General features: G+C 55.2%; 214 protein-coding genes, 2 tRNA genes and 5 pseudogenes (2 of these 221 only partly in view). 118 read left to right on the top strand and 103 right to left on the bottom strand.

Features of this window, described 5'->3' with window-relative positions; translation table 11 throughout:
- From flgG to PYR66_14855, 11 genes and pseudogenes are all read left to right on the top strand, one after another.
- On the top strand, nt 1-300 hold the 3' portion of the coding sequence (gene flgG, locus PYR66_14905) for a flagellar basal-body rod protein FlgG (protein WEF26608.1). Its footprint begins 483 nt before the window's first position; only the last 300 of its 783 coding nucleotides appear in the window; the start codon falls outside the window, past its left edge; it ends in the stop codon at nt 298-300.
- An 82-nt stretch (nt 301-382) separates the two neighbouring features.
- On the top strand, nt 383-1,084 hold the full coding sequence (gene flgH, locus PYR66_14900; protein ID WEF30465.1) for a flagellar basal body L-ring protein FlgH: 702 nt from the start codon (nt 383-385) through the stop codon (nt 1,082-1,084).
- Nucleotides 1,085-1,136: 52 nt separating this feature from the next.
- Nucleotides 1,137-2,237 (top strand): flagellar basal body P-ring protein FlgI, encoded by a 1,101-nt coding sequence (locus PYR66_14895; protein WEF26607.1) that lies wholly within the window; start codon nt 1,137-1,139, stop codon nt 2,235-2,237.
- A complete protein-coding gene (gene flgJ / locus PYR66_14890; GenBank protein ID WEF26606.1) occupies nt 2,237-3,181 on the top strand; it encodes a flagellar assembly peptidoglycan hydrolase FlgJ in 945 nt (314 codons plus the stop codon). Before PYR66_14895 ends, flgJ begins: the two co-directional genes overlap by 1 nt.
- 166 nt (nt 3,182-3,347) lie before the next feature.
- Nucleotides 3,348-4,997, top strand: coding sequence for a flagellar hook-associated protein FlgK (gene flgK / locus PYR66_14885; GenBank protein WEF26605.1), 1,650 nt, complete (start codon nt 3,348-3,350; stop codon nt 4,995-4,997).
- Between the two features lie 21 nt (nt 4,998-5,018).
- Nucleotides 5,019-5,978, top strand: a complete 960-nt coding sequence (gene flgL, locus PYR66_14880) for a flagellar hook-associated protein FlgL (GenBank protein WEF26604.1) — start codon at nt 5,019-5,021, stop codon at nt 5,976-5,978.
- A gap of 243 nt (nt 5,979-6,221) precedes the next feature.
- Nucleotides 6,222-6,299: a hypothetical protein gene (locus PYR66_14875; GenBank protein WEF30464.1), complete on the top strand. Its 78-nt coding sequence runs from the start codon at nt 6,222-6,224 to the stop codon at nt 6,297-6,299.
- 20 nt (nt 6,300-6,319) lie between these two features.
- Nucleotides 6,320-6,478, top strand: coding sequence for a hypothetical protein (locus PYR66_14870; GenBank protein WEF30463.1), 159 nt, complete (start codon nt 6,320-6,322; stop codon nt 6,476-6,478).
- A gap of 141 nt (nt 6,479-6,619) precedes the next feature.
- A complete protein-coding gene (locus PYR66_14865) occupies nt 6,620-7,669 on the top strand; it encodes an HNH endonuclease (protein ID WEF26603.1) in 1,050 nt (349 codons plus the stop codon).
- A 74-nt stretch (nt 7,670-7,743) separates the two neighbouring features.
- Nucleotides 7,744-8,292 (top strand): annotated as a pseudogene (locus PYR66_14860) (tyrosine-type recombinase/integrase).
- 198 nt (nt 8,293-8,490) lie between these two features.
- Complete coding sequence (locus tag PYR66_14855) at nt 8,491-9,039, top strand: GNAT family N-acetyltransferase (GenBank protein WEF26602.1); 549 nt, start codon at nt 8,491-8,493, stop codon at nt 9,037-9,039.
- A gap of 614 nt (nt 9,040-9,653) precedes the next feature.
- Here PYR66_14855 and PYR66_14850 read toward each other — a convergent pair.
- The 3 genes from PYR66_14850 to PYR66_14840 all read right to left on the bottom strand — a co-directional run bounded on the left by PYR66_14850 (nt 9,654) and on the right by PYR66_14840 (nt 11,879).
- Nucleotides 9,654-9,836 (bottom strand): hypothetical protein, encoded by a 183-nt coding sequence (locus PYR66_14850; GenBank protein ID WEF26601.1) that lies wholly within the window; start codon nt 9,834-9,836, stop codon nt 9,654-9,656.
- Nucleotides 9,833-10,567: a hypothetical protein gene (locus PYR66_14845; GenBank protein ID WEF26600.1), complete on the bottom strand. Its 735-nt coding sequence runs from the start codon at nt 10,565-10,567 to the stop codon at nt 9,833-9,835. Before PYR66_14845 ends, PYR66_14850 begins: the two co-directional genes overlap by 4 nt.
- 412 nt (nt 10,568-10,979) lie before the next feature.
- Nucleotides 10,980-11,879 (bottom strand): LysR family transcriptional regulator, encoded by a 900-nt coding sequence (locus PYR66_14840; GenBank protein WEF26599.1) that lies wholly within the window; start codon nt 11,877-11,879, stop codon nt 10,980-10,982.
- Between the two features lie 227 nt (nt 11,880-12,106).
- On the opposite strand from PYR66_14840, the gene PYR66_14835 reads away from it, so the two are divergent.
- The 6 genes from PYR66_14835 (at nt 12,107) to PYR66_14810 (ending at nt 17,770) form a co-directional block, all read left to right on the top strand.
- Nucleotides 12,107-12,457, top strand: a complete 351-nt coding sequence (locus tag PYR66_14835) for a cyclophilin-like fold protein (GenBank protein WEF26598.1) — start codon at nt 12,107-12,109, stop codon at nt 12,455-12,457.
- Between the two features lie 131 nt (nt 12,458-12,588).
- Complete coding sequence (locus tag PYR66_14830) at nt 12,589-13,806, top strand: MFS transporter (GenBank protein WEF26597.1); 1,218 nt, start codon at nt 12,589-12,591, stop codon at nt 13,804-13,806.
- Nucleotides 13,807-13,822: 16 nt separating this feature from the next.
- Nucleotides 13,823-14,869, top strand: coding sequence for an NAD(P)-dependent alcohol dehydrogenase (locus PYR66_14825; protein WEF26596.1), 1,047 nt, complete (start codon nt 13,823-13,825; stop codon nt 14,867-14,869).
- Nucleotides 14,870-14,885: 16 nt separating this feature from the next.
- Nucleotides 14,886-15,914 carry an alpha/beta hydrolase gene (locus PYR66_14820; protein WEF26595.1) on the top strand — a complete coding sequence of 343 codons (1,029 nt, stop codon included), beginning with the start codon at nt 14,886-14,888 and terminating at the stop codon, nt 15,912-15,914.
- 25 nt (nt 15,915-15,939) lie between these two features.
- Nucleotides 15,940-16,926, top strand: coding sequence for an aldo/keto reductase (locus tag PYR66_14815; GenBank protein ID WEF26594.1), 987 nt, complete (start codon nt 15,940-15,942; stop codon nt 16,924-16,926).
- A 160-nt stretch (nt 16,927-17,086) separates the two neighbouring features.
- Nucleotides 17,087-17,770, top strand: a complete 684-nt coding sequence (locus PYR66_14810; protein ID WEF26593.1) for a hypothetical protein — start codon at nt 17,087-17,089, stop codon at nt 17,768-17,770.
- Nucleotides 17,771-18,203: 433 nt separating this feature from the next.
- Here the strand turns inward: PYR66_14810 and PYR66_14805 are convergent, their stop codons facing one another.
- The 7 genes from PYR66_14805 to PYR66_14775 form a co-directional block, all read right to left on the bottom strand.
- A complete protein-coding gene (locus tag PYR66_14805) occupies nt 18,204-20,870 on the bottom strand; it encodes a nitrate reductase (protein WEF26592.1) in 2,667 nt (888 codons plus the stop codon).
- A complete protein-coding gene (nirB, locus tag PYR66_14800) occupies nt 20,867-25,066 on the bottom strand; it encodes a nitrite reductase large subunit NirB (GenBank protein WEF26591.1) in 4,200 nt (1,399 codons plus the stop codon). The genes PYR66_14805 and nirB overlap by 4 nt, the downstream gene beginning before the upstream one ends.
- 21 nt (nt 25,067-25,087) lie before the next feature.
- Nucleotides 25,088-25,885, bottom strand: a complete 798-nt coding sequence (locus tag PYR66_14795; GenBank protein WEF26590.1) for an ABC transporter ATP-binding protein — start codon at nt 25,883-25,885, stop codon at nt 25,088-25,090.
- A gap of 1 nt (nt 25,886) precedes the next feature.
- Complete coding sequence (gene ntrB, locus PYR66_14790) at nt 25,887-26,798, bottom strand: nitrate ABC transporter permease (GenBank protein ID WEF26589.1); 912 nt, start codon at nt 26,796-26,798, stop codon at nt 25,887-25,889.
- Nucleotides 26,799-26,810: 12 nt separating this feature from the next.
- A complete protein-coding gene (locus PYR66_14785) occupies nt 26,811-28,073 on the bottom strand; it encodes a CmpA/NrtA family ABC transporter substrate-binding protein (GenBank protein WEF26588.1) in 1,263 nt (420 codons plus the stop codon).
- A 279-nt stretch (nt 28,074-28,352) separates the two neighbouring features.
- Nucleotides 28,353-29,570, bottom strand: coding sequence for a nitrate- and nitrite sensing domain-containing protein (locus PYR66_14780; GenBank protein WEF26587.1), 1,218 nt, complete (start codon nt 29,568-29,570; stop codon nt 28,353-28,355).
- Nucleotides 29,571-29,783: 213 nt separating this feature from the next.
- The gene (locus tag PYR66_14775) at nt 29,784-30,203 is read right to left on the bottom strand and encodes a GNAT family N-acetyltransferase (protein WEF26586.1); all 420 of its coding nucleotides are present in this window, start codon (nt 30,201-30,203) and stop codon (nt 29,784-29,786) included.
- A 256-nt stretch (nt 30,204-30,459) separates the two neighbouring features.
- Here PYR66_14775 and PYR66_14770 point away from each other — a divergent pair, with 256 nt between their 5' ends.
- Both PYR66_14770 and gap read left to right on the top strand, forming a co-directional pair.
- Nucleotides 30,460-31,440, top strand: a complete 981-nt coding sequence (locus PYR66_14770; GenBank protein WEF26585.1) for a helix-turn-helix domain-containing protein — start codon at nt 30,460-30,462, stop codon at nt 31,438-31,440.
- A 77-nt stretch (nt 31,441-31,517) separates the two neighbouring features.
- Nucleotides 31,518-32,528, top strand: coding sequence for a type I glyceraldehyde-3-phosphate dehydrogenase (gene gap / locus PYR66_14765; protein WEF26584.1), 1,011 nt, complete (start codon nt 31,518-31,520; stop codon nt 32,526-32,528).
- Nucleotides 32,529-32,725: 197 nt separating this feature from the next.
- On the opposite strand, the gene PYR66_14760 is transcribed toward gap, so the two are convergent.
- Nucleotides 32,726-34,066 (bottom strand): amidohydrolase, encoded by a 1,341-nt coding sequence (locus tag PYR66_14760; protein ID WEF26583.1) that lies wholly within the window; start codon nt 34,064-34,066, stop codon nt 32,726-32,728.
- A gap of 450 nt (nt 34,067-34,516) precedes the next feature.
- Between PYR66_14760 and PYR66_14755 the strand changes: the two genes are divergently transcribed.
- Both PYR66_14755 and PYR66_14750 read left to right on the top strand, forming a co-directional pair.
- A complete protein-coding gene (locus PYR66_14755; GenBank protein ID WEF26582.1) occupies nt 34,517-35,257 on the top strand; it encodes a hypothetical protein in 741 nt (246 codons plus the stop codon).
- Nucleotides 35,258-35,335: 78 nt separating this feature from the next.
- Nucleotides 35,336-35,551 (top strand): DUF6500 family protein, encoded by a 216-nt coding sequence (locus tag PYR66_14750; GenBank protein WEF26581.1) that lies wholly within the window; start codon nt 35,336-35,338, stop codon nt 35,549-35,551.
- Nucleotides 35,552-35,723: 172 nt separating this feature from the next.
- Here PYR66_14750 and sra read toward each other — a convergent pair whose 3' ends face one another.
- The 14 genes from sra to fliF all read right to left on the bottom strand — a co-directional run bounded on the left by sra (nt 35,724) and on the right by fliF (nt 46,809).
- Entirely contained in the window at nt 35,724-35,858 is a 135-nt protein-coding gene (gene sra, locus PYR66_14745; protein ID WEF26580.1) for a stationary-phase-induced ribosome-associated protein, read from the bottom strand.
- A 289-nt stretch (nt 35,859-36,147) separates the two neighbouring features.
- Nucleotides 36,148-36,930, bottom strand: a complete 783-nt coding sequence (fliR, locus tag PYR66_14740) for a flagellar biosynthetic protein FliR (GenBank protein WEF26579.1) — start codon at nt 36,928-36,930, stop codon at nt 36,148-36,150.
- Nucleotides 36,931-36,932: 2 nt separating this feature from the next.
- Nucleotides 36,933-37,202 (bottom strand): flagellar biosynthesis protein FliQ, encoded by a 270-nt coding sequence (gene fliQ, locus PYR66_14735; protein WEF26578.1) that lies wholly within the window; start codon nt 37,200-37,202, stop codon nt 36,933-36,935.
- 17 nt (nt 37,203-37,219) lie between these two features.
- The gene (gene fliP / locus PYR66_14730; GenBank protein ID WEF26577.1) at nt 37,220-37,981 is read right to left on the bottom strand and encodes a flagellar type III secretion system pore protein FliP; all 762 of its coding nucleotides are present in this window, start codon (nt 37,979-37,981) and stop codon (nt 37,220-37,222) included.
- Between the two features lie 2 nt (nt 37,982-37,983).
- The gene (gene fliO / locus PYR66_14725; protein WEF26576.1) at nt 37,984-38,382 is read right to left on the bottom strand and encodes a flagellar biosynthetic protein FliO; all 399 of its coding nucleotides are present in this window, start codon (nt 38,380-38,382) and stop codon (nt 37,984-37,986) included.
- On the bottom strand, nt 38,382-38,795 hold the full coding sequence (gene fliN / locus PYR66_14720; protein WEF26575.1) for a flagellar motor switch protein FliN: 414 nt from the start codon (nt 38,793-38,795) through the stop codon (nt 38,382-38,384). Before fliN ends, fliO begins: the two co-directional genes overlap by 1 nt.
- On the bottom strand, nt 38,788-39,795 hold the full coding sequence (fliM, locus tag PYR66_14715; GenBank protein WEF26574.1) for a flagellar motor switch protein FliM: 1,008 nt from the start codon (nt 39,793-39,795) through the stop codon (nt 38,788-38,790). The genes fliN and fliM overlap by 8 nt, the downstream gene beginning before the upstream one ends.
- Before the next feature lie 5 nt (nt 39,796-39,800).
- A complete protein-coding gene (fliL, locus tag PYR66_14710) occupies nt 39,801-40,295 on the bottom strand; it encodes a flagellar basal body-associated protein FliL (protein ID WEF26573.1) in 495 nt (164 codons plus the stop codon).
- Nucleotides 40,296-40,457: 162 nt separating this feature from the next.
- Nucleotides 40,458-41,624, bottom strand: a complete 1,167-nt coding sequence (locus PYR66_14705; GenBank protein WEF26572.1) for a flagellar hook-length control protein FliK — start codon at nt 41,622-41,624, stop codon at nt 40,458-40,460.
- Nucleotides 41,621-42,067 carry a flagellar export protein FliJ gene (gene fliJ / locus PYR66_14700; GenBank protein ID WEF26571.1) on the bottom strand — a complete coding sequence of 149 codons (447 nt, stop codon included), beginning with the start codon at nt 42,065-42,067 and terminating at the stop codon, nt 41,621-41,623. Before fliJ ends, PYR66_14705 begins: the two co-directional genes overlap by 4 nt.
- 21 nt (nt 42,068-42,088) lie before the next feature.
- Nucleotides 42,089-43,450 carry a flagellar protein export ATPase FliI gene (gene fliI, locus PYR66_14695; GenBank protein WEF26570.1) on the bottom strand — a complete coding sequence of 454 codons (1,362 nt, stop codon included), beginning with the start codon at nt 43,448-43,450 and terminating at the stop codon, nt 42,089-42,091.
- A complete protein-coding gene (gene fliH / locus PYR66_14690; protein ID WEF26569.1) occupies nt 43,450-44,151 on the bottom strand; it encodes a flagellar assembly protein FliH in 702 nt (233 codons plus the stop codon). Before fliH ends, fliI begins: the two co-directional genes overlap by 1 nt.
- Complete coding sequence (gene fliG / locus PYR66_14685; protein ID WEF26568.1) at nt 44,144-45,136, bottom strand: flagellar motor switch protein FliG; 993 nt, start codon at nt 45,134-45,136, stop codon at nt 44,144-44,146. The genes fliH and fliG overlap by 8 nt, the downstream gene beginning before the upstream one ends.
- Nucleotides 45,133-46,809, bottom strand: coding sequence for a flagellar basal-body MS-ring/collar protein FliF (gene fliF / locus PYR66_14680; GenBank protein WEF26567.1), 1,677 nt, complete (start codon nt 46,807-46,809; stop codon nt 45,133-45,135). Before fliF ends, fliG begins: the two co-directional genes overlap by 4 nt.
- Nucleotides 46,810-47,108: 299 nt before the next feature.
- Here fliF and fliE point away from each other — a divergent pair, with 299 nt between their 5' ends.
- Nucleotides 47,109-47,423 (top strand): flagellar hook-basal body complex protein FliE, encoded by a 315-nt coding sequence (gene fliE / locus PYR66_14675; protein WEF30462.1) that lies wholly within the window; start codon nt 47,109-47,111, stop codon nt 47,421-47,423.
- Nucleotides 47,424-48,410: 987 nt separating this feature from the next.
- On the opposite strand, the gene fliT is transcribed toward fliE, so the two are convergent.
- From fliT to fliD, 3 genes are read right to left on the bottom strand one after another with little or no spacing between them, the layout of a single operon-like run.
- Complete coding sequence (fliT, locus tag PYR66_14670) at nt 48,411-48,818, bottom strand: flagella biosynthesis regulatory protein FliT (GenBank protein WEF30461.1); 408 nt, start codon at nt 48,816-48,818, stop codon at nt 48,411-48,413.
- Nucleotides 48,818-49,228, bottom strand: coding sequence for a flagellar export chaperone FliS (gene fliS / locus PYR66_14665; GenBank protein WEF26566.1), 411 nt, complete (start codon nt 49,226-49,228; stop codon nt 48,818-48,820). The genes fliT and fliS overlap by 1 nt, the downstream gene beginning before the upstream one ends.
- Nucleotides 49,229-49,252: 24 nt before the next feature.
- The gene (gene fliD, locus PYR66_14660; protein WEF26565.1) at nt 49,253-50,656 is read right to left on the bottom strand and encodes a flagellar filament capping protein FliD; all 1,404 of its coding nucleotides are present in this window, start codon (nt 50,654-50,656) and stop codon (nt 49,253-49,255) included.
- 282 nt (nt 50,657-50,938) lie between these two features.
- On the opposite strand from fliD, the gene PYR66_14655 reads away from it, so the two are divergent.
- Both PYR66_14655 and PYR66_14650 read left to right on the top strand, forming a co-directional pair.
- Entirely contained in the window at nt 50,939-52,210 is a 1,272-nt protein-coding gene (locus PYR66_14655) for a FliC/FljB family flagellin (GenBank protein ID WEF26564.1), read from the top strand.
- A 198-nt stretch (nt 52,211-52,408) separates the two neighbouring features.
- A complete protein-coding gene (locus tag PYR66_14650) occupies nt 52,409-53,131 on the top strand; it encodes an RNA polymerase sigma factor FliA (GenBank protein WEF26563.1) in 723 nt (240 codons plus the stop codon).
- A 43-nt stretch (nt 53,132-53,174) separates the two neighbouring features.
- Here the strand turns inward: PYR66_14650 and PYR66_14645 are convergent, their stop codons facing one another.
- The 4 genes from PYR66_14645 to PYR66_14630 all read right to left on the bottom strand — a co-directional run bounded on the left by PYR66_14645 (nt 53,175) and on the right by PYR66_14630 (nt 58,418).
- Nucleotides 53,175-54,344 (bottom strand): YncE family protein, encoded by a 1,170-nt coding sequence (locus PYR66_14645; GenBank protein WEF26562.1) that lies wholly within the window; start codon nt 54,342-54,344, stop codon nt 53,175-53,177.
- A gap of 30 nt (nt 54,345-54,374) precedes the next feature.
- Nucleotides 54,375-56,597 (bottom strand): TonB-dependent receptor, encoded by a 2,223-nt coding sequence (locus tag PYR66_14640; protein WEF26561.1) that lies wholly within the window; start codon nt 56,595-56,597, stop codon nt 54,375-54,377.
- Between the two features lie 169 nt (nt 56,598-56,766).
- Nucleotides 56,767-57,558, bottom strand: coding sequence for an energy transducer TonB (locus tag PYR66_14635; GenBank protein ID WEF26560.1), 792 nt, complete (start codon nt 57,556-57,558; stop codon nt 56,767-56,769).
- A complete protein-coding gene (locus PYR66_14630; GenBank protein ID WEF26559.1) occupies nt 57,555-58,418 on the bottom strand; it encodes a ChaN family lipoprotein in 864 nt (287 codons plus the stop codon). The genes PYR66_14635 and PYR66_14630 overlap by 4 nt, the downstream gene beginning before the upstream one ends.
- Before the next feature lie 645 nt (nt 58,419-59,063).
- On the opposite strand from PYR66_14630, the gene PYR66_14625 reads away from it, so the two are divergent.
- The 4 genes from PYR66_14625 (at nt 59,064) to PYR66_14610 (ending at nt 63,866) form a co-directional block, all read left to right on the top strand.
- Nucleotides 59,064-60,047 (top strand): iron ABC transporter substrate-binding protein, encoded by a 984-nt coding sequence (locus PYR66_14625; GenBank protein WEF30460.1) that lies wholly within the window; start codon nt 59,064-59,066, stop codon nt 60,045-60,047.
- 23 nt (nt 60,048-60,070) lie between these two features.
- Nucleotides 60,071-61,645 carry an iron ABC transporter permease gene (locus PYR66_14620; GenBank protein WEF26558.1) on the top strand — a complete coding sequence of 525 codons (1,575 nt, stop codon included), beginning with the start codon at nt 60,071-60,073 and terminating at the stop codon, nt 61,643-61,645.
- A gap of 1 nt (nt 61,646) precedes the next feature.
- Nucleotides 61,647-62,675 (top strand): ABC transporter ATP-binding protein, encoded by a 1,029-nt coding sequence (locus tag PYR66_14615; GenBank protein ID WEF26557.1) that lies wholly within the window; start codon nt 61,647-61,649, stop codon nt 62,673-62,675.
- Between the two features lie 291 nt (nt 62,676-62,966).
- Nucleotides 62,967-63,866 carry a GGDEF domain-containing protein gene (locus PYR66_14610; GenBank protein ID WEF26556.1) on the top strand — a complete coding sequence of 300 codons (900 nt, stop codon included), beginning with the start codon at nt 62,967-62,969 and terminating at the stop codon, nt 63,864-63,866.
- A gap of 87 nt (nt 63,867-63,953) precedes the next feature.
- Here the strand turns inward: PYR66_14610 and PYR66_14605 are convergent, their stop codons facing one another.
- From PYR66_14605 to PYR66_14585, 5 genes are all read right to left on the bottom strand, one after another.
- The gene (locus tag PYR66_14605) at nt 63,954-64,919 is read right to left on the bottom strand and encodes a PDR/VanB family oxidoreductase (protein ID WEF26555.1); all 966 of its coding nucleotides are present in this window, start codon (nt 64,917-64,919) and stop codon (nt 63,954-63,956) included.
- 57 nt (nt 64,920-64,976) lie between these two features.
- Nucleotides 64,977-66,425 (bottom strand): NAD-dependent succinate-semialdehyde dehydrogenase, encoded by a 1,449-nt coding sequence (locus PYR66_14600; protein ID WEF26554.1) that lies wholly within the window; start codon nt 66,423-66,425, stop codon nt 64,977-64,979.
- An 18-nt stretch (nt 66,426-66,443) separates the two neighbouring features.
- The gene (locus PYR66_14595; protein WEF26553.1) at nt 66,444-67,568 is read right to left on the bottom strand and encodes a ring-hydroxylating oxygenase subunit alpha; all 1,125 of its coding nucleotides are present in this window, start codon (nt 67,566-67,568) and stop codon (nt 66,444-66,446) included.
- Nucleotides 67,569-67,607: 39 nt separating this feature from the next.
- The gene (locus PYR66_14590) at nt 67,608-69,215 is read right to left on the bottom strand and encodes a BCCT family transporter (protein ID WEF26552.1); all 1,608 of its coding nucleotides are present in this window, start codon (nt 69,213-69,215) and stop codon (nt 67,608-67,610) included.
- 399 nt (nt 69,216-69,614) lie between these two features.
- A complete protein-coding gene (locus PYR66_14585; GenBank protein WEF26551.1) occupies nt 69,615-70,700 on the bottom strand; it encodes a tartrate dehydrogenase in 1,086 nt (361 codons plus the stop codon).
- An 82-nt stretch (nt 70,701-70,782) separates the two neighbouring features.
- Between PYR66_14585 and PYR66_14580 the strand changes: the two genes are divergently transcribed.
- Nucleotides 70,783-71,736, top strand: a complete 954-nt coding sequence (locus PYR66_14580) for a LysR substrate-binding domain-containing protein (GenBank protein WEF26550.1) — start codon at nt 70,783-70,785, stop codon at nt 71,734-71,736.
- 29 nt (nt 71,737-71,765) lie between these two features.
- Here PYR66_14580 and puuE read toward each other — a convergent pair whose 3' ends face one another.
- The 5 genes from puuE to puuD all read right to left on the bottom strand — a co-directional run bounded on the left by puuE (nt 71,766) and on the right by puuD (nt 77,551).
- Nucleotides 71,766-73,031, bottom strand: coding sequence for a 4-aminobutyrate transaminase (gene puuE / locus PYR66_14575; GenBank protein WEF26549.1), 1,266 nt, complete (start codon nt 73,029-73,031; stop codon nt 71,766-71,768).
- A gap of 46 nt (nt 73,032-73,077) precedes the next feature.
- Entirely contained in the window at nt 73,078-74,358 is a 1,281-nt protein-coding gene (locus tag PYR66_14570) for an FAD-binding oxidoreductase (protein ID WEF26548.1), read from the bottom strand.
- Between the two features lie 2 nt (nt 74,359-74,360).
- Entirely contained in the window at nt 74,361-75,848 is a 1,488-nt protein-coding gene (gene puuC, locus PYR66_14565) for an aldehyde dehydrogenase PuuC (GenBank protein WEF30459.1), read from the bottom strand.
- A gap of 367 nt (nt 75,849-76,215) precedes the next feature.
- The gene (gene puuR, locus PYR66_14560) at nt 76,216-76,773 is read right to left on the bottom strand and encodes an HTH-type transcriptional regulator PuuR (protein WEF26547.1); all 558 of its coding nucleotides are present in this window, start codon (nt 76,771-76,773) and stop codon (nt 76,216-76,218) included.
- 25 nt (nt 76,774-76,798) lie between these two features.
- Complete coding sequence (puuD, locus tag PYR66_14555) at nt 76,799-77,551, bottom strand: gamma-glutamyl-gamma-aminobutyrate hydrolase (GenBank protein ID WEF26546.1); 753 nt, start codon at nt 77,549-77,551, stop codon at nt 76,799-76,801.
- A gap of 225 nt (nt 77,552-77,776) precedes the next feature.
- Here puuD and PYR66_14550 point away from each other — a divergent pair, with 225 nt between their 5' ends.
- On the top strand, nt 77,777-79,195 hold the full coding sequence (locus PYR66_14550; GenBank protein ID WEF26545.1) for a glutamine synthetase family protein: 1,419 nt from the start codon (nt 77,777-77,779) through the stop codon (nt 79,193-79,195).
- A gap of 353 nt (nt 79,196-79,548) precedes the next feature.
- On the top strand, nt 79,549-80,940 hold the full coding sequence (locus PYR66_14545; protein WEF26544.1) for an APC family permease: 1,392 nt from the start codon (nt 79,549-79,551) through the stop codon (nt 80,938-80,940).
- Between the two features lie 87 nt (nt 80,941-81,027).
- On the opposite strand, the gene PYR66_14540 is transcribed toward PYR66_14545, so the two are convergent.
- The gene (locus PYR66_14540; GenBank protein WEF26543.1) at nt 81,028-81,150 is read right to left on the bottom strand and encodes a small membrane protein; all 123 of its coding nucleotides are present in this window, start codon (nt 81,148-81,150) and stop codon (nt 81,028-81,030) included.
- 266 nt (nt 81,151-81,416) lie between these two features.
- Between PYR66_14540 and PYR66_14535 the strand changes: the two genes are divergently transcribed.
- A complete protein-coding gene (locus tag PYR66_14535) occupies nt 81,417-81,641 on the top strand; it encodes a hypothetical protein (protein WEF26542.1) in 225 nt (74 codons plus the stop codon).
- Between the two features lie 16 nt (nt 81,642-81,657).
- Here the strand turns inward: PYR66_14535 and PYR66_14530 are convergent, their stop codons facing one another.
- The gene (locus PYR66_14530) at nt 81,658-82,407 is read right to left on the bottom strand and encodes an SDR family oxidoreductase (GenBank protein ID WEF26541.1); all 750 of its coding nucleotides are present in this window, start codon (nt 82,405-82,407) and stop codon (nt 81,658-81,660) included.
- A 101-nt stretch (nt 82,408-82,508) separates the two neighbouring features.
- Here PYR66_14530 and PYR66_14525 point away from each other — a divergent pair, with 101 nt between their 5' ends.
- Both PYR66_14525 and agp read left to right on the top strand, forming a co-directional pair.
- Nucleotides 82,509-82,868 (top strand): helix-turn-helix domain-containing protein, encoded by a 360-nt coding sequence (locus tag PYR66_14525; GenBank protein WEF26540.1) that lies wholly within the window; start codon nt 82,509-82,511, stop codon nt 82,866-82,868.
- A gap of 99 nt (nt 82,869-82,967) precedes the next feature.
- A pseudogene (gene agp / locus PYR66_14520) lies at nt 82,968-84,215 on the top strand (bifunctional glucose-1-phosphatase/inositol phosphatase).
- A 65-nt stretch (nt 84,216-84,280) separates the two neighbouring features.
- Here the strand turns inward: agp and PYR66_14515 are convergent.
- Both PYR66_14515 and wrbA read right to left on the bottom strand, forming a co-directional pair.
- Entirely contained in the window at nt 84,281-84,508 is a 228-nt protein-coding gene (locus PYR66_14515; GenBank protein ID WEF26539.1) for a YccJ family protein, read from the bottom strand.
- A 20-nt stretch (nt 84,509-84,528) separates the two neighbouring features.
- Nucleotides 84,529-85,125, bottom strand: a complete 597-nt coding sequence (wrbA, locus tag PYR66_14510; GenBank protein ID WEF26538.1) for an NAD(P)H:quinone oxidoreductase — start codon at nt 85,123-85,125, stop codon at nt 84,529-84,531.
- A gap of 390 nt (nt 85,126-85,515) precedes the next feature.
- On the opposite strand from wrbA, the gene PYR66_14505 reads away from it, so the two are divergent.
- From PYR66_14505 to rutR, 3 genes are all read left to right on the top strand, one after another.
- A complete protein-coding gene (locus tag PYR66_14505; protein WEF26537.1) occupies nt 85,516-85,689 on the top strand; it encodes a general stress protein in 174 nt (57 codons plus the stop codon).
- 157 nt (nt 85,690-85,846) lie between these two features.
- A complete protein-coding gene (locus tag PYR66_14500; protein ID WEF26536.1) occupies nt 85,847-86,755 on the top strand; it encodes a DMT family transporter in 909 nt (302 codons plus the stop codon).
- 85 nt (nt 86,756-86,840) lie between these two features.
- Nucleotides 86,841-87,479 carry an HTH-type transcriptional regulator RutR gene (gene rutR, locus PYR66_14495; GenBank protein ID WEF26535.1) on the top strand — a complete coding sequence of 213 codons (639 nt, stop codon included), beginning with the start codon at nt 86,841-86,843 and terminating at the stop codon, nt 87,477-87,479.
- Here the strand turns inward: rutR and PYR66_14490 are convergent.
- The gene (locus PYR66_14490) at nt 87,476-87,871 is read right to left on the bottom strand and encodes a lysozyme inhibitor LprI family protein (GenBank protein ID WEF26534.1); all 396 of its coding nucleotides are present in this window, start codon (nt 87,869-87,871) and stop codon (nt 87,476-87,478) included. The two genes, rutR and PYR66_14490, sit on opposite strands and share 4 nt — an antisense overlap.
- Before the next feature lie 139 nt (nt 87,872-88,010).
- Nucleotides 88,011-91,973, bottom strand: a complete 3,963-nt coding sequence (gene putA / locus PYR66_14485; GenBank protein WEF26533.1) for a trifunctional transcriptional regulator/proline dehydrogenase/L-glutamate gamma-semialdehyde dehydrogenase — start codon at nt 91,971-91,973, stop codon at nt 88,011-88,013.
- Between the two features lie 422 nt (nt 91,974-92,395).
- On the opposite strand from putA, the gene putP reads away from it, so the two are divergent.
- Nucleotides 92,396-93,904: a sodium/proline symporter PutP gene (putP, locus tag PYR66_14480; GenBank protein WEF26532.1), complete on the top strand. Its 1,509-nt coding sequence runs from the start codon at nt 92,396-92,398 to the stop codon at nt 93,902-93,904.
- A gap of 98 nt (nt 93,905-94,002) precedes the next feature.
- Here putP and PYR66_14475 read toward each other — a convergent pair whose 3' ends face one another.
- On the bottom strand, nt 94,003-95,091 hold the full coding sequence (locus tag PYR66_14475; GenBank protein WEF26531.1) for an AI-2E family transporter: 1,089 nt from the start codon (nt 95,089-95,091) through the stop codon (nt 94,003-94,005).
- Between the two features lie 325 nt (nt 95,092-95,416).
- Between PYR66_14475 and PYR66_14470 the strand changes: the two genes are divergently transcribed.
- The 4 genes from PYR66_14470 (at nt 95,417) to phoH (ending at nt 100,016) form a co-directional block, all read left to right on the top strand.
- Nucleotides 95,417-96,247: an FTR1 family protein gene (locus tag PYR66_14470; GenBank protein ID WEF26530.1), complete on the top strand. Its 831-nt coding sequence runs from the start codon at nt 95,417-95,419 to the stop codon at nt 96,245-96,247.
- Nucleotides 96,248-96,300: 53 nt separating this feature from the next.
- Nucleotides 96,301-97,428, top strand: coding sequence for an iron uptake system protein EfeO (locus PYR66_14465; protein ID WEF26529.1), 1,128 nt, complete (start codon nt 96,301-96,303; stop codon nt 97,426-97,428).
- A gap of 4 nt (nt 97,429-97,432) precedes the next feature.
- On the top strand, nt 97,433-98,716 hold the full coding sequence (gene efeB, locus PYR66_14460) for an iron uptake transporter deferrochelatase/peroxidase subunit (protein ID WEF26528.1): 1,284 nt from the start codon (nt 97,433-97,435) through the stop codon (nt 98,714-98,716).
- A gap of 511 nt (nt 98,717-99,227) precedes the next feature.
- Complete coding sequence (phoH, locus tag PYR66_14455; GenBank protein WEF26527.1) at nt 99,228-100,016, top strand: phosphate starvation-inducible protein PhoH; 789 nt, start codon at nt 99,228-99,230, stop codon at nt 100,014-100,016.
- Between the two features lie 465 nt (nt 100,017-100,481).
- Here phoH and PYR66_14450 read toward each other — a convergent pair.
- The 3 genes from PYR66_14450 to PYR66_14440 form a co-directional block, all read right to left on the bottom strand.
- Nucleotides 100,482-100,569: transfer RNA gene (locus PYR66_14450), tRNA-Ser, on the bottom strand.
- Nucleotides 100,570-100,715: 146 nt separating this feature from the next.
- Nucleotides 100,716-101,393, bottom strand: a complete 678-nt coding sequence (locus PYR66_14445; protein ID WEF26526.1) for an isochorismatase family protein — start codon at nt 101,391-101,393, stop codon at nt 100,716-100,718.
- Nucleotides 101,394-101,412: 19 nt separating this feature from the next.
- A complete protein-coding gene (locus PYR66_14440) occupies nt 101,413-102,273 on the bottom strand; it encodes a pirin family protein (protein ID WEF26525.1) in 861 nt (286 codons plus the stop codon).
- A gap of 115 nt (nt 102,274-102,388) precedes the next feature.
- On the opposite strand from PYR66_14440, the gene PYR66_14435 reads away from it, so the two are divergent.
- The gene (locus PYR66_14435; protein WEF26524.1) at nt 102,389-103,294 is read left to right on the top strand and encodes a LysR family transcriptional regulator; all 906 of its coding nucleotides are present in this window, start codon (nt 102,389-102,391) and stop codon (nt 103,292-103,294) included.
- 572 nt (nt 103,295-103,866) lie between these two features.
- Here PYR66_14435 and PYR66_14430 read toward each other — a convergent pair.
- Nucleotides 103,867-103,954: transfer RNA gene (locus tag PYR66_14430), tRNA-Ser, on the bottom strand.
- A gap of 268 nt (nt 103,955-104,222) precedes the next feature.
- Between PYR66_14430 and ghrA the strand changes: the two genes are divergently transcribed.
- The 6 genes from ghrA (at nt 104,223) to ymdB (ending at nt 108,345) form a co-directional block, all read left to right on the top strand.
- On the top strand, nt 104,223-105,161 hold the full coding sequence (gene ghrA, locus PYR66_14425; protein ID WEF26523.1) for a glyoxylate/hydroxypyruvate reductase GhrA: 939 nt from the start codon (nt 104,223-104,225) through the stop codon (nt 105,159-105,161).
- Between the two features lie 86 nt (nt 105,162-105,247).
- Nucleotides 105,248-105,985, top strand: coding sequence for a phosphatase (locus PYR66_14420; GenBank protein ID WEF30458.1), 738 nt, complete (start codon nt 105,248-105,250; stop codon nt 105,983-105,985).
- A 23-nt stretch (nt 105,986-106,008) separates the two neighbouring features.
- Complete coding sequence (locus tag PYR66_14415) at nt 106,009-106,563, top strand: molecular chaperone (GenBank protein WEF26522.1); 555 nt, start codon at nt 106,009-106,011, stop codon at nt 106,561-106,563.
- A gap of 102 nt (nt 106,564-106,665) precedes the next feature.
- Entirely contained in the window at nt 106,666-107,148 is a 483-nt protein-coding gene (locus PYR66_14410; GenBank protein WEF26521.1) for a DUF1097 domain-containing protein, read from the top strand.
- Nucleotides 107,149-107,428: 280 nt separating this feature from the next.
- Nucleotides 107,429-107,734 carry a fimbrial assembly protein gene (locus PYR66_14405; GenBank protein WEF26520.1) on the top strand — a complete coding sequence of 102 codons (306 nt, stop codon included), beginning with the start codon at nt 107,429-107,431 and terminating at the stop codon, nt 107,732-107,734.
- An 89-nt stretch (nt 107,735-107,823) separates the two neighbouring features.
- Nucleotides 107,824-108,345, top strand: a complete 522-nt coding sequence (gene ymdB / locus PYR66_14400; protein WEF26519.1) for an O-acetyl-ADP-ribose deacetylase — start codon at nt 107,824-107,826, stop codon at nt 108,343-108,345.
- Nucleotides 108,346-108,462: 117 nt separating this feature from the next.
- Here ymdB and mdoC read toward each other — a convergent pair whose 3' ends face one another.
- Nucleotides 108,463-109,623 (bottom strand): glucans biosynthesis protein MdoC, encoded by a 1,161-nt coding sequence (gene mdoC / locus PYR66_14395; protein WEF26518.1) that lies wholly within the window; start codon nt 109,621-109,623, stop codon nt 108,463-108,465.
- A 252-nt stretch (nt 109,624-109,875) separates the two neighbouring features.
- Between mdoC and mdoG the strand changes: the two genes are divergently transcribed.
- From mdoG to PYR66_14380, 3 genes are all read left to right on the top strand, one after another.
- Nucleotides 109,876-111,429 (top strand): glucans biosynthesis protein MdoG, encoded by a 1,554-nt coding sequence (mdoG, locus tag PYR66_14390; protein WEF26517.1) that lies wholly within the window; start codon nt 109,876-109,878, stop codon nt 111,427-111,429.
- Nucleotides 111,422-113,950, top strand: a complete 2,529-nt coding sequence (gene mdoH, locus PYR66_14385; GenBank protein ID WEF26516.1) for a glucans biosynthesis glucosyltransferase MdoH — start codon at nt 111,422-111,424, stop codon at nt 113,948-113,950. Before mdoG ends, mdoH begins: the two co-directional genes overlap by 8 nt.
- Before the next feature lie 66 nt (nt 113,951-114,016).
- On the top strand, nt 114,017-114,244 hold the full coding sequence (locus PYR66_14380) for a YceK/YidQ family lipoprotein (protein ID WEF26515.1): 228 nt from the start codon (nt 114,017-114,019) through the stop codon (nt 114,242-114,244).
- Here the strand turns inward: PYR66_14380 and PYR66_14375 are convergent, their stop codons facing one another.
- The 3 genes from PYR66_14375 to PYR66_14365 all read right to left on the bottom strand — a co-directional run bounded on the left by PYR66_14375 (nt 114,245) and on the right by PYR66_14365 (nt 117,067).
- Nucleotides 114,245-114,631 (bottom strand): MysB family protein, encoded by a 387-nt coding sequence (locus PYR66_14375; GenBank protein ID WEF26514.1) that lies wholly within the window; start codon nt 114,629-114,631, stop codon nt 114,245-114,247. It abuts the gene before it with no gap.
- A 91-nt stretch (nt 114,632-114,722) separates the two neighbouring features.
- The gene (mdtG, locus tag PYR66_14370; GenBank protein ID WEF26513.1) at nt 114,723-115,973 is read right to left on the bottom strand and encodes a multidrug efflux MFS transporter MdtG; all 1,251 of its coding nucleotides are present in this window, start codon (nt 115,971-115,973) and stop codon (nt 114,723-114,725) included.
- 173 nt (nt 115,974-116,146) lie between these two features.
- Nucleotides 116,147-117,067 carry an LpxL/LpxP family Kdo(2)-lipid IV(A) lauroyl/palmitoleoyl acyltransferasee gene (locus PYR66_14365; GenBank protein ID WEF26512.1) on the bottom strand — a complete coding sequence of 307 codons (921 nt, stop codon included), beginning with the start codon at nt 117,065-117,067 and terminating at the stop codon, nt 116,147-116,149.
- 203 nt (nt 117,068-117,270) lie between these two features.
- Between PYR66_14365 and PYR66_14360 the strand changes: the two genes are divergently transcribed.
- Nucleotides 117,271-118,329: a rhodanese-related sulfurtransferase gene (locus PYR66_14360; GenBank protein WEF26511.1), complete on the top strand. Its 1,059-nt coding sequence runs from the start codon at nt 117,271-117,273 to the stop codon at nt 118,327-118,329.
- Here PYR66_14360 and PYR66_14355 read toward each other — a convergent pair.
- The 7 genes from PYR66_14355 to mdtH all read right to left on the bottom strand — a co-directional run bounded on the left by PYR66_14355 (nt 118,315) and on the right by mdtH (nt 123,665).
- A complete protein-coding gene (locus PYR66_14355) occupies nt 118,315-118,428 on the bottom strand; it encodes a DUF2770 family protein (GenBank protein ID WEF26510.1) in 114 nt (37 codons plus the stop codon). The genes PYR66_14360 and PYR66_14355 overlap by 15 nt on opposite strands.
- 59 nt (nt 118,429-118,487) lie before the next feature.
- On the bottom strand, nt 118,488-119,606 hold the full coding sequence (gene solA, locus PYR66_14350) for an N-methyl-L-tryptophan oxidase (protein ID WEF26509.1): 1,119 nt from the start codon (nt 119,604-119,606) through the stop codon (nt 118,488-118,490).
- 124 nt (nt 119,607-119,730) lie between these two features.
- Nucleotides 119,731-119,985, bottom strand: coding sequence for a biofilm formation regulator BssS (gene bssS / locus PYR66_14345; GenBank protein ID WEF30457.1), 255 nt, complete (start codon nt 119,983-119,985; stop codon nt 119,731-119,733).
- 304 nt (nt 119,986-120,289) lie between these two features.
- Nucleotides 120,290-120,535 (bottom strand): DNA damage-inducible protein I, encoded by a 246-nt coding sequence (gene dinI, locus PYR66_14340; GenBank protein WEF26508.1) that lies wholly within the window; start codon nt 120,533-120,535, stop codon nt 120,290-120,292.
- Between the two features lie 71 nt (nt 120,536-120,606).
- Nucleotides 120,607-121,653, bottom strand: a complete 1,047-nt coding sequence (gene pyrC, locus PYR66_14335; GenBank protein ID WEF26507.1) for a dihydroorotase — start codon at nt 121,651-121,653, stop codon at nt 120,607-120,609.
- A 128-nt stretch (nt 121,654-121,781) separates the two neighbouring features.
- Nucleotides 121,782-122,342, bottom strand: a complete 561-nt coding sequence (locus PYR66_14330; GenBank protein ID WEF26506.1) for a lipoprotein — start codon at nt 122,340-122,342, stop codon at nt 121,782-121,784.
- A 114-nt stretch (nt 122,343-122,456) separates the two neighbouring features.
- A complete protein-coding gene (gene mdtH, locus PYR66_14325) occupies nt 122,457-123,665 on the bottom strand; it encodes a multidrug efflux MFS transporter MdtH (protein ID WEF26505.1) in 1,209 nt (402 codons plus the stop codon).
- 227 nt (nt 123,666-123,892) lie between these two features.
- Between mdtH and rimJ the strand changes: the two genes are divergently transcribed.
- The 4 genes from rimJ to murJ all read left to right on the top strand — a co-directional run bounded on the left by rimJ (nt 123,893) and on the right by murJ (nt 127,710).
- The gene (rimJ, locus tag PYR66_14320; GenBank protein WEF26504.1) at nt 123,893-124,477 is read left to right on the top strand and encodes a ribosomal protein S5-alanine N-acetyltransferase; all 585 of its coding nucleotides are present in this window, start codon (nt 123,893-123,895) and stop codon (nt 124,475-124,477) included.
- 10 nt (nt 124,478-124,487) lie between these two features.
- The gene (locus PYR66_14315; protein ID WEF26503.1) at nt 124,488-125,135 is read left to right on the top strand and encodes a YceH family protein; all 648 of its coding nucleotides are present in this window, start codon (nt 124,488-124,490) and stop codon (nt 125,133-125,135) included.
- Nucleotides 125,136-125,137: 2 nt separating this feature from the next.
- Nucleotides 125,138-126,061 (top strand): Gfo/Idh/MocA family oxidoreductase, encoded by a 924-nt coding sequence (locus PYR66_14310; protein ID WEF26502.1) that lies wholly within the window; start codon nt 125,138-125,140, stop codon nt 126,059-126,061.
- A 113-nt stretch (nt 126,062-126,174) separates the two neighbouring features.
- Nucleotides 126,175-127,710, top strand: coding sequence for a murein biosynthesis integral membrane protein MurJ (gene murJ / locus PYR66_14305; GenBank protein WEF26501.1), 1,536 nt, complete (start codon nt 126,175-126,177; stop codon nt 127,708-127,710).
- Nucleotides 127,711-127,766: 56 nt separating this feature from the next.
- On the opposite strand, the gene PYR66_14300 is transcribed toward murJ, so the two are convergent.
- Nucleotides 127,767-128,981 carry an MFS transporter gene (locus PYR66_14300; protein ID WEF26500.1) on the bottom strand — a complete coding sequence of 405 codons (1,215 nt, stop codon included), beginning with the start codon at nt 128,979-128,981 and terminating at the stop codon, nt 127,767-127,769.
- A gap of 37 nt (nt 128,982-129,018) precedes the next feature.
- On the opposite strand from PYR66_14300, the gene PYR66_14295 reads away from it, so the two are divergent.
- The gene (locus tag PYR66_14295; protein ID WEF30456.1) at nt 129,019-130,029 is read left to right on the top strand and encodes a LysR family transcriptional regulator; all 1,011 of its coding nucleotides are present in this window, start codon (nt 129,019-129,021) and stop codon (nt 130,027-130,029) included.
- 40 nt (nt 130,030-130,069) lie between these two features.
- On the opposite strand, the gene rne is transcribed toward PYR66_14295, so the two are convergent.
- Nucleotides 130,070-133,267: a ribonuclease E gene (rne, locus tag PYR66_14290; GenBank protein WEF26499.1), complete on the bottom strand. Its 3,198-nt coding sequence runs from the start codon at nt 133,265-133,267 to the stop codon at nt 130,070-130,072.
- A gap of 825 nt (nt 133,268-134,092) precedes the next feature.
- Here rne and rluC point away from each other — a divergent pair.
- The gene (rluC, locus tag PYR66_14285) at nt 134,093-135,046 is read left to right on the top strand and encodes a 23S rRNA pseudouridine(955/2504/2580) synthase RluC (GenBank protein WEF30455.1); all 954 of its coding nucleotides are present in this window, start codon (nt 134,093-134,095) and stop codon (nt 135,044-135,046) included.
- Nucleotides 135,047-135,086: 40 nt separating this feature from the next.
- Here rluC and PYR66_14280 read toward each other — a convergent pair whose 3' ends face one another.
- Nucleotides 135,087-135,671 carry a Maf family protein gene (locus PYR66_14280; protein WEF26498.1) on the bottom strand — a complete coding sequence of 195 codons (585 nt, stop codon included), beginning with the start codon at nt 135,669-135,671 and terminating at the stop codon, nt 135,087-135,089.
- Nucleotides 135,672-135,812: 141 nt separating this feature from the next.
- Here PYR66_14280 and yceD point away from each other — a divergent pair, with 141 nt between their 5' ends.
- The 14 genes from yceD to ptsG all read left to right on the top strand — a co-directional run bounded on the left by yceD (nt 135,813) and on the right by ptsG (nt 148,313).
- Nucleotides 135,813-136,334, top strand: a complete 522-nt coding sequence (gene yceD / locus PYR66_14275; protein WEF26497.1) for a 23S rRNA accumulation protein YceD — start codon at nt 135,813-135,815, stop codon at nt 136,332-136,334.
- Between the two features lie 16 nt (nt 136,335-136,350).
- Nucleotides 136,351-136,524 (top strand): 50S ribosomal protein L32, encoded by a 174-nt coding sequence (gene rpmF, locus PYR66_14270; GenBank protein ID WEF26496.1) that lies wholly within the window; start codon nt 136,351-136,353, stop codon nt 136,522-136,524.
- A 79-nt stretch (nt 136,525-136,603) separates the two neighbouring features.
- Nucleotides 136,604-137,704, top strand: a complete 1,101-nt coding sequence (gene plsX, locus PYR66_14265) for a phosphate acyltransferase PlsX (GenBank protein WEF30454.1) — start codon at nt 136,604-136,606, stop codon at nt 137,702-137,704.
- Nucleotides 137,705-137,757: 53 nt separating this feature from the next.
- A complete protein-coding gene (locus tag PYR66_14260) occupies nt 137,758-138,711 on the top strand; it encodes a ketoacyl-ACP synthase III (protein ID WEF26495.1) in 954 nt (317 codons plus the stop codon).
- 15 nt (nt 138,712-138,726) lie between these two features.
- Nucleotides 138,727-139,656: an ACP S-malonyltransferase gene (fabD, locus tag PYR66_14255; protein WEF26494.1), complete on the top strand. Its 930-nt coding sequence runs from the start codon at nt 138,727-138,729 to the stop codon at nt 139,654-139,656.
- 12 nt (nt 139,657-139,668) lie between these two features.
- Nucleotides 139,669-140,403 carry a 3-oxoacyl-ACP reductase FabG gene (gene fabG / locus PYR66_14250; GenBank protein ID WEF26493.1) on the top strand — a complete coding sequence of 245 codons (735 nt, stop codon included), beginning with the start codon at nt 139,669-139,671 and terminating at the stop codon, nt 140,401-140,403.
- Nucleotides 140,404-140,613: 210 nt separating this feature from the next.
- Nucleotides 140,614-140,850: an acyl carrier protein gene (gene acpP / locus PYR66_14245; GenBank protein ID WEF26492.1), complete on the top strand. Its 237-nt coding sequence runs from the start codon at nt 140,614-140,616 to the stop codon at nt 140,848-140,850.
- A gap of 89 nt (nt 140,851-140,939) precedes the next feature.
- A complete protein-coding gene (fabF, locus tag PYR66_14240) occupies nt 140,940-142,181 on the top strand; it encodes a beta-ketoacyl-ACP synthase II (protein WEF26491.1) in 1,242 nt (413 codons plus the stop codon).
- Nucleotides 142,182-142,310: 129 nt separating this feature from the next.
- Nucleotides 142,311-143,120 carry an aminodeoxychorismate lyase gene (pabC, locus tag PYR66_14235; GenBank protein WEF26490.1) on the top strand — a complete coding sequence of 270 codons (810 nt, stop codon included), beginning with the start codon at nt 142,311-142,313 and terminating at the stop codon, nt 143,118-143,120.
- A 2-nt stretch (nt 143,121-143,122) separates the two neighbouring features.
- A complete protein-coding gene (gene yceG, locus PYR66_14230; GenBank protein ID WEF26489.1) occupies nt 143,123-144,145 on the top strand; it encodes a cell division protein YceG in 1,023 nt (340 codons plus the stop codon).
- Nucleotides 144,135-144,776, top strand: a complete 642-nt coding sequence (gene tmk / locus PYR66_14225) for a dTMP kinase (protein WEF26488.1) — start codon at nt 144,135-144,137, stop codon at nt 144,774-144,776. Before yceG ends, tmk begins: the two co-directional genes overlap by 11 nt.
- Nucleotides 144,773-145,777, top strand: coding sequence for a DNA polymerase III subunit delta' (gene holB, locus PYR66_14220; protein WEF26487.1), 1,005 nt, complete (start codon nt 144,773-144,775; stop codon nt 145,775-145,777). The genes tmk and holB overlap by 4 nt, the downstream gene beginning before the upstream one ends.
- A 10-nt stretch (nt 145,778-145,787) precedes the next feature.
- Nucleotides 145,788-146,582, top strand: a complete 795-nt coding sequence (locus PYR66_14215; protein WEF26486.1) for a metal-dependent hydrolase — start codon at nt 145,788-145,790, stop codon at nt 146,580-146,582.
- Nucleotides 146,583-146,879: 297 nt separating this feature from the next.
- Entirely contained in the window at nt 146,880-148,313 is a 1,434-nt protein-coding gene (gene ptsG / locus PYR66_14210) for a PTS glucose transporter subunit IIBC (GenBank protein WEF26485.1), read from the top strand.
- 56 nt (nt 148,314-148,369) lie between these two features.
- On the opposite strand, the gene fhuE is transcribed toward ptsG, so the two are convergent.
- A complete protein-coding gene (fhuE, locus tag PYR66_14205; GenBank protein ID WEF26484.1) occupies nt 148,370-150,526 on the bottom strand; it encodes a ferric-rhodotorulic acid/ferric-coprogen receptor FhuE in 2,157 nt (718 codons plus the stop codon).
- Nucleotides 150,527-150,861: 335 nt separating this feature from the next.
- On the opposite strand from fhuE, the gene hinT reads away from it, so the two are divergent.
- The 8 genes from hinT (at nt 150,862) to PYR66_14165 (ending at nt 156,977) form a co-directional block, all read left to right on the top strand.
- Nucleotides 150,862-151,218, top strand: a complete 357-nt coding sequence (gene hinT, locus PYR66_14200) for a purine nucleoside phosphoramidase (protein ID WEF26483.1) — start codon at nt 150,862-150,864, stop codon at nt 151,216-151,218.
- Nucleotides 151,219-151,221: 3 nt separating this feature from the next.
- Nucleotides 151,222-151,599 (top strand): YcfL family protein, encoded by a 378-nt coding sequence (locus PYR66_14195; protein ID WEF26482.1) that lies wholly within the window; start codon nt 151,222-151,224, stop codon nt 151,597-151,599.
- A gap of 21 nt (nt 151,600-151,620) precedes the next feature.
- Complete coding sequence (gene lpoB / locus PYR66_14190; GenBank protein ID WEF30453.1) at nt 151,621-152,259, top strand: penicillin-binding protein activator LpoB; 639 nt, start codon at nt 151,621-151,623, stop codon at nt 152,257-152,259.
- Nucleotides 152,240-153,067, top strand: coding sequence for a thiamine kinase (thiK, locus tag PYR66_14185; GenBank protein WEF26481.1), 828 nt, complete (start codon nt 152,240-152,242; stop codon nt 153,065-153,067). Before lpoB ends, thiK begins: the two co-directional genes overlap by 20 nt.
- A gap of 23 nt (nt 153,068-153,090) precedes the next feature.
- Nucleotides 153,091-154,101, top strand: a complete 1,011-nt coding sequence (gene nagZ / locus PYR66_14180; GenBank protein ID WEF26480.1) for a beta-N-acetylhexosaminidase — start codon at nt 153,091-153,093, stop codon at nt 154,099-154,101.
- Nucleotides 154,102-154,137: 36 nt separating this feature from the next.
- Nucleotides 154,138-154,680, top strand: a complete 543-nt coding sequence (gene ycfP / locus PYR66_14175; GenBank protein ID WEF26479.1) for an alpha/beta hydrolase YcfP — start codon at nt 154,138-154,140, stop codon at nt 154,678-154,680.
- Nucleotides 154,681-154,926: 246 nt separating this feature from the next.
- Nucleotides 154,927-156,231, top strand: coding sequence for an NAD(P)/FAD-dependent oxidoreductase (locus PYR66_14170; GenBank protein ID WEF26478.1), 1,305 nt, complete (start codon nt 154,927-154,929; stop codon nt 156,229-156,231).
- Between the two features lie 206 nt (nt 156,232-156,437).
- Nucleotides 156,438-156,977, top strand: coding sequence for a glycine zipper 2TM domain-containing protein (locus tag PYR66_14165; protein ID WEF26477.1), 540 nt, complete (start codon nt 156,438-156,440; stop codon nt 156,975-156,977).
- Between the two features lie 60 nt (nt 156,978-157,037).
- Here PYR66_14165 and PYR66_14160 read toward each other — a convergent pair whose 3' ends face one another.
- Together PYR66_14160 and PYR66_14155 are read right to left on the bottom strand one after the other, a co-directional pair.
- A complete protein-coding gene (locus PYR66_14160) occupies nt 157,038-159,227 on the bottom strand; it encodes a TonB-dependent siderophore receptor (GenBank protein WEF26476.1) in 2,190 nt (729 codons plus the stop codon).
- Nucleotides 159,228-159,458: 231 nt separating this feature from the next.
- Entirely contained in the window at nt 159,459-160,094 is a 636-nt protein-coding gene (locus PYR66_14155; GenBank protein ID WEF26475.1) for a TetR/AcrR family transcriptional regulator, read from the bottom strand.
- Between the two features lie 249 nt (nt 160,095-160,343).
- Here PYR66_14155 and bhsA point away from each other — a divergent pair, with 249 nt between their 5' ends.
- Nucleotides 160,344-160,601, top strand: coding sequence for a multiple stress resistance protein BhsA (gene bhsA, locus PYR66_14150; protein ID WEF26474.1), 258 nt, complete (start codon nt 160,344-160,346; stop codon nt 160,599-160,601).
- Between the two features lie 229 nt (nt 160,602-160,830).
- Here the strand turns inward: bhsA and PYR66_14145 are convergent, their stop codons facing one another.
- Both PYR66_14145 and mfd read right to left on the bottom strand, forming a co-directional pair.
- Complete coding sequence (locus tag PYR66_14145; GenBank protein WEF26473.1) at nt 160,831-161,790, bottom strand: L,D-transpeptidase family protein; 960 nt, start codon at nt 161,788-161,790, stop codon at nt 160,831-160,833.
- A gap of 167 nt (nt 161,791-161,957) precedes the next feature.
- Complete coding sequence (gene mfd, locus PYR66_14140) at nt 161,958-165,404, bottom strand: transcription-repair coupling factor (GenBank protein ID WEF26472.1); 3,447 nt, start codon at nt 165,402-165,404, stop codon at nt 161,958-161,960.
- A 350-nt stretch (nt 165,405-165,754) separates the two neighbouring features.
- On the opposite strand from mfd, the gene lolC reads away from it, so the two are divergent.
- From lolC to cobB, 5 genes are all read left to right on the top strand, one after another.
- Complete coding sequence (gene lolC / locus PYR66_14135) at nt 165,755-166,954, top strand: lipoprotein-releasing ABC transporter permease subunit LolC (protein ID WEF26471.1); 1,200 nt, start codon at nt 165,755-165,757, stop codon at nt 166,952-166,954.
- Nucleotides 166,947-167,648, top strand: a complete 702-nt coding sequence (lolD, locus tag PYR66_14130) for a lipoprotein-releasing ABC transporter ATP-binding protein LolD (GenBank protein ID WEF26470.1) — start codon at nt 166,947-166,949, stop codon at nt 167,646-167,648. The genes lolC and lolD overlap by 8 nt, the downstream gene beginning before the upstream one ends.
- On the top strand, nt 167,648-168,892 hold the full coding sequence (lolE, locus tag PYR66_14125) for a lipoprotein-releasing ABC transporter permease subunit LolE (protein ID WEF26469.1): 1,245 nt from the start codon (nt 167,648-167,650) through the stop codon (nt 168,890-168,892). The genes lolD and lolE overlap by 1 nt, the downstream gene beginning before the upstream one ends.
- Before the next feature lie 105 nt (nt 168,893-168,997).
- Nucleotides 168,998-169,909 carry an N-acetylglucosamine kinase gene (gene nagK, locus PYR66_14120; protein WEF26468.1) on the top strand — a complete coding sequence of 304 codons (912 nt, stop codon included), beginning with the start codon at nt 168,998-169,000 and terminating at the stop codon, nt 169,907-169,909.
- Nucleotides 169,910-169,923: 14 nt separating this feature from the next.
- Nucleotides 169,924-170,748, top strand: a complete 825-nt coding sequence (cobB, locus tag PYR66_14115; protein WEF26467.1) for an NAD-dependent protein deacylase — start codon at nt 169,924-169,926, stop codon at nt 170,746-170,748.
- Between the two features lies 1 nt (nt 170,749).
- Here the strand turns inward: cobB and PYR66_14110 are convergent, their stop codons facing one another.
- A complete protein-coding gene (locus PYR66_14110; GenBank protein ID WEF26466.1) occupies nt 170,750-171,808 on the bottom strand; it encodes a LacI family DNA-binding transcriptional regulator in 1,059 nt (352 codons plus the stop codon).
- Between the two features lie 222 nt (nt 171,809-172,030).
- On the opposite strand from PYR66_14110, the gene PYR66_14105 reads away from it, so the two are divergent.
- From PYR66_14105 to PYR66_14080, 6 genes are all read left to right on the top strand, one after another.
- Nucleotides 172,031-172,471, top strand: coding sequence for a PTS sugar transporter subunit IIA (locus PYR66_14105; GenBank protein ID WEF26465.1), 441 nt, complete (start codon nt 172,031-172,033; stop codon nt 172,469-172,471).
- A gap of 11 nt (nt 172,472-172,482) precedes the next feature.
- Complete coding sequence (locus PYR66_14100) at nt 172,483-172,749, top strand: PTS sugar transporter subunit IIB (GenBank protein ID WEF26464.1); 267 nt, start codon at nt 172,483-172,485, stop codon at nt 172,747-172,749.
- 31 nt (nt 172,750-172,780) lie between these two features.
- Nucleotides 172,781-174,043 carry a PTS ascorbate transporter subunit IIC gene (locus tag PYR66_14095; protein ID WEF26463.1) on the top strand — a complete coding sequence of 421 codons (1,263 nt, stop codon included), beginning with the start codon at nt 172,781-172,783 and terminating at the stop codon, nt 174,041-174,043.
- A 215-nt stretch (nt 174,044-174,258) separates the two neighbouring features.
- Nucleotides 174,259-174,546 (top strand): hypothetical protein, encoded by a 288-nt coding sequence (locus PYR66_14090; protein WEF26462.1) that lies wholly within the window; start codon nt 174,259-174,261, stop codon nt 174,544-174,546.
- A gap of 232 nt (nt 174,547-174,778) precedes the next feature.
- Nucleotides 174,779-176,407, top strand: coding sequence for a long-chain fatty acid--CoA ligase (locus PYR66_14085; GenBank protein WEF30452.1), 1,629 nt, complete (start codon nt 174,779-174,781; stop codon nt 176,405-176,407).
- Nucleotides 176,404-178,122 carry an aldehyde dehydrogenase family protein gene (locus tag PYR66_14080; protein WEF26461.1) on the top strand — a complete coding sequence of 573 codons (1,719 nt, stop codon included), beginning with the start codon at nt 176,404-176,406 and terminating at the stop codon, nt 178,120-178,122. Before PYR66_14085 ends, PYR66_14080 begins: the two co-directional genes overlap by 4 nt.
- Before the next feature lie 43 nt (nt 178,123-178,165).
- Here PYR66_14080 and potD read toward each other — a convergent pair whose 3' ends face one another.
- Genes potD through potA form a run of 4 tightly spaced genes read right to left on the bottom strand, consistent with a single transcriptional unit; the run spans nt 178,166 to nt 181,968 of the window.
- Nucleotides 178,166-179,212, bottom strand: coding sequence for a spermidine/putrescine ABC transporter substrate-binding protein PotD (gene potD, locus PYR66_14075; protein WEF26460.1), 1,047 nt, complete (start codon nt 179,210-179,212; stop codon nt 178,166-178,168).
- Nucleotides 179,209-179,994, bottom strand: a complete 786-nt coding sequence (gene potC / locus PYR66_14070) for a spermidine/putrescine ABC transporter permease PotC (protein ID WEF26459.1) — start codon at nt 179,992-179,994, stop codon at nt 179,209-179,211. The genes potD and potC overlap by 4 nt, the downstream gene beginning before the upstream one ends.
- Complete coding sequence (gene potB, locus PYR66_14065; GenBank protein WEF26458.1) at nt 179,991-180,848, bottom strand: spermidine/putrescine ABC transporter permease PotB; 858 nt, start codon at nt 180,846-180,848, stop codon at nt 179,991-179,993. Before potB ends, potC begins: the two co-directional genes overlap by 4 nt.
- The gene (gene potA, locus PYR66_14060) at nt 180,832-181,968 is read right to left on the bottom strand and encodes a spermidine/putrescine ABC transporter ATP-binding protein PotA (protein ID WEF26457.1); all 1,137 of its coding nucleotides are present in this window, start codon (nt 181,966-181,968) and stop codon (nt 180,832-180,834) included. Before potA ends, potB begins: the two co-directional genes overlap by 17 nt.
- A gap of 253 nt (nt 181,969-182,221) precedes the next feature.
- Here potA and pepT point away from each other — a divergent pair, with 253 nt between their 5' ends.
- Nucleotides 182,222-183,454 carry a peptidase T gene (pepT, locus tag PYR66_14055; GenBank protein WEF26456.1) on the top strand — a complete coding sequence of 411 codons (1,233 nt, stop codon included), beginning with the start codon at nt 182,222-182,224 and terminating at the stop codon, nt 183,452-183,454.
- Between the two features lie 50 nt (nt 183,455-183,504).
- Here the strand turns inward: pepT and PYR66_14050 are convergent, their stop codons facing one another.
- The 8 genes from PYR66_14050 to rluE all read right to left on the bottom strand — a co-directional run bounded on the left by PYR66_14050 (nt 183,505) and on the right by rluE (nt 191,412).
- Entirely contained in the window at nt 183,505-184,626 is a 1,122-nt protein-coding gene (locus PYR66_14050; protein ID WEF26455.1) for a cupin domain-containing protein, read from the bottom strand.
- 84 nt (nt 184,627-184,710) lie between these two features.
- Entirely contained in the window at nt 184,711-186,174 is a 1,464-nt protein-coding gene (gene phoQ / locus PYR66_14045; GenBank protein ID WEF26454.1) for a two-component system sensor histidine kinase PhoQ, read from the bottom strand.
- The gene (phoP, locus tag PYR66_14040; protein WEF26453.1) at nt 186,171-186,845 is read right to left on the bottom strand and encodes a two-component system response regulator PhoP; all 675 of its coding nucleotides are present in this window, start codon (nt 186,843-186,845) and stop codon (nt 186,171-186,173) included. The genes phoQ and phoP overlap by 4 nt, the downstream gene beginning before the upstream one ends.
- Nucleotides 186,846-187,012: 167 nt before the next feature.
- Nucleotides 187,013-188,383: an adenylosuccinate lyase gene (gene purB, locus PYR66_14035; protein ID WEF26452.1), complete on the bottom strand. Its 1,371-nt coding sequence runs from the start codon at nt 188,381-188,383 to the stop codon at nt 187,013-187,015.
- 3 nt (nt 188,384-188,386) lie between these two features.
- Entirely contained in the window at nt 188,387-189,028 is a 642-nt protein-coding gene (gene hflD / locus PYR66_14030; protein ID WEF26451.1) for a high frequency lysogenization protein HflD, read from the bottom strand.
- Between the two features lie 56 nt (nt 189,029-189,084).
- Nucleotides 189,085-190,191 carry a tRNA 2-thiouridine(34) synthase MnmA gene (gene mnmA, locus PYR66_14025; protein ID WEF26450.1) on the bottom strand — a complete coding sequence of 369 codons (1,107 nt, stop codon included), beginning with the start codon at nt 190,189-190,191 and terminating at the stop codon, nt 189,085-189,087.
- A 102-nt stretch (nt 190,192-190,293) separates the two neighbouring features.
- Nucleotides 190,294-190,740 carry an NUDIX hydrolase gene (locus PYR66_14020; protein ID WEF26449.1) on the bottom strand — a complete coding sequence of 149 codons (447 nt, stop codon included), beginning with the start codon at nt 190,738-190,740 and terminating at the stop codon, nt 190,294-190,296.
- 21 nt (nt 190,741-190,761) lie between these two features.
- Nucleotides 190,762-191,412, bottom strand: coding sequence for a 23S rRNA pseudouridine(2457) synthase RluE (rluE, locus tag PYR66_14015; protein WEF26448.1), 651 nt, complete (start codon nt 191,410-191,412; stop codon nt 190,762-190,764).
- A gap of 235 nt (nt 191,413-191,647) precedes the next feature.
- Here rluE and icd point away from each other — a divergent pair, with 235 nt between their 5' ends.
- The 4 genes from icd to yajD all read left to right on the top strand — a co-directional run bounded on the left by icd (nt 191,648) and on the right by yajD (nt 194,778).
- Nucleotides 191,648-192,898 (top strand): NADP-dependent isocitrate dehydrogenase, encoded by a 1,251-nt coding sequence (gene icd / locus PYR66_14010; GenBank protein WEF26447.1) that lies wholly within the window; start codon nt 191,648-191,650, stop codon nt 192,896-192,898.
- A gap of 247 nt (nt 192,899-193,145) precedes the next feature.
- The gene (locus tag PYR66_14005; protein WEF26446.1) at nt 193,146-193,841 is read left to right on the top strand and encodes a type II CAAX endopeptidase family protein; all 696 of its coding nucleotides are present in this window, start codon (nt 193,146-193,148) and stop codon (nt 193,839-193,841) included.
- 150 nt (nt 193,842-193,991) lie between these two features.
- A complete protein-coding gene (locus PYR66_14000; protein WEF26445.1) occupies nt 193,992-194,291 on the top strand; it encodes a hypothetical protein in 300 nt (99 codons plus the stop codon).
- Nucleotides 194,292-194,430: 139 nt separating this feature from the next.
- Entirely contained in the window at nt 194,431-194,778 is a 348-nt protein-coding gene (yajD, locus tag PYR66_13995) for an HNH nuclease YajD (GenBank protein ID WEF26444.1), read from the top strand.
- A gap of 91 nt (nt 194,779-194,869) precedes the next feature.
- Here the strand turns inward: yajD and tolA are convergent, their stop codons facing one another.
- The gene (gene tolA, locus PYR66_13990; protein ID WEF26443.1) at nt 194,870-195,265 is read right to left on the bottom strand and encodes a cell envelope integrity protein TolA; all 396 of its coding nucleotides are present in this window, start codon (nt 195,263-195,265) and stop codon (nt 194,870-194,872) included.
- 289 nt (nt 195,266-195,554) lie between these two features.
- Here tolA and PYR66_13985 point away from each other — a divergent pair, with 289 nt between their 5' ends.
- The 3 genes and pseudogenes from PYR66_13985 (at nt 195,555) to PYR66_13975 (ending at nt 196,815) form a co-directional block, all read left to right on the top strand.
- Nucleotides 195,555-196,037 (top strand): cold shock domain-containing protein, encoded by a 483-nt coding sequence (locus PYR66_13985; GenBank protein WEF26442.1) that lies wholly within the window; start codon nt 195,555-195,557, stop codon nt 196,035-196,037.
- Nucleotides 196,038-196,122: 85 nt separating this feature from the next.
- Nucleotides 196,123-196,662 (top strand): DUF2058 domain-containing protein, encoded by a 540-nt coding sequence (locus PYR66_13980; GenBank protein ID WEF26441.1) that lies wholly within the window; start codon nt 196,123-196,125, stop codon nt 196,660-196,662.
- 87 nt (nt 196,663-196,749) lie between these two features.
- A pseudogene (locus PYR66_13975) lies at nt 196,750-196,815 on the top strand (hypothetical protein).
- Between the two features lie 132 nt (nt 196,816-196,947).
- Here PYR66_13975 and PYR66_13970 read toward each other — a convergent pair.
- The 4 genes from PYR66_13970 to PYR66_13955 all read right to left on the bottom strand — a co-directional run bounded on the left by PYR66_13970 (nt 196,948) and on the right by PYR66_13955 (nt 198,937).
- Nucleotides 196,948-197,046: a YoaK family small membrane protein gene (locus PYR66_13970; protein WEF26440.1), complete on the bottom strand. Its 99-nt coding sequence runs from the start codon at nt 197,044-197,046 to the stop codon at nt 196,948-196,950.
- A 294-nt stretch (nt 197,047-197,340) separates the two neighbouring features.
- Nucleotides 197,341-197,727 (bottom strand): Rrf2 family transcriptional regulator, encoded by a 387-nt coding sequence (locus tag PYR66_13965; protein WEF26439.1) that lies wholly within the window; start codon nt 197,725-197,727, stop codon nt 197,341-197,343.
- Nucleotides 197,728-197,899: 172 nt separating this feature from the next.
- Entirely contained in the window at nt 197,900-198,094 is a 195-nt protein-coding gene (locus PYR66_13960; GenBank protein ID WEF26438.1) for a CopG family transcriptional regulator, read from the bottom strand.
- A gap of 63 nt (nt 198,095-198,157) precedes the next feature.
- A complete protein-coding gene (locus tag PYR66_13955) occupies nt 198,158-198,937 on the bottom strand; it encodes a fused MFS/spermidine synthase (protein WEF26437.1) in 780 nt (259 codons plus the stop codon).
- A 146-nt stretch (nt 198,938-199,083) separates the two neighbouring features.
- Here PYR66_13955 and PYR66_13950 point away from each other — a divergent pair.
- The 12 genes and pseudogenes from PYR66_13950 (at nt 199,084) to PYR66_13895 (ending at nt 212,759) form a co-directional block, all read left to right on the top strand.
- Nucleotides 199,084-199,239 (top strand): annotated as a pseudogene (locus PYR66_13950) (YjhX family toxin).
- 181 nt (nt 199,240-199,420) lie between these two features.
- Nucleotides 199,421-200,452 (top strand): LLM class flavin-dependent oxidoreductase, encoded by a 1,032-nt coding sequence (locus PYR66_13945; protein WEF26436.1) that lies wholly within the window; start codon nt 199,421-199,423, stop codon nt 200,450-200,452.
- Between the two features lie 505 nt (nt 200,453-200,957).
- Nucleotides 200,958-203,174, top strand: coding sequence for a type VI secretion system tip protein TssI/VgrG (tssI, locus tag PYR66_13940; GenBank protein WEF26435.1), 2,217 nt, complete (start codon nt 200,958-200,960; stop codon nt 203,172-203,174).
- A 12-nt stretch (nt 203,175-203,186) separates the two neighbouring features.
- Nucleotides 203,187-204,740, top strand: coding sequence for a hypothetical protein (locus tag PYR66_13935; protein WEF26434.1), 1,554 nt, complete (start codon nt 203,187-203,189; stop codon nt 204,738-204,740).
- Complete coding sequence (locus PYR66_13930) at nt 204,737-204,865, top strand: hypothetical protein (GenBank protein ID WEF26433.1); 129 nt, start codon at nt 204,737-204,739, stop codon at nt 204,863-204,865. Before PYR66_13935 ends, PYR66_13930 begins: the two co-directional genes overlap by 4 nt.
- Before the next feature lie 10 nt (nt 204,866-204,875).
- Entirely contained in the window at nt 204,876-208,961 is a 4,086-nt protein-coding gene (locus tag PYR66_13925; protein ID WEF26432.1) for a DUF6531 domain-containing protein, read from the top strand.
- A gap of 17 nt (nt 208,962-208,978) precedes the next feature.
- Nucleotides 208,979-209,590, top strand: a complete 612-nt coding sequence (locus PYR66_13920) for a hypothetical protein (protein ID WEF26431.1) — start codon at nt 208,979-208,981, stop codon at nt 209,588-209,590.
- A gap of 73 nt (nt 209,591-209,663) precedes the next feature.
- Nucleotides 209,664-210,515: pseudogene (locus PYR66_13915) on the top strand (RHS domain-containing protein).
- On the top strand, nt 210,515-210,862 hold the full coding sequence (locus PYR66_13910) for a hypothetical protein (GenBank protein WEF26430.1): 348 nt from the start codon (nt 210,515-210,517) through the stop codon (nt 210,860-210,862). Before PYR66_13915 ends, PYR66_13910 begins: the two are co-directional and overlap by 1 nt.
- A 528-nt stretch (nt 210,863-211,390) precedes the next feature.
- Nucleotides 211,391-211,699, top strand: a complete 309-nt coding sequence (locus PYR66_13905) for a hypothetical protein (GenBank protein ID WEF26429.1) — start codon at nt 211,391-211,393, stop codon at nt 211,697-211,699.
- 21 nt (nt 211,700-211,720) lie between these two features.
- The gene (locus tag PYR66_13900) at nt 211,721-212,086 is read left to right on the top strand and encodes a hypothetical protein (protein ID WEF26428.1); all 366 of its coding nucleotides are present in this window, start codon (nt 211,721-211,723) and stop codon (nt 212,084-212,086) included.
- A gap of 244 nt (nt 212,087-212,330) precedes the next feature.
- Nucleotides 212,331-212,759 (top strand): glycine zipper 2TM domain-containing protein, encoded by a 429-nt coding sequence (locus PYR66_13895; protein ID WEF26427.1) that lies wholly within the window; start codon nt 212,331-212,333, stop codon nt 212,757-212,759.
- Between the two features lie 49 nt (nt 212,760-212,808).
- Here the strand turns inward: PYR66_13895 and PYR66_13890 are convergent, their stop codons facing one another.
- The 3 genes from PYR66_13890 to PYR66_13880 form a co-directional block, all read right to left on the bottom strand.
- The gene (locus PYR66_13890) at nt 212,809-214,593 is read right to left on the bottom strand and encodes a sensor domain-containing diguanylate cyclase (GenBank protein WEF26426.1); all 1,785 of its coding nucleotides are present in this window, start codon (nt 214,591-214,593) and stop codon (nt 212,809-212,811) included.
- Between the two features lie 74 nt (nt 214,594-214,667).
- Nucleotides 214,668-215,855, bottom strand: a complete 1,188-nt coding sequence (locus PYR66_13885; protein WEF26425.1) for an HD domain-containing protein — start codon at nt 215,853-215,855, stop codon at nt 214,668-214,670.
- A 98-nt stretch (nt 215,856-215,953) separates the two neighbouring features.
- Nucleotides 215,954-216,250, bottom strand: a complete 297-nt coding sequence (locus PYR66_13880) for a YciI family protein (GenBank protein WEF26424.1) — start codon at nt 216,248-216,250, stop codon at nt 215,954-215,956.
- 210 nt (nt 216,251-216,460) lie between these two features.
- Between PYR66_13880 and tonB the strand changes: the two genes are divergently transcribed.
- Together tonB and PYR66_13870 are read left to right on the top strand one after the other, a co-directional pair.
- Entirely contained in the window at nt 216,461-217,204 is a 744-nt protein-coding gene (gene tonB, locus PYR66_13875) for a TonB system transport protein TonB (GenBank protein WEF26423.1), read from the top strand.
- Nucleotides 217,205-217,485: 281 nt separating this feature from the next.
- On the top strand, nt 217,486-217,734 hold the full coding sequence (locus PYR66_13870; GenBank protein ID WEF26422.1) for a DUF333 domain-containing protein: 249 nt from the start codon (nt 217,486-217,488) through the stop codon (nt 217,732-217,734).
- A gap of 10 nt (nt 217,735-217,744) precedes the next feature.
- Here PYR66_13870 and PYR66_13865 read toward each other — a convergent pair whose 3' ends face one another.
- Nucleotides 217,745-218,092, bottom strand: a complete 348-nt coding sequence (locus tag PYR66_13865) for a DUF488 domain-containing protein (GenBank protein ID WEF26421.1) — start codon at nt 218,090-218,092, stop codon at nt 217,745-217,747.
- A 179-nt stretch (nt 218,093-218,271) separates the two neighbouring features.
- On the opposite strand from PYR66_13865, the gene PYR66_13860 reads away from it, so the two are divergent.
- Nucleotides 218,272-218,964 (top strand): CTP synthase, encoded by a 693-nt coding sequence (locus tag PYR66_13860; protein ID WEF26420.1) that lies wholly within the window; start codon nt 218,272-218,274, stop codon nt 218,962-218,964.
- A gap of 33 nt (nt 218,965-218,997) precedes the next feature.
- Here PYR66_13860 and PYR66_13855 read toward each other — a convergent pair whose 3' ends face one another.
- On the bottom strand, nt 218,998-220,170 hold the full coding sequence (locus PYR66_13855; protein WEF30451.1) for a CynX/NimT family MFS transporter: 1,173 nt from the start codon (nt 220,168-220,170) through the stop codon (nt 218,998-219,000).
- A gap of 106 nt (nt 220,171-220,276) precedes the next feature.
- Between PYR66_13855 and PYR66_13850 the strand changes: the two genes are divergently transcribed.
- On the top strand, nt 220,277-221,071 hold the full coding sequence (locus PYR66_13850; protein WEF26419.1) for a helix-turn-helix transcriptional regulator: 795 nt from the start codon (nt 220,277-220,279) through the stop codon (nt 221,069-221,071).
- On the opposite strand, the gene PYR66_13845 is transcribed toward PYR66_13850, so the two are convergent.
- From PYR66_13845 to yeaG, 6 genes are all read right to left on the bottom strand, one after another.
- Nucleotides 221,055-221,501 carry a DUF441 domain-containing protein gene (locus PYR66_13845; protein ID WEF26418.1) on the bottom strand — a complete coding sequence of 149 codons (447 nt, stop codon included), beginning with the start codon at nt 221,499-221,501 and terminating at the stop codon, nt 221,055-221,057. The genes PYR66_13850 and PYR66_13845 overlap by 17 nt on opposite strands.
- Nucleotides 221,502-221,629: 128 nt before the next feature.
- Nucleotides 221,630-222,136, bottom strand: a complete 507-nt coding sequence (locus tag PYR66_13840) for a YbaK/prolyl-tRNA synthetase associated domain-containing protein (protein ID WEF26417.1) — start codon at nt 222,134-222,136, stop codon at nt 221,630-221,632.
- Between the two features lie 61 nt (nt 222,137-222,197).
- Nucleotides 222,198-223,688 carry a diguanylate cyclase DgcJ gene (gene dgcJ / locus PYR66_13835; protein ID WEF26416.1) on the bottom strand — a complete coding sequence of 497 codons (1,491 nt, stop codon included), beginning with the start codon at nt 223,686-223,688 and terminating at the stop codon, nt 222,198-222,200.
- A 224-nt stretch (nt 223,689-223,912) separates the two neighbouring features.
- The gene (locus tag PYR66_13830) at nt 223,913-224,131 is read right to left on the bottom strand and encodes a cold-shock protein (GenBank protein ID WEF26415.1); all 219 of its coding nucleotides are present in this window, start codon (nt 224,129-224,131) and stop codon (nt 223,913-223,915) included.
- A gap of 643 nt (nt 224,132-224,774) precedes the next feature.
- Nucleotides 224,775-226,058 carry a YeaH/YhbH family protein gene (locus tag PYR66_13825; GenBank protein ID WEF26414.1) on the bottom strand — a complete coding sequence of 428 codons (1,284 nt, stop codon included), beginning with the start codon at nt 226,056-226,058 and terminating at the stop codon, nt 224,775-224,777.
- A gap of 156 nt (nt 226,059-226,214) precedes the next feature.
- Nucleotides 226,215-228,149 (bottom strand): protein kinase YeaG, encoded by a 1,935-nt coding sequence (gene yeaG / locus PYR66_13820; protein WEF26413.1) that lies wholly within the window; start codon nt 228,147-228,149, stop codon nt 226,215-226,217.
- Between the two features lie 427 nt (nt 228,150-228,576).
- On the opposite strand from yeaG, the gene PYR66_13815 reads away from it, so the two are divergent.
- Nucleotides 228,577-229,323: a MipA/OmpV family protein gene (locus PYR66_13815; GenBank protein ID WEF26412.1), complete on the top strand. Its 747-nt coding sequence runs from the start codon at nt 228,577-228,579 to the stop codon at nt 229,321-229,323.
- An 80-nt stretch (nt 229,324-229,403) separates the two neighbouring features.
- Here PYR66_13815 and PYR66_13810 read toward each other — a convergent pair whose 3' ends face one another.
- Together PYR66_13810 and gapA are read right to left on the bottom strand one after the other, a co-directional pair.
- Nucleotides 229,404-230,288, bottom strand: coding sequence for a D-hexose-6-phosphate mutarotase (locus tag PYR66_13810; GenBank protein ID WEF26411.1), 885 nt, complete (start codon nt 230,286-230,288; stop codon nt 229,404-229,406).
- A 73-nt stretch (nt 230,289-230,361) separates the two neighbouring features.
- On the bottom strand, nt 230,362-230,686 hold the 3' end of the coding sequence (gapA, locus tag PYR66_13805) for a glyceraldehyde-3-phosphate dehydrogenase (protein ID WEF26410.1). It continues 671 nt past the right edge of the window; the window shows 325 of its 996 coding nt (coding positions 672-996); its start codon lies beyond the right edge, outside the window; the stop codon is at nt 230,362-230,364.

Raw genomic sequence — 230,686 nt, 5'->3', positions numbered from 1 at the left:
CAGGGGCAGACCGCCGCCCAGCAGGTCGGGCAGCTGACGCTGACCACCTTTATTAATGACAGCGGTCTGGAAAGCGTCGGCGAGAATCTGTACCAGGAGACTGAAAGTTCCGGCGCGCCGAATGAGAGCACGCCGGGTCTGAACGGCGCCGGTATGCTGTATCAGGGGTATGTCGAAACCTCCAACGTCAACGTGGCGGAAGAACTGGTCAACATGATCCAGACCCAGCGCGCCTATGAGATCAACAGCAAGGCGGTCTCGACGTCGGATCAGATGCTGCAGAAGCTGACCCAGCTGTAATGTTTGATGACGGGCGTCGCGTGCTGCGCCCGTCGCTTTTTTGGTGCAATAAAGGCGATACCCCGTGGTAACCACACATTCGATGGCAACCCTGCCGCGCCAGGGACAACGCTGGCTGGCGGGCATGGTGATGCTGACGCTGAGCGGCTGCGCGTATATTCCGCACAAACCGTTGGTTGACGGCTCAACGTCGGCGCAGCCCGCGCCGCCAGCCGCGCCGGTGCCGAACGGCTCCATTTTCCAGGCCGCGCAGCCAATGAACTACGGCTACCAGCCGCTGTTCGAAGACCGCCGCCCGCGTAACGTCGGCGACACCCTGACCATCGTGCTGCAGGAAAACGTCAGCGCCAGTAAGAGTTCTTCCGCCAACGCCAGCCGCAACGGTTCGAGCAAGTTCGGCGTGGCGACCGCGCCGCGCTACTTAGACGGCCTGCTGGGCAACGCCCGCGCCGATATGGATATCTCCGGCGATAACAGCTTTGGCGGGAAAGGCGGGGCCAACGCCAATAACACCTTTAACGGCACCATTACCGTTACCGTCAACCAGGTGCTGAGCAACGGCAACCTGCACGTGGTGGGCGAAAAACAGATCGCCATCAACCAGGGCACCGAATTTATCCGCTTCTCCGGGGTGGTTAATCCGCGCACCATCAGCGGTAACAACTCGGTGACCTCGACACAGGTGGCGGACGCGCGCATCGAGTATGTCGGCAACGGCTATATCAACGAAGCGCAGACGATGGGCTGGCTGCAGCGGTTCTTCCTCAACGTCTCCCCGTATTAACGGATGGATTATTTGCAACGGCCGGCGACGGTGTTACTGAAAAGAGATTCACATGATTAAAAAACTCATCGTCGCGCTGCTGATCGGCGCGGCCAGCCTACCGGCGGCGGCGGAACGTATCCGCGATCTGGTGACGGTACAGGGCGTGCGCGATAACGCCTTAATCGGCTACGGCCTGGTGGTGGGGCTCGATGGCTCCGGCGACCAGACTATGCAGACGCCGTTTACCACCCAAAGCCTGAGCAACATGCTGTCGCAGCTCGGTATTACCGTGCCGCCGGGCACCAATATGCAGCTGAAAAACGTCGCCGCGGTGATGGTCACCGCGAAACTGCCGCCGTTCTCGCGTGCTGGGCAGAATATCGATGTGGTGGTGTCGTCGATGGGTAATGCCAAAAGCCTGCGCGGCGGTACGTTGCTGATGACGCCGCTTAAGGGTGTCGATAATCAGGTTTATGCGCTGGCGCAGGGCAACGTGCTGGTGGGCGGCGCCGGGGCCGCGGCGGGCGGTAGCAGCGTCCAGGTGAACCAGTTGGCCGGTGGGCGCATCAGCAACGGCGCGACTATCGAACGCGAACTGCCGACCACCTTCGGCAGCGGCGGGGTACTCAACCTGCAGCTCAATGATGAAGACTTTACTCTCGCGCAGCAGATTAGCGATGCCATCAACCGCCAGCGCGGCGGCGGTACCGCGTCGCCGCTTGATGCGCGGACGATTCAGGTGCTGGTGCCGCAGGGCAACAGCTCGCAGGTACGTTTCCTCGCCGAGATCCAGAACATCAACATTACCGTTGGGACGATGGATGCCAAAGTGATCATCAACTCGCGTACCGGCTCGGTGGTGATGAACCGCGACGTGATCCTTGATTCGTGCGCGGTGGCGCAGGGCAATCTGTCGGTGGTGGTCGACAGACAGACGACCGTTAGCCAGCCGACCACGCCGTTCGGCGGCGGCCAGACGGTTGTAACGCCAAATACTCAGATTTCGATGCAGCAGCAGGGCGGTTCGCTACAGAAGGTGAATGCCAGCGCTAACCTCAATAATGTGGTGCGCGCGCTGAACGCGCTGGGGGCGACGCCGATCGACCTGATGTCGATTCTGCAGGCGATGCAAAGCGCCGGTTGCCTGCGCGCCAAACTGGAAATTATCTAATGGCCAGCGATCTGATGGCGATGTCGGGCGCCGCCTATGACGCCCAGGCGCTGAACGGCCTGAAGCGCGATGCCGCCGCCGACCCGCAGGGCAACCTCAAGCAGGTGGCACAACAGGTGGAGGGGATGTTCGTGCAGATGATGCTCAAGAGCATGCGCGCCGCGCTGCCGCAGGATGGTGTCCTCAGCAGCGATCAGACCCGGCTCTACACCTCAATGTACGATCAGCAGATTGCGCAGCAGATGTCGCAAAAAGGCTTAGGGCTGGCCGACATGATGGTCAGGCAGATGAGCAACGCCAACGCGGTACCCAGCGAGACGGCAGGAACGTCGCCGATGGCGTTGGATAACGAGGTGTTGCAGACCCTGCCGAATCAGGCGCTGGAGCAGATGATCCGCCGAGCGGTACCGAAAGCGCCGACGGCGGTTGCGCCGCTGTCGCTGAACAACGGCAACTTTGTCGCCCGTCTGTCAATGCCGGCACGCGCCGCCAGCGAACAGAGCGGGATCCCGCATCAACTGATTGTCGCTCAGGCGGCGCTGGAGTCCGGCTGGGGGCAGCGTGAAATCCCTACCGCCGATGGCACGCCGAGCTACAACCTGTTTGGCATCAAGGCGGGCGGCAGCTGGAAGGGGCCGGTCACCGAGATCACCACCACCGAGTTTGAACAGGGGGTGGCGAAGAAGGTGAAGGCCAAATTCCGCGTTTATGACTCTTACTTCGCGGCGATTGCGGATTACGTCAAGCTGCTGACCAACAATCCGCGCTATGCCTCGGTTGCCGCCGCCGCCAGCCCGGAACAGGCGGCGCATGAACTGCAACGGGCGGGATACGCTACCGACCCGCAGTACGCCAGCAAGCTGGTCAGCGTGATTCAGCAAATGAAGCATGCCGGGGCGCAGGCGGTCAAAGCCTACGCCGCGGACATTAACGACCTGTTCTAGCTCGCCTCGCGCTGCGCGTAGGCCAGGCTACCCATTGGCGTTGTAGCCCGGGTGAGGCGTCAGCCGCGACCCGGGATTTTCCCACCCGATTTACTCAAGTTTCCGCCCCGGCGGCCGATAACAACGGCAAGCTGAGCGAATTGACTTGGCAGCATAAGGAATCACGATGTCCAATAGCTTAATCAATACGGCGATGAGCGGACTGAATGCGGCGCAGGTGGCGCTCAGTACCGTCAGCAACAATATCTCTAACTACAACGTGGCGGGTTATAACCGTCAGACGGCGATTCTGGCGCAGAACGGTGGCCTGGCCACCATGAGCGGGTTTATCGGTAACGGCGTGACCGTCACCAGCGTTAACCGTGAATACAACCAGTTCATCACCAACCAGCTACGCGGCGCGCAGAGCGTGGCTGGTTCGCAGAACGCTTACTACGAAAAGATTTCGCAGATCGATAACCTGCTGGCCAGCAAAACCAATACGCTGTCGAGCAGCATGCAGGACTTTTTCACCAACCTGCAGAACCTGGTAAGCAACGCTGGCGATGACGCCGCGCGCCAGACGGTGCTGGGCAAGGCCAACGGCCTGGTGAACCAGTTCAACAATACCGATAAATATCTGCGTGATATGGACAGCGGCGTCAATCAGCAGATTAACGACACTGCGCAGCAGATTAACAGCTACAGCCAGCAGATTGCCCGCCTGAACGATGAGATCACCCGTCTGCGCGGTAGCGCCGGCGGTGAACCGAACGCGTTGCTCGATCAGCGCGATCAACTGGTGACTGAGCTTAACCAGTTGGTGGGCGTGCAGGTGACTCAGCAGGACGGCGATGCCTATACCGTCTCCTTTGCTAACGGCTTAACGCTGGTGCAGGGCAGCAATAGCTATCAGGTGGAAGCGATGCCTTCCAGTAGCGATCCGTCGCGCCTGACCCTCGGCTATAACCGCGGCAGCGGCGCCAGTGAGGTGCCGGAAGGGCAGATTACCAGCGGCAGCCTGAGCGGGGTGCTGCGTTTTCGTAGTGAAACGCTGGACGGCGTGCGCAATCAGCTCGGTCAACTGGCGCTGGCGATGGCCGATAGCTTTAACCAGCAGCATCGCGAGGGCTTTGACCTCAATGGCGACGAAGGTGGAGATTTCTTCAGCTTCAGCGGTGCGCGAGTGGTCGATAACACGAGTAATACCGGCAATGCGTCGCTGTCGGTGTCCTATACCGACACCAGTAAGGTGAAGGCTAACGATTACCGCGTCGAGTATGACGGCGAGAACTGGCAGGTCAGCCGCCTGCCGGATAACGTCAAGGTTAACGCCACCGCGGGCACTGATGAAGATGGCAACACGACGCTGAGCTTCGATGGCCTCGAAGTGAGCATCGACGGCAACGCGCAGAAGAAAGACAGCTTCACGGTGAAGCCGGTCAGCGACGTGGCGGGCAACCTGAAAGTGGCGATTACCGATTCGGCAAAAATCGCCGCCGCCGGTCAGGATGACAGCGGCCGTGGCGATAACGATAACGCCAAAAAACTGCTCGATCTGCAAACCAAAAACCTGGTTGACGGTAAAGCGACGCTGAGCGGCGCCTATGCCGGGATCGTCAGCGGCGTCGGCAACCAGACCGCCGCCGCCAAGGTGAGCAGCGAATCACAGTCCAATATCGTCACCCAACTGACGCGCCAACAGCAGTCGCTCTCCGGGGTTAACCTCGATGAAGAGTACGGCGAACTCCTGCGCTTCCAGCAGTATTACATGGCTAACGCGCAGGTTATCCAAACCGCCAGCTCGCTGTTTGACGCGCTGCTGAATATTCGTTGATTGTATTAGGGAATTGATAGCATGCGCATGAGCACCAGCATGATGTACCAGCAGAACATGACCGGCATTACCGGCAATCAGTCGCTGTTTATGAAGGCCGCCGAGCAGCTCTCCACCGGCAAGAAGGTGATTAATCCCTCCGACGATCCGTTAGCGGCATCGCGGGCGGTGATGCTATCGCAGTCGCAGGCGGAGAATAACCAGTATACGCTGGCCCGCACCTTCGCCCGCCAGAGCGTGTCGATGGAAGAGACGGTGCTCTCCGGGGCGACCTCGACCATTTCTGATATCAAGGCGCTAATTGTTAACGCTGGCGGCACCGAGAGCGATAACGACCGCGATTCACTGGCGACGCAGTTGCAGGGGCTTAAAGATCAGTTGCTGAACCAGGCCAACAGTACTGATGGCAACGGGCGTTATCTGTTTGGCGGCTACGAAAACGATAAGCCGCCGTTTGTCGATAATGGCGGGACGATCGGCTATCAGGGCGGCGATAAAACCGTGGAACAGAAGGTTGATGCCAACCGCACCATGACTATCGGTCACACCGGCAATGCGGTATTTATGGCGCTGACCAGCAATCCGAAGCCAGAGCCGGATGGCAGCGATCCGGTCGCCGATGTGTTCGCCAGTATCGATATTGCGCTGGAAGCGTTGAGAACGCCGCAGCAGGGGGCCGATGACGACGTCAAACAGCAGGTGAACGATGCGCTGGCGAAGGCGAATCGCGGGCTCGATAACTCCTACAATAAGGTGCTGAGCGTGCGCGCGGAGCTGGGGAACCAGTTGCAGGAGATGGATCAGCTGGATAGTATCGGCAAAGAGCGCGATATGACCAACGAGGTGCAGATGAGCGCCCTGACCGACGCCGATCTGGCGGAGTCGATCTCCTCGTATTTTATGCAGCAGGCCGCGCTGCAGGCATCCTATAAAACCTTCGGCGATATGCAGGGCATGTCGTTGTTCCAGATGAATCGATAACAATAATATTCCCGTTTTAACACCTTGGCACGTCATCCCGTTCTCTCTGCATATTCGGGTGACGTGCCTTTTTTTGTTTGTGGGCGGCGGTGGATAGCGTGTTAGGGGGGAATGTTGGTTGTGAGGGCATGGCGGCTACGTGCCAAAAGCGGAAGTTGCTTATGCCATAGAGAGTTAGTCTTTAGAAATTTGAATATCCGCCCTGAAGAATTTACCCCAAGCTATGCAGGTTCAAGCACGCGAATGGATTTTTTGTTGCCTGCACATAAATTGGTGCTGGAAACAAAAATTGTACGTGATCGGCATCATGCAAAAAAATAGGTGATGAACTCATTATTGATATTGAGCATTACCGACGTCATTGGGACTGCAAGAATCTATGGTGTGTGATCTATGATCCAAACAAGTTCATTACGAATTCAGAAGGGATTAAATCAGATCTTGAAGGGAAAAGAGCCTCTAAAGACGGTGAAATAATCGTTAAAGTTTTTATTCTTTAGTGATCTTAATCAAGATTTATAGGTTAGCACTGAGTCGGTTAGTCGTCCTCTTGCTCACAGAAGCCTGATGAATTGTTGCGGATTATATGTCAGAGTTGGATATCACTCATTTCAAGATATGTTCATTGACGGAGAATACTTTTGAATCTTAGCAAAGATGGATATCCACAAGGTGAGTTGGTACGAGCTGTATGGGAGTGTTGTGATGAACTCTATGAGAAACTAGGACGAGCCCCCTCACGACAGGAATTTAATGACGAAATTGGCAAACGCGAACCACATCGCATAGGTATTAGTACACATTCTCGCCAATGGGGGGAGTGGATGCGCCATCATAATTTCTCAACATATGTTGCTAGTGAGCCAGGTATCATCCCTGAAGAAATGCACTATCCACAATATCTACGTGTATGGTATGCCGTGACACAACTCGGTTCCGCCTCTGCTGCAAATATTGTTAAGTGGATCCGTAACAGCAACGCCACTCTGAAAGAAACCGAGATTCGCATTCAACTGGATGCATTAACTGTTAATAGCAATTCACGGTATCGATATCTTGGTAGCCGCAAAAGCGCTCGTACTGACCAGGGTAACCCATACGACGTGTTGTTTCGTACAGGAAACCTACGAAATACACGGTATGAACTGTATGTCCAAGAACTGCACGGGACATGGGATATTGGCGACGATGGTAGAACGCCAGTTCAGATTGCTATACCAAGGCCATATGATCGGTTAGTACTTGAAGCGAGGGATGAATTATTCACGGAATTCCCGGAGGATGAAGGTGACATCCGTCTAAAGGCTCTGCGTGAAGTTATTGTTCGGGAAGGACAACCCGCATTTAGACGAAAACTCATTGAAGCTTATGACGGCAGATGTGCGGTAACAGATTGTTCTATCCTGGTGTTACTAGAGGCTGCTCATATAACTCCTTATGCCGGTTCCTGGCATACCCGCGCCCAACATGGTTTATTATTGAAAACAGATATTCATACTTTATTTGATCGTGGTTTGCTCTGGATTGATAGTGAATTCAAAATAAGGATATCAGAACAGCTAGCTGGGACGGAATATGCAGAGTTAGATGGAAGAAACCTAAGATTACCAAAAGATAAGAAAGACTGGCCGTTAATCACCCATTTGCTAAATCATCGGCAATATTGGAGTGAGAAACATAATGACGATTAATGCACTTAATCCAGTAACGTCTCTTCCTCGCTCATAAGGGACAACCAATCTCCCACATTGCAGGAGATTTGAGTATGAACACGTCGCCGTGGAACAAAGACCGTATCATCGGTCAAAAAAGGCCGCTTCAGATATCTCATATCTGGGGGAGCCGGATTCGACTTGAGCTGGAAGGTAAAACACGCGATCTTGCTCTGTTCAACATGGCTTTGGACAGTAAGCTACGAGGTTGTGACCTAGCCAAACTCAAAGTATCTGATGTTGCATATGATAACTCTGTTTTAAGCAAAGCAACGGTGTTGCAACAGAAAACCGTTAGCCCTGTGCAATTTGAGATAAGCAAAGGGACAAGAGAAGCTGTTGCTGCATTGATAAAGCTTGGCAATTTGCATAGTAAAGACTTCTTGTTTCGGTCTCGGGTCGGAACTAATCAGCACATTTAAACCCGGCAATACAACCGAATATTCCGTGGGTGGGTAGAAAAGCTTGGTTTCGAAGATTCGCTTTACAGCACACATTACATGAGAAGAACAAAACCTTACCCGATCTACAAGAAAACCAAGAATCTCCAGGTGATCCAACTTCTGTTGGGTCATAAGAAACTGGAAAGCACAGTCCGTTAGCTGGGCATTGAAGTCGATGACGTGTTAGAGATCTCTGAATCAATTGAAGTCTAAGGTTGTCAGGGCTGCAACAGCAGCCCCGTGCCAAAAACTGCCCCTCCAATTGTATGGATGTTTTCTGTACATCACGATACATTGAGATAGCTATTTAATGGCTTAAACAGTAATAGACATTAATCTCGGGAAGGAAAAGCGTGGATGCCAATACCTATACTCTATACAGAACGCTTACTGTTAAAACCATTATCCTCAGAAGATGCCTCACAAATTCAGATACTTTATCCTCGCTGGGAGATTGTTCGGTACATGGTCTCATCAGTACCATGGCCCTATCCGGATAATGGCGCCGAGAATTATGTCAATAACGTTGCTTTGCCTGATATAGCAAATGGAATCGCTTGGTTCTGGACTATCAGACATCGTGAAACGCCTGACAACCTGATAGGTTTAATCTGTCTGTATGATGTTGAGGATAATAACCGGGGATTTTGGTTAGCTCCGGAGTATCAGGGCAAAGGCTTTATGCGTGAGGCCTGTAATGCAGCTACAGATTATTGGTTTAATTCCTTAAATAAGACGGTGTTGCGTGCGCCGAAAGCAGTTCTCAATAACCGTTCCAAACGTATTTCACAGAGCAGTGGCATGCGACTCATCAGGATTGAAAAGAAAGAGTATGTAAGCGGACTGTTGGATTCTGAACTCTGGGAAATCACCCGTGACGAATGGAATGCTCGAAAGGTTGGTTGATAAGATTATGGCACGTCTGCTTTTCGCTCAAAGCTGTCCGTCAACGGAGTTGACTCCCTTATTACAACTCAGGTGTACAAAAAATAACCTTAGCGTACGATAATTTTCGATATCCAAACTGACCTCTGAATACAGCTGAGTACCTGCAACGGAAAAAAGGAAAAATTGCGTATTACGATCAGGAATATGGTCATGACTGATAGTGGCAGTGGAATGCTGCTGACGATCCTACGGCGCTGGCCATGCCGGAATTTCCGGTCAAATAGAAAGTTGACTGTTACCGGAGATAACGCAAGCTCACTCAGATGAATCGCCCTGGCGGTGGCGCTGAACACTGCTAATTTAAGAGGGGCTGACCGACCCGGCCAGCCATAACCAGACCAGGCGCCTGACCATGCTTTTTGTTCACCCGGTAAGCTGCCATGTGCCGCAAACCATTCACGGCGCTTTGTCAGCCAGTTCTGAAATGCAGGCCGCATTCGCTGACCCACTGGGTGCCTGTTTTCCGCAGCCTGACCTGATGGGTCGGTGGTATTCTGTAGTGATCCCCTCGTGCCTCATCGGCTTTCGGTTTTTCTTTTCAGGTACGAGCAACGGATATCATGGTAAATATTTCAAACCAACCAGAAGGTAACGGCAATTACGATAACTGCGAATATCGCTGTCGATCCCCAGGCAAAAGAAGGCCAGAATGTTACTGCCAGCATTCCGAATCCCAGAATGAGCAGCACAGGTATCAGGGTGCTGGCAAAATATTTCAGTTGGGTATGCAGCCATTTCTTAAAAAATTCACTCATCTGATAATCCGTATAATGGTGTCAGCAATGTCATTGTCTGATGTCGGTGGGAGTAAGCTCAGTTCGGTTCTGCTGATAACGGGCTCAATAATGAAATAAAGCATTTCCAGTTTTTCGGCATACAATGCGTAGTAATAGCGGGGATGCCGAGATTTTAGCCGGTTTGCTGAATCTGCGGCTTCTTGTACGTATCCGTAATAACTGACTATAGTTACCGCGGCCGCGCCTATTTTGGCTAGTTTTGTATTTGCCCCCACCCTGATCCCAAAGCTATAGCTCACCGCAGCTACTATGGCATAGGCCAGTGCCTGGTTTGTCATCGACCCTGAAGCAATTGTAGCCCCCTTGCCAATCAGAATCTTTTGGATGTGGCGGATGCGTTCAGGTGTCAGTCCCTGCAGCAGCTGATTCACGTATATTTTAAACATTCTGGTGACAATATTGTGTTGTTTTACCAGTTGAGTGAGGCCTTCCATAAATCGCACATCTTCGGTTTTCTGCGCGGTACACACATCTCGATAGTTGTCTGTAAAACAAGAAGAGTAGTACGTGAGGCGTCTGACTCCGAGTTGCATACGGCGCGCCTGGTCAAGAATGGAATCTTTTACGCCTCCCAGCGCTTTTTCAAGACGTACGGCTAACAGATTGTCAGCCTGTATTTTTGTAATGATATCTGAATTGCTGAGCATTTGAGTTTGGTCATGTAAAAGATAATGGGGGTTATTATCCACTATGGGATCCGGTTGGGAAACGGAAAATATTGTATGGTAAGGCTAAAGGCAGATAGCGTCATCAACGATTCGATTAGCGAGCGCCCCAGGTCGGTTAGTTCGTATTCAACCTTAGGGGGGGATCGTCAGGTACATCGTTCTGTGACCAAGCCATCACGTTCGAGGCCGCGCAGGGGCAATGTGAGCATCCGATGCGATACCCCGCCGGTGGTGCGCAGAGCAGTGAGCGCGGTGGTGAGACTGTAGCGCGGACATGTCTATTGGTCAGGGACAGATATCTCAATTTAGCTACTACACTGCATGCCAAGGCTAAGTTAAGATGTCCGGGGTAGGGCAAAAGCTCAGATGACCGCTCTGCGCCAGGAGTGGGCGTTCACGTCCGTTCTTGAAATATCGGCCCGATAATTCAGTGTTACATTTTCCGGTTAATACGCAACGCATCCACAACGAGTGAAAACGCTGGAGAAGGCTGTTTACGGCTGGGGTAATAAAGATAGTAGCCGGGAAAAGGCCTGCACCAATCTTCAAGCACCCGGATCAGTTTTCCTTCCCGCAGATGTGTGCCGAACTCCTCTTCAGGTAAAAAGGCAATCCCCAGTCCGGCAAGGGCTGCATCAACGACGTGTTCCGATGTATTAAACGTCAACTGTCCTTCAACCCGAACGTGAAATTTGCCGTTTTCCTGCTCAAACTCCCAGGCGTAAATTTTCCCCGATTGAACCATGCGCTCATTAATACAGCAGTGTTGCATCAGATCGCGTGGCGTCTGAGGGGCGGCGCACCGGGCGAAATACTCAGGGGAAGCTACAGCCGCCATGCGCAGTTTCGGGCCAATGGGTATGGCTATCATATCTTTGTCGATAGTGTCTCCGAGCCGCACGCCGGCATCAAAACGATCCGCCACGATATCCCGGAACCCGTGGTTGGCATCAAACTCAATATGAATATCAGGATATTCGCGTAACAGTGGCGTCAGCTTTGGCAGCAGCGTGGTCTTCAGGACATTGGGTCCACAGGTAATACGGACGGTCCCCGCAGGTTTATCACGCAGTGCCGTCAGCATGTCCAGCTCGGCTTCAATCTCATCAATACGATGGCCCACAGACTGCAGCAGTCGCTCCCCGGCAGCCGTCACTGACACACTGCGCGTAGTCCTTGTCAGCAGGCGGATTTGCATCCGTTCTTCCAGCCCGGAAATCGCCTGGCTCAGTGCGGGCTGGGTCACGCCGAGCTGGGCGGCAGCGCGCGTAAAGCTGCCCTCACGCGCCACAGTGACGAAAGAGAGTAAGTCGTTGAGATTGCGTCTGGCCATGCTCGTTTCCGGTCCATTTATAAATTTTACTTATAAGGGTATTAAGTATTCATTAGCTAGTTAACCCGCTGCATATTGGTAACAATAATGCGATGAAAAAGTCAACGCTAACCCTTATGCAAAACGCTTACCGCAGAACATCACTGCTGCTCCTTGCCGGCCTGCTTTTCGTCACGCAGTCCGCTATGGCGGGTGACAACGAGCGGGGAGTGGCGCAGGAGACGCTTATGAAAATTGAGATCATTGTGGAGGGAGAAACCGCCACCGCCACCCTCTTTGATACGCCGACAGGCCGGGACTTTGCGTCTTTGCTTCCCCTCAGCATGACGCTGGAAGACTATGACGATATTGAGCGTATAAGCGGCCTGCCGCGCAGGCTTTCCACGGTGCAGGCACCGGGCGGCATGACGCCGGAAGCCGGAGATATCACTTACTACGCGCCCTGGGGCAACCTGGCGATTTTTGCCCGGGGCAGGGCTTACGCCCGTTCACTGATCCCGTTAGGGAAAGTGGATTCCGGACTGCCGGTCCTGCAGCGCCACGGACCTCTTGCGGTGCAGATCAGGGTAGCCAACTGACCCGCAGCACCTTCCGCACCGCGATTATCCCTCTTATCCCGTCCCGTCCCCGTATGCCGTTTCAGCTCTTCCTGCAGCGCTGAAGGCTCCGGGGCGCAGACTTATGTTAGCTACTGAAAAGAAATCCCTGAATGAGTAATAAGACAGACGAGAACAGAAAAAAAATCCCCGCTAGCGGGAAACACCCTGCGCACTGGAGTGGTGTCTTTGCCATGACGCTGTGCGTCTTCGCCCTGATCGCTTCTGAATTTATGCCGGTAAGCCTGCTGACACCGATGGCGCAGACCCTTCGTGTCACCGAAGGCATGGCCGGACAGAGCATCGCCATTTCCGGGGCATTTGCAGTGGTAACCAGCCTGTTTATTTCCGTGCTGGCAGGCACGCTTAACCGGAAAACGCTGCTGCTCGGCCTGACCTGCATTATGGCAATTTCCGGTGCTGTTATTGCGATGGCACCCAATTACCTGACCTATATGGCGGGCAGGGCCCTGATTGGCATTGTGGTCGGCGGGTTCTGGTCGATGTCGGCCGCGACGGCAATGCGTCTGGTCCCGGTGCATCGTGTTCCGCTGGCGCTGGCTATTTTCAACAGCGGCAATGCTCTGGCTACCGTCGTGGCTGCCCCCCTGGGCAGCTGGCTCGGATCGGTGGTTGGCTGGCGGGGCGCCTTCTTCTGCCTGGTGCCGGTCGCCATCATCGCGTTTGTCTGGCAATTACTCAGTCTGCCTTCCATGTCGGTCACCCGTCAGGCGGCAGCTTCCCGCAACGTTTTCACGTTGTTTCGTCGCCGGATGGTCACGCTGGGCATGCTGGGTGTGGGGATCTTCTTTATGGGGCAATTCACGCTCTTTACCTACATCAGGCCTTTCCTTGAGACGGTGACGCGGGTGGATGCCGCAACGGTGACCCTGGTCCTGCTGGTTATTGGTGTCGCGGGTTTCATCGGCACTACGCTGATTGGTCGGGTGTTAAAACGCGGGTTCTACCCGACCCTGATGACCATCCCGGTACTGATGGCCATCACCGCGCTGGCACTGATTGCCTTCGGCAGTCAGGTAGCCATCGTGACGGCGCTGCTTGGGCTGTGGGGGCTGATTTCCACTGCCGCACCGGTGGGATGGTGGGCATGGGTTCCGCGTACCTTCCCTCAGAATGCCGAAGCGGGCGGTGGACTGATGGTGGCGATGGTGCAGCTGTCCATTGCTCTCGGTTCGACGGTGGGCGGCCTGCTTTTCGACCATCACGGCTACCAGAGCACCTTCCTGGCCAGCGCCGCGATGCTGATTATCGCAACCGTACTGATCTTTCTGACCTCGCGGGCAGACACTTCTGCCGCAGACCATTCATAAACCCAGGAGTAATGCCATGACAGTTAAAGCTTACGGTGCCCATACGGACACACTGCCACTGGAGCCGATGGATATCACCCGTCGCGCCCCCGGTGCCCATGATGTGCAGATTAACATCGCGTACTGCGGAGTCTGCCATTCGGATATCCACCAGGTACGCGCTGAATGGGCTGGAACGCTCTATCCCTGCGTACCGGGACATGAAATTGTCGGTCGTGTAGTGGCCGTTGGCGATCACGTCTCCGGTTTTCGTGCCGGGGACCTGGTGGGGGTCGGCTGCATTGTTGACAGCTGCCGGCACTGTAGTGACTGTGACGACGGACTGGAGAACTACTGCGACCACATGACAGGGACATACAATTTCCCGACGCCGGATGCGCCGGGCCACACGCTGGGCGGATATTCGCAGCAGATTGTGGTGCATGAACGCTATGTCCTGCGCGTCACTCACCCGAAAGCGCAACTGGCCGCCGTGGCACCGCTGCTGTGCGCGGGGATCACAACGTACTCCCCGCTGCGTCACTGGCAGGCGGGTCCCGGCAAAAAAGTCGGGGTGGTCGGTATCGGCGGGCTGGGGCATATGGGGATCAAGCTGGCGCACGCCATGGGCGCGCATGTTGTAGCCTTTACCACGTCTGAGTCCAAACGAGACGCCGCCAGAGCGCTTGGTGCAGATGAAGTGGTTGTCTCCCGTCATGCCAGCGAAATGGAAGCCCATGCAAAGAGCTTCGATTTCATCCTCAACACCGTTGCTGCGCCGCATAACCTCGATGTGTTCACCGCGCTGCTGAAACGGGACGGCACGATGACCCTGGTGGGGGCGCCGGCCACGCCGCATGACGCGCCGGAAGTGTTCAGTCTCATCATGAAGCGCCGGTCGATTGCCGGGTCGATGATTGGCGGCATTCCTGAAACACAGGAGATGCTCGATTTCTGCGCCCAACACGGCATTGTCGCCGACATTGAACTTATCCGCGCCGATCAGATTAACGACGCCTATGAGCGCATGCTCAGGGGCGATGTGCATTACCGGTTTGTCATGGATAACGCCACCCTGGCTTAATAATAAGGAGACCATCATGAAAAAATTTACGTTAGTGCTGGGGCTGTTGATCAGTGCATTTGCTTCCTCTGCGGCGGATATGTCCCGTGGGGCCGATAATTTTTATAAAAGCGATAAGGTGATGCAGCAAAAAGTCACCTTTAAAAACCAGTATCAGATGGCCGTGGTCGGCAACCTGTTTATGCCGAAAGCGATGAGCCAGAACACCCGACACCCGGCGATCGTCGTTGGTCACCCGATGGGAGCCGTTAAGGAACAGAGTTCAAATCTCTATGCGCAGAAGCTGGCGGAGCAGGGTTTTGTCACGCTGGCTATCGATCTCTCTTTCTGGGGAGAAAGCGAGGGCAAACCGGGGCACCTGATTTCACCGGAAATCTACACAGATGATTTCAGCGCGGCGGTTGATTATCTGGGCACACAGCCGTTTGTTGATCCGGAAAACATTGGAGTGCTGGGCATCTGTGGCAGCGGAAGTTTCGTTATCAGCGCTGCGAAGATTGACCCGCGTATGAAAGCCATCGCCACGGTCAGCATGTATGACATGGGGGCTGCGTTCCGTAATGGCCTTAACCATTCCCAGACGCTGGAGCAACGTAAGGCCTTTATCCGGTCGGCTATTGAGCAACGTTTTGCCGAGTTCAAAGAGGGAGAGACCGCATATATTCCCGGTACTGTTAATAAACTGGATGCATCCACGCCGGATATTCAGCGCGAGTTCTTTGATTTCTACCGCACAGAGCGCGGCGGCTACACCCCGCAGGGTCAGAAAGAAGAACTGACGACGAAACCGATGCTGAGCAGTATTGGCAAGTTTATGAACTTCTATCCGTTCAACGATATTGAAACTATTTCGCCGCGTCCGATGCTATTTATCACCGGGGACCAGGCTCATTCAAAAGAGTTCAGCGAAGACGCATTCAAACGCGCCGGTCAGCCTAAAGAGCTGTATGTCGTCCCAGGTGCAGGGCATGTCGATCTGTATGACCGTACCGACCTGATCCCTTTTGAAAAATTAACCGACTTTTTCCGTAAGAACCTGCGATAACGCATTTGGTTAAGGAACATTTGATATGAATTACAAACATCTGGGTCGTACCGGCCTGCGGGTGAGCCGTATTGGTCTCGGCACCATGAATTTCGGTGAGCTGACGGATGAGCCGACCAGCTTCAGGATCATGGATGAAGCCGTGGATGCGGGTATCAACTTCTTCGATACCGCTGACGTCTATGGCGGGCCGCAGTCGCCGGATATGGCAAAGGGTTACGGAATATCCGAAGAAATCATCGGTAACCGGTTGGCGCGCAGTGGTCAGCGTGACCGAATCGTGCTGGCCACGAAAGTCTACCAGCCGATGGATACGGGGCCGAACGACAAATATCTGTCCGCTTACCATATTCGCCGGGCCTGTGAAGCCAGTCTGAAAAGACTGAAAACGGACCATATCGATCTCTACCAAATGCACCATATTGACCGGAACACGCCCTGGGAGGAAGTCTGGCAGGCCATGGAACAGCTGATCCGCGAGGGCAAAATCAGCTATGTGGGCAGCAGCAACTTTGCTGGCTGGGACATTGCTACCGCACAATGTAAGGCTGACGCGCGTAACCTGCTGGGGCTGGCGTCGGAGCAGAGTCTGTACAACCTGACCCAGCGTACGGTTGAGCTGGAAGTCATCCCGGCGCTGCGTCATTACGGCATTGGCCTGATCCCGTGGAGCCCGGTCGGGATGGGGATGCTGGGGGGCGTGCTGAAAAAAATTGCCGGTGGCCGCCGGGCATCACCGCAGTTGCAGGCACAAATCAACCGCTTGCGGTCGCAACTGGAGGCGTGGGAAACACTGTGTGATGAGCTGGGGGAAACGCCATCAGACGTTGCGCTGGCATGGCTGCTGCAGAACCCTGTGGTTAGCGCCGTGCTCAGTGGTCCGCGTACAGCTGAACAGCTCCGTCAAAATCTCAATGCCCTGACGCTGTCTCTTTCAGACGATACGCTCAAAAGACTGGATACCATCTGGCCGGGACCGGGCGGGGAGGCACCTGAAGCCTACGCATGGTAAACTTTTATCAGTGTCAACAATTACCGGCCTTCGGGTCGGTAATCATGTTTTTTAGTCAGATTTATTTATTACATGGCGCTGGAATATTAATAGAATGACCTGAAATATCTGATAAAAACGGCAATTTATAACCTGTGTTCAATACCTCATAAGGCCGGTCATGAAATCCTATAGCTTGCCAGACACTTATCGTTCAACAAATTTAAACACCATTGGGATGTGGGAAGATAATGCCGAAATCGGAGAAATCAGAGAGGAAAACTACTACGACCCGGTAAAACTCGCTCTGGCAACAGGCATAAAGCCGCGTATGTCATTTTCGGTCTCGCAGCTATTTGATGAATTAAACGAGCTCACAAGGGATGATCCACTCGCCGACATCCTGCCAAAACACAGTTTCCATTTCACCTTCGTACCACTGACTCTACCACTCTATAAGGCAAACGAGCGATTGCCCTCGAAAGCCGAGCAATTGAAAAATATCTGGGCGGGATATCATTCGAAAAAGATTGTGATCAGGAACCTTCGTTTAATCGCTTTGCCCAGCCAGTTGTTACTGGCGGGTATCCCGGATGAGCCAGCGATAGCTATGCGTCAGTCATTCTGCGAGAGAATTCTGGAGTCTAAGTGGAAAGATGAGTTGCTGATGCGGCACAGCAGCAGTCCATTACCGGCACCATTCTGGCACAGCACGATCCTGCGTTACAGCGCTACTTTTATACCCGCAACCGTGCGGGAGTTTTTTTTGGAACGTCAGGAAATTGATTACGGAGATGTCGTCGGAGAATTGACATTAGCGAGGATAAACTATAATTGGGAAAAATTTTATCCATTAGAGATTTAATATTGTCGATGTAGCTACATGCCGGATGAAATTGATGTATTCCTCAGTTTAAACGGGCGAGCTTAGGTCCGCTCCTTGCGCGCCAGTCCTTATGTTTAGCTGGCTATCAATACGTTGACGAATACTCAATAAACAGATGGGTGAGCAGCGTTACACCTGTTATCGATGATTTGTCCCGGAGCAGAAAATCCTCTGAACACGACTCCAAAGCATCCAGAGGGAGTCACCGCTCTCATGACAAAGAATTCACACCCTCACTAAAGTCGTTTGTACAAGGTATGTGTTCGTGTTGGCCTGATTGAAGGAGGGAAGCCTTTAGCCGTTTGGCATCCGGACGATACATTCCCGCCACTTTCCCAATGATTAACAAAGCAGGGGACTCGACATGTTCTTGCGCCATGATCTTTCCTCATGCATCCAGTGTGCTGGCTGTTCATTGGCGCTCTCCCATGGTCAAGGTGGCTATCTGGTCGGCAACTATCTTCTTAAGCTCAGGCAGGCAGGAGCCACAGTTGGTGCCGCATTTCAGGGTTGCCCCAAGCTGCTGCACGCTGTGGCACCCCTGGCGTACGGCATCGACAATTTGCATTTCGCCGACGGAAAAGCAGCTGCAAACTATTTTGCCGGTTGGCGCTTTATGGTTGGCGGCTTGACCTGCCAGCAAGGCCAACCGCTGCTGCGCTGTCTCCGGTGGCGTGAAAAAGGCAGATAACACCTCCTGACGGTCTGGTATCAGAGGGCTTCGACTGGCATAAAATGCCAACTGCAGTACGCCCTTCGCCCACACCAGCAGGTTAAAACCATCATCACCTATCCGGGCGCTCTGGCAGATTTTTCCCTCCAGCGCATAATATTCGCCCAGCCATGCCAGCCAGTCTTCAGGAAGGGAGGTGTCGGCCAGAGTAAAATGCGTGATGCCCGGTTGAGTGATAAGACTCCAGTAAGCGGTTGTCGGTGGAGCGAACCCGTCCCCCCGAATAAACAGTTCAGCGTGCCATGCCGCTTTCCATTTCATCAGGTTGACCGGCGTATGTTTACTTTCTGGCTGTCCGGAAAGGGGGTCTGTGTAGGGGGCGATCAGCGCATCAACGCGGGCCTGTTGGCTGAAACGACTATTCCAGTGGATCGGCACAAAAATGCTGCCACGTGGCTGAAGATAATCGGGTTGCGCACGTAACAGCAGCCAGCCATGTGATGAGGAGACGCGCAGTAAATCGCCCGCCTGGACACCTGGCGCATCATCCGGATGGAGCTGGCAGTAAGGTTCACTGATGTGCTGCATCAGGCGTGCAGACCTGCCTGTTCGTGTCATCGTATGCCATTGATCGCGTATCCTACCGGTGTTCATCACCAGCGGGTATGCCTGCGTCGGTTGATTGGCGGGTAGCCTGGGGATCACGGCGATCAACCGTGCTTTACCATCGGAGTGAAAGAATATTTTATCCGTGAAGAGTCGAGGGGAGCCCTGAGGTGTGGCGGCGTTTACCGGCCACTGAATCGGCCGCATGGCATCCCATTGTTCATTGGAGAGCTGCGCCAGCCCACTGATGTCAAAGGCACGTTCACCGGCATTTTCAAATCCGGATAGGGAGGCATGTTCGCGAAAAATGTCTGCCGGATGCTGCCAGGCAAAGGCGTCGCCAAACCCCAGTCGCTGTGCAACCTGGGAGAGGATCCACCAGTCTGGTTTAGCCTCTCCCGGCGCGGGAAGAAACGAGCGTTGGCGTGAGATACAACGTTCCGAATTGGTCACCGTGCCATTTTTCTCCCCCCAGCCCAGTGCCGGGAGCAGGATATGCGCAAAACGTGTGGTGTCCGTGTCACGCATTATGTCGGACACGATGACCAGCGGACAGCGTGCCAGACCGGCTCGAACGCGATCGGCATCCGGCAGCGAGACCAGCGGATTGGTGCCCATAATCCAGACGGCTTTGATCTCTCCGCTTTCGATAGCATGGAATAACTCGACGGCGCTGAGCCCGGGAGCCCGTGCGACGCTATCGCTTTTCCAGAAACGGCTAACCCTATCGACCTCGGTGGGTGTAAATCCCATATGACAGGCCAGCTGGTTTGCCAGCCCACCAACTTCACGCCCGCCCATCGCATTCGGCTGGCCCGTTATCGAAAATGGTCCACAGCCGGGGCGTCCGATATGGCCGGAGGCTAAATGCAGATTAATGATAGCGTTGCATTTATCGACGCCCGAAGTGGATTGGTTAATCCCCATCGAATACAGAGTCACCATGCGTTGGCTATCGGCGACTCGCTGATAAAAGGCCTGTAATTGAGAGGAGGGTAACCCACAGTACTCCGCCGTTTTATCGAGGCTCCATGCTTGCGCTGCCCGTAAAGTTTCTGCAGCCCCAAGAGTGTGATTTTGCAGAAAATCGGTATCCAGTTTTCCTGTCTCTGCCAGAGCATTCAATGCCCCGCAAAACAACGCTGCATCAGCACCAGGACGCAGCGCCAGATGGAGATCGGCAAGATCACAGGTTGCCGTTGTACGCGGATCGACAACAATAATCTGCATGTCTGGCCTGTTCGCTTTGGCTTTCACCAACCGCTGATACACTACCGGATGCGCCCAGGCGGTATTCGAACCCACCAGGATAACGCAATCGGCCAGCTCCAGATCCTCATAATTGCAGGGAACGGCATCTGCGCCGAATGCGCGCTTGTAACCCACCACGGCGGAAGACATGCATAGCCGGGAGTTGGTATCCATGTTTCCCGCCCCGATGAACCCCTTCATCAGCTTATTGGCGACATAGTAATCCTCCGTCAGCAGCTGACCCGAGCCATAGAACGCGACCGACTGCGGCCCATATTCATCCATCGTGGCCTGCAGCCCTTGCGCGACAGCATCCAATGCTTGTGACCAACTGACGGGTTGATGATGAATTTCCGGTTGGAGCAAGCGCCCCTGTAAGCCCAACGTTTCACCCAGCGCGCTGCCTTTGACACAGAGTCTTCCGTGATTCGCCGGATGTTGCGGATCGCCACTGGCCGCAAAGCCATCAGCATGCGGCTGCATACTGACGCCACACCCTACACCGCAATAGGCACAGGTGGTATTAACGACAGGAAGCGGTGTCTTCATAGGCTGACTGTCTCAATGATTTTGACAGGTGCGATGCCCTGCACGCATGCCTGCACCCAGACGCGGCCTTCTTCCACTTTCACTTCCCAGGTTCGCAGGGCAACCGGTGAATGATCCAGGCTCTGGCCATCCTGCAGGCGAAAACGCTGTTTATAGAGCGGTGAAATCACGACCGGCTCGCCTTTGACATCCCCCACTAACCCGCGCGCTAACACATTGGCGTCGCTGTCAGGCTCATGATTGCTTAACGCAAAAACCTGCTGTGGGTGGTCGGGTAGATGGAAGAGGGCAATCTGCTGGTTCGCCAGCCGCGCCGCCATTCCCGCATTCGCCGGGATGGCGCTCAAGCGGCACACCTCAACCCAGCCGTCCACCGACTCCGGCGTATTTTCCACTTCAGGGGCAGGCAGCATGCTGCGCTCCTGATGTGTTGCAGGACGTTGTTGCTGACGCTCCTCCACCATCATCACCCCTTCGTCTGGCACTTCACTGTTTACAAACGGCTTGAACAGCGCCAGGCGATCCGGAGATGACAGCGTTGTCTGCCATTCGCACTGATAGGTCGCAACCACCGCCTCCATTTCACGATCCAGTTCATCCGCGATATGCAGGCTGTCCTCCAGTATGACCTGGCGCAGGTAGTCCAGACCGCCTTCGAGATTATCCATCCAGGTGCTGGTGCGCTGTAGTCGGTCAGCCGTGCGGATATAGAACATCAGGAAACGGTCAACCGTACGAATGACATCCTCGGTACTCATGTCCTGCGCAAACAAATCAGCATGACGGGGCTTCATGCCTCCGTTTCCGCAGACATACAGATTCCAGCCCTTATCCGTTGCAATCACCCCGACATCTTTGCTTTGGGCTTCTGCGCACTCACGAGTACAGCCCGATACGGCCATTTTAATTTTGTGAGGTGAACGGAGCCCTTTGTAGCGGTGCTCTAACTGCAGTGCGAGCGAGGTAGAGTCCTGTACGCCGTAGCGACACCAGCTCGATCCGACGCAGGATTTCACCGTACGCAGGGATTTACCATAGGCATGACCGGTTTCAAAACCGGCATCGACCAACTGTTGCCAGATGTCCGGAAGTTGTTCCAGGCGCGCGCCGAATAAGTCGATGCGCTGCCCGCCGGTTATTTTGGTATAGAGACGGTAATGCCTGGCGATCTCGCCGATCGCGATAAGCCCTTCTGGCGTTATCTCGCCCGCCGGAACGCGCGGGACGACGGAGTAGGTGCCATCCTTCTGAATGTTGGCAAAATAACGATCGTTGGTGTCCTGCAGCGGCAGATGCTGCGGTTTTAACAGGTACTCGTTCCAGCAGGATGCCAAAATCGAACCCACCAGCGGTTTGCAGATTTCACAGCCGCTACCGTGGCCGTGCTTTTCAATTAGCGCCTCGAAGGTGCGAATATTGCCAATCCGGACCAGGTGATAAAGTTCCTGGCGCGACCAGGCAAAATGTTCACAGATATCTTTTTTCACCTCAACACCCATATCGGACAGCGCGTACTCCATCACTTGCTTAGTCAGTGCGGAGCAGCCTCCACAGCCTGTCGCGGCTTTGGTGCAGGTTTTTATCGCAGCCATGTCATGGCAATTATTCTTCACCGCATCACAGATATCGCCTTTGCTGACGTTGTGACAGGAACAGATTTGCGCACTGTCCGGTAGAGCGGCTATGCCCAGCGCCGGCTTATCTGTGCCTGAACTGGCAGGTAAAATCAGGGTTTCAGGTTTGGCCGGTAACGGCATATCGTTGAGCATCATCTGCAGCAGGGTACTGTATTCCGCGCTGTCTCCGACCAGTACCGCGCCGAGCAGGCGTTTACGGTCCTGTGATACCACGATTTTCTTATACACTTCTGCCGGGCCGTCGACCCAGCTGTAACTCTGACAGCCGGGCGTACGACCATGCGCATCGCCGACAGAGGCCACCTCGACGCCCAGCAGTTTAAGTTTGGTGCTCATGTCAGCACCTTTAAACGCCACTTCGCTGCCCGTCAGAGTATCCGCCAGCGTGCGGGCCATCTGATAACCCGGCGCGACCAGACCGAAAATTTGACCGTTCCACAGCGCGCATTCTCCTATGGCATAGATGGCGGGGTCGGACGTCTGGCACACATCGTTGATGACAATGCCGCCACGCGGGCCCACATCCAGTCCGCACCCTCTGGCCAGCTGATCGCGCGGGCGGATACCGGCAGAGAACAGCACCAGGTCGGTTTCCAAATGGCTGCCATCGGCAAACGCCATGCGGTACTGGCACTGTTCGCCCGCGACGATGGCCTGCGTTTCCTTCCCCGTATGCACCTTCACGTCCAGCGCTTCAATTTTACGACGCAGCATGGCCGCGCCACCTTCATCGAGCTGAACCCCCATCAGCCGTGGCGAAAATTCCACCACGTGGGTGTCCAGCCCAAGCTGTTTCAGCGCGTTTGCCGCTTCCAGCCCCAACAGTCCTCCGCCCACGACCACACCGATTTTCCCTTTCGCCGCACAGGCCTGTATGGCATCCAAATCATCAAGCGTGCGATAGACCAGGCAACCTGGCGCATCATTCCCGGGAATGGGTGGCACAAACGGGTAGGAGCCTGTCGCCAGCACTAACACATCGTAGGCCGTCTGTCGTCCTTGATGGTCGACGACATAGCGATGCTTCGTGTCAATGTGCCCGATGCGGTGCCCCAGGCGTAGCTCAATGCCGGTGGATTCAAAGAATCCTGTTTCAACCATCGAGAGGGATTCCGCGCTTCTGCCGGCAAAGTATTCGGATAAGTGAACACGGTCGTAGGCAGGCGTTGCCTCTTCAGCAAAAACAATCACCTGATAGCGCAGGTGCAGTTCGCGCTCCACCAGTTGTTGTAAAAAATGGTGGCCCACCATGCCGTGTCCGGCCATAACCAGTACAGGTTTCGACATTGAATGACTCCTCGTTACCGCGACGGGCAACGGTTCTGATTGATTGAACGGTAAGCCGGAGGTCTCTGGCTCATGAGCGGGACTGAAGACACTGAGGGGCGCCTGCAGAGTTGTGGGATGGCTAATGTGAAAGAGGTAATCCGGGCCATCGCTGATATCGCCCCACAGAAGTACCCCCTTCACCTGGTTGTCGCGAAGCACCAGACGACGGTAATGCCCGTCAAACGGGTCAAAGGTGGTGTGGATTTGCGCGTCATCGTCGCCATTCAGTTCACCGGCACAAAACAGATCGATACCCGTGACTTTGAGGCGTAGCGGCACATTCTGTCGCTCAAACGTTGAGGTGCTATCGATACCCGCCAGCCGTGAGGCCAGCGTTTTAGCCTGTTGCCAGCAAGGCGCCACCAGGCCAAAAGTGAGATCACCCAACTGACAGCATTCACCGATGGCCGATATCTGCGGGTCGGACGTTTGCAGTTGATTGTCCACCAGGATGCCGCGGTCGCATGACAATCCGGCCTGTTTAGCCAGTCCGATTTCCGGTCGCACGCCCACGGCGATGACTACGCGTTCAGCCGGTATTTCACGTCCATCATGCAGGTTTACCGCACGGATGTTTCCCGCTGTATCAGGAGCGAATGACGCCGTTTCAGCCTGCAAAATGACGTTAATCCCGCGCAAAGAGAGCCTGTCGTACAGCAGGTCTCCGGCCTGTTCATCAAGCTGCTGATCCATCAAATGCGGGCCACGATGCAGCAGGGTGACCTGCATTCCTCGCTGGGCCAACGCCGCGGCCGCTTCCACACCCAATACACCACCGCCGATAACCACCACTGGCTGATCGCTGTACGTGTCCCGAAGTATGTTTTCTACATCCTGCTGAGTCCGGAATCCCTGAATACCGGGTAATTCCATGCCGGGCAACGACGGAAGAAAAGGGCGCGAGCCGGTTGCTATCACCAGATGGTCGTACTGATAGATCTGCCCGGCGGCCGTCACGGTACGCGCGTGGCGATCGATTGTCGTCACTGTCACGCCAGTCATTAATGTGATGTTGTGATGTTCGTACCACTGCGCATCGTGCGTTATGATTTGCTCAAAGTCTTTCTCACCGGAGAGGACGGGCGTGAGCTGTATACGGTTGTAGGCGCCGTAGTTTTCATTGCCGATGATCAGCATGCGATAGCGGTCTGGCGCGAACTCGCAGAGATGCTCAACCAGCCGTACCCCAGCCATGCCATTGCCAATAACGATCAGTGTCGGTTTAGCCATCAGGTAAATCCTCTCGCTGAATCAGGCCACGGCCCGGTGTTTTTCATAGAGAAAATGCAGCACCTGCTGGCGGTACTGGTGGAACAGGGGATCGTTCGCGAGCGTCAGGCGACTGCGCGGTCGGGGCAGTTCAACCTGTAACACTTCACCGACTTTCGCCGCGGGACCGTTGGTCATCATCATCACGCGATCAGACAACAGCACGGCTTCGTCAACGTCGTGAGTGATCAGCAAAATGGTGGTTTTCAGGCGTGCCTGAATGTCCATCACGGCGTCCTGAAGATGGGCACGCGTTAAGGCATCAAGCGCCCCAAAAGGTTCGTCCATGAGCAACACTTTGGGTTTCATCGCCAACGCGCGGGCAATGCCCACCCGTTGCTTCATCCCACCTGAAATGGCGCCAGGGCGCTTATCGGCGGCATGCTCCATGTGCACCAGTTCGAGGTTGTGCATAATCCAGTCGTGCATTTCGCTTTTGCTCATCTGGCCTTTAAAGACCTGCTGAACCGCTAACGCGACATTCTCAAAAGCGGTTAACCATGGCAGCAGCGAATGGTTCTGGAAGACAACGCCGCGCTCGGGGCCCGGTCCGGTAATTTCTTTGTTATCGCACAGCAGCACACCGTCCGATGGTTGGCTCAGTCCGGCAATCAGGTTCAGCAACGTCGATTTCCCACAGCCGGAGTGACCAATCAGGGTGAGGGTTTCACCTTCCGCAATGTCAAAACTCACGTTATCCAGTGCCAGGTACGTCGTTTTCGCCCCAGGGAAACGCTGGCTGACGTTCTGGACACTGATAATGGCTTTCTCTTTTTTCATGTCAGGCTCCAGGGTGGTTGTCGTCACTTAATCGGCGGGCAACGGCCATCAGCCCTTGCTCAAGTAGCATCCCTACGGCACCAATCAGCAAAATAGCGATGATGATGTTTTCCACGTTGAGGTTGTTCCATTCATTCCAGATCCAAAAACCAATCCCCACGCCGCCGGTCAGCATTTCTGCTGCGACAATGACCAGCCATGCAATGCCAATAGATAACCGAACACCGGTCAGGATGTAGGGCAGAACTGCGGGAAACAGGATCTTGCGTATCACTGTGAACTCACTGAGTTTCAGGACGCGCGCAACGTTGAGATAGTCCTGCGGAATGCGCATCACGCCTTCTGCGGTATTGAGGATCATCGGCCAGATAGAACAAATGAAGATGGTCCATGACGAAGCGGGTTCCGCACGCTGGAACAGCAGCAGACCGATAGGAAGCCACGCAAGCGGGCTGACCGGACGCAGCAACGAGATAATCGGATTGAACATACTGTTAATAAAGCTGAAACGGCCAATCAGAAACCCTGCGGGGATCCCCAGCAAGGCCGCCAGCCCAAAACCTATCGCAACGCGTTTGAGTGATGCCAGGATGTTCCAGCCAATCCCCATGTCGTTTGGCCCGTCGATGTAAAACGGATCGGCAAAGATAAGTTTCGCCGCCTCCCAGGTTTTCATCGGTGTTGGAAAGCCTTTGCTGTTCATCGCCGCAATCTGCCAGACGACCAGCAAAACGAGAGCCCCGAAAAGGGCGGGGATCATTTTTTGCAGCAGGCGACGAGCGCTCGCGCGAAGCCGGGTAATAAGTGCATCAGGTTTGGCAAGCGGAGTCGGGTTTTTGATCGTGACAATCTCTGCTCTGACCCGCACAGGCTCCGTCAGGCTCACCGCATTGGTTTTCAAATTCATAGACATCTGTAGCCTCACTTAGCGTTTCATTGCAAAACTGTTGGCATATTCAGCAGGGGCGCTGCCATCCCAGACTTTGCCGTCGATGAAGGTACTGCTGCGCATATCGCTGGAAGGTAAGTTGATGCCTCCGACCGCCGTAGCGGCCTGTTTATAGACGTCAATACGGTTAATTTTTTTGGCAATGCCGAGATAGTCGGGGTCTTTGTCGAGCAGCCCCCAGCGCTTGTGTTGAGTCAGGAACCACATACCATCGGAGAGCCAGGGGTAATTGACGGCGCCATCATTGAAGAAGCGCATGCTGTGGCTATCTTTCCATTTTTTACCCAGACCATTTTCGTAATTACCGAGCATGCGGCCCTGAATCGTCGCTACCGAGGTGTTGATGTAGGCTCGCGCCGCAACGACCTGAGCGGTTTCAATACGATTGGCGTCGGAGGTGTCTATCCAGCGGGAAGCGTCGAGTACCGCGGCGGTGAGTGCGCGAGCCGCATTCGGGTTTGCAGAGACCCAGGCGGACGTGGTGCCGAGAATTTTCTCCGGATGATCCGGCCAAATCTCCTGCGACGTAGCTGCCGTGAATCCAATGCCGTCCTGAATGGCCCGCTGATTCCAGGGTTCCCCGACACAAAACCCGCTCATATTGCCGATTTTCATGTTCATCACCATCTGCGGTGGGGGGACGACAACATTGCGCACGTCGTTGAAGGGGTGGATACCGACATGTGCCAGCCAGTAATAAAGCCACATGGCGTGCGTGCCGGTCGGGAACGTTTGGGCGAAGGTATACGTGCCTTTATCGCTGGCATCAGCCGCTTTTTTTAGCGATGCCGTATCCGTAACGCCCGCCTGTTTTAACTGGTTGGAAAGCGTGATCGCCTGCCCGTTATTGTTGAGCGACATCAACATCGCCATATCATGCTGCGGGCCGGAAACGCCAAGCTGCAAGCCATACAGCATGCCGTACAAGGCATGCGCGGCGTCCAGCTCACCGGATACCAGTTTGTCGCGCACCGAAGCCCAACTCGACTCTTTGCTTGGGATGATCTTAATGCCGTACTTCTCGTCAAATTTCTTTACCGCCGCCATCACCACCGAAGAACAGTCCGTCAGAGGAATGAATCCGACACGGATCTCTTTCTTTTCTGGCGCATCGGAGCCGGCAGCCCAGACTCTGTTCATGAAGCCTGACATCAACATGCTGCCGCCGAGTGCCGCACTTCCCGCAAGAAAGCGGCGGCGGGAGAGTTGCCCCAGAGTTTTTTTGTCGTTTTGCGTCATCAAGGCTTCCTGTTACGTAGAAAATGAACAAAAAAAAGCGTCCAGTTAACGTTCAGTTTCCTGAACGCTAACGGACGCCTTTATCCGTAATCCTGACTAAACCGCCATTGGTTTAGTGCTTCTGTTGTCAAAATAATGCAGTTCGCGTGCCAATCTTCAGATTCGCAACAAATCAGAACATTAGCGCGATAGGGCAACGCTGTTATCCGTTCTGATGCACCGTCAGCGCACAATGTGCACAGCAATATTGCACATGGAAGGTGCAGCGATTGACCGGTATTACGCCCGCTTTCCTCCTAATAAAGTAGATACGGAAAGCACCGCATCTGCGATTTCCGATAGTTTCTTATTCTGGTTCATCGCCATCGCAAGCAACATTTTATGCGCCTCGGGTTCTGTTAAGGCGTGATGTTGCATCAGCAGGCCTTTTGCACGCTCAACCAGCTTGCGCTCGGCCAGCAGGACACGGAGTCGGGAAAGTTCGGCATCGAGAGCCTGTAGCTGACGGGATTGCTGTTCGACCAGTTCAAGAACAGACCGGCTGAGCTGAGGAGGAAGCAGCACGGTGTAATGACTTTCGGGCTGCGGAATTTGGTCGATATTCTGCTGTTGAAGTGCAAGAGATGCCTGCGCTTCATTGATACGTTGGCGGCAGGATGCCATCAGGACATCTTCCAGGTTATCCTCCACCACTTTCATGCCATCGATTCGCGCGCTAGAGACGCTAAACCAGCGGAGTGCGATATCCGCCGACGCTTCATTGGGCTTTACCTGCGTGCAGGCAATACGCCTGAAACGTTCGAAATCGCTGCTATCCTGGTTCATCTGTTGCTGCCACAACGCCAGGCTGTTGGGGTCAGTAAATTCCGCGAATGTCTGAAAGCAACGCTCCTGGCTTTCGATCAGGCTCAAAAGTTGTTGGCGCGCTGACTCGTCAAACTGACGCGCAGCAAAACCAGCGGCAGCCGTTGCCCGTTCCTGCCCGGCCAGCTCTTTACCCTGCATGAAGCTGCACATCGCCAGTAAGGCCCGAGAAATGGACGGATCGCCGGAGATATCCGCCGTTTCGAATACTAGTGCAAGGTGGGTGCGGATCACCTCGTTGTAGGTATTCATGGCTTCTGGCTGACTGATACTCAGGTCAAAAATGTGCTGACGCAACGGAGGTAATGTGCTGAGACTGTGTAAAAGTAAGGCGATGCGGCTGAACAAACGAGAGGCGTTAGCCATGTTCAGGCTGGTCAACTGATGAGATTCAAACCACTGATTGATCGCCTTCTCAGCGTTTCGAACCGCCAGGGCTCGCTCGCTCAGTTGTTCTTTCCAAATGCCGCCATGAGAACACAAAAAGATGTTTGCGGTACCTCGTTCTCGTTGCAGTACGTGAATCATTTGGCTGACAGCACCCACTAACTCGCCCAACTTCAACAGCTGTTGCAAAGAGGCGATTTCGCTTTTTTTTGACTCCTGAATGAAGCTGATAGCGGAAAGGGTCATAGAGGAACCTGTTTAATGAGTAGGTTCATCGTTAAAGCAAGAAGTGTGCCGGAGAGAGAAATAACTAACTATTGTTAGCTCGTCCGCTCGGTGCCAGGAGCAGACGTTGATAATGGTGTGTATTGGTCAACAGTACGATTTATTATTCATGCTGAAAGCAGAAAGCTGCTTGATTGCAGCTTTCAAAAGCCAGTGTATTCAAATGCAGCAAAGCTATAAATTAGGTTTAATTAAATAATGCCTTTGTGAACCTACTTTAGGAAAGTCCGGTAGCGACATTTGAAGTATATAACCCTGTTTTTCATAAAAAGGGAGAGCCTGGAAGCTAAAGGTATCTACAAGTCCATGAATACACCCTTTCCGCAAACCTTCTTTTTCAGCCATATCCATAAGTTTGCTACCCAAACCGCTGCTCCTTGCAGATTCACTTACCCAAAGATAGTCGATGCAGAGCCACGGACCTTTTCTGTCAGCAATTAATCCGCCTACCATTTCACCGCTTTCGTTTCTGCAGTAGACCCCAAGCTGCCCATTTTTACTAAAATCGACGAACTGAGCATTGTAGCTTCTTAATCCGGTTAATAGTTCTTCTTTATCATATTCAGTAACTTGATGTGTGATTTGAAAGTCCATACATATCCAATTGAACAAGTTTGCATTTGTAATTTAATGTTATAAATAAGTTAATGAAACGTATCAATGGAAAGTTTATTTTTAATCCTGGGGGCAGGCCACGTCCGTTTTTCGCTCAAAGCAGACCTGGTGCTACCTGCTTCTTCAAAAATCAAACCCTGAACTGGAGGCGGTACTGCCACGACGGTAGGGATACAATTTTTTTGGTTGCGTATGTTCTGTTGACTTATTCTGTAAAAAGATTACTTTTCAGGACATGAAGAAGATACTCATTATCGTCCCCGATGGCGGCATGCTGTTTGAATCCGCCGGCATTGCCGACATTCTGATGCAGGCCAACCGCCTGCATCCGGAAGGCGCGACCCATAGCTGTTACCAGGTTCAGTTAGCGACAACCCAGCCGCATCAGGTGATCCATGGTCAGTCCGGTTTAAATCTACTGGCAGATCATCGCCTGCATGAGATAGACCCTCGCGAACCTCTCGATACCGTCATTATCACTGGCAGAGGCCAAAACCCGCAGGAAGGCATTGCGGTGGTTGACTGGCTGCGCCTTGCCGCTCCCCATGCCCGCCGCATTGCATCGGTTTGCGGCGGCGCAATGCTGTTGGCGCAAACCGGGCTGCTGGACGGCAGACGAGCCACCACTCATTGGAAATTACTGGAAACCATGCAAGCAGAATTTCCTCAGGTGCGCGTCGAAGGCGGCCCGCTCTACATTCAGGACGAACACATCTGGACATCGGGTGGAGTCAGTTCGGGCTTTGACCTGACGCTCGCGCTGGTTGAAGAGGACTACGGCTTCAGTCTGGCGCGCGACATCGCCCAGGACTTTGTCATGTACCTGCGCCGCCCCGGCGGCCAGTTGCAGTTTAGCCGCTACAACCTTCAGCAGAGCAGTTCCCTGGGCCCCATTAACGATCTGCAGGCCTGGTTGCTCAAGAACCTCACCGCCGACCTTTCGGTGGATAAACTGGCGGAAAAAGTCGCCATGAGTCCACGTAACTTCACCCGCGTGTTTACCCGGGAAACCGGCGCTTCGCCAGCGCGCTACGTCGCCGAAGCCCGTCTGGCCGCGGCCCGGCAGCGTCTGGAGCAAACCAACGACACGCTGGAGCGGATTGCCGAACAAACGGGTTTTGGCAGCAGCATTAACCTGCGACGGCTGTTTGAAAAACAGCTTCACCTCACGCCCGGCGAGTATCGGCAGCGCTTTCATTGCCGCAAAATGGCGTAAAGTGATCCTTTTTTGTCATTTACGCCAATGAGTGACCGGCCTAGATTACCTTCAGAGACAACGATAAGGAGTTGATTATGGTAAAGGTCGGTATTAACGGTTTTGGTCGTATCGGGCGCAACGTACTGCGTGCCGCACTGGGTAACCCGGATATTCAGATTGTGGCCATTAACGATCTGACAGACAGTAAAACGCTGGCGCATCTGCTGAAATACGACTCGCTGCTCGGTAAACTCGACGCCAATGTCACTGCTGGTGAAGGGCAACTGGTGGTCGACGGTAAACCTATTACGGTGTTCAGTGAACGCGATCCAGCCACTATCCCGTGGCGTCAGAGTGAAGTCGATATCGTCATTGAAGCAACCGGTTTTTTCACTGACCGTGACAAGGCAGCGGTGCATATCCGCAGCGGCGGCGCAAAGCGCGTGATTATCTCCGCCCCCGGTAAAAACGAAGATTTAACTATTGTGATGGGCGTTAACGACGGCCTTTACTCCCCGGATAAACACTACGTGGTCAGCAACGGTAGCTGCACCACCAACGGTCTGGCGCCTGCCGCGCAGGTTCTGCACCAACATTTTGGTATTAAGCATGGTCTGATGAACACCACCCACGCTTACACCAACAGCCAGGCGCTGCACGATCAGCCGGAAAAAGATCTTCGTGGCGCTCGCGCCGCGGCATTGTCGATTGTGCCTTACTCCAGCGGTGCGGCGAAGGCGCTTGGCAAAGTCATCCCTGAGCTGGATGGCCGCTTAACGGGTTATTCGCTGCGCGTACCGGTACCGGTAGTGTCGATTGTCGATCTGACCGTAACGCTTGAGCGCGATGTCACGGCAGAAGAGGTTAATCATGCGTTTCGTGAAGCCGCCGCGACGGGGCCATTGAAAGGGATCCTTGGCTATAGCGATGAACCGCTAGTCTCAAGCGACTATCAGGGCGATCCGCGTTCTTCCATTATCGACGGTCTGTCAACGTTGGTGATAGGTGGCAATATGGTCAAAATTCTGGCGTGGTACGACAATGAATGGGGATTCTCCAACCGCCTCGTTGACCTGGCGCTGTTGATGGCAAGGCGTGAAGGTTAACATCTTTATTCGCATGCCGGACAACGGAAAATGAGATTGCGCGACAAATCACGCAATCTCATTTCTATACGTTCAATCTGGCCTCTCAAGCCCATCGTTATCCGGATTCTCGCTGTCAACGAGAGCGGATTAGCCTGCCGAAGACACAATGGCAACGGCAGGAGTGAATAGAGGACGCGGAATGTATCTGTTTGTACTCAGATTTTTTGCGGTATCGTGCTCTGGCCGTCACGACCGATAATAATACCGTCTTTGAATACCAGCTTGCGCGTCGGTGTGTATAAAACGGCTGCCGGTACGTCGCTGGCTTCCAGCACCACCAGGTTGGCGGCGTTGCCTTCCTTCAGGTGTTCCAGTCCGTGGTTGTCGAGATTAACGTGTTGGGCCGGAATGCGGGTGATCATTTCAAAGGGCCGCATCAGCGGCGCATCGGCACGATAATTGGCGCCGTAGGCGAACGTTCTCGCGCGTTGCAACTGATCGCCATCTCCCCAGGGTGACCACATGTCCTGAATATTGTCGTTCGCCGCGGCGTAGAGAATGCCGGCATTCAGCAACGGTTCGACAGGTGGGTAACCAACATTGCCCGGGGCGGTGCCGATAACGCGGACCCCTAAATCCGCCATATCTCCCAGTACGCCGTTGAGTTCGCTTTCAGAAATTTGCCCGAGAGAAAACGCATGCGAGAGGGTAATTTTATCCTTCATCCCCAGCGCCTTACCGCGGACAATAATCTCTTTGATGGAGGCCAGGCCCATCTGACCCGGCTCGTGCAGATGAATATCGATAGGTTTACCGGTTTTTTCCGCCAGGCTAAAGAGGACGTCAAGGTGTCCTTTGCGGTCATTATCAAAACCTTGCGGATCGAGGCCGCCGATGTATTCCACGCCCATATCCAGCGCCTGAGCCATGTAATCAGCAACGCCCGGCGATTTCATAATCCCTGATTGGGGAAAAGCCACGAACTCCATGCTCATGTAGCCCTTAAAATCTTCGCGGATGCGCATCAACGCCTCAACGCCGGACAGTTTGGTCAGCGGGTCGATGTCGATATGGCTGCGCAGATGTGTGGTTCCCATTGCGGCCATCTGGCGCACGAGGTTGGAGCCATAGGTGTAGGGATCATGTTTAAGCTCAACGCGTAACTTGCGTTCATTGGCCGCCCGTTCAGCTACGCTGGCGGTTGCGATGTGATGTAGACGTTCCGGCGCGCCGAAACGCGTTTTGTCGAGGTGGACATGGGTGTCAATGAAAGAGGGCAGCAGCAGACAGCCAGTGCAATCGACCGATTGTGCGTTCGCAGCCGTTAAGGCATGACCGATTCTGGATATTTTACCGTCGGCAATCAGGACATCCGTTGGCTCGCTTGCCGTTCCAATAACAATGTTCTGCAACACAATCGGCGACGAAGACAGGCTCTGCGTATTATCAGTCGCATGTGTTGCCGTGTTTTGCGCAAGCACGCGTCCACTCGATACGGCCATCAGCGCGCTGGTAGCGACGGCACTGCTGATAAGCGATCTCCGGGATATCATCATATCAATTGATTCCTTGTTTTATTATCGTATTGGTAGCGGGAAAATAACGTATTTACTGAAGAGCACAGGTATTTGTGTATGCGTCAGTAACATCCATTCGTCAATTGTATAATTTGTTTTTGTGACATGGCGCGGGGAAAAAAACAGGCATAATAACAGAGTGTTACTAGTTTATCTCCGGGCAGCAACGTTTTAATGTTTGTTTGCTCAGTGACAGAATCAGATTCTTACAAGGAGGGATTTTCTCGGACTCTTATGGACAAATTAAAAACATGGGTGCGTGTAAACTCAAGGTGGATTTCAACGCTTAATCCGTATCAACTTCAATCATCACAACTATGCCGTTCACCATATAAGAAAAGTCTACTACTCATTTATGCCTTAAGTTCCGGTAGGTTATGCCGATAGTTAAGATAAACTATACGCATAAAATGCAAAGGAAGGAAAGCTGTGAAGGATTTATCAAAGTACACAAAATCTTTAGGTTTAGCGAAGTACTATGTTTATGCTTTTTATGACAAAAAAGATACGTCTAAGAAGCCATTTTATATCGGTAAAGGCAAGGCTGACCGGTGTCTTGATCACATTAAACGTCCCGATGAGTCCCCAAAATCTGAACGAATCAAAGAACTCCTTGCCAGCAAAAATCTCGGGATCGACATATTGCGCCATGGTATGGATGAGGCCACGGCCAAACTGGTTGAGGCAACGTGTATCGATCTTTTAGGTGTTGGCGAACTGACGAATAAAGTCCGCGGAAGTAGTTCTCTGATGGGGCGTATAACCCTTGATGGGCTGCAACATCTACTGCTAAAAGAAGAGACGGAAATTGCTCCTGAGCATGCTGGTATTGCCTTCCTTCTTAACAGTACATACAAGTCAGGTATGAGCGCACTTGAATTATATGAGGCTACGCGTGGTGTCTGGGCAAAAATTCCTAAAGACGACAGTCTTAAATTTGCTTATGCAACTTATGGCGGTCTCATTATGGAAGTCTACGAAATACAGTGCTGGGTGAAGGCGGGCTCTCAGCAATACTTTACCCGTGATTTGACTATTAGCCCGGACACTCACCGCTCTGAATTTGTAGGACGAATAGCGGCTAAAGACATAAGGGATAAGTATGTTGGCAAATTAATCAAAAAGGCGCGTAGTCACGGGAATCCATTTGTGAAAGTTGGCGTTGTTTAGCATTTTTAATAACATGCACCTTGCAACCCGAAGTTGCTTTACGTAGATCCAGACCCTGAACATAAAGAAGGAAAACCCATGCGGACCGCAATGAAGGAAAAAATCATCAGAACCTGTGAGGCGAAGATAGCAGCCAAAGGGAGCCACGTTGGACTATCGTTCTATGCTTTTTTTGCCAATAAAAATGATGACCCGGAGCTGCTGATGGAGGTTGCGCAGTGGTGGATTATGGAGATGAAACTGGATCATTTTGAAAAGGCTGAAAAAATAAAATCCCTCGTGTTAGCCATGTAACCACTCGGCCAGACGATGTGCGCTAAAAATGTATTCCCCACACACGGTTATCTACAGCGGTGGGGAATTATTGCGTGGGGAGCACCATTGCCAGTCAGGATTATTATTTTATTTCGATTGAAAAATGAGAAATAATAATGCGGCAGCCCGACGATATTTTTCTGTATCCGTATTATTTCTTTTTCTTCACCACTTTCCATTTTCCGCCAGCGGCGGTGTCGGCAAGCACGATTTTAAACCGGTTGCTTTCCCAATGGGGCATGCCTAACGCACGCCGCGCCACACGGTTACCTTTTGCTTTAATCATGATGTCGCTCCTTGTCATGGCTTAACTACAAAAAAACATAAATTACAGATGTGTTGCTCCAGCACATAAAATAATATGTGCGGGCGACGTTGATTTATTTTTCCAGGAAAATTAAACGGCGTAAAAATGAATTCAGGCTTTATTGTAGGGTGGCTATTTTTTAATTCAAGCCGTAACGGACATTCGGACCTAAGTGCCGATAAACACCTTTTTCCGGGCTTTTATCCCAGGAAACGGTGTTTATTGCCATTTTGTCTGGCAAGCGGGGTCAGGAAATTAGCGGGGCCGGTCAGAATGTCATACCGCCGATAACCGCTGCCAGACGATCGAACATTTCGCCAAACAGATGTTCGCAGAACGGCGCCAGCATCGGCATCATCATGCCGAGGGTCATGATGCCGAAGGTCATGGTCACAGGGAAGCCGATGACGAACACCGACAGCTGTGGCGTCATGCGGTTAAGCAGGCCAAGGGCGATGTTGAGCGTCAGCAGCAGGCAAATCAGCGGCAGCGCCAGCATCATGCCGTTGATAAAGATTAATGAGCCGAGTTGGGTGAGCGCCAGAAAGCCGTTGCCGTTCAGCGGTTGGCTATGGATTGGCAGCGTGTGGAAGCTGTCGGCCAGCAGCGAAATCAGCCACAGGTGGCCATCGACGCTGAGAAACAGCAGCATCGCCAGCAGGTTCAGCAGCCGCGCCAGCACCGGCATATTTGGGCCGCCGCTGGGATCGAAGAAGGTGGCGAACGAGAGCCCCATCTGCATGCCGATGACTTCGCCCGCGAGACGCACCGCCGCGAAGGTAAACTGCATCGTCAACCCCAACGCCGCGCCGATCAGGATCTGCTGGATGGCCAGCCATAACCCGGCGGCGGAGATAATCGGGATATCGGTGGTGGGCAACGTCGGGGCGATCAGAATAGCAATCAGGCCGCCGAGGCCGATTTTCACCTTTTTGCTGATCTGCTTTTCGCTCAACACCGGCACGGTGCTGATAAGGGCCAGAATTCGCAGCAGCGGCCAGAAATACTGGCTGAGCCATTCACTGAGCTGGGCGCTGTCGAAAGGGATCACGGTTAGCCGATGATGTTAGGTAGATTGCTGAACAGCGTGCGCATATAGTCCAACAACAGATTCAACATCCACGGCCCGGCGATAATAATCGTGGCCACCACCGCGAGGATTTTCGGAATAAACGACAGGGTCATTTCGTTAATCTGGGTGGCGGCCTGCAGCAGGCTGACCACCAGACCGCTGATTAGCGCCGCTAGTAGCAGCGGGGCGGCCAGCGCGAGGGCGACTTTCATCGCCTCGGTGCCGATGGCCATAACGGATTCAGGCGTCATGATTGTTCTCCGGCGGCTCAGGAATAGAAACTCTGCGCCAGCGAGCCGAGCAGCAGCTGCCAGCCATCCACCAGCACAAACAGCATCAGCTTAAACGGCAGCGAAATCGTCGCTGGCGGCACCATCATCATCCCCAACGCCATCAGCACGCTGGCGACCACCAGATCGATAATCAGGAACGGAATGAAGACCGTAAAGCCTATCTGGAAGGCGGTTTTCAGCTCGCTGGTGACGTAGGCGGGCAGCAGGATGCGCATCGGCACGGCTTCCGGCCCATCCAGCGGCGGTTGGTTGGCCAGGCGGGCGTACAGCGCCAGGTCGCTCTCGCGAGTCTGACGCAGCATAAATTCGCGCAGCGGCTGCGCGCCTTTATCCAGCGCCGCCTCAAGGCCGATTTTGTCCTGACTAAAGGGCAGGTAGGCGTCCTGATACACCTTGTCGAACACCGGCGACATGATAAAGAAGGTCAGAAACAGCGCCAATCCAAGCATCACCTGGTTCGGCGGCGCTGACGGCGTACCCAGCGCGTTACGCAGCAGGCCCAGCACGATGATGATACGGGTAAAGCTGGTCATCATCAGTAGCATCGCCGGCAGAAAGGTCAGCGAGGTCAGCAGGACCAGGGTCTGCACCGGCAACGACCAGCTCAGGCCGCCGTTAGCCAGCGGCTGGCTAATAAGACCCGGCAGCTGCGCGAAGGCGGCGGGGCTCAGCAACAGCAGCGCGGCGGCCAGCCATGGCGCCCGGCGGCGGGCAAAGGCGAACAGAAGAGGGAACATAGCTATTTTTCCGGGCGTTTCAGGATGTTTTGCATCAACTGGCGGAAGTCGGTCGGCGGCGTGGTGCCGGTGGCATCGTCATCGTGCGGCGGCGCCGGGAGCTGATGCAGCGGGGTGATCTGCTGGGCGGTGACGCCCAGCACCAGCAGGGTGTTATCGACTTCCACTACCACCACGCGCTCGCGCTGGCCAACCTGACAGCTGGCGCGCAGGTTAAGCAGGCGAGCGTTGCGAGCCTGCGGCGCAAAACCGAGGCGACGGAACAGCCAACCGGCCAGCACGATCAGCAGCAGAATAGCGCCGAGGGCACTGCTCACCTGCATCAGCGCCGAACCGCCGGATATCGCCGGTGTGGCCGCGGGCGGGCTGGTCTGAACGGTTACGGGCGCAGGGGTGGTCATTAGCGGCTCAACCGACGCATACGTTCGGATGGGGTAATGATGTCGGTAATGCGTACGCCGAATTTATCGGCCACCACCACCACTTCACCCTGGGCAATCAGATAGCCGTTGATCAGGATATCCAGCGGCTCGCCCGCCAGGCCGTCCAGCGCCACGACTGAACCCTGCGACAGACGCAGCAGCTCTTTAATGGTCATTTTGGTGCGTCCCAGTTCGACGGTCAGCTTCACCGGAATATCGAGGATCAGGTCGATATCCTGCAGGCTACCGAGCGCATCCTGGGCTTCCAGCGATTTGAACACTCCATCGGCGGCGCTGGATTTCTCAGACGACTGCTGTTCATTCAGCGCATCAGCCCACAGATCGTCTACGGATTCCTTCCCTGCGTCAGACGGTTGCTTAGGATCACTCATTGGGCTGTTCCTCACTCAGAGCATTCAAAATAGGGTTAATCAAGTGTTCAACACGAAGGGCGTACTGCCCGTTTAAGGTGCCGTATTGGCTGGTCAGCACCGGCACGCCATCCACATGGGCGATGAGGCGATCCGGTTTATCTATCGGTAAAACGTCGCCAGGCTGCAGCTTCAGAATTTTCGATAGCCGCATCGGGATATCGACGAAATTGGCGATCAGCTCAAGCTCGGAGTGCTGCACCTGCTTGACCAGCGTTTCGCGCCACTGGCTATCTTCCTGGCGCGAATTTTCCAGCGGCGGGTTGGTCAGCAGTTCGCGCAGCGGTTCGATCATGGCGAAGGGAATGCAGATGTTGAATTCGCCGCTCAGTGCGCCGATCTCCACCTGGAACGGTGTGGTAACCACGATGTCGTTCGGTGAAGTGGTGATGTTGGTGAATTTGACCTGCATCTCCGCACGCACGTATTCGACGTCGATCTTGTAGATTGCGCTCCATGCATCGCCGTAGGCGTCCAGCGCCAGGCGCAGCATGCGTTTAATCACCCGCTGCTCGGTCGGCGTAAACTCGCGCCCCTCGACTTTGGTCGGGAAGCGTCCGTCGCCGCCGAACAGGTTATCGACGGCGATAAACACCAGACTCGGCGCGAAGACGAACAGCGCGGTGCCGCGCAGCGGATTCAGATGCACCAGGTTGAGATTGGTCGGTACCGGCAAATTGCGGGCAAACTCGTGGTACGGCTGAATTTTAATCGGCCCGACGGTAATGTCCGGACTGCGCCGCAGCAGGTTGAATAACCCCATGCGGAATTGTCGGGCAAAACGTTCGTTAATGATCTCCAGCGCCTGCAGGCGTTCACGCACCACGCGGCGCTGGGTAGTCGGATCGTAAGGCTTCACCTCGCTCTCTTTACCGCCGACAACCGTTTCGGGCTCATCGCCGGTGCTGTCGCCGTTGAGTAAGGCGTCGATCTCTGCCTGTGAAAGAATGCTATCGCCCATGGTGATTACCGCAGTATGAAGGCGGTGAACAGCACATCGCTGACCACTTGCTTCGGTTGTCCCTTAACCAGCGGCGCGCTCAACACCTCTTTGATCTGCGCGATCAGCTGTTGCTTGCCTTGTTCATTGGCTAAATATCCGGCTTGCTGGCGAGAAAGCAGCATCAGCAGGCGGCTGCGCACCTCCGGCAGAAAATCATTCAGCTGGCGGCGGGTCGCTTCGTCCGGCAGGCGCAGCGTCAGGCCGATATACAGCACGCGATCCGGATCGTTATCCGGGGTTACCAAATTAACGGTAAAGGTGTCCAGCGGCATGAACACCGGCGGTGCGGGCGGTTTTTCTTTCGCAGCGGCGGCTGCCGTATGCGCGCCGCCGTCGCGTTGTTGCAGCAGCCACCAGCTGTAGCCAGCGGCGGCGCAGGCGGCCACGGCGATGATCGTCAGCAGGATGATCAATAAGGGGCGTTTGGACGCGGTTGCCGGAAGGGAGTGTTGAGACATAGCCAAATCAAATTCCTGTTGTTCCGCCCGCCGCTTTGCTGACGGGCATCACGCGCGGCAATGCCGCACGTATGACATGTAAAGGTATTATCGCGGCTAATGCTTCACGCAATAGCCGGAATAAACGGGCAAATGGGGGCCAGATTGGCCGTTTGCCGCGCCTCAGGCGAAAATATCGACGCCGTTGACGTGGCTTGCTATGCGCTGCAACGCGGCTGGAGCGCTAATAGCGTCAACCGGCGCCGCCTCAGCGCCGCCGTGGCGCTCGGCATAGCTGGCGCGGCCATCGTCCTGGTTGCCTTGCTGCTGCCACTGCGGCGTCGATTCGCCGCCGACGCTACTTTGACCCAGGTTGATCCCGCTTTCCGCCAGCGCATGACGCAGTTGCGGCATTGCCGCTTCTACCGCTGCGCGTACCTGACCGTGGGCGGAGGCGATATGCAGCTGTGCCTGTTTATCGTCCAGCTGCAGCGTGATTTGCAGCGCGCCCAGCTCCTGTGGGTGCAGGCGCAGTTCGGCACTCTGCTGGCCGTTGCGGTGGAACATCAGTACCTGCTGGCTTAACGCCTGCTGCCACTCCGGGCTGCCGAGCTGGGCGTTCAGCTGCGGCGTCGGCGGCGCGGTTACCAGCGTGCTGGCGGGAGTGACGCTCTGGCTGGGACTGACGGCGGCGAAAACCACGGCGGCAGGCGGTTGCGGGGCACTTTCCGCCGGGCGCTCGGTGGCGCGTGGCGGTGCGTTATCTGTTTGCGCAGGCGTTGGCGCCGGATTTTGCCCGTCCATCGCGGCGGTCTGCGGCTTAGCGTTCCGTTCGCCGGACGGCAGGGCTTCTCCCGGATGAGCAGCGCGTTTATCGCCAGCGCTGCTGAGGCCGAGCGTTGGCTCATCGTCAGCAAGCGCTGGTGGCTGAGCCTGCGGCGTCACGTTCTGCGGCGGTAGGATGGCCATTGCCGCTGGCAGCATGGCGTACAGCGCCTGCAGCGTCGCCGGGTCCAGCGTTTGCGCCTCGCCGGGCGGCGCATCGGGGCGCGTATCGTGTTCAATCGCCGTATTATCGACGGTGATGTCCGTTGCTTGCGGCAGATCGTTTGTCAGCTGCTGGCCGAGCTCGCCGAGTGCGGCCAGCAGCGGGTTACGGCTCAGCGGCGGGGCGCTTTCCTCATTAGCGCTCAGCGCTGATGGCGGCAGTTTGCCGCTTTGCGCCGGGGTAAAGCGCGCGCCGAGCAGCTGCGCGAAGGCGGATGAAAGCTGGCCGTCATCCAGCGCCGGTTCCGCCAGGGCGCTGGCGTCGCCTGGCAGGCTAAGGGCGGGCAAAGCATTGAGATTCATGACGCGGTATTCCTTTGTGCGCGGCGTTGCGCGAACTCATCCATCAATTTCTGATTGCGTTTGTTTTCCAGCTGCAGCTCGGCGCTTTGTGCGCGAGTGTGCAGGGTGTCGTAAGCGTTCAACCGCTGTTGGTGGTCCTGCCACTGTTTCACGGCGTGATCTACCTTTTGTCCCCACTGCAACAGCTGCTGGCGCTGTTGTTCGATGGCCTGTTCGAGAGTGGCGATAAACTGCTGATAGTTTTGCCAGCGCGAACTTTCCATGCCGCCGGAAAGGGTGCTGTTGAGCTTCTGCCGGTACTCGTCCTGGTAGTTGAGCAGCATGGTCAGCTGTTGCTCGGCGGCCTGCTGCGCCTGACGCGCCTGGCCCAGCCGCTGTGCCGCCTGTTCGACGGCTTCCTGCGCCAGATTACGCAGGGTGATCAAAGGGGACTGTGCTTTCATCGCGATGCGTCTCCGATGGCGTTAAACAATCAACTGCTGTAGCTGCTGACAGGCTTCGTCGTAGCCGCAGCGCTCGAAAATTCCCTGCTGCAGGTAGGCCTCCATGTGCGGATACTGCGTGATGGCTTTATCCAGCAGCGGATCGCTGCCAGCGGCATAGGCGCCGACGCTAATCAAATCGCGGTTGCGTTGGAAGCTGGCCAGCATCTGCTTAAAGTGGCGTACCCGGCGATAGTGTTCGTCGTCGATAAGCGAGGTCATGGCGCGGCTAATCGAGGCTTCAATATCGATGGCCGGATAGTGACCGGCTTCCGCCAACCGTCTGGAGAGCACTACGTGGCCGTCGAGGATCGCACGCGCCGAATCGGCGATCGGGTCCTGCTGGTCGTCGCCTTCGGTCAGGACGGTATAAAAGGCGGTGATGGAGCCGCCGCCGCTGATACCATTGCCTGCGCGTTCGACCAGCGCGGGCAGTTTGGCGAAGACCGAGGGCGGATAACCTTTGGTGGCTGGCGGTTCGCCAATCGCCAGCGCGATTTCACGCTGCGCCATCGCATAACGGGTGAGGGAGTCCATGATCAACAGTACGTGCTGGCCGCGATCGCGAAAATCTTCGGCGATACGGGTGGCATAGGCGGCTCCCTGCATGCGTAGCAGCGGCGAGACGTCCGCCGGGGCGGCAATCACCACCGAACGCGCGCGGCCCTCGGCGCCGAGAATATTCTCGATGAAGTCTTTGACTTCGCGACCGCGTTCGCCAATCAGGCCGACGACAATCACATCCGCCTGGGTGTAGCGAGCCATCATGCCGAGCAGTACGCTTTTCCCGACGCCGGATCCGGCGAACAGCCCCATACGCTGGCCGCGGCCAACGGTTAGTAGGCCGTTGATGGTACGCACGCCGACGTCCAGCACCTGTTCGATCGGCGTACGCTGCAGCGGGTTGAACGGCGCAGTCATCAGCGGCGCACGATAGCCGGTTTCCGGCGCAGGCAGGCCGTCGAGCGGTTTGGCGCCGCCATCGAGCACCCGACCTAACAGGGCCGGTCCCAGCGGCAACTGTTTGCCCATATGCTGGCTTTCCGGGGCGCTGCGGGCGTAAACCCGCGCTCCCGGCACGATGCCTTCGACTTCTTCCAGCGGCATCAGGTACAGCCGCTGATCGTTAAAGCCGACCACTTCGCTTTCCACCTCCTGCATACCGCCGCTGCCGTCGCGTTCGATAAGGCAGGTCGCGCCGAGCGGCAGTTGCAGGCCAGTGGCTTCCAGCACCAGCCCGGTGGCGCGGGTCAGGCGGCCATAGCGACGCACGGTCGGCGTACGGGCGATACGCTGTTCCAGCGTCTCAAGCGAATTCAGCCAGCGGCCGAGACGGGCGGTCATCACAGATCTCCCGGTGCGGCGAGGCGGCACAGTTCGTGCCAGCGGGTGGCGAGGCTGGCATCGAGATCGCCTTCCTCAGCGCTAACCTTACAGCCGCCGGGGTGTAGATCTCCATCCGCCAGCAGCCTCCAGCCATGCAGGCTGAGGGTGGTACCCAATTGCTGCTCGACGCGCGGGTAATCCAGTGGATGCACGCGCAACTGCGGTTTACCGTTGAACATCGGTTCTTGCTGGATCAGCTGTTGAATCTGTGCGAGCAGGGCGGTGCCGTCGCAAACCGGCGGTTGGCCGAGCACCTGCTTTGCGGCGGTTAGCGCCAACTGCATCAGGCGCGAAGCGATCACCGAGTCGAGCGCATCGAGGGTGTGCTGAAATTCGTCAACCAGTTGCTGCCAGTGGGCGGTCAACGGCTGTTGCTGTTGTTGCGCCTCCAGTAATCCCTGCTGGCGGCCTTCTTCCAGCCCGTGCTGAAATCCTGCCTCATAACCTTTTTGCTGGCCGTCGGCATAGCCTGACTGCTGGCCCTGCTGCTCGGCCTGCAGGCGCTGGTCGGCAAGTTGTTGTTGCAGTTCAGCCTGGGCGTCAGGCTGTAGCGCGTCGTTATCCAGAGTCGGCAGCGGCGGTTCAAAAGCCGGTCGTGGTTCGCCGAGGTCGTTGAGCGACCACGGCTGCCAGGGCAGGGTATTCATGCGATCAGACATAGGTGTCCTCGCCGCCGCCGATAATCATTTCGCCGCTCTCCGCCAGCCGCCTTACCACCAGCAGGATCGCTTTCTGTTCGTTTTCCACCTGCGACATGCGCACCGGCCCGCGGTTGGCAAGATCGTCGCGCAAAATGTCGGCGGCGCGTTGCGACATGTTTTTGAGGAACTTCTCGCGCAAGGGTTGCTCGGCGCCTTTCAGGGCAATCAGCAGCGATTCGCCATCCACTTCCTGCAACAGGCGTTGGATACTGCGATCGTCGACTTCCACCAGGTTTTCGAACAGGAACATCTCGTCGATGATCTTCTGCGCCAGTTCGCCGTCGTATTCGCGCATTGCGTCGATGACTGCCTCTTCCTGCTGGGTTTTCATCAGGTTGATAATTTCGGCGGCGGTACGTACCCCGCCCATTTTGCTGCGTTTGAGGTTCTGGCCGTCGAGCAGGTTGTTGAGCACTTCGGTCAGTTCCGCCAGCGCCGCTGGCTGCACGCCGCCGAAAGTGGCGATACGCAGCATCACGTCGTTGCGCAGGCGTTCGTCGAACTGCGCCAGAATATCCGCCGCCTGGCCGCGTTTGAGGTGCACCAGAATCGTGGCGATGATTTGCGGATGTTCGTCGCGGATCAGATCGGCGGCGCTCTGCGGTTCCATAAAGTTGAGCGTTTCCATCCCGGAGGTCGTTTCGCGAGATTCGAGAATATCCTCCAGCAGGCTGGCGGCGCGCTCTTCACCGAGCGCTTTGACCAGCACCGAACGCAGGTAGTCGCTGGCGTTGACGCTCAGCGCCGCGAACTGCTCGGCGTCGTCTTCAAACTCGGACAAGATTTCACCGAGCTGTTTATGCGACACCTGGCTCATGCCAGCCATAGTGCCGCTCAACAACTGGACTTCACGGGAGGAGAGGTGCTTGAGCACTTCCGCCGCGCGGTCTTCCCCCAGCGTCATCAGTAAAATGGCGCTTTTATCGGTTCCGGTCAGGCTCATAGTTCGTTACTCATCCATTGGCGGATTACCAGAGCGACCACGCGCGGATCTTTATCCGCCAGTTCACGGATCCGTTGGCTCTGGACTTCTGCGCTGACGCGCTGCTGCGATTTACGGCGCAGCGCCAGCTCTTCATTACTCGGTTTATGGCTGTCGCCCGGCTTGACGGATGGCGCGCTGGCGGCGGCGACAGCGGCGCGCTGTGCGGCCTGACGCTGTTGTAGCTGTGGCTTAACCAGCTTGCGCCACAGCACCCAGCCGACCAGCAGTACCAGCAGATAGCGGCCCAGTTCGATCAGCAAATCGATAAACGTCTGGCTCTGCCAGAACGGCAGTTCGCCGCCAGTCATCTGGTTGTCGGTAAATGGCGTATTGACCACCTGCAGGCTATCGCCGCGGGTGCTGGAGTAGCCCATTGCTTCACGCACCAGCGCTTCAATCTGCGCCAGCTGTTCTTTGCTCATCGGTTGCGCTTTGCCATCGGCGCTGGCGCTGTAGTTCACCACCACGGCGACCGACAGGCGTTCCACCGTTCCGGCTTTCTGCTGGGTATGGCGGATGGTGCGATCGAGCTCATAGTTGGTGGTGGCGTCGCGGCGGGTGCTCAGCGGGCCGCTGTTGGCCGCCGTGCTGCGGGTATTCGTCGCCGTATTGGCGTTGTTGGCCGCCGGTTTGGCGGTTTCAATCGGTGCGCTAGCTGGCGCGCTCGGCTGGTTGGATAGCGCCCCCGGAACGCCGCCGACCTGCGGGCCGCCGATTTGCTCGTTGCTGCTGGTCTGCTGTGAACGGATCGCCGCTTTGTCCGGCTGCTGATTCGGCTGATACTGCTCGTCGGTCTGCTCGCGGGAGGCGAAGTCGATCTGCGCGGTAACCTGAGCGCGCACGTTGGCGCTGCCGACGACCGGCGCAAGAATTGTTTCAATCCGCCGCTGGTAGCCACTTTCTACTTCACTGGCGTATTTCAGCTGTGAGGCGTTGAGATCGCGGCCAGTGCCGTCGGACTGGGTTAACAGACGTCCGGCCTGATCGACGACGGTGACGTTACCTGCCGGTAAACCGGCGACGCTGCTTGAGACCATATAGACGATGGCGTTGATCTGGCCATCATCCAGCGCGCGGCCCGGCTGGAGCGTCAGGGTCACCGAAGCGGAAGGGGATTTTTGCTCGCGGACGAACAGCGACGGCTTCGGCAGCGCCAGATGCACACGGGCGTTCTGCACCGGACCTAACGACTCAATGGTGCGCGACAGTTCGCCTTCGAGGGCGCGCTGATAGTTAATCTGTTCGCTGAACTGACTGATGCCGAATTTTTCCTGGTCCAGCAGTTCGAAACCGACGGCGCCGCCTTTTGGTAGCCCCTGCTGCGCCAGACGCAGGCGGGTTTCATGCACTTTATCCGCAGGAATCATCAGCGCCGCGCCGTTCTCGGCGAAGCGGTAGGGGATATTCATCTGCGTCAGTTGGGTGACGATAGCGCCGCCGTCGCGATCATTCAGATTGCTGTACAGCACGCGGTAATCCGGGCTTTTCGCCCATAGCAGCAGCGCGACGATAATAGCGATCGCGGCGGAGGCGGCGACCAGCAGAGGAATTTTTGGATTGGCGCGCAGACGGCTCCAGATGGCCTGCAGGCCGTTGTCGCGGCCTTCACCGGCGGATAACGAGGCACTCATGGTAGGCGGTATCCTTCGCTGGCGTTCAGGCGGCGGCGCGCGATGGCGTGCTGACGAACGGTATGGATAGCGTTATGTGACAAAACAGACTCCCTGATACACATCTTTTCTCAATAGCGGCGCTCCCATTTCTGGGCAGGCCATTATTCGCCTTATCAGATGATTCTGATTGCCCGATAAGCCGGGTTTTTTGCGGCTAATTAACTGCTTTAAGCAAAAATCGCTGTGATAGGGTGTGCAGCATTGGAGAAGTACAGGGCGAAATTGCGCCTGGCGAACACGACAGGGTTGAGAAAAAGATGGCGATTCAGGGTATTGAAGGCGTGCTGCAGCAGATGCAGTCGATGGCAATTCAGGCGGGGAAAAGCGGGCAGAACGCCGCGCCGTCAGGCGTGAGCTTCGCCAGCGAATTGACCGCCGCGCTGGGAAAAATCAGTGATACCCAGCAGACCGCGCGCGCGCAGGCGCAGAATTTCGAGCTGGGCGTGCCGGGCATCAGCCTGAATGATGTGATGGTCGACTTGCAGAAATCCTCGGTCTCGCTGCAAATGGGCGTGCAGGTGCGCAATAAACTGGTGGCCGCGTATCAGGATATTATGAACATGGCTGTTTAGCCCCAAGTCCCACCGTACCATTTCTACCCTAACCGCCATGTTTGATGCTGGCGGTTCTGCCTGCGCACCCAGTATCGTCAAAACCAACACAACATATTGACCAAAATCCCCTCTGCCAGGTGATGTTCATTCAATTCTTTGGCCCGGGAATAGTAGATAAGCAAATATCATTACAATTAATAGGGTATACAGATCAATATCGATTTATTGATCGATACAAACGATCTGACTCATGTCTGCACAAAATGTATGGTTTTGCGAAAATATAACTAACCTGGAATAGGTCATGTCCGAAAAAGTAGACCATCAATTACGACGCAAGGTGTGGATCGGAATCTTTGTTTTTTTATTGGTATTTTGGGGAACCATAACGGTGGCTGTGACCATGGCGTTGTCATAGTACGTACATCGCCCCGGGTATGACCTGTCTCCTCGTCAGGTGAATGGCATGTTCTCTTTGTTCTATTGGGAATACACGTTAATTTAAATTTGGATAGCAATTCACTATCGCTTTTCTGTGTTGTCGTCAATAATCCGCGCAAATTCTGTTCTGCGGAGGCGTTATGCTGTGGCTCCAGACCGTTGTATTTTTTGCTGTTCTGGTTTTTGTTGTCGCCGCGATGTTTAATGAAACCTGGCGGCAAAATAACGAGTAAATATCGTTCTGCTCTCTTGCTAGATATACCCACACAATTGTTCTGAACTCCCTTCATGCCAGCAACTACACTTAGATCGTGTCGAATGAGTGTCTGGAGGTGGTGGTGAGCCTATTTGAAGATGAAAACGACGAGCGGGAGCTATACCACATGGTCTGTCGCTGGGAGGATGAAGGCGGGGCGGTAGGGTAACGCGAGGGGCAGTAAACCAAACGGCGGAGAGCTTACCAGGCAACATGCTGCATTGCCCTGGCGAGACCTATCCTGCGCTTCGTGGCCTGAATATCAGACGGCGGTCGATATTGCGTTGCTTACTCGCTGAACGCGGGTTTTATTGTAATTCTTCGCTTTCGCCCTTCATGGCAATGACATTATCTGTCGGTAATTGACCCAGCAGTAGCGAGCGATCGTCGAACTGACCATAAGCGTGGTTGACCGCGTTCTGGCGGGTGGATTGACCGATCAGCGTTTTCAACTCTTCCATCCGCTGTTGCAACAGCAATTTTAGTTCGCTTTCGTTGTCGATAATCTGCTTGAGCCTGACGTTCAGCATCTCCTGCAGGGCCAGCGATGGCCCCGCTTTGCCGGTGAACTCGGCGGTTTTCTCGACCGCCGTCACATAGATGAATTGCATTTCGACCAGCGCTTCCCATTGCCCGGCGCGCGCCAGGGCAATCATCTCACTGCTCAGGGTATGGATCTGATGATAGGCGGCTAAAAGTTGCTGTTGGCGTTCCATCACAGTGTACCCTGCGCAGGTTGATAGTGGGGGCCGATCTGGCGCCAGGCATCGGCGATATTCTCCAGCAGCTTGACCACTTCGACGATCGCCGCTTCGTCGTTATGCAGATTGGCCTGCATCAGTCGTCGCTTCATATAATCGTACAGCGCCGCCAGATTATCGGCGATTTCTCCGCCCTGCTGGTGGTCGAGACCGCTTTTCAGCCCGTTGTCGATGATGTTGATCGCTTTCGACAGCGCCTGGCCTTTTCCGGCAATATCGCCCTGATTCATCAGGATGCGTGCGCGAAGCAGGGCGTTTAACGCCCCGTCGAACAACATTACGATTAACTGGTGCGGGCTGGCGCTGATGGCGCTGCTTTCCAGACTGACCTGTGCGTAGGCTTGCGTGCCGCTACGGTTATACATGTTGTTTCATTACCTGATTGAGAGTTACTGGGACGAGAACTGCTGTTGTAAGTAGTTACCCGTACTGCTCAGCTTGGACATCATGGTATCCAGTTGAACAAATTGTTGTTTATAGCGATCGATCGTGTTTTGAATGCTGTCGGAAACGGTGTCAATTTGCAGGTTGAGGCGATCGAGATTGGTGTTGATGCTTTTGGTCGAGTTCTCGATGATGCCGCCCGCTTTAATATAGTTCTGGATTTCATTATGGATTTCGGTGGCCATACCGGTGTCTTTACCGTTACCAGCGAAGAAATTGGCCACCTGATCCGGCTTCTCATCAAGCGCTTTGTTGAGTTTTGTGCTGTCGATTTCCAGCTTGCCGGTTTTGGTATTGGTGGAGATACCCAGATTGCCAAGACCTTTCAGCTCCGGGTTGTCCTGGGCGGCGCTGAGCGCGCTTTTGATCGATGACTGAACGCCGCGCAAGGTGTTGTCGCCAAGTAGCGCGCCATTGTTCGCGCTTTGCGCCTCGCCGGTTTTTACCGGGGTATATTTGGTCAGCGAGCCGAAGGTATCGAGCAGCGAGTTGTAGCTATCGACCCAGGATTTAATCTTATCGGCGGTACCGCTTTTATCGATGCCGATCACCAGATTCTGCGGCTCACCGGCTTTGGTGGTGGTTTTCAAATCGAGGGTGACGCCCTGCAACGCATCGGCAATCGAGTTGGTACTGCGTTTGATTTTAGTGCCGTTCACGGTGATTTCCGCATCCTGGCCAGCGACCGTTTGCTTCATTGCCCCGCTATTGCTGGCGCTGTCGTAGTTAAGGATAGCGCCGAGCTTATTGTCGTTGTTGACCTGTACCGAGATAGTGCTTTTCTCGCCGCTGGTGGTCGAGCTGAGCGCCAACTGATAGTCATTGTCTCCGACGCGCATGATGCTGGCGGTGACCCCGGCTTTGGCGCCGTTGATCGCGTCACGCATCTCCAGCAACGAGGTTTGGTCATCGCTCAGCGGAATAGTGGTCTCTTTCGGCGGATTGCCGGCGGTGAGGGTAATTGAACGGTTGCTGTTGCCGGCGGTGCCCAGTTTCTCTTGTTGGTCGGTAATCGTCTCCTGGGTGGTCAGCGTCTGCGGCTGCGCCAGCTTTTGCACCTCGACGCTATAGTTGCCCGGCACGGCTTTATCGGTGGTGGTGATGGTGAACTGATCGTGCTTAGTGGCGGTGGTGCTATTGAAAAACTCCGGCTTGGCCAGGTCCTTACTCAGGTTATCGAATTTTTCCAGCGAGCTTTTTAACGTGCCATAGGCCGTTAGCTGTGCTTTGTAGCTGGTTTGCTGAGTGGTATACGGCGTCAGACGTTGTTGTTCCGCCTTGCTGAGTTTGTCCAGTAAACCGTTGAGGTCGAGTCCTGAGCCGATGCCTAAGGAACTGATCGATGCCATTGGTGTTTCTCCTTACTAATGACGTTATTCGCTTTTTGCGTTATCGGCCCAACGGAGAAAAAGTTTACCGAAAAAATCAAAAAGTCGATGGCGTAATAGAAGCGGGAAAAAGTGCGTTATTTTCGCCATTGCCGCGGCGGTAAAAAATTTTAAAAAAATGGCTAAAGGTTGCAAGGGAAGGGTCGATACCAGAGGGGACGGTGGTTGACGCCGTGGGCAAGCAAGCCCGAACCTTTTAACCACGTTGCACAGAACGCAACTGACTCGTAAGGAATGCAAATAATGGCACAAGTAATTAATACCAACAGCCTGTCGCTGATGGCGCAAAACAACCTGAACAAATCCCAGTCTTCCCTGGGCACGGCGATTGAGCGTCTGTCTTCTGGTCTGCGCATCAACAGCGCCAAGGACGATGCCGCGGGTCAGGCGATCTCCAACCGTTTCACCGCTAACATCAAGGGCCTAACTCAGGCTTCCCGTAACGCCAACGACGGTATCTCCCTGGCGCAGACCACCGAAGGCGCGCTGAACGAAGTCAACGACAACCTGCAGAACATCCGTCGTCTGACCGTACAGGCGCAGAACGGTTCTAACTCCTCCAGCGACCTGCAGTCCATCCAGGACGAAATCACCCAGCGTCTGGCTGAAATCAACCGTATCTCCGAACAGACTGATTTCAACGGTGTGAAAGTGCTGAGTGGTGAGCAGAATAAGCTGACTATCCAGGTTGGTGCTAACGATGGAGAAACTATCGATATTGATTTGGGAAAAATTGATGCGGGTTCACTTGGATTAGATAAGTTCAATGTGGCAAATGGTTTTGATACCAAATCGATTGATACTGAAATTACTTCCTTTGATAAGAAGGGGGCGCCAACAATTGCTGAAGATGACGCAACGTCTAAAAAAACGTCAGTAGATGGTATAGTTTATTCATCCGGTAGCAATCACTATATCAAAACAGACGATTCGGAATGGGTGAAGGGTACCCTCGGTACAAATGGTGAATTTACCTTTGATTCAAGCAATTCAAGTGATGTAGTTGGAGTTGAACCAGCAGATTTGAAGGCAGTTACCTCAACAACGGTGGGTACTACACCACTCACAGGTTTGGAGACAGGTGAAAAACTGCAATCTATCAAAGATGACAAAGGCCAGCCAAATGGCTATGTAGTTCAAGGTAAAGATGCTGATGGTAAGGAGGCTTACTTTAAAGCAACCGTTGATGAAACAACGGGTAAGGTAACTAAAGGTGAACAGCTGTCTACAGAAGTTAAAACTGAAAAACCCCTGGAAGTATTAGACAAAGCCCTGTCCCAGGTTGATCAACTGCGCTCCTCTCTGGGTGCGGTACAGAACCGTTTCGATTCTGTTATCAACAACCTGAACAGCACCGTGAACAACCTGTCTGCTTCCCAGTCCCGTATCCAGGACGCCGACTACGCGACTGAAGTGTCCAACATGAGCCGCGCCAACATCCTGCAACAGGCGGGCACCTCCGTGCTGGCGCAGGCTAACCAGTCTACTCAGAACGTGCTGTCCCTGCTGCGTTAATCGTCTCTGTCGATTACTGTCGCATCCTCAACCCCGCTTCGGCGGGGTTTTGCTGTCAACTCGCTGCCCGGCACGAAAACGGCGGCGTGATAAAGCATGTCGTAAATAAAGACTGTTTTATGCGGTTTTTCCGTCGATTGGCTTTTTCCTCCCTCCGCATAATAGCGCTGACTCTCTTATCCGTAGGTTCAAGAAATAGTGAGCGATTTGTATACCGCCGAAGGCGTGATGGACAAAAATTCTCTCTGGCTGCGCTACGTTCCGTTAGTGCGGCACGAGGCGTTGCGCCTGCAGGTCAGGCTGCCCGCCAGCGTCGAGCTCGACGACCTGCTGCAGGCCGGGGGGATAGGATTATTGAACGCCATTGAGCGTTACGATTCTCTACAGGGAACCGCCTTTACGACCTATGCGGTACAGCGCATCCGTGGCGCGATGCTTGATGAACTGCGCAGCCGTGACTGGGTGCCGCGTAGCGTGCGGCGCAACGCCCGCGAAGTCGCGCAGGCGATGCAGAAGCTGGAGCAGCATCTGGGTCGCCCGGCCAGCGAAAGCGAACTCGCGCAGGCGCTGAATATGACGCTTGCCGAGTATCGACAAATCCTGCTCGATACCAACAACAGCCAGCTGTTCTCCTACGACGAATGGCGCGAAGAGCAGGGTGAAAATGCCGAACGGCTGCTGGAAGGCCATGAAGAGGCGAATCCGCTGCACTACCTGCTGGAAGGTAGCCTGCGCCAGCGGGTGATTGATGCCATCGAAGCGTTGCCGGATCGCGAAAAAATGGTTCTTACCCTCTACTATCAGGAAGAGCTGAATCTTAAAGAGATCGGCGCGGTACTGGAGGTTGGGGAGTCACGCGTCAGCCAGTTGCACAGTCAGGCGATTAAGCGCCTGCGCGCGAAGCTGGCCCACGACGGTTGATGCCAGAGTGAATAACCACCTGGCGGGCAGGTGGTTAGGCTATTTACGATTTGCTTAAATCAATGCGCAGAATGCGCTCTTTTGCCCCGTCGACAAATACCTCCGGATCCCAGTCGCGATTGAACCCTTCTTTAATGCCGACGTACAGCGTATCCATATCCGGCGACAGCACCATCTGGTTAGGATACACCGGCGTGCGGAATTCCTTTGTCACGCGCCAGGTTTTGCCATCGACGACGCTAATGGTACCGCTGGTGAAGTTGCTGACGTACAGCTCGTTATATTTTGGATTGTAGCGCACCGCATTGGCGCCGATGCCGGTGCGGACGTAGCCCAACGATTTGCCGTCTTTCAGATCGAAAATATACAGGCCGTCGTGCGGGCCGCTGCGATCGTCGTGATCGAAGGCGACCACGAAGATGCGCCCGGAAGCAGAATCGACGATCAGGTTTTGCGCGCTGGCCAGCTGCGGCGCGTTAAGAGGAATAGTGCGTAATACCTGCTGCGTTTTAGCATCGATCTCGTTGATATAGTCGCGGCCGCCAACGTAGATCTTTTGCGTTTTTTCATCCAGCGTCAGGCCGTAGGCGGTACCGCGGTAGGCTCCTTTGACTTCACCTTTAAGCTGCAGCGTGCTGCCGTCGAGCATTAGCAGTTTGTGCAGCGGACGCATGCCGTCTTTGGTTTTCTGCATATGGCTGTAGCTGACGAACAAGGTGTCGGCGGCGCTGCCGTAAACCATATGGCGCAGATGTTCGAAGCGCGAATCCGCGGCGCCGTCGGTGGCAAAGCTCAGGCGCTGGCTGGTGTGCGTGATTTTACCGCTGGCGGCGTCAAACAGGCTAATACGCAGCGTGGCTGCCTGGGTGTGGCCCACATACAGCGCCCGCGCTGGCTGATTCATCGCCAGCGAAAAGGCGCGCCAGGGCATATTGTAGCGCTGAATAATCTGCAGCGTTGCCGGATTAAAGACATATAAGTAGCCTTTATTGGCCGCGCGGTTAACCCGGTCCGTGGCGGCGGCGAAAAGCAGATTGTCGCCGCTATCGAATGCCAGTTCGTACACGCCTTCATTGGCTTCCTGCAGGTAATTGGTTTTCATCGCGAAACGCGACGCTTCCCGCTGCGGCGGATCGATGGCGAAGGCCTGTTGCGGCAGCAGCGCGGCGAGCAGCAGCGCGCCGGACAGTGTTGCAATGTTACGGTAGTTCATGATGATTTCCTGTGCTCAGAGGTGGTTGACTTAAAACTGGATTTCGCCGCCGAAGATATAGGTCCGTCCACGCGCGGTGGTGTTGACTGACGCCCCCTCTTTGGCGTTATCAAGGCTCTGGTTCATGCGGTTGAGCGCCTCGGAGTAGTCGCGATTAGTGACGTTTTGCACGCTAAAACGCAGCAGCACGTTATCGGTCATCTGCCAACTGCTGTAGAGGTCGATGATGGTTGGGATATTCGGCATGCTCTCTTTGGGTACCGTGTTGCTGTCGGTGCTGATCCCTTCGGTACTCAAACGCTTTGATTTGCCGGTGAATTTCACCAGACTGCCAACGGTGAGCTTGCGGTCAAACAGGCGTCCGCCGACGTCGAGAGTGGCGTAGCTGCTCGGCAGATCGCTCAGATCGCTATAGGCGAAGCTGTAAACGGTACTGGCGATGGAGGTTGGCTGATCGGTGTGCTGCTTGCTCCACGACAGGTTCGCGTAGGCAAAGCCGATGTCATACCCGGCTTCAATCTCATAGCCTTCGGTGGTGACCGGCGAGGTGATATTAGTGGAAATATTGGCGTTAAAGCCGGACGAGGCATCGTTGATATTCTGGCAAAGCTCGCCGTTGCTGCACAGGAAGAAGGATTCACTGGTGATGTAATCTTTAATCCGTGAGCGGTAGGTCAGGGCTTTGAGATGCAGGCTATCCTCGTTGCTCAACAACCCTTTTTTGATAACGTTAAAACCGGCTTCCCAGGTTTCCGCCTTTTCCGGTTTAAGGAACGGGTTCATCGATGCGCCGCCCTCGTTGGCGAAAAATACTTCCTGCACGTTCGGCGCGCGTGATGAACGGCTCCAGCTGACGAATGGCTGCAGCCATGGCGTTATCTGGGCGGAGAACGTTGCCGACGGGTTAAAACCATTATCTTTCACGTTCAGATCGGTGGCCCCCTGCGGGAAGCATTTTTCGTCATCCGAACAGGCTGGTTTATGCCCCTGTACCCGGCTGCGGGTGTAGTTGAGGTTAAGATCGAGTTGATAAATATCTTTGTTTAGCGATAGCCCGCTATACAGCGAAGCGATCTTCTGCTTACCGGCCGGAGCAAAGGCGTTATGGTCGGTCTCGGTATCCTGCACGAAGCGGCGGGAGTAGCGGGTGTCCATCAATTTGCCGCCAAACTGCAAAGCGGCATACACATCGTCGGTGAGACGAAAACGGCTGGTGTTACTAATATCCAGCGCGTTGGATTTATTGGTCGTCGAAGAGTCGTTAAAGTTGTACAGCGACTCCGGTTTATACGACTGGTTGCCGCGGCTGGTACTGGCTAATACGTTGAACTCGACCAGTTCATTGAGCGGCGCGTAGTTATAGCGCAGGTAGTAGTCGTCGCTGCTAATATCGCGACGGGTAAAACTGTTGCGGTAATTACGACCGGAAAACTCGAAGCGGTTGAATTGATCGATGTTGAAGTTGACTTTATATAGCTGGGAGCGCGGTTCCTGACGCAGATATTTATTATCCTCGCCGATAAAATCTTCGCTGCTGCGGCCGCTGCCGTTTTTATAGGTCGCATAGGTGCGGGTGCCGCTGATGCCAAGCAGCGCGCCGAGGCCGCCGCCGTTATCGAAGGTGTCGGTTTTTCCCGCCACCGCCACCATGCCGGTGCGGCCAAGACCGTTATCGCCGACTGAAAAACGCGACAGCAGGCCGGCCTGATGCCCCGGTTTTAACACGTCGTCGACGCCGATGGTGCGCAGGTTCGCGCTGCCCGCCAGCGCATTGACGCCCTGGGAACCTGCGCTATTACCGCGGGTAACGTCAACCTCGGCGAGGAAGTTCGGATCGAGCGGAACCCCGGCGGCGGTGTTTGCGCCGCCGTGATAGTTGGCCGGGGCCATGCCGAAGAAGGTCTGGGTGACGCCATCGACCATGGTGTTCACGCGTCCCAGCCCGTTCATCCCGCGGATGTTGACGCTGATGGTGCCCTGCAGCGGGTCGATTTGCGTGTAGGTGCCCGCCATGCTGCGCAGCGAGGCGTCGAGGCTTTGCAGATTCTTATTTAAGGTTCGCGAACTGTAGGCGCCAGGGCGGGTATAGCTCTCCTCAGAAGAGCCGACCTGGCCTGCGTTGTCCGCCAGCGGGTTATCGGTAACGGTGATTGGGGAGAAGACCGATTCCCCCTCGCTTTCGGCGGCAAAAGCCTGGCCGTTGACGATAAGTAGCCCGGTAACGAGCCCCGTAATTATTTGTGATTTTTCCATAATCAAATCCTGAGGTAATAAATATTTAACGCACAAAAAGGGCAGCAGCGTGCATCGCGCTTATTGCTAAGTGCGATGACACATTGCCCAAAATAAAAAATCATTAGTGGTCAGTGACCGTTATAAATAACGTCCAGATTGCCTGAATAAATAACAGGGAACCCTGGATTTATATTTTTAATAAGCTGAACTCCACCGGCAGCGTGACTTTATTTATGCCATTGCGCAGCAGTTCTTTAGGTGGCGGCGGCAGCGGGCGCGCATTCTCCAGCGCCAGTAGCGCGGCGCGGTCCAGTGAATGGGTGCCGGAAGAATTCACCAGTTGCGATTGCAGTATCTCGCCGCGTTCGTTCACGCTGAAGGTAATGGTGACGGTGCCGGTACGCTTGCGGCGGCGCGCGTCGTCCGGATAATTGCGCATCTTATTGATTTTGCCCTTCACCAGCGATTCCCAACGGATCTTATTCTGACTCAGGCGCGCGGCGTCGCTATCCAGCGGCGCCGCGGTGCGCTGAGTCAGCGCGGCCTGCACCGGCGGCGCAGCGAGGCTGGTAGTGGTCGAATTACCTTTCTCCTCTTGTTGCTGGCGACGAGACTGCTTTTTAATCTCGGTTTTCTTCTTCCGCCGCGGCTCGGGTTTTGTCGCTGCCAGCTTTAATTGCGCATCATCGTGAACCAGCAGCTTAGGCGCGTCTTTTAGCGCCGAGGTTTCCTGTTCGCTCATCGCCTCGACCTTACGCTGCTGGGTCACGCCGGGGGGCAGATCGGGATGAATAAACGAGACTTCAAGTTCCGGCGCATATTCCACCATCACTGCCGCAGGGGGCGCGGCATCGGGCGGCGAGGCGAAGTGAATGATAAAAGGCACAGCCAGCGCCAGATGGCAAAGCACGCTGGCGGTCGTTCCCCCAAACCAGCGGGGGCGCGGCAGTATCAATGGCGCAGAGAGCGTGGTATTCATTTTGCCGCCGCTACCGACCAGATGTAATCAGCCTGCTTCGCCGTCAGGGTGGTACCGTCGGTGGTCAGTATCAGCACCAGCGGTTTTTCCGCCTGCAAATCGGCGAGATGCAGCGGTACGCCGATATCTTTTGCCGCATGATAACCGCCGGCAATCAGCAGCGCCGGGCGCGGGGCGTTTTTCATCTGCGTGGCCATCAACCGGTCGCGCTGCTGCTGGATGGCAAGCATCGCGGTGACCTGTTCGCCGCTGATCTGCCCGTCATGCATCAGATAGATGATCGCCGACAGCGATTCGTGTACCTGCGGGCGAGAGGAATGCTCGCCGTTGGGGAATGTCGGACGTTGATAAATTTTGCTCACCTGCTCGCGGCTGAGATTCGCGGCCAGCAGCGGATAGGGGGCTTCCAGTGCGGTCATCACCACGTCGCGATAGAGATCCCACGGCCAACCGGGGTTCCAGCGCAGCGTTTCCGCCGCGCGGGTGGCGCTGATAGCGGTGCCGCTGAGGCTGGCCTGCTTGACCCGGTTGACCGCATCCTGCTGGCTTAAATCGATCATCTCCATCAGGACGCTGCCCTGCGGGCGCGCAGCGTTAAGGTTCTGCAGTAGCCAGCGCTCAATCTGATGATGCTGCACGTTGGTATGTTCTTCGCCTACGATGACCAGCGGCGCCTGAGCCAACCGGGCCAGCAGCTTCTGCGCCGTCAGCGGTTGGCCGCTGGCAGCATCACGAATGCTCGCCTTCTCCAGCCACGTGCGGTCCTCGGCGAAGGAGTGCGGGCGTATCGTGCTGTGGCAGGCGCTCAGTAACAGCACGCATCCCAATACCAGAGTGTTAAAAAGGTTTTCCTTAAACATAAAATGTCCGTTTTCGGTTTTTTAGTAGTATTTTCTTCGTATCCTGCTGCTGGCGCAGAATGATATGTGATATTGAGAATGATTATCAAGATCATTCTCATTCATAATTATTGGTAGGGGTGATGATTGCGTGTGGCAAACACCGGCCGTCGCGGCTATCCGGGGTGGTAAGGGCGGTGGCAAGATTGCCGGTTTTGTGAACCAGATCGGTGTCGGTCAGGAAGAACTGGCGCGTAGCGGGAAATAGATCTCGTGCGACTCAGAAAATAAAAATATGCTTTTTTAGATGTTCATAAAATAAAAGAATTTTCACTATTAATCACGATGGTGGCATTTTTAATTCATATGATAGCAGCTTGCATAATGCGACATTGATCATGCTTTTAAACCCGAAGAATAAAAAAGATAACGGACTTAAGGTTGTCTTAATGTTTGTTTTCACCATTGTTTTAATTAAGCATTTTGTCATTAGTAAAACCTGATTAGTGGTTTTTTCCACTTTTTTAAAAAGATGGTAATTGTTTTCATTATCATTCACATTCCTCTGTGATTTAATCCGTGCCAGCCCGCTTTCTTCACGGCTTTTCAACGACTCATACTAAGGATTAGCTTATGAATTTCCGTTTATCGGCGTATTGCGCGGCGATGTTCGCTGCTTCGGCTCTGTTCACCGCCCCGCAGGTTATGGCCGCAGACAATAGTGACGGCATTGTGGTCTATAACGCGCAGCACGAAAACCTGGTGAAATCCTGGGTCGATGGCTTTAGCAAAGAGACCGGTATTAAAGTCACGCTGCGCAATGGCGACGATAGCGAACTGGGCAATCAACTGGTGCAGGAAGGTTCCGCCTCGCCGGCGGATGTTTTCCTGACAGAAAACTCGCCGTCGATGGTGTTGGTCGATAATGCCAAACTGTTCGCGCCGCTGGATGCCGCAACCTTAGCGCAAGTGGCGCCGCAGTTCCGTCCTGAGCACGGCCGCTGGGTGGGCATTGCCGCCCGCAGCACCGTCTTCGTCTATAACCCGGCGAAAATCAGCGAATCACAGTTGCCGCACTCGCTGATGGATCTGGCGAAACCTGAATGGAAAGGGCGCTGGGCCGCTTCTCCGTCGGGCGCTGACTTCCAGGCGATCGTGAGCGCGATGCTGGCGCTGAAGGGCGAAAAAGCGACCCTGGAATGGCTGAAGGCGATGAAAACCAACTTCGTGGCCTACAAAGGCAACAGCACCGTGATGAAAGCGGTCAACGCCGGGCAGATCGACGGCGGGGTGATCTATCACTACTACCGCTTTGTTGACCAGGCGAAAACCGGCGAAAACAGCAAAAACACCAAGCTGTACTACTTTAAAAACCAGGATCCGGGTGCGTTCGTCAGCATCTCCGGCGGCGGCGTGCTGGCTTCCAGCAAACATAAAGAACAGGCGCAGGCCTTTATTAAATGGATCACCGGCAAGCAGGGTCAGGATGAGCTGCGCACCAATAACGCCTTCGAATATGCGGTGGGTCTGAATGCCGCCTCTAACCCGAAACTGACGCCGCTGAAAGAGCTGGATGCGCCGAAAGTCGAGCCATCTTCGCTTAATAGCAAGAAAGTGATCGACCTGATGACTCAGGCTGGCCTGCTGTAATTTGATGCTGAAGTGATCTGTTTATGTCTGCTCTGAGTCTGGTACTCGGAAAGAAAACAGGACGCCTGCCCGAGCGCAGGCGTCCTGCATTTCCGATGGTTGCCTTAGCTGTACTGTTTTCATTAATGGCCCTGCTGCCGTTAGGTTTTGTGGTGTCGGTGGGTTTTGACACCGGCTGGCCGACCATTAAAGCACTGGTATTTCGCCCGCGAGTGGCTGAACTGCTCAGCAATACGCTGTGGCTAACGTTGCTGACGGTGCCTATTTGCATTGCGCTCGGCGTGACGGTGGCCTGGCTGACTGAACGTACCGCGCTTGCCGGGCGCCAGCTGTGGTCAGCGCTGGCGGTTGCGCCGCTGGCGATCCCGGCGTTTGTGCAAAGCTACGCCTGGATCAGCGTCGCGCCATCAATGCACGGCCTGTCCGCTGGGGTGTTTCTCTCGGTACTGGCCTACTATCCGTTTATTTATATGCCGGTGGCGGCGGTGCTGCGCCGTCTTGACCCGACGCTGGAAGACGTTGCCGCGTCGCTGGGGACGCCGCCGTGGAAAGTCTTTTTCCGCGTGGTGCTGCCGCAGCTGCGGCTGGCTATCTGCGGCGGCGCGCTGCTGGTGGCGCTGCATCTGCTGGCGGAGTACGGCCTGTACGTGATGATCCGCTTTGATACCTTCACCACCGCCATTTATGATCAGTTCCAGTCCACCTTTAGCGGCCCGGCGGCGAATATGCTGGCGGGCGTACTGGCGCTGTGTTGCCTGGCGATCCTGCTGCTGGAAAGCGTCTCGCGCGGCAAAGCGCGTTATGCGCGTATCGGCGCTGGCGCGGCGCGCGAACAGAAGCGCCGTCCGCTGGGGATCGCGACCGCTTTCGGCGCGCAGTTGCTGCTGCTGTTGTTGGTGATGCTGGCGATGGGCATTCCGCTGCTGGTGCTGTGCCGCTGGCTGTGGCTCGGCGGGCTGGAGAACTGGCTGCATGCCGACCTGTGGCATTCGCTGCGCCAGACGCTGGTGCTGGGGGCGGGCGGGGCGTTGCTGACCACCGCCTGCGCGATCCCGATCGCCTGGCTTGGCGTGCGTTATCCGCATCGGCTGTTCCGCTTGCTAGAGGGCTGTAATTATATCACCAGTTCGTTGCCGGGTATCGTCACCGCGCTGGCGCTGGTGACGGTCACTATCCATTACGCGCGCCCGGTGTATCAGACCGAAGTGACGCTGTTCCTCGCTTACCTGTTGATGTTCATGCCGCGGGCGTTGATTAACCTGCGCGCTGGGATCGCACAGGCGCCGGTCGAGTTGGAGAACGTCGCGCGGAGTCTCGGCCGTAGTCCGGCTCGCGCATTATGGAGCGTCACCATGCGTCTGGCCGCGCCTGGCGCTGCCGCGGGCGCCGCGCTGGTGTTTCTTGGCGTCAGCAATGAGCTCACGGCCACGCTGCTGCTTTCGCCGCTCGGCACGCGCACGCTCTCGACCGGTTTTTGGGCGTTAACCAGCGAGATCGATTACGTCGCCGCGGCGCCGTACGCGATGCTGATGATCGTTATTTCGCTGCCGCTCACGGCGGTTCTTTATGTGCAGTCGAAAAAAATTGCAGGGTTGTAACATGCTGGAATTGTCTTCTATCTCGAAATCTTTCGCCGACGCGCTGGTTCTCGATAACCTCAATCTGACTGTCGCGCCGGGTAGCCGTACCGCGATTGTCGGCCCGTCAGGCTCCGGCAAAACGACGCTGCTGCGTATTCTCGCCGGTTTTGAAACGCCGGATAACGGGCGCATCGTTATGCAGGGCAACACCCTGTTTGGCGACGGCGTGTTTGTCCCGGCTCATCAGCGCAGGATCGGTTTTGTCCCGCAGGAAGGGGCGCTGTTCCCGCATCTTAATGTGGCCGACAATATCGCCTGGGGGCTGGATAGCAGCCGTGAGGAGAAACGCCGCCGCGTCGCCGCGCTGATGGAGATGGTGGCATTAGACCCGCAATTGGCTAACCACTGGCCGCACGAAATCTCCGGCGGCCAGCAGCAGCGGGTGGCATTAGCTCGCGCGCTGGCGCAGCAGCCGTCGCTGATGCTGCTGGATGAGCCTTTCTCGGCGCTGGATACCGGGCTGCGGGCGGCGACGCGTAAAGCCACCGCCGATCTGCTTGCCGAGGCTGGCGTGGCGTCGATTCTGGTAACTCACGATCAGACCGAGGCGCTGTCATTTGCCAGCCAGGTCGCGGTGATGCGCCAGGGGCGTTTTGCGCAGGTAGGTAGCCCGTTTGAGGTCTATTCACGCCCGGTCGATGAGGCCACGGCGCTGTTCCTCGGCGATGCGTTGGTGCTTGATGCCGAACTTGCCGATGGGCGCGCGCGCTGCGCCATTGGCGAACTGATGACCGAAGACCGTCATGCCAATGGCCGGGGGCGGGTGATGCTGCGCCCGGAACAGCTGCTGGTCTCGCCGTGCGCGACGCAAGACAGTCCATTACGTATTGCCGACGTCGATTTCGCTGGCCATATCTCAACGCTGACGTTGACGGCGCCAGGGCAGGCGATGCCGCTGGTGCTGAAGACCGTCAGCCAGGCCGCCTGGCAGACTGGCGCAACGGTACGGCTCGACGTTGTCGGCCCGGCGCGGGTATTTTGTGCATAATGGCGAAAAGCTGAGCGCATAAGCGGCGTAAACCTTGATTTGTCACGGAGAAGTGTTAATTAGTCTTTGATGTAGCACATTGTGCTAATTACGCCGCCGGTGAACTCTTTAGTATCCGCGCCACTGACCTCGTCGCCATGGAGTGGTAGGACGTTGGAATAATTCCGCGGGGTCAGTCCATTCTTATTCCTTCTCTCATGCAGGGTAATCGTATTTTTGTTCGCGGAAATGCCGCAGGCTGTTATGCTATTTTATGGAAGCCTCGATCTCGATGACGTTGTGAGAGACTAAATGCCCGAAATAGAAAAGAACATAAATATAAAAACCCCCGCGGTTAATTCTTCGCTAAATTTCCTGCCCGCGCTGGCGGTTATTGTTCTGGTGTCGTTACTTTGCGCCGCTATCTTAAAACCCTTAGGGCCGTGGCGGGAGATATTCAGTAATCCGGGTTTATATATTGATTTTTTAGCGCTGTTATTTTTAGTGTTTATGCTGTGGAGTTCGGCAAAGGTACGCGTCAGCCACGTGGCGGTGAACTGCGTGAAATATGGTTTACTGTTGTGGATTGCCGGCGGCACTTTTGACTTAATGGATGAGATATTCCAGCAGCCACGATGGATGGGTTATTATTGCGAAGATCTGCTGCGCCTTTCCGGGATGCTGGTCACGGCGATCGGCATTTATAAGATTATCGAACGCATCAATCTGCTGTACGTCGATGCGCGCTCAAAATCGTTGAAAGATGAACTCACCCAGTTGCCGAACCGCCGTTTCTTTATCGATACTATTCGCGAGAAAGAAGGGCATTCGGTGGCGTTGATGATTCTGGATATCGATTTCTTCAAGAAAATCAATGATACCTACGGCCACCTGGTGGGGGATGAAGTCCTGTTCGCGCTGGGTAAACAACTGTCAAAGTTGACCTGCGATCGGATCCAACCGGCGCGAATTGGCGGCGAGGAGTTTGCGATTATCGCCGATGGCCTGTCGCTGGCAGAGGTCCGTGAACTGGCGCAGTCGATCCTTGAAAACGCGCGCGTTATTCTGATTAATAACGACTACCCGCTGTCGATCAGTATCGGCGTCGGTATGCGCGAACAAGGTGAGGCGCAGGACGTTTTTATTAAGAAAGTCGATGAAGCATTATACCGGGCAAAAAATAATGGCCGCGGTCGCGTGGAGTGGGCGTGACGCGTATTTCAATAACTGAAAAACAACTCGTCGGGTGCCGATGATAGTCGTGCGCTTTCCGGCCGCAGGGGCGGCCGGAACTGTTATTTATAAATCCAGTACCAACCGGCCGCTTTTGGCGCGCGAACAGCAGATCAACATACTCTGCTGGCTGGCTTTCTCTTCGTCGCTGTAATACTGATCGCGGTGGTCGGCTTCGCCTTCCAGGATCATGGTTTCGCAGGTGCCGCACACGCCTTCGCGGCACAGGCATTCGACCTTCGCCGCTTTATTGTTTTCAATGACCTGCAAAATGGTCATGTCCTGCGGTACGGTAAATTCGCGCCCGGAACGCGCCAGCACCAGCGTGAAGGCATCCCCGCCTTTATCCTCAACAACAAACTGTTCAAAGTGCAGCTGATTGGCAGGTACCTGATGGTCTTCGGCAGCGATTCTTACCGCCTCGTTAAGCGCGGCCGGGCCGCAGGTATACACGTGGGTGCCGGGCTCGAGATCGGCGAACAGACGCGCGAGATCGAGACGGCTGCCGAGTGCGGATACGTGAACGTTGACCCGATCGCCCCACGGCGCGGCGCCTAGCTCATCGACGAAAGCGTTGTTGTCGGCATCGTGGAAACAATAGTGCAACTGCCAGTCAGCCTGACGCTGTTCCAGTTGCGGGATATGCGATAGAAACGGCGTAATGCCGATACCGCCAGCGATCAGCAGATGCTTACGTGCCTGCGGGTCGATGGCGAACAGATTATTGGGCGTGGAAACCGTCAGGGTATCGCCCGGTCGTACCTGCTGGTGCATAAAGCGCGAGCCGCCCTTTGACGGCGACTCGAGACAAACGGCAATCTGCCAGCTTGTGGTATCCAGTGGGGAACTCATCAGCGAATAAGCGTTACTGTAGCGCTGCTCGCCGTCCTGCATCTGGACAATAATATGGCTGCCGCCGCTGAATGCCGGTAGCGGCTTGCCCGACGGCGACACCAGGGTAAAACGCTTCACCTGGGCGGTGATCTGTTCCACATCGCGAACGATCGCTTCAAACATTTGATAATCAGACATCGCTGAACTCCATCAAAAAATCCCGGCGCAGCCTGCGCTGTCGCCGGGAGAGCGTATTTACAACCCCTGGCAGAGGTACTTCATCTCCAGGTAATCTTCAATGCCGTGTTCTGAGCCTTCGCGGCCAAGGCCGGACTGCTTCACTCCACCAAACGGCGCGACTTCGTTGGAGATCAGCCCGGTATTGATGCCGACCATGCCGTATTCCAGCTGCTCGGAGACGCGCCAGATGCGGGCGGCATCGTTGCTGTAGAAATAGGAGGCGAGCCCGTAGATGGTGTCGTTGGCCTGCTCGATGACCTGCTGTTCATCCTCGAATTTCACCAGTGCGGCCACCGGGCCGAAAATCTCTTCCTGGAGTAGCAGCGAACCCGGCTGTACGTCGCCGATCACCGTCGGCGTAAAGAAATTACCGCCCAGCGGATGCGCTTTGCCGCCGGTGAGCAGCGTGGCACCGCGGCTCAGGGCATCGTCCAGCAGGGACTGCACTTTACGCCCGGCATCGGCGTTAATCAGCGGCCCGATCTGCGCATCGGACTCGCCGCCGTCGCCGACTTTCAGCGCGGCGACGCGGGCGACGAACTTATCGCAGAACTGGTCGTAGATGGCATGGTGAATGTAGAAACGGTTGACGCAAACGCAGGTTTGCCCGGCGTTACGGAACTTAGCGACCAGCGCGCCCTCGACCGCTTTATCAATATCGGCGTCGTCGAAGACGATAAACGGCGCGTTACCGCCAAGCTCTAACGAGAGCTTTTTGATTGATTCGGCGCACTGGCGCATCAGTACACGACCGACTTCGGTCGACCCGGTAAAGGAGAGTTTGCGCACCCGCTCGTCGCCAGTAAACACCGCGCCGATCTCGCGCGACTGGCCGGTGACCACGTTGATGACGCCCTGTGGGATCCCGGCCTGAATCGCCAGTTCCGCCATGGCCAGCGCGGTAAACGGCGTTTCGTTAGCCGGTTTTATCACCATCGTACAACCAGCAGCCAGCGCAGGCCCAGCTTTGCGGGTGATCATCGCCGCCGGGAAGTTCCACGGGGTGATCGCCGCGCAGACGCCGATACCCTGGCGGATTACCATCAGGCGTTTATCGGCGGCGGGCGAGGGGATGACCTCGCCGTTGGTACGTTTACCTTGTTCAGCGAACCATTCGATAAACGAGGCCGCATAGGCGATTTCGCCTTCTGCTTCCGCCAGCGGCTTACCTTGCTCGGCGGTCATAATCTGCGCCAGCGCGCTTTTGTTTTCGAGGATCAAGCGGTGCCAGTTCTTCAATAGCGCGGCGCGCTGGGCGGCGGTAAACGCGCGCCACGCTGGCAGCGCGGCGGCAGCGGCATCTACCGCCTGTTGCGCTTCCGCCCGTCCCATATTCGGGATCTGGCCGAGCGTCGCGCCGGTTGACGGGTTGCTGACGGCAAGCGTGGCGCCATCGGCGGCGTCGCGCCAGCTTCCGGCAATCAGCGCCTGTTGGCGAAAAAGGGCAGAGTGAAACACGGACATAGCAAACTCCTTCAACGATTACGGCTGGAACACCTGGGCCACGAGATTATGGAAGTGGGCGATACCGTGCTCGGAGATACCGCTGCCGCTGTTATCGGCCATAATGCGCCCCTGACCTCGATAGCCGCGGGACTTCAGCCCTTTCTGCACACTCTCCACCAGACGTAAATCTTCCGGGCGGAACACATCGCGATACCACTCAATCAGCGATTTTTGCTCATCGGTCAGCTCTTCGTTGGTGAAATAGATATCGTAGTTCTGCAGGGTGGTCTCTTCATCCACCGGGAATTCGTAGATAACGGTCATCATGCCCTTGATCGGCGTGACGTTGAGCATGGTGCATGGCCACAGCCAGAAACCGTGGAACGCAGCATCTACGCCTTCTTCGAACTTAAACGACTGTTCGGACGGCTTGGCGAAGCCATATTGCAGCGTCCATTTGCCGTGCATGGTGTGCCAGTAGCGATCAACCTGTACGGAATCGGAGAAACCGGGATGCGCCGGGCCACAGTGGTAGCATTCAAGATAGTTGTCGACGATGTTTTTCCAGTTGGCCGGGGTGCGGGTGGTAAAACGCGCCGCCAGTTTCAGATCATGGACGTCCGGGCAGGCTTCCAGCACTTTGTCCTGCAGGCCCGGTAACTGCGCTTCGACGCTCTCGGCCTCTGGATTCATATTGATAAACACGAAACCGGCGTACTCTTCGAGGCGTACCGGCATCAGTTGCGCCTTCTCGCTGTCGAAATTAGCCACGTTTTCGCAGTTGCGGGCGTGGGCGAGATTGCCGTCGAGCTTGAAGGCCCAGGCGTGGTACGGGCAGGTAATCACGTTTTTGGCTTTGCCTTCGCCGCTCAGTAACTGGTGGCCGCGGTGCGGGCAGACGTTATAGAAGGCGCGCAGGATGTTGTCGCGGCCACGCACGATAACGATATTTTCGCCGATGATTTCCCGGGTAATGTAGTCATTCGGTTTGGCGACCTCGCTGCCGTGCGCGACGCAAATCCAGCTATTGGCGAAGATACGCTCTTTCTCGTGTTCAAAAGCCTGGCCGTCGGTATAGAAGCGGGCCGGGATGGTCCAGGCGTCCTGCGGATTAGCACAAAAGTTAATCGGCAGAGTAAAGTCAGGGCTCAAATTGCTCATGTAGGGTCACCTTGTGATTATTGTCAGTAAGAGGTTGTATTACAGCGACTGACCGTCGCTTTTGAGTACTGCGCCAACCGGTAGCGATTCGGCTTTGCCGACCGGCTCGGGCATATGCGTTTCTATCTGATGGACCGGCACGTGGGCGTAGTCCTGTTTTAACCAGCGCAGGAAGCCGCCGGTTTTGACCAATAAGATGGCGAGGAACGGCAGGGCGGTCAGCACCACGGTGGTTTTCATGGTTTCAAGCGACGCGCCGGTAAACAGAATCGATAGCGGAATGAGGGTGATCACGACGCACCAGAACAGGCGCATGCCGCGATCCGGATCTTCGCCTTCGCGCAGGTTACGGGTGCTGGTTGCCGCCATGGTGTAGGCCACCGCATCCATGTGCGAAGCAAGGAAGACAATCATCACGAACAGATAGGCGGCGAGGAACAGCTTACCTGCCGGTAATGACATCAGCACCTGCTGGACGGCGGTTTCGCCGCCGAGGGTTTGCATCACCTGTGGCACGTTAATCACGCCGTTGACGAACTGGTGCATGGCATAGCTTTCCATCACCCCGAAGAAGAACCAGCAACCGACGGTACTGCCGAGGATCAGCGCCCAGATCACCTCTTTGATTTTGCGTCCGCGGGAAACGCGGGTGACGAACATCGCCACGCCCGGGGTATAGGAGATCCACCACAGCCAGTAGAAGACGGTCCAGTTGCGGGTGAAGGCGCCGTCGCCGAGCGGATCGGTAAACAGGCTCATCTGCAGGAAATTCTGCGTGGTCAGGCCGATGGCGTTGATGATGTTGTTGGTGATGAATTCGGTCGGGCCCACCAGCAGCACGATCAGCGGCAGCAGGAATGCGCCCCAGCCGACCATTTTGCTCAGACGCTGCAGGCCGTTATTGATGCCAATCCACGAACTCATGCAGAAAATACCGCCGGAGAGCAGGATCACGAAAGCCTGAACGGTGAAGTTATCCGGCAGGCCGGTCAGTGCCGACAGGCCGCGGGTGAAGGTTGCCGCGGTAACGACCAGCGAAATGGTTAACGCGCCAACGGTGGCGATCAGGAACATCAGGTCGACCAGACGCCCCCAGAAGCCCTGCGGATTCACGCCGGTGATCGCCGAGATAATCCCGGAGAGACTGAGACCTTTGTTTTTCCGCACGTGGAAGTGGTAGGCCATGATCAGCGACGCGAGGGTGTAGGTCGCCCACGCGCTGATGCCCCAGTGGAAGAAGGAGTAAGGAATGCTGTATTCCAGCGCTTTCGGCGACTGCGGCGCGATATTCAGGCCCGGCGTTTGATAGTAATAGGCCCACTCGGCTACGCCCCAGTACAGGGTGGAGGAGCCGAGTCCGGCGCAGATAAACATAAACAGCCATGAGAGAGTGCTGTATTCGGCTTTGCCTTCGCCGAGACGAATATTGCCGTATTTGCTGGTTGCCAGATATAACACCAGTCCCAGCGCCATCAGTACCAGGATTTGTACCGCCGACCCGAGCAGGCGGGTGACGCCGTTAAAAATGGCGTTCGCCGCCTGCGCGGTTTGCTGGGGGAAGAGACTTAATGTAGCGGCGATAAAAATAATGGCCGCCAGGCTTATGGCAATCAGCGGCACATCTTTTTTCTTTACGTTGCTCAACATGGGTGATCTCCTGGGCGTGGTCGCCCGTATGTGGCTTTAGCCTGTCGTTGTTATCACACTGTAGGGTCAAGGTTCGTAGCAAAGAGCTATTAACAATTGGATTATTTCTTCGTTACATCGATTAAACAATTGGCCGATTCGTGAAGCAATAAAACACGGAACGGAAATAATAAAAGGTGAATCAGCGCAGGTTATTTCCTGGTGGGAATCAATAAAGTTTGCCGCTGTGACGCGGTTCACTTGTCAAGAGTGGGGTTTTCTGCATATCGAAGAGAGAGGGGAGTTGGCGCGAGTTTTCCCGGGTAGCGGCTACGCCTTACCCGGGCTACGCGATCGGGCGATATTCTCGTGCCATTGTAGCCCCGGTAAGCGCAGCCGACCGGGGAGCGGGCGGGGTAATTACGCCAAAATGGCCTGGCAGATGGCGTTGCTGACTTGCTGTGTCGAGGCGCTGCCCTTCATGTCCGGGGTTTTCGGCCCGCTGGCGATCACCTGTTCAATCGCCGCCAGGATGCCGTTATGCGCGGCGTGGTAGCGTTCGTCGCCGTTGCCGAGGAAATCGAGCATCATGGCGCCAGCCCAAACGGTGGCGATCGGGTTGGCGATGTTTTTACCGTAGATATCCGGCGCCGAACCATGAACCGGTTCAAACAGCGACGGGAAGGTCCGCTCTGGATTCAGGTTCGCCGACGGCGCAATACCGATGGTGCCGGTACACGCCGGGCCGAGATCGGAGAGAATATCGCCGAACAGATTCGAACCTACCACCACATCGAAACGCTCCGGCTGCAACACGAAGCGGGCGCAGAGAATATCGATATGTTGCTTATCCCAGCGGATCCCGGGGTAGTTTTTAGCCATCTCTTCCACGCGTTCATCCCAATACGGCATGCTGATCGCCAGGCCATTGGACTTGGTCGCGGAAGTCAACGTTTTGCGTGGGCGACTTTGCGCCAGCTCAAAGGCGTAGCGCAGGATGCGGTCGACGCCGCGGCGGGTGAAGACGGACTCCTGAATCACCACTTCATTTTCGGTGCCTTCATTGGCGCGCCCGCCGAGAGCGGAATACTCGCCTTCGGTATTCTCACGCACCACGTAAAAATCGATATCGCCGGCTTTTTTACCCGCCAGTGGACAAGGGACGCCGGGGAACAAGCGCACCGGACGCAAATTGACGTACTGATCGAACTCGCGGCGGAACTTCAACAGCGAGCCCCACAGTGAAATGTGGTCCGGGACGGTATCCGGCCAGCCGACGGCGCCGAAGTAGATAGCATCGAAGCCCTGTAATTGCTCGCGCCAGTCGTCCGGCATCATCTTGCCGTGGTGGGCGTAATATTCACAGCTGGCCCATTCCATTTGCTCGAAGCTGAGCGATAAATCCCAACGCTGCGCGGCGGCTTGCAGCACGCGAATACCTTCAGGCAGAACTTCTTTACCAATTCCGTCACCAGGGATGGCGGCAATACGACAGGTTTTTTTCATTCCGGTTCTCACTTTTTAGCGATGATGTTTGACCACCTGCCTATCCTATAATTGACTGGTTCATAATTAATCACGCTAACTGGTGAAACATAAAACACAGATCATGAATAATCTACCGCTGCTAAATGATTTACGCGTGTTTATGCTGGTCGCCCGCCGCGCCGGTTTTGCCGCCGCCGCTGAAGAGCTTGGCGTGTCGCCAGCTTTCGTCAGCAAGCGGGTGTCGCTGCTGGAGCAAACCCTGAACGTGATGCTGCTGCACCGCACCACTCGCCGGGTCACCATTACCGAAGAGGGGGAACGGATCTACGAATGGGCGCAGCGCATTCTGCAGGATGTCGATGAGATGATGGATGAACTCTCCGATGTGCGGCAGGTGCCACAGGGAATGCTGCGCATTATCAGCAGCTTTGGTTTTGGCCGCCGGGTGGTGGCCCCCGCGCTATCGGCGCTGGCGCGTCAGTATCCGCAGCTGGAACTGCGTTTCGACGTCGAAGACCGGCTGGTGGATTTGGTGAATGAAGGGGTCGATCTCGATATTCGTGTGGGTGATGATATCGCGCCGAATCTGATTGCCCGCAAGCTGGCGACCAATCACCGCATTCTTTGCGCCTCGCCATCGTTCTTTGCCCACCATCCGCAGCCGAAGCAGCTCAGCGATCTGGCGATGCTGCCGTGTCTGGTGATTAAAGAGCGCGATCATCCTTTCGGCGTTTGGCAGTTGCACGGCAAAGACGGCCAGCACGCGATCAAGGTGACCGGGCCGTTGTCATCTAACCATGGCGAAATCGTGCATCAGTGGTGCCTGGACGGGCAGGGGGTTGCGTTACGCTCGTGGTGGGACGTCAGTGAAAATATCGCCAGCGGCCATCTGGTACACGTGCTGCCAGACTACTTTCAGCCCGCCAACGTCTGGGCGGTCTACGTGTCGCGACTGGCGACCTCAGCTAAAATTCGCACCACCGTTGAGTTTCTGCGCCACTATTTTCAGCAGCACTATCCCCAGCAGTGTATCGTCAGCAGCGAGGTAAAATAGCCGACGGCCAGGGCCGTCGGCGGAGGGCATTACAGACGGGTGACGCGCTGTAGAATCGTCAGCGCGCGGGAGAATTGCGCATCCGGGATCGTCAGCGGGTAGAGGAAGCGGATGACGTTGCCGTACTGGCCGCAGGTCAGCAGCAACAGGCCCTGCGCCAGCGCCTGTTGCTGGATTTTCTGCGCGATCGCCGCTGAAGGTTCGCCAGTCGCCGGGTCAAAGAACTCCGCCGCGATCATCGATCCGACGCCGCGCGCTTCCACCAGCGCCGGACACCAGCCCTTGATCTCTTGCAGGGTCGCCAGCAGGCGCTCGCCGAGGAACTGCGCGCGCTCGCACAGCGCCTCGTTATCAATGATATCCAGCACGGCGTGCGCTGCCGCCACCGCCAGCGGGTTACCGGCGTAGGTGCCGCCTAAACCGCCCGGCGCCGGGGCGTCCATAATCTGCGCGTTACCGACTACGCCGGAAAGCGGCATCCCGCCCGCCAGGCTTTTGGCCATGGTCATCAGGTCTGGCTTATCAGCGTAGTGATCCATCGCGAACAGCTTACCGGTACGGGCGAACCCGCTCTGTACTTCATCGGCGATCATCACAATGCCGTGTTCATCACAGATACGGCGCACGGCGGCAACCAGCTCTTTCGGCGCGACGTTAAAACCGCCTTCACCCTGAACCGGTTCGAAGATAATCGCTGCGACCTGTTTGGCTTCGATATCGGCTTTGAACAGGCGTTCAATGGCGGTAATCGAATCTTCGGTGCTGATACCGTGCAGCGCCGATGGATACGGCACGTGGTACACCGAACCAGGGAATGGCCCAAAGCCCAGCTTATACGGTGCGACTTTGCCGGTGAGCGCCATGGTCATGTAGGTACGGCCATGGAAACCGCCGCCGAAGGCGATAACGCCCGGGCGCCCGGTATGGGCGCGGGCGATTTTGACCGCGTTTTCGACCGCTTCCGCGCCGGTGGAGAAGAACGCGGTCTTCGCCGGGCCTTGTACCGGCGCCAGTTCGTTGAGTTTTTCTGCCAGCGACACGTAGCTTTCATAAGGCACGATCTGGTAGGCGGTATGGGTAAACTGCTGCAGTTGTTGCTCGACGGCGGCGACCATTTTCGGATGGCGGTGACCGGTGTTCAGCACCGCGATCCCGGCGGCGAAATCAATATACTCATTGCCTTCGACGTCGGTCAGCGTGGCGTTTTGCGCACTCTGGGCAAAGAAGTTGCACATGACGCCCACACCGCGTGGGGTGGCGGAAAGACGACGCTGATGGAATTCATTGTTGCTCATGTTAGATACCCTTTAGCAAAAGTTAATCACTGAACCGAACGGCGAATCAGACCCCAAGACGGTCGCGCAGGCTGTAGTACGCGGCGCCCATGGCGGTAAATGGAATACGCAGGCTGCGCCCGCCCGGGAACGGGTAGTGCGGCAGTTTGGCGAAGGCGTCGAAACGCTCGGCATCGCCGCGCAACAGCTCTGAAATCAAGCGCCCGGCCAGATGAGTACAGGTCACGCCATGGCCGCTGTAGCCTTGCATGTAGTAAATATTGTTATCGAGACGGCCGAACTGCGGCATGCGCGACAGGGTCAACAGGAAGTTGCCGGTCCAGCGATAGTCAATCTTCACCCCCTGCAACTGCGGGAAGGTTTTCAGCAACTTGGGCATAATCAGTCGTTCAACATCGTCCGGGTCGCGCGCGCCGTAGACCACGCCGCCGCCGTACAGCAGGCGGTTGTCGCCGGTGATACGGTAGTAGTCCAACAGATAGTTACAATCCTCTACACAGTAGTTTTTCGGGATCAGCGAGCGCGCTAACGCTTCCGACAGCGGGGCGGTCGTCACCACCTGAGTGCCACACGGCATGCTGCGTTTCGCCAGCTCCGGCTCAACCTTATCGCCGAGATAAGCGTTGCCAGCGATGATGACATAGCGGGCGGTCACCTGGCCGTGAGCGGTGCTGACCACCGCCGGATTAGTGTGCTGAATACGCGTGACCGGCGATTGTTCATAGACCCGGCCGCCGTTAAGACGAATGGCGTCCGCTTCGCCGATAGCAAGGTTCAGCGGATGAATATGTCCGCCGCTATGATCGAGCAGGGCGCCGACGTAGCGATCGCTATCGACCTCACGACGAATGGCGTGGCTGTCCAGCAGCTCCAGTTGGCTGTTGCCATAGCGTTCCCAGTTGGCTTTCTGCTCTTCCAGCGTCTCCATTTGCTTCGGGTTCATCGCGACAAACAGACCGCCCGGGCGGTAGTCGCACTGGATCTGATAGCGTTGGATGCGTTCGCGGATAATATTGCCGCCTTCGAACATCATGCTGCCGAGCATTTTTGCCGCGTCCGGGCCGTAGCTTTTTTCGATGACGTCGATGTCGCGGCTATAGGAGTTAACCAGCTGTCCACCGTTGCGGCCGCTGGCACCGAAGCCGATACGCGCTGCTTCCAGCACGACGACGTCGTAGCCCATTTCGGCCAGATGCAGGGCCGAAGAGAGGCCGGTGTAGCCGCCGCCGACGACGCAGACGTCGCAGCTGATCGATTCGTCCAGCGTCGGGAACGGCGTATATTTATTGGCGCTGGCGGCATAGTAGCTAGTGGTATGTTCAGTCATGATTAAGACTCCAGAGCAATCCAGATAGTTTTCAGTTCGGTGAATTTTTCCAGCGCATGCAGCGATTTATCGCGCCCGTTGCCGCTCTGCTTGTAGCCGCCGAACGGGACGGTCATATCACCATCGTTATAGTTGTTGACGAAGACGGAACCGGCTTTCAGGCGGCGGCTCATGCGGTGCGCGCGGGAGAGATCGCGCGTCCATACCGCAGCACCGAGACCATAGTTGCTGTCGTTGGCCAGCCGCAGCGCCTCTTCTTCGGTTTTAAAACGTGTGACCACCAGCACCGGACCGAAAATCTCTTCACGGCTGAGGGTCGAGGCCGGGTCGACATCAACGAAAATGGTTGGGCCGACGGCGGCAGGCCACGGATTTTTACGCCCGTCGAGGAACAGCGTGCTGTTGCTTTCGCCGCCGCGGATAAAACTGTGCACGCTGTCGGCATGCGCGTTATCAATCAGCATCCCCATGGTGGTGTTTGGGTCGAGCGGGTTGCCCGGCTGCCAGTTTTGCGCCTGTTCTTTCAGCCGTGCGAGGAACTCATCGGCGATGCTCTCCTCTACCAGCAGACGGGTGCCGGCGATACAGACCTGGCCCTGGTTATAGAAAATGCCGCCAGCGGTGGTGTTGACCGCTTTTTGCAGATCCGGACAGTCGGCGAAGATGATATTGGCGCTTTTGCCGCCTGCTTCCAGCCATACGCGCTTCATATTGCTGTCACCGGCATCTTTCAGTAGCTGTTTGCCGGTGCGGGTAGAGCCGGTAAAGGTAATCACTTCGACGTCAGGATGTAGAGCCAGCGCCTGTCCCGCCTCGTGGCCAAAGCCGCTTACCACGTTCAATACGCCGTCCGGCAGACCGGCTTCTTTCGCTAACCCGGCAAGGCGCAGGGCGGTGAGCGGCGATTTTTCCGAGGGTTTAAGGATCACGCTGTTACCGGCCGCCAGCGCAGGGCCGAGCTTCCAGCAGGCCAACAGCAGCGGGAAGTTCCACGGCACGACCGCTGCGATCACGCCAATCGGTTCGCGCACGATCATCGCCAGCTCGTTGCTGCCGGTCGGCGCGACTTCGCCATATACTTTATCCAGCGCTTCGGCATACCAGCGGATGGCGCGGGCGGCGCCGGGAATATCGTCGCGCAGGCTGTGGCGAATCGGTTTGCCGGTATCGAGCGTTTCCAGCAGCGCCAGCTCTTCGCGATGGGCTTCCATCAGATCGGCAAATGTGTTGAGTACCGCTTTACGCTGCGCCGGAGAGGCCTGCGACCAGTCGCCGTTATCAAAAACCTGGCGCGCGGCTTTCACCGCCAGCTCGACATCGGCTTTTTTGCCGCGGGCGACCTGCGCCAGCGTCTGCTGAGCGGCGGGGTCGAGCGTCTCAAAGGTCGTATTATCGACTGCGGCGCAATATTCGCCGTTAATAAATAATCGCGTTTCAATGGCCAGGTTTTTCGCTTTTTCCTGCCAGTAAGCCAGGTGCTGAAAATTCATCATGACTCCTTAAAAACATCATCGGCAAAATATAGGGTTCGGCGTTTCAGAGGGCGCAGGGCATCCCCGGAGTTGAGTACCGTTTTTCCCCGTCATACTTCAAGCTGCATGTGCGTTGGCTGCGCGAGTCCACCCCAGTCACATAGTTATCTCTGCTCCTGAGTGTTCTCTCTCTTGCCGCCTTCCTGCAACTCGAATTATTTAGGGGCGGGTCGCCATTAATTGGCGTTAATTATCTGGGGGCCGGCAGGAAATAAGATTTCCGCACTGCGCAGATATTATTGCTGCGAGTTCTTCGCCGCGGCGGAAATATTGCATCCGCCGCGACAGGCCTGAAGAAAGCCTGAAACCTGCTCAGGCTAAGAAATCAGAATGTGGTGGGGGTATGGGCACTGATAATGCGGCAGATACCTGCCGAGGTGTTGCTGAAACTGTGCGGGATGCCGGTGTTAATGGCATAGCTCTGTCCAGCCACCAGGTGGTACGACTGACCGTTTATGGTCAGCACGACTTCACCTTCCAGTATGGTGCCTATCTCCTCACCCTGATGCTTAATTCTCTCCCCGGTTGTAGTCCCAGGCTGGTAAGTTTCAAAAATCATCGCCAGCGTACGGTTCGGATTTCCGTTATGAACCAGCTTCATTGAAACGCCCTGACTCCCCATTTCGATAAGATCGTCCTGATTAATAACGACCTGCGGTTCATCCGGTTTTTCAGGTTCAGAAAAGAATTCCGAGAGCGACAGCCCATATACTTTCAGCAGCTTTTGCAGCGTACTGATGGCAGGACTGACTTTGTCCTGCTCTATGGTGCTGATGGCACTATGTGTTAACCCAGACAGTTCGGCGGCACGACGCTGTGAAAGACCCAGCTGTTGGCGGATCTCTGACAGACGTTTCCCTGGCGCCAGTCCGTCATCGCTCATATTTGCATTTCCTTAACGGTAGTGGTCAGAGCCGCCGCTTTTCGGCGACATGGCTCTGACAGGCGGTGATAAAACCATCAAACAACATACGCGATAGGGCGTATTCGCTACTGTTCCATTCAGGATGCCATTGTACACCCAGCGCGAAAGGGTGGTCGTTAACGCTGACCGCCTCAACCAACCCATCTGGCGAACGCGCTTCCACCCGCAGACGTGAACCGAGTGTTTTTGCTCCCTGGCCGTGTAGCGAGTTTACCCAAAACGTGTTGCAGCCCGGTATTAACTGAGAAAGTAATCCTCCTTCCTGGACTTCCACCTGGTGGGATGGCGCATATTGTTGCTCCACCGGTAGTTCAGGATCTTCGCGATGCTCCAGCAGTTCCGGCTGTTCAAACAGACGACGATACAGAGTCCCGCCAGTGGCGACAACCAGTTCCTGCAACCCTCGGCAGATGGCGAAAATGGGGATGCGCCTTTCGAGTGCGGCGGAAATTAGCGCCATGCTCAGAAGATCACGCCCGGGGTCGGCGTCAGGCTCATCGCCGTTTTCACCATAAAGGTGCGGCTGCACATTGCTGGGGCTGCCTGGCAGGTAAATCCCGTCCAGTTTATCGACTAACGTATTCAGCAATTCCGGTTCGGCCAGCGCGTGCGGCAGGGCGATGGGGAGTCCGCCGGCGTTCACAATCGCATTCAGGTACTTTTCTTGCAGAGTCTGGGTCTGGTGACCCTTAAGCCTGTTTCTACACATCACGACGCCAATAACTGGCTTGTACATTATATTTTCCATGATCGCCCTCACAAAGTGGACTAAATTATGACCGCTAATGTCTATTAAACGGCCATATCGTTCAATATTTTCTCAATCTAGCAGTGGAAATAGCCGTTTGCAAACTTAATTTAACATTTGACAAACATTTTGTTTGCATACACATTCGAATGGTGGACATTATATTTGACGTTTTGCGTCAGGGTCCGAAAACTAAAACAACGGCGGTGAATCATGGAAACCAATATCGTAGAAGTTGAGAATTTTGTTCAGCAGACGGAAGAGAGACGGGTCAGCGCATTCGCTAAAGAAGTGAAGCGCTACCTCGAAACCTACCCCAATACCCAGTATGTCGATGTCCTACTCACTGACCTTAATGGCTGCTTCCGCGGCAAACGCATTCCGGTGGCTAGCCTGAGCAAACTGGAAAAAGGCTGTTACTTCCCGGCCTCCGTTTTTGCGATGGATATTCTTGGCAACGTGGTTGAAGAGGCCGGGCTTGGCCAGGATATGGGCGAACCGGACCGCAGCTGCGTCCCGGTACTGGGCACCTTAACCCCGTCCGCCGCCGATCCGGAATATATTGGCCAGGTGCTGTTGACCATGGTTGATGAAGATGGCGCTCCCTTTGACGTTGAGCCGCGGAACGTACTCAACCGCCTCTGGCAGCAGCTCCGCCAGCGCGGACTGTTCCCCGTGGTAGCGGTAGAGCTGGAGTTCTATTTACTCGATCGCAAACGCGATGCGGAAGGCTACCTCCAGCCGCCGTGCGCGCCGGGCACCGAAGACCGTAATACTCAAAGCCAGGTTTACTCCGTTGATAATCTCAACCACTTCGCCGATGTCCTTAACGACATTGACGAACTGGCCCAGCTGCAGCTGATCCCGGCGGATGGCGCGGTGGCGGAAGCCTCGCCCGGGCAGTTCGAAATCAACCTGCATCACACCGATAACGTGCTGGATGCGTGCGATGATGCGCTGGCATTAAAACGTCTCGTGCGTTTAATGGCCGAGAAGCATAAGATGCACGCCACTTTTATGGCGAAACCTTATGAAGAGCATGCGGGTAGCGGGATGCACATCCATATCAGCATGCAGAACAATAAAGGTGAAAACGTGCTGGCGGATGCGGACGGCGAGGATTCAGCGCTGCTGAAACGCGTGCTGGCCGGGATGATTGACCTGATGCCGTCGTCGATGGCACTGCTGGCGCCGAACGTGAACTCGTACCGTCGCTTCCAGCCGGGCATGTATGTGCCGACGCAGGCCTCCTGGGGGCATAACAACCGTACGGTCGCGCTGCGTATTCCTTGCGGCGATCGTCACAACCACCGCGTCGAATATCGCGTCGCGGGCGCGGATGCCAACCCGTATCTGGTGATGGCGGCGATTTTTGCCGGCATTCTGCACGGACTGGACAATCCACTGCCACTGCATGAAGAGGTGGAAGGTAACGGCCTTGAGCAAGAAGGGCTGCCGTTCCCAATCCGCCAGAGTGACGCGCTGTGGGAGTTTATGCAAAACGATCATCTGCGTGAGCGTCTTGGCGAGCGTTTCTGCCACGTTTATCACGCCTGTAAGCATGATGAGTTACTGCAGTTTGAGCGTCTGATTACAGAAACTGAAATTGAGTGGATGTTGAAAAACGCCTGATGTTCGCCCCGTAAGGGGCGCATTGCTTTGATAATCAGTAGCATCATACGGCCTGAGCGGAGCCTGGTCGTCCTATTTGCTGGGAGCCCAGCCATTTCCCGGATGTCGCGTTAAGGAGCGCAGGCGGCAACGGGGCTTCAGTTAACGACACAGTGTGTGACGAGGAAATGAGATGATGCAGATGTTCAAATATCCGCAGGGAGAAGGGGGCCTCTTTGGCCGCATGGGATGCCAACTTACCGCCGTTCACCGGTCCGTCTTACCCTTTTATTTACGCCTTACCCCCTTGCTAAGCAGGTTTGTTACCCGGTCTTTGTGCCCGCAAACTGTTATCGGCATGGGGGGGATGCGTCATGGCTGCTAATCTTCCTACAGAAAGCGCTTCTCAGGCGGGTAAACCGCGTCTGCGCAAATCACTCAAACTCTGGCAGGTGGTGATGATGGGGCTGGCCTATCTGACCCCGATGACGGTGTTTGATACCTTCGGTATTGTCTCCGGCATCAGCAACGGCCACGTTCCGGCTTCGTATCTGCTGGCGCTGGCTGGGGTGTTATTCACCGCTATCAGCTACGGTAAACTGGTGCGCCAGTTCCCGGAAGCGGGATCGGCCTACACCTATGCGCAAAAATCGATTAGCCCGCACGTCGGCTTTATGGTCGGCTGGTCGTCGCTGCTCGATTATCTGTTCCTGCCGATGATTAACGTGTTGCTGGCGAAGATCTATCTTTCGGCGCTGTTCCCGGAAGTACCGCCGTGGGTATGGGTGGTGACCTTTGTGGCGATCCTCACCGCCGCCAACCTGAAGAGCGTGAGTCTGGTGGCGAACTTCAACACCTTGTTCGTGCTGGTGCAGATTTCGATCATGGTGGTGTTTGTGATTCTGGTGGTGCAGGGATTACATAAAGGCGAGGGGGTCGGTACCGTGTGGTCGCTGCAGCCGTTTATCAGCGAGAATGCGCATCTGATCCCGATCATTACCGGCGCGACGATCGTCTGCTTCTCGTTCCTCGGTTTTGATGCGGTCACCACGCTTTCCGAAGAAACGCCGGACGCTGCGCGCGTGATCCCGAAAGCTATCTTCCTTACCGCGATGTACGGCGGGATTATCTTTATCGCCGCGTCGTTCTTTATGCAGCTGTTCTTCCCGGATATTCACCGCTTTAAGGATCCGGATGCCGCGTTGCCGGAAATTGCGCTGTACGTCGGCGGCAAGCTGTTCCAGTCGATTTTCCTGTGCACCACTTTTGTTAACACCCTCGCGTCAGGCCTGGCGTCGCATGCCAGCGTCTCTCGTCTGTTGTATGTGATGGGCCGCGATAACGTCTTCCCGGAGCGTATTTTCGGTTACGTCCATCCGAAATGGCGTACCCCGGCGTTGAACGTGATTATGGTGGGTATCGTTGCGTTGTCGGCGCTGTTCTTCGACCTGGTAACCGCCACGGCATTGATCAACTTCGGCGCGCTGGTGGCCTTCACCTTTGTTAACCTGTCGGTGTTTAACCACTTCTGGCGCCGCAAGGGCTATAACAAAACCTGGAAAGATCGCTTCCATTATCTGCTGCTGCCGATGGTGGGCGCGCTGACGGTCGGGGTTCTGTGGCTGAATCTTGAGGCGACCTCGCTGACGCTGGGTCTGGTATGGGCGGCGCTGGGCTTGTTGTATCTGGCTTATCTGACCCGACGCTTCCGTAAACCGCCGCCGCAGTTTGATGCGACGAAAGCGGAACAGGCTTGGGAGTCTTAATTCGCTGTGATGTTGGACAAGAAGGCAGGCTTAGCGCCTGCCTTCTTTTTAATACGCTACCCAGGTGTAAAGATTGGCAAAGGGAGATTATTTCTTTTTTTTATCGGTTGGCAACTGACTCGCGCGGCGTTCTTTGATGTAGGACACCAGGCTGTAAATGGCGACGCCCAGCAGAGCGATGGCCACGATAAAGAGCAGAAAACCCGACATAAATTAACCTAATATTTTGTTTAAACAGAAGAAAAAATACCGTCTCCCGGGAAAGATAACATCGGGATGTTTCCGAAAGATGACCTAAAAATGCGTAAACCGCGTTGCAGGGCACGTTGTGTTAAAGTATTAAAGATGTGAATGTGTTGATAGCCGTCTGCGGGCGCTTCGGCGTTTGATGTAACACTCCGTTAAGCCATTTTACAGACGGACGGCTTTGCGGCTGTTAGGCTGGGCCGTGACTGAGAATTTTCTGAGAGTTATCCATGTATAAGAAGAGTATCGCTTGCCTGCTTGGGGCGGCGCTTGCGCTGACGACGTTTGCCAGTTGGGCGCAGTCGGAAAGCCAACAGGTTCGCGAACGGATCGTCGAGCAAGTTTTAAAACCCTGCGAAGGAAAAAAAGCCGGCGATAAAGTGGTTATCGTCGATCGCCGCGGCGGCGAACACGAGGCGATTTGTACGCTGGCGGCGGTTCCACTCCCGGAATAAGCGCCGCCTGCCGGGTTCAGAGATTACCGGTGCCGCCATCGACCAGTAGCTCCGTTCCCACGACGTAACTTGATTCATCCGATGCCAGATACAGCGCCGCTTGCGCCAGTTCTTCTGGCGTCCCCATGCGGCCTAACGGCACCAGCGCTTTGATCTCTTCCTGTAAAGACTGCAACGCATCGGCGTCGAGCCCCAGTTTGTTTAGCGCCGGAGTGCGAACCGGGCCGGGGCTCAGGCCATTGACGCGTATCCCTCGTGGCAGCAGCTCCGCCGATAGCGTGCGCGCCAGCGATAAGATCCCGGCTTTACTGGCGGCATAAACGCTACTGGCGGGCAGCCCGATATGTGCGCTCACCGACCCGCAGAGGATCACCGATGATGGATTCGCCAGCAGCGGCAGTAGCGCCTGCAACAGGAAGAATGGCCCTTTAAGGTTGATGTTCATCAACTGGTCCCACTGCTCGGCGGTCCAGTCGCGAAAAGCGCCGTGGGTGACATCGCCGGCGTTGATAAACACGGCATCCAGCCGCGGCCAGCGTTCAGCTAGCGTCTGCGCTAACTGCCGTTGTCCGGCGATATCGCCAGCATCCGCCGCGATGGCCCAGCCATCGTCGCCTAATAACCTTTGCGCCTGCTCAAGCGCAGCCGGATTGCGTCCGGTTATCGCGACTTTCGCCCCCTCGGCGATAAAAGCCTGCGCGGTGGCTAGCCCAATGCCGCTGGTGCCGCCGGTAATTAACGTATATTTTCCTGCTAAACGTGCCATTTCTCTTACTCCAGTCTGCGGGTGGAAAAGGCACTATAAAAACTTTAGTATCCAAAGGATACCAGGTACCAAATGGATACTAATGCGCAAAGAGGTGTGCAATGACGGCAACAGCGGCGCGGACGGCGCAAAAAAATTTTGACCAGCAGCCTTGTCCGATGACGGACTTCGTGAACCTGATCGCCGGGAAATGGGCGATCCCTATTTTATACCGACTGATCGTGCTCAACACGCCGGTACGCTTTGGCGAACTGCTACGCGCGGCAGCGCCGATTACCCAAAAAGAGCTGACCCGCCAGCTACGCTTGTTCGAGCAGCGTGGTTTGGTGTCGCGGACGGTATACGCTGAAATCCCACCGCGGGTGGAGTACCAGATAACGCCGCTTGGCCTGTCGATGCGCAGTGCGCTACAACCGCTGGCGGAGTGGATGCAAAATTATGGCGACCAGTTGAAGCGCTAAAAAAGCGACCGACGCCTCAGTTTGCGATTCATTGCCCGGAAAAATGTCATAAATCCGTCACAATGATGGCGACGATAATAAATGACTGAGGATGAAGGGATGAAAAAAAGTCTACTCGCCGCCGCAGTGGCCGGAGCGGTGTTGTTATCCGCTGGCGCGCAGGCGCAGGACGCGGCAGCGCCAGAGGGGTATCAGCTGCAGCAGGTGTTGATCATGAGCCGCCACAACCTGCGCGCGCCGTTAGCCAATAACGGCAGCGTGCTGGAGCAGTCGACGCCGAAATCCTGGCCGCAGTGGGATGTCCCCGGCGGTCAGTTGACCACCAAGGGCGGGGTGCTGGAAGTGTATATGGGTCACTATATGCGCGAGTGGCTGGCGCAGCAGAAGCTGGTGACCAGCGGCGAATGCCCGCCGGAGAACGCGGTTTATGCTTATGCCAATAGCCTGCAGCGCACCGTCGCCACCGCGCAGTTCTTTATCACCGGCGCCTTCCCGGGGTGTGGCGTGCCAGTGCACCATCAGCCGCAAATGGGCACCATGGATCCGACGTTTAACCCGGTTATTACCGACAACTCCGCCGCCTTCGCGCAAAAAGCGGTACAGGCGATGGAAAAAGAGCGCCAGGGAATGCAGTTGGCTGAGAGTTACAAGCTACTGGAAGCGATGACCGATTATCGCAATTCACCATCCTGCAAAGAGAAGAAGGTCTGTTCGCTTAGCGACGGCAAAGATGCCTTTAGCGCGACGTATCAGCAGGAGCCGGGCGTCTCCGGGCCACTGAAGGTCGGTAACTCGCTGGTCGATGCGTTCACCCTGCAATATTACGAAGGCTTCCCGAAAGATCAGGTGGCGTGGGGTGAGATAACCAGCGATAAGCAGTGGCAGGTATTATCAAAGCTGAAAAACGGCTATCAGGATAGCCTGTTTACCTCGGCGGAAGTGGCGCGCAACGTCGCCAAACCGCTGGTGAAATATATTGATAACGTGCTGGTCGGCGATAGTGCTCAGGCGGCAAAAGTGACGCTGCTGGTCGGGCATGATTCAAATATCGCCTCACTGCTGACGGCGCTGGACTTTAAAGCGTATCAGCTGCCTGGCCAATACGAACGGACACCCATCGGCGGTAAGCTGCTGTTCCAGCGCTGGCATGATAGCGGCGCCAATCGTGAGCTGATGAAGATTGAGTATGTTTATCAAAGCGGCGAGCAGCTTCGCAACGCCTAGGCGTTGACTCTGCAATCCCCGCCGCAGCGGGTCACTCTGGCGCTAAACGGCTGCCCGGTTGACGACCAGGGATTCTGCCCATTTGAAACGTTCAAAAAGGTGATGAACGAGGCGGCGAAGTAAAACAAAAAACCCGGAGCGATCCGGGTTTTCAATGTGCGCGGCCTGAAGTCCGTGTTATATTGCCATCAGACGTTTTTGCGTTCGATGGTCTGCTCGCCCCAGAAAAGGCTGTCTTTGTCGGTTTTGGCGAAAGCCAGCGGCAGAACTTCATCGCTGCCTTCTTCCCAAATTTTCTCCGCCAGCTTTTCATCGTAATTCGCTAGTTCGAAAATGGCTTCGGCGATTTCCAAAGAGGTATTACGTAAGCTTGCCCATTCGCCCACATGGTGGGTCTTTGCTTCTTGATTCGGCATGCATCTCCTCCTGTTGCAGGTTAACCGTGTAGTTTCACAGCCAGATTTGCCACGTGCTCGCCCTGATAGCGGGCAATGGACAGCTCTTCCTGGCTTGGCTGACGGGAGCCGTCGCCGCCGGCGATGGTGGTCGCGCCGTATGGCGTGCCGCCGCGAACCTGGGAGACGTCAAACAACTCCTGCGCGCCGTAGCCGATAGGCACAATGATCATCCCATGATGGGCAAGCGTAGTCCAGGTTGAGACAATTGTCTGTTCCTGGCCACCGCCGGTACCGGTTGAACTGAAGACGCTGGCCAGTTTGCCGTACAGCGCGCCGGACGCCCACAGGCCGCCGGTCTGATCCAGGAAGGTGCGCATCTGTCCGGACATATTGCCGAAACGGGTAGGGGTACCAAAGATGATGGCATCATACTCCGCCAGTTCTTGCGGTGTGGCGACGGGCGCATTTTGCGTTTTCCCGCCTGCTTTGGCAAACGCTTCAGCCTGCATAGTTTCCGGCACACGCTTCACGACCACGTCAACGCCGTCGACTCTGTTTGCCCCTTCGGCAACGGCATGGGCCATGGTTTCGATGTGTCCATACATTGAATAATAAAGCACCAGAATTTTAGCCATTTGCATCACTCCTCGGTTGCGTAATTGTCCAGCCAAACGACTGGCTATCTATAAAGATAAGGCGTATGGCGCAGAGTGCAAATCCAACAAACATTTGTTTGATTTATAACAAAATCGCAAAGATTAGTTTGCAACCTGGCGTGTAGCAAATTGATACATTTTACGCTGGACAAATTTCAGCCATGATAAGAAATGTTTAGCGGAGCCGTCTGCGGCGGCAGGTCGGTTGCCTGTTCTAAATGTTGCTGGATGTTACTATTTCGCTGTGAAATGAGTTTCATTTACTACGCTTAAAAGCACGCGATACATAATGGCCAGGCCATATGTCGCGGAGGCTGCGGCCTCGGTTTTCGCAATACACCATGACGTCTAATATCGTGGAGGTCAGTAATGGCAAACCATCGTGGCGGTTCCGGCAACTTTGCTGAGGATCGTGCCAGAGCTTCAGAAGCGGGTCGTAAAGGTGGTCAGCATAGCGGGGGGAACTTTAAAAACGATCCTCAACGCGCTTCGGAGGCTGGCAAAAAAGGGGGCAAAAACAGCCACGGCAACCGCAATAGCTAACCGGGTTGCCGATGAATGATGCGGTGTTAATCTCCCGGGTCTTGCCGCATCACCCTCGCCGCCGACGTTTGTCGGCGGTTTTTTTATGCCTCAGGGTGTTGCCTTTCCCCTGAACGCCCTGAGAGACTATTCGGCTACTCCTTTTATTGGTCGTCTCATGTCTTCGCTCAAATTATCGATAACGCCGCAGGAATTGATCCTGATTGTGATCACCATGTTCTGGGGCGGAACCTTTCTTGCTGTGCAGTACGCCGTCAGCTTCAGCGGGCCGTTTTTCTTCGTTGGCCTGCGCTTTGCCACCGCGGCATTGGCGGTCGCGCTGCTGTCGCTACGCACGCTGCGCGGCCTGACCTGGCTTGAAATTAAGGCCGGCGTCGCGATTGGCGTGGCCATCGCGCTGGGCTATAGCCTGCAGACCTGGGGGCTACAGTCGATCTCCAGCAGTAAGTCCGCGTTTATTACCGCAATGTATGTACCGCTGGTGCCGCTGCTGCAGTGGTTGTGTCTGGGGAGAATGCCCGGCGTGATGTCCTGCGTCGGTATTGTGCTGGCGTTTATCGGCCTGATCCTGCTGGCCGGGCCGGAAAATAACCTGCTGGCATTGGGGATCGGCGAAATGATTACGTTGGCCAGCGCGATCGCGATCGCCGCGGAAATTATTTTGATCAGCGCCTGGGCCCGCAAAGTGGATGTACGACGGGTGACGGTAGTGCAGCTGGCGACCGCATCGTTGGTGGCTTTCGCAGCGATGGCGCCCGCAGGCGAGAGTATTCCGCCAATGCGTCCGGAGCTGTTGGCGGTGGCGTTAGGGTTGGGGGGGTTTAGCGCGATTATTCAGGTTACCATGAACTGGGCGCAGCGTAGCGTATCACCGACCCGGGCGACGCTTATCTATACCGGCGAGCCGGTATGGGCGGGTGTTTTCGGGCGTATTGCCGGCGAACGTCTGCCGTTGCTGGCGCTGGTCGGCTGCCTGTTTATTCTGGCCGGGGTGTTAGTGAGCGAGCTGAAGTTTAAACGTAAGAAAGCGCTGAACGCCACGGCAAGCGAAGGCAGCGAGCCTTAGGCGGGCGCGGCGTCCGGTAAATCCTCAGTTTTCGCGCCCCTCGGCTTTTGTTATGCTGGCGGCCGTCGTAACAAGGAGAAGATCTATGGCACAGGGCGCCGCGAAAAAAACCGGCAAGCGTTCACAGGCAGTGAGCGCGAAAAAAGAGGCTATTCTGGCCGCCGCGCTGGAGACCTTCTCGCGCTTTGGCATTCACGGCACGCGTCTGGAGCAGGTCGCTGAATTAGCCAGCGTGTCGAAGACCAATCTGCTGTATTACTACCCGTCAAAAGAAGCGCTCTATGTTGCCGTGCTGCAGCGGATCCTCGCTATCTGGCTGGCGCCGCTGCGGGCGTTTCGCGAAGATATCAGCCCACTGGTGGCGATCCGCGAGTACATTCGTCTGAAGCTTGAGGTGTCGCGCGATTATCCGCAGGCCTCAAAATTGTTTTGCCTGGAGATGCTGCAAGGGGCGCCGCTGCTGATGGCCGAACTCACCGGCGATTTGAAAGCTTTGATCGATGAAAAGTCGGCCATTATTTCTGCCTGGGTTGACGGCGGAAAACTGGCGGCGGTTGACCCGCAGCATCTGATTTTTATGATTTGGGCGACCACTCAGCATTACGCCGATTTCGCCACCCAGGTGGAGGCGGTGACCGGCGCAACGCTGCAGGATGAGCAGTTTTTTCAGCAGACGGTGGACAATGTCCAGCGGATGATTATCGAAGGGATCCGCGTGCGTTAATTGGCCGGCGGCAGCGGACAGTTCTGATCGCCGTCTTCGCACTGCAGCAGCGAGGCGAGGAAGGCTTCGCGTTCGACGCTCTTATCGGTCATGCACTGGCTTATCAGCATCGGTTGCATGCTGCCGCCTTCCGCGCCGGAGGCGAGAAACGCGCAATCGGCGTCACGCAGTGAAATCCACGCCAGCTGCGCTTTCTTCAGCAGCTCCTGCTGTTTACCGGAGGCGCGCTTCAGCGCCTGCTCCCAGGTCTCATTCAGCTTTTTATCCGCCGCCTGATATTGCGCAGCGGCACACTGGTTCATCTCAGTTTGGGTGTTGGCGTTGCTGCAGTCGTCCGCCAGCGCTGCACCGCTGGCCAGTAGGGCGGCCACGGCAAGTAAAGTGCGTTTCATTTTTCTACTCCCATAAAAAAAGCTCCCGTCCGGGAGCCTTAATTAACCACAGCTGAAGTCGGCTGTCATCAGTTGATCGTGCAGCAGATTTCCCGGAAACGTAGCCCGGCTCAGCGTAGCGCGAGCCGGGACACCCACTTTATCCGATGGTCATCAGGCTGGCGTTGCCGCCCGCCGCTGCGGTATTGACGCTCAGCGAGCGCTCGATATACAGACGTTCCAGCAGCAGATTGGTTTCGCCGCGGGCGAAGCCCTGTACCGAAACAATCGCGCCGTCGCGCGCTGCAACCAGCTCGCAAAGTTCACGTAGCTGATCGGAGTCACCGTGGTAGATAACCGCGTCGAAGGCCTGACTGATTAACTGATCCGCTTTCGCGAAACGAATGCGATCGCTCACGTCGCGCGGCAGTTTCTTCGCCAGATCGCGCTGCAGGGCGCTATCCGGCCACAGCACTTCACAACCGACCGCCATCACCGCCGCCAACTGGGTCAGCACATCCTGCTCATTATCTGCCACGCACAACACGCGGTCGCGCGGCATCAGCGTTAGGGTGTTGCGCTCGCCGGTTGGTCCTGGCAGCAGGCGTTGGGTGCCGCTCTGCGCCTGCTCGCTATACTGCTGGCACAGCGCCTGCAGTTCCGGACGGCCTGCCGCCCACTGCTGCAACGCCTGCAGCGGTTTTTCCAGCAGCGTTTTCAGCTGGGCATCCAGCGGACGTTCCGCATCCTGGCGGGCGAGGGTGACGCCGACGGCGCCTTGTGGACGGCTGGAGAGCAGACGGTACAGGTACAGCGGGCCGCCGGCTTTCGGGCCGGTGCCCGAGAGTCCTTCACCGCCGAACGGCTGCACGCCGACCACGGCGCCGACCATATTACGGTTAACGTACAAGTTGCCGACCTTCGCGCTGCCGGTAACCTGAGCGATGGTCTCGTCGATGCGGGTATGCACGCCAAGAGTCAGGCCATAGCCGGAAGCGTTGATCTGTTCGACCAGCTTATCCAGCTCGTTACGGTTGTAGCGCACCACGTGCAGAACCGGGCCGAAGACCTCTTTTTTCAGTTCGTCGAAGCTATCGAGTTCAATAAGCGTCGGCGGCACGAAGGTGCCATGGCTCCATTCGCGCGCATCTTCGCTATTTTCGCGCACCGCCTGGAAGACGTTGCGGCCTTTAGCGCGCAGCGCCTGAATATGGCGTTCGATATTCTCTTTCGCTTCCGCGTCGATAACCGGGCCGATGTCGGTGGTCAGGCGGCCTGGGTTGCCCATCCGGCATTCGCCCATCGCGCCGCGCAGCATGGTCAGCGTATGTTCGGCGACCTCTTCCTGCAGGCAGAGTACGCGCAGGGCGGAGCAGCGTTGACCGGCGCTATCGAAAGCGGAGGCCAGCACGTCGATCACCACTTGTTCCGTCAGCGCCGACGAATCGACGATCATGGCGTTCATACCGCCGGTTTCGGCGATGAGCGGCGTCGGACGACCTTGCGCATCAAGGCGGTTGGCGATATTGCGTTGCAGCAGCGTGGCCACTTCGGTGGAACCGGTGAACATCACTCCGCGCACGCGTTCATCAGCGGTCAGCGCGGCGCCGACGGTTTCTCCACGCCCCGGCAGCAGCTGAATCACGCCCGGCGGTACGCCGGCTTCCAGCAGAATAGCAACGCCTTGCGCGGCGATAAGCGGCGTCTGCTCGGCGGGTTTAGCCAGCACGCTGTTGCCCGCCGCCAGCGCGGCGGCGATTTGGCCGGTGAAGATCGCCAGCGGGAAGTTCCACGGGCTGATACACACGACCGGGCCCAGCGGGCGGTGAGTTTCATTATCGAAATCGTCGCGCACCTGGCCTGCATAGTAGTGCAGGAAATCGACCGCTTCACGCACTTCGGCGATGGCGTTACTGAAGGTTTTACCCGCTTCGCGGACCAGAATGCCCATCAGCGTCGGCATCTGGCTTTCCATCAGCACGGCGGCGCGTTCCAGGATAGCGGCGCGCTCCTGCGGCGGAGTAGCGAACCAGATTGGCGCGTTGTTGATCGCGCTGGTCAGCGCCTGCTGGACTTCGGCATCGCTGGTTTCGCGCACGTAGCCGACGATATCTCTTGGTTCAGCCGGGTTGACCACTGACTGCATTTCGCCTTCGGCGACCGGTTGTTCCAGCATCGGCAGCGCCTGCCATTTGTGCAGCGCACTGTTGAGCAGTGAAGAGGAGAGGGAAGCCAGGCGGTGTTCGTTGGCCAGATCCAGACCGGCGGAGTTGCTGCGGCCGTCGCCGTACAGATCGCGCGGCAGCGGAATTTTCGGATGCGGTAGACCGGCCTGACCTTCCTGCTGCGCCAGTTTTTCTACCGCGCTGACCGGGTCGGCGACCAGCTCGTCCAGCGGCAGGCTGGTATCGGCGATACGGTTAACGAAGGAGGTGTTGGCGCCGTTTTCCAGCAGACGACGCACCAGATACGCCAGCAGCGTTTCATGGGTGCCGACCGGGGCGTAAATACGGCACGGACGGTTCAGTTTGCCGTCGGCGACTTTGCCCACTACCTGCTCATACAGCGGTTCGCCCATACCGTGCAGGCACTGGAACTCGTACTGGCCTGGATAGTAGTTCTGTCCCGCCAACTGGTAGATAGCGGCCAGCGTGTGGGCATTGTGAGTCGCGAACTGCGGATAAATCAGATTTGGCACCGCCAGCAGTTTTTTGGCGCAGGCGAGATAGGAAACGTCGGTGTAGACCTTGCGGGTATAAACCGGGTAGCCTTCCAGGCCTTCCATCTGCGCGCGTTTAATTTCGCTATCCCAATAGGCGCCTTTTACCAGGCGGATCATCAGGCGACGACGGCTGCGGGTCGCCATGTCGATCAGAGAGTCAATGACGAACGGGCAACGTTTCTGGTAGGCCTGAATCACAAAGCCGATACCGTTCCAGCCCGCGAGTTCCGGCTCGAAGCACAGTTTTTCCAGCAGATCGAGGGAGATCTCCAGGCGGTCGGCTTCTTCGGCGTCGATGTTAATGCCGATGTCGTACTGGCGCGCCAGCAGCGTCAGCGATTTCAGGCGCGGATAGAGTTCTTCCATGACCCGATCGTACTGCGCGCGGCTGTAGCGCGGGTGCAGGGCGGAGAGCTTAATCGAGATGCCCGGGCCTTCATAAATACCGCGGCCGTTGGAGGCTTTGCCGATGGCGTGGATCGCCTGCTGATAAGAGACCATATAGGCCTGCGCGTCGGCAGCGGTCAGCGCGGCTTCGCCGAGCATATCGTAGGAGTAACGGAAGCCTTTCTCTTCCAGCTTGCGGGCGTTAGCCAACGCTTCGGCAATGGTTTCGCCGGTGACGAACTGCTCGCCCATCAGGCGCATCGCCATATCGACGCCTTTGCGGATCAGCGGCTCGCCGCTCTTGCCGATAATGCGGTTCAGGGAGCGGGAGAGGCTGGTTTCGTTATGCGTTGATACCAGCTTACCGGTAAATAGCAGACCCCAGGTGGCGGCGTTGACGAACAGCGATGGACTACGGCCAATATGCGACTGCCAGTTGCCGTTGCTGATCTTGTCGCGGATAAGGGCATCGCGGGTGGCTTTATCCGGAATACGCAGCAGCGCTTCGGCCAGGCACATCAGCGCCACGCCTTCCTGCGACGACAGTGAGAACTCCTGCAACAGGCTCTGTACCATCCCGGCGCGACCGCTGGCGGTCTTCTGGTTGCGCAGTTTTTCCGCCAGTTGGTAGGCCAGCTTGTGCGCCTGTTCGCCTAACGGTTGCGGCAGCCGGGCCTGTTCGAGCAACATCGGCACCGCATCGGTTTCCGGGCGACGCCAGGCCGCGGTGATCGCCGCGCGGCTGACCGACTGCGGCAGGATCTGCTCGGCGAATTCGAGGAACGGTTGGTACGGCTCGTCGGCCGGGGCGCCCGCTTCATCGCTTTCGTTGGCGGCGCCGGAAAGCAGCGCCGGCAGTTCAGGCAGCGTCTCGTCGTTTTCCAGCTTTTCCAGATAATTGAAGATGGCCTGTTTAATCAGCCAGTGCGGCGTGCGGTCAATACGGCTCGCGGCGGACTTGATACGCTCGCGCGTCGCATCGTCAAGTTTTACACCCATGGTAGTGGTGCCCATTGCGGGAACTCCTGTTTTCTCTGTAATGCCCTTTTATCGGTTGCGTAGAAATATCTACCATGTTGCAACTTTGTGCAACCTTGTTAATTGTGACCTGGCTAGCAAGCTGAGAAATGAATGAATTGTTAATGATATTGGCGTGATTCAGAGAAAAATAACCTCATTCATATAACGTATTTGTTTGCGTTGGTTAACAGTTTTCCAAGGTGCAACCGATAAAAACGTGAGGGAGTGCAACCTATGGCAATTTGCTATTTTGCCCACGGCAAGTTTCGTGTAAATGCTGTGTTAAATCGTTTGTGAAATACCGACGCATCCGTCAGGATACGCTCGCCCAATACAACCAATGTGCCATTACCCCGTTCCGGTAGTGGATAAAACGACAAAGTTGGACGTTGTCGAAATAAATTCTGGAGATTTGCATGGCTATTAGCACACCCATGTTGGTGACTTTTATTATTTATATTTTTGGCATGGTACTGATAGGTTTTATTGCCTGGCGCTCAACCAAGAACTTTGATGATTATATTCTCGGCGGCCGCAGTCTGGGGCCATTTGTGACGGCGCTTTCTGCCGGCGCGTCTGATATGAGCGGTTGGTTGCTGATGGGGCTGCCGGGCGCGATTTTTCTCTCCGGGATCTCCGAAAGCTGGATCGCTATTGGCCTGACGCTGGGGGCGTGGATCAACTGGAAGCTGGTGGCCGGGCGTCTGCGCGTGCATACCGAAGTGAATAACAACGCGCTGACGTTGCCGGACTATTTTACCGGCCGTTTCGAAGATAAAAGCCGCGTGCTGCGTATTATCTCCGCGCTGGTGATCCTGCTGTTCTTCACTATTTATTGCGCATCCGGCATCGTTGCCGGCGCGCGTCTGTTCGAAAGCACCTTCGGCATGAGCTATGAAACTGCGCTGTGGGCCGGTGCCGCCGCCACGATTATTTATACTTTCGTCGGCGGTTTCCTGGCGGTGAGCTGGACCGACACCGTCCAGGCCAGCCTGATGATCTTCGCGCTGATTCTGACGCCGGTGATGGTGATTATCTCGGTTGGCGGTTTCGGCGATTCACTGGAAGTGATTAAGCAAAAGAGCATTGAAAATATCGATATGCTGAAAGGACTGAATTTTGTCGCGATTATTTCGCTGATGGGTTGGGGTCTTGGCTATTTCGGCCAGCCGCATATTCTGGCGCGCTTTATGGCGGCAGATTCGCACCACAGTATCGTTCACGCTCGCCGTATTAGTATGACCTGGATGATCCTGTGTCTGGCGGGCACGGTATCCGTCGGTTTCTTCGGTATCGCGTATTTCAATAATAATCCGAGCCTGGCGGGCGCGGTAAACCAGAATGCTGAACGCGTATTTATCGAACTGGCGCAAATTCTGTTTAACCCATGGATTGCCGGGATCCTGCTGTCGGCGATTCTGGCGGCGGTCATGTCGACTTTGAGCTGCCAGCTGCTGGTTTGTTCCAGCGCTATTACCGAAGACCTGTACAAGGCCTTTTTGCGTAAAAATGCTGGTCAGAAAGAGCTGGTCTGGGTGGGACGTTGCATGGTGCTGGTGGTCGCATTGATTGCCATTGTGCTGGCGGCGAACCCGAATAACCGCGTTTTAGGTCTGGTGAGCTATGCGTGGGCCGGTTTCGGCGCCGCGTTTGGCCCGGTCGTGCTGTTCTCGGTGATGTGGTCGCGTATGACCCGCAACGGCGCGCTGGCCGGGATGGTGATTGGCGCGGTGACGGTTATCGTCTGGAAACAGTTCGGCTGGCTGGGGCTGTACGAAATTATTCCAGGCTTCATCTTCGGCAGCATCGGGATTGTGGTCTTCAGTCTGCTCGGCAAAGCGCCGTCGGCGGCAATGCAGCAGCGTTTTGCTGAAGCGGATGCCCATTACCATTCAGCGCCGCCGGTTCACGCCACCGCTGAATAATACCGAGTGAAAGACCAGATACTGCGACGGCTCCCGTGATGGGAGCCGTTTTTTTATGTCGCGCGCGGTCTGGCGGCGAACCGCTGGCAATCAGGCGGTTATTTTGCGGCGCCTTCGTTAACCCAGTTCATGAAGATCAGATAGCCGATCGAAAGCAGGGTCGCGCCAATAAACATACCGAGAATACCGTCGGTCGCCATGCCGCCTAGCGCGCCAAGCAGGACGATCGGCATTGGCGCATCAACGCCACGCCCCAACATCAATGGCTTGAGGACGTTATCAACCATGCCCGCGACAATCAGCAGTACGGTAAACATAATATTGATGGCGGTGCCGTGATCGCCGGTCATCCACATAATGGCGATGGCCGGGGCGGTGACCAGAATCACCGGGATTTGCGCGATCCCCAGCACCAGCGCCAGGACGAAGAAAATACCGGCCGCCGGGATCCCCGCCAGCGCGATAATAATCCCCGCCAGTAATGCCTGAATCAGCGCAACGCCGATAACGCCCTGCGCCACGGCGCGAATGGTGCCGGTGCACAGCCGGGTCAGGGCAGTGCCTTTGTTCTCATCGGTAATACGGATGGCGATGCGTTTGGCGCTGTTAGCGCCCGCCGCGCCCCAGCTCATAATGGCGCCGGCGATAATAAAGGAGAATACAAAGCCTAACAATCCGCCGCCCATGCTGGCCAACACGCCGAGCACCAGCTTCGCCGCCTCGCCAATTTGCGTGTGATAGCTGCTCAACATCGCAGGGAGGTCCGCCGAGGCTTTCAACCAGAAGGCATACAACTTGCCGCCGACGAGCGGAATGGAGGCGATATTGGCCGAAGGCGGCGGTAGCGCCAGGTTACTGCCGCTGACCTTATCAATCAGACTACCTGCGCTTTCACCCAACGACGTCACCATGAAAATGGTGGGGATGACGATAACCAGCAGGCCGCATAATACCAGCACGGTGGAGGCCAGCCCCTGGCGCCCGCCAATGCGTCGGGCGATGTGTTGCTGTAATGGATATAGGGTGACGGCCAGGATCAACGCCCACAGCATCATGTTTAAGAATGGTGAAAAGACGGTAAAGCAGAATGAAGCCAGCGCCAGTATTAAACCAAACTTAATAAACATATCCAGAAAACGGGTGACGATGCGTTTCTCGATGTTAACTAACTCATTATTTTCTATCATGAATTATTCCAGCTTTTATTTTATATGGCCGCCAGGCCCGTTAAAAACGCTCAACTATAGAGAAGTCTTTAAAATAAAAAACGCAGGAAATGATTTAAAAATGAATTTCGGCTGAGTGCTATTTATGAGTGTAGAACAAAAGAAAATAAACGGAATGGGCGAGGCATTTCCACAAGTGGTTATTTTGTGGTGACTAATTTACAACTCGTCACCAATTCTCTAAACATTTTGCTTGTGTTTCTCATTGTTGTAATGATAATCACTATCAGAAATATTTACCTATCTTTGCATCCATTGACTGCGGTACACATTTAAGGGTTTCGGCATGTTTGTTCCATTTCTCATCATGTTACGCGAAGGGTTGGAAGCCGCGCTGATCGTTAGCCTGATCGCCAGCTATTTAAAACGAACCCAGCGCGGCAACTGGATCGGCGTAATGTGGATCGGCGTATTCCTCGCCGCGGCGTTGTGCCTTGGACTGGGGATTGTCATCAACGAAACCACCGGCGAATTCCCACAGCGTGAACAGGAGCTGTTTGAAGGCATCGTGGCGGTGATTGCGGTGTTTATCCTCACCTGGATGGTGTTCTGGATGCGCAAAGTGTCGCGCAACGTTAAGCAACAACTGGAGCAGGCGGTGGATAACGCCCTGCAGCGGGGTAATAACCACGGTTGGGCGCTGGTAATGATGGTGTTCTTTGCTGTCGCTCGCGAAGGACTGGAGTCGGTCTTCTTCCTGCTGGCGGCATTCCAGCAGGATGTCGGTATCTGGCCGCCGCTGGGCGCGATGCTGGGTCTGGCGACGGCGGTGGTGTTGGGCTTCCTGCTCTACTGGGGCGGTATTCGCCTGAATCTCGGCGTGTTCTTCAAGTGGACCAGCCTGTTTATCCTGCTGGTGGCGGCTGGTCTGGCCGCTGGGGCGATTCGCGCCTTCCATGAGGCCGGGCTGTGGAACTACTTCCAGGACGTCGCGTTCGATCTCAGCAACGTGGTGTCAACGCATACGCTGTTTGGCACGCTGCTGGAAGGGATATTTGGTTATCAGGAAACGCCAACCATCAGCGAAGTGGCGGTTTACCTGCTCTATTTAATTCCGGCGCTGGTGCTCTTCGCCTTGCCGCCGGGCAATAAAACGACAGCATCGCGGGCCGCTTAAGTCAGGCGCCGTGGGTTAATATAGTTACAACATACTTACAGAAAGGGATGGTCATGATGATTCATTTTCGCCGTAATGCGCTGCAGTTAGCCGTCGCTGCGCTATTCAGTTCTGCTTTTTACGCTCAGGCTGCCGATATTCCGCAGGTAAAAGTCACCGTCAATGACAAGCAGTGCGAACCGATGAACGTGACTGTCAAAGCGGGCAAAACCCAGTTCATCATTCAGAACCACAGCCAGAAAGCGCTGGAGTGGGAGATCCTCAAAGGGGTGATGGTGGTGGAAGAGCGCGAAAACATCGCGCCAGGGTTTACGCAAAAACTCACGGCCAATCTGCAGCCAGGTGAGTACGACATGACCTGCGGCTTGCTGACCAATCCAAAAGGTAAACTGATTGTGACCGGCGAAGCGGCTAAAGACGCCGCGAAAGCTGACGCGGTGCTGGGGCTTGGTGAAGCGATTACCGCCTACAAAGCTTATGTCACGGCGGAAACTGCCCAGCTGGTGACCGGCACCAAAGCCTTTACCGACGCGGTGAAAGCCGGCGATATTGAGAAAGCGAAAGGGCTGTACGCCTCGACGCGCCAACACTATGAGCGTATCGAACCGATTGCCGAACTGTTCTCCGATCTCGACGGCAGCATTGATGCTCGTGAAGATGATTTCGAGAAAAAAGCCGAAGATCCGAAATTCACCGGCTTCCACCGTCTGGAAAAAGCGCTGTTTGGCGACAATAGCGTCAAGGGCATGGAAAAATATGCCGACCAGTTGAATAGCGATGTGCTGGAACTGCAAAAACGGATCAGCGAATTGGCCTTCCCGCCATCGAAAGTCGTGGGCGGCGCGGCAGGGCTGATTGAAGAAGTGGCAGCCAGCAAAATCAGCGGTGAGGAAGATCGTTACAGCCACACCGATCTGTGGGACTTCCAGGCGAACATCGATGGCGCGCAGAAAATTGTCGATCTGCTGCGTCCACAGCTGCAAAAAGAGAACAGCGCGTTGTTGGCGAAAATTGATGCTAACTTCAAGAAAGTTGACGCTATCCTCAGCAAATACCGTACGAAAGACGGTTTCGAGACCTACGACAAACTGACCACCGCTGACCGCAATGCGCTGAAAGGGCCGATCACTACCCTGGCGGAAGATCTGGCCCAGCTGCGCGGGATTCTGGGTCTGGATTAATTTAATGACACAGCAGAAACCACACGACGTGAACGAGCCGTCACGTCGTCGCTTACTGAAAGGGATCGGCGCGCTGGGCGGCGCGCTGGCGATAACCGGCGGTTGCCCGGTGGCGCATGCGGCGAACGCGAAAAGCTCGCCGGGAACCCTGCCGCCGGATGCTCGTCAGGAAACGCAGCCATTTTATGGCCTGCATCAGGCAGGTATCCTGACGCCGCAGCAGGCGTCAATGATGCTGGTTGCCTTCGATGTCCTTGCGGCGGATAAAGGCGATCTCGAACGCCTGTTCCGGCTGTTAACGCAACGCATTGCTTTCCTGAGCAAAGGCGGCCAGGCGCCGGATACGCCGAACCCACGCTTGCCGCCCATGGATTCGGGGATCTTAGGTCCGTGGATCGCACCAGATAACCTGACAATGACCGTTTCGGTTGGCCATTCGCTGTTCGACGAGCGTTTTGGCCTGGCGGATAAAGCGCCGAAAAAACTGCAGCCAATGACCCGTTTCCCCAACGATTCGCTGGATGCCGCGCTGTGCCATGGCGATCTGCTACTGCAAATTTGCGCCAATACCCAGGATACGGTGATTCACGCGCTGCGCGATATCATTAAACACACGCCGGACCTGCTGAGCGTGCGCTGGAAACGAGAAGGGTTTATCTCGGATAGCGCCGCGCGTAGCAAAGGCAAAGAGACGCCAATCAACTTGTTGGGCTTTAAAGACGGCACCGCAAACCCGGCAAGCCACGATAACGCGCTGATGAATAAGGTAGTGTGGGTCACGGCCGATCAGGGCGAACCGGCCTGGGCTATCGGCGGCAGCTATCAGGCGGCGCGTATCATTCAGTTCCATGTCGAATTTTGGGATCGTACGCCACTGAAAGAGCAGCAGACGATCTTTGGCCGCGATAAGCACTCCGGCGCGCCGCTGGGGATGAAAAATGAACATGATACGCCGGATTACAGCCGCGATCCGAACGGCGAGGTGATTGCTCTCGATAGCCATATTCGCCTGGCAAACCCACGAACGCCGGAAACGCAGTCCAGTCTGATGATACGCCGCGGCTACAGCTATTCATTGGGGGTGACCAACTCCGGACAACTGGATATGGGTCTGTTGTTCGTTTGCTATCAGCACGATCTGCAAAAGGGTTTCCTGACGGTGCAAAAGCGGCTCAACGGTGAGGCGCTGGAGGAATACGTCAAACCGATTGGCGGCGGTTATTTCTTTGTATTACCGGGTGCTATCAACGATCAGCACTACCTTGGACAATCGTTGCTACAAGCCTGACACGCATCCTGCCCCTCATGGGCAGGGCGTTTTCTGCTGTTTTTCTCTTTTTTATTATATTTCCTGCCATGTGTTATATTTCTGTAATACAAATGACGGATAGTTCTCAGCAACTGCTTGAGAAATATTTGTTGCGTTAATGTAAAAAATAAGTTGCATTAAGAATCTTTTTTGATGTACTTATTACATACGCGGTAGTTCCCGGCAGTGATGTCGCTCACTATGGAGATCGCGAATGGTAAGGTCCCGTACCGGACAACGTAAAACCACATCCCGTACTTTCCAGCACGGAGGCCCAGCTTCCGGCAGCGATTTCCTCTCTGTAATCCCAGCTTCTTCTACGACTAATAACACTAACCCTGGCAGGGTACGCGGTGCGCGTAGCCGCGACTTATTGTCCATTCAACCGGCAAGCAATGGCTTACAAGGAAGCCAAACCTCAATCGTTTGTGCGCATAATCGCGTTGATCTTGACGCGTGTGATGTAAACCAACAACGCAAGGTGCTATCCATGGGAAGACAAAAAGCAGTGATCAAAGCTCGTCGTGAGGCAAAACGTGTGCTGAGACGGGATTCGCGTAGCCATAAGCAACGTGAAGAAGAATCGGTCACATCGCTTGTGCAAATGAGTGGCGTAGAATCCATCGGCATGGCGCGGGATAGCCGCGATGCTTCGCCGATTGAGGCGCGCAATGACGCTCAGGCGCATTATTTGAATGCCATCGACAATAAACAGCTGATTTTCGCCACCGGCGAAGCCGGGTGCGGGAAGACCTGGATCAGCGCGGCTAAAGCAGCTGAAGCCCTGATCCATAAGGATGTGGACAGAATTATTGTTACCCGTCCCGTTCTGCAGGCCGACGAAGATCTCGGCTTCTTACCGGGAGATATCGCCGAGAAATTCGCTCCCTATTTCCGCCCGGTTTATGACGTACTGGTGAAAAGGTTGGGTGCTTCCTTTATGCAATACTGCCTGCGCCCGGAAATCGGCAAGGTGGAAATCGCGCCGTTCGCCTATATGCGCGGACGTACCTTTGAAAACGCGGTGGTGATTCTGGATGAGGCTCAGAACGTGACCGCAGCGCAAATGAAAATGTTTTTGACCCGCCTCGGGGAGAACGTCACGGTGATCGTCAATGGTGATATTACCCAGTGTGATTTACCTTCTGGCGTAAAATCAGGCCTGAGCGATGCGCTGTCGCGTTTTGAAGAAGACGAGATGGTCGGCATTGTGCGCTTTACCACCGATGACTGCGTGCGCTCCATGCTCTGTCAGCGGACGCTGAAAGCCTATTATTAAGCGTTAGATAGTGTGCAAGGCCCGGGATATCCCGGGCCTTGTTGTTTTTGGGTATTATCCCGGCGGTGCTGCGCCTGGCCGGACTACCAGGCGGGTGCGGTTTGGTAGCCCGGGCGAGGTACTTATGCCGACCCTATTTTCCCGGCGGCGCTGCGCTTGGCCGGGCTACCAGGCGGGTGCGGTTTGGTAGCCCGGGCGAGGCATTTATGCCGACCCCGGGAATGTCTACGAGGCAACATGCGAAAAAAAAGCCCGTACTTTCGTACGAGCTTTCATCTTGAATATGGCGGTGAGGGGGGGATTGACTCGCTGCGCTCGCCCCTGCGGGGCAGCCCGCTTACTGCGTTCGCGGTCTGTCCAACTGGCTGCGCCAGTTGTCGAACCCCGGTCGGGGGTTCTCGTCCCCCCAACGGAGAATATAAAAGAAAAGAGCCCGTACTTTCGTACGAGCTCTCATCTCGAATATGGCGGTGAGGGGGGGATTCGAACCCCCGATACGTTGCCGTATACACACTTTCCAGGCGTGCTCCTTCAGCCACTCGGACACCTCACCATATTGTTTTGCTGCTCACCTTGGGTGGGCAACGGGGCGCTACTATAGGGAGTTGAGCTAAAACGGTCAAGCATATTTTTTTCTTTCTTTACCGTTCGGTTAAGCAATGAACACTGCCCCGCCGTAAACACGGCGGGGCTGCTTTTTTAACGCTGAGAGTCCAGCTTTTCGCTGTTCTTCACGACGTCCTGCGCTTTGGCATAGCTTTCGATCAGCAACTGATATGCCGGGAACACTTTGGTGTAAACCTCGGCCCACTCGGCCGCGTCCGGACGGTTCCAGGTGCGCTGTAGCTCGGAGGCCACCGCCGCGGTATCCATAGGCACTACGCCGGCCTGCACCACGCGAGCCAGAGTGATCTCCTGCGCCATCTTGCTATAGGTACCGGAGGCGTCGATCACCGCAAACACTTTATAACCATCGGCGACGGCGGCGATAGCCGGGAAGGCCATGCAGACGCTGGTAATGGTGCCGGCGATGATTAAGGTTTTACGACCGGTCGCTTTCACCGCCGCCACAAAATCCGGGTTATCCCAGGCGTTGATCTCGCCTTTACGCGCAATGTACTTCGCATGCGGCGCATTCTCATGGATTTCCGGGATCAGCGGGCCGTTCGGGCCTTGCGGCACGGAAGCGGTCGTGATCACCGGGATCCCTGCAAGCGAAGCCATTTTTGCCAGCGCGGCGGCACGGGCGCGCAGCTCCGGCATCGGCATATCGCCAACGGTCTGGAACAGGCCGCTTTGGTGGTCAATCAACAGCATCGCGGTATCGTTAACATCAATCACCGGACGAGAACCGTTAAAGTTAGCTGGAGTAGACATATTCTTCACCTCAATTACGTTAGATTTGGCCAAAACGGCCGCTATTAAAATCGCGAATCGCTTCGGCGATTTGCGTTTTGGTATTCATCACAAACGGGCCGTAGCCTACGATCGGCTCCTGAAGCGGCTCGCCGGACATCAGCAGAATTTTGGCATCACTGCCTGCCTCCAGATGGAAGGCATCGCCTTTTTGGCTTAGCACGACCAACTGGCCTTCACGTGCGCGTTCCGCGCCGTTGACGGTGACTTCTCCTTCAAGCACCACCAACGCGGTGCTCCAACCTTCCGGCTGACGCAGCGTGACATCACAGCCCTGATTGAGCTGCATATCCCAGACGTTCAGCGGCGAAAAGGTATGCGCGGGGCCAGCGACATCGCCGTAATGCCCGGCAATGACTCTGACTTTTCCTGCATTATTTTCCAGCACCGCTTCCGGAATGACGTCAGCGGTGATGCTCTGATAGCCCGGCGTGGTCATTTTGTCTTTTGCTGGCAGATTGACCCACAGCTGCATCATCTTCAGTTCACCGCCGGAGCGGGTGAAGGCTTCCGAGTGGAACTCTTCATGCAGGATCCCGGCGCCTGCCGTCATCCACTGCACATCGCCGGGGCCGATAACGCCGCCTCTGCCGGTCGAATCACGGTGCTCAACTTCCCCGGAGTAGACGATGGTGACGGTTTCGAATCCGCGATGCGGATGTTCGCCGACGCCGCGTTTACCGTTGCCCGCAGGGAAAGTGTGCGGACCGGCGTAGTCAAGCAGTAAAAAGGGGCTCAGCTGTTCGCCGTGCGATTGGTAAGAGAACATTGAGCGAACCGGGAAACCGTCGCCAACCCAGTGCTGCGAAGGCGCGGTATAGACTCCAGTAATCTGTTTCATGGTTATCTCCTGCATGTCTGTATCTGATGTGAGTAAGCTTATATCCGGGGCTAATATTCCGGTAGACAGTGAAAATGACCTATACTGTTCTAAAAATGGAACGATGGAGAAAAGGATGCAGGACCTCAATGACTTAGCCTGGTTTGTGCAGGTGGTGGATCACGGCGGCTTTGCCGCCGCTGGCCGAGCCTTGGATCAGCCAAAATCCAAACTGAGTCGCCGTATTGCGCAACTGGAAGAACGCTTGGGCGTACGCCTGATTCAACGAACGACTCGCCAGTTTGCGGTCACGGAAGTGGGGCAGACCTTCTATCAACACTGTAAGGCGATGTTGATCGAAGCCGAGGCGGCGCAGCAGGCGGTGGAAACCCTGCAGTCTGAGCCGCGTGGTAGCGTCAAGCTCACCTGTCCGGTGACTTTATTGCATGCCCACGTCGGCCCGATGCTGGCGCGTTTTATGGTGCGCTACCCCGGCGTGACGTTGCATCTGGAAGCGACGAACCGACGGGTGGATGTGGTGGGCGAGGGGGTCGACGTGGCAATCCGTGTGCGGCCAAGACCGTTCGAGGATAGCGACCTGGTGATGCGGGTGCTGGCGGATCGCGGGCATCGGCTGGTCGCCAGTCCGGATCTGATCGCTCGCCTTGGGCGCCCGCAGGCACCGGCAGAATTAAGCGCCTGGCCGGGGTTGAGCATCGGTGCGGGCAAGCATCAGCATAAATGGCAACTGACCGGGCCGGATGGCGCGCGAGCCGAGGTTTACTTTACGCCGAGGATGGTGACCAGCGATATGCTGGCACTGCGTGAGGCGGCGATAGCGGGCGTTGGCGTGGTTCAGCTTCCTTTATTAATGGTGCGCGATCAGTTGGCGTCGGGGGAGTTGGCGATTGTGCTTGATGAGTGGCAGCCGCGACGTGAAGTCATTCACGCGGTATTTGCCTCACGGCGCGGATTGTTACCCTCGGTCAGAGCGCTGGTGGATTACCTCAGCGAAGAGTATCAACGGATGGAAGAGGATTAGTCCGTGGGTTACGTGTCCATGCGGTCCGGTAGCCCGGGCGAGGCATTTATGCCGAGCCTATTTTCCCGGCGGCGCTGCGCTTGGCCGGGCTACCAAGCGGGTGCGGTTCGGTAGCCCGGGCGGGGCATTTATGCCGACCCCGGGAATGTCTACGAGGCAACATGCGAAAAAAAAGCCCGTACTTTCGTACGAGCTCTTATCTTGAATATGGCGGTGAGGGGGGATTGACTCGCTGCGCTCGCCCCTGCGGGGCAGCCCGCTTACTGCCGTTCGCGGTCTGTCCAACTGGCTGCGCCAGTTGTCGAACCCCGGTCGGGGGTTCTCGTCCCCCCCAACGGAGAATATAAAAGAAAAGAGCCCGTACTTTCGTACGAGCTCTCATCTTGAATATGGCGGTGAGGGGGGGATTGACTCGCTGTGCTCGCCCCTGCGGGGCAGCCCGCTTACTGCGTTCGCGGTCTGTCCAACTGGCTGCGCCAGTTGTCGAACCCCGGTCGGGGGTTCTCGTCCCCCCCAACGGAGAATATAAAAGAAAAGAGCCCGTACTTTCGTACGAGCTCTCATCTCGAATATGGCGGTGAGGGGGGGATTCGAACCCCCGATACGTTGCCGTATACACACTTTCCAGGCGTGCTCCTTCAGCCACTCGGACACCTCACCATATTGTCTTTCCCGTTGTTGCCGGGAACGGGCGCTAATGTAGGGAAATACGTATCTCTCGTCAATCAACTTTTTAAAAAAAAGATGTGTTTAGCCAAACTTCAAGCAACTTGCTTCTTAAACGCGCGAGAATCGATTTTTTTGTCGCCATTCTCTTTATTCCTCGATAGCAAAGCGAAATTTGTTATGCTGGCAAACCAATACAAAACAATGAGTAAAACACGACGCACACCTCAACCTGCTAACGCGTCAGCAATCAGGAGTCATTATGGAGATTATTTTTTACCATCCGACGTTCGACACCCCGTACTGGATTGCAGAGCTGGAAAAATATCTGCCGGGAGCGCGCGTTCGTGAGTGGAAACCGGGCGACAATCAACCTGCCGATTACGCGCTGGTTTGGCATCCTCCGGTCGAGATGCTGCAAGGACGTGAACTGAAAGCGGTCTTTGCCCTCGGCGCTGGCGTAGATTCCATTCTGAGTAAACTGCGTGAACACCCGGAAATGCTGCCGCTCTCGATTCCGCTATTCCGCCTTGAAGACACCGGCATGGGCCTGCAGATGCAGGAATATGCGGTAAGCCAGGTGCTGCATTGGTTCCGACGCTTTGACGACTATCAGGCGCTGAAACAGGCATCCCGCTGGCAGCCGCTGGCGGAATACCACCGCGAAGATTTCACCATCGGTATCATGGGGGCGGGTGTGCTGGGCGGTAAAGTGGCGGAAAGCCTGCTGAGCTGGGGCTTCCCGCTGCGCAGTTGGAGCCGCAGCCGTAAGTCCTGGCCACAGGTACGGAGCTTCGCCGGCCAGGAAGAACTGGGCGAATTCCTGCGTGAAACCCGTGTGCTGATCAACCTGCTGCCGAATACGGCGGAAACCGTCGGCATCATCAACCAACCACTCCTTTCGCAGTTGCCTGATAACAGCTATGTACTGAACCTCGCGCGCGGCGTACATATTGTCGAGCAGGATCTACTGGCGGCGCTCGATAGCGGCAAGTTGAAAGGGGCGATGCTGGATGTCTTTAGCCGCGAGCCGCTACCGCAAGAGAGCCCGTTATGGGCACATCCGCGCGTAGCGATGACGCCGCATATTGCCGCCATCACTCGCCCGGAGGAGGCGATAGCTTATATTGCCGGCACCATAAGCCAACTGGAACGCGGTGAAGCGGTCAGCGGCCAGGTCGATCGCCAGCGCGGCTACTAGTCGAAAAACCCCGCTATGGCGGGGTTTTTACTGATCATCGCTGCCGATACCTGCTATTCTTGCCACAAATAGAGGAGGAGATTGTGATGTATCCTGTTGACCTGCATATGCATACCGTCGCCAGCACCCACGCTTACAGCACTTTGCATGACTATATTGCTGAGGCTAAACGTAAAGGTATTCGGCTTTTTGCGATAACCGATCACGGCCCGGATATGGCGGATGCCCCGCATTACTGGCATTTCGTCAATATGCGTATCTGGCCACGGTTAGTTGATGGCGTCGGCATCTTGCGCGGTATTGAAGCCAATATCAAAAATACGCAAGGTGAAATCGACTGCACTGGACCAATGCTGACTTCGCTGGATCTGATCATTGCCGGTTTTCATGAGCCGGTATTCCCGCCGCAGGACAAAGCCACCCATACTGAAGCGATGATCGCCGCTATCGCCAGCGGCGCGGTGCATATTATTAGTCATCCGGGCAATCCGAAGTTCCCGATCGATATTCCGGCTGTCGCCGCGGCGGCGGCGAAGCACCATGTCGCGCTGGAAATTAATAACTCTTCTTTCCTCTCTTCGCGGGTTGGTAGCGAAGATAACTGCCGGGCGATCGCCGCCGCCGTGCGCGACGCGGGCGGCTGGGTCGCGCTGGGATCGGACTCGCACACCGCCTTTACGCTGGGTGAGTTCGCAGAATGTCGCAAGATCCTCGATGCGGTGAATTTCCCGGAAGAGCGGATCCTTAACGTCACCCCGCGTCGGCTACTGGATTTCCTTGAATCGCGTGGGATGCCTGCGATTACAGAATTTGCTGACCTTTAATTTGAATAACTGGAACTAACTGCATGAACGAATTTTCAATCCTCTGTCGCGTACTGGGTTCGCTGTACTACCGTCAGCCGCAGGATCCGCTGCTGGTGCCACTGTTCACCCTGATCCGCGATGGCAAACTGGCCGCCAGCTGGCCGCTGGAACAGGATGAGTTGCTGGAGCGCTTGCAAAAGAGCTGTGATACCCAGCCGCTGGCGGCGGATTACAATGTGCTGTTCGTCGGTGATGAATGCGCCGTTGCGCCTTATCGCAGCGTGTGGGTTGAAGGTGCTACAGAAGCGGAAGTGCGCGGTTTCCTGACCACTCACGGTATCCCGACGGGCGAAGGGCCGACGGATCATATCGGATCTTTACTGCTGGCCGCATCCTGGCTTGAGGATCATGCCACGGAAGACGAAAGCGAAACGCTGGAAACGCTGTTTGCCGATTACATTTTACCGTGGTGCGGTACCTTCCTTGGTAAAGTCGAAGCGCATGCGCAAACCCCTTTCTGGCGTACCATGGCGCCGCTGACGCGCGAAGCTATTTCTGCCATGTGGGATGAGTTGCAGGAAGAAAACGACGAATAAATGTGATTTAAATCACCTTATTTGTGAAACAGCAAATTCACGCATTCATTTTGTGTGCGTTGGATCGCATTTGACGGCCGCGTATCTGCTATGATACGCGGCATGAACATACTCTTCGCAATCGCATTAACGACGGGCATTCTCTCCGGTATTTGGGGATGGGTGGCGGTCGCTCTCGGCCTGCTGAGCTGGGCCGGCTTCCTTGGCTGCACGGCCTATTTCGCCTGCCCGCAAGGCGGCCTGAAAGGGCTGTTGATTTCTGCCTGCACGGTCATGAGCGGCGTGATTTGGGCGCTGGTGATTATTTACGGCAGCGCGCTGGCCCCGCAGTTGGAAATTCTCAGCTACATGATGACCGGCATCGTCGCGTTCCTGATGTGCATCCAGGCTCGTCAACTGCTGCTCTCTTTTGTTCCTGGAACCTTTATCGGCGCCTGCGCGACCTTTGCCGCCAACGGCGACTGGCGCATCGTGGTGCCGTCATTGGCGCTGGGGCTGGTCTTCGGCTACGCCATGAAAAACAGCGGGTTGTGGCTGGCGGCGCGAGCACAGAAAAGTAAATCTCTGGCTAGCGATAACGGCTAATCCGCAAGCGCATCTTTACGATGACAGGCGTTCATTGCCTGTCATTGACAACATGAAACCCCCTCAGCTTCAACCCCTCATCGATTGTTTTTTCCTCTTAATGCGGACATTCTGAGCAAACAAACCATAATAGTTTGATACCGTTTGCAAAAATGGAGAGAAAAAAGTATCTACAGGTACTTCATATATATACTTATTTTGTATGTAGTTGCTGGTATTCAACTGCGCTCAAGGATGATTTGTAAGGTTTTTTTTGACCGTTACGCAGAGGGGTTTTGCCGTGAAAAACATGAATGGCGTACTACTTGCTACCGTTTGTTTCCTTCCCGCTTTATTGACATTTTCGCCGATCGCTAACGCTGCGAATGGTGTGATCCGTTTCCACGGCGGCGTAGTTGAGCCGCCTTGTCAAATCCGTTCCTCTGAAGCCCAGGTTTCGATGGTCTGCGCTAAGCAAAAGCCAGTGACCCTATCTGCCCGGCAGGTGGCAAGTGGGGATCTGCAACATGCTAATATCAAATCTACGCAATTAACCTACATTAATCCGCAGCACACCAACGCTATCCTCGAAGTGAATTATCGCTAATAACCGGCCCTCAGGCTTTCGCCTCGGGGGCTATCATGCCATATTAGCAATCAATCTGAGTATTAAGACGTTTGCCGACAGGAGGGGAAATGGTTGTTCAACCTGAGGTGGTTCTCGGCGATATTACGACGTTGCAAGTGGATGTGATTGTTAATGCGGCGAACCCATCGTTATTGGGAGGCGGCGGCGTTGATGGGGCGATCCATCGCGCGGCGGGTCCGGAGTTGCTGGCTGCCTGTAAAATAGTTCGTCAGCAGCAGGGCGAATGTCCGCCGGGTCATGCTGTGATCACCAGCGCCGGAAATCTGCCGGCTAGCGCGGTCATCCATGCGGTTGGTCCCGTCTGGCACGGCGGCGGCGAGCAAGAAGCGGAGCTACTGGCGGATGCCTACCGCAACAGTTTGCAACTGGCTTCGGCGAATAACTACCGTTCTATCGCTTTCCCGGCTATCAGCACTGGGGTTTATGGCTATCCAAAACAGGCGGCGGCGGAAATCGCGGTACAAACGGTTAATGCCTTCCTCACGCGTTACAACCCGCTGGAACAGGTGTATTTCGTCTGTTTCGATAACGAAACGGCGGAGATCTATAAGCGGTTATTGCAGGCATAGTGCCGATTTACAGTGAACGGCTGTCATGGATATCACAACGACAAGGAGCTTCGTCGGTAAAGAAGAGATAATCGAAGCCAACCGACACCGGTAGTACGCGCTGCCGGTGTCGGTTGGTTAACTCACTGATACCGGCGCTTTAGCCGGTTTTTGCTGTGGTTTACCAGAGAACAGGAAGCGTAGTAGCGGAATACGTAAATGGATTTCGTACAGCACCAGCGCAATCCCCACCACGAACACCAGTCCGGTGATAAACCCTAATGCGTTGGATTTGATAACCGGCGTGATCCACGCACCGTATAGCAGAGTCAGCGGATGATGCACCAGGTAGATAAACAGCGAGGCATTAACAAAGTAGGTTACCCGCGCAGACTGGAAATTAAGCAGGCGGTGGCCGAGTGAGAACACGACGTTCACCATCCACAACCCCAGCACCATCGTTATGACCGATTCGGTTTCATACATCCAGCCATCACCAGAACCGTACTGCTGGTTAAGCCGGTAGGCTATAAAGCCCAGCAACGAGCCAATAAAGCACCACGGCGAGGAAGTCGTGAACATCGCTTTCAGCCGCGGGTTGATAAAGGTTTGCGCGCCGAGAATAAAGAATGGCAGGTAGAACAGGGTCTGCATCACGACAAAGTTAAACAACCCGTTGCTGAGAATCGGCGGATAAACGATGAAAAGGGTGCGGCGGATAATTGCATATAACACGCCAAACCCAAGAAAAATAAGCGATAACTGGCTTAGCGTGACGTTGTCACCAAAGCGGGCGACCTGCGTTTTCCGGCGATTGCCCAGCCACTTAAACAGCACCACGCCGGCGGTGGTGAGCACCACTAATACCAGCAAAAACCACAGGTGGGAGATGAGCTCCCAGGCCAGGGTGTTGAATTTGTCATAACCGGAGAGGGTATGCCAGTTCTCCGCTTTACCATTGACATACTGCAGCATCAGGAACTGCGGCAGGGTCAGCAGCGGAATGGCGGTGAGCATGGGGATGCCGACGCGCTCTACGCGTACCTTCCACCATTTCTTCAGCGGATAGCGCAGAAACAGCATGTAGGAGAAATAGCCGGAAATAACAAAGAAGACCTGCATGCGGAAGGCGTGGATAAAATCGTTGAACAGCGTCAGACCCCAGGAGGGTTCCAGGCTATTCACGTGCCAGCTATGGCTGGAATAGATAAGCGAGATATGAAACGGGATCCCCAACAGCATCAGCCAGGCGCGGATGCTATCGAAGAAATATTCACGTTCTACTGGAGCTTTATTCATAAATTCACAACAATCTCAGACAATTCGTCTTATCACTCAGGGCGATAACGGTTACATTCACAGCAACCCTACATGAACTCAGGGTATCTGTCTCCAGGATAAGTACGCAAAGTACAATATGGGACCGTTAACTGTTTATTCCCTGGGCCGCTAAGCTGAACAAAACAGGGATTATGTTGTCGGATTGCCTGAGTTTCCATTAAAATAGATCGGATCGATTTAAGCACACAAAGGGGGAAGTGCTTACTTACTATGAAACATAAACCACAGATGATGAAAATGCGTTGGTTAAGCGCAGCCGTAATGTTGTCCCTGTGTACCTCATCTGCATGGGCATTCAGCATTGATGACGTAGCAAAACAGGCGAAAACGTTAGCCGGGAAAGGCTATGAAGCGCCGAAAAGTAACCTGCCCTCCGCCTTCCGCGATATGAAATATGCGGATTACCAGCAAATCCAGTTCAATCACGATAAAGCCTACTGGAATAACCTGAAGACCCCGTTTAAGCTCGAATTTTACCATCAGGGCATGTATTTCGACACGCCGGTCGCCATTAATGAAGTGACCAGCACCAGCGTGCGCAAAATTAAATATAGCCCGGATTATTTTAATTTTGGCAACGTCCAGCACGATAAAGACACGGTGAAAGACCTTGGTTTCGCCGGTTTCAAAGTTCTGTATCCGATCAATAGCAAAGACAAGAATGACGAAATCGTCAGCATGCTCGGAGCCAGCTATTTCCGCGTTCTCGGTCAGGGGCAGGTGTATGGCTTGTCCGCTCGTGGCCTGGCTATCGACACTGCGCTGCCATCAGGCGAAGAGTTCCCGCGTTTTCGCGAGTTCTGGATTGAGCGTCCGAAAGCGACCGATAAACGCTTAACCATCTATGCGCTGTTGGATTCTCCGCGTGCGACCGGCGCTTATCGCTTTGTGATCATGCCGGGCCGCGACACCGTTGTCGATGTGCAGTCTAAAGTCTATCTGCGCGATAAAGTCGGCAAGCTGGGCATTGCGCCGCTGACCAGTATGTTTTTGTTTGGGCCGAATCTGCCGTCGCCGACCACCAACTACCGTCCGGCGCTGCATGACTCTAACGGCCTGTCGATGCTTGCCGGCAACGGCGAGTGGATCTGGCGTCCGCTGAACAACCCGAAACATCTGGCTGTCAGCAGCTATGCGATGGAAAACCCGCAGGGCTTTGGTCTGTTGCAGCGTGGCCGTCAGTTCTCCCGCTTTGAAGATCTCGACGATCGCTACGACCTGCGTCCAAGCGCGTGGATCACCCCGAAAGGCGACTGGGGCAAAGGTAAAGTCGAACTGGTTGAAATCCCAACCAATGATGAAACCAACGATAACATCGTCACTTACTGGACCCCGGATCAGTTGCCGGAGCCGGGTAAAGAGATGAACTTCAAATACTCCATTACCTTCACCCGTGATGAAGACAAGCTGCATGCGCCTGACAGCGCTTATGTGGTGCAGACTCGCCGTTCAACCGGCGACGTGAAGCAGTCGAATCTCATTCGTCAGCCTGATGGCACCATTGCTTTCGTCGTTGATTTCACCGGCGCTGACATGAAAAAAATGGCGGCGGATACCCCGGTAACGGCGCAGGCGAGTATCGGCGACAACGCTGAGATCGTGGAAAACTCCGTGCGCTATAACCCGATTATCAAAGGCTGGCGTATGACCCTGCGCGTCAAAGTGAAAGATCCGAAGAAAACCACGGAAATGCGCGCGGCGCTGGTCAATGGCGATCAGACGCTGAGCGAAACCTGGAGCTATCAGCTGCCTGCCAATGAATAAGATAACGAACTACATCGACGCATTGCCGCTGTCGGATGCAGAAAAGGCCGCTTTGCCTGATGCGAGCCTGCAGGCCGTGCACGAAGCGCTGGACGCTGAGCATCATCATTTTCCGCGCGATGAAGACTCCCCGTTGGGGTCGGTAAAAGCGCGCCTGGAGCATAGCTGGCCGGACTCTCTGGCCGGTGATCAGTTGGTGAAAGATGATGAAGGGCGCACGCAACTGCATGCGATGCCGAAAGCGAAACGCTCCTCGATGATCCCCGATCCGTGGCGTACCAACCCGGTTGGCCGTTTCTGGGATCGCCTGCGCGGTCGCGATGTCACGCCGCGCTACCTGTCCCGCCTGACGCAAGAAGAGCGGGAAAGCGAACAGAAATGGCGTACCGTCGGCACCATTCGGCGTTACATTTTGCTGCTGCTGACGCTGGCGCAAACGGTGGTTGCCACCTGGTACATGAAGACCATCCTGCCTTATCAGGGCTGGGCGCTGATCAATCCATCCGATATGGTTGGCCAGGATCTGTGGATCTCCTTTATGCAACTGCTGCCGTATGTGCTGCAGAGCGGCATCCTGATCCTGTTCGCGGTGCTCTTTTGTTGGGTCTCGGCTGGTTTCTGGACCGCGCTGATGGGCTTCCTCCAGCTCCTGATCGGCCGTGACAAGTACAGTATTTCGGCTTCCACCGTTGGCGATGAGCCGCTGAACCCGGAACACCGGACGGCGCTGATCATGCCTATCTGTAACGAAGACGTTGACCGCGTGTTCGCGGGCCTGCGCGCGACCTGGGAGTCGGTGAAAGCGACGGGCAATGCCGAGCATTTTGATGTCTACGTGCTGAGCGACAGCTACGATCCGGATATCTGCGTCGCTGAACAGAAGGCCTGGATGGAACTGATTGCCGAAGTTCAGGGCGAAGGTCAGATCTTCTATCGTCGTCGTCGTCGTCGCGTGAAGCGTAAAAGCGGCAACATCGATGATTTCTGCCGTCGCTGGGGTAGCCAGTACAGCTATATGGTGGTGCTCGACGCTGACTCGGTCATGACCGGTGAGTGTCTGAGCGGCCTGGTACGCCTGATGGAAGCGAATCCGAACGCCGGGATTATCCAGTCTTCGCCGCGCGCTTCCGGTATGGACACCCTGTACGCGCGCTGCCAGCAGTTTGCGACTCGCGTCTATGGTCCGCTGTTTACCGCCGGTCTGCACTTCTGGCAACTGGGGGAATCGCACTACTGGGGTCACAACGCCATTATCCGCGTGAAGCCATTCATCGAACACTGTGCGCTGGCGCCGCTGCCGGGTGAGGGTAACTTTGCCGGTTCGATTCTGTCGCATGACTTCGTCGAAGCCGCGCTGATGCGCCGCGCTGGATGGGGCGTGTGGATCGCCTACGATCTGCCGGGTTCTTATGAAGAGTTGCCGCCGAACCTGCTGGATGAACTGAAACGTGACCGTCGTTGGTGCCAGGGTAACCTGATGAACTTCCGTCTGTTCCTGGTCAAAGGGATGCACCCGGTACACCGTGCGGTGTTCCTGACCGGCGTCATGTCGTATCTATCGGCGCCGCTGTGGTTTATGTTCCTGGCGCTGTCGACGGCGCTACAGGTGGTGCATGCTCTGACGGAGCCGCAGTACTTCCTGCAGCCGCGGCAGTTGTTCCCGGTGTGGCCGCAGTGGCGCCCGGAACTGGCTATCGCGCTGTTTGCCTCGACCATGGTGCTGCTGTTCCTGCCGAAGCTGCTGAGTATCATTCTGGTGTGGTGCAAAGGGCCGAAAGAGTATGGCGGATTTTGCCGCGTCACGCTCTCCCTGCTGCTGGAGGTACTGTTCTCGGTGCTGCTGGCGCCGGTGCGCATGCTGTTCCATACCGTGTTTGTGGTCAGCGCGTTCCTCGGTTGGGAAGTGGTGTGGAATTCGCCGCAGCGCGATGATGACTCGACGCCATGGGGCGAAGCCTTTATGCGTCACGGCTCGCAGATGCTGCTGGGCCTGGTGTGGGCGGTTGGCATGGCGTGGCTGGATCTGCGTTTCCTGTTCTGGCTGGCGCCGATCGTGGTTTCGCTGATCCTCTCCCCGTTTGTATCGGCGATTTCCAGCCGCGCGACGGTCGGTCTGCGTACTAAACGCTGCAAGCTGTTCCTGATCCCGGAAGAGTATTCGCCACCGCAGGTGCTGAAAGATACCGATGCTTACCTGACGATGAACCGTCAACGTTCGCTGGATGATGGCTTTATGCACGCGGTGTTCAATCCGTCGTTTAACGCCCTGGCGACCGCAATGGCAACGGCGCGTCACCGTCACGGCCATATTCTCGATATCGCCCGTGAACGCCATGTCGAGCAGGCGCTGAATGAAACGCCGGACAAACTTAACCGCGACCGTCGTCTGGTGCTGTTGAGCGATCCGGTAACGCTGTCGCATCTGCACTATCGCGTGTGGAACGCCCCGGAGAAATACTCCTCCTGGGTCGGCGCTTACCAGCAACTCACACTGAATCCGCTGGCGTTAAAAACGAAGTAAGCCGTACGTTAAGGAAAATACCGGCAAGTGTGCCGGTATTTTTTTGTCTGAGAGTAGAGGATGTTGATGAAAATATTTCTGGTTATCGCCATGACGCTGGTGCTCAGCGGCTGCGGCAGTATTATCAGCCGCACGGTGCCGGGGCAGGGTCATGGCAACCAGTATTATCCTGGCGTGCAGTGGGATGTGCGCGATTCTGCATGGCGCTATCTGACCATCCTGGATCTACCGTTCTCGCTGGTATTCGATACGCTACTGTTGCCGTTAGACGCCAGTCATGGCCCTTACGAGTAATTAACGCTCGTCCCATTCATCGGCTGCGGTTTGCCCCTCTTCGGTATCCAGAGAGGGTTCCAGCTGAAACTCGCCTTCGTCCCATTCGTGTAGCGTATTCTCTTCCAGCCACTCCTGGCGCAGCTCAATCTCATCATAGTCGCCGTCAAAGACGCTTTGCGCGGATTCACCGCTGAGCATGGGCAGACATTCGCCTTCTTCGTCTTCGCTGGCAAAAAACTCCGCCCGCCAGGCAATATCGCCATCCTGGAGCACGTATTTCTGCATGTTGAACTGCTCGACGTCGGCGCTCTCTTCATCGCTATCGGGATTATCGGCCAGGTACTCTTCTCGGGCGGCGTCGATAGCCTCTTCTAGTGTGGCGTAGAAAACTGATTCCGTAGACATAGCTAACCCCCTAAGAAGAATGAAAAAGGAACACGTTTCAATCTATAGAAGGCGGTTAGCCTGGCGTCAAGGCAGAGACGTGCTGAAGGGGTTAATTTACCGAACGTTTACCCGAGTTCTCGCTACCAGAGGATTCACCGCCGCGCGGGCGACGCAAACTGACCGTCGAATAAATGGCGTTAAACAGTACGACGCAGGCCGTAACCAGGAAAACGGCGCGGAAGCCATAGTTGGCAGACACCGAGGCGCCGATCAGCGGGCCGGTGACGTTGCCGATATCGCGAAACGACTGATTGTAGCTGAAAATGCGTCCTGAGATCTGGCTGGTGGAGTTGTACACCAGCAGAGTTTGCACGGCTGGCAGCAGGGCGCCGTCGGCGGCGCCGAGCAGGAAGCGCAGAATGCCGAGCTGCAATGGCGTCTGGACGAATGACATCGGGATCAGCAGCAGTACCGAGATCACCAGCGCGACAATCAGGATCTTTTCCGGGCCGATGCGATCGCCGAGCTTACCGAGACGTGGCGCGCTCAGCAGGGCGGCAATACCAGGCACGGAAGCGATCATTCCGCTAATAAAAGCGATATTGCTGACGTTTCCCGCCAGATCGCGAACGTACAGCGTCAGGATAGGAGCAATGGAGCCCGTCGCGACCTGAATAATCAGCGAGGTGACGAACAGGCTCAGCACCAGCTTCGGGTTCTTGAGCGAACTAAATACGTCTTTGGCGCTGAGCATCTCTTTTTTGTTCACCGGCGCGAAGTTTTCGCGAATTAAAAACAGGGTAAACAGGAAGCAAATAAACAGCACGGCGGCGGTCATAAAGAAGACGGTGCGTAACCCCCAGTGGTCGGCGAGGAAACCGCCAGCCAGCGGGCCAAGTAACGCACCGCTCACTGCGCCGGTTGAGAGTGTTCCCAGCGCCCAGCCGCTTTTCTGCCGCGGGATCTGGGTGGCGATCAGCGCGTTCGCGTTGGGAATAAAGCCGCCGAGCAACCCTAATAGCGCGCGCAGGATCAGGAATTGCCAGATGTTCTGCGCCATGCCCATCAGCATCATGACGATGGCCATGCCCAGCGCCGAACGCAGTAGCATAATTTTGCGACCTTTACGGTCGGCCAGCCCGCCCCAGAACGGCGACGCGATGGCGGAGAACAGGAAGGTAATACTGAAAACCAACCCTGACCACATATTGAGCGCGCTATGGCCGGTGACGCCGAGTTGTTCGACGTACAGCGGGAGGAATGGCATAACGAGACTAAACGCGGCGCCGGTTAAAAAGCAGCCGAGCCAGGTAACGGTAAGATTGCGTTTCCAGTTAATAGGCGTATCAGCAGACGACATAAGGTCTCATTGGCCCGCGACGCGGGTTAAAATAAAGGGGAATATGAGCCTGCTAATTATGCGCTTGAGAAATGGTTGTCGCAATGGAGCATAGCTTTTAAAGCTAAAGGAAGAAGGGCGAGAGAGCGGGGGGAATTTACCCGGGCAAAATGATTGCCCGGGTAAAGCGGAAATCAGTAGCGCGAAGGCACGCCTTCCGGACGGGTTTTAAAGCGGCGATGCAGCCACATATATTGTTCCGGCGCCATCATGATGCACTGCTCGACGACTTTATTCATCCATGCCGCGGTTGTTTCGGCATCATCCAGCGGAGGGTCACATTCCGGTGGTAAAATAATCAGCTCATATCCTTTGCCGTTCGGCTTGCGGCGCGGCACGAAAGGCACAATGCAGGCTTTTGACATTTTCGCCAGCATCCAGGTACCGGAAGTGGTGGCGGCCTGGTCGACGGCGAACAGCGGCGCGAAGACGCTGGCGGTCGGACCGTAGTCGTGATCCGGGGCGTACCAGACGACTTCGCCTTTTTTCAACGCGCGGATCATGCCTTTGAGATCTTTACGGTCGATCATATCTTTGTTGGAGCGCAGGCGGCCCCAGGTTTGCAGCCAGTCGATAACCGGGTTGTCGTTCGGGCGATAGACGCCGATGCCGGGTTCGTTCATGCCAAACATTCGCGCGCCCATTTCCAGGGTCAGAAAGTGGATGCCAATCAGCAGGATGCCGCGCTTTTGCGCCTGGACATCGCGGACATGTTCGAAGTCGATGGTATCGGTCCAGCGCGCGATACGGTGGGTTGGCCAGAACCAGGCCATGCCGGTTTCCATCAGGCCCATGCCGACGGATTCAAAGTTCTGTACCACCAGTTGATGACGTTCTTGTTCGCTCTTTTCCGGGAAGCAGAGTTCCAGGTTGCGATAAGCAATTTTAGCGCGGCGCTGCATAAAACGCATCGCCAGGCGGCCAATGGCGTTGCCGAGACGGTAGATGACCGGATAGGGCAGTTGGACGACTAACCACAGCAGGCCGATGCCCAGCCAAAGCAGCCAATAGCGCGGATGGAGTAGGGCGGCGGAAAATTTCGGTAAATGGGTCATTTCATACCTGTTTGATTTAACAACGCGTTTTATTATCGCATTTTTTTACGCTGTCGCCAAAAGCAGTCTCCCCGCTATCTTGCTCATGGCTGAAAACAGCGAGGTGGAAATGTAGCGTAAAATGTAGGGATGTAAATTAACGGTGTTTGCTATATGATGCCCGCCGTTTATTTTACTCATTTCCTATGTCGAGCAGGTACACCATGCCAGTGTTACACAACCGCATTTCAAATGAGACGTTAAAAGCGCAGATGCTGGCTGAAAGCGAGCCGCGCACGACGATCTCATTCTACAAATATTTCACTATCGTCGATCCAAAAGCGACCCGCGACGCCCTGTGGCTGGCGCTGACTAAGTTAAATGTCTTTGGTCGTATTTATCTGGCGCATGAAGGTATTAATGCGCAGCTCAGCGTGCCGGAAAGCAAGGTTGCCGCCCTGCGTGAGTGTCTGGATAGCTTCGATCCGGCGCTGCAGGGGCTGCGTCTGAACATCGCGCTTGATGATGACGGAAAATCCTTCTGGGTACTGCGTCTTAAGGTCCGCGATCGCATTGTGGCCGACGGTATTGATGACCCGACCTTTGATGCTTCTGACGTGGGCGAGTACCTGAAAGCCGCGGAAGTGAACGCCATGCTTGACGACCCGGATGCGGTATTTATCGACATGCGTAACCACTATGAATACGAAGTGGGTCATTTCGAGAATGCGCTGGAAATTCCTGCTGATACCTTCCGCGACCAACTGCCGAAAGCCGTTGAGATGATGCAGGAATACAAAGATAAGAAGATTGTGATGTACTGCACCGGCGGTATCCGCTGCGAGAAAGCCAGCGCCTGGATGAAGCACAGCGGTTTCAACAAGGTATGGCACATTGAAGGCGGGATTATCGAGTATGCGCGCCGTGCCCGTGAACAGGGACTGCCGGTTCGCTTCATTGGTAAAAACTTTGTCTTCGATGAGCGGATGGGCGAGCGTATCTCCGACGATGTGATTGCCCATTGCCACCAGTGCGGCGTGCCGTGCGATAGCCATACCAATTGCCTTAACGACGGTTGCCATCTGCTGTTTATTCAGTGTCCGGCCTGTGCTGAGAAGTTTGCCGGTTGCTGCAGCGAAGCCTGCATGGAAGAACATAAACTGCCGGAAGAGGAGCAGCGTAAGTTGCGGGCGGGGCGTGAAAACGGCAACAAGATCTTTAATAAATCTCGTGGTCGTCTCAATACCAAATTGGGGATTCCGGATCCGTCAGTAAAACCATAACCAAATGAGATCAATTGCCGCCAACAGCAGCCACAGCGCGAGATAAATCATAAAGTGCTCGCGCACGTTGTTGACTAACCAGTGGTACAAGCGACGCATAAACGTTCTCAAGCATGAAACGGCCTCCATCGAGGCCGTTTTGTTTTTGTGGCTGGCTATTATTGCGAAAAACGCGCCAGCGAGAAGGGGGTCAGATCAAACTCCGTCGTTTCGCCTTGTGCAAACTGCGTGGCGATTTCGCCGAGCACTGGAGCAAATTTGAAACCGTGGCCGCTTAATCCAGTGATCAACAGCGTGTTAGCGTGGCCGGGAAGGGTATCAATGATGAAGTCCTCATCCGCCGTATTGTCGTAGGTGCAGGAAGCGCCGTGCAGGCAGCCGCCAATACCGGGCAGCACGTTACGCAGGAAGTTAAACGACTCGGAGCCATCGGTGGCGACTGCACCGAACGGTTTCCGCTCTTCCGGTTCACAGATAAGCTGACCGCCATTGTGTTTGCCAATCTTCAGCTCATTATCTTCTGCCGGGAAACCGTAATACTGATCGCCATTCGGCAGCTCGCCGGTAAACGCCGGGAAATTGTTCTTCGTACTATAACGACCATCGGCCTGGAACCAGGCGAAAATTTTGCGCACCGGCTGGATCGGCAGGTCCGGTAGTAATTTGGTCACCCAGGTTCCTGCGCTTATCAGCAGTTTCCTGGCGCTGTAGCTACCGTCGGCGGTATCGATTGTCACCCCCTCGCTGTGGTGGTGAATGGCGGTGACCGGGCAGTTGAACAGCTGCGCGCAGCCTGCTTCGCGCGCCAGGCGAATCCAGGTGTCAATGGCCAGTTCGCTGCGCAGTACGCCGGAGGCAGGTTCGAAAATCGCCCGATAATCTTGCGGAATGCGGATCTCCGGCCAGCGTTTCATCACCGCCGCGGCATCCAGTTCCTCAACGTTGAGCGTAAACTGACGCGCGCTATGGGCGACGTTATTGAGAAAGTCAGAGTTGGCTGGACCGAGATTAATCACCCCGGTTTTTTCAAATACGGCCTCGCCGCTGCTTTGCGCAAATTCATCCCACAGTTGCTGGGCGCGTAGTACCAACGGTACGTACTTTTCGCCTTCACCATAGGCATGACGAATCAGACGGGTATTACCGTGATGGCTGCCCTCCTGGTGAGGCGGCTTGTGGGCATCGGTCATCAGGACGTTTAGTCCGGCGCGGCGGGCGTAATAGCCAGCGGCAGCGCCGACAGAGCCGCTACCGATAATGATGAGGTCGTATTGCATGGTGAGTTCCGGGTTATTGTTTTATTAGCAGGGTAATTAACAACAGCCGGTTGTACAAGTGAGAAAAATAATTCAGGCACCCGCAGGTGCCTGTTCCGTGAATATTTAGACATCAGCGGCGATGCTAATGCCTGCGATACTCATTTGCCTGGTAATCGCCAGATTCTATCTTCGCTATTCCTGCTTCCAGAATAGAAATAAACTGACGTGCGACGTCCGTCGTTAGCCATAGCGTCTGGCCAATTTCTGCTTCTTTATTGCTTTCTTGAGTGGGGTTTTGGTAGTGCAGGCGCAACATCAGCGCATCGTAGCTATCAACGGTGCTGATGTCCCATCCAACGAGGGGATGGGTCTGGATGACTTCATTATTCTTTTCCATCATAACCCCTTATTCATATGTTAAAAGACAACAATTCTCGAGGTTTAATGCTTGTTTTCTGAAGCATGTTAATTATATCAGCAGTTAAGTATAAACTCGAGAAAATAAATAAAACGAGACAAACTTTCCGCTATTCGCTGATTTTTTGCGCGATTTCGTCCTATGGCTCGTTATTTTTTAAGGAAATAATCAGGATATTAAGGAAAAATCTGAGTGGAGAGGGCGAGAAAAAAAGCCGGGGCGACCCGGCAAAAAAAGCACAATGAGGGAGCAAATTGGTTTTGCCGAAGCGAAACTCTGAGACTTAGTCCTGGATAAACCAGTCGTCAGCACTTTCCCAGGTTTCCTGCAGGATTTCACTGATACGGTCTTTGTCTTCTTTCAGACCGCCAATGACGGACAGGTTATTGCCGACGGCATAGCGTACCGTGACCTGGTTTGCGCGCTCAGGGAATTGTTGATCGATACGCTTAGCGAGTTCGTTATTCAGCGCTTCTAACGCGCCGTTGGGTAAGGCTGTGGTTTTGGCGATTGAGACTTCGATACGCATAATGGCCCCCTGAGTAATATACTGTTTATTTATACAGTAATGACTGCGTGTTTACAACAGGGGGAAAAACTTTATTTCTTCATCGTCCAGCGTACGGTTTCACCGGCCAGGAACGGTACCAGCGTATCGCCTGGCAGGGCAATGCTTTCAGCGACAGTGCTTTCTTCGCGCACCAGTTCAACGAAGCTGTCGTTTACCGGCAGACCGTAGAAACGCGGACCGTTGAGTGAGCAGAAGGCTTCAAAATGCGCCAGCGCATTCATCTCTTCAAACACAGTGGCGTAGCTGCCAAGCGCCGTTGGGGCGTTGAAACAGCCTGCGCAGCCGCAGCTGGCTTCTTTACGATGACGCGCGTGCGGGGCGGAGTCGGTGCCGAGGAAGGCCCGGTTAAACCCACTGGCGACCAGTTCGCGCAGCGCCTGCTGGTGAATATTGCGTTTCAGAATAGGCAGACAGTAGAGATGCGGGCGAATACCGCCCACCAGCATATGGTTGCGGTTAAACATCAGGTGCTGCGGCGTTATCGTCGCGGCCAGCAGTTCGTTGCCATCGCGCACATATTCGGCGGCATCTTTGGTTGTGATGTGCTCGAAGACGACCTTCAGACCCGGCAGACGTTGACGTAGCGGTTCCATGACCGTGTCGATAAAGCGCGCTTCGCGATCGAAGATGTCGATATCCGCGTGAGTCACTTCGCCATGCACCAGCAGCGGCATGCCCAGTTTTTCCATACGTTCAAGTACCGGCATGATGGCATCGGTGCTGGTCACGCCGTGACTGGAATTGGTGGTGGCGTTAGCCGGATAAAGCTTGGCGGCGGTGAAAACGCCTTCCTGGAAGCCGCGCTCCAGCTCTGCCGGATCAAGGGTATCGGTCAGGTAGCAGGTCATCAGGGGGGTGAAATCGTGCCCGGCGGGAATGGCGTCAATAATTCGCTGGCGGTAAGCAATGGCAGCATCGACGGTGGTGACCGGCGGCACCAGATTCGGCATCACAATCGCCCGGCCATAAAACTCACTGGTATAAGGCACGACGGTTTTTAACATATCGTCATCACGTAGGTGGATATGCCAGTCGTCTGGGCGGCGGATTTTCAATACCTGGGGTTGTGCTGTCATGGAAGGCTCCGGCTAATAGATTCAGTCATCAGGGCTGTTTTTGCCGGGCACTAAGGATAAGCGGAAACGTTTTCCTTTGCACTCATTTCCGTAAAAAATTAAGGGCGCCCGCTGAGCGCCCTTATTGATTAATCAGTGAAGGGGATGATGATCTCGCCCGGTTTCACTTCAATGCCTTTCGCGTATTTCTTAGCCAATGCTTCCCCGGTGCTGGCGTCTTCACGCAGAACGTAGGCTGGCTGTTGGTTGAAATAGCTGCGCAGCGATTGATTCAGATAAGGGATCAGTGTTTGCACGACGGAGGTCAGCTTTTCCGGCTTAACCTGGGCATCGACCACTTCCATCTCTCGCAGGTAAATCGCGCCTTGTTCTTTATTAAATACCGGCAGCGCTTTCAACTTCAGGTCGATAGTCGCTTTTTGATTACCGAACAGCGAATTGAGATCCAGATTCGCCGTGCCGCTCAGCACCACTTTGTTCGGCTCTTCACGACCGATGGCGCTGGTCAGGTTTTGCAGTTCAATATGCGCATCCGCCACGCCAGGCAGGCCGATATCCTTGGCAAAGTGATTACGTTTCTGCAGCGCCTGGTTAATTTCTTGCTCGCTAACGGAATACTGCGTCAGCTGGTTACAGCCGCTCAGAAGGCCGCTGACTATCAGCGCGGCCGCGATCAACATCTTTTTCATTGGGTTCCTCAACGTCATGCCATGGCTAATCCTGACACAAAGCAGCATGGTCTGCTAGTCCTGCCGGTACCAGCGGAAAATGCTGAAAATAAGGATAACCCTTGTGGGCAATGCTCAGGTTCGCGGTTCAAGCATGCCGGAAGCCGAACGTTTCTGGCTAAACTGCCACCATAGCGCGACGAAAGTCGCAAAGCCGATGATCCCGAGCATTAGCCACGGCAGCTCTGGCTGATTGACCGCTTTACCCGCATCGAACAGCCAGCCGCCGCCGGCATAGCCGAGGGCGCCGCCGAAGGCCAGGCCTAAACGGCTAAAACCCATGTAGCTGCCACGGGCGCGGGCGTCGGCCAGAGAAGCCCCCAGCGTTTCGCGTGCGGGTTCGGCGATGATTGACCCCATATAGAAGATGCAGATCAGCGTGAATAGCTGCTGCAACGTACTGGTTAAGCCAATCGGCAACATGGCGACCGTCATGACGAGCAAGCCGGCCATCAGACGATGTTCGAGACGAAAACGTTTCTCGCTCCAGCGGGCGATGGGGTACAGCAGCGTCAGTGAAATCGTGGCTTCAATGGCGTACATCCATTTAACTGCCGCCGGGGAACCGGCGATATCGTTGACCATAATCGGCAGCATCAGCATGACCTGCACCGCCAGCATGTAGTAGCCGGTTAGGGTCAGCACGTAGGTGACGAAACGCTTGTCGCGTAATACCAGACCCAGGCCTTCGCGAACGGGAGTTCTGACGGTCGAGAGTTTCCAGGCTGGCAGGTACCAGGCATTAAACGCCGCGCAGGCGATAAACAGCGCCGCGCCCGCGCTGCAGACCAGGCGAAAATCGTACTGTAGCAGCCAACTGCCGAGCAGGGCGCCGATCACCGCGCCCGCGCTGTCCTGCATCATCAGGATCGAGAAGAAGCGACCACGCTGGTGCGGACGCACCAGTTTGACCACCAGCGCCGCTCGCGGCGGGTCAAACAGGGTGCCGCCCAGCCCGGACAAAACACAGGAGAGCCATAACACCCAGGGTTCATGAGCAACCGCCATCGCGGCAAAGCCGCCCGCGCGCATCAGCATGCCGGTGACAATCATCGGTTTGGCGCCAAAGCGGTCAGCAATCGCCCCGCCAAAGATGCCTAACCCTTGTTGCACCAACTGACGCAGGCCCAGCGCAATCCCGACCATCAGCGCCGCCCAGCCCATTTGGTCGACAAAGCGGATCGAGATGAGAGGAAATACGACAAAAAAGCCGAGAACAACCAGCATGTTGTCGACTAACAGGAAATATTTACCCAGGCTCCTTGCCTGCGATACGCGGGACATTTCCCCTCCAGGGAAAAAGAGAGATAAGCTTAGATATTCTGCGGGGGCGGCAGTGATTTTCCCAGCGTACCGGTGACAATATTTTTTTATCAAAAATCAAGATCGATTGAGTCTATTCATCGAAAAGCGGAGTTGGTGCAGAAAATGGTATGTTGCTGTTTTCACACCTTCACTCAGGGAAGGTATAGTAAAAGTAATCAGTTTAGGTCAGGGAACAGGAGTGAGGAATGTTTGGCTATCGCAGTAACGTGCCTAAGGTGCGTTTGACGACGGACCGGCTGGTGGTGAGGCTGGTTCACGATCGTGACGCCTGGCGTCTGGCTGATTACTACGCGGAGAACAAAGGGTTCCTGAAACCCTGGGAGCCGGTACGTGATGAAAGCCACTGTTATCCCTCTGGCTGGCAGGCGCGCTTATCGATGATTGCGGAGTTTCATAAACAGGGCTCGGCATTCTATTTCGCACTCCTCGATCCCGATGAGAAAGAAATTATTGGCGTGGCGAATTTTTCTAACGTGGTGCGCGGCTCTTTCCATGCTTGTTACCTTGGCTATTCCATTGGCGAGAAGTGGCAAGGGCAGGGGCTGATGTATGAGGCGCTGATCGCGGCGATTCGTTATATGCAACGCACGCAGCATGTTCATCGCATCATGGCAAACTATATGCCGCATAACAAACGCAGCGGCGACCTGCTTGCCCGCCTCGGTTTTGAAAAAGAGGGTTACGCGAAAGACTATCTGCTCATCGATGGCCAATGGCGCGACCATGTATTGACGGCGTTGACGGCCCCAGACTGGACTCCGGGTCGCTAAAGGAGACAACATGAAATATCAGTTAACCGCGCATGAAGCGCGCGTCATTGGCTGCCTGCTGGAGAAACAGGTCACGACGCCGGAACAGTATCCGCTGTCGGTCAATGCGGTGGTCACCGCCTGTAACCAGAAAACGAATCGCGAGCCGGTGCTATCGCTGGCTGAAAGTGATGTGCAGGATCTGCTGGATGAACTGGTCAAACGTCATTACCTGCGTACGGTAAGCGGTTTTGGCAACCGGGTGACCAAATATGAACAGCGCTTCTGCAACTCTGAATTCGGCGATCTTAAGCTGACGGCGGCCGAAGTCGCTATCGTCGCCACCCTGTTGCTGCGTGGGGCGCAAACGCCGGGCGAGCTACGCAGCCGCGCGCAGCGGATGTATGAATTCCGCGATATGGCTGAGGTGGAAAATACCCTTGAGAACCTGGCCAATCGCGAAGATGGCCCGTATGTCGCCCGGCTACCGCGTGAGCCCGGTAAACGTGAAAGCCGCTATATGCACCTGTTCTGCGACGATATGGATTCGTTGATTACCGCGGTAGAAGCCGTTTCGCCGCCGAATGACGATCTGCAGACAAGGGTCGAAGCGCTGGAAGATGAAGTGGCTGAGCTCAAAGTTCGACTTGATTCATTACTGGCACATTTAGGAGAGTAACCGTGACGGCGAAATTACGCGTAGGCGTGGTTGGATTAGGCGGTATTGCGCAAAAAGCCTGGCTGCCGGTGCTCGGCGCCGCCGATGGCTGGACGCTACAGGCGGCCTGGTCGCCAGGTAAAGAGAAAGCGCTGCGTATCTGCGAGACCTGGCGTATCCCGTATGCTGAGTCGCTGGATGCGCTGGCGGCGCAATGCGATGCGGTCTTTGTGCATACGTCAACGGCTTCACATTATGAGGTGGTTCATCGTCTGCTGAATGCCGGGGTTCATGTGTGCGTTGATAAACCGCTGGCGGATAAGCTTAGCGACGCTGAGTCGTTGGTCGAACTGGCGACTCGTCGTCGGCTGACGTTAATGGTGGGATTCAACCGCCGTTTTGCGCCGCTGTACCGTGAACTGAAAGCGCATCTAAATGAAGCTGCTTCGTTGCGGATGGATAAACATCGTAGCGATAGCGTGGGCAACGATCTGCGATTTACCCTCCTGGATGATTATTTGCATGTTGTCGATACCGCGCTATGGCTGGCGGGCGACAAAGCGCGCCTTGACGGCGGCATTCTGCAAACCAGCGCGCAGGGTGAAATGCTCTATGCCGAACACCACTTCAGCGCGGCTCAACTGCAGATAACGACCAGCATGCACCGTCGTGCAGGGAGCCAGCGCGAATGGGTACAGGCGGTAACCGATGGCGGGCTGTACGAGGTGGGCGATATGCGCGAGTGGCAGGAGGAACGTGGTAGCGGCCTCGTGCGGCGTCCGGCGCCCGGTTGGCAAACGACGCTCGAACAGCGTGGATTTGACGGTTGCGCGCGTCATTTCATCGAATGTGTGCAAAATCAGACTGTTCCCGAAACCGCGGGCGAACAGGCGCTTCTGGCACAGCGCATCGTCGAGAAGCTGTGGCGCGAAGCGATGAGTGAATAATTGGTTGTAACAACTGATAGTAGTAATTCATTGCGAACCCGGTAGACTATCGCCACTTTCCAGCGCCCGCTTTTGCGGGCGTTTTACTCCATGGGTTGTGGAATAAAACAGTAATGAATCTTTTAAAATCATTAGCGGCAGTCAGCTCGATGACCATGTTCTCGCGCGTGCTGGGCTTTGCGCGCGATGCGATTGTCGCGCGTATTTTCGGCGCAGGGATGGCCACTGACGCCTTTTTTGTCGCGTTCAAATTACCAAACCTTTTACGACGCATTTTTGCTGAAGGCGCCTTTTCCCAGGCGTTTGTGCCGATCCTGGCCGAATATAAGAGCAAGCAGGGCGAGGATGCAACGCGTGTGTTTATCTCTTACGTCTCCGGGCTGTTGACGCTGGTGCTGGCGTTGGTCACGGTGCTGGGGATGCTTGCCGCGCCGTGGGTTATCACCATTACCGCTCCCGGCTTTGCCGATACGCCGGATAAATTTGCGCTGACCACGCAGTTGTTGCGCATCACCTTTCCTTATATTTTATTGATTTCACTGGCATCACTGGTAGGGGCGATTCTTAACACCTGGAACCGTTTCTCGGTTCCTGCCTTTGCGCCGACCTTCCTTAATGTCAGTATGATCGGCTTTGCGTTGTTCGCCGCGCCTTATTTCCATCCGCCGATGCTGGCGATGGCGTGGGCGGTGACCGTGGGCGGTATTCTGCAACTGGCGTATCAACTGCCACATCTGAAAAAAATCGGCATGCTGGTGCTGCCGCGCGTCAACCTGAAAGATGCCGGGGCGATTCGCGTCGTAAAGCAGATGGGACCGGCGATTCTCGGTGTCTCTGTCAGCCAAATCTCGCTCATTATTAACACTATTTTTGCCTCTTTCCTGGTTTCCGGTTCGGTATCGTGGATGTACTACGCGGATCGACTGATGGAATTCCCTTCTGGCGTGCTAGGCGTCGCCTTGGGGACTATCCTGTTGCCGTCGCTGTCAAAAAGTTTCGCCAGCGGTAACCATGATGAGTACTGCCGCCTGATGGATTGGGGGTTGCGCCTGTGCTTCCTGCTGGCGTTGCCAAGCGCGGTGGCATTGGGCATCCTTGCTAAACCGCTGACGGTCTCGCTGTTCCAGTATGGTAAATTCAACGCTTTTGATGCGGCGATGACGCAGCGTGCGCTGGTGGCTTACTCGGTCGGGCTGATGGGGTTGATTGTGGTGAAAGTGTTGGCGCCGGGCTTTTATTCGCGCCAGGATATCAAAACGCCGGTCAAAATCGCCATTATCACCTTGATTATGACGCAGGTAATGAACCTGGCATTTATTGGCCCGCTGAAGCATGCCGGGCTGTCGCTGTCGATCGGCCTGGCGGCCTGTCTGAACGCCGCGCTGCTCTACTGGCAGTTGCGTAAGCAGAAAATCTTCACGCCGCAGCCGGGCTGGTTCATGTTCCTGCTGCGTCTGGTGATTGCGGTGCTGGTCATGGCCGCGGCGCTACTTGGCATGATGTACCTGATGCCGGAGTGGTCGCAGGGGACGATGCCGTTCCGCCTGATGCGTCTGATGGCTGTGGTAGTCACGGGTGTGGTCGCTTATTTCGCAACCTTGCTGCTGCTGGGCTTCCGCCTGAAAGAGTTTACCCGCCGCACGATCTAAATAAACCGCTACGTCGGGCTTTGATCAACCCGTTCCGCGATGCGGAGCGGGTTTTTTTATCTCGCGGTGCGCCCGACGGCCTGTAGCCGGGCATTTTCCAACAGGCGGATAATAAGGGCGATCGCGCCGCTAATGACCGCCAGAGTCACCACACCGCCCCAACCGGCCAGCACGTACAGCTTGCTTCCCAATACGGAACCCAGCGCCATACCGATAAAGACGACGGTGAACAACAGGGCGTTAAGTCGACCTCGCGCCTGTGGTTCCAGGCTGTAAACCAGATTCTGGTGCGCCACCAGGCTCGATTGCAGACCGAGGTCAAACCCGATAGCTGATAGCGCAATCAGCGCCAGTTGGCCATGTACCGGCAGGGCAGGCAGCGCTAACATCAAGGCAAATGACACGGTCACCAGCGCCGCGCCGAGTTGGGTGACTCTGCCTGCACCAAATTTATCCGCCAGACCGCCTGCCAGCGGCGCCGCCAGCGCCCCTGCGGCTCCGGCGACACCGAAACCGCCAGCCACCGCGCTGCCCATCTGGTAATGTTCGGCGAGCATGACGGCCAGCGTTGACCAGAAGGCGCTAAACGCGATGGACAAGAAGCCCTGGGCAAAGGCGGCGTGGCGCAGCGCGGGATAGCGTTGCCACAGATGCGCCATCGATTTCAGCAATTGCGGATAACGCAGGGTAGAGTGGATCTCAAAGCGCGGCAGGACGCGCCACATCAGCAGGCCAATCAACGCAATACTGACCGCCGCCGCCTGATACATAACCCGCCAGCCGAATAACGCGCCTACCAGGCCGCTGACCGTCCGTGAGAGCAGGATCCCCAGCAGCAGACCGGTCATCACCGTGCCAACCATTTTACCTTGCTTACCGGCGGGTGCCAGGATGGCCGCCGCTGGCACAATATCCTGCGCCATGGTTGCCGCCATCCCGATCAGCAGGCTGACAACCAGCAACGAGGTGAGTTGCCCGGTCAGACTACAAAGCAGCAACAGTAGCGCCAGCGCCGCGCTTTTCAGCAGAATAAGCGTTCTACGGTCGTGGCGGTCGCCCAGCGGCAGCAGAAATAAAATACCCAACGCATAACCCGCTTGCGTTAGCGTGGGTATGAGGCCCATTCCTTCAACGCTGAGATGCAGATTGGCGCCAATTAACGGCAGCAGCGGCTGGGCGTAGTAAATCGATGCCACGCTGAAGCCCGCGCCGAGCGCAAGAATAAAAATCACCCAGCCGGCCTCGCGGCTGGATAAAGGAAGTGGTGTCATGGTGAAGCCCTCGTCAATGCAATGAGGCTATTGTTCCCTGAAGCAGGCTGGCGCGGTAGATAGCGTGGTGGTAAAACGGTTATACGTAATACGTATAGGCAAAATGGAAATGAAGAAGCAAGAGCGTATAGATCGGATTGAGTTGATGCGGACGTTTATTCGTATTGTTGAAGCCGGGTCGCTGTCGACCGCTGCCGTGCAGATAAATACCACTCAGGCCACGGTCAGCCGCCGTCTACAGTCGCTGGAAAGGCTGCTCGGCGCGAGGCTTGTTCTACGTACTACTCATGCGATGAAATTGACCGATGACGGCGAGCGATGCTACCAACATGCGCGACGACTGGTGGACAGTTGGCTGGCGCTGGAGGACGATCTGCGTATCGTAGAAGATCGTCCGGTTGGCGTACTGCGGGTACGTGCGCCGCACGCTTTCGGTCAGCAGCAGCTCTTGGGGCCGCTGGTCAGCTTTTTGCAGCGCTATCCAGAGCTGGCGGTAGAGTGGATGCTTAATGATAAAACCGTTGATTTTCTTAGCGATAATATCGATTGTGCCATCCGCGTTGGCGCAGAAGTCGACCCGGCGACGGTGTCGGTTCTGTTAGCGGTGGTTCCCCGGAGCCTTGTCGTGTCGCCTGCGCTGTTGGCGCGCTATCCCGAGTTGAGTGAGCCGCAGCTGATGTCGACGCTGCCGTGGGTGGCCATTAGTACCTTTTACCAGCACGAAGTGACGTTGCAACATCAGGCTGACGGGCAACAGATGAGCTTTGCGATCGTGCCGTGTCTGAGCACGGATAGCGTTTATGTCGCGCGTAACACGGCGTTGGCGGGGTTAGGCGCGGCAATAGTCTCCAGTTGGGCGGTGGAAGAGGATATTGCGAGCGGACGGCTGATTGAGCTATTTCCGCAATGGCGGGCTTCGCCGCTGCCGGTACACCTGGTCTATCCGTGGGCGCGCTACTATCCGACGCGTCTACGTAAGTTTCTTGATTTAATGCGTGAAGTGATGCCGCAGGTGGCGGGAATGCAGCGACCGGATGAAAAGGAATAAAAAAAACCGGCCAGATGGCCGGTTTTTTAGTACTGCGACGTTACTCTACAGGTTGCGGACGGGTTGCTTCCGCGGTGGCCTGATGAGTGGCGCTGTGGCCGCCTGCTGAACCTTTACCATCGAAGGCAAACGGCGGGCGAACCCAATCGCTGTGGCGCGGCGCTTCCGGCACATAGTCCGGAGCCGGCGCGCGGGTCATCGGCGCGGTGGCGTGGCGAGTTGCCACCGGTGCTGGTTGTGCAGCAGCAGCCGGCGCGGCGGTAACCATCGGCGCGGCTGCAACCGTGGCGACAACCGGCGTTTCTTCCACTACCACGGTCTCTTCAGCAACAACAACCGGCTGCTCAATGGCGGCTTCGACAGCGGTCGCTTCCGGTTCAGCGGCTTCAGTTTCTGCAACGACCGGTGCGACTGGTTCGTTTTCGCTCGCCTGCGGAACAACGGTTTCTTCAACGACGGCAGCGTCTTCAACAACTGGCGTTTCAACCGCGGCGGCTTCCGCTACCGGTTCGTTGAGAGGCTCTGCGGCGACGGTTTCAGTCATGACGGTTTCCGCCGCCACGACCGGAACGATAGCTTCCGCTACCGGTTCTGGGGCAACGACCGGCGTGATGATAGGTTCAACGTTGGTTGTTTCCTGAACCGGTACCTCTTCCTGCTGTTGATCCTGCGGGCGGGTAATCGGGTAACGGATCCATGCTTTACCTGAGGCCAGTTCCGGCGAAGCGCAGGCAATAGCCAGCGGCATCGGCGACTGGGTCGGGTAACGTTCATCGCGGTAGCGACGGCGACGCTGGCCGCTTACGCGCAGGTGGCGCGGAGAGCGACGGGAACGACGCGGCATACCGTTAGATTCGCGCGCTTCGCCGTTGTCATCCTGCTCAGCGGCAGCTTCAACCACCGCCGGCAGATCGACTTTCGCCAGATCGGTACGCGGCGCGGCAGTTTCCTGCGCCTGTTCGGCAACGGTTTCGACAACCTGCTCTGTTTCTGCGGATTCAAAGCGGATTTTCTGCGTCAGCTGACGCGGCTTACGACGCGGCATGCTCTGAACGCGTTCTTCCTGTTCAGTTTCCTGCTGCGCTACCGGCTCTTCGCGGGTCTGCGCTTTTGCTTCCTGCTGTGCCTGACGCTTGTCGTCATTACGACGACGGTTGCGTTCGCGGCGCGGTTGCTGCTGCTCATCGCGGGATTTGCCTTTATCAGACTCGTCGCTTGCGGTTTGGCGTGATTCACGCACGTCGGCATTCTGCTGCTGTTTCTCGCGGCGATTGCGACGGTTCTCCTCGCGGGATTCACGAGATTCACGGCCTTCGGTGTTATCCGCGCGGTTATCACGGTTGTCGCGATTATCACGATTGTCACGGCGGTCGTTACGATCGCGGCGATTGTTGGCGCGCGGTTTGCGACGTTCTTGCTGACGTTCCGGTTTCTCTTCGGTTTTCTTCTCGACCTGGACTTCAGCCGGTTTGGCTTCTTCCGCGCCAGAGAAGAGGTTTTTCAGTGCGCCGAAGAAGCGAGACAGCAGGCCTGGCTGAGCTGGCGCAGCGGTTGTCGCACCAGAGGCTGCGGCGGCTTTCGCCACGGCCGGAGCGGCAACGGCTTCTTCCTGTACCGGCGCTGGCGGCGCATCCGGCATGACGAATGCGGCGAGAGCCGGTTCCTCACGACGTTTGCGTTCCGCGGGCTCTTCGTCAGACGGCACTGCCATCTCTTCTTCGTGCAGTTTCGGCAGCAGATAGCTCAGGGTAGAGGTCTCTTCACCTTTACGTACGCGCAGGACGGAGTAGTGCGGGGTTTGCATCTCGTCGTTCGGGACGATGATAACGCGAATGTCGCTCTGGCGAGTTTCAATGGCGCTAACAGCGGCGCGCTTCTCGTTAAGCAGGTAAGACGCAATCGGCACCGGAACAATGGCGTGAACTTCTTTGGTGTTCTCTTTCAGCGCTTCTTCTTCAATCAGACGCAGAATAGAGAGCGACAGCGATTCGTTATCACGCACGGTACCGGTACCGCTACAACGCGGGCACACGTGGTGGCTGGACTCGCCCAACGATGGGCTCAGACGCTGGCGGGACATCTCCAGCAGGCCGAAACGTGAAATATGGCTGATCTGGATACGCGCGCGGTCCTGACGAACGGCTTCGCGCAGGCGATTTTCCACCGCGCGCTGGTGGCGTACCGGGGTCATATCGATGAAGTCGATAACGATCAGGCCGCCGAGGTCGCGCAGACGCAGCTGGCGAGCGATTTCATCCGCCGCTTCCAGGTTGGTATTAAACGCGGTCTCTTCGATATCGCCGCCGCGGGTGGCGCGAGCGGAGTTGATGTCGATAGCGGTCAAGGCTTCGGTGCTATCGATAACGATAGAACCGCCGGACGGCAGGCGAACTTCACGCTGGAAAGCGGATTCGATCTGCGATTCAATTTGGTAGTGGCTGAACAGCGGGATTTCACCGGTGTACAGTTTGATTTTGCTGCTGAAATCCGGACGGCCGAGCGCGGCGATGTGCTGGCGCGCCAGCTCAAGCACTTTCGGGTTATCAATCAGGATTTCGCCGATGTCCTGGCGCAGATAGTCGCGGAAGGCACGAACAATAACGTTGCTTTCCTGGTGGATCAGGAATGGCGCAGGGCGGCTTTCAGCGGCTTTCTGGATAGCTTCCCAGTGCTTCAGGCGGAAGCTCAGGTCCCACTGCAGCGCTTCGGCTGATTTGCCGACGCCCGCGGTACGTACGATGAGGCCCATGCCATCCGGCAGTTGCAGGCTAGCCAGCGCTTCTTTCAGCTCGGTACGATCGTCGCCTTCGATACGGCGAGAAATACCGCCGGCGCGAGGGTTATTCGGCATCAGTACCAGGTAGCTGCCCGCCAGGCTGATAAAGGTCGTCAGCGCGGCGCCTTTGTTGCCACGTTCTTCTTTATCAATCTGTACAATGACTTCCTGACCTTCACGCAGAACGTCCTTGATGTTAGGACGGCCATGAGAATTGTAATTGGCAGGGAAGTATTCGCGGGCAATTTCTTTGAGGGGGAGGAAACCATGACGCTCGGCGCCGTAATCGACAAACGCGGCCTCAAGGCTAGGTTCAATACGTGTGATTTTGCCTTTGTAGATGTTCGCTTTTTTCTGTTCGTGCCCGGGGCTTTCGATATCCAGGTCGTACAGGCGCTGCCCATCAACAAGGGCGACGCGCAACTCTTCCTGCTGAGTTGCGTTGATTAACATTCTTTTCATCGTAACTTACTCATTATTCTTACATTGACGACTAAGCTACGGGCAGAGTAACGCCTTACCGGGTGAAAACCGATGGCCTCGAGTCTGGTTCACGTCGCCAACCTCACGGTTGTCGCGCGCTTAAGAGGCGCAGAGTGTCGGTCGCCTGCATTTCAAACGGAAACACAGTGCAATTATTCAGGGGAACAGCCTGGGATGTATCACCAGAGAATATTCCATTTATACACTTCATCCTTTAAGTGATTTCGCGTCGGCCGCGCTTGTTCACCTCAATCGATTGCTTGTACAAACGATTGAAGATTCTCTCTTTTGCTGCCTTGACGCATCTCAAACGATGTTGCGTATATTCTCATCGTCTCTCACGTCGCAGGGATGATGGCTTAACTTGTTCACCTCAATCAGAGGATTCAGATGAACTTCCGGGAACCCCGGAGTCGACGCCGTCCTGCCACGCAAAAATCTTATAGAGCCTGTGCCGGTAAGGACTGCAACCCGCAGCCCGCTAACTGTCTGAAAGATCAATACGTCTTACGCCATTGCTGCGTGGATGATCGGTCAGACAAAATTGGTCATTCCGCTAATTTCTTGTTCTAACAAGTTTCAACACGGAAAACAGCTTCATTATTCCATTGCTAACCTTGTTATAGCAAGTTCACTTTTACCTTTTATCACCGGGTTACTCACAGTTTTTTCACTAGCGTCTACAGATTGTTCTAATAACAAACAAAACGCTGATGAAGCATGCGATGAAAACCGGATACTGATAAATATAAGCATATAAAAATGAGTGGCGCTAATGCCCTCGGCTATTTAGAATCGCCGACCATGAAAACTGAGACCCCAACCGTAAAAATGGTTGCCATTTCCGCCGATGAAGCGGGGCAACGTATCGACAACTTTTTGCGTACGCAACTCAAAGGCGTACCAAAGAGCATGATTTACCGCATCCTGCGTAAAGGCGAGGTGCGGGTGAACAAAAAACGCGTCAAGCCGGAATACAAGCTGGAAGATGGCGATGAGGTCCGTATCCCGCCGGTGCGAGTTGCCGAGCGTGAAGAAGAGGCCGTTTCGCCGCACCTGCAAAAAGTGGCGGCGTTGACCGATGTGATCCTGTATGAAGACGATCATATTCTGGTGCTCAATAAACCTTCCGGCACGGCGGTACACGGCGGTAGCGGTCTGAGTTTCGGGGTGATTGAAGGCCTGCGCGCGTTGCGCCCTGAGGCCCGTTTCCTTGAGCTGGTCCACCGTCTCGACCGCGATACCTCCGGCGTTCTGCTGGTAGCGAAAAAACGCTCGGCGCTGCGTTCATTACACGAGCAACTGCGTGAGAAGGGGATGCAGAAGGATTATCTGGCGTTAGTTCGCGGTCAGTGGCAGTCTCATACGAAGGTGGTACAGGCGCCGCTGCTGAAAAATATTCTGCAGAGCGGCGAGCGTATTGTTCGCGTGAGTCAGGAAGGCAAACCATCGGAAACGCGCTTTAAAGTGGAAGAGCGTTATGCGTTCGCCACGCTGGTGCGTTGCAGCCCGGTCACGGGACGTACGCATCAGATTCGCGTACACACTCAGTATGCAGGCCACCCGATTGCTTTTGATGATCGCTATGGCGACCGTGAGTTCGACAAGCAGCTTTCAGGTACCGGGTTAAACCGCCTGTTCCTGCACGCCGCGGCGCTGAAGTTTACCCATCCTGGCACGGGTGAGGTGATGCGCATTGAGGCGCCATTGGATGACCAGCTGAAGCGCTGTTTACAGGTCTTACGCAACAGCAAATAAGCGCAACGGCGGATTCATCATCCGCCGTTTTCTTTGGCGCTTAACTTAATAGTGGGTTATAGCCTTCCCGGCGCAGCATTTGGCACAGCGCGATCAGCGGTAATCCGACCAGCGAGTTAGGGTCGCGGCCTTCCAGACGTTCAAACAGGGTAATGCCCAATCCCTCGCTTTTGAAACTCCCGGCGCACTGTAGTGGGTTTTCTTTACGGATATAGCCCTCGATTTCCCGATCGCTCAAATGGCGGAAATGGACGTCAAAGGGTTCGCATTCCGTTTGCAGTTGTCCATTGGCGGAATTGTACAGCGCCAGTCCAGTATAAAAAGTGACGATCGTGCCGCTGGCCTGGCGTAATTGGCGGTGGGCATTTTCTTCGGTATGCGGTTTACCGGTTATTTCGCCATCTAATACGCAAACCTGATCGGAGCCTATAATAAGGTGGTGCGGGTAGCGGGAAGCCAGCGCCTGTGCTTTGGCCTGCGCCAGGCGTACCACTAATTGACGGGCGGATTCACCGGGCAGAGGCGTTTCATCAACGTCCGGCGCCGCGCATTCAAAGGGGAGCGAAAGTTTTTCCAGCAGCATCCGCCGCCACGGTGAGGTTGAAGCCAGGAGAAGTTCAGACATATTTTTTCATCCACATATAGCGCTTCGCAGAGCATCATTTTAAACTATGCGCCGCAATGTGTGCGAATAAATGGCAAAAGGCAACCTGAGGCTGCCTTTTTCTTTGACTCTATGACATTACAAAGTTAATATGCGCGCCCTATGCAAAAGGTAAAATTACCCCTGACTCTCGATCCGGTTCGCACGGCTCAAAAACGCCTTGATTACGAGGGTATCTACGCCCGTGATCAGGTTGAACGTGTCGCCGATTCAGTCGTCAGCGTGGACAGCGATGTGGAATGCAGCATGTCGTTCGCTATTGATAACCAACGTCTCGCCGTTATTACCGGTGATGCGAAGGTATCGGTAACCCTCGAATGTCAGCGTTGCGGGAAACCGTTCCCTCATCATGTCCACACAACGTATTGTTTCAGCCCCGTCAGAAATGACGAACAGGCCGAAGCACTGCCGGAAGCGTATGAGCCGATTGAGGTTAACGAATTCGGTGAAATCGACCTGCAGGCGATGGTTGAGGATGAAATCATTCTCTCCTTGCCGGTAGTTCCGGTGCATGATTCTGAACACTGTGAAGTGTCCGACGCGGACATGGTCTTTGGCGAACTGCCTGAAGAGGCAAAAAAACCAAACCCATTTGCCGTATTAGCCAGCTTAAAGCATAAGTAATTGAGGAGTAAGGTCCATGGCCGTACAACAGAATAAACCAACCCGTTCCAAACGTGGCATGCGTCGTTCCCATGACGCTCTGACCGCAGTCACCAGCCTGTCTGTAGACAAAACTTCTGGTGAGAAACACCTGCGTCACCACATCACTGCCGACGGTTTCTACCGCGGCCGCAAGGTAATCGCTAAGTAATCACGCGAAAGCGTGATGAAGCTTAGTGAGGATTTCCCCGGGTAACTGGGGAATAACCGAACCGGGCAGCGACGATACCTTGACACGTCTAACCCTGGCGTTAGATGTCATGGGGGGCGATTTTGGCCCATCCGTGACAGTGCCTGCAGCACTGCAGGCACTGAACTCTAATTCGCAACTCACACTTCTTTTAGTCGGCGACCCCGACGCCATCACGCCATTACTTGCCAAAGCTGATTTCGAACAACGTTCGCGTCTGCAGATTATTCCTGCGCAGTCAGTTATTGCCAGTGATGCGCGGCCTGCGCAGGCTATCCGCAGTAGTCGCGGAACCTCGATGCGCGTGGCGCTGGAGCTAGTTAAAGAAGGGCGGGCTGAGGCCTGCGTCAGTGCGGGCAATACCGGCGCGCTGATGGGACTGGCGAAGTTACTGCTCAAACCCATCGAAGGGATTGAGCGTCCGGCGCTGGTGACGGTACTACCGCATCAGCAAAAGGGCAAAACGGTCGTGTTGGATTTAGGCGCTAACGTCGACTGCGACAGCACCATGCTGGTGCAGTTCGCCGTCATGGGCGCGGTGCTGGCGGAAGAGGTCGTGGGGATCGCAAATCCTCGCGTCGCGTTGCTGAACATTGGCGAAGAAGAGATAAAAGGTCTCAATAGTATTCGCGATGCGTCGGCAATTCTCAAAAAACTGCCGTCCTTCAACTATATTGGTTACCTTGAAGCTAACGAACTGTTGACGGGCAAAACGGATGTTCTGGTTTGTGATGGATTCACGGGCAACGTCACATTAAAGACGATGGAAGGTGTTGTCAGAATGTTCCTTTCGCTGCTGAAATCACAGGGAGAGGGAAAAAAACGGTCGTGGTGGCTGATTTTATTAAAGCGTTGGTTACAAAAAAGCCTGAGCAGGCGATTCAGTCACCTCAACCCCGACCAGTATAATGGCGCCTGTCTGTTAGGATTGCGCGGTTCTGTGATTAAAAGTCATGGCGCTGCCAACCAACGCGCATTTTGCGTCGCAATAGAACAGGCAGTGCAGGCGGTGCAGCGGCAGGTTCCACAACGAATCGCCGCTCGCCTGGAATCGTTATATCCAGCAGGTTTTGAACTGCCAGGAAGCAGCAGCGGTAACGGGAATGCCCGACAGCACACCGGGACCAACGGATACGACTGACGCCCTGCGGTTTGAACCACGCGGGTATATTACCCAAGAGTGACTGAGCGTACATGTATACAAAGATTATTGGCACCGGCAGCTATCTGCCTGAGCAAGTGCGTACTAACGCCGACCTGGAAAAAATGGTTGATACGACTGACGAGTGGATTGTGACTCGTACAGGTATTCGCGAACGCCGTATTGCCGCAGCGAACGAAACAGTTGCTACGATGGGCTTCGAGGCCGCAAAGAAAGCGCTGGAAATGGCGAATGTTAACCCGGAGCAAATTGGTCTGATCGTTGTTGCGACCACCTCTGGTACACACGCTTTCCCAAGCTCTGCGTGCCAGATTCAATCGATGCTGGGCGTGAAAGGCTGCCCGGCGTTTGACGTCGCTGCCGCCTGCGCGGGCTTCACCTATGCGTTGAGCATCGCCGATCAGTACGTGAAGAATGGTTCCGTGGATTACGCGTTAGTGATCGGCGCCGATGTGCTGGCGCGTACCTGCGATCCCACCGATCGCGGTACGATCATTATCTTTGGCGATGGTGCGGGCGCGGTAGTGCTTGGCGCTTCCGAAGAGCCAGGAATTATCTCCACGCATCTGCACGCTGACGGGCGTTACGGCGAACTGTTAACCTTGCCGAACGCCGATCGCGTCGAGCCGGAAAACCCGATCTATCTGACGATGGCCGGGAACGAAGTCTTTAAAGTCGCGGTTACTGAACTGGCGCATATCGTCGATGAGACGCTGGCGGCTAACCACCTTGAGCGCTCGGCGCTGGACTGGCTGGTGCCGCACCAGGCGAACCTGCGGATCATCAGCGCAACGGCGAAAAAGCTGGGAATGTCGATGGATAATGTGGTGGTCACGCTCGATCGCCATGGCAATACTTCCGCCGCCTCCGTTCCTTGCGCGCTTGATGAAGCGGTGCGCGATGGCCGCATTCAACGCGGTCAGTTGATTCTGCTGGAAGCCTTTGGTGGTGGTTTCACCTGGGGTTCCGCGCTGGTTCGTTTTTAGTAGAAGGATGTAAACATGACGCAATTTGCTTTTGTGTTCCCGGGACAGGGCTCTCAGGCTGTCGGGATGCTGGCGGATATGGCTGCGACCTGGCCGATTATCGAAGAGACTTTCGGTGAAGCTTCCGCAGCGTTGGGTTACGATCTGTGGGCGCTTGCCCAACAGGGCCCGGCAGAAGAATTGAACAAAACCTGGCAAACGCAGCCGGCGCTGTTGACCGCCTCTGTGGCGCTGTATCGCGTGTGGCAGCAGCAGGGCGGAAAAGCGCCAGCGCTGTTAGCCGGCCATAGCCTCGGCGAATACTCTGCGCTGGTTTGTGCGGGCGTTATCGATTTCGCTGACGCCGTTCGCCTGGTTGAATTGCGTGGCAAATTCATGCAGGAAGCCGTACCGGAAGGCACCGGCGCCATGTCCGCCATCATTGGCCTGGACGACGCGGCAATCGCTAAAGCTTGTGAAGCGTCTGCCGAAGGGCAGGTGGTTTCGCCAGTGAATTACAACTCGCCGGGCCAGGTGGTGATCGCGGGTCATAAAGAAGCCGTTGAACGCGCAGGCGCCGCCTGTAAAGCCGCTGGCGCCAAACGTGCGCTGCCGTTGCCGGTCAGCGTGCCGTCTCACTGCGCGCTGATGAAGCCTGCGGCAGAGAAACTGGCGATTGAACTGCAGAAAATTACCTTTAACGCGCCGACCGTTCCGGTTGTGAACAACGTCGACGTGAAGTGTGAAACCGCGCCGGATGCTATCCGCGATGCGCTGATTCGCCAGCTGTACAGCCCGGTTCAGTGGACCAAGACCGTTGAATTTATGGCATCTCAGGGCGTAGAGCACCTGTATGAAATGGGGCCGGGTAAAGTCCTCACCGGCCTGACCAAACGTATTGTTGACACCCTGACTGCTTCTGCGCTCAATGAGCCGGCGGCGATGTCTGCGGCGCTTGAGCAATAAAAGAGGAATACCATGAGTTTTGAAGGAAAAATCGCGCTGGTCACCGGTGCAAGCCGCGGTATCGGCCGCGCAATCGCTGAAACCCTCGCCGCACGCGGCGCGAAAGTTATCGGTACTGCCACCAGCGAAAGCGGTGCGCAGGCGATCAGCGATTATTTAGGCGCCAACGGTAAAGGTCTGATGCTGAATGTGACCGACCCGGCATCTATCGAATCTGTTCTGGAAAATGTTCGCGCAGAATTTGGCGAAGTTGATATCCTGGTCAATAATGCCGGGATTACTCGTGATAATCTGTTAATGCGAATGAAAGATGATGAGTGGAACGATATTATCGAAACCAACCTGTCATCTGTATTCCGTCTGTCAAAAGCGGTAATGCGCGCTATGATGAAAAAGCGTCATGGTCGTATTATCACTATCGGTTCTGTGGTTGGTACCATGGGAAATGCTGGTCAGGCTAACTACGCTGCGGCGAAAGCGGGTCTGATTGGTTTCAGTAAGTCACTGGCACGTGAAGTTGCGTCTCGCGGTATTACTGTAAACGTTGTTGCTCCGGGCTTTATTGAAACGGACATGACGCGTGCGCTGACCGATGAGCAGCGTGCGGGTACGCTGGCGGCAGTTCCTGCGGGGCGCCTTGGCTCCCCAAATGAAATCGCCAGCGCGGTTGCATTCTTAGCCTCTGACGAAGCGGGTTACATCACTGGTGAAACCCTGCACGTCAACGGCGGGATGTATATGGTCTGACCGAGATTTGCACAAAACGTTCAGGAACCGCGCAGTCTGCACGGTCCCGGGTATAGTTTTGTGCGAAATGATTTGCGTTATGGGGGCAAACAGCCGCAAAATAGCGTAAAATCGTGGTAAGACCTGCCGGGATTTAGTTGCAAATTTTTCAACATTTTATACACTACGAAAACCATCGCGAAAGCGAGTTTTGATAGGAAATTTAAGAGTATGAGCACTATCGAAGAACGCGTTAAGAAAATTATCGGCGAGCAGCTGGGCGTTAAGCAGGAAGAAGTTACCAACAATGCTTCCTTCGTTGAAGACCTGGGCGCTGATTCTCTTGACACCGTTGAGCTGGTAATGGCTCTGGAAGAAGAGTTTGATACTGAGATTCCGGACGAAGAAGCTGAGAAAATCACCACCGTTCAGGCTGCCATTGATTACATCAACGGTCACCAGGCGTAAGTGAACATCTCCAGGCGGTCATTCGACCGCCTGAGTTTTATCTTTTTTTGTCCCACAAGAATCTATTTTTCCCTCCCTGGAGGACAAACGTGTCTAAGCGTCGTGTAGTTGTGACCGGACTGGGCATGTTGTCTCCTGTCGGCAATACCGTAGAGTCTACCTGGAAAGCTCTCCTTGCCGGTCAGAGTGGCATCAGCCTGATCGACCATTTCGATACTAGCGCCTATGCAACGAAATTTGCTGGCTTAGTAAAGGATTTTAACTGTGATGATATCATCTCGCGCAAAGAGCAGCGCAAGATGGATGCCTTCATTCAATATGGAATTGTCGCTGGCGTTCAGGCCATGCAGGATTCTGGCCTTGAAGTGACGGAAGAGAACGCAACCCGCATCGGCGCCGCTATCGGTTCTGGTATTGGTGGCCTCGGCTTGATCGAAGAAAACCACAGTTCGCTGGTAAACGGCGGACCGCGTAAGATCAGCCCGTTCTTCGTACCGTCCACAATTGTTAACATGGTGGCCGGGCATCTGACCATCATGTTTGGTCTGCGTGGACCGAGTATCTCCATCGCGACCGCTTGTACTTCAGGCGTACACAACATCGGCCATGCGGCACGTATCATCGCTTATGGCGATGCTGACGCAATGGTTGCCGGTGGTGCTGAGAAGGCGAGTACCCCACTGGGCGTAGGCGGCTTTGGCGCTGCGCGCGCATTGTCTACCCGCAACGACAACCCGCAGGCGGCGAGCCGTCCGTGGGATAAAGAGCGCGACGGTTTCGTGCTGGGCGACGGCGCAGGTATGGTCGTGCTGGAAGAGTACGAGCATGCGAAAAAACGCGGCGCGAAAATCTATGCAGAGATCGTCGGTTTTGGGATGAGCAGTGATGCCTACCATATGACGTCTCCGCCGGAAAATGGCGCAGGCGCGGCGCTGGCGATGGTTAACGCCATTCGCGATGCGGCGATTGAACCGGGCCAGATTGGCTACGTCAATGCCCACGGTACCTCTACGCCAGCAGGCGATAAAGCGGAAACCCAGGCGGTGAAATCCGTGTTCGGCGATGCGGCAAGCCGTATCATGGTAAGTTCTACCAAATCAATGACCGGACACCTGTTAGGCGCGGCTGGTGCGGTAGAGTCTATCTACTCCATCCTGGCCCTGCGCGATCAGGCCGTTCCGCCGACCATCAACCTGGATAACCCGGATGAAGGTTGCGACCTCGACTTCGTTCCGCACGAAGCGCGTCAGGTTTCCGGTATGGAGTATACCCTGTGTAACTCCTTCGGTTTTGGCGGTACTAACGGATCGCTCATCTTCAAAAAAGTATGATATTCGGCTAATACCGGTTGATGCTTTGACGAAAAGACCCGCTTGTCGGGTCTTTTTTATTCGGTTTTCTCCGCTTGTTCTCTGCTTTTTGTCCTGCGACACTGTTTCGTCAGTGAAAAGGAGCCTTCTATGTTCTTGATAAATGGTGTTGAGCAGGATGTGCTGGCGGCAAATGACCGCGCGACTCAATTTGGCGACGGTTGTTTTACCACCGCGCGCGTGATTAACGGCCAGGTATGCTTCCTTGATGCCCATTTGACGCGCCTGCAAACCACCTGCGAAAAGCTCTTTATTCCATATATGGAATGGCAAGCGCTGAGTCAGGAGATGCAAAGCCTGGCAATGCCGCACCGTGAAGCGGTCATTAAAGTGATTATTTCTCGTGGCGTCGGGGGAAGAGGGTACAGCGCTTCCGGCTGCGCGCAACCTACCCGAATGGTGAGCGTTTCGTCATTTCCTGCGCACTATGCCCGCTGGCGAGCCGAGGGGATAACGCTTGCGCTTAGTCCAATCCGTCTGGGACGCAATCCCTCCCTGGCCGGTCTCAAACACCTCAACCGTCTGGAACAGATATTGATTCGTTCTCATCTTGAGCAGACGAACGCCGATGAGGCGCTGGTTCTTGACAGCGATGGGTGGCTTACGGAATGCTGTGCCGCGAATTTATTCTGGCGCAAAGGAAAGCATGTCTTCACGCCGCGCCTCGATCAAGCTGGCGTCAATGGCATTATGCGCCAGCGCTGTATGGCCATGTTGGCACGTTCGCCTTTTCATGTTGTCGAAGTATCCATGCGCCCTGATGCGCTGCGCGATGCTGATGAAGTGCTGATTTGCAATGCGCTTATGCCGCTGGTACCGGTTCGCCGTTGGGATGATGTCTGTTGGTCCGAACGCGATCTTTACCATTTTTTAGCCCCATTGTGTGAGCTGCCTGGTTAGTCATGAAGAAAATGTTACGTTTTGTCCTGCTGGTAGTGGTGGTGTTAGGTATTGCCGCCGCAGCAGGCATGTGGAAGGTCCGTCAACTGGCGGATAGCAAACTGCTTATTAAAGAAGAGACCATCTTCACCCTTGAGCCGGGTACCGGGCGAATGGCGCTCGGCCAGCAACTTTATGGCGATAAAGTGATTAATCGCCCGCGCGTTTTCCAGTGGCTGCTGCGCGTTGAACCTGAATTATCCCATTTCAAAGCCGGCACCTATCGCTTTACCCCGCAGATGACGGTGCGCGAAATGCTGCAGTTGTTGGCGAGCGGTAAAGAAGCGCAGTTCCCATTACGTTTTGTCGAAGGCATGCGCGTTAGCGATTACCTGCGCCAGTTGCGCGATGCGCCATACGTTAAGCACACCCTCGATGATGACAGCTACGAAGCGCTGGCAAAAGCATTAGGGCTCGAACATGCCGATTGGGTTGAAGGGTGGTTCTGGCCAGACACCTGGATGTACACCGCTAACACCAGCGATGTTGCGATCCTTAAACGCGCGCACCAGAAAATGGTCGCCGCGGTGGCTAAAGCCTGGGAAGGGCGTGCGGATAATCTACCGTATAAAGATCAGAATCAGCTGCTGACGATGGCCTCGATTGTCGAGAAAGAGACCGCAGTTCCTGCCGAACGCGATCGCGTGGCCTCGGTGTTCATTAACCGGCTGCGTATTGGCATGCGTCTGCAAACCGACCCTACCGTGATTTACGGTATGGGAGAGCGCTATAATGGTAAACTGTCGCGTAAAGATCTGGAAACGCCGACCGCTTATAACACCTATGTCATCAGCGGTATGCCGCCGGGACCTATCGCCATACCCGGCGAGGCGTCTCTCAATGCGGCAGCCCATCCGGCTAAGACGCCGTACCTCTATTTTGTTGCTGACGGTAAAGGCGGCCATACGTTCAATACCAATCTGGCCAGCCATAACCGTTCAGTTCAGGACTATTTAAAAGTACTTAAGGAAAAAAATGCGCAGTAACTATATCGTCATCGAAGGCCTGGAAGGGGCAGGGAAAACGACCGCGCGTAATCTGGTCGTTGAGACTCTGGAACAGCTGGGTATCAGCGATATGGTGTTTACCCGCGAGCCGGGCGGCACCATCCTGGCCGAAAAACTGCGCAGTCTGGTGTTGGATATCCAGTCCACCGGCGATGAAGTGATTAATGATAAAGCGGAAGTGTTGATGTTTTACGCCGCTCGCGTTCAACTGGTGGAGACGGTTATCAAACCGGCGCTGGCCCGCGGGCAGTGGGTCATCGGCGATCGCCATGATCTGTCGACTCAGGCCTACCAGGGGGGCGGTCGCGGTATCGATCAGGGGATGCTGGCGACGCTGCGTGATGCGGTACTCGGCGATTTTCGTCCCAATTTAACCCTCTATCTTGATGTAACGCCGGAAGTCGGCCTCAAGCGCGCCCGCGCCCGTGGCGATCTGGATCGCATTGAGCAGGAGTCGATGAACTTCTTTAATCGTACCCGCGCGCGCTATCTTGAGCTGGCGGCGCAGGATCCGACAATCCGTACCGTTGACGCGACACAGCCGTTGGATGCGGTTGAACGCGATATCCGCACGGTCATCACGCAATGGGTTGCGGAGCAGCGCGCATGAAATGGTATCCGTGGTTACGCCCGTCATTCGAACAGCTAGTTGCCGGGTATCAGGCCGGACGGGGTCACCATGCGTTATTATTGCAGGCACTGCCGGGAATGGGCGGCGATGCGCTGATCTACGCATTGTGCCGATTCCTGATGTGTCGTCAGCCGGAAGGGCACAAAAGCTGCGGTCATTGCCACAGCTGTCAACTGATGCAGGCCGGCACCCATCCGGATTACTACACGCTCGCTCCGGAGAAGGGTAAGAGCGCGTTAGGTATCGATGCGGTGCGCACTATTACCGAAAAGCTTTATGAGCGCGCGCGTCTTGGCGGCGCAAAAGTGGTGTGGATAAACGATGCCCCGCTGTTAACGGATGCTGCCGCCAACGCCTTACTGAAGACGTTGGAAGAGCCGCCGGAAAATACCTGGTTCTTCCTTGCCTGCCAGGAGCCTGCGCGTTTACTGGCGACATTACGTAGCCGTTGCCGTTCTTATCACCTTGCTCCGCCTTCCGAAGCGTATGCTTTAGCGTGGTTAGAGCGAGAAGTGACAATGTCACAAGATGCCTTGCTGGCGGCGCTACGCCTCAGCGCCAACGCGCCGGCAGCTGCGCTGGCGCTGCTACAAGAAGCCAACTGGGCGCCGCGACAACAGCTGTGCCAGGCGCTAGCCGACACCTTAACGAGTGGCGACTGGCTGTCATTGTTATCGATCCTGAACCACGAACAGTCACCAGTTCGCCTGCATTGGCTGGCATCGCTGCTGCTGGACGCGCAAAAACGCCAACAGGGGATCGCGCTGGTCAGCAACCCGGATGCCTGGTCGCTGGTAAACCAGCTGGCGCAGATGCTGCCGGGGCCGCGTCTTGAGGCCATCACTCGCGACGTTAGCGCCTGTCGCGAACAACTGCTGAACGTGGTCGGCGTTAACCGCGAACTCTTGCTGACCGAGCGCCTTCTGCGCTGGGAGCATTACCTGCAACCCGGGGCGGTTCTGCCCGTCTCGCATCTCTGAGAATAAAAAAATGTTTTTAGTCGACTCCCATTGCCATCTTGATGGCCTGGATTATCAAACGCTGCACAAAGATGTTGATGATGTGCTGGCGAAAGCCGCCGCGCGTGACGTGAAGTTTTGTCTGGCGGTCGCCACGACGCTGCCAGGATATCGCGGTATGCGTGAGCTAATCGGCCAGCGCAATAACGTCGTGTTCTCCTGCGGTGTGCATCCGCTCAACCAGGATGAAGCGTATGACTTTGAAGAGCTTCGCACGCTGGCGGCGGAAGAGGGCGTGGTCGCGATGGGAGAGACCGGGCTTGACTATTTCTATACCCCGGAAATCAAGCCTCGTCAGCAGGAGTCCTTCCGTCAACACATTCGGATTGGCCGCGAATTAAATAAGCCGGTCATTGTGCATACCCGCGACGCGCGCGCCGATACGCTGGCGATTTTACAGGAAGAAAAAGTGACGGATTGCGGTGGCGTACTACACTGTTTCACTGAGGATAGGGAGACAGCGGGTAAATTGTTGGACATGGGGTTCTATATCTCGTTTTCCGGCATCGTTACGTTCCGCAACGCCGAACAGCTGCGCGATGCCGCGCGCTATGTTCCACTCGACCGCCTGCTGGTGGAAACCGATTCGCCGTACCTGGCGCCGGTGCCGCACCGCGGCAAAGAGAACCAACCGGCGATGGTGCGTGATGTTGCCGAATATATGGCGGTGTTGAAGGGCGTCTCGCTGGAACAGCTGGCGCAACAAACCACCGACAACTTTGCCACCCTGTTCCATATTGACCCCGCCAGACTGCAACCTGCCTGATCTCTCTATTATTTTAAGGCTCGTAATTAATAGCCAAAACGAGTAAAGTTCACCGCCGCGTTAGGGGCAGTGATGGCTCTTTTGCAACATATAGATACACTTTATGTAAATCAGTGTAAGTTTTTACGTGTTGGCTGAATGAAACGTGATAACCGTCAAACAATCTCCACGTTAATTATTTTACTCTGTGTAATAAATAAAGGGCGCTTAGATGTCCTGTCCACGGCACGGTTCTCCCCCCGGGCCAATGCGTGAAAGCGTAAAAAAAGTACCAAATACTCAGGAGCACTCTCAATTATGTTTAAGAATGCATTTGCTAACCTGCAGAAGGTCGGTAAATCGCTGATGCTGCCGGTATCCGTACTGCCTATCGCAGGTATCCTGCTGGGCGTCGGTTCTGCCAACTTCAGTTGGCTGCCAGCCGTGGTTTCCCACGTCATGGCAGAAGCAGGCGGTTCAGTATTCGCCAATATGCCGCTGATCTTCGCTATCGGTGTCGCGCTCGGCTTCACCAATAACGACGGTGTATCCGCGCTGGCTGCGGTTGTCGCTTACGGCATCATGGTGAAAACCATGGCGGTAGTCGCGCCGCTGGTTCTGCATTTACCTGCTGAGGAAATCGCCGCGAAACACCTGGCCGATACCGGCGTACTTGGCGGGATTATCTCCGGTGCTATTGCAGCCTACATGTTTAACCGCTTCTATCGCATCAAGCTGCCTGAATATCTGGGCTTCTTCGCGGGCAAGCGTTTTGTGCCGATTATCTCGGGTCTCGCCGCTATTTTCACCGGCGTGATTCTGTCCTTCATCTGGCCGCCAATCGGTTCTGCCATCCAGACTTTCTCTCAGTGGGCTGCTTACCAGAACCCGGTTGTCGCGTTTGGTATCTACGGTTTCATCGAGCGCTGCCTGGTGCCGTTCGGTCTGCACCACATCTGGAACGTACCTTTCCAGATGCAGATTGGGGAATACACCAACGCTGCCGGTCAGGTGTTCCACGGCGACATCCCGCGTTACATGGCGGGCGACCCGACTGCGGGCAAACTGTCCGGTGGCTTTCTGTTCAAAATGTACGGCCTGCCGGCTGCCGCGATCGCGATTTGGCACTCTGCTAAACCGGAGAACCGCGCGAAAGTGGGCGGTATCATGATCTCTGCTGCGTTGACCTCGTTCCTGACCGGTATTACCGAGCCGATCGAGTTCTCCTTCATGTTCGTGGCGCCGATCCTGTATATCATTCACGCGATTCTGGCCGGTCTGGCGTTCCCGATCTGTATCCTGCTGGGTATGCGTGACGGCACATCGTTCTCTCACGGTCTGATCGACTTTATCGTTCTGTCTGGCAACAGCAGCAAACTGTGGCTGTTCCCGATTGTCGGTATTTGCTACGCGATCGTGTACTACGTTGTCTTCCGCGTGCTGATTAAAGCACTGAACCTGAAAACACCAGGTCGTGAAGATGCGACTGAAGACAGCAAAGTCGGTGCGACCAGCGAAATGGCCCCGGCTCTGATTGCGGCCTTCGGCGGCAAAGAGAACATCACTAACCTCGACGCATGTATTACTCGTCTGCGCGTCAGCGTGGCTGACGTGGCGAAAGTTGATCAGCCTGGCCTGAAAAAACTGGGTGCCGCTGGCGTAGTTGTTGCAGGTTCCGGCGTTCAGGCTATTTTCGGCACCAAGTCCGATAACCTGAAAACCGAAATGGATGAATACATCCGTAACAACTAAGACGTAGTACGGGGAGACTAAGGCAGCCGAATGGCTGCCTTTTTTATTACTAAGGATTAAAAGTCATAATTGGCAGAGAGCGAGAAGTTTAGCGGCGCGCCGTAAACCAGGTAGGAGCCGACATAATCATAATATTCTTTATTGAACAGGTTATTGACGTTCGCCTGTAATGAAAAGTTTTTACTGACCTGATAGCGGCTAAACAGGCTGACCAGGCCGTAGCTTCCCTGAGCAATGTAGTCTCGGCCATTCGGACCGCCGCTCACGCCGTTCCAAATCTTGCTTTGCCAGTTGACGCCACCGCCAATGGCCAGTTCCGGTAGCATCGGGAGTTGGTAACGAGTAAACAATTTCATCGTGGTTCGTGGTTGATCGGAGCTCACCGTCTCACCGTCTTTATCTTCTGCAACATAACGTGTGGCGCCAAAGGTCAACTGCCAGTTATCCGTCAGCGCGCCATTTAGCTCGAACTCAACGCCTTTACTCACTACGCCATCCTTCGATTCATAAATCGACTCACCGCTGGGGAGATAGGTGTAGGTGTTATTAGCGACATTATCCTGTTCAATACGAAAGATGGCTAAAGAGGTGGTCAGTCGGGTATCGAACCAATCGGCTTTAATACCCGCTTCATAGCTTTTACCGGTGGTGGGATCGAGATAGCGGCCGCTGGCGTCGCGTTTGTCCTGCGGCTGGAAAATTGAGGTATAGCTTGCATAGGCGGACCAGGTTTCGTCTATATCGTACACCAGGCCGGCGTAAGGTGTGATGTCATCCTTCGTACTTTCCAGGCGGGTCTGCGGCGCGCCGGCTGGGTTGTATTTTATGTTATAGCGGGTATAACGTGCACCGAGTATGAGATGCAGCGGATCGGCTAATGAAATTCGCGTGGAGGCATAGGCCGAAGACTGACGAATATCGTCTTTGCTGTATAGCTTCCAGTCGGTCCACTGCGGATCGGGGATGTTGCTGTTCCAGTTATTGAAACTGCCAATCTCTACGACGCCGGCGGAAGGTAGTGAGTTGTCATAGTGGTTTTTCTGACGACTTAAGCTGCCGCCGAACATCACCTGGTGCTGACGGCCAAATAAATCATATCCGCCGCGCAGGAAGGCATCTATAGCATCCTGCTTGCGTTCGCCACGGTTCCAGCCGCCATAACCGACCATACCTTCCCCGGTCTCTTTATCCGGATAGCCGTACATGTACATCATTTTGGTGTCAAAATGGGTCTCGGTATGCATACCGTTGAGATGGGCCTCCCAGCCGTTGTCGAAACGCTGGGTAAAATTGGCAAAAACTTTTTTACTGTCTTTATCGGAATATGCCCAATTCGGGGCCACGGTGTCGCTGCGGTTGAAGTGGGTTTTACTTCCGTTGCTATACCACGTTGGCAACCCTCCCCAGGTCGGATCTTCCGTGTTGCTCTCCTGGTATTCATAGCCTAACGACAGAGTTGTGCTATCGGTTAGATCGGCATCAACAACGCTATAAAGAAACTTTTTACGATAGTGATAATGATCGACCCAAGAGTCATTATCCTGATAGCCGGCAATCACACGGCCGCGCAGTTTCCCTGAATCGATAAGCGGCGCCTGGAGATCGAGAACGTAGCGCTGTTTGTCCCAACTTCCATAGCTGGCCGACGCGTTCCCCTTAAATTCACGGCTATCGGCATGCTTACGTACCATGTTGACGTAAGCTGAAGGATTTCCCGAGCCGCTCATAAGGCCCGTCGCGCCGCGGACAACCTCTATTCGATCATAGATTGCAGTATCGGTGGCGGTATCACCGAAGTTCCATACTTCGCTAATCGAAGTGGGGAGGTCGTCATAGGCATAGTTACTGACGAAGAAGCCACGGGAGTAAAAAACGGTACGATCGCTATCCTGGACCTGTGCGGAAACACCCGTTGTATTGCTCAGCACCTGGCCAATACTTTCCAGCTTCTGATCCTGCATACGCTGTTGGCTGATAACGCTAACGGATTGCGGGATGTCTCGCGGGACAAGCAGTAACTTGGTACCCGTTGTCGTGGTTTTTACACTGTAGTCCTGTTGCGAACTATCTGCTTCAGGCTGGCTGGAACCCTCAACGATCAATGTATCTTCGGCAGCCCGGCTAAGAGAGGGAGAAAGCGCCAGGGTAATGCTGACGGCGAGCAGGGACGGTCGGACGTCCACGCGTCGCGGGTGAAAAATGAGAGACATCATAAACCCTTAATTGAACGATATTATTATGTGCTGCCGTTCTGACTCGACGGCGGTCTGAGAGCGAGTAAACGCCTATATGTGAATGCAAATGAGAAATATACGCATTAATATTTGAATGTAAATAAAAGTAAGTTGCTGAAATGGCTTTTAGGACTAAAAATAAATGTCGAACCTGATGGCTATGTCAGCAGCTAAGTACATAGTTGAATAAGAAAAAGTGCATTCGGGTTGAAAGAGAGGGAGGAAGTCGCTCATACTCTTAGCTGATCCTGCGCATCCGTGCTTATCTGCAGAGGCAGGCCGGGGCTCGGTATAAAACTAATAAGGAATCAGTCATGGCAGAAGAAACGATTTTCAGCAAAATTATTCGTCGGGAAATTCCGTCGGATATTGTTTATCAGGATGAGCTAGTGACCGCCTTTCGCGATATCTCCCCGCAGGCGCCGACCCATGTTCTGATTATCCCGAATGTCCTGATTCCCACCGTAAACGATGTCACCACCGAACATGAACTGGCGCTGGGGCGGATGATGACCGTCGCGGCGAAGATTGCCCGTGATGAAGGTCTTGCCGACGATGGCTATCGTCTTATCGTCAACTGCAACCGCCACGGCGGGCAGGAAGTCTACCATATTCATATGCACCTGCTGGGCGGCCGTCCGCTGGGTCCGATGCTGGCGCATAAAGGTTAATTCATGCGCGCTGCTTACTCAGGCGTATTGATTCTCGCGGCGGCGTTATTGGCCGGGTGCGGCTCGCATCCGGAAATCCCGGTCAGTGAACAGCAGACTCTGGTGATGGAATCCAGCGTGCTGGCGGCCGGCATCAGCGCCGATCCGCCATCGGTCACCGCTTCCGAAATTCAGGCGACCGCCACCTCAAGATTATTTAATGAACGGCAAGAGCCCATTACCGTGCACTACCGCTTTTTCTGGTATGACGCCCGTGGTCTGGAGATGCATCCGCTGGAGCCCGCGCGTAGCGTGACGGTTCCTGCCCATTCATCGGTCGTGCTCTACGGCAGTGCCAATATCCTTGGGGCGCACAAAGCCCGCCTTTATCTTTATCTGTAAGAGGTCATCATAATGATTAAAATGTGTCGCTATGCGTTAATCACAGCACTGGCGATATTCCTGGCTGGCTGTGTGGGTCAACGTAATGAGCCCGCGCCAGTCGAGGAGGCGAAGCCGAAACCGGAACAACCGGCGCAGCCGTTGCCAACGGTTCCTTCCGTCCCGACGGTACCAACGCAACCAGGGCCGATTGAGCACGGCGGCGAGCAGCCGTCGCAGCCATCTCAACCTGCGCCGCGCGTTCGTCACTACAATTGGGAAGTCGCGGTACAACCGATGGTCGGCCAGATGCTGCAAGCGGGCGGCGTGACGGCGGGTAGCATTCTGCTGGTTGATAGTGTCAACAACCGCACCAATGGTTCGCTGAATGCCGCTGAAGCCACTGCCGCGCTGCGTAATGCGCTGGCGGGCAATGGCAAGTTTACCCTGGTGTCTTCCCAGCAGCTCTCTGTAGCTAAACAGCAGTTGGGCCTGTCGCCGCAGGATAGCCTCGGCAGCCGTAGCAAAGCGATGGGCATCGCGCGTACCGTTGGCGCCCAGTATGTGCTGTACTCTAATGCTACCGGCAACGTCAATTCGCCGGAGCTGAAAATGCAATTGATGCTGGTACAGTCCGGCGAGATTATCTGGTCGGGCAAAGGTGCAGTTCAGCAACAATAAGCTTACGCGCGACGAACTCCTGTCGCGCTTTTTCCCTCGCTATTCACCGGTCGCCGCGCTGACCGAAAAGGGGCTGAGCGGCGGCAGTTGCATTATCAGCGACGGCGTCCAGCGGCGGGTACTGCGCCAGCCGCATGACCCGCAAGCGCCGCTCAGCCATTTCCTTCGTCAGTACCACGCGCTATGCCGACTTCCCGCGACGCTTTCGCCCGCGCCGGTTTTCTTTTCGCCGCGCTGGATGGTGGTGGAGTATTGTGCAGGTGAAGTGAAAAGCGCGCTGCCGGAGTGCCTGTCGTTGGCCGGGTTATTGTATCATCTGCATCAGCAGTCGCGTTTTGGCTGGCGTATTGCGCTGGCGCCATTGCTTGAGCTGTACTGGCAGCAGAGCGACCCGGCCCGGCGCACGGTTATCTGGCTACGCTGGCATCAACGTTTGTTGCGCCAGCGGGAGCCGCAACCGCTGCGTCTGGCGCCGCTGCATATGGACGTCCATGCCGGTAATATTATTCATAGTGACGCCGGTCTGCGGTTGATCGACTGGGAGTATGCCGGTGATGGCGATATCGCGCTGGAGCTGGCTGCAGTATGGTGCGATACCGCAGAGCGTCGTCGGTTGGTAAAAGAATATTCACGGCTGGCGCATCTCGATGAATGTCAGCTGTGGCGGCAAATACAACGCTGGCGGCCATGGGTACTGTTGCTGATGGCGGGCTGGTATGAGCGGCGCTGGCAGCAGAGCGGCGACAGGCAATTTATCGCGCTGGCGGAGGCGGCCTGGCGTCAGTTAGACAGAGAAAATAAAGGATAAGAGAGGTCAGTGTGGGTCCGGTAATGTTGGATGTCGAAGGTTTTGAACTGGATGCGGAAGAGCGTGAGATTCTGGCTCATCCTTTGGTTGGCGGCTTAATTCTGTTTACCCGCAACTACCACGATCCGGCGCAGTTGCGTGAACTGGTACGGCAAATCCGCGAGGCCTCGCGTAATCACCTGGTGGTGGCGGTGGATCAGGAAGGCGGGCGCGTGCAGCGCTTCCGCGACGGTTTTACCCGTTTGCCGGCCGCACAGTCTTTTGCCGCGTTGTTGGGAATGGAAGAGGGCGGTAAGCTGGCTGCTGAGGCCGGTTGGCTGATGGCCAGCGAGATGATTGCCATGGATATTGATATCAGCTTCGCGCCGGTACTGGATGTCGGTCATATTAGCGCCGCCATTGGCGAGCGTTCCTACCACGAGGATCCGCAAAAGGCGCTGATCATGGCGCGACACTTCATCGACGGTATGCATGCCGCGGGCATGAAAACGACCGGTAAGCACTTCCCGGGCCACGGTGCCGTCACGGCGGATTCGCATAAAGAAACCCCGTTTGATCCCCGCCCGGCGGCGGAGATCCGCGCCAAAGACATGGCGGTGTTTAAGACCCTGATCAACGAACAGCGTCTGGATGCGATTATGCCAGCGCATGTGATTTACACCGACCTTGATCCGCGTCCGGCCAGCGGGTCAGAATACTGGCTCAAAACCGTATTACGCGGCGAACTGGGTTTTGATGGGGTCATCTTCTCAGACGATCTGTCGATGGAAGGGGCGGCGATCATGGGCAGTTATGCTGAACGCGGGCAGGCATCGCTCGATGCCGGTTGCGATATGATCCTGGTCTGCAATAATCGTAAAGGCGCGGTCAGCGTGTTGGATAACCTGTCCCCGATCAAAGCAGAGCGTGTTACAAAATTGTATCATAAAGGTTCATTTACCCGTCAGGAACTGCGAGATTCCGCTCGTTGGCAGACGGTCAGCGCACAACTGGAGCAGCTCCATGCGCGTTGGCAAGACGCGAAGTCTGCGTAATTAACCTGAAGGGCGTTGTTGTCTGGTGAGGATACGATGATTATCTATTTACACGGTTTTGACTCTAACAGCCCCGGTAACCATGAAAAGGTGCTGCAGCTGCAGTTTATCGACCCTGATGTGCGGTTGATAAGCTACAGTACGCTCCATCCAAAACATGATATGCAGCATTTGTTGAAGGAAGTCGACAAGATGCTGCAGCTCAATGCCGACGATCGGCCGCTGATCTGCGGCGTCGGATTAGGCGGCTACTGGGCGGAAAGAATCGGTTTCCTTTGCGATATTCGCCAGGCTGTGTTCAACCCGAATCTGTTCCCTTATGAGAACATGGAAGGAAAAATCGACCGGCCGGAAGAGTACCAGGATATCGCCACTAAGTGCGTAAACAACTTCCGCGAAAAGAACCGCGATCGTTGCCTGGTGATGCTGTCACGTCAGGATGAAGCGCTGAATAGCCAGCGCTCGGCGGAATTACTGCATCACTACTACGAAATCATCTGGGACGAAGTGCAAACGCACAAGTTTAAAAACATCTCACCGCATCTACAGCGAATCAAAGCGTTTAAGACCCTCGGCTAACCGCGGTTCCCTCCCGGCACTCGCCCGCTGCGTGTCAACGCCGCGGGTTTTTTCTTGTCCATAATGGCATTGTCCGTTTAAAAAATATGCGGTAAAACTTGATGCATATCAATTTTGGTATGACCAATGTTCCGTTCATGATATTCTCGGTCTTGCTGAATGGTTTCATTACTGCAACCTATTGTTAACTAAGAGCTATTTGAATAACTTTTAATTAACAATTGGTTAATAATTTTAGGGGGTCTCGTGACTACGCCATTGAAAAGAATCGTTATTGTGGGCGGTGGCGCCGGCGGATTGGAACTGGCCACTCAGTTGGGTAGAAAACTGGGCCGTCATAAAAAAGCGAAAATTACGCTGGTGGATCGCAATCACAGCCATCTGTGGAAACCGCTGCTGCATGAAGTGGCAACCGGTTCTCTTGATGAAGGCGTTGATGCGCTGAGCTATCTGGCGCATGCGCGCAATCATGGATTCCAGTTCCAGCTGGGCTCGGTGGTTGATATCAATCGCGAAGGTAAAACCATCTCTCTGGCGGAGCTGCGTAATGAGAAAGGCGAACTGCTGGTCGCCGAACGTAAACTGCCGTATGACACGCTGGTGATGGCGCTGGGGAGTACTTCCAACGACTTTAACACCCCGGGCGTGAAGGAAAACTGCATTTTCCTCGATAACCCGCATCAGGCACGTCGTTTCCATCAGGAAATGCTCAACCTGTTCCTGAAATATTCTGCGAACCTCGGCGCGAATGGTAAGGTGAACATTGCTATCGTCGGCGGCGGGGCAACCGGCGTTGAGCTCTCCGCTGAACTGCACAATGCGGTTAAACAGTTGCACAGCTACGGCTATAAAGGGCTGACCAACGAAGCGCTGAACGTGACGCTGGTTGAAGCCGGCGAACGTATTCTGCCGGCGCTGCCGCCGCGCATTTCCGGCGCTGCGCACAATGAACTGACCAAACTTGGCGTTCGCGTTCTGACGCAAACCATGGTCACCAGTGCTGACGTCAATGGCCTGCATACCAAAGACGGGCAGTTTATTGATGCCGATCTGATGGTGTGGGCGGCGGGTATCAAAGCGCCTGACTTTATGAAAGAGATTGGCGGTCTGGAAACCAACCGTATTAACCAACTGGTCGTCGAGCCGACGCTGCAGACCACGCTGGACCCGGATATCTATGCCATTGGCGACTGCGCCTCTTGCGCTCGTCCGGAAGGCGGTTTCGTGCCTCCACGCGCCCAGGCGGCGCACCAGATGGCGACCTGCGCGCTGAATAACATCCTGGCGCAGATGAAAGGCAAGGCGCTGAAACCGTACGTCTATAAAGACCACGGCTCGTTGGTGTCGCTCTCCAACTACTCCACCGTCGGTAGCCTGATGGGCAACCTGATGCGCGGCTCGATGATGGTGGAAGGGCGTATTGCGCGCTTCGTCTATATCTCGCTGTACCGTATGCACCAGATTGCGCTGCATGGTTACTTTAAAACCGGCCTAATGATGCTGGTAGGACGTATTAACCGTATTATTCGTCCGCGCCTGAAGCTGCACTAAGTCCCGATTGTCCCGGATAGCGTCATTGTGAGGCTATCCGGGAAAACACAGCATATCCTTCTACCAGAACCACGAATCCCTGTTCAGAATCCTCTGAATCCCATTGATTTGCCGTATGTTCCCGCATTTTTCATCCGCTTTCTGATTTGCATACCCCCTAACCAGCACGCAGAATTGCTAGTAACAGCAATGAAGGAGGAACTCCCGTGAATAAATCAATGTTGGCGGGTATTGGGATTGGCGTAGCCGCTGCGCTGGGCGTCGCTGCCGTCGCCGGTCTCAATGTATTCGATCGTGGCCCGCAATATGCGCAAGTGGTGTCCAGTACGCCGATAAAAGAAAGCATAAAAACGCCGCGTAAGGAGTGCCGTAACGTGACCGTGACTCACCGTCGTCCGGTGCAGGATGAAAACCGTATCGCCGGATCCGTTCTCGGCGCGGTGGCGGGCGGGGTGATTGGCCATCAGTTTGGCGGCGGTCGCGGACGTAGCGTCGCAACGGTTGTTGGCGCATTAGGCGGCGGCTATGCGGGTAACCAGATTCAGGGCTCTATGCAGGAAGGTGACACCTATACCACCACCCAGCAGCGCTGTAAGACGGTATACGACAAGTCAGATAAAATGCTCGGTTACGACGTCACTTATAAAATCGGCGACCAACAGGGCAAAATTCGCATGGATCATCAACCGGGCGCGCAAATCCCGTTGGATAGCAACGGCCAGTTGATTCTGAATAACAAAGCCTAAAAAAGCGTTTATACCCTAAATAATTCGCCCCTCAATCACTCAGGCTGAGGGGCTTTTTTATCAGAACGTTAACGCGTAGTTCAGGCCGAAGGTCCGGCCGCGGCCTTTGTATTCGTACAGCCCGGCGCTACCGTAAGTTGGGCTATACAGCAGCGGCGCGCGCTGTCCCCAGATGGTGACGTAATCTTCGTTCAGCAGGTTCTCGATACTGAAGGTCAGTTTACCCACCGGAAGCAGGTAGCTGCCGATAAAGTCGACGGTATTGTAACCATCAAGTTTATTACCGCTGGCATCGCTTAAATCAAATACCTGCTGGCTTTGCACGCGCAGCGACCATGGATCCGGCGCCCAGCCGACCCACGCGGTGGCTTTTGATGGCGATGCCAGGGTGACGTCCCACTTCTGCCAGCGGCCATCGGTTTTAACTTCTGATTTCAGTACGTTGAAGTTAGCGCCCAGGCTCCAGTCACTATCAGGCACGAAGTAGTCCACTGCGCCTTCCATGCCGTAGATACGTCGCTTATCCGATTTCACATCGATAGTCATATCGCTGCGATTCACGACGATGGTTTTATCGGATGTTGAGTAGTAAGCGGCCAGCTGAGTGCGCAGGTTGTCACCGGTGTAGCGCCAACCCAATTCCCAGGAGTTAACCTTGATGCCCTGCAGTGGCGAGTCGCCGACGTTAACGCTGGATACCAGCGGCAGATGGCCGTTAACCGCGGCGCCATAGTTGCCAATACCGTAATATTTTCCTGGATCCGGTAATTCGACGCCCTGCGAGAAGTTAAACCAGGTCTGCTGGCGTTCGGCGATGTGGGCGACGATCCCGGCGTTGAACAGGAAATTATCATAATCGATATTGCCGCCCGGAATGGCGTCCGCCGACTGGTATTTCCCTTTGGCGACATCCTGTTGCTGTGCGTAGCCGACAAAATCATCGACCCGGTTTTCGGTCCACTGATAACGCACCCCGCCGCTGAGGGTGAAGAGGTCATTCAGATCGTAGCTACTTTGCAGGAATGGCGCGAGGTTGGTGATGCTGTAGCCCGGATAACGCCCGGTGGTATAGGCTGATTGGTTGTTCAGGCCGCCGGAAGCCATCGCTTTATCCAGGTCGAAGAACATCTGGTCAGAGTTAAAGGTCTCGTGGTCGGCGTCGACGCCCCAGGTCAGATCCCATCCCGCCAGCGGTTGGCTGTTGAAGGTGATTTTGGCGCCGTACTGATCGGTATCCTGTTTTGACGCGGAAAAGCTACTGATCTGTCCCTTACTCAAGGCAGGGAAGGGATAGAAGGTAAGCGACTCGTCGCGATAGTAGATCTGAGTGACCAGATTCTGACCGAAAAAGTCGGCATCGGAGTATTGCAGGCTGATCAGATGGCGTTCGGTGCCGGGAACGCGATCTGAGTTGAGTCCATCGGAGGTCCAGGCTTTGCTTTCTCCTAACACCGCCGACATATCCTTGCCGAGGTTTAGGCCGTAGTCATCGCCCTGGCTTTTATAGTACTGGGTGACCAGCTGGAGCTGGCGCTGGTCATCGATTTCGATGGTGCCGGTTCCCATCACATCGAGGCGGTCGGAGTGCTGCAGACCGGTTTGCGTGTTATCGAGGATCAGCGCATCGTTGTTGCCGTCGTACCAGCCGCCAAAACGCTGATACGCCACCGACAAACGGCCAGAAGCGTGATCGGTTCCGCCGCTGACGGCTACCGCCACCCGTTCGTCATGATCGTTGCTATTGGCGAAGCCGGTTTTGCCGCCGAGTTCTAAATCTACCTGCCGGTCTTGCTGACCTTTTTTGGTGACGATATTAATCAAACCGCCGGTGCTGCCGCCGCCGTACAGCGAGGTGGCGCCGGAGATGACTTCAATATGTTCAATGTTGAACGGATCGATAGCATCGAGCTGGCGGCTATCGGTGCGTGATGAGTTAAGACGCACGCCGTCGATGAGTACCACAATGGCGCGCCCGCGCATGTTCATTCCGTAGTTAGTGCGCCCCTGGCTGCTGACGTCGATTCCGGGGATTAACTGAGCCAGAACATCTTTAAATTCTTTCCCGCCCTGAACCTGTTGTTCAATTTCCTGGCCTTCAATGACCCAGGTCGTTTGCGCCATGTCGGCAACGGTACGGTGGTTACGGTTGGCGCTGACGACAATATTGTCGTCGTCGGCGGCCAGCGCGGTAAAGGTGGGCAGGGTGGTGGCCAGCAGCAGAGGATTGAGCAGCCAGAGGCGCTTGTTCATTCGCATTCCTTGATATGAGTTAACGGCAATTACTGTTGTTATTTTTTTCAGACGCAGGCGCGGCTGTTACAGCGTGAAATACATAGAAAGACAAATGCGAATTTTGCACATATTGATTATCATTATCAATATCATTTACAACAAATCAACAAAATGAAAACATTGAGGAAAGTCAGGGTAAATAGCAGAAAGGGGGGAGAAAACCGGCGATCGATGACCGCCGGTTAGAAATTAAGGCTGGAGGATCTGTGGCCACAGGCGCAGCGTGGTGTCGCTAATTTGCTTCAGCGTTGCGAAATCGGCGCCTTCACGAGCGCTAATCGACATCCCTTGCAGCACGCAGTTTAAAAACTGCGCCAATTGCAACAAGTTACCTTCCGCTGGCAGCTCACCTCGCTGCTGACGCTGTTGTAAAAACTGCGTCAGGGTCTGTTCCTGTACCGCATGCCGCGACTTAATGGTGTTGGCAATATCGGTCGATGAAGCGGCCAGTGCTGCGGAGGTGTTAATCATAAAACAACCTGCCGGGGTATCTTTGCTGGTAAAACAGGTGGCGACGGCGGTGAAATAGTCACGCAGTGCCTGATCGACGGTTTTGTCGTCATCGAATAGCAGGGCTTCATGTTTGGCAGCGAAGCGGGAAATGTAGCGATCCAGCACCGCGCGGAACAGTCCCTCTTTATTCACGAATTCGGCATATAGCGTTGGGGCTTTTGCGCCGGTTGCTTCGACGAGATCGGCCAGTGAGGTCGCCTCATAGCCGTGTTGCCAGAAAAGTGTCATGGCCTTATCCAGCGCCGCGTCCCTGTCGAACACTTTCGGTCGGCCACGGCTTTTTTTTGCGCAACTTTGAACGTCAGTTGTCATGATGCCGTTGTACCTATGTTGGTTTGTTGAACGGTCATTATAAAAATAAACCTCTCGCACTGCCAGCGACATCCGTCCAAAAATAAATAATTCATATATGTATGAAATTTAAGCATTTAACAAATAGTTAAATGATCGTTATAAAAATGAGTTGACCTGTGACTTGGATCACACTATCATTTACCTATCGATCGTTAAGTTAATTCTTACGACCCTACTATAAAAATCATCTGCATAGGTATAATAATCATGAAAAACGTCCAAAAGCTGGCCCTTGTCGCCGTACTGAGCTCACTCTCATTCGCAAGTTTCGCCGCCGTTGAAGTGCAATCCACTCCAGCAGGTCAACATAAAATCGGTACCGTTTCCGCCTCTGCCGGCACCAACCTGGGTTCGCTTGAAGATCAGTTGGCGCAGAAAGCAGACGAAATGGGTGCGACCTCTTATCGCATTACTTCCGTCAGCGGTCCTAACACGCTGCACGGTACTGCGGTTATCTATAAGTAAGTGTTGTAACCCCTGTCATGCCACTGACAAAACGCGATCCTGACCCCCTTCAGCAGATCGCGTGTAGTAAGCAGTAAAAGTAGTAACCCTTTGTTATGCCACTCGCGACGCAGTCCACACCCCTTCATGGGACTGCGCGATGCGAAATCTCGTCAGCCAGTCTGGCGATTGCCACAAAAAAACCCGCCATGCCTGGCGGGTTTTTTACTTTCTATATGTCGTCAATAAATTACATCGCTTGCTCACCGGCAGCCTGGTGGCGGCTAACATCGACCGGCATTCCGGAGCGCAGCTCCATCGCATATTCCATCACCTGCTGATTAGTCTGCGGCGCCTGCTTAAAGGTCTGCATACTGGCATTCAGCACGATAGGCAGCGTCTGCGGATCGTCATTGATATGCTCGGACAGCGGTTGGTGAACTTCCACCAGACGGACGCCGTTTGGCTCCACCGATACCTTAATTGGTTCGTTGATGATGTTCACTTTGGTGCCTGGGGTTATCTTGTTGTACAGGGCCTTAATGTCGGCATCGCGCAGACGGATGCAGCCTGAGCTGACGCGCATACCAATACCGAAATCAGCGTTGGTGCCGTGTAGCAGATAGACGCCGCCGTAAGCCGCGAGACGAATCGCGTGGTGGCCCATCGGGTTATTTGGCCCGGCAGGTACGACTGCGGGTAAATCGATACCCATTGCTTTATAACGCGCACGAATATTGGCGGTCGGTGTCCAGGTCGGATTGGCGCGCTTATCCGATACGGTGGTCACCATCGTCGGGGTAAGGGTGTCGCCGCCGAGTTGGCCGATACCGATCGGGTAGACGGTTACGGTATTCTGCCCTGGTGGGTAGTAGTACAGACGCAGCTCGGCGATGTTGAGTACCAGACCTTCGCGCGGGGCGTCAGGCAGCAGCGTCTGCAGCGGAATGGTCAGTACGCTGCCAGCGCGCGGCACATAGGGATCAACGCCCGGGTTTGCCTGCAGCAGCGCGAGAAAACCGACGTTGTACTGCTTGGCGATCGATTCCAGCGAACCGCCGTTATCCTGTACCACGTGAAACTGATTCTGTCCGACCAGTCGGCTACCGGACGATGGTAACGGCCAGGTATTGGCGCGGGCGGGGAGGGTGAGCGTCGCTGCGACGGCTAACAGCGCCAGCCAGGTTGAAATACGCGAGATATTTATCATTACCATAATTCCACAGCAAGTAAACGGTTATTTTTATAAGATAAGTGGTGTCAATTATGGCGCGGGGGAGTGTGGGGAAATCCAGGTGGATTGCAAAATGTTTGTAAAGTTTACTGACTGTGACAGAAGAAGAGATGCGGTAGGGGCTACCGCATCTCCTTTATACATCAGGCGGTCGCGTTATCTTCCAACTGGCGCATAAACTGGCGAACCCAGTCCATCCGCGTTTTACGTTCGTCCAGCTCCTGCATGAATTTCAGCCGGGTCGGCCCATCCAGCCGATAATGTTGCGGTTGTTTCTGCAGCAGACCGATAAGCCAGACCGGATTAACGTTATTTTTCTCATTAAACTCAATCACGCCGCCTTTTTCGTTGCATTCCAGCTTACGGATCCCCAGCTTCTGCGCCTGCTGGCGCAAACGCGCAATATCCAGCAGATTGCGCGCCGCATCCGGCAGCATGCCAAAACGATCGATGAGCTCAACTTTGATTTCGTCGAGATCGTGTTCGTTTTTGGCGCTGGCGATGCGCTTATAAAACGACAAGCGCGTGTTGACGTCAGGAATAAAGTCATCCGGCAACAGCGCTGGCATGCGCAGCTCCACTTCTGTTTGCTGGCTGGTCAGATCCTCCAGCGATGGCTCGCGTCCCTCTTTCAGGGCATCAACGGCGTTCTCCAGCAGCTCCATATACAGCGAGAAGCCGATGGTTTCCATCTGCCCGCTTTGGCCTTCGCCTAACAGCTCGCCAGCTCCGCGGATCTCAAGATCGTGAGTTGCCAGAGCGAAACCGGCACCGAGGTCTTCCAGAGAAGCAATGGCTTCCAGTCGTTTTTGCGCGTCGGTGGTCATCGCTTTCGGGTGCGGCGTCAGCAGCCAGGCATAGGCCTGATGGTGCGAACGACCGACGCGGCCGCGCAGCTGGTGCAGCTGGGCCAGGCCGAAGTGGTCGGCGCGCTCAATGATGATGGTATTAGCGGTCGGGATATCGATCCCGGTTTCAATGATCGTCGTACAGACCAGGACGTTAAAACGCTGGTGGTGGAAATCGTTCATTACCCGCTCCAGCTCGCGCTCGCGCATCTGGCCATGACCGATGGCGATCCGCGCCTCCGGCACCAGCTCCGCCAGACGATCCGCCGCTTTCTGGATGTTTTCGACATCGTTATACAGATAGTAAACCTGGCCGCCGCGCAGGACTTCACGCAGGATCGCTTCGCGTACAACCAGCGCATCGTATTCGCGGACAAAGGTTTTTACCGCCAGCCGGCGAGCCGGCGGGGTAGCGATAATAGACAGATCGCGCATCCCGCTCATCGCCATATTCAGCGTGCGCGGAATTGGCGTTGCGGTTAGCGTCAGGATATCGACATCAGCGCGCATGGCCTTGATGCGCTCTTTATGACGCACTCCGAAGCGATGCTCTTCATCGACGATTAACAGCCCCAGATCGCGCAGTTTGACTTCGTTTTGCAGGAGCTTATGGGTGCCGATCAGAATATCGATTTTACCTTCTGCCGCCTGTTCGAGGATCTGTGCCTGCTCTTTGGCGCTGCGGAAGCGTGAGAGCATTTCGATGCGCACCGGCCAGTTGGCGAAACGGTCGCGGAAGTTATCGTAGTGCTGTTGGGCGAGCAGAGTGGTGGGCACCAGCACCGCGACCTGTTTGTGGTTTTCGACGGCGAGGAAGGCGGCGCGCATCGCCACTTCGGTTTTACCGAAGCCGACGTCACCGCACACCAGACGATCCATTGCCAGTGGTTGGCACATGTCGCTGAGCACGGCGTTGATCGCCTGCGCCTGATCCGGGGTGGTTTCAAACGGGAAGCCATCGCAGAACAGCTGGTACTGTTCGCGGTCATGCTTAAAAGCGAAGCCTTCTTTTGCCGCGCGTTGAGCGTAAATATCCAGCAACTCGGCGGCGACGTCGCGAACTTTCTCCGCCGCTTTTTGCCGCGCGCGCGCCCAGGCATCGCCACCCAGTTTGTGCAGTGGCGCATTTTCTTCCGCGCCGCCAGCGTAGCGGCTAATCAGATGCAGCGACGATACCGGTACGTACAATTTGGCGTCATTAGCGTAGGTCAGCATCAGGTATTCTCCCTTGATGCCGCCAGCTTCGAGCGTGGTCATCCCCGCATAGCGGCCAACGCCGTGTTCGAGGTGTACCACCGGTTGACCGGTATGTAACTCCGCCAGGTTGCGGATCAGGGTATCGGGGTTGATGGTGCGGCGCGAATCCTGGCGACGACGGGCGACGCGTTCACCCAGCAGATCGCTTTCGCAAATCAGCGCCAGGTTGGCCTGATTATCAATAAAGCCGTGTTCAGCGGCGCCGATCATCAGGAAGCGGCCGTTACCCGTCGCGTCCTGCAGGCGCAGGATATGCTTCGGCGCGATTTTGATGCGCGCCAGCATTTCACCCAACGCCTCGCGGCGACCTTCGCTCTCGACGGAGAAAATCACCGGACCGCTGAAGGATTCCAGGAAGCGGCGCAGGTTATCCAGCGGCGCTTTATTTTGCGCTTGAATCGCCAGGTCGGGCAGGGGTTGATAGCCGAGGTTGGTATTGGCGGCTTTCTCTGCCAGATGCTCGGTTTTTAACTGGATCCGCGGCCATTTTTTCAGCTCGCTGAACAGTTCGTCGCTGCGTAGCCATAGTTGTTCCGGCGGCAGCAGCGGGCGCATTGGGTCGACGCCGCGGTTTTCATAGCGAGCGCGAGTTTCATTCTGGAAACGCTCGGCGCTTTGTTCCAGATCGCCGGTATTCACAATCAGCGTACTGGCCGGGAAATAACTAAACAGTGGCGGCAGCGGCTCATTGAAGAACAGCGGCTGCCAGTATTCGATACCGGCAGGTAGCGTGCCTTTGCTGACCTGCTGGTAGATATGCTCGGCGTCGCGTTTGACGTCGAAGCGATCGCGCCACTGGCTGCGGAACAGTTCGATAGCCGCCTGATCGGTGGGGAATTCATGCGCCGGCAGCAGGTTAATGGCGTCGACTTCTTCAAGGGTGCGCTGGCTGTCGACATCGAACAGCCGCAGGCTGTCTATCTCATCATCAAAGAAATCGAGACGATACGGCTGTTCGCTCCCCATCGGGAAGAGATCGAGCAAGGCGCCGCGAGTGGCATACTCGCCATGCTCCATTACCTGATCGACGTGGCGGTAGCCCGCACTATCAAGCTGTGTGCGTAGCGCATCGCGCGACAGGCTCTGGCCCTTTTTCATCACCAGAGCGTGGCCGTGCAGGTAGTTGTGCGGGCAGACCCGCTGCATCAGGGTGCTCACCGGAACGATAAGCACGCCGCGCTGCATGGTCGGCAACTGGTATAAGGTGGCAAGGCGCGAAGAGATAATGTCCTGATGCGGCGAGAAACTGTCGTAAGGCAGGGTTTCCCAGTCTGCCAGACCGATCACCATGCTGTCGGTAAACTGCCCGATTTCATCGTTCAGACGCAGGGCGTTCTGCATATCAGGCGCAACCAGCACCACCGGGCCGTGATGGCGTTCAGCCATCTCGGCTACCAGCGTGGCACAGGCCGCGCCGGTGAGTTCGCCAAGCTGGCGCTGATCGCCGGCTTTAACCGGCAGGGTGTAGCGATATTGTTGAGGCATAGCGGTTGTCAGGATCCCTTAGCGCCTATCCCATCAGGCGATTGTTTGTACTGTTTGACCACAGTCGGCCAAATGTCGCGCGCATTCGCTCTACGATGTAAGGGCAAATTGCTGATATTCAATGTCTCTGATTATCCGCAATTGACCTGATTTCGCCAACCTGAATGGCCATCGGCGCGGCGTTTTCTGCGGCGCATTCCGATAGATAAATATATACACTCTAAATTAACTGATTGATTTAAAATCATTATTTTGTTGTTTTGGCGAAAAAATCTACCGTATCAGCGATTTACGCGTTGGGTTATGCCATATATACTCGAACATCGGCTATCAGCAACCAGATGGATTACATGTACCAACCTGCCGCACTATTTATCGGCCTTCGCTACATGCGCGGGCGCGCAGCCGACCGCTTCGGCCGTTTCGTCTCCTGGCTTTCGACCATCGGCATTACGCTTGGCGTGATGGCGCTGGTGACCGTCCTGTCCGTGATGAACGGCTTCGAACGCGAGCTGCAAAACAACATCCTGGGGCTGATGCCGCAGGCTATCCTTAGCGCCCAACAGGGGTCTATCAATCCGCAACAGCTGCCGGAAAACGCCGTCAAGCTACAGGGCGTGACGCGTATTGCGCCGCTGACCACCGGCGATGTGGTGTTGCAAAGCGCCCGCAGCGTCGCCGTCGGCGTGATGCTGGGTATCGATCCGGCGCAAAAAGATCCGCTGACGCCTTACCTGACGAACGTCAAACAGAGCGAGCTACAGGCGGGTAAATATAACGTCATTCTTGGCGAACAACTGGCGGGCCAGTTGGGGGTTAATCGCGGCGATCAAATTCGCGTGATGGTTCCTTCCGCCAGCCAGTTTACCCCGATGGGCCGCGTGCCGAGCCAGCGCCTGTTCAACGTCATCGGCACCTTTGCCGCCAACAGCGAAGTCGATGGTTATCAGATGCTGACCAACATCGATGATGCCTCCCGTCTGATGCGCTATCCGCTGGGCAATATCACCGGCTGGCGCTTGTGGCTGAGCCAGCCGCTGCAGGTTGACACGCTCAGTCAGCAGAAACTGCCGGACGGCACCAAATGGCAGGACTGGCGCGAGCGTAAAGGCGAGCTGTTCCAGGCCGTGCGGATGGAAAAAAATATGATGGGGCTGCTGCTGAGCCTGATTGTCGCCGTCGCTGCTTTCAACATCATTACGTCGTTAGGCATGATGGTGATGGAGAAGCAGGGCGAGGTGGCGATTCTGCAGACTCAGGGGCTGACGCCGCGGCAGATCATGGCGGTCTTTATGGTACAGGGCGCCAGCGCCGGGATTGTTGGCGCGCTACTCGGCGCGCTGCTTGGCGTGCTGCTGGCCAGCCAACTGAATAATTTGATGCCGATTATCGGCGCGTTTTTGGACGGCGCGGCTCTGCCGGTGGCGATTGAGCCGCTGCAGGTGATCATTATCGCTCTGGTGGCGATGGTGCTGGCCCTGCTGTCTACGTTGTATCCTTCCTGGCGCGCTGCCGCCACTCAACCCGCTGAGGCTTTACGTTATGAATAAGATCCTGCTGCAATGCGACAACCTGTGCAAACGCTATCAGGAAGGCAACGTGCAAACCGACGTGCTGCACGATGTGAGCTTCAGCATTCAAGAGGGTGAGATGATGGCCATTGTCGGCTCTTCGGGGTCCGGCAAAAGTACGCTACTGCATCTGCTCGGCGGGCTGGATACTCCGACCTCCGGCGACGTTATCTTCTCCGGTCAGGCGATGAGCGCGCTCTCTGCCGCGGCCCGCGCCGATCTGCGTAATCGCGAACTCGGCTTTATCTATCAGTTCCACCATTTGCTGCCGGACTTCACCGCGCTGGAAAACGTGGCGATGCCGCTGCTGATCGGTAAGAAAAAAGCGACGGATATCGAACGCCAGGCCAAGGCGATGCTGCAGGCGGTGGGGCTGGAACACCGCAGCCATCACCGCCCGTCGGAGCTTTCCGGCGGTGAGCGCCAGCGCGTGGCGATTGCTCGCGCGCTGGTGAATAAACCGCGGCTGGTGCTGGCGGATGAGCCGACCGGTAACCTCGATGCTCGCAATGCCGACAGCATTTTTGAGCTGTTGGGCGAGCTGAACGTCGCCCAGCGTACCGCCTTCCTGGTGGTCACCCATGACCTGCAGTTGGCGAAACGGATGAACCGCCAGTTGGAGATGCGCGATGGCCGCCTGACGGCCGACCTGACCCTGATGGGGGCCGAGTAATGGCCTCTCCGTTATCGTTACTGATTGCGCTGCGTTTTAGCCGCGGAAGACGCCGCGGCGGCATGGTATCGCTGATCTCCGTGATTTCCACGATTGGCATCGCGCTGGGGGTTGCCGTGTTGATCGTCGGCCTGAGCGCGATGAACGGCTTCGAGCGCGAGCTCAACAACCGCATTCTGGCGGTAGTGCCGCACGGTGAAATCGAGCCAGTCAATCAGCCGTGGAACAACTGGAACGACGCGCTGGCGAAAGTCGAGAAAGTGAAAGGTATCGTCGCCGCCGCGCCCTATATCAACTTTACCGGGCTGGTGGAGAGCGGCAGCAATATGCGCGCCATTCAGGTGAAGGGCGTCGATCCGCAGCAGGAGAGCCGCTTGAGTTCACTGCCGAATTTCGTGCAGAACAACGCCTGGGCCAATTTTAAGGCTGGCGAGCAGCAGGTGATCCTGGGCAAAGGGGTCGCCGATGCGTTGCACGTTAAGCAGGGAGACTGGGTGTCAATCATGATCCCGAACTCGGATGCTGAACATCAACTGCTGCAGCCCAAGCGCGTCAGGCTTCACGTGACCGGCATTCTGCAACTGAGCGGCCAGCTCGATCACAGCTTCGCGATGATCCCGATGCCGGATGCCCAGCAGTATCTGGACATGGGCAGCAGCGTCACCGGTATCGCCATTAAAGTCACCGACGTGTTCCACGCCAATACCCTGGTGCGCGACGCCGGGGAAGTAACCAACAGCTATGTCTATATCAAAAGCTGGATTGGCACCTATGGCTACATGTACCGTGATATTCAAATGATTCGCGCCATCATGTATCTCGCGATGGTACTGGTGATCGGTGTTGCCTGCTTTAACATTGTCTCGACGCTGGTGATGGCGGTGAAAGATAAAAGCGGCGATATTGCGGTACTGCGCACGCTTGGCGCGAAAGACGGCTTAATCCGCGCGATTTTCGTATGGTATGGTTTACTTGCCGGTTCGGTAGGGAGCCTGATCGGAGTGGCTATCGGCGTGGCGGCCGCGCTGAAGCTGACGTCGATTATCAACGGTATCGAAGCGCTGATCGGGCATAAATTCCTTTCCGGCGATATTTATTTTATTGACTTCCTGCCGTCTGAATTGCACTGGCTGGACGTCGTTTATGTGCTGGTGACAGCACTGTTGCTGAGTTTGCTGGCCAGCTGGTATCCCGCCCGCCGCGCCAGTCGTATCGACCCGGCGAGGGTGCTGAGTGGCCAGTAATTTATCGTCATGGCCCGTGATACACCGCAGCCATTGAGCTAACGCTGCTGATGCAGAGACCGCCCAAAGGATGAGGTGTTGGGGCCAACAAGAGGAATTGCTGAAATGTACTACGGATTTGACATTGGCGGCAGCAAGATAGCGCTGGGCGTGTTTGATAATGCGCGGCGATTGCAGTGGGAAAAACGCGTCGCCACCCCGACGGAAAGCTACGAGGCTTTCCTGCAGGCGATTGAGTCGCTGGTTCGCGAAGCCGACCAGCGTTTCGGCGTGGAAGGCGCGGTCGGTATTGGGATCCCGGGGATGCCGGAAACCGCGGACGGCAATCTGTACGCCGCCAACGTTCCCGCTGCCAGCGGCAAACCGCTGCGCGTTGATCTCAGCACGCGGCTGGGGCGCGAAGTGCGCCTCGACAACGATGCCAACTGCTTTGCGCTTTCTGAAGCCTGGGATGACGAATTCACCCAGTATCCGCTGGTGATGGGATTAATCCTCGGCACCGGCGTCGGCGGCGGGGTCGTACTCAATGGCAAATCGATAACCGGTCACAGCTATATCACCGGCGAATTCGGCCATATCCGTCTGCCGGTGGACGCGCTGGACGTGGTCGGGCGCGATTTTCCGCTCACCCGCTGCGGCTGCGGTCAACTCGGCTGCATTGAAAATTACCTTTCTGGCCGCGGATTCGCCTGGCTGTATCACCATTTTTACCATCAATCCTTAACCTCGCCGGAGATCGTTGCGCGATGGCAGCAGGGTGACGCGCAGGCGCAGGAGCACGTGGAACGTTATCTCAACCTGTTAGCCGTGTGTCTGGGTAATATTCTCACTATTATCGATCCGGATCTGCTGGTGTTAGGCGGAGGATTGTCTAATTTTACTGCTATAACCGAAGGGCTGGCGCAGCGCCTGCCGCGTCATTTGCTTCCGGTCGCCCGGGTGCCGCGCATTGAGCGCGCGCGCCACGGTGATGCTGGAGGCATGCGCGGTGCGGCCTTCCTTCATTTGACTCATTAATTACAGGGGTAGCTATGCTGTCGCGCCGCTTACATCGCTTAAGCCGTTTCCGTCGTAAAAAACGCCAGTTGCGCGATCGCTTACGGCAACGCGTCTTCTTCCGCGAAGACAAAACGCCGCCGGAGGCGATAGACAAACCGCGAGTCGTGGTGTTAACCGGCGCCGGTATTTCGGCGGAGTCAGGCATTAAAACCTTCCGTGCCGCCGACGGTCTGTGGGAAGAGCACCGGGTTGAGGACGTGGCGACGCCGGAAGGCTTCGCTCGCGATCCGGCGCTGGTGCAGGCGTTTTACAACGACCGCCGCCGCCAGTTGCAGAGCCCGGACATCACGCCGAATGCCGCGCACCTGGCGCTGGCGAAGCTGGAAGACGCGCTCGGCGACCGTTTCCTGTTGGTGACGCAGAATATCGATAACCTGCACGAGCGTGCGGGAAACCGCCGGGTTATCCACATGCACGGCGAGCTGCTGAAAGTGCGTTGTGCGTGGAGCGGGCAGGTACTGGAGTGGACCGGCGATGTGACTGCGGACGACAAGTGCCACTGCTGTCAGTTCCCGGCGGCACTGCGTCCGCATGTGGTGTGGTTCGGCGAAATGCCGTTAGGCATGGATGAGATCTACGGCGGGCTGGCGGAAGCCGATATCTTTATCGCTATCGGCACCTCCGGGCATGTCTATCCGGCAGCCGGTTTCGTCCACGAAGCCCGTCTGCACGGCGCGCACACGGTCGAACTTAATCTTGAACCAAGCCAGGTTGGCAGTGAATTCGCTGAGAAGCACTATGGGCTGGCAAGCGAAGTGGTACCGGCGTTCATTGATAAGCTGCTAAAAGGGCTTTAATTTAACGCTGCGCCTTTTTACTGCTGGCGCGGATTTTCAGGCTGGAGGCGAGCTCAATGTTGCTCTCCGGCCCGTTGCCCGCCAGCAGATTCAACAACGTTTTTCCTGCGATGGTGCCGGTTTCGCTCCATGGAAACTCCACCGCTGTCAGCGCTGGCGAACATACTGACGCGAGCGTCCCGCCGCTTAAACTTGCCAACGCCAGCGTGTCCGGCACGCCGATCCCGGCGTTATGACAGGCCATAATGCAGCCGCAGGCAATTTCATCCGACGTGCAAATCAACGCATCCAGTTCCGGCCAGGTGATGCGAATATCATTCAGCAGATTAAAACCCGTGGTAATGCCGGAGGGTAAGTGCGGCGTCACCACGCGGTGTGGTGAATGGTTGATGGCCAGCATGCCGCTGTTCCAGCCGCTGAGAACCTGGCGAAACATCACGTTATTTGAGGCGGTACACAGCAGCCCGAGGTTTTTGTATCCTGCCTGCGCCAGCGCGGCGACCAGTTTTTTGATCGCTGCCGCGTAGTCGACACCAATACTGACGCCGCGGGTTTCACGGTTGATGGCGCCGATTTCGACCACCGGTACGCCAGCGTTGACCAGCATTTGCGCACAGCTGTCGATATTATCAATATTGAACTGCACGATGGCGGCCGGATTATAGGCCAGCATCTGCTGGAAGGCCTTTTCCTCGCTCTGGCTGCCCTGGCCGGACTCAATAAACATCATGCTATAACCCTGGGTGGCGAGCACGGTTTGCAAGGTTTCAGAGACGGCGATAAAGCCCGGCGAAGAGAAAGAGGGGACAACGCCCATCACCAGCGTGGAATCCGCTGAGGCGAGGCTGCGCGCCTGCAGATTAGGCACATAGCCCAATTCGCTGACCGCGGCTTCAATTTTACAGCGCAGGTCGGGATTCACCTTTTCAGGCATGCGTAACGCGCGGGATACGGTCATGGTACTGACGCCCACCAGCTTTGCGACTTCCGCCAGCGTAATTTTACCGGTATTTTTTCTGCGTTTCTCTTTGCTGCCGTCATCCGTTTGTAACGTCTGCACTGAACTCCTCCTTTCCGTTCAACCTTGAAACGTTATTGTAAATGATGGCGGCGTGAAGTCACCATGCGTCACCGCGTTTAAGCAAAGTATGGTTAATAAAGTTAGCGGTAACAAGTATTTTAACATTTTATTGTGTTAGCGCTAACTTTGAGAGTTTGATCACGGAAAGACGGGAATCCATTCCACTATAGTAGCCTCACTTTAAAAAGGAATGAGGCGCTTATGATTTCAACCTGGTTGCCCGCAACAAATATCCAAATAATTGAAAGTGTCGCTGACTGGAAGCACGCGGTGGAAATATCTGCACAACCTCTATTAGCGCAAGGAGCGATTAATTCTAGCTATATAAACGCTATTTTTAATAGTCATCAGGAACTCGGTCCTTATTATGTTCTGGCCCCCGGCCTGGCAATGCCGCACGCGCGTCCGGAGCAGGGGGCGATTAAAAACGGCCTGTCGCTTTTACATATTAAACAGGGCGTTTCATTCGAGGCTGATGAGAATGACCCCATCTATGTTGTGCTGATGCTGTGTGCGGTTTCCGGCGATGAGCATATCCGCATGATCACCGCGTTGGCGGAAATTTTTTGCGATGAGTCACGACTGGAGAGTCTGTTACACGCATCGACGCTTGAGAAAATTCAACAAATAATCAATGGTTAACGAGGTTAATAATGAAGAAGGTACTGATTGTCTGTGGTAATGGTTTAGGTAGTAGCTTCATCGTTGAAATGAACGTGAAGAAAATTCTCACTGAGTTAAACAAACAGGCGGAGGTTTCCCACACGGACTTAACGTCGGCTAAAAGTGAAACTGCCGATATTATATTAAGCGCCAAAGATATTGCTGAACAGCTTTCAGGCCATTCTGCCCAGGTCTTCGGTTTAACTAATTTGCTCGATAATAATAAAATTAAAGAAATCCTCGTCGAACATCTTTAATTAATTTCTTGCGGCCCTACGGAGTCACTCTATGCTGCAGTTTATTATTCATGACGTGCTCGGCACGCCAGCGATACTGGTCGGCCTGTTCTCCTTGATTGGCTTATTATTGCAGAAAAAAGCTTTCTCGGATGTTATTTCCGGCACCCTGAAAACGATTATGGGTTTCGTGATTTTAACTTCTGGCGCGGCTATTATTGCGACCACCTTAACCACCTTCAGCCAGTTGTTTGAACATTCGTTCCATATTCAGGGCGTGGTACCGAATACCGACGCGATGGCTGCGCTGGCGCAGAAAAACTACGGCACCGCGACGGCGATGATCATGGTGTTGGGGATGCTGTTTAACATCATTCTCGCGCGCATCACGCCGCTGAAATACATTTTCCTCACCGGCCACCACACGCTGTATATGTCGGCGATGCTGGCGGTGATCCTCTCCGTTGGCGGCTTGTCTCCGTTCTGGGTGGTGGCGCTTGGCGCGATTATCCTCGGTGCGATGATGGTTGTTTCCCCGGCGATCCTGCAGCCGTTTACCCGCAAAATTATTGGCACCGACGATCTGGCGCTTGGCCACTTCGGCTCAACCGGTTATCTACTTTCGGCATGGGTTGGCAAGCTGGTCGGTAAGGGCAGTCCGTCTATTGAAGAGCTGAAGGTTCCGAAATCGTTGAACTTCCTGCGTGATTCTTCGGTTGCGATTTCGCTCACCATGATGATTCTGTTCCTGATTTTAGTACTGGTGGCCGGTAAGACCTTCGTCGAAACCAGTATCAGCGGCGGGCAGAACTTCATTATCTTCGCCATCATTCAATCGCTGACCTTTGCCGCTGGGGTATGGATCATTCTCGCGGGCGTACGCATGGTGATCGCTGAAATCGTCCCGGCATTTAAAGGGATTGCCGATAAGCTGGTGAAGGACGCGAAACCGGCGCTCGACTGCCCGACCGTTTTCCCGTTCGCGCCGAATGCGGTGATCGTCGGCTTTCTGTCGAGCTTTACCGCCGGTTTGCTCAGCATGTTTCTGTGCCCGCTGTTCGGTCTGAGCGTGATTGTCCCGGGGCTGGTGCCGCACTTTTTCTGCGGCGCGACGGCCGGTGTTTACGGCAATGCCTGCGGTGGCCGCCGCGGCGCGGTGATCGGTGCTTTTGCTCAAGGTTTATTGATCTCTTTCTTACCTGCCATCCTGCTGCCGTTGATGGGCGATCTGGGCTTTGCATCCACCACCTTTGGTGATGCGGACTTCGGCGTTGTCGGCATTGCGCTTGGGCATATTCTGGCGTGGTTTCATTAACTAAGTCATGTGGCGGTGGGGGAGCGACAACGCGATTTCTATTACCCCACTACGGCACTCACGTTCACCTGTCGCCTGGGACGCTGTACCTGGATGCGTTCCGGGCGATACTCATAACGTGTTATTTTTCGGTTGCAATATTGTGACTAGCGAAGCGATATGCTGCCGTTATTTATGGCATATTCTTCACTCTGGCTACAAAGAAGGAGTGTGAGATGCCCCCTGAGTACGTTGATTACCTGATCCTCGGCGACGAGCACCATGGCGAAATTTATAGTGATATTAAATCCACCCGCCTGGCTGTGCGCTCAAAGTATGCCTCACATGCCAAACGCGCTTTTGATGACGCCCCGACAACCGCGCCGAAAATGGTGAACTATCACGTTCACGAATATCCGGCACAGGATGGTCGCTTCTACCTGGTGGCCACCAACTATCCTTTGAGTGATTTCGACGTTGAAGATGCGCTGGTGAAATCTCGCATTCATCCGCTGCGCGCCTAGTGTCTGGCGTTTATCAACAGGCGGCGACATGCTACCTGCCAAATCTATCGCTGTAAACCCCGCTATTTCCCACTGATCAGCCGCTGCGTTTTTTTGTGCGTTAGCGCTGATTTCTGTACGTTTTTTGGTGCGAACGGCCGAATCTGGGCCAGATTTTATAGGCGTCCGATCGTTGCCACGTGAACCACGGCGCCATCCGCCATGCCCGTCAGTTTGTACAGGAGAGCCAGTGATGCTGTCGCCGATGATTTATCAGGATTTAACCACCGCCGCGCTGCTTGACCATGCGGCGCATTATCACCGCGAGACGGAGATCGTTTCGGTGAGTACCGACGGAGCGATTGAGCGCAGCTGTTGGGGGGAGGTGGCTTGCAACGCCCGCCGATTGGCGTCGGCGCTGTCAGCGCTGGGTCTGGCTCCCGGCGCCCGCTGCGGCACGCTGGCGTGGAACAACCGCCGCCATCTGGAGATCTATTTTGGCGTCGCATCAGGCGGTTGGGTGACGCACACCATCAACCCGCGGCTGTCGGTTGAACATCTGCTGTATATCATCAACGATGCTGCCGATGAGGTGCTGTTTATCGACCAGACTTTCCTGCCGCTAATACTACCGCTGCAGCCACAGATGCCAACGGTGAAACAGATCGTGTTAATGGAGCCGCATAGCGAAGAGGCGCAGAGCCTACTGCCGTCGCTGCGTTTTTTTGACGATCTGTTGCGGCAGGGCGATGCACAATATCCGTGGCCGGCCTTGAATGAACTGACGCCCGCCTCGCTGTGTTATACCTCGGGAACGACGGGAAGACCGAAAGGAGTGCTGAATACCCATCGTTCATTGGTGCTGCATGCGCTAAGCGGCAATCAACCGGATGGCGCTGGAATATCAGCACAGGATTCGTTGTTGCCGGTGGTGCCGATGTTCCACGTCAACGCCTGGGGGACGCCGTTTATCGCCGCGATGGTCGGCGCGCGGCTGGTGCTGCCGGGACCGCATCTTGATGGCGATAGTCTGCTGAGGCTGCTGAGCACCGAGAAGGTGAGTGTGGCCTTTGGCGTGCCGGTTATCTGGGCCGGGCTGCTGGCGGCGCTACGGAAATCGCAGGTTCGTTTACCTTATTTCAAACGCTCCTTCGTTGGCGGCTCTGCGCTGCCGCCGTCGATGATGGAGGTCTTTAAGCGTGATTATGATATTGAATTGATCCATGCCTGGGGAATGACCGAAACCTCGCCCATCGGCACCATCAACACGCTGCTGAGCAAGCACGCGGCGCTCCCGGAGGAACAGCAGCGTAAGCAAAGCTACGGTCAGGGGCGGCCGATCTTCGGTATTGATTTGCGGGTGGTGGATATTGAGGGGAAACCGTTGCCCTGCGATGGTGAAAGCCAGGGCTATTTGCAGGTTCGCGGGCATTGGGTCGTGGAGCAATACTTTGGTCGCGAGGAAAGCGCGCTCACCGCTGATGGCTGGTTTGATACTGGCGATATCGGCACGCTCGACGTTAACGGCTATCTGGTTATCCACGATCGGGCGAAAGACATTATCAAATCCGGCGGCGAATGGATCTCCACCGTCGAACTGGAAAATATCGCTATTGCCCATCCGGCGGTACGCAGCGCGGCGGCCATCGCCGCACGCCATCCGCGCTGGGACGAGCGTCCGGTGCTGCTGTGCGTCCGCGCGGAAGGGGGCGAAGTGGACGAGGCGGAGCTGCTGGCGTGGTATCAGGAAAGGGTGCCGAAATGGCAGATCCCCGACCGTATTATTTTCATTGATGCGCTGCCGGTCAGCGCAACGGGTAAAGTATTGAAAAATCGTCTACGTGACCAGTACGGCCAGATTTTAATGAACGAGGAAACATGAGCATCGCTGAATCTGTTCGGTATCCGCAGCATCAGGCGGCGCTGGCGGAGCTGTATGCCGCCCGTCAGCGCTGGGCGACAAAATCAGTCAAAATGCGCCTGGCGCTGCTGCAGAAAATTAAACACCAGCTGCGGCAGATTGCCCCGCAATGGGTGCAGGCCGCTTCTGCTGCGAAAGGGTTGCCTGCCGGGAGCCCGCTGACTGGCGAAGAATGGTTCGCCGGCCCGGTGGCGCTGATGGCTGGTTGCCACGGATTGATGGTGACGTTGGCGCAGATGACCGACAAAGCGTTTCTACAGCAGATCCCTGGTCGCACGCTGGCAGACGGGCGCCTGGCGCTGCGCGTGATGCCGGGGAGCGTGTGGGAAAAACTGCTGCTATCCGGCGTGAAGGCGGAGGTCTGGATGCAGGCCGGAGTGACGCGGGATAATCTTTCCCGGCATGCGGCGACGGCCTATGAGCGGCCGCTGGCGCAGCGGGAGGGTAAAGTGGCGCTGGTGCTGGGCGCGGGCAACGTCGCCGCTATCTCGCCGCTCGATGCGCTGCATAAGCTATTTGTCGAAAACCAGGTGTGCCTGCTCAAACTGAATCCGGTCAACGACTATCTGCTGCCGTTTCTTGAACAGGCGCTGGCGCCGCTTATCGCCTGCGATGCGTTACGGATCGTCACCGGCGATGCGCAAACCGGCGCATGGCTGTGCGAACACCCGTATATTGCAGAGATCCACATTACCGGTTCAGCGGCCAGTCATGACGCGATTGTCTGGGGCGAGGGCGAAGAAGGTGTACGCCGCCGTCAGTCGGCGACCCCGCGTAACGCGCGGCGAGTGACCTCAGAGCTTGGCGGCGTCTGTCCGACCATCGTGGTCCCAGGGCCGTGGAGCGCCGCGGATATTGCGTTTCAGGCGCAGCAGTTGGCGAGCCAAAAGCTCAACAACGCGGGTTTTAACTGTGTAGCCAGCCAGGTATTGGTGATGCAGCGCGGCTGGCGCCATGAGAGCGCGTTATTGCACCAGTTACAGCAGGCGATCGCCGCTTCCCGGCGTCCGGCTTATTATCCCGGTACTGAGGCGCGGATCGCGGCCTTTTGCGATCGGGCGGTCAACCCGCAGCTTATTGAACGTGAAGGAACGATGGCGTTTGTTATCGCCAATAGCGAAGAATCAGCCGATTTTACCCACCGAGAAGTATTTGGTCCGGCGCTGTCAATTACCCGGCTGGACGCCGATAGCGCGGAGAGTTTCCTGCGCCAGGCGATCGGTTACGCCAACCAGCGGCTACAGGGGAGCCTGGGGGCGAATATCGTGATTCATCCCCGTACCAGGAAGGCTATCGGTAAAAAACGTTTTCATGCGCTGATCAATGAACTGCGCTACGGCACCATCGCGATCAACAGCTGGACTGGCGTGGCATTTATGTTAGCCCCTTGTCCCTGGGGCGCTTATCCAGGCCATTCGCTGGCCGATATCCAGAGCGGACGCGGTACGGTACATAACAGCTTCATGCTGGAAAGCACCGAACGCACGGTGCTGGAGGCGCCTTTCCAGCCGTTCCCGCGTGGGCTACTGCGTGGTGAACTGTCGCTACTGCCGAAGCCGCCGTGGTTTATCAATCACCAGCGCCAGGATGAGGTGGCGCAACGGCTGCTCGAATTTTACTATCGCCCGGGGTGGCGCAAACTGCCGCGGATATTCTGGCAGGCGTGGCGTGGGTAGGAGAAGATGAAAAAAGGCGGAACCGAGGTTCCGCCCCGTGGGGTTAGCGCCCGGCTTTCAGCTTCTGGTAATACTCTTCATAAATGGCGCTGGCGCTGCCGACGTCATTCTGCCATTCGCCTTTTTCAATCGTCGCGGCATCCGGATACAGCGATTTATCGTTGGCCACTTCCGGGCTGAGCATTTTCCGCGCAGCCAGATTCGGCGTCGGGTAACCGATAGTTTCAGCAACCTGTTTCGCCACATCCGGGCGTAGCAGGAAGTTAATTAATTTCAGCGCGCCGTCGACGTTTTTGGCATTAGCCGGGATAGACAGGCTGTCCATCCAGAAGATGCCGCCTTCTTTCGGCCAGATGACTTCCAGCGGCGTCCCCGCCTGACGCGCCACGTACGCCGAGCCGTTCCATACCATCCCAAGGTTCACTTCGCCTTCCATGTACGGGTTTGCCGGGTTATCGGAATTGAACGCTGCGACGTTTGGCATCAGCTTTTTCAGCTCGTTGTACGCGGCTTCAATCTCTTTTGGATCGGTCGTGTTGCCGGAATAGCCCAGCTTGCGCAGCGCCATCTGGAACACTTCACGCGCGTCATCGGTCAGCAGCAGGCTGCCTTTATATTCCGGTTTCCACAGGTCGGCCCAACTGGTGACGGTCTTCGGATCGATAGCATCGCTATTGACGCCGATTGCCGTCGCGCCCCAGATGTAGGGGATCGAATAGTCGTTATCCGGATCGAATGGTTTGTTCAGCATCTGCGGATCGAGGTTGCTGAAGTTGCTCAGCTTGCTCTTATCAATCTTCTGCAGCATGCCTTCTTTGCGCATTTTGTCGACGAAGTAGGTTGACGGCACCACCAGATCGTAAGCGCCGTCTTTATAGGTTTTGAGCTTGGCGTACATGGTTTCATTCGACTCGTAGGTCGAATAGATAACTTTGATGCCGGTCTCTTTCGTGAACTGTTCCAACAGGCCTGGCGGCACGTACTCGGTCCAGTTATAGAAATACAGCGTTTTGCTATCGTCCGCGTGCGCGGCGCCCATGCCCAGTGCCAGAGCGCCCGCAGCGAGCAGGTGGCGTGACCATTTTTTCATTTTAACGTCCCCTGAGTTTTATCACGTGCAATTAACTGACTGGCGATGACCATCACCAGCGAAAGAACCAACAGAATCGTCGCCAGCGCGTTCACCTCTGGCGAAACGCCGACTTTGACCATCGAATAGATCTTCAGCGGCAGGATTTCATAACCCGGACCGGTGACGAACGAGGAAACCACCACGTCATCCATCGATAGGGTAAAACTCAGCAACCATCCCGCAGCGACGGCGGGCAGCGCCAGTGGTAAAATAATTTTCCGTAGGATAGTCAGTTCGCTGGCGCCGAGGTCTTTCGCCGCTTCCAACATTCGCACATCAAACCCTTTCAGGCGCGAAAATACCGTCACCACCACGAAGGGCAGGCAGAAGGTGATATGTGAAAACAGCAGCGACCAAAAACCGAGTTGGATGCCGATCAGCATAAACAGCACCAGCAGGGAGATAGCCATGACAATGTCCGGCGACATCATCACCACGAACAGCATCCCGCTGACGAAAGGTTTCCCGCGAAAGCGATAACGGTACAACGCCACGGCCGTCAGCGAGCCAATCAGCGTAGCGAACGTCGCCGACAGCACCGCCATGGTCAGCGAGTGCTGAGCGGCTTGCAGCAGGCTATCGTTGTTCATCAACAGGCTATACCAGTCGGTGGTGAAGCCTTGCCAGTTGATGCCGAAGCGCGATCGGTTAAACGAGTTAACGATCAGAATAATAATAGGGATGTAGAGATATGCGTAGATGGCGGTCATAAAGCCGCCGCGCAGCAGTCGACCGATCATTCCAGTTCCACCCTCTTATTCAGCAGGCGCGCCGCGCGCCAGTAAATCATCAGCATCAGTCCCATCACCAGCGTTAAGGTAATGCTGGTCGCCGCGCCAAATGGCCAGTCGCGGATATTGAGGAACTGGCTCTTAATCACATTGCCAATCAGCAGGTTCTTGGCTCCGCCCATCAGGTCGGAAACATAGAACAGCCCCATCGCCGGTAGCATCACCAACAGACAACCGGCGATAATTCCCGGCATGGTTAGCGGAATAATGATGCGGATAAAGGTCTGCAGTTTGCTGGCGCCAAGATCTTTCGCCGCTTCCAGCAGCGGGCGATCCAGTTTTTCAATGCTGGAGTAGAGCGGCATCACCATAAACGGCAGCAGAATATAAACCAGGCCGATGATCACCGCCGAGGGGGTATACATGATGCGCAGCGGCGTATCAATAACTCCCAGCCACAGCAGAAACGCATTCAGATAACCCTTGGTGCTGAGGAAAATCTTCAGTCCATAGATGCGGATCAGCGAATTGGTCCAGAACGGGACGATCAACAGGAACAGCAGCAGCGGGCGGACCTTCTGCGGCAAACGGGCGAGAAACCACGCGAACGGGTAGCCCAGCGCCAGACAGGCGAGGGTCGCCAGCAGCGCCATGTTCAGCGAGTGCAGCAGCACATCGTAATAGAGTGGATCCAGCAACCGTGAGTAGTTATCCAGCGTGAAGACCATTTTGACGAAGTTAGCGTCGTCGCGGGTCAGGAAGCTGGTGGCGATGATCATCAGGTTCGGCAGGAAGACAAACAGCACAAGCCAACCCACGATAGTGGCAATCACCACATTTTGGAATTTACTGGTGTTCTTCATCGGCCAGTACAACCTCCCAGCTTTCCACCCAGTTAATCGCCATTTTCTGGTCGAGAGAGTGGTCGAAATCAGGATCGTCTTCGTTGAAGAACTCGCTGACCATGACCATTTTGCCGTTTTCCAGCTCGACAACCGACTCCAGGGTCATACCCTTGTAGTTGCGCTCGCGCACGTAGCCGATCAAACCGTCGGCTTCGCTGCCGTGGTGGATTTCATCGACGCGCAGATCTTCCGGGCGCAGCAGTACGTTTAGCGGTTGCCCTTTTTCAACGGCGAAGTTGACGTAGATATTGCATTCGCGGCCTTCGACGCAGGCGCGGACGCGCTGTTCGTCAAGGCGTTCGATAACGGTGGCGTTAAAAATGTTGATTTCGCCGATAAAGCTGGCGACGAACAGGTTTTTCGGTTCTTCGTAGATTTCACGCGGGGTGCCGTCCTGCTCGATTTTGCCATCGCGCATCACGACGATGCGGTCGGACATGGTCAGGGCTTCTTCCTGGTCGTGGGTGACGAACACAAAGGTGATGCCGAGTTTGCGCTGTAGCGCTTTCAGCTCGTTCTGCATCTGCTTGCGCAGCTTGTAGTCGAGCGCCGAGAGGGATTCATCAAGCAGCAGCAGGCGTGGTTTGTTGACCACCGCGCGGGCGATAGCCACGCGCTGCTGTTGACCGCCAGAGAGCTGGTGCGGTTTGCGCTGGGCGAACGCCTCCAGCTGTACCATCTTTAAAGCGTCCACCACTCGCGGGGTGATGTCTGCTGCCGGGGTTTTCTGCATCCGCAGGCCGAAGGCGACGTTTTCGAACACGGTCATGTGCGGAAACAGCGCATAGCTTTGAAATACGGTATTAACGTGGCGGTTTTCCGCCGGGACATGGGTGATATCCTGGTCTTCCAGATGGATACGTCCGACATCAACGTTTTCCAGACCAGCGATTAGACGAAGAACGGTTGTTTTACCGCAGCCAGAGGGGCCAAGCAGGGTGAGAAATTCACCATTATTGATGGTTAAATCGAGATCGGAGATAACGGTCTTGCCATCAAAGCTTTTGCGAATTCCCGCCAGTTGAACCAGCGGAGAAAGCGTACGCGGTTGTATATTCAATTTTTGACTCTGTCCCATGTAATCGTAACGGAAAGCTGACCGCTACGGGGTTTGTGATTAACCACCTTTGGGGTTGCACATTATTAATAAGGGCCAGCATTTTACGGCAAACGATTGTAATCGCCAATCATTGTTGCACCGCGGCACGCCACCTTTACACATCATGCACGTTATGTATTAAATTTTGGTTTACGGGCTAAAAATGACCTGACGCAATATTTGTCTTTTCGCCCTTATTGATAATGTTGTCACGAAAAATGAGGGTGGCCACATGGATAAATTGCTTGAGCGTTTCCTGCAGTACGTTTCTTTAGATACGCAATCGAAGCCTGGCGTGCGTCAGGTTCCTGGTACCGAAGGGCAGTGGAAGCTACTGCGTCTGCTGCAGAACCAGCTGCAAGACATGGGGCTGGTCAATGTGACGCTGAGTGAGAAGGGCACGTTAATGGGCACGCTGCCCGCCAACGTCGCGGGCGAGATCCCGGCCATTGGCTTTATTTCTCATGTCGATACTTCGCCGGATTTCAGCGGCAAAAACGTGAATCCGCAAATCGTTGAAAATTATCGCGGTGGCGATATCGCTCTCGGTATTGGCGATGAAGTGCTGTCGCCGGTGATGTTCCCGGTCCTGCATCAGTTGCTGGGGCAGACCTTAATTACCACCGACGGTAAAACGCTGCTCGGCGCTGATGACAAAGCCGGCATTGCCGAGATCATGACGGCATTAGCCACCCTGCAGGCGAAAAATATCCCCCACGGCGATATTCGCGTCGCCTTTACGCCGGACGAAGAAGTGGGAAAAGGGGCGAAGCATTTTGACGTCGCCGCGTTCGATGCCCGCTGGGCCTACACCGTCGACGGCGGCGGCGTTGGCGAACTGGAGTTTGAAAACTTCAATGCCGCTTCCGTGACCATCAAAATCGTCGGCAACAACGTTCATCCTGGTACCGCGAAAGGGGTGATGGTCAATGCGCTGTCGCTGGCGGCACGCATTCATGCCGAAGTACCGGCTGATGAGGCGCCGGAAACCACCGAAGGCTACGAAGGGTTTTATCATCTGACGAGCATCAAAGGCAGCGTTGACCGGGCGGAGATGCACTACATTCTGCGCGATTTCGATCGTAAGCAGTTTGAGGCGCGGAAACGCAAAATGATGGAGATCGCCAAAAAAGTGGGTAAAGGGCTGCATCCGGATTGCTATATCGAACTGGTGATCGAAGACAGTTACTACAACATGCACGAGAAAGTGATCGCCCATCCGCACGTCGTGGATATCGCGCGTCAGGCAATGGTGGATTGCGATATTGAACCGCAGATGAAACCGATTCGCGGCGGTACCGACGGCGCCCAGCTTTCGTTTATGGGGTTACCGTGCCCGAATCTGTTCACCGGCGGCTACAACTACCATGGCAAACACGAGTTCGTCACCCTGGAAGGTATGGAGAAAGCCGTCCAGGTGATTGTGCGTATTGCAGAGATCACGGCGAAAAGCAAAGTGAACTAATCCCAACGCCTGGGCCCGGTAAGCGCAGCGCTACCGGGCAGGATGTCGACTCAGTCCTCGAAGAACCAGTAACCGCTGTTGACCAGCGCCGCCAGCATGGCGAGGAATGATGGGTCTTCCAGCGCATCGCCGAAATGATCGGCGCGCAGTGTCAGGTGTGTCGCCAACGCATCAAGCGCCGGGCGGTGCGGTGAATTCACCTGCTCGCCGTTGACGAACACTTCGCCATCAATACGCAGCACGCGCAGGCCGCCGAGGCGCGCGAGCTTATCTCCCTGTTGCAGGGCATCGTAAATCTCATCCGGTTGGTACGGCGGTTCCGGCGGTGCGACGTCGAGTTCGTGACGGGATTGCGTAATAAACTCGCCGAACCACTGTTTAAAGTGCTCAGGCTGGTTAATTAATCCCAGCATCATGTCGCGCAGGCGATCCAGTTCGGTAGGCAGAATGTCGGCCGGATGGTTGCGGGATGGCACATCCGGGTCGGCATAGCGCTGGCTGCCCAGTTCGCGCTGCAGGATATAGTCGGCGAAGCCGCTGAACAGCTCACGGGCGTTCGGTGAACGATAGCCGACCGAATAGTTTAGCGAGTTTTCTAGCGAGTAGCCTTCATGCGGGAATCCCGGCGGAATATAGAGAATATCGCCAGGCGCCATCTCTTCGTCGATGATCGCTTCGAACGGATCGACCTGCAGCAGGTCCGGGTGTGGGCAGTGCTGTTTCATCGGCACTTTTTCGCCCACGCGCCAGCGGCGGCGGCCGGTGCCCTGAATGATAAACACGTCGTATTGATCGAGATGCGGGCCTACGCCGCCGCCGGGGACGGAGAAGGAGATCATCAGGTCGTCGATACGCCAGTCCGGCAGGGCGCGGAACGGGCGCATCAGCGCTGCTGTCGGCTCGTGCCAGTTGTTCACCGCCTGCACCAGCAGCGACCAGTTGTTTTCGCTCAGATGATCGTAGCTTTCAAACGGGCCGTGGCTGACCTGCCATTTGCCGTCCTGGTGGCTCACCAGACGGCTATCGACTTCGCTCTCCATGGCCAGACCGGCCAACTCATCCGGGCTAATAGGGTCGACGAAATTGGCGAACCCGCGCTTTAGCACCACCGGGCGTTTTTGCCAGTAGCGTTCAATAAAGTCGGGCCAGTTAAGCGTTAATTGATAATCCATATTTATATTCCACAGCAGGTGTCTGTCTGGGATTATAACGGATGCGGCGCCTCGGCGATGCAGGCGCCGTTAAAAAAGGGTGCTTTAGCTCTCTTTATCATCAGGAAGTTGACGGCCAAAGATCACTTCCATGCAGGCGCCGCCGAGTAAGCTGTCGCCGGTCAGGATGTCGCCGTCGTATTGTTCGACGATATCACGGGCGACGGACAGGCCGACGCCCTGGCCCGGGCGTAGCGTATCAGCGCGTTGCCCGCGATCAAACACCGCGGCGCGCTGGCTGTGTGGAATGCCGGGGCCGTCGTCTTCCACCAGGATATGCAGTTGGTTGTCGGTGGTCTGTCGCACGGAGACTTCGACAAATTCGAGACAGTATTTGCAGGCGTTGTCGAGAACGTTGCCCATCACTTCCATGAAATCGTTCTGCTCGCCAACAAAGCTGGTTTCCGGCGAAATATCGAGGGTGATGTTGACCCCTTTGCGCTGATAGACCTTATTGAGCGCGGACGTCAGGCTATCCAGCAGCGGCGCGATGGGATGCAGTTCGCGACTGAGCAGGGCGCTGCCGCTGCGCATGCTGGCGCGGTGCAGATAGTAGCCGATTTGCTGCGAGATGCGGCTAATCTGCTCCAGCATCACCGGCTCCGCTTCGCTGACGCTGATTTTTTCGCCGCGCAGCGACCGTAGGGTACTTTGTAGCACGGCCAGCGGCGTCTTCAGACTGTGGGTCAAATCGGTAAGCGTGGTGCGGTATTTATCGTAGCGATCGCGCTCGCTTTTCAGCAGGCGATTAAGGTTGCTGACCAGTCCTGTGAGTTCACGAGTGGTGTTCGAATCGAGTATTTCGCGATGGTGTTCTTCCAGCTCGCGGACCTCTTTCGCCAGCGATTCAATGGGGCGCAGACTCCACCAGGCGGCAAGCCACAGCAGAGGAATAACCAGTAGCAGGTTAGCGGCAAGCACGTAGATAAACCAGCTCCACACCATGTAGGAACGTTTAAGCTCTACCGGAATGGTATCGACGACCACAATACTCAGTTGCGGCATCTTATCGGTCGCCGGGTAGAGATTAATCGCCACCGAGTGGGTCATCTCCGAAGAGTCGTCCTCCTGGCGGATCGCGTCAAGCTGCTCACGGATTTCGTCATTATTGCGCAGCAGCATGCTGCTATCGACATCGGCTTCAATCTCGTGGAAACCGTTGCTTTTCAGCCATTCCGGCTGAATGCGCTTCACCAGCCAGGGGACATCGTGCTGGGCCCACAGCAGTTTGCCTTTAGCGTCGTAAATCAACGTCACCGTGGGGCTCTGCATATTCAGATTTTCCGGAATATCGACGTCGATGCTGTTGTTTTCCCACTTTGCCAGCATGTAGAACAGGTTACTCTCGCCGCGCAGCAGGCGAAAGGTGGTTTTATCGAAGCTGACGCTGTAGCCCACCAGCGCAACCATCCCGTAGGCCAGCGACAGGATCAGCACCACGGCGGCGGTCGCCAGCAGGAAGCGGACGCGCAGAGAGAGCGGTAGGATATGTTGCAGCACGCTTTTCATCCGCGCAGTTCGAATAAGTAGCCCTGGCCGCGTACGGTAGTTATCACGTCCTGTGGGTATTGCGCCTGGATTTTCTTACGCAGGCGCCCCATCAGGACATCGATGGTGTGGCTTTCGCGTAATTCGGCATCGGGGTACAGCTGCAGCATCAGCGAGTCTTTGCTGACGACTTTGCCGCGGTTACGGATCAGCGTTTCCATGATGGTGTATTCAAAGGCGGTAAGCTTGATCGGCTGGTTGTTCACCGACAGCTCGCGACGCGACAAATCGACCTGGAAAGGCGGGAGAGAAATCACCTGCGACGCCAGGCCGCTGTTGCGGCGCAGCAATGCCTGCATGCGGGCGGCGACTTCCTCAATATGGAAAGGTTTGGTGACGTAATCGTCGGCGCCGGCGCTCAGTACTTCGACTTTGTCCTGCCAGCCTTCACGAGCGGTTAGCACCAGAACCGGTACCGAAACGTCGTGACTACGCCAGCGACGAATGAGCGACAGGCCGTCTTCATCCGGCAGGCCGAGGTCAACGATAGCAACGTCCGGGATATGCTCGCCCAGATAGTAATCTGCTTCCTTTGCGTCTTCCGCAGCATCCACCTGGTGACCCAGTTCCTGTAGCTGAACCTTGAGGTGATGGCGCAGCAGAGAATTATCCTCAACGACGAGTACGCGCATGCCCATTCTCCATTTCATTTTGATTTGAATAGTTTAACGCCATTATGTGGCGCTGGGGATAAACATTCTATAAACCAGGCGGGAGGGGAACTTTTTCTGCGCGGAAAGCGAGCGATTGGCAGGTAGCATGCGCGTTAACTTTGCACATGCTACCTGAGAGTGGTGGGTTACTTCAGCTCGTCAACCATGGTGGTGGCGCGGCCGATGTAGTTCGCTGGGGTCATCGCCTTGAGGCGAACTTTTTCGTCTTCCGGCAGTGGCAGACCATCGATGAACTGCTGCATGCCTTCGGCGTCAACGCGCTTGCCGCGGGTCAGCTCTTTCAGCTTCTCGTACGGTTTCTCGATGCCGTAGCGGCGCATCACAGTCTGAATCGGCTCAGCCAACACTTCCCAGTTATGATCCAGTTCGTCCAGCAGACGGTCCTGGTTCAGTTCCAGTTTGCTCACGCCTTTCAGCGTGGATTGGTAAGCGATCAGCGCATAACCGATACCCACGCCGAGGTTACGCAGTACGGTGGAGTCGGTGAGATCGCGCTGCCAGCGGGAAACCGGCAGTTTGCTGGCCAGATGCTGCATCATGGCGTTCGCCAGGCCGAGGTTACCTTCGGAATTTTCGAAGTCAATCGGGTTCACTTTATGCGGCATGGTTGAGGAGCCGATCTCGCCCGCCACGGTTTTCTGTTTGAAGTGGTTGAGCGCAATATAACCCCACACATCGCGGTCGAAATCGATCAGGATAGTGTTGAAGCGCGCCATGCAGTCAAACAGTTCTGCGATGTAATCGTGCGGCTCGATCTGGGTGGTGTACGGGTTCCACTGAATGCCCAGCGAGGTCACGAACGTTTCGCTGAACTGGTGCCAGTCAACCTCCGGGTAGGCGGCGATGTGGGCATTGTAGTTACCGACCGCGCCGTTGATTTTACCGAGGATCTCCACCTGGCTCAGCTGACGGTACTGGCGCTCCATGCGGTAGGCGACGTTGGCCATCTCTTTACCCATGGTGGACGGAGTGGCCGGTTGGCCGTGAGTACGGGAGAGCAGCGGCACATCGCGGTACTGGGTCGCCAGCGCTTTTACCGCGTCAATCAGCTTACGCCAGTAGGGCAGCACCACTTCGTCACGCGCAGTTTTCAGCATCAGCGCGTGCGACAGGTTGTTGATATCTTCGGAAGTACAGGCAAAGTGAATAAATTCAGATACCGCGTGCAGCTCAGCGATATCGGCGACTTTTTCCTTGAGGAAATATTCTACCGCTTTCACGTCGTGGTTGGTGGTGCGTTCAATGGTTTTGATACGCTCCGCGTCCTCTACGCTGAAGTCGGCAACGATTTTATCAAGGAAACCGTTTGCGTGTGCAGCAAAAGCAGGAACTTCCTTGATCGCGGCGTGCGCGGCCAATTTCTGCAGCCAGCGGACTTCTACCTGGACGCGGAATTTCAGCAAACCGAATTCGCTGAAGATACCGCGCAGCGCGCTGACTTTATCGCCGTAGCGGCCGTCAACGGGGGAAACGGCGGTCAGTGAGGATAATTCCATAGATCACAACTCCGGGGTTAAATGAGCAAGAATTTGTTTTGCCTGGTTAACCAGACGATGACGAGAAAACATGAGCTGCAGGCGTCCGCCGCCAACCTGGTGCCAGAGCACGGCTGAGCGAATGCCGGCGAGCAGGGTTGAACGCACTTTGGCCTGCACCTGCGGGCTTTGCAACACAGCAGGGGAACCGGTGACCTGAATGCGCGGCCCCAGCGGACTGATGACATCGACGTAGATGCCGGCCATCGCGCTCAGCAGCGTTTCAGATTGCAGATCGAAATGCTCCAGCTGGCGACGCAGGCCGCCGATGCGGTTGCCGAGGGTGTCCATCGCCCCTTTGCTGGCGGCGAGTTTACGCTCCAGCACCATCAGACTTAACGTGTAGCGGGTGAGTTCAGCATTGAGACCCTGGCGGCTGTTGGTATTCAGCACGCCGAGTAGCGTCTCAAGCCCGAGACGAAGATTGGCTTCACTACCACCGAACACCGCCAGGGTTGAATCCGGGTCGAGGTCGATGATGCTGTTCAGCGAAACGTGCAGGGCGTCGCTATCGCAATGCCCCTGATGTGCCAGCTGCTGAACCAGACGCGCTGCCTGGCATACGCCCGCCAACGCCAGAGTGATGTCATAATAATTCTTCGCCACGCTTACTCCTTGTAACCCGCCGGGCGTTTATCAGGCATCCGGCGGAAAATGGTCGATCAGGACTGCAGCGGCAGGCGCTGTTCAATAATTCCGCCGCCGAGGCACACTTCACCGCTGTAGAAGACGGCGGACTGGCCCGGCGTCACAGCGGCAACCGGCTCATCAAAGGTAACTTCGATACGGTCTTCATCCAGCGTCTTCACGGTGCACGGGATATCGGTCTGCCGATAGCGGGTTTTCACCGTACAGCGGAGGGTGCCCTGCAGCGGCTGGCGATCGACCCAATGCAGCTGCTGGGCAATCAGGCCGACGGACATCAGACGCGGGTGATCGTGGCCCTGAGCGACAACCAGTACGTTATTTTCCACGTCTTTATCGACCACGTACCACGGATCTTCGCTACCTTCTTTGGTACCGCCGATGCCGAGGCCTTTACGCTGGCCGAGAGTGTGATACATCAGCCCCTGATGCTCGCCGATTTCATCGCCATCGACGGTGATGATTTTACCCGGTTGCGCAGGCAGGTAGCGGCCGAGGAAGTCGCGGAATTTGCGCTCGCCGATAAAGCAGATACCGGTAGAGTCTTTTTTCTTTGCGGTGATCAGATCCAGCTCTTCGGCGATTTTACGCACCTGCGGTTTTTCCAGTTCCCCAACCGGGAACAAGCTTTGCGCGATCTGTTCGTGGCTCAGGGTGTACAGGAAGTAGCTTTGATCTTTATTGCCGTCGAGACCGCGCAGCAGTTGGCTTTTGCCGTTGACATCGGCGCGGCGCACGTAGTGACCAGTGGCGATGTAATCAGCGCCCAGATCTTCCGCGGCGAACTCGAGGAAGGCTTTGAATTTGATCTCTTTGTTGCACAGGATATCCGGGTTCGGCGTGCGGCCAGCTTTATACTCTTCGAGGAACAGCTCGAAGACGTTATCCCAGTATTCTGCGGCAAAGTTGACGGTATGCAGTTCAATACCGAGCTTATCGCAGACGGCTTGCGCGTCAGCGAGGTCGGCAGCGGCGGTGCAGTATTCCTCACCGTCGTCTTCCTCCCAGTTCTTCATGAACAGGCCTTCCACCTTATACCCTTGCTGTTGCAGAAGGTAGGCGGAAACAGAGGAATCGACGCCGCCGGACATGCCGACGATCACTTTTTTTGGACTTTCTGACATTGGAATACTCACCACATTGAACTTCAAGGCGGCGTATTCTAGCACGCGCGAGCCGCCGAGGCACCCCCTGAACTCGTCATATTCAGCGGGCCGCCAGGGGGGTCAAAGCGGCCAGTTAAAGGCGCCGATCAGCGATAGCGGGTGGCGCGCGTCCTGTTGATAGCTGCGAATGCTTTCGGCGACCAGCTGCGAGCGCAGGTTCCTCGCGTTAAGAATTTCCTCAGCACTGAGCCACAGGCAGCGATCGATATCGCTATCGTGCGGTTCAGTTGCGCACGTATCGTTAAGCTCAATGGCAAACAGGAAACGCAGGAACGGGGTGTTATCGGGGGCCAGCCACTGGTGCATGCGGATAAAATGCTGCGGCGCGGCGCGGATGCCGGTCTCTTCCCACAGCTCGCGTTCGGCGGCCTGAATCAGCGTCTCATCGGCTTCAAGATGGCCTGCTGGCTGGTTCCACAGCGCCTTACCGTTAATCGTCTCTTCAACGATGAGGAATTTATCTTTTGCGTGTACGACACAGGCAACGGTGACATGGGGTTTGAACATCGCGCTTCCTTATCAATATTGTTATTCGACTTTACGCCATTCGCCGTTGGCCAAACCATCAAGCGTGTAACTGCCCATCGCGTAGCGAATCAGACGCAGCGTCGGGAAACCGACATGGGCGGTCATGCGGCGGACCTGGCGGTTGCGCCCTTCATAGAGGGTTATCTTCAGCCAACTGGCGGGAATCGATTTACGCTCGCGGATCGGTGGGTTGCGCGGCCACAGCCACGCGGGTTCATCCACTGACTCTACGCCAGCGGGCAGGGTGGGACCATCGTTAAGGGTCACGCCGTCGCGCAGCGCGGCGAGCGCCTCGTTGGTGGGTTCGCCTTCCACCTGAACGTAATAAATCTTACCGGTGCGTTTACCCGGCTGGGTGAGTTTCGCCTGCAACGCGCCATCGTTGGTCAGCACCAGTAGACCTTCGCTGTCGCGGTCAAGGCGGCCAGCGGCATAGACGCCTGCGACCGGAATAAAATCCTTCAGCGTGCTGCGCCCGGCTTCGTCGGTGAATTGCGGCAACACATCATAGGGTTTATTGAACAAGATCACAGTTTTTGGTTGGCGTTCTTTACGTTGTCTGGTGACTTGTTGTGTGCTGAATCGCTCAACGCGATGTTTTCTAAATGAAGTTTTCTGCATGGTATTTTCAGGCTCTCTCAATTGCCGCATTATAGCCTAATTACGAATGCCTTTCATGGACGCAAACATTCAGGTAGTATTGACACGCTCATTACAAATTATTAACAAAAAATTGCTCATACCGATTCGCAATACAGGAAGGCGACAGGGACGCGATTCTCCGGTTAACGGGGTGACCCGGTACTCAGGAGTAGGCCGACTAAGCCAACACCAGGCTAGCGTGAAGAGGGAAGAGCAGAACCAGAAGCGCTCGAAGGAGAGGTTAATGGAAAGCAAAGTAGTTGTTCCGGCGGAAGGTCAGAAAATCACCCTGCAAAACGGCAAACTGAACGTCCCTCATAACCCGATTATCCCGTTCATTGAAGGCGACGGTATCGGCGTTGACGTTACCCCAGCGATGCTGAAAGTGGTTGATGCCGCCGTTGAGAAAGCCTATAAAGGCGAGCGTAAAATTTCCTGGATGGAAGTTTACACCGGTGAAAAATCTACCCACGTTTATGGCCAGGATGTCTGGCTGCCTGCTGAAACCCTCGATCTGATTCGTGATTACCGTGTTGCTATCAAAGGCCCTCTGACTACGCCAGTTGGTGGCGGCATCCGTTCTCTGAACGTTGCGCTGCGTCAGGAGCTGGATCTTTACGTTTGCCTGCGTCCGGTACGTTACTACCAGGGCACCCCGAGCCCGGTTAAACACCCGGAACTGACTGACATGGTTATCTTCCGTGAAAACTCAGAAGACATCTATGCCGGTATCGAGTGGAAAGCGGACTCCGCAGAAGCCGATAAAGTGATCAAATTCCTGCGTGATGAGATGGGCGTGAAGAAAATTCGCTTCCCGGAACATTGCGGTATCGGCATCAAGCCGTGTTCCGAAGAAGGCACCAAACGTCTGGTTCGCGCGGCGATTGAATATGCGATCACCAACGATCGTGATTCTCTGACCCTGGTGCACAAAGGCAACATCATGAAGTTCACCGAAGGCGCGTTCAAAGATTGGGGTTACCAGCTGGCTCGCGAAGAGTTCGGCGGCGAACTGATCGACGGTGGCCCGTGGATGAAAATCAAGAACCCGAACACCGGCAAAGAGATCATCGTTAAAGACGTGATCGCCGATGCGTTCCTGCAGCAGATCCTGCTGCGTCCGGCTGAATACGACGTTATCGCTTGTATGAACCTGAACGGCGACTACATCTCTGATGCCCTGGCGGCGCAGGTTGGCGGTATCGGTATTGCCCCGGGCGCGAACATCGGTGACGAATGCGCGCTGTTCGAAGCGACCCACGGTACTGCGCCGAAGTATGCAGGCCAGGATAAAGTGAACCCAGGTTCCATCATCCTGTCCGCAGAAATGATGCTGCGTCACATGCAGTGGTTCGAAGCCGCAGACCTGATCGTTAAAGGCACCGAAGGCGCCATCGCGGCCAAGACCGTGACCTATGACTTCGAACGTCTGATGGAAGGCGCTAAACTGCTGAAATGTTCTGAGTTCGGCGACGCGATTATCGCGAACATGTAATCCAGACGCTGGGTTAATGACAAACGGGAGCCGACGCGCTCCCGTTTTTTTTGCCTGCAATAGTGCCGCCTAAAATCGACCCTATGCCAAACCAGATGCTAATCGCGCTGTTCTCGACATTATTGGTAGTGATAATTAATCTCATTTAAATGATATCTTATCGGCAAACAACGGTATCCTGGCGATTTGATCCGCAAGGTCTGGCGGTTGCCTGGAAGTGTTACACGTCATTTATCAGGGACAGAGAATGGAAATTAAACAATATGATGCAGATTTGATCGCGAGAAATAAAGCCGTAGCCGGATGCTTTTGGATGTTGGTTTTATTCCTGGTCATCACCGCGGTTCCCGGGTTTTTTCAAAATAGTCCACAGTTGCTGGCCCGTGGATATCTGGCGCCGGTAATTTTCACTGCGGAGTTCCTGATTATCGTGCCCGTTTATTATCTGTTTTTCCGCCGCCGGGCAGGGTTGGGATTAGGGGAGTTCAGGCCGAATATATTCCTCATTCTGTTGTTCATTATCCTGTTGGTGCAATATATCTTTCCTTATCTGATGGGAAAACGCAGCGCGGAAGGCTGGTCGATAGGCCAGTTTGCTCTCGCGCCTCATGTTTTCTGGCTGAATAGTCTGTTGTTGGTTTTTGTTGTGCCCATCTATGAAGAGATGGTTTTTCGCGGCTGCTTGTTTAACGTTTTTAAAGTCTGGTTGCGGGATAATATCTATGCCGCTGCGGTTGCAGTATCCGTTATATTTTCCGCAGTACACCTGCAATACACCGATATCCGCACGTTTATCGTCTTATTCCTGGTTTCATTAGTGCTTATTGCCGCTCGCGTGAAAATGGGGGGAATACTGATGCCTGTGATTTTGCATATGGCCATGAATGCTATCGTCATTGCCGTTCAGTATGCTGCGTATTTACTCGGAGCCTTTGCCGGCTAGCCTCGATTTCGCCGTTGCTCGTGATATCCAGAATTAAATAAAAGTAACCTGTTCACGGCTGCGTCAGCTTGATACGGTGAATCATAATTTGCTTTATCTAATGTAATACCCTGGCCTGTTCCAGCAGGTTCGTCATATAGAGATGATATTATGAAAAAAACTATTCTGACGCTGGTTTTAGCGGCAATCGCCGCTCCGGTTTTTGCAGGCTATCACCCGATTGCCCGGACCACCGCCGTGGCCACCGCCGATCATCCGGTTGCAGTGGCGGCGGCCACTAGCGGTAACGGCAACCATCCGGTCGCGCGGACCACAGCAGTCGCTTCAGCGGACCACCCGGTAGCCGTCGCGGCGGCCACCGGCAACAATGGCCGTCACCCGGTTGCGCGGACCACCGTCGTGGCGTCCTCCGATCATCCGTTCGCGGCGGCGGCAGTCACCAGCCATTAAGCATCTCTTCCCTGGTTGCTACGCCGGGGAATTTTTATACCAAACCACTTTTGCGCAGACATTTCCTCTCTGGCCTCTTTTTGCGATATATTGGCGGCATTATCGTAAAATGATCTCTTTACCACAGGTAACACCGGCCATGGCTCTGATCCCTAAAAACTACGCCCGACTGGAAAGCGGCTATCGCGAGAAAGCGCTGAAAATCTATCCATGGGTTTGCGGACGCTGCTCAAGGGAGTTTGTCTACTCCAATCTGCGTGAACTCACCGTGCATCATATCGACCACGATCATACCAATAACCCGGAAGATGGTAGCAACTGGGAGCTGTTGTGCCTGTATTGCCATGACCACGAGCACTCCAAGTACACCGAGGCCGATCAGTACGGTACCCGGGTCGTGGCGGGTGAGGATGCGCAAAAAGATGTCGGCGAAGCTACCTATAATCCTTTTGCTGATTTAAAGGCGATGCTAAATAAGAAGAAATAGTTTCTTGCCGCACGGGGCGTCCTCGCGCGGCATGCTCATCGTTTCCTTCACGCCATCTGCTGCCATGACGTCTTCGTAAACCCTGATACGCCTACATCATAAAATCTATGCTGGTATTTTTGAATGTCTGATACGTCTCGTCATCCGGGGCGGCGGGAATGTCAGCTTGTTTGATGGCGGATAGTGCCACTGCGCAAAATTTTTCATCACCGTTCGCTATGCTGGCTGAGTTCAGGCGACCATCGCGCAACAACGAAATATGGAGGGTACAGCGCTTTCCTCTGTATTGTTCATCATCAGGCATCCGGTCTCGCACCGCGAGCAATACCTGTGTGGCATAAACGGAACGACCTGGCCTGGCGTCTGAAGGAAAACGGGCCAACAGATCGTCAACATCCTTCGATTCTGATGAATCATGAATGGCCGGCGCGTGCGGACTACAGGCTGTCAGCAATAATACCAATGTGGCTAATACTTTTGGGCTCATGGAGGCCTTTCCTGTTTATGATTTATCCCATCATAACGATAAGGCGGCACATCTGTAAGCTGCTAAAGATAAGTGATTTTGGCGGGAGCCGCCGGGAAATGGCGAGACTATGCATGCCGGATGCGCCAGGCGTTCGCGGCCGGCCATTCAGGCTGTGCGCCAACTTATCCCCGATTGCATAGCGGAAATTTATCGCCGACACTTAGAGCAAAGGCATGGTCTGCGCAGGCATTGTGCTTTACACTGCGCGCTGCAAAAATTGAGTAGATAAACGATTAATCAGGCGGTAATGGCGATGAACGGTACGATCACAACGTGGTTTAAAGATAAAGGTTTCGGATTTATCAAAGATGAAAACGGCGATAACCGCTATTTTCATGTGATTAAGGTCGCCAATCCGGATCTGATTAAGAAAGATGCGGCGGTGACGTTCGAACCCACTACCAATAACAAAGGCTTGTCGGCTTACGCGGTGAAAGTCATTCCGGAAAGCAAACACCTGTATATCGCGGGTGAGCGTCTGAAGCTGACATCCATCAAGTCTTACCTGGTGTACAGCGAGGAAGTCCCCGCTGATACCCGTATCGATAAAGAAAATGCCGTGCTGTCCGTGGGGCTGTTGATGAATAGCATCAAGCCGAAAGAGAGCGTGAAACCGGGTGAAATGCGCTCGCTGAAAAAGCTGGCGATCACCACCTTCCAGGGCACGACACTCATCTTCTCTGAAGATGAAATCGACATCGATGCGACGGTGAAGTTGCTTAAAGTCTGATCCTTTTCGGGCAACCCCGGTGCCGGATGCGCCCCTGATGTTGTGCGTATCCACGAGCGTAATTCAACCGATTTTAGAAACGACGATGACAAAACTTACCTTACAAGAACAGATGCTGAAAGCGGGGCTGGTCACCAGCAAAAAGATGGCCAAGGTCCAGAGAACGGCGAAAAAATCGCGAGTTCAGGCCCGTGAGGCTCGCGAGGCGGTGGAAGAAAATAAAAAAGCTCAGCTTGAGCGTGATAAGCAGCTCAGCGAACAGCAAAAGCAGGCGGCTTTAGCAAAAGAGTATAAAGCGCAGGTCAAGCAACTGATTGAAATGAACAGAATCATTGTTGCTAAAGGCCATATCGCGTTTAACTTCACTGATAATAACCTCATCAAGCAGATCGACGTGGATAAGACCACTCAGGCACAGCTGATTAGCGGCCGTCTGGCGATTGCTCGCCTGGCTGTTGATAACAGCGGCAAGTCTGAATACGCGATTATCCCTGCCAGCGTGGCTGATAAAATCGCCCAGCGCGATGCCGAGAGCATTGTGTTGAACAGCGCCTTGAGTCAGGAAGCGCAGGATGAAGACGATCCGTACGCAGATTTCAAAGTGCCTGATGACCTGATGTGGTAATCAGACGCGGACATCGTACAGTGAAAAACGGGCGCCTTCTGGCGCCCGTTTGCTTTCCCGGAGAGAACAGCGGCAGCGGCTGATAGCGTGACGACAGCGTCTGAGATTTTCAAGCAACGGTTGGACATTGTTGCCGGGACGGCAAATAGAGAGAGAAAGCGCCTGCTGAAGTGGATTATTGCCCGGTGCGGGCTCTCGGCAACGTGGAGGTTTGAAAGCACCGAAGTTCCCGAGATGGCGTTCGCTATCGCTAAGCTGGCGATAGCTGCGTTGGACCCCGTTGAATCACTGACCCGGTTGGGCATAACCGCCAAAGACGAACCAGCACAGCAGCGCCACTGCCGCAACAAAAATGGCAATGGGGAACAGGTAACCAATTTTCATTCAGGATATCTCCGTTTTTAGTACAGGAAGGTCTGCGGGTGAGCGTGTCGCCATGCCGGATAGAGGCAAATAGCCTGCGACGGCTGAGTGGCAATCGTCCGACGTCGTGATGATAGCACCATTGCATGCAAATAACATTATCATGTTATTAACATTCTGTTATCCGTTTTGCGGGAAGCGTGGCGGTCAGCCATATCCCGACCTGAGTGTAGACAGTGAACTGTCAGCCCGGACAGGGCCGACAGCGCCTTTCCGCGACGGCGGAAAAGCGATAAGAAAGGCTGAGGGCAACGATTAACAGGACGCCGCTGGCGTTGGATCCGCCATCTGCTTGAGCGTCCGGTCACCCAGAAATTGCCACGTATCCTGGCAAAACTGCTGCCACAATCCGGACAGATCGTCCGCTCGACCCAACGACTTCTGTCGACCTCCGTCCTGAAAGGCGCGGACGATATCTTCAGCCGTAATATGCTCAGGATGGCGGGCCAGTTGATATCCGCCGCCGGGACCCCGGATAGCTTCCACGATCCCTTTTTGGCGTAATATGGCAAGCAGTTGCTCCAGGTAGGAAATCGATATACCCAGTTTCTGATGCATTTCGTTGGTGGTCACAACCTTGTCTGCCCGGGCGAGCAAAAGGCTGGTGAGAATGGCATGCTGACAGCGCGTACTAATACGCATGGTAGACCTCCCGGTTTAGCGATGTGTTTGCAGGCGTAAATATGATAATAATGTGTGAATTTAATGATAACATTATTAGGCAAGTCTGCACGATGGACATTGCCGGAGGCATCGGAGAATTCAGTGAGTTCTGAGTGGGGAATCGGCGGCACCCGTCTCGCGGGTGCCGGATTTAGACGCTGCGAATGATGGGATTATCTTTTTGCGTCTGGGTTTCATACTCGGCATTATGCTGCTGAAGGTAATCGCGGATCAGTTGTCTGACTACCTGAGAAGGTGTGACATCCTGTTGCCGGCAAAGGGTTTCAAAAGCCTCTTTCTTGTGCGGGTCAATCAGTAGTGTCAGTCGCGCAGTTTTCTTTTCCATACGGTTATCGCCCTGGTATGTTAATCTAATGATAATACCACATCCGCAGGCGCAAGGTGGAAATTACAAACGTTCAAGCCGTTCGGCGAAAAGCCGGATATGGTTGTCATTAGCGCTGTTCAATATGGCATCGCGGCGCAGGGCTTCCGCATTCTGTCGCTGGCCTGTTGCATAAATCACCACGTTTCCCCCCTCAATGACCTGGCAGAAAAAGACCGTGCTAAAAACCTGGCGCAACGCCTGGTACAGCAGACTGTCGCTGCCGGGAACCGACAGGTAGTTGATCACCAGCCAGCCATCGTCCTGCAGCTGCGCCCGACAACGAGTCAGAAACGCTTCTGTACCCTGAAGCGGATCCATCTCCCAGGCCAGATACAGGTCGGCAAAAATCAGCGGATAGCGAGTCGTGGTTTCCCGCGTGAGGAAATGGACCGCGTCCTCCGGGAAATAGCGAATGCTGTCCGTCTCCGGTAGGGTGAACCACTCACGGGCCACCTCGATAACCGCCGGGCGCAACTCCACGACATCCACCGCCAACGTGTTATCCATGGCGTGTAACGCCCGCAGCAGGGCGCCGCCGCCCAGTCCCAATAGCAGCGCTGATGTCGGTTTGCACCAATAGTTCGCCATCATCATCGCTCGAATATAATGATGTACGGGGGTCTGCGGTGAAAGCAGATTGACCTTGCTCTGCTCAAACACATCATCAAAACGCAGGACGCGGAATTGCCGCCAGCCGCCGACAATAATTTCCCCCCAGGCATCTTCGGTTTTGTACAACACCTTTTCCTGACGAGTGAGCCCCAGGAGTTCCCTTAGTAATGGTTCTGTCTGTGTATCCATGGTTACCGCTTTTACGTTTCAGAATTCAGGTGCAGGCAGGAATAGTGGCCAGGTCTGAGATTGGAAACTTACCATATCATGGTAATGATATGTGAATAATATATTATTGCTTTAGCCGGTAGCAGGAAGGGCGATAACTTTGCGTGTGCTACAGCCGCGAAGGGGTGTTGCTCACCGATGGTACGCTCGCTGTCTTCAAAAAACTGCGGACTAAAAAACTGATTAAATCCGTTAACGGTCAGCCGTATCGTATTAATACTACCGGGCTTAACAATGTCCGCGCCCAGCCGGACAATCGCTAAGGAGAGTGACGTTAGCACATCTACTCGGTCAATTTATTTGAAGTATTCTGTTAAATAAACGCCATTTATTCATTTTTGCGAAGGCGTAGAGTAGGGGAAATCTAAAGCAGACGCGGGCTTGCACGACCTTTTGCAGCCCTGTCGTCTGCTGACTGTTTTCCCGAAATCAGGATAAATCATCATGAAAAAGATCGGATTTTTGTCATTTGGCCACTGGACGCCGTCGCCGCAGTCGGGTACTCGCTCGGCTGCCGATACGCTCCTGCAATCCATCGATCTGGCCGTCGCCGCTGAAGAGTTAGGCGCGGACGGCGCTTATTTTCGGGTCCATCACTTTGCCCGCCAGCTAAGCTCGCCGTTCCCTCTGCTGGCCGCTATCGGCGCCAAAACCCAAAAGATTGAAATTGGCACTGGCGTTATTGATATGCGCTATGAAAACCCGCTGTATATGGCGGAGGATGCCGGCGCGGCGGACTTGATCTCCGGCGGGCGTTTGCAGCTTGGGATCAGCCGCGGTTCTCCGGAGCAAGTCATTGATGGTTGGCGACATTTTGGTTATCAACCTTTGGAGGGCGAAACGGAAGCGGATATGGCGCGCCGCCACACAGAGGTTCTGTTGGATGTGCTGCGCGGAGAAGGTTTTGCCAAACCTAATCCTCAGCCGATGTTCCCTAATCCGCCGGGCCTGCTGCGCCTTGAGCCGCATTCCGACGGTCTACGCGATCGAATCTGGTGGGGAGCCGGTTCGAATGCGACGGCGATGTGGGCGGCGAAACTCGGGATGAACCTACAAAGTTCTACCCTGAAAAATGATGAAACCGGCGAACCATTCCATATTCAGCAGGCGAAACAGATCCGCGCCTATCGTCAGGCCTGGGCGGAAGCCGGGCATACGCGAACCCCGCGGGTATCGGTCAGCCGCAGCATTTTTGCGCTGATGGATGACAGGGATCGAATGTATTTCGGTTCCAGCCGCGATAACAGCGATAGTATTGGTTTTCTTGATGAGAAAACCCGCGCTATCTTCGGGCGCAGTTATGCTGCAGAACCCGATAAACTTATTGCGCAACTGCAACAGGATGAGGCGATTGCTGAGGCGGATACCTTATTGTTGACCGTGCCGAATCAGCTCGGCGTGGATTATAACGTTCACGTTATTGAGTCGATCCTGAAATATGTTGCGCCGGCAATGGGGTGGCGTAACGCCATTTAGTTTGCTGAAATGACGCTATTATTTCGGCTAGCGGTACAGCATATTGTTTTTTATTAGCGCACCCATTTACTGAATGGGTAGGGATTGCTCACCGGCCGACCGTATGCAAGAGCAGGCCGGTGAGCAAATGGCTGTGATGGCAGTTCGCAGCCGCGGGTAGTGTAAAGCGTAGCGGCAGGGTTAAACATCTTTCCCTGCGCCAGAAACCTATTTTCAGACTTACCTTATGACCGCGACGAATAAGTTGAAGCGGTCATTAATCCCCGCCGCAGGAATTCAACCACTCACAATGGCGGTATTAAGATGAAGAAAGGCACAGATTTTAAAAATTAAGATTATTCCTGGGTTGAATATGGGGCGAAGAGATGACTTCTGATAAATATTTAAGATAATTTATCAGTCTTAAGGAATTTGCTTCACGGTTGCCGAATCTTTTAAGCACGCGTAATGATATCTCCCTGGTGGGTTACGCAGAAATGGCGGCCTGCACCATAAAGGAATCTATATGGTTAATCGGATATCGATCCTGTCTTCTGTCGACAGCTCCTCGCTTTTATTCTGGAAATTCAGCGGGCAGGAAAAACTGTCCGAACCGTTCCGCTTTCAGGTTGATTTGCTCAGTCAGGATTTCGCTATCGATCGCCAGGCCATGCTCGGGAAGAACATGACGGTGGTGGTCCCCGGGCAATGGGGGCAGGAGCGTTACCTTTCCGGCAAAATCACCGCTGTCTCTGTGCGTGCTGAAGATCTGGGCGACACGCGCTACGCCGTGTACCAAACCACGCTTGAACCCGATTTCTGGCCGATGATGCGCGACCGCAACTTCCGTATTTTCCAGCAGCAGCGGGTACCGGATATCGTGGCGACGCTGCTGAGCGAACACAACGTTAAGTTTGAGGACAAGCTCACCCACAGCTACCGGCAGTGGGATTACTGTGTGCAGTACGCGGAAAGCAGCTTCCAGTTTATGAGCCGTTTGCTGGAACTGGAAGGCATCAGCTATCTGTTCCGCCACGATAAAGACGGCCATACCCTGGTGTTGATGGATGACTACCAGCAGGCGGAAGCGTTTCCCGGTTATGAAACGATTCCCTGGCATGCGCAGTCGGGCGGCGGCGCGGTCGGCGAAGAGGGGATTAGCCAGCTGATGGCAAGCCATGTTGTCACGCCGGGTCTTTACAGTACCGATGATTATGACTTCCGCAAGCCGCACGCCTGGATGCTGCAAACGCTGCAGAACCCGGTCTCGCCGACGCCGGGGAAAATCGATGTCTACGACTGGCCTGGGCGCTTTATGGAGCACGGCGATGGCGAGGCCTATGCCCGCATTCGGCAACAGTCCTGGCAGGCCGGGCAGCAGCAAACGCAAGGTATCGCTACCGCCACCGGCATCGTGCCGGGGCATACGTTTACCCTGATCCGTGCGCCCAATCTGGCCGATAACGCGAAATGGCTGGTGGTTGGCGCGCATTACGATTTTGAAGAAAACCAGTATGCCTCCGGCGGCGCTGATTCGACGCAGCAACGCATTGCATTTAGCGTCATTCCCGCTTCTACGCCGTTTGTTCCCTCGTCGAAGACCGACTGGCCGCGGACCTATGGGCCGCAGACTGCCCGTGTTGTGGGGCCGAAAGGTGAATCGATCTGGACCGATAAATATGGCCGGATCAAGGTGAAATTCCACTGGGACCGCGAAAGCCAGGGCGATGAAAACAGCTCCTGCTGGGTGCGTGTCTCCAGCGCCTGGGCCGGTCAAGGCTACGGCGGAGTGCAGATCCCGCGTGTGGGCGATGAAGTGGTGGTGGACTTTATTAACGGCGAGCCGGACCGGCCGATTGTCATTGGCCGCGTATACAACGAAGCCAGCATGCCGCCATGGGCGTTGCCTGCCGCGGCGACGCAGATGGGCTTTATGAGCCGGTCGAAAGATGGTTCGCCGGACAACGCCAACGCCCTGCGCTTTGAAGACAAACCCGGCGAAGAGCAGCTCTGGCTGCACGCTGAACGCAACATGGACACCGAAGTCGAAAACGACGAAACCCATGATGTCGGCAGCAACCGCACGAAAACCGTCGGTAAAGACGAAACCAGCCATATCAAACAGAACCGTACCCGTACGGTGGACGGCAACGAGAGCGTCACCGTCGGTAAAGATCGCAGTAAGACCATCAACGGTAACGAAACCACCACCGTTGCGCAGAACCGCACCGAGAGCGTGAAGGGGAATGAAACCTTAAGCGTTGAGCAAAATCGCGATGAAACCATCACCGGCAACCACACCGCCACGGTGAAAAGTAACCACACCGGCACCGTAGAGGGCAATCAGTCTTTGACGGTGGTGCAGGATCGCACCCGTCAGGTGCAGGGCAATGAAAGCGTCAGCGTCCAGCAGAACCGCAATGTACAGGTTACCGGCAATCAGACGCTGGGGATCGCGGGTAACCACGATGTCTCGGTGACCGGTAAGCAGACGCAGAACATCACCAGTAAGCAGGAGGTGACGATCGGCGCCGGGCGTACGCTCAGCATCACCGGCGGCGATACCCGCTTTACTCAGGGAAGCGTGACCGATAGCGCCACCGACACTCTGCATATCAACGTTGGCGAAAGCGGTATTTTGATCGGCAACGGCAGCGTGGAGATTACCGCTGGCGGGTCGACGATCACCATTAACGCCGCTGGCGTGATGGTGAACGGTAAGAAAATTGAGCTCAATGCCTGATAGGAAAAGGGAATGAACGCGGCGAAGAATCCCAGCGAAAAAGTGATGAGCGAACTGGAGCTTAGCTGGCTGGACGCCAGTGAGAAGGCGGAACAGACCCGGTTATTTATCTGGCGGGTTCCCGCTGGCGGCGAAACGCTGCTGGACGGGTTTATCGCGCTGCAACAGCACCCCGAAGGCCGTTCGTTGCCGGATCTGCTGCTGGGGCTGCAAACGCCGTTTGACACCGGCTACGGTTTCAGCGATGCGCTGGGGCGCGAGTTCGTTGAACATTACGAAGCGACGCCGGATGCCGCCGCATGGGACGCAGAACGTTTTCTCCCCACCTACCATCCGGCGCAGCTGCGTCTGTTGCTGCAGGATTTTGCGACGCAGTTTAGCGACGATTTGCGTTACCTGGTGTTGGTGCTTAAACCTTCCGCCGTCAGCGATGAAAAGGCGCTGAGCCGCTGGCTGAACGGCTGGTTGGCGCAGGGCGAGAGCGCCGTCAAACTGCTGCTTATCGATACGCTCGAACAGCCATTATGGCAGCCGCTCTATGAGGCGCATCCGCGCGCGGTACGGTTGATTGTCGATGATGTCGATAGCATGAAAGTCATGAATCAAACCGCGCGCGGGCAGAGCGATCCGAACCCTGATCGCCAGCTGTTCCGCCGCTATCTGGCCGACGCCATGCTGTTGCTGGAAAAAGGCAGCGCCGCCCAGGTGGCCGCGCGCGGCGGTATGGCGTTGGGCGTTGCCCAGCGCTGCGGCTGGGTCGATCAGCAGGCGATGATACACAACCTGATTGCCGGCGGCTGGTTGAAAGGTAACGACCATCAACGGGCCGTCGATCATTACCGCCAGGCGCAAACTGTCAGCGGCGGGATTGCCGATCCGGCGCTCAGGGGTCAGTTGCGCACTCAAAGCACCTTTGGTGAATCCGGCGCCTGGTTTGCGCGCAAAGAGTATCTGCAGGCGGCAAAAGGTTACCGCCGGGCGGCAAGCGACGCGCAGGCTATTCCGCATCCGGTGTTCGCCGTTGAAGGCTGGCGGATGTCCGGTTTTTGCCTCAACCTCGCGGGGCACCGGGCAAAGGCAATGGAAGAGTATGCCCACGCCATCCATGCAGCGGAGCCGATCCCGCGGGAAGAACGTGGGCAAACCACGTTGCCGCTGGCATTTCAGGATCTGCTGCGTATCCATGATAAACGCCGTACCGAGGCGCTCGAAGCCTGTGCGGCGCGCTGGCAAAACGAAAAACAGCGCTTAATCCACCAGGCGGAGGCCCGTTTGCCCGCACAGCCGGTGGTTGAGCAGGTGAAGCGCACGGACCGCCTGCTACAACTGCAACTGGAAGCGGCATTCGTGCTGATCCGCGAAGAACGGGAAAAATTAATTCGCGGCGGCGATGAAAGTTTCCGCCGCGTTATCCGGCTGGCGCGGGAGACGCTGCATCCGCACTGGAACGGCCTGCCGGAAATCGCCCATCCCTTTGATGCTCCCCCGGGCGAATGGCAAAGCCTGCCCGCATGGGGAAATACTGACGCACTGTCCACTGAAACCGCAGGGAGCAACCCGCTATGAAGACCCGGATTATTATTATTGTTGTCGTGACGCTACTGGCGATTCTGTTTTTGAGTTTCTCCGACGGCGGTTTCGCTACCGAAGTTCGCACCTTCTTGCGCGCGCTGCTGCGCGCCATGTTCTGAGGCGTGACTGATGCACTCCGGCGCTCACTTCGACCCGCAGCTTGGCCTGGATATCCATACCTATCCCTGGCCGCTGCCGACGCCGCATATCGGCATCGTTTTCGATGTGTTTGATTATCTGCCGCTGCTGGGCACCACGGTGCATGTCAACAGCATCAAACGCGCTAGCGCGGGGACCGGCGGCATTGCGGTGCATATTCCGGTCGGCGGTGTGTGGGTGCCGCCGTTGCGCGCGCCGGGCGGGCCGCAGATGGAAGATGAACTGTTTATGGGCAGTAAAACCGTCTCAGTCGACGGCGAGCCGTTCTCCCGCATCGGCATGCCGGTACTGAGCTGTAACATCCTCGGGATGGTGCCGCCGTTCCGCCTCAAGCGAATGAGCAAACCCAAACCGCTGTCGCTGACGCTGCCGCTGACCTTTAATCTTGCGATCCCCAACAATGTGATTGTCGGTGGGCCGCCCACCATCAACCTGATGGCGCTGCTGATGCGCGCCGGGTTAAGCGGCCTGGGTAAGGGACTGAAGAAAGTCAAAAAAACGCCGCAGTGGCGTTTGTTTATGCGTCGCTTTCAAAAGCTGCGCCAGAAACTGTTCCGCAATATGGATCCTGGTATCCTGAAATGTCGGGTGCTGCGCGCCGAACCGGTCGATATTCGTGACGGCAGCGTTAGCCTGGAACATGAGGATTTCCTGTTACCCGGTCGTCTGCCGCTGGCGTGGACGCGGACCTACTCCTCGGCGGATATCGATGAAGAAGGGCTGTGCGGCTATGGCTGGTCAACGCCGGCGGATATCCGCCTTGAGGTGCTGGCCGATGAAGGCGTCGCAGTTCTGACGCAGCCGGAAGGAATGACGCTGTTTGCCGCGCTGCCGCAGGGCGACGGGCGCGAGCATGGTATCGTTGGTCTACCGGATGGCAGTCGTTTGTGGCGGGAAACCCACAACGGCGAGGTTGTCTGGCAGGTTGAGCAGGAAGGGAGCGTGCGGCTGCAATTTCGCGGCCGGCACGGTCGGCTGCCGGTATACCGACTGGCGGACCGTAACGGCAACGGCTGGCAGTTCGAGTGGCAGGGGCGTGAACTTGATCGCATACGCGAGTTCAGCGCGACCGGGATGAACGGCAGAGAGATCCTCGTCACCCAGCAGGCCGGTCGCCTGCGGGCGCTGCGGCTGCACAATACGCTGGATGGCGATATCACGCCGTTGACCCGTTATGAATACGATAGTGATAATCAGCTGAGCGCTGAAATCGACGCGCTTTCACACCCGCGGCGCTTCTCTTATCAACAGCGCCGTATGACCAGCCATGTCGATCGCAACGGCCAGGGTTTCCACTACCAGTTCAATGACGACTGGCGGGTGATCCACGCCTGGGGCGACGGCGGCGTATGGGATTACCACTTCACCTGGCACGAGCTGCTCAACGAAGTCGAAATCACCGATTCCAACGGCCATATCTCCTTGATCGGCTTTGATGATAACGGCCTGCCGGTCTCGGAGATTGACCCGACCGGCGGTAATACCGTTTTTCATTACGATGATTTTGGCCGCACGGTCGAGCTTATTGAGGCGGATGGCAGCGCGCATCGCTGGGAATACGACGAGCAGGGGCGGATGATCGCCGAACATCTGCCGGACGGCAGCCAGATTCAGGTGTCTTACAACGATAACGGCGATCTGCTGGCGTTGACCGATGAGAAAGGCGCGCGCTGGGGATCTGAATACGATCCGCGCGGTAATCTGCTGAGCGGAACAGACCCGACCGGCGTCACTTCGCGCTATCACTATGATGAATGCGGGCAGCTCAGCGCGGCGGACGTGCCGGGCTCGCCGCAGAGCCGCTATCAGTATGATCGCTTTGGCTTTTTGCAGGCGGTCAGCCTGGCTGGGGCGGGGACGATTCAACTGCGTCATTCGGTGCGCGGTACGCTGCTGGAACGTCTTGACGCCAGCGGCGGTAAGACCCGTTTCCACTGGGATGGCAAAGATCGACTGGTGGCGATGGCGGATCCGCAAGGTGGTGAAATTCGCGTCGCTTATGACCGGGAAGACTCCCCCATTCATTTCACTGATGAAGCCGGGCAGATAACCCGTTTTCGCTATAATCGCACCGGGATGCTGGCTGGCTGCGAGACGCCGGACGGCGCGACGCTTGGCTATCAGTACGATCTGGAAGATCGCCTGCTGGCGGTGATCAACCAGAACGGGCAACGTTGGCAGTTGACCCGCGACGCCCTGGGGCGCATTGCGGCAGAGACCGATTATTGGGGGCAGACGACCCATTATGGCTGGGATAAGGGGAATCGGCTGATAAGTCGTGAGGATCCGCTGGGGCGACGGGTTCACTACGGCTATGACCGCGCCGGACGGTTGAGCGAGCGGCGCAGCGGCGATACCTTACAGGCGAAGTATCATTACGATCCCTGCGGGCGGATGGTGCTGTGCGAGAATCCATGGCGGCGGTTGGCGTGGCGCTATGATGATGCCGGACGAGTCCTGCTGGAGGAGCAGGACGGCTTCCAGCTGCATTATGGTTATAACGAGCGCGGTTTGCTGATATCCCGACGCAGCGATAGCGGGCATCAGGTGCGCTACGTGATGGATGAGCATGATCGGTTGAGCCAGATCCAGTTGAATGACGATGCGCCAATCGTGCTGGGTTACGATGGGGCCGGGCGACGGATCAGCGAGCAGCTGTCGGCAGAGGTGACGCGGCATTTCGCATATGATAGCCTGGGGCAACTGACGTCGCAGCAGGTGTTGCAGAATGATTTGCCGTTGTTCGCCAGCGGGTTCAACTGGGATCGACTGGGTAATCTGACGCGGCGAGAGGACAGCCTGTGGGGCAGCGATCGCTATACTTACGATCCGGTCGGGCGGCTGACGGCTCATACCGCGCCGGACGGCACGCTACGGCAGTTTGTCCAGGATGCGGCAGGCAGTCATCTGCAGACGCAGACCCGCGCGATAAATGAGAGCGCCGGAGGCTGGTTCCGTGAGGGGCAGCAGCGCGGGGTACGCTATGTGTTCGATCGCGCGGGCGAGTTGCGCCAGCGGCGCGATGTGCAGCATAACGGCGAGAAAGAGGATTTCAGCTGGGACGATAACCGCCAGCTGGTAGCGGTGCGCAAGGGCGAGCGGCTGGTGCGCTACGGTTACGACGGACTGGGACGCCGGGTATTCAAGCAGACGGCGGAAGAAACGCGCTGGTTCTACTGGCAGGGCGATGCGCTGGCGGGCGAAACGGTAACGGCCACCCGCGAACCGCTGGCGGCGCAGAGTATTTTTGATACTGGCAACCGACTGCAGCGACAAAAAGCGCAGGCAGCGCTGTTCGGCAGCATGCGCGAGTACGTGTACTATCCGGGAAGTTTTCAGCCGCTGGCGCTGCTGACGCAGGCGTCTGGCAGAAAAGAGAGCTGGCACTACCACTGCGATCCGAATGGCGCCCCGGTACGCCTGACGTCGTTACAAGGCGAGATAGTCTGGTCAGAGAAGACCGGCGTCTGGGGCGAAAGGGGGGAGGTGTACGCCGACCGTATCGCCAACCCGTTGCGCTTCCAGGGACAGTATTTTGACGCAGAAACGGGGCTGCACTATAATCGACACCGTTACTATGACCCTGAAATCGCTGGATTTATTAGTCAGGATCCTATTGGGTTGGCTGGTGGACTGAATGTTTACCAGTATGCGCCTAACCCGCTGGGCTGGGTGGATCCATGGGGATTGAGTTGTTCAAGTGATGCGAAAGCTCTTCGAGCGAATATGGTTGCGGCCGGGAAAAGAGAGCCAAGTTTTAAAAATTCAGCACATCATATTGTTATGTCAAATTCTAAAGATCATAGGATGGTTTCTTTGCAGAATCAAATGAGTAAGTTAGGAATAGATATTAACACGGCGGAGAATGGTGTGTTTTTACCTTCAAATAGTAAGGTGACTGTGCCTGCAGGGAACAAATTACCAAATCATGCTAGCATTCATACAAATGATTATAAGCAGAAAGTATATGATCGATTGAGTATAAAGAATAATAGTAGAGATTTTATATCTGAGTTGAATAAAATCAATGCTGAAATTTCTAATGGTACATTTTAAATTTATGGTGGTTATAAATGATTGAGTTAGAATATTTGGAAGATAAGTTTAATAAGATTAGTGCTGATAGTGAAAACTATATTTCAGCATATAATGATAGTGTTAAACTCAATGAAACCAAAGTGGTGGTTAGTAAAGGTGCATTATATAACCTTCGACCCTATGAAATCGAGCGAGCAGGATTTAAGATAGGTAGAAAACTTAATAAACTACCTACAAATGTAAAAAATACGCACATCTATCACTTTGATATTTTGAATCGTATATTGCTAATAGAGATATTTGGTCAGTCAGATAATATAATTAACAAAGAGTTTTGTATTTACGAAAGTGGTAATTTAGAAAGAGTTTATTTTACCAGTGCAGGGATGCTACGAAACATCTCTTTGTCAGTATACCATAATGAATTGGTTAAAAAAGACTTCAATTGGGGTATGTATGGATGCAGTGTCTCTGATTATGTTTATGAGGGATTTATCCTTAAAAAAATAGATGTCAAGCAAAAAGAACATACGGAATCATCTTTTACAGAATTTGAAGTTTTATTTTCGTATAAAGATGAGAGCGTGGATACAATTACAAATGTATTCCCTAATGGTTATAAAGAACAGCGTTACCCTGCACGCTGAATAACTCAATGGAATAAAGTAGATTGTTATTTTTTTTAAACTCGAATAATAATTTAATTATTCGTTGAGACAGGTTCAAAGATAAGAAAGTGGGGCAGCGCTGTTCGGCAGCATGCGCGAGTATGTGTACTATCCGGGAAGTTTTCAGCCGCTGGCGCTGCTGACGCAGGCGTCTGGCAGAAAAGAGAGCTGGCACTATCACTGCGACCCGAATGGCGCCCCGGTACGCCTGACGTCGTTACAAGGCGAGATAGTCTGGTCAGAGAAGACCGGCGTCTGGGGCGAAAGGGGGGAGGTGTACGCCGACCGTATCGCCAACCCGTTGCGCTTCCAGGGCCAGTATTTTGACGCAGAAACGGGGCTGCACTATAATCGACACCGTTACTATGATCCTGAAATTACTGGATTTATTAGCCAGGACCCCATTGGGTTGGCTGGTGGACTGAATGTTTACCAGTATGCGCCGAACCCGCTGGGATGGGTGGATCCATGGGGGCTAGCTAATCGCCCGAATAATGGTAAGTACCATATCTTCCACGAACATACTATTGCTTCTGGTAATATTTACTCCAGTGATGCAGTTCAGTTTAACAGAGCAAATACTGAGCTTATTGGAAGGATGGATGCTGATTCAGCTTTCCGACGTGATATGTTGGGAAGGTATCCGGAATTGGGGGAATGGTTAAAAAACCCTAATAAATCTTCAAGTCCACCAACATTAACATGGCATCATCATGAGGATATAGGTCGTTTGGTACTAGTTGATCGTGTGGATCATGCTGACAATCATGCTCTATATCACCCTACAGGCAAAGGTGGTCGTGAAATGTGGGGCGGTGGTGAGCTTGGAAGGCGTGGTAAGTTAGATGGTGCAACAGGCAATCCAAAACCAGCCAGAGTACGTAGAACAGGAGGGAGATGCTAATGAAAGAACTCGAGTATATAAAGCCATATAGCTTAAAAGAATTAATTACGAAAATTGTTCATCAGGGATACACAAAAGACAATTTTTGCCTTTACACAAAGGAATATGAAGCTGTTGCTACCCCCGAACTTGTTTGCTATCTGGATCGTTATCCTGAAGTTAGTGATGATGAAGAAATTTATCCTGAATACGTTGAGCAAAATGAATTGGAGTTGTTTTTTTACGGCGATCAGTTTATGGATGTTCTCAAAAGTGCACTGAATCAAAAATCAAATGCGACGGTGGATGAGTTTATTTCAGGATTAAATTATTATATGGAAAACGATGCATTTATTACTTTTTCATAATGAGGGCTGTGTAATTCAATAAAGAATGCTTTTTCATATACTAAATCAACTTATAGCACTCTGTTGGATTTTTCCACATAGGGTGCTTTCCATTTTACACTAGCAGCCGGTTACAACAATACAAAGTGTAGGCAGCGCTGTTCGGCAGTGTTCAAGAATAAGTACTCCAGACCGTATCCGCTGCGCTTCCTGGGCCAGTATTTTGACGCTGAAACGGGGCTGCACTATAATCGACACCGTTACTATGGCCCTGAAATCGCTGGATTTATTAGCTAGGATCCTATTGGGTTAGCTGGGGGGCTGAATGTTTACCAGTATGCGCCGAACCCGCTGGGATGGGTGGATCCATGGGGGTTACGATGTGGGCGTACCAATACATGGAATGATTTCCAGCGACAGCATAGAGGACATTTCAAATCGACAACTGAAGCTGCGACTGCTTATAAAAAATTAGTTAATGAACAATCTCCGTGGCCATTAAATGAACCGCCATTAGACGCCACATTAGTTCCTGGGGCTCGAATTAAGATGGCAGTATCTCCAGGACAAGCAGCGACAAGACCTGGGGGGTTCGCAACGTTTGATGATATTCCAAATACTTCATATGTGAGAAATGAGCTTGCAGTTAAAATGGAATGGAAGCCTGATATTGATAGAGTGGTGACTTACGAAGTTAAGAAACCACTACCTGTTAAAATTGGGGCTGTAGGTCCCCAGGTTGATAAAGGGGCGAATGTGTACCTTCCTGGTGGTGGTTTACAAGTCGAAATGGCTGTTCCACCGGCTGAACGAATGGATTACCTGGAAGTCATTGACGAATCCAAACTTAAACCGTAATTCTAATTATTGAGTAAGAAAATGGTAAAAAATTTAATCCTTGACAAGGAAGAAAATACTTTAAAATGGACTTCGGATGAGAACCAAATATCTTTTTTTGTTGAGGATTTGGATTCGGCAATGTTAGACGAAAAACGAGGGATGATTTTTGCTTTAAGTAGAACGGCACCGTTACCAACCTTATTAACTATATTAAATGATGATGGGGCTTTACTTGCCACCCTCTCTCCACCAGATGGCGCATACTTCTATTACTTAACAAGAGATGATACGAAAGAGGTTTTAGTGATTTGCTCTTTTTCTGAAAAGAAAAGTGGTTGGTATGATTGGCATTACTCCTTCGAGCAAAGCGACGGAAGCCTGGTAAGAAAGGCACCATCTTACTAAAGTATAATTATTTATTTGCATTCAAAAATTTGATTTTTTTATGAGCAGGCCGGTTCCCGGTTGCGTTACGGCTAAACGACCATGGCCTGCTTGCTTCTGGCGCTGCGTTAGCGCGCAAATCTTTTTTCTTCATAAGAAAATGCTATCGTGATTTTGTCCAGATTTAAATTTAACTCTTTGTTACAGATGGGTTTTATTCATGCGGTAATAATCCGCATTCGTTATAAAACGTATCAGGGACAATATGAAGACGTTTATTTTTATTGCACTGGGTATGGCTGCGCTATTTAGCCATCCCAGCGTCGCCGGAACAAAAACGCTGGTCGATTATGGCGTGGTACAGGAAAGCCATATTGTCAGCAGTTCGCCTCAGCATCGGCCGTTACGCACGCTGGCTGCGGGAACGTTGGGCGGCGTTGTCGGCCATCAGTTCGGTAATGGCAAAGGCCAGACGGCGATGACCGCCGCAGGCGCGCTGGCGGGGGCCGGGGCCTCTCGTTATCACCAGGATCAGCAGCAGGGGGGCGAGCAGGTCGAACTGCTGATTAGAACCCGTTCAGGACAGGTTATACAGGTGCTGCAAAGTTACGACGGGCGGCTGGTCTTCAATAAGGGAGATGAGGTGCGAATTCTGACATCAGGAAATGGCACCCGGGTGGATAAATCGGTGTGATAGAGAAAACGGGATCCCGTGAATGAGTTCCCGTTTTCACTTTACGGCATCAGGCCGATTTCAGCATGCCGAAGCTGATGATCCGTGAGCGTCCTAACTCTTTCGCCCGATACAGCGCAGCATCAGCGGCGCGCAGCAGGCTATCGCTTTGTGTATGTTGCGGATAGCTGGCGATACCAATAGACACATCCACCTGGCCCAATTCCGTCAAACCAAAACGCAGCGTCATATTGCGGACGTTGTTGTAGATTTCCGTGGCGCAGGCCTCTGCGCTGGCCTCATCGGTGCCGGAAAGCAACACCAGGAACTCTTCGCCGCCGTAGCGAAACGCCATGCCAATATCGCGTACCGCGCGTTGAATAATCGTCGCCACGTTTTTAATCACCAAATCGCCAGCTTCGTGACCGTAGTTATCGTTGATTGCCTTAAAGTGATCGATGTCGATCATCAAACAGCTCAGCGGCGTGCCGTTACGCACCGCCAGGTTCATCTGGGTATGCAGCGCCTCGTCAAGATGGTGCCGGTTGCGCAGCCCGGTCAGTGAATCGAACAAGGCTTTTTCCAGCAGGGCATTACGCAGCCGTTGGTTGGCTAATGCCAGGCCCAGCGCTTCCGCCATCAATTCGAGATAGGCGCGCGATGGCGCCGTCTCGTGGGTGACGTTACGAAATGACAGCAGACCGATGGCTTCGCCCTGAGCGACCAGCGGAACGCAAAGCGACCGCTCGGCGTGCGCTTCCGGGAGATGATAGCAAGCGATATCCGGTTCACCGTTGACCGGTGGATGGCTCAGACCGCGGCGAACCGCCCAGCAGTTATCCGGGTAGAATACTTCCGCTTCATCCGGTGGTGAAAGCCACTGCGCCACGCAGCGCATCTGCCAGGGATCGGTCTCGAGAATATAGAGTCTGCCGGGGATATCCGGGGCGATATTCGGCGCGAACAGCTCAGCGACCTTCACCACATCATCAAACGATTCGCATCCCTGCAGCCGCTGAGTCATACGCGCCAGCAGTTCACGCACTGCCCAGTCGGCGTCGCGTTGCTGTTCGAGACGCTGGCGGGCGAGGCCGTTCTCGCGGAAGATGCGAATGGCCTGCGCCATATCGCCTATTTCGTCAATTTGTCTGAATTGCGGCGGTTCGACGGCGTAATCCTGCGATGCCAGCCGCTGCACCACATCGCTCAGGCGCACCACCGGATTGAGGACCCGGCGTTTCAGAATAAAGCCGATCACGAATAAAAACATCAGCGCGGTTAAGCCGACCATCACTTCCGACAGCGTCCGCCAGCCACGCGATTTTTCGGTAGCTTGCTGAATGGCGTTATTGGCACGGCCCTCCAGCATCAGGCGAAAATGGTCGATTTGCGTTTGTACCCGGTCCAGCTCCTGCTCATAGGGCTTACCGTATACTTGTAAAATGGCGGCTTTCTCTTCCCCGCGGGTGACCTGAGCAATAGCTGCCTGCTGTTCATCCTGCAGTCCATCGGCGACGCGCAAGCCTTCACGCAGCAGCGACAGCTCCTGCTGACTGGCGCCGGCATCTTTGAGTTTCACTAGCCGGTTTTCAATGGAGTCAAGGGATTGGGTCTGCTGGCGATACTGCTGCAGCGTGTCGGGATTCTGCTCGACGACATACAGTCGCGCGAGATCGGAAAGCTCCCACGCCCCGCTTTCCACTTCGTCGGCCAGGCGTTCGAACACTTCACGTTGTTGTACCGCCTGGCGCTCTGCGCGATCGGCGGCGGACGCCATTAACATCGCGATACCGGAAGTAATAGTCAGACCTACGGTGATACCGTAGGCCCAGTTGGTCATGGTGGCGATTCTCACCGGGGATTTCCTTGCAGGCAGATGAAATAAAAACGCGTATTTTTCATTATAGAACCGCATCGTCAACCGGGAAGTCAGGCAAGCGGCGTGCGGGTCACCAGATGGTGTAGCGCTTGGGCATGCTGGCGCAGAACAAGATACACACCGTTATCCAGAGCGCCATTTATAACATCTACTTCGATAAGTTGTAACGCTTCCTGATATGGCATACCGGGGCGGTAGGGGCGATCTTCGACAAGGGCGGTGAAAATGTCTGCGATAGCAATGATTCGATCCGGCAGATGCAGATAGCGATGATCCAGATTGAGCGGGTAGCCGCTGCCGTCAAGCTTTTCGTGGTGGTTGGCGGCCCAGTCGATGATTTCCGCAAGATCGGTAAAATCACGCAGTATTTCGCCAGTCATGTAGCTATGCTCGCGGATCTGCTGCGTTTCATCGTCGTTGAGTTCGCCCTGTTTTTCGAGGATCGTCAGTGGAATATAGATTTTGCCAATATCATGCAAATAGCCGGCGATTTCGATTTTGCGGCACGCCAGCAGCGGCAAACTCATGTAGGTTGCAAGGGCATAAGAAATTTCGCCCACCATAATGCTGTGGCTGGCGGTAAAACTGCTATAGGTATCGACGATTTTGGCGATCAGCAGGCAAATATCTTTCAGACCATCAATATCGATGTAGACGTCGTTAATCGGCCCGACGATTTCCAGTAGTCGCTGGATATGCTCTGCCTGCATATGGCGCCAGAAAGTAGGTTGCTGCGCCAGCTGGCTCAGGGCGTCGCAAAGCGGCGGATCGATTTCGCGGTACCCGGCGATAAACTGCGATACCAGCTGTTGCTGGTGGTCCGGGGCGACGAGGCCCTGCGCGGGGAGCAGGCGCTCGAAGCCGTCGGCGAAGTAGACAATATGCTGTTCAAGGTTGCCTTTGTGCTGTTGGTTGAAGTGGTGATCGCTGATGATGGGGCGAATAAGGGTAAAGGAATCCAGACCGTCGAGCATCTCCGCACCGCGATGCTGGTGCGGATCGCGCAGGTTATCGATAGTGTTTAGTGAATCAATGCGCCGTTTATCGCCGAGTAAGCCGATATCATGCAGCAGCGCGGCTAAGAAGATCGTTTTTTGCTGCTGTGCGGGAAGATTCAGCGCCTGCGACAATTTGTAGCTTATTAGCGCGGTTCGCAGTAAGTGTAAATTCAGCCTTGGGTGAATGGCGTCAATGACGCGAGTCACCAGCATCAGCGCCGACTTTAAGGCAATACGCATTTTTCTCTCCGTCCACCTGTACTGAAAAGCGCTTTTTATTGAACGAATGCAATGAGAGATAGCACCAATGCATTGATTTTATTGGTGCTATTTGTATTTTAAAATACTTTTTTGTAAGGCTTCACGGAGACGTTTTGATAGACGCCGGCGGCGATATACGGGTCATCGTTAGCCCAGGACTGTGCCGCTTCCAGTGATTCAAATTCCGCGATAACCGTTGAACCGGTAAATCCAGCCGCGCCGGGTTCGTTGCTATCCACTGCAGGCATGGGGCCGGCAGTCAGCAGACGACCTTCATCATGTAAGAGTTGTAGGCGCGCCAGGTGGGCAGGGCGCACCGACAGGCGTTTTTCCAGAGAATCGGCGATATCTTCTGCGTAGATGACGTAAAGCACGGCAAGGCTCCTTAATCAATAAATAGGCAAATCACGTGGTGTGAAAGCGTTATGAGCAGCAAGGTAGGATGCGCACGTTCCTAGCATGCCATGCCGCGACGGTTTTTTTCCAGAAAACGTGGCAAAATTTGATGCAGAATAACACGACTTATTGAATATGATTGCTATTTGCATTTAGAATCAGGGCATCATTTTTCAACAGAAACGACTATGAGCGCAATGACCCTTGATTTACCTCGCCGCTTTCCGTGGCCAACGCTGCTGTCCGTGGCTATCCACGGTGCCGTTGTAGCGGGGCTGCTTTATACCTCGGTACATCAGGTTATTGAAAAACCTTCGCCCGCGCAGCCCATCGAAATCACGATGGTGGCGCCAGCAGATTTAGAGCCGCCGCAGGCGGCACAGCCGGTCGTTGAACCTGTCGTCGAGCCAGAGCCAGAGCCGGAGCCTGAAGTGGTGCCGGAGCCACCGAAAGAGGCACCGGTGGTGATCCATAAACCTGAACCGAAACCTAAGCCCAAGCCGAAACCGAAGCCGAAACCGGAGAAAAAGGTTGAGACGAAACGTGAGGTGAAACCTGCGGAGTCGCGTCCGGCATCGCCGTTTGAAAACAACAATACGGCGCCTGCGCGTACCGCGCCAAGTGCCTCCACTGCGACGGCGAAACCCACGACGGTAGCGGCGCCAGGTGGCCCGAAGGCGCTGAAACGCGGCGATCCCGCTTATCCGACTCGCGCTCAGGCGCTGCGTATTGAAGGTGATGTGAGTGTGAAATTCGACGTCACTGCCGATGGGCGCGTGGATAACATCCAGATTATTTCTGCGAAACCAGCCAATATGTTTGAGCGCGACGTGAAAACGGCGATGCGTAAATGGCGCTACGAGCCAGGCAGACCTGGCACGGGCCTGACGATGAATATCCAGTTCCGTTTAAACGGGGTAAAAATCCAATAGGATTGCCTTCTGGTTTGAATTGCCCGCTTACCGGCTGTAAACGCCTGATGATAGTCATCAGGCGTTTTGTTTTTCAGGACCAGATGCGGCCGGGGTGCTTTTATGACCGGTAAAAAAAAGCCCCGTCGGGGGCGACGGGGCAAAACTCATTGATTATGGAATGATCTGTTCTCTGGTCAATTCGAGAACGGGGACTACTCTAAAGGGCAAAAGTGTAGTTAAAATGGAGAAACCGTGGAGATTCAGGGCGAAAGGTCGCGCTGAATAAAACAGGAGCGATTATGAAGTGGATTTTGATGATGCTACCGCTGGCGTTAGCGGGCTGCGCGCAGTCGCAACAGCCCGATGCGCCGCCGCCGCCAAATTCGATTGGCATGGCGAATCCGGCTGCCGTCTACTGCGATCAGAAAGGCGGCAAGCAGGTACCGGTTCAAACCCCACAGGGCGTGCGTACCGACTGTAAGCTTCCCAACGGCGAAACGCTGGATGAATGGGAACTGTGGCGGCGCGATCACCCGGCAAAGCAATAACCTGCTGAGATTAGGTTAAGTTCTCTAACCACTCCGCCAGCACCAGCGCGTGATTTTGTTGCGTATCTTTCGCCGCATAGAGCAGCGTTAACGGTTGCTGGCGGGAGAGTCTGGCGAGGCGCAGTCCTTCATCGCGATGGGTTTCCAGTTCGTCGCGATACTGCTGGCGGAAGTGGGCGAAGTCAATCACATCGCCATGTAGCGCTTTGCGTAAATCAGCTGAAGGCGTCAGCGTTTTACACCATTCATCGTAATGTAAATCCTCTTTTTTAATCCCGCGTGGCCACAGGCGGTCAACCAACACGCGATAGCCATCACTGGCCTCAGCAGGATCATAGACGCGTTTGCATTGAATCATTATTGTTCTCCCTCTGTTCCATTCCGGCGAGTCGCAGCTCTTGAAGTATACAATACCGCTGACAGGGATGAATTGCCCGCGGTGACGCGTCACAAAATAAGGATTGTGTTCCGCAGGCGAGATCGCTAATCTGAGGTTCCTTGTGTTGCCCGATAATCCTCAGACATAAGGATCCTGTTATGAACACCCCTTTGCGTATTGCCCTTGTCGGCGATTACCACCCTGATGTGGTAGCCCATAAAGCGATCCCGCTGGCGATTGATGACGCCGCCGCGGTGCTGGAACAGCCGGTGAGCTATGACTGGTTAGCCACCAGCGATATTACCTGTGCCGACTCGCTCGCCGATTACGACGCCATCTGGGTGGTCCCCGCCAGCCCGTATAAAAATGCCGAGGGCGCCTTTATCGCCATCCGTTACGCCCGTGAAAACAGCATCCCGTTTCTCGGCACCTGCGGCGGCTTCCAGCACGCGATTATCGAATACGCTCGCAACGTGATGGGCTGGCAGGACGCGGCGCATGCGGAAACCGATAGCCAGGGGCGCATGGTTATCGCCCCGCTGAGCTGTTCGCTGGTGGAAAAGACGGACGCTATCGAATTGCGCGCCAATACGTTGATTGCCCGCGCCTACGGTCGCGACAGTATCGAAGAGGGGTACCATTGTAACTACGGTATCGCCGGGGACTTTGCCCATGAACTGGAGCAGACCGCGCTGCGGGTGACCGGCTGGGACGATAACGGCGAGATCCGCGCCGTGGAGTTAACGACTCATCCGTTCTTCGTCGCTACGCTGTTCCAGCACGAACGCAATGCCCTTGAAGGGCGTCCGGCGCCGCTGGTACAGGCTTTCCTGCACGCCGCGCGGCAATAAAAAATCGGCAGCCTGGCTGCCGACTCTCTGTCATCAATGAATTTCCCGCGCTCTTCCAGCGAGGGCACCGAACAGCGCCATCACCAGCGCAATCAGCGCAACGATAATCAGCGGAAGATGCCAGTCGCCGTAAGCGTCATGGATTTTACCGAGCAGCGGCGGCCCGCTGGCGGCCAGCAGGTAACCGATAGTCTGCGCCATGCCGGAGAGCGCCGCCGCCTGATGCGCCGAGTTAGCGCGCAGGCCGATAAAGGTCAGGCCGAGGATCATGGTCGCGCCGGAACCGAAGCCGAAAATCAACGTCCAGATCACCGCCTGACCGGGCAACAGCCACAAGCCAAGAGCACTGATGGTACACATCAACGCCACCAGAACCGCAATGCCGCGCTGATCCTTCAGGCGGTGAAGAATGAGCGGGATTGCCAACCCCGGCGCGGCGGTCGCCAGCTGCAGCAGGCCGTGCAGGGAACCCGCCTGCGCTTCGCTGTAACCCATGCTTTGCAGAATCGCGGGCAACCAACCGACGATAACGTAGTAAACCAGCGAGTTGATACCGAGGAACAACGTGACTTGCCAGGCCAGCGCCGAACGCCAGATCCCACGGTTATGCGCTGCGCCTGAGCCGGTTATCGGCGCGGCTGGCTGACGCTGCGTCTGCGGTAGCCAGAGGAATAACGCGAGCAGGGGGAAAACCATTAACATCAGCAGCGCGCCGCGCCAGCCGAAGCCGGCCAGCGCCAGCGGCACGACCATGGCGGAACCCAGCGCCGCCGCCGCGCCCATGGTGATGGAATAGGCGCCGGTCATGCGGGCGACGTGACCAGAAAAATCACGTTTAATTAACCCCGGCAACAGGACGTTGCCCAGCGCGATCCCGCAGCCAATCAGCGCGGTGCCGATGAACAGCGACGCAACCGAAGGTAGCGAGCGTAGCCCAATACCGAGACAAATGATGATCATTGCCAGCAGCAGGCTGCGTTCAATGCCGAACCGGCGGGCGACACCGGCCGCTAGCGGTGAGACCAGACCAAAGGCCAGCAGCGGCAGGGTGGTGAGCAGCCCGGTTTGCGCCGTCGTCAGTTGATATTCCGTGCGGATAGCATCCAGCAGTGGGGCGATGCCGGTGAATGTCACACGTAACGTCGCGGCGATAAACAAAATACCGACGATCAGCAGCAGTTTGCTACCGCCGGTAGAAGAAGACACAGGACTCATAACGTTCTCAGACCAATAAACAGGGTCGTAACAATAGCGGGTTTAACGACGGTTTGAATCAAGCTAAAATGACAGATTATCGCTCATATCGGACAATTTGATGATTGGACTGGGTTTAGACGGCTATGAACCAGACAGCGGCCATGAAGCGGCGCTGGCTTTTCGTATACAGGTTGTGGAAGACGAGCAGTTTATTCCGCGCCACCAGCACCGCAAAGGCCAACTGATCCTGGCGTTGCGCGGCGCTTTAACCTGCGAAGTGGATAATGCGATGTGGATGGTGCCGCCGCTGTACGCGGTGTGGGTGCCGGGCCAGTTGCCGCATAGCAATCGCGCGACGCCAGGGGCGCAGATCTGCTTTCTGTTTATCGAGCCGGGCGCGGCGCCGATGCCGGAACATTGCTGTACGCTAAAAATCTCACCGCTGGTGCGCGAGCTGATTCTGACCCTTGCCGAGCGCGGCAGAACGTCGCTCGACGCGCCCTCGACGCAGCGGCTGGTGCAGGTATTATTTGATGAGCTGCCGCAGCAGCCGCAGGAGCATCTGCAACTGCCGGTCTCCGGGCACCCGAAGATCCGCCAGATGGCCGACACCATGGCTCGCGATCCGGCGCGCTGGCAGACGCTTTCGCAGTGGGCGGCAGCGTTCGCGATGAGCGAACGTAACCTGGCGCGACTGGTGGTGCGGGAAACCGGGCTCAGTTTTCGCCGTTGGCGCCATCAGCTACAGCTGATTCTGGCGCTGCAGATGCTGGTGCGCGGGCAGACCGTTCAGCAAACCGCCCAGATGTTGGGTTACGACTCGACGACCGCGTTTATCACTATGTTTAAGAAAGGGCTCGGGCAAACGCCTGGCCGTTATTACGCCAGCCTGGCTACGCCTTCCCGATAAACAGCGAAATAATCCCGGCGGCGATAAGCGGGCCGACCGGCACACCGCGAAACAACGCCACGCCCAGCACGGTGCCGACCAGCAACCCGGCAACCAGTTGAGGTTGCGAACCCATCAGCGCCACTCCGCGGCCGCCGAGCCATGAGACAAATACGCCAACGGCGATGGCCAGCAGCGACTTCCAGTTGACGAAAGAGTGCAACAGCGTTGAAGGCGGCAGCGTCCCGCTGGCGATGGGCGCCATGACCCCGATGGTTAAAATAATGATGCCGATGGTCAGCCCCTGTTTTTCAATCCAGGGGAAAAAGACGTTGAGCGGGGTCACGCGCACGATGATCAGCACCAGTATTGAAATGGCCACCGTGGTGTTGTGGTTGATAAAACCGAGCGCCGCCAGCCCCAGCAGGATAAATAGGGTCGTATCGAACATGCCAGAAGTCCTTGCCAAAGTAAAAAGAAAACCCATTTACTCTACGCGTAATAGCGTGAATAAACAGGCTTTTAATTTCGCTATGGCTGAAATTAGGGCATTCGCACAAGGGCCGATGCGTACCGGTTTTAGGCTGCGTTCTCACGGCGAAATACCGCCAGTTCCGGGCGCGCGATGCGCAGGTAATCGCTCGTATCCATAATGATCGATTTTTCCAGAAGCCCGGCGTTAAAGGCGATCTCCGGAAAACGTTCGAACAGCAACGGGTCGGCGACCAGCTTAAGCTGAGGATGGAAGCTAAACGGCGGAATGGCGCCAAATACGCACGCGGTGAGGGCATCGACTTCTGCCGGACTTGCCAGCGAGGCTTTGTTGCCGCCGATATGCTGCGCCAGGCGGGACAAATCCGCCTGCTGGTCGGCGGCAAGGATAGCCAGCACATGCTGATTGACGCCGTTACCTTTGACTTTGCACACCAGCGCTTTTGCCCCCTGGCCCAGCGCGGTGCCGCGGATTTCTGATACCGCTTCGCATTTACCTACCGCTTCATGTTCCATCACCCGGTAATGGGCTTGTTGTTCATCAAGCAGACGACATAATTGCTGGTGAATATTGGGTTTTTCTGGCGCGTGCATGTCGCGATATTCCTCATGGTGAAAAGAGCAAGCTTAGCGCTACAGGGCAATAATGAACATCTTATCGGCGGCGGTCGGGCGCGTTTTTCTGCTTTTTATTGACGTACAGGCGCGCATCGGCGATTTTCATCGCCTCGCTGAGGGATTGCCCCGGCAGCATATTGCATGCGCCCCAGGAAAAATTTACGCGCCTGTCGCGGTCATGAAGCGCCAGATATTGGCGGATCCGCGCAGGGATATTTTGCGTTTCGTCATCCGGATAATCGATAAGGATCAGAAAGAACTCATCGCCTCCCAGTCGGATGCCGTAATCGCTGCTCCGAATCGCAGCGGAAATGGCCTGCGCCAGTAAAATGATCGCTCGATCGCCTGCGTCATGTCCCCATGTATCATTGATGGTTTTCAGCTCGTCACAGTCGAGAGCCATCAGCCCCACGTTGACGCCTTGACCAGTGAGTTTTTGCAGCCGCAATTCCAGGGTAGAGGTGAGGATCTTGCGGTTATACAGCCCGGTCAGGGCATCGCTGATGTTTTCTTTTGAGATACTGCTGTAGAGACGAAAATGTATTCGTACCAGGTGCAATAAGGCCGCAGTTGAAAGTAAATAGAAGAGAAACAGTTCCCATGAACTCAGTAGAAAATACATCACGTCGAGCGACAGCGAGATTCGCAGGTTTTCCGCAACTTGCCGGGAGTCATCGGCATAACCTGAGAAATGTGTTTGACTGCGGTGGATGTTCATTTCCGCACCGGTATTGGAGTCCTTTAAGGTGATATCCAGGTATTGCCAGACGAGCGGGCGATCCGCAGTATAGAGTAATTTTTCTATTTCTTTTGCCGTGACATCGACCATGACCACGCCCTTCAGGCGGTCCTGATAATAGACCGGCGTTAAAAAAGAGAGAATATTTTTACCCGTCATCGTATCGACATAAATCGTCGAAATAAGCGAACGCCCCTGGCGTAAACTATCGAGACTTTGCTGGGTCATCCCCAGTTTACTGTCCTGAAGAAAGTTCCAGTCTTGTATTGGATCGCTTTTAATTTTTACCGGGGTGTAAAAATAAACATAGTTATTCGCCAGATCAACGTAATAACGAAAGCGTTTATCAGACTTTAACATGGCAGGGGCCTGTGACTGCCAGAGCGCATTTTGCGTCACGGTGCGGTCGAAAGCCCACAGTGCCGGTAAATCAGCGCGCCAGTTTTGGCAATCAGCCTGTGAAGTGCTCAGGGTGCCGTGTAACTGCGGATAGTTATGAACGGCAATATTAAGCCCGCTGATGTTGCTTTGATGCTGGATGCGGCGACAGGCCAAACGGAACTGTTCCTCGTCAGGCGGCGTATCCAGTTTACGTACAAACTGAGAAATGATCAGCTGATTCTGATATTTATCATAGAGAAAGGTCGATTCTCCTTTTTCTATGATGTATCGCATATAACCTGACATATCCCGATGGGTCACGACCAATTCGTACACCAGAAAGGAGGAGGTTAATACGATGACGCCTGCGGAAATAAAATAACTCAGTAGGCTGTGCTGCAATTTCATGACGGCTGGATTTACCTGGCTAATTTGCTTAACTTTATCATAGTGAAGAATCGGAGCACTAGCATTGGGGAGATGGGATGGGCGGAATGAGGGGGCGGCGGTATGGTGCTTTCTGCGCCGTCAGTATGCGCAATTGAGAGTGGATACTGACGGGCTAAGGAATGGTACAGCGGCTATTTTCAGAATGTCTGGTGAAGATAGCCCTGATGTTGCAATGTCTCTACTTATGAGACTGCGGAAGCAAAGGCTTCGTTGCCCGCGGCGTGCGGAGACATTGTCGGTTGGTAGAGCGCGTATGACTCGATATCGTCCAGCGTCACCATCGCGGATTTACAAAAAATGCACTTGGCGCCGAAGGGGTTTTTTTCACTCACATCAAAATGCGAGATTCTGTATTGCGACCCATGGCAGCATGGGCATCGGAAATGAATATTATTAATCATAATTTTATCCTTTATATTTTATTATATTTTTTCACTGCTTGTTACTAACCCACATATGATAAATACGTATGTTTTTCCTGTGGGCTGAATATGAAAACAGAAAATATCTTTAGTTTCACGACAAAAAATGGCATGTCTATCAGATTATAGTATCAATTTATGCCATTTTGTTGCAGTGAGTTAAATGAGATGCTTCTTATTTATCTACTCGGGTCAAAACCGTCTTCGTTATCGTAAATCAGAAGTACTCAGCGAACTTAATCGGTGTTCAACCGTAAGCTATTACTCTTACTCGTCATTCTTCTATCCAATTTATTAATGTACCAAAACATACAGGATTTGATTTGCAGAAGAATCTTAATACTATTGGAGAGACTCAAGGGAGGTGGTATCAGCGATAGCGCCTGGAGATGTGAGTAACTGCTTGGGTAAATATTTTTCTGTCTTTCAAATCGACTTAAGTATTAACGCACAGTGAGGAAAATAGTGCAACACTTATTTTAGCCGTCCGGATGCCTGATGTATTGTCATCTCATTCATCGCTTGTCAAAATGTAAATTAAGATGGCGAATGACGCCGCCACCAGCGAATTTTCAGCAAAGAAAAATCAGCCAGAAAATTATTTATCTGGCTGATTTTGATGTTAATTGCTATTCGTGGCGCCTTGCTTGTGGAACAGCTCGCGGAACACCGGATAAATATCTTCCTGATCGCGAATATGCTGCATGGCGAAGTTTTCAAAGGTCGCCTGCAGATGCTCATACTCTCGCCACAGGGTCTGGTGGGCGCGACGGGTGATCTCGATGTAGCTGTAGTAACGCACCACTGGCAAAATTTTCTTCGCCAGCAGTTCATGGCACAGCGGCGAGTCATCCGCCCAGTTATCGCCATCCGACGCCTGCGCAGCGTAGATGTTCCACTGCGCCGGGTCGTAGCGGGCTTTAACCACTTCGTCCATCAGCTTCAGCGCACTCGAAACGATCGTACCGCCGGTCTCCTGTGAGTAGAAGAACTCATGCTCATCCACCTCTTTCGCCTGGGTATGGTGGCGAATGTAGACGACTTCAACGTTTTTATAGGTCCGGCTGAGGAACAGATACAACAGGATGTAAAAACGTTTAGCCATATCTTTGGTGGACTGATCCATCGAACCGGAAACGTCCATCAGGCAGAACATAACCGCCTGGCTGGAAGGTTCTGGCCGTTTTTCGTAGTTCTTGTAGCGTAAATCAAAGGTGTCGATAAACGGCACGCGTTCAATTTTCGCCCGCAGCTCAGCGATCTCTTTGCGTAGCCGGTCTTCTTCCAGCAACTGTGCCGGTTCGCTTTTGGCGATGGTGTCGAGATCTTCTTCCAACGCCCGCAGCTCGCGCCGTTTACCGGCGGTCATCGCCGTTCGCCGCGCCAGCGAGTTCTGCAATGAGCGCACCACGCTGATATTGGCCGGTACGCCGTTAGCGGTAAAACCCGCACGATGGGTTTTGAACTCGTTCAACTGGCGCTGCTGGTTTTTTTTCAGGTTGGGTAGGGCGAGATCTTCAAACAGCAGATCCAGATACTCATCTTTGGAAATCTGAAAGACGAATTCATCCTGACCTTCGCCGTCGGCGCTGGCTTGGCCCTGACCACCGCCTCCGCCGCCACCGCCGCCCTGAGGACGTTCGATACGGTCGTTCTGAACAAAATGATCGTTGCCGGGGTGGACGCGATTGCGCAGCCCGCCGCGGCCCTGATGAAACATCGGCTCGTTGATGTCATCCGTCGGAATGGAGACGGATTCTCCGCTTTCGATGTCGGTGACCGAGCGTTTATTAATGGCTTCGGAGATCGACTGTTTGATTTGCGCCTTGTAACGGCGCAGAAAGCGCTGGCGGTTGACAGCGCTTTTGTTCTTCCCGTTCAGGCGTCGGTCTATGAACCAGGTCATATGCCCTCCTGTACTGCATTTGCCAACTATACCCGTCTACTTCGAGTCGCCTGTGCATTGGCTTCGCCACAACTCGAATGACTCAGGCATCTGTCTTTCATTATATGAGCAGCCGCGCTGAAAGCCCGGTAGCCGCCGCTACCGGGCCGTCATACATCAGGACGATTTGCGTACCCGCAGGTACCATTCGCACAGCAGGCGAACCTGTTTACGGGTATAGCCTTTTTCCATCATGCGATCGACAAAGTCATCGTGTTTTTTCTGCTCATCGGTGGACGTTTTGGCATTGAACGAAATGACCGGCAACAGCTCCTCGGTATTGGAGAACATTTTCTTCTCAATAACCGTGCGCAGTTTTTCATAACTGGTCCAGTTCGGATTGCGTCCGCTGTTATTCGCTCTGGCGCGCAGCACGAAGTTGACGATTTCGTTACGGAAGTCTTTCGGGTTGCTGATCCCGGCGGGCTTCTCGATTTTCTCCAGCTCTGCGTTCAACGATTCACGGTCGAACAGTTGACCGGTATCCGGATCGCGGTACTCCTGATCCTGAATCCAGAAATCTGCATACGTGACATAACGGTCAAAAATGTTCTGCCCATATTCGGAATAGGACTCAAGGTAGGCGGTCTGGATCTCTTTGCCGATAAACTCAGCGTATTTCGGGATCAGATAACCTTTGAGGAATTCCAGATAGCGTTCAGCCTGTTCTTGCGGGAACTGTTCGCGCTCAATCTGCTGTTCAAGGACGTAGAACAGGTGGACCGGGTTGGCGGCCACTTCCGCATGATCGAAGTTAAACACTCGCGACAGGATTTTAAAGGCGAAGCGGGTAGAGAGACCGTTCATCCCTTCGTCGACGCCGGCATAATCGCGATATTCCTGGTAGGACTTCGCTTTCGGGTCGGTATCTTTCAGGCTTTCGCCGTCGTAGACGCGCATCTTCGAGTAGATGCTCGAATTTTCCGGCTCTTTCAGGCGCGACAGGATCGAGAATCGCGACAGTGTCTCAAGCGTGCCCGGCGCGCATGGCGCATGGGTCAGCTCACTGTTATTCAACAGTTTTTCATAAATACGGATCTCTTCCGAGATGCGCAGGCAATAAGGCACCTTAACGATATAAACACGGTCAAGGAAAGCCTCGTTGTTTTTGTTATTACGGAAAGTCACCCATTCGGATTCGTTGGAGTGCGCGAGGATAATGCCGTTAAACGGCAGGGCGGAGATCCCCTCGGTCCCGTTATAGTTGCCTTCCTGGGTGGCCGTCAGCAGCGGATGCAGCACCTTAATCGGCGCTTTAAACATCTCGACGAACTCCATGATCCCCTGGTTGGCACGGCACAGCGCGCCGGAGTAGCCGTAGGCATCCGGGTCGTTTTGCGCGTAGTGCTCCAGCTTGCGGATATCCACTTTACCGACCAGTGCCGAGATGTCCTGGTTGTTTTCATCGCCAGGCTCGGTTTTGGCGATAGCGATCTGCTCAAGAATCGATGGCCATACCTTCACGACGCGGAATTTGGTGATATCGCCGCCGAACTCGTGCAGGCGTTTTGCCGCCCATGGCGACATGATGGTGCCGAGATAACGGTTAGGAATACCGTATTCTTTATTGAGGATCTGCGCGTCCTCTTGCGGGTTAAACAGGCACAGCGGATGATCGTTGACCGGGCTGCGTTCGCCGTTGGCGCTCAGCACATAAATAGGCACCCGCTGCATCAGGGATTTCAGGCGTTCCGCCAGCGATGATTTACCGCCGCCGACCGGCCCCAGCAGATACAGAATCTGTTTCTTCTCTTCCAGACCCTGCGCGGCATGTTTCAGATAGGAAACAATCTGCTCAATGGCATCTTCCATACCGTAAAACTCTTCAAACGCCGGATAACGTGCGACAACCCGGTTTGAAAAGAGACGGGACAGGCGCGGCTCAAGAGCCGTATCGACCATGACTGGTTCACCAATGGCCGTCAATAGCCGTTCTGCCGCGTTGGCATAAGCACTGCGATCTTGCCGGCAGATGGTAAGAAACTCCTGCAGTGTGAACTCTTCGTCCTTGGCAGCTTCATAGCGCTGGCGATAGTGATCGAATATATTCATGGCATGCCGTCCTTTCGTTTTTTAGCACAGGTTGAGAGCCGTTCATATGAATAGTGGGGGCCCCCGGAAGGGCAGGCTGAACGACGTCCGTCTACAATTCAGCAACCTTCGTGCCAGGTTACAGAAGCGATTTGGATAACGTGCTCTGCGACTACACCTTCTAAATTTAAGCGTAGATGTATTTAGAAAACTTGCATGCCGCTAAAACTCAATTTCAATGACATATCAACAACTCATCCGGAAACCAGGCGTTTTTTCGCACATCTTGCCAGGCGGTTTCATCAACGCGTCATTAAGTTGCAAGCGAGCGGTCATAAAGCAGTGGGAAATTGTCCGGTTTAGTGTAAGAGCAAGTAAAGCATTTGAGGCATGACGTCTACGACGTTAAACTGCACGCGCTAATTATTTGACAACAGGAATATGGACTGTGACTAAAATCAAACTTCTGGCACTAGGTGTGTTCATCGCGACGTCAGCTACCGCAGTACACGCTGATGGGAAGTTAACGCTGGGGGCTGGCGTGGGCGTCGTCGAGCATCCTTATAAACAATATGATGCAGATGTTTACCCGGTACCTGCCATTAGTTATGAGAGTGATAACTTTTGGTTCCATGGCTTAGGTGGCGGTTACTACCTGTGGAATGACACCAACGATAAGCTGTCCGTGACCGCCTACTGGTCGCCGATGTATTTCAAACCGGGCGATAGCAATAACTCGCAAATGCGTAAGCTTGATCGCCGTAAATCAACCATGATGGCGGGTCTTTCCTACATCCATAACACCCCGTATGGTTTCCTGCGTACTACGCTTGCGGGCGATACGCTGGATAACAGTAACGGGATCACCTGGGACCTGGCCTGGCTGTACCGCTATACCAATGGCAACCTGACTCTGACTCCGGGTATCGGCGTGGAGTGGAACAGCGACAATCAGAACGAATACTACTACGGTGTGTCGAAGCATGAATCGAATCGCAGCGGCATGCGCAGTTACGATCCGGACAGCAGCTGGAACCCGTATCTTGAGCTGGCGGCGAACTATCGTTTCTTCGGCGACTGGAGCGTGTACGGTCTCGCGCGTTACACCCGTTTGTCTGACGAAATCACCGATAGCCCGATGGTGGACAAATCCTGGAGCGGCCTGATTTCTACCGGGGTCACGTACACCTTCTGATTGCGCACTTCTGCAGGTTTTATGCATCAAAACAGGGCGTTATGCCCTGTTTTGCTCTATGATGGCGCATCTTGCGGTCATTAACGCTTCAGGACGCGAATGGTCTGGGCCAGACGTGTTGGTTTCTCTTCGCTCGCTTTCTGCGGCTCGGTCACGCAGCAGGTTTCCACGCAAACGAATGTCTTGTAGCCATCATCCGGCATATCGCCCATGCTGACGGAGAGCGCAGGGCCCGGGTTCCAGGCAACGACGTTGCCGTGGTGGCGATGGATCACGTCGATGTTGCGTTTCAGCGCTTCATCATGAATCACGCTGCAGGCTTCAGCATTCAGATAGACGCGGTCAGTGCGATCCGGGAAAGTCTGGATGCCATCTTTCAACACGCCTTCTTCGGCATTCAGCACTTTATCAATATAGCGCTCGCCCAGGCCGCTGACTTTCACCGCGGCGATGTCGCCGACGTTGAAGTAGGTGTGCAGGGCGGAAGTGGTTTCAAACTCACCGTGGGCTTCCAGTTCGATCTCGCAGGTGTTACCCAGCTTGAAGCGCGCGTAAAGCGTGAAGTCGTGCGGCCAGTATTTGCGAGTTTCATCGCTGCTCTGTAGTTCGAAGGTCAGCATCACGCCATTTTCATCTTCGTCCTGGCATTTTAACGCCCACGGCAGATTGCGCGCGAAGCCATGCGATGGCAAACCTTGCTGCGCTGACGGGCCGAACCACGGCCAGCAAATAGGCACGCCGCCGCGCAGGGCAACGCCGTTTTTGAATGGGGTATTGTTGCTCAACCACAGGACTTCATCTTCACCAGCCGGTTTCCAGGAGAGCAGGTGAGCGCCCTGCAGGGCGACGGACGCTTTTACCTGGGGGTGGTCGATGACGATGAGTTCAAGATCGTCCAACTGGCGTCGGGAGAATACCGGGGAGAGTTGTTCAATGACCGGGAGAGCAAAAATTTTATTAATCATTACGCTATCCTCTTTTTAAGGCAAAAAAAAGAGCGACCCAGGCCGCTCTTATCGATTACTTGTTCATCTCAACTTATTTGGAGATGTGAGCAATCAGGTCCAGAACTTTGTTGGAGTAACCGGTTTCGTTGTCGTACCAGGAAACCAGTTTCACGAAGTTGTCGTTCAGTGCGATACCGGCTTTAGCATCGAACACGGAAGTGCAAACTTCACCGTTGAAATCGGTAGAAACAACGTCGTCTTCGGTGTAACCCAGAACGCCTTTCATTGCGCCTTCAGAAGCCGCTTTGATTGCTTTCTTGATTTCTTCGTAGGACGCTGCTTTTTCCAGACGAACGGTCAGGTCAACAACGGATACGTTCGGAGTCGGAACGCGGAACGCCATACCAGTCAGTTTG

The organism is Klebsiella aerogenes (genome assembly GCA_029027985.1).
GTDB classification, from domain to species: Bacteria; Pseudomonadota; Gammaproteobacteria; order Enterobacterales; family Enterobacteriaceae; genus Klebsiella; species Klebsiella aerogenes_A.
This window is presented reverse-complemented; position numbering and strand designations above follow the sequence as displayed.

Bases quoted from the DNA above. Each gene is read 5' to 3' on its own strand.
- flgH (WEF30465.1), top strand. From the start codon at position 383: ATGGCAACCCTGCCGCGCCAGGGACAACGCTGGCTGGCGGGCATGGTG.
- PYR66_14895 (WEF26607.1), top strand. From the start codon at position 1,137: ATGATTAAAAAACTCATCGTCGCGCTGCTGATCGGCGCGGCCAGCCTA.
- flgJ (WEF26606.1), top strand. From the start codon at position 2,237: ATGGCCAGCGATCTGATGGCGATGTCGGGCGCCGCCTATGACGCCCAG.
- flgK (WEF26605.1), top strand. From the start codon at position 3,348: ATGTCCAATAGCTTAATCAATACGGCGATGAGCGGACTGAATGCGGCG.
- flgL (WEF26604.1), top strand. From the start codon at position 5,019: ATGCGCATGAGCACCAGCATGATGTACCAGCAGAACATGACCGGCATT.
- PYR66_14875 (WEF30464.1), top strand. From the start codon at position 6,222: ATGGATTTTTTGTTGCCTGCACATAAATTGGTGCTGGAAACAAAAATT.
- PYR66_14855 (WEF26602.1), top strand. From the start codon at position 8,491: ATGCCAATACCTATACTCTATACAGAACGCTTACTGTTAAAACCATTA.
- PYR66_14850 (WEF26601.1), bottom strand. From the start codon at position 9,836: ATGAGTGAATTTTTTAAGAAATGGCTGCATACCCAACTGAAATATTTT.
- PYR66_14840 (WEF26599.1), bottom strand. From the start codon at position 11,879: ATGGCCAGACGCAATCTCAACGACTTACTCTCTTTCGTCACTGTGGCG.
- PYR66_14835 (WEF26598.1), top strand. From the start codon at position 12,107: ATGAAAATTGAGATCATTGTGGAGGGAGAAACCGCCACCGCCACCCTC.
- PYR66_14830 (WEF26597.1), top strand. From the start codon at position 12,589: ATGAGTAATAAGACAGACGAGAACAGAAAAAAAATCCCCGCTAGCGGG.
- PYR66_14825 (WEF26596.1), top strand. From the start codon at position 13,823: ATGACAGTTAAAGCTTACGGTGCCCATACGGACACACTGCCACTGGAG.
- PYR66_14820 (WEF26595.1), top strand. From the start codon at position 14,886: ATGAAAAAATTTACGTTAGTGCTGGGGCTGTTGATCAGTGCATTTGCT.
- PYR66_14815 (WEF26594.1), top strand. From the start codon at position 15,940: ATGAATTACAAACATCTGGGTCGTACCGGCCTGCGGGTGAGCCGTATT.
- PYR66_14810 (WEF26593.1), top strand. From the start codon at position 17,087: ATGAAATCCTATAGCTTGCCAGACACTTATCGTTCAACAAATTTAAAC.
- PYR66_14805 (WEF26592.1), bottom strand. From the start codon at position 20,870: ATGAAGACACCGCTTCCTGTCGTTAATACCACCTGTGCCTATTGCGGT.
- nirB (WEF26591.1), bottom strand. From the start codon at position 25,066: ATGGCTAAACCGACACTGATCGTTATTGGCAATGGCATGGCTGGGGTA.
- PYR66_14795 (WEF26590.1), bottom strand. From the start codon at position 25,885: ATGAAAAAAGAGAAAGCCATTATCAGTGTCCAGAACGTCAGCCAGCGT.
- ntrB (WEF26589.1), bottom strand. From the start codon at position 26,798: ATGTCTATGAATTTGAAAACCAATGCGGTGAGCCTGACGGAGCCTGTG.
- PYR66_14785 (WEF26588.1), bottom strand. From the start codon at position 28,073: ATGACGCAAAACGACAAAAAAACTCTGGGGCAACTCTCCCGCCGCCGC.
- PYR66_14780 (WEF26587.1), bottom strand. From the start codon at position 29,570: ATGACCCTTTCCGCTATCAGCTTCATTCAGGAGTCAAAAAAAAGCGAA.
- PYR66_14775 (WEF26586.1), bottom strand. From the start codon at position 30,203: ATGGACTTTCAAATCACACATCAAGTTACTGAATATGATAAAGAAGAA.
- PYR66_14770 (WEF26585.1), top strand. From the start codon at position 30,460: ATGAAGAAGATACTCATTATCGTCCCCGATGGCGGCATGCTGTTTGAA.
- gap (WEF26584.1), top strand. From the start codon at position 31,518: ATGGTAAAGGTCGGTATTAACGGTTTTGGTCGTATCGGGCGCAACGTA.
- PYR66_14760 (WEF26583.1), bottom strand. From the start codon at position 34,066: ATGATGATATCCCGGAGATCGCTTATCAGCAGTGCCGTCGCTACCAGC.
- PYR66_14750 (WEF26581.1), top strand. From the start codon at position 35,336: ATGCGGACCGCAATGAAGGAAAAAATCATCAGAACCTGTGAGGCGAAG.
- sra (WEF26580.1), bottom strand. From the start codon at position 35,858: ATGATTAAAGCAAAAGGTAACCGTGTGGCGCGGCGTGCGTTAGGCATG.
- fliQ (WEF26578.1), bottom strand. From the start codon at position 37,202: ATGACGCCTGAATCCGTTATGGCCATCGGCACCGAGGCGATGAAAGTC.
- fliP (WEF26577.1), bottom strand. From the start codon at position 37,981: ATGTTCCCTCTTCTGTTCGCCTTTGCCCGCCGCCGGGCGCCATGGCTG.
- fliO (WEF26576.1), bottom strand. From the start codon at position 38,382: ATGACCACCCCTGCGCCCGTAACCGTTCAGACCAGCCCGCCCGCGGCC.
- fliN (WEF26575.1), bottom strand. From the start codon at position 38,795: ATGAGTGATCCTAAGCAACCGTCTGACGCAGGGAAGGAATCCGTAGAC.
- fliM (WEF26574.1), bottom strand. From the start codon at position 39,795: ATGGGCGATAGCATTCTTTCACAGGCAGAGATCGACGCCTTACTCAAC.
- fliL (WEF26573.1), bottom strand. From the start codon at position 40,295: ATGTCTCAACACTCCCTTCCGGCAACCGCGTCCAAACGCCCCTTATTG.
- PYR66_14705 (WEF26572.1), bottom strand. From the start codon at position 41,624: ATGAATCTCAATGCTTTGCCCGCCCTTAGCCTGCCAGGCGACGCCAGC.
- fliJ (WEF26571.1), bottom strand. From the start codon at position 42,067: ATGAAAGCACAGTCCCCTTTGATCACCCTGCGTAATCTGGCGCAGGAA.
- fliI (WEF26570.1), bottom strand. From the start codon at position 43,450: ATGACCGCCCGTCTCGGCCGCTGGCTGAATTCGCTTGAGACGCTGGAA.
- fliH (WEF26569.1), bottom strand. From the start codon at position 44,151: ATGTCTGATCGCATGAATACCCTGCCCTGGCAGCCGTGGTCGCTCAAC.
- fliG (WEF26568.1), bottom strand. From the start codon at position 45,136: ATGAGCCTGACCGGAACCGATAAAAGCGCCATTTTACTGATGACGCTG.
- fliF (WEF26567.1), bottom strand. From the start codon at position 46,809: ATGAGTGCCTCGTTATCCGCCGGTGAAGGCCGCGACAACGGCCTGCAG.
- fliE (WEF30462.1), top strand. From the start codon at position 47,109: ATGGCGATTCAGGGTATTGAAGGCGTGCTGCAGCAGATGCAGTCGATG.
- fliT (WEF30461.1), bottom strand. From the start codon at position 48,818: ATGGAACGCCAACAGCAACTTTTAGCCGCCTATCATCAGATCCATACC.
- fliS (WEF26566.1), bottom strand. From the start codon at position 49,228: ATGTATAACCGTAGCGGCACGCAAGCCTACGCACAGGTCAGTCTGGAA.
- fliD (WEF26565.1), bottom strand. From the start codon at position 50,656: ATGGCATCGATCAGTTCCTTAGGCATCGGCTCAGGACTCGACCTCAAC.
- PYR66_14655 (WEF26564.1), top strand. From the start codon at position 50,939: ATGGCACAAGTAATTAATACCAACAGCCTGTCGCTGATGGCGCAAAAC.
- PYR66_14645 (WEF26562.1), bottom strand. From the start codon at position 54,344: ATGAACTACCGTAACATTGCAACACTGTCCGGCGCGCTGCTGCTCGCC.
- PYR66_14640 (WEF26561.1), bottom strand. From the start codon at position 56,597: ATGGAAAAATCACAAATAATTACGGGGCTCGTTACCGGGCTACTTATC.
- PYR66_14635 (WEF26560.1), bottom strand. From the start codon at position 57,558: ATGAATACCACGCTCTCTGCGCCATTGATACTGCCGCGCCCCCGCTGG.
- PYR66_14630 (WEF26559.1), bottom strand. From the start codon at position 58,418: ATGTTTAAGGAAAACCTTTTTAACACTCTGGTATTGGGATGCGTGCTG.
- PYR66_14625 (WEF30460.1), top strand. From the start codon at position 59,064: ATGTTCGCTGCTTCGGCTCTGTTCACCGCCCCGCAGGTTATGGCCGCA.
- PYR66_14620 (WEF26558.1), top strand. From the start codon at position 60,071: ATGTCTGCTCTGAGTCTGGTACTCGGAAAGAAAACAGGACGCCTGCCC.
- PYR66_14615 (WEF26557.1), top strand. From the start codon at position 61,647: ATGCTGGAATTGTCTTCTATCTCGAAATCTTTCGCCGACGCGCTGGTT.
- PYR66_14610 (WEF26556.1), top strand. From the start codon at position 62,967: ATGCCCGAAATAGAAAAGAACATAAATATAAAAACCCCCGCGGTTAAT.
- PYR66_14605 (WEF26555.1), bottom strand. From the start codon at position 64,919: ATGTCTGATTATCAAATGTTTGAAGCGATCGTTCGCGATGTGGAACAG.
- PYR66_14600 (WEF26554.1), bottom strand. From the start codon at position 66,425: ATGTCCGTGTTTCACTCTGCCCTTTTTCGCCAACAGGCGCTGATTGCC.
- PYR66_14595 (WEF26553.1), bottom strand. From the start codon at position 67,568: ATGAGCAATTTGAGCCCTGACTTTACTCTGCCGATTAACTTTTGTGCT.
- PYR66_14590 (WEF26552.1), bottom strand. From the start codon at position 69,215: ATGTTGAGCAACGTAAAGAAAAAAGATGTGCCGCTGATTGCCATAAGC.
- PYR66_14585 (WEF26551.1), bottom strand. From the start codon at position 70,700: ATGAAAAAAACCTGTCGTATTGCCGCCATCCCTGGTGACGGAATTGGT.
- puuE (WEF26549.1), bottom strand. From the start codon at position 73,031: ATGAGCAACAATGAATTCCATCAGCGTCGTCTTTCCGCCACCCCACGC.
- PYR66_14570 (WEF26548.1), bottom strand. From the start codon at position 74,358: ATGACTGAACATACCACTAGCTACTATGCCGCCAGCGCCAATAAATAT.
- puuC (WEF30459.1), bottom strand. From the start codon at position 75,848: ATGAATTTTCAGCACCTGGCTTACTGGCAGGAAAAAGCGAAAAACCTG.
- puuR (WEF26547.1), bottom strand. From the start codon at position 76,773: ATGAGCGATGACGGACTGGCGCCAGGGAAACGTCTGTCAGAGATCCGC.
- puuD (WEF26546.1), bottom strand. From the start codon at position 77,551: ATGTACAAGCCAGTTATTGGCGTCGTGATGTGTAGAAACAGGCTTAAG.
- PYR66_14550 (WEF26545.1), top strand. From the start codon at position 77,777: ATGGAAACCAATATCGTAGAAGTTGAGAATTTTGTTCAGCAGACGGAA.
- PYR66_14545 (WEF26544.1), top strand. From the start codon at position 79,549: ATGGCTGCTAATCTTCCTACAGAAAGCGCTTCTCAGGCGGGTAAACCG.
- PYR66_14540 (WEF26543.1), bottom strand. From the start codon at position 81,150: ATGTCGGGTTTTCTGCTCTTTATCGTGGCCATCGCTCTGCTGGGCGTC.
- PYR66_14535 (WEF26542.1), top strand. From the start codon at position 81,417: ATGTATAAGAAGAGTATCGCTTGCCTGCTTGGGGCGGCGCTTGCGCTG.
- PYR66_14530 (WEF26541.1), bottom strand. From the start codon at position 82,407: ATGGCACGTTTAGCAGGAAAATATACGTTAATTACCGGCGGCACCAGC.
- PYR66_14525 (WEF26540.1), top strand. From the start codon at position 82,509: ATGACGGCAACAGCGGCGCGGACGGCGCAAAAAAATTTTGACCAGCAG.
- PYR66_14515 (WEF26539.1), bottom strand. From the start codon at position 84,508: ATGCCGAATCAAGAAGCAAAGACCCACCATGTGGGCGAATGGGCAAGC.
- wrbA (WEF26538.1), bottom strand. From the start codon at position 85,125: ATGGCTAAAATTCTGGTGCTTTATTATTCAATGTATGGACACATCGAA.
- PYR66_14505 (WEF26537.1), top strand. From the start codon at position 85,516: ATGGCAAACCATCGTGGCGGTTCCGGCAACTTTGCTGAGGATCGTGCC.
- PYR66_14500 (WEF26536.1), top strand. From the start codon at position 85,847: ATGTCTTCGCTCAAATTATCGATAACGCCGCAGGAATTGATCCTGATT.
- rutR (WEF26535.1), top strand. From the start codon at position 86,841: ATGGCACAGGGCGCCGCGAAAAAAACCGGCAAGCGTTCACAGGCAGTG.
- PYR66_14490 (WEF26534.1), bottom strand. From the start codon at position 87,871: ATGAAACGCACTTTACTTGCCGTGGCCGCCCTACTGGCCAGCGGTGCA.
- putA (WEF26533.1), bottom strand. From the start codon at position 91,973: ATGGGCACCACTACCATGGGTGTAAAACTTGACGATGCGACGCGCGAG.
- putP (WEF26532.1), top strand. From the start codon at position 92,396: ATGGCTATTAGCACACCCATGTTGGTGACTTTTATTATTTATATTTTT.
- PYR66_14475 (WEF26531.1), bottom strand. From the start codon at position 95,091: ATGATAGAAAATAATGAGTTAGTTAACATCGAGAAACGCATCGTCACC.
- PYR66_14470 (WEF26530.1), top strand. From the start codon at position 95,417: ATGTTTGTTCCATTTCTCATCATGTTACGCGAAGGGTTGGAAGCCGCG.
- PYR66_14465 (WEF26529.1), top strand. From the start codon at position 96,301: ATGATGATTCATTTTCGCCGTAATGCGCTGCAGTTAGCCGTCGCTGCG.
- efeB (WEF26528.1), top strand. From the start codon at position 97,433: ATGACACAGCAGAAACCACACGACGTGAACGAGCCGTCACGTCGTCGC.
- phoH (WEF26527.1), top strand. From the start codon at position 99,228: ATGGGAAGACAAAAAGCAGTGATCAAAGCTCGTCGTGAGGCAAAACGT.
- PYR66_14445 (WEF26526.1), bottom strand. From the start codon at position 101,393: ATGTCTACTCCAGCTAACTTTAACGGTTCTCGTCCGGTGATTGATGTT.
- PYR66_14440 (WEF26525.1), bottom strand. From the start codon at position 102,273: ATGAAACAGATTACTGGAGTCTATACCGCGCCTTCGCAGCACTGGGTT.
- PYR66_14435 (WEF26524.1), top strand. From the start codon at position 102,389: ATGCAGGACCTCAATGACTTAGCCTGGTTTGTGCAGGTGGTGGATCAC.
- ghrA (WEF26523.1), top strand. From the start codon at position 104,223: ATGGAGATTATTTTTTACCATCCGACGTTCGACACCCCGTACTGGATT.
- PYR66_14420 (WEF30458.1), top strand. From the start codon at position 105,248: ATGTATCCTGTTGACCTGCATATGCATACCGTCGCCAGCACCCACGCT.
- PYR66_14415 (WEF26522.1), top strand. From the start codon at position 106,009: ATGAACGAATTTTCAATCCTCTGTCGCGTACTGGGTTCGCTGTACTAC.
- PYR66_14410 (WEF26521.1), top strand. From the start codon at position 106,666: ATGAACATACTCTTCGCAATCGCATTAACGACGGGCATTCTCTCCGGT.
- ymdB (WEF26519.1), top strand. From the start codon at position 107,824: ATGGTTGTTCAACCTGAGGTGGTTCTCGGCGATATTACGACGTTGCAA.
- mdoC (WEF26518.1), bottom strand. From the start codon at position 109,623: ATGAATAAAGCTCCAGTAGAACGTGAATATTTCTTCGATAGCATCCGC.
- mdoG (WEF26517.1), top strand. From the start codon at position 109,876: ATGAAACATAAACCACAGATGATGAAAATGCGTTGGTTAAGCGCAGCC.
- mdoH (WEF26516.1), top strand. From the start codon at position 111,422: ATGAATAAGATAACGAACTACATCGACGCATTGCCGCTGTCGGATGCA.
- PYR66_14380 (WEF26515.1), top strand. From the start codon at position 114,017: ATGAAAATATTTCTGGTTATCGCCATGACGCTGGTGCTCAGCGGCTGC.
- PYR66_14375 (WEF26514.1), bottom strand. From the start codon at position 114,631: ATGTCTACGGAATCAGTTTTCTACGCCACACTAGAAGAGGCTATCGAC.
- mdtG (WEF26513.1), bottom strand. From the start codon at position 115,973: ATGTCGTCTGCTGATACGCCTATTAACTGGAAACGCAATCTTACCGTT.
- PYR66_14365 (WEF26512.1), bottom strand. From the start codon at position 117,067: ATGACCCATTTACCGAAATTTTCCGCCGCCCTACTCCATCCGCGCTAT.
- PYR66_14360 (WEF26511.1), top strand. From the start codon at position 117,271: ATGCCAGTGTTACACAACCGCATTTCAAATGAGACGTTAAAAGCGCAG.
- PYR66_14355 (WEF26510.1), bottom strand. From the start codon at position 118,428: ATGCGTCGCTTGTACCACTGGTTAGTCAACAACGTGCGCGAGCACTTT.
- solA (WEF26509.1), bottom strand. From the start codon at position 119,606: ATGCAATACGACCTCATCATTATCGGTAGCGGCTCTGTCGGCGCTGCC.
- bssS (WEF30457.1), bottom strand. From the start codon at position 119,985: ATGGAAAAGAATAATGAAGTCATCCAGACCCATCCCCTCGTTGGATGG.
- dinI (WEF26508.1), bottom strand. From the start codon at position 120,535: ATGCGTATCGAAGTCTCAATCGCCAAAACCACAGCCTTACCCAACGGC.
- pyrC (WEF26507.1), bottom strand. From the start codon at position 121,653: ATGACAGCACAACCCCAGGTATTGAAAATCCGCCGCCCAGACGACTGG.
- PYR66_14330 (WEF26506.1), bottom strand. From the start codon at position 122,342: ATGAAAAAGATGTTGATCGCGGCCGCGCTGATAGTCAGCGGCCTTCTG.
- mdtH (WEF26505.1), bottom strand. From the start codon at position 123,665: ATGTCCCGCGTATCGCAGGCAAGGAGCCTGGGTAAATATTTCCTGTTA.
- rimJ (WEF26504.1), top strand. From the start codon at position 123,893: ATGTTTGGCTATCGCAGTAACGTGCCTAAGGTGCGTTTGACGACGGAC.
- PYR66_14315 (WEF26503.1), top strand. From the start codon at position 124,488: ATGAAATATCAGTTAACCGCGCATGAAGCGCGCGTCATTGGCTGCCTG.
- murJ (WEF26501.1), top strand. From the start codon at position 126,175: ATGAATCTTTTAAAATCATTAGCGGCAGTCAGCTCGATGACCATGTTC.
- PYR66_14300 (WEF26500.1), bottom strand. From the start codon at position 128,981: ATGACACCACTTCCTTTATCCAGCCGCGAGGCCGGCTGGGTGATTTTT.
- rne (WEF26499.1), bottom strand. From the start codon at position 133,267: ATGAAAAGAATGTTAATCAACGCAACTCAGCAGGAAGAGTTGCGCGTC.
- rluC (WEF30455.1), top strand. From the start codon at position 134,093: ATGAAAACTGAGACCCCAACCGTAAAAATGGTTGCCATTTCCGCCGAT.
- PYR66_14280 (WEF26498.1), bottom strand. From the start codon at position 135,671: ATGTCTGAACTTCTCCTGGCTTCAACCTCACCGTGGCGGCGGATGCTG.
- yceD (WEF26497.1), top strand. From the start codon at position 135,813: ATGCAAAAGGTAAAATTACCCCTGACTCTCGATCCGGTTCGCACGGCT.
- rpmF (WEF26496.1), top strand. From the start codon at position 136,351: ATGGCCGTACAACAGAATAAACCAACCCGTTCCAAACGTGGCATGCGT.
- PYR66_14260 (WEF26495.1), top strand. From the start codon at position 137,758: ATGTATACAAAGATTATTGGCACCGGCAGCTATCTGCCTGAGCAAGTG.
- fabD (WEF26494.1), top strand. From the start codon at position 138,727: ATGACGCAATTTGCTTTTGTGTTCCCGGGACAGGGCTCTCAGGCTGTC.
- fabG (WEF26493.1), top strand. From the start codon at position 139,669: ATGAGTTTTGAAGGAAAAATCGCGCTGGTCACCGGTGCAAGCCGCGGT.
- acpP (WEF26492.1), top strand. From the start codon at position 140,614: ATGAGCACTATCGAAGAACGCGTTAAGAAAATTATCGGCGAGCAGCTG.
- pabC (WEF26490.1), top strand. From the start codon at position 142,311: ATGTTCTTGATAAATGGTGTTGAGCAGGATGTGCTGGCGGCAAATGAC.
- yceG (WEF26489.1), top strand. From the start codon at position 143,123: ATGAAGAAAATGTTACGTTTTGTCCTGCTGGTAGTGGTGGTGTTAGGT.
- tmk (WEF26488.1), top strand. From the start codon at position 144,135: ATGCGCAGTAACTATATCGTCATCGAAGGCCTGGAAGGGGCAGGGAAA.
- holB (WEF26487.1), top strand. From the start codon at position 144,773: ATGAAATGGTATCCGTGGTTACGCCCGTCATTCGAACAGCTAGTTGCC.
- PYR66_14215 (WEF26486.1), top strand. From the start codon at position 145,788: ATGTTTTTAGTCGACTCCCATTGCCATCTTGATGGCCTGGATTATCAA.
- ptsG (WEF26485.1), top strand. From the start codon at position 146,880: ATGTTTAAGAATGCATTTGCTAACCTGCAGAAGGTCGGTAAATCGCTG.
- fhuE (WEF26484.1), bottom strand. From the start codon at position 150,526: ATGATGTCTCTCATTTTTCACCCGCGACGCGTGGACGTCCGACCGTCC.
- hinT (WEF26483.1), top strand. From the start codon at position 150,862: ATGGCAGAAGAAACGATTTTCAGCAAAATTATTCGTCGGGAAATTCCG.
- PYR66_14195 (WEF26482.1), top strand. From the start codon at position 151,222: ATGCGCGCTGCTTACTCAGGCGTATTGATTCTCGCGGCGGCGTTATTG.
- lpoB (WEF30453.1), top strand. From the start codon at position 151,621: ATGTGTCGCTATGCGTTAATCACAGCACTGGCGATATTCCTGGCTGGC.
- nagZ (WEF26480.1), top strand. From the start codon at position 153,091: ATGTTGGATGTCGAAGGTTTTGAACTGGATGCGGAAGAGCGTGAGATT.
- ycfP (WEF26479.1), top strand. From the start codon at position 154,138: ATGATTATCTATTTACACGGTTTTGACTCTAACAGCCCCGGTAACCAT.
- PYR66_14160 (WEF26476.1), bottom strand. From the start codon at position 159,227: ATGAACAAGCGCCTCTGGCTGCTCAATCCTCTGCTGCTGGCCACCACC.
- PYR66_14155 (WEF26475.1), bottom strand. From the start codon at position 160,094: ATGACAACTGACGTTCAAAGTTGCGCAAAAAAAAGCCGTGGCCGACCG.
- bhsA (WEF26474.1), top strand. From the start codon at position 160,344: ATGAAAAACGTCCAAAAGCTGGCCCTTGTCGCCGTACTGAGCTCACTC.
- PYR66_14145 (WEF26473.1), bottom strand. From the start codon at position 161,790: ATGATAAATATCTCGCGTATTTCAACCTGGCTGGCGCTGTTAGCCGTC.
- mfd (WEF26472.1), bottom strand. From the start codon at position 165,404: ATGCCTCAACAATATCGCTACACCCTGCCGGTTAAAGCCGGCGATCAG.
- lolC (WEF26471.1), top strand. From the start codon at position 165,755: ATGTACCAACCTGCCGCACTATTTATCGGCCTTCGCTACATGCGCGGG.
- lolD (WEF26470.1), top strand. From the start codon at position 166,947: ATGAATAAGATCCTGCTGCAATGCGACAACCTGTGCAAACGCTATCAG.
- lolE (WEF26469.1), top strand. From the start codon at position 167,648: ATGGCCTCTCCGTTATCGTTACTGATTGCGCTGCGTTTTAGCCGCGGA.
- nagK (WEF26468.1), top strand. From the start codon at position 168,998: ATGTACTACGGATTTGACATTGGCGGCAGCAAGATAGCGCTGGGCGTG.
- cobB (WEF26467.1), top strand. From the start codon at position 169,924: ATGCTGTCGCGCCGCTTACATCGCTTAAGCCGTTTCCGTCGTAAAAAA.
- PYR66_14105 (WEF26465.1), top strand. From the start codon at position 172,031: ATGATTTCAACCTGGTTGCCCGCAACAAATATCCAAATAATTGAAAGT.
- PYR66_14100 (WEF26464.1), top strand. From the start codon at position 172,483: ATGAAGAAGGTACTGATTGTCTGTGGTAATGGTTTAGGTAGTAGCTTC.
- PYR66_14095 (WEF26463.1), top strand. From the start codon at position 172,781: ATGCTGCAGTTTATTATTCATGACGTGCTCGGCACGCCAGCGATACTG.
- PYR66_14090 (WEF26462.1), top strand. From the start codon at position 174,259: ATGCCCCCTGAGTACGTTGATTACCTGATCCTCGGCGACGAGCACCAT.
- PYR66_14085 (WEF30452.1), top strand. From the start codon at position 174,779: ATGCTGTCGCCGATGATTTATCAGGATTTAACCACCGCCGCGCTGCTT.
- PYR66_14080 (WEF26461.1), top strand. From the start codon at position 176,404: ATGAGCATCGCTGAATCTGTTCGGTATCCGCAGCATCAGGCGGCGCTG.
- potD (WEF26460.1), bottom strand. From the start codon at position 179,212: ATGAAAAAATGGTCACGCCACCTGCTCGCTGCGGGCGCTCTGGCACTG.
- potC (WEF26459.1), bottom strand. From the start codon at position 179,994: ATGATCGGTCGACTGCTGCGCGGCGGCTTTATGACCGCCATCTACGCA.
- potB (WEF26458.1), bottom strand. From the start codon at position 180,848: ATGAAGAACACCAGTAAATTCCAAAATGTGGTGATTGCCACTATCGTG.
- potA (WEF26457.1), bottom strand. From the start codon at position 181,968: ATGGGACAGAGTCAAAAATTGAATATACAACCGCGTACGCTTTCTCCG.
- pepT (WEF26456.1), top strand. From the start codon at position 182,222: ATGGATAAATTGCTTGAGCGTTTCCTGCAGTACGTTTCTTTAGATACG.
- PYR66_14050 (WEF26455.1), bottom strand. From the start codon at position 184,626: ATGGATTATCAATTAACGCTTAACTGGCCCGACTTTATTGAACGCTAC.
- phoQ (WEF26454.1), bottom strand. From the start codon at position 186,174: ATGAAAAGCGTGCTGCAACATATCCTACCGCTCTCTCTGCGCGTCCGC.
- phoP (WEF26453.1), bottom strand. From the start codon at position 186,845: ATGCGCGTACTCGTCGTTGAGGATAATTCTCTGCTGCGCCATCACCTC.
- purB (WEF26452.1), bottom strand. From the start codon at position 188,383: ATGGAATTATCCTCACTGACCGCCGTTTCCCCCGTTGACGGCCGCTAC.
- mnmA (WEF26450.1), bottom strand. From the start codon at position 190,191: ATGTCAGAAAGTCCAAAAAAAGTGATCGTCGGCATGTCCGGCGGCGTC.
- PYR66_14020 (WEF26449.1), bottom strand. From the start codon at position 190,740: ATGTTCAAACCCCATGTCACCGTTGCCTGTGTCGTACACGCAAAAGAT.
- rluE (WEF26448.1), bottom strand. From the start codon at position 191,412: ATGCGGCAATTGAGAGAGCCTGAAAATACCATGCAGAAAACTTCATTT.
- icd (WEF26447.1), top strand. From the start codon at position 191,648: ATGGAAAGCAAAGTAGTTGTTCCGGCGGAAGGTCAGAAAATCACCCTG.
- PYR66_14005 (WEF26446.1), top strand. From the start codon at position 193,146: ATGGAAATTAAACAATATGATGCAGATTTGATCGCGAGAAATAAAGCC.
- PYR66_14000 (WEF26445.1), top strand. From the start codon at position 193,992: ATGAAAAAAACTATTCTGACGCTGGTTTTAGCGGCAATCGCCGCTCCG.
- yajD (WEF26444.1), top strand. From the start codon at position 194,431: ATGGCTCTGATCCCTAAAAACTACGCCCGACTGGAAAGCGGCTATCGC.
- tolA (WEF26443.1), bottom strand. From the start codon at position 195,265: ATGAGCCCAAAAGTATTAGCCACATTGGTATTATTGCTGACAGCCTGT.
- PYR66_13985 (WEF26442.1), top strand. From the start codon at position 195,555: ATGGCGATGAACGGTACGATCACAACGTGGTTTAAAGATAAAGGTTTC.
- PYR66_13980 (WEF26441.1), top strand. From the start codon at position 196,123: ATGACAAAACTTACCTTACAAGAACAGATGCTGAAAGCGGGGCTGGTC.
- PYR66_13970 (WEF26440.1), bottom strand. From the start codon at position 197,046: ATGAAAATTGGTTACCTGTTCCCCATTGCCATTTTTGTTGCGGCAGTG.
- PYR66_13965 (WEF26439.1), bottom strand. From the start codon at position 197,727: ATGCGTATTAGTACGCGCTGTCAGCATGCCATTCTCACCAGCCTTTTG.
- PYR66_13960 (WEF26438.1), bottom strand. From the start codon at position 198,094: ATGGAAAAGAAAACTGCGCGACTGACACTACTGATTGACCCGCACAAG.
- PYR66_13955 (WEF26437.1), bottom strand. From the start codon at position 198,937: ATGGATACACAGACAGAACCATTACTAAGGGAACTCCTGGGGCTCACT.
- PYR66_13945 (WEF26436.1), top strand. From the start codon at position 199,421: ATGAAAAAGATCGGATTTTTGTCATTTGGCCACTGGACGCCGTCGCCG.
- tssI (WEF26435.1), top strand. From the start codon at position 200,958: ATGGTTAATCGGATATCGATCCTGTCTTCTGTCGACAGCTCCTCGCTT.
- PYR66_13935 (WEF26434.1), top strand. From the start codon at position 203,187: ATGAACGCGGCGAAGAATCCCAGCGAAAAAGTGATGAGCGAACTGGAG.
- PYR66_13930 (WEF26433.1), top strand. From the start codon at position 204,737: ATGAAGACCCGGATTATTATTATTGTTGTCGTGACGCTACTGGCGATT.
- PYR66_13925 (WEF26432.1), top strand. From the start codon at position 204,876: ATGCACTCCGGCGCTCACTTCGACCCGCAGCTTGGCCTGGATATCCAT.
- PYR66_13920 (WEF26431.1), top strand. From the start codon at position 208,979: ATGATTGAGTTAGAATATTTGGAAGATAAGTTTAATAAGATTAGTGCT.
- PYR66_13910 (WEF26430.1), top strand. From the start codon at position 210,515: ATGAAAGAACTCGAGTATATAAAGCCATATAGCTTAAAAGAATTAATT.
- PYR66_13905 (WEF26429.1), top strand. From the start codon at position 211,391: ATGGCAGTATCTCCAGGACAAGCAGCGACAAGACCTGGGGGGTTCGCA.
- PYR66_13900 (WEF26428.1), top strand. From the start codon at position 211,721: ATGGTAAAAAATTTAATCCTTGACAAGGAAGAAAATACTTTAAAATGG.
- PYR66_13895 (WEF26427.1), top strand. From the start codon at position 212,331: ATGAAGACGTTTATTTTTATTGCACTGGGTATGGCTGCGCTATTTAGC.
- PYR66_13885 (WEF26425.1), bottom strand. From the start codon at position 215,855: ATGCGTATTGCCTTAAAGTCGGCGCTGATGCTGGTGACTCGCGTCATT.
- tonB (WEF26423.1), top strand. From the start codon at position 216,461: ATGAGCGCAATGACCCTTGATTTACCTCGCCGCTTTCCGTGGCCAACG.
- PYR66_13870 (WEF26422.1), top strand. From the start codon at position 217,486: ATGAAGTGGATTTTGATGATGCTACCGCTGGCGTTAGCGGGCTGCGCG.
- PYR66_13865 (WEF26421.1), bottom strand. From the start codon at position 218,092: ATGATTCAATGCAAACGCGTCTATGATCCTGCTGAGGCCAGTGATGGC.
- PYR66_13860 (WEF26420.1), top strand. From the start codon at position 218,272: ATGAACACCCCTTTGCGTATTGCCCTTGTCGGCGATTACCACCCTGAT.
- PYR66_13845 (WEF26418.1), bottom strand. From the start codon at position 221,501: ATGTTCGATACGACCCTATTTATCCTGCTGGGGCTGGCGGCGCTCGGT.
- PYR66_13840 (WEF26417.1), bottom strand. From the start codon at position 222,136: ATGCACGCGCCAGAAAAACCCAATATTCACCAGCAATTATGTCGTCTG.
- dgcJ (WEF26416.1), bottom strand. From the start codon at position 223,688: ATGAAATTGCAGCACAGCCTACTGAGTTATTTTATTTCCGCAGGCGTC.
- PYR66_13830 (WEF26415.1), bottom strand. From the start codon at position 224,131: ATGATTAATAATATTCATTTCCGATGCCCATGCTGCCATGGGTCGCAA.
- PYR66_13825 (WEF26414.1), bottom strand. From the start codon at position 226,058: ATGACCTGGTTCATAGACCGACGCCTGAACGGGAAGAACAAAAGCGCT.
- yeaG (WEF26413.1), bottom strand. From the start codon at position 228,149: ATGAATATATTCGATCACTATCGCCAGCGCTATGAAGCTGCCAAGGAC.
- PYR66_13810 (WEF26411.1), bottom strand. From the start codon at position 230,288: ATGATTAATAAAATTTTTGCTCTCCCGGTCATTGAACAACTCTCCCCG.